The organism is Luteibacter rhizovicinus (genome assembly GCF_004342265.1).
Classification (GTDB): Bacteria; Pseudomonadota; Gammaproteobacteria; order Xanthomonadales; family Rhodanobacteraceae; genus Luteibacter; species Luteibacter rhizovicinus_B.
On sequence record NZ_SMCS01000003.1, the window covers coordinates 173,015 to 403,700 of the forward strand.

The window sequence follows — 230,686 nt, forward strand, 5'->3', positions numbered from 1 at the left end:
TAGATGATCACGTCGCTGTCGCCGTTGATGACCAGGGTCGGCTGCGTGAGCGCTCTCAGGTACGTATACGGGTTTTCGCGCGGAGCGCCCCATTTGGTAAGCGCTTCGATCTGCGCCGGCGCCACCTTCTCGTCGACCTCCGGATCGCGGTTCTCGATGCGCTGGCGAAAGCGTTTGAGAAAGGCACGACCCGCGATCTGGCTGGCATCCGAATCCGTGAAAAAGACTTTCAGCCACAGATGATCCGGTTCGTCATAGGTGGCACCGAACACCTGCTGCGCCTCCGGTGTGAGCGAGGACATCCCTTCGCCGCTGCGCGGCCCAGTACCGACCAGAATCAGTTTGCGAACGAGTTTCGGCTCGTCCAGCGTCAAGGTTTGCGCAATCAGGCCACCTAACGAAAAGCCGAGTACGTCGACCCGGTCCAGACCAAGTGCCTTGATAAATGCCGCCGCATTGACGGCCATGCCTTCAATGGTGGTCGGCACCTCACCGGTGCTGCTCGCGATGCCGGCGTTGTCGAACAGAATCACTTCGCGATCTTTGGCAAAGCCATCGGTGATGGCGGGATCCCAATGATCCATCGTGCCGATGAAGTGCATGTTGAGTACGAGAGGCACGCCACCGGCTTTGCCGAAGCGTCGATAGGCAAAGCGAATGCCGTTGGCGTCGACGTACCGGGTGGGGGCCGTTTGATGGGTATGGCTGCTCAAGTCGGAACTCCTCTGGAATGGTTCGGATCGATATCACGGGGCGCAGGAAGAGCCTTTCAGGCATGGCTATCGATTCGGAATGCTTCGCCACAATGCGAAATCTGCACTCCTGTAGCGCACTTGAAAAAGACTTTGTAAGCTGGTGCCCATGCCTGATAGGCATGACATGGAAAAGAATCCGTGGAATTGCGCCACCTCCGGTACTTTGTCGCGGTCGCCGAAACGGGCAGCCTGACGGTGGCTGCCGAACGCCGCCTGCACACGTCGCAGCCGTCGCTAAGCCGGCAGATCAAAGATCTGGAAGATCAGGTCGGTGTGGATCTGCTGATCCGTAGTGCGCGGGGAGTAACCCTTACCGAGGCAGGCAAGGTGTTCTTCGACCATGCGCGCCTGGCGTTGAGCCAGGTGGATGCCGCCATCGACGCTGCGCGCAGGGCCGCGCAACCGGGCAAACAACGCTTCGCACTGGGTTTTCTTACCGGGCAGGAAATGACCTGGCTGCCTGAAGCCATGCACATTCTTCGCGCCGAGCTGCCGAACATCGAAATCACCGTTTCAAGCGACTATTCGCCGGACCTCGCCGAAGCGCTGGTTCGTGGCAAGCTCGACCTCGCGTTTCTGCGCGCAGAACCCGATTACGAACTCGTCTACCGCCCGGTGACGCACGAGCCGTTGATAGTGCTGATGCCCAGCGATCATCGGCTGGCATCGCGCGACACGATTCGACCCCAGGATCTCCTGGGAGAACCCTTCATAGGCATGGGGAACAAGGCCACCGTGCTGCGTGCGGTGATCGACGACTACCTTGAGCGCTCCGGCGTTGACATCACACCGGAACAAGTCGTCGACAACCCCGCCATGGTGATGTCACTGGTGGCTTCGACACGTGGCCTGGCACTGATTCCCGCTTATGTGCAGAACCTCATGCCCTGGTCGGTAATCAGCCGTCCCTTGTCGGGTCAGGCACCCACCATCGATCTGGCGGTTGGCTACAGCAAATCGAACAAATCGCCGATCCTGAAGATGTTTCTGTCGCATCTGGATGACCTGATCGCACGCGTTTCGAAGCCTCGGCCGTGAGTCGAAGCGGTGAAGTATTTTGCATGAAATCCCGTCGCCCTGTCCGGTCGCCCTATCGACACGACGCCGGCAATCGTGTGGCCGCGCCATGGATAGCGGAAGCAAGCTGATCCTGGTTTCCCGACGTACCGATGCTGGCCATTCGCTGGCGGCACAATTCCACGACATGCTTTCGCGCATCGGCACGCACGGCGGCACATTGCCATGTGCCCATCTCGTCCAGCGGCAACGCACCATAAGCAATACGGACGCAGTCGTCCTGCGAACGGTCGCCAAGGGACTCCCCGCCATATTCGACCGGTGTCGCGACCAACGACAGGTCGAAAAAACTGTCCGGAAACGCCTGCGCATACTTCGCCGACTCGATCGTTACGTGAAACGAACCTATCCCCGCATCGAAACGCCCTTCGCATGGCGCGCGCGAAGCAATCTCCCGGATGGCGCTATACAACCGACCGCGCCATGCCGGCTTCCCGGCAAGCGCGGTCGCGGAGCCCTTCAGGACCGGCAGCTGCGCGGCCACCGCCATATACTCCAACTCGTGGGCGTGATCGGGGAAGCAGAGTTGACGCTGGGCGGCCACGATCAGGAAAGTGACGTCGCTGGCGAAGTCATCGTGGTCGTTCAGCAGTTGCCCCAGGCTTTCCTCGTCAGGCCCCAGAACGGCATACAGCGGAGGAGGTAACCCGGCATGCCCGGCTTTGACTTCCACTGTTGCCGGATCGCCAAGGCGTACGGGCCCGCATGCAAGAAAGGCGACACCGGCTATCGCGATCAACGCGGCACCGGCGACGCCTAACCGCCGCATCGAAACATGGCGCGCAAACGACTTCACCTGGCAGCGGACGACCACAAGGGAAAGGGATCCTGAAACGCCTGCCAGGCGACGGGACCACGGACGAATTCGTCGTCGCGTAGCAGGCATGTGTCCAGCGTCGCGCGGATATCTGCTTCAGGCATGTCGATACCGATCATTACGAGCTCCTGCCGCCGATCGCCGAACATCGGATGCCATACGTCTTCCAGCGCTTTGCGCTGCTCGATACTGGGCAATTCGTTCCCGGAAGGTGGGCGTACCGCCAGGTCCTGCGATCCGAACGGACGTCGCATCCCTGCCCTGACACGCAACCGGCTCGCCCACCAGTGACCGGCGGGAGTCGTTTCGGTCGCGCCTCCGGCAATCGCGAGACTGCCCACCCAATCCATCCGGTTGGCCAGCCAGAAATATCCCTTCGCGCGGAGCACGCCGGGAATGCCGCGAGTCAGCAAGTCATGAAAGCGTGCTGGATGAAAAGGCTTGTCGCTGCGATATACGAAGCTCGTAATGCCATACGCCTCGGTCTCGGGTTGGTGTTCGCCTAAAAGCTCCTTGGCCCAGCCCGGTGCGCGCTGTGCTCGATCGTAATCGAACAATCCCGTATCGAGTACCGCAGCGAGTTCGATTTCACCGCGAGTCGCATCGACAAGCCGGGCGTCGCGATTGAGCGCGCGCAACACCCTGTGCACATCAAGGCGCTGATCGTCAGTCAGCCGATCGCATTTATTGACGACGATGACATCGGCGAACTCGATTTGCTCCGTAAGCAGATTGACCAGCGACCGCGCATCGCCCTCACCCGCCGTCTCGCCACGCTGGGCAAGTGTATCGGTCGAGCCATAATCGGCCAGAAGACTGTGCCCGTCGACCACGGTCACCATCGTATCCAGCGTAGCCACGTCGGACAGACTGAAACCCGCGTCGTCGCGCACATGAAAAGTCGCCGCGACAGGCATCGGCTCGGAAATGCCCGTCGATTCGATAAGGAGATAGTCGAAGCGCCCCTCGCCGGCCAGTCGCTTCACCTCCTGCATCAGATCGTCGCGTAAGGTGCAGCAGATGCATCCATTGCTGAACTCGACGAGCTTCTCGTCGGTGCGACTCAGTTCGGCGCCTCCGTCGCGAATCAGCGCTGCGTCGATATTGATTTCGCTCATATCGTTGACGATCACGGCGACGCGGCGTCCTTCGCGATTGCGAAGGACATGGTTCAACACCGTCGTTTTTCCCGCACCGAGGAACCCGGAGAGAACGGTTACCGGCAAGGGGCGTCCAGAGCGAAGCTCACGATTTTGCATAGATTTCTCCCGATGGATTTAGGCGCATGTCTGTTGCAGATGCTTCTATTCGAATGCGTTGCGCAGTCGTTCGGCGGCGTCGTTTCGATAGGTTTCCAGCGTGGCGCCATCCATGGCATACGCCGACGACGCCATGGCGTTCTGCGTGACCACCGTATGCAACGTCCCCTTCAGGGTGAACGTGTCGTACAGGCTCGGCGTATCGATAGGCTTCGCCAGCCGGACGTGCACCAACATGTTCGGCGGTGGTGGCGGAACATGAATGCACGCCCCGTAGAAAGGAACGAAGAAGAACTCCGTCATATGCCCGTTGCCGTCCGATTCGAGCGGCACGACGAATCCCGGCAGGCGAACCTTCCGCCCCTCCAGTGCCCCAACGGTATGCAGAGTTCCCACCTGTGCGCTTCGTCGCGAGCCGATGTGCAAGACGGGTGGCGCGTCCTCCAGAAGTTTCATGTCCTCCGGCGGCACCATCTGACTCCAGTCCAGTTCCGCATATCCGTCCTTGTCGGATGGACCCAGTGCGGACTGGATCGCGACGCTGCCACGCGATGCCGCATAGGTTTCCGCAGCGAGCGCGCCATCGGCAGCGGCAGCCGCGCGTCGGGCACGGCCCTCGTCAGCCTGCCGCTGAGCGGTCGCCAACGGATTCGGTGCGGTTGCCGCGGAGCCCGCATCGCTTCTGTCGCCACACGCAACGAGCCCCACGAATAATGCGGCCAGCGGCAATAGTCGAAGCAATGACCACGCACACGTCACAGGCGCACCTGCAAGCCATCGACAAGAGAGCGCCGATAAGCGATCCAGCCGGGGATGCATCCGGCGACCAGACCAAGACACATGACTGCCCCCAACAGCCCCCACTCGGAGAGTGCTGGTGCCACATCGAGCGACAACCCGAAATGCGCCAGAACATATTGATGGCTCAACACGAGTACCGCGTATAGCAGGAGATAACCGAGAATGGCGCCGGCTGTTGTAAGCACGACGCTTTCGACGACAAGCAAGGCAAACACCGTTCCTGCCGATGCGCCCACCGCGCGAAGGATCGCCATCTCTCGCCGACGTTCGTTGAGCATGCTCAACAGACCCGTCAACATACCCATCATGCCGACGACGACGACCATCGCGCTGATGATGCGCAGCGTATTTTCCGCCGTGCCAATCAGATGCCACAGCTCGCCAAGCGCGACGCCGGGCAGAATAGCCAGAAGCGGCTCTTCGGGATAATCGTTGACCGCTCGCTGAAATGCGAAAGCCGAAAGACGCGACTTCAGGCCCACCAGACAGGCAGTAATCGCTTTCGGCGTGAGATCCAGATGCCGGGCATCGGCCGCGTTTCCGCCAACCCCGGGAAGACGCACGCCGGATCGCCAGTCGACATGAATCGCTTCGATAGCCTCAAGACTGACTGCGACCGTCGCGTCGACGGGCGTTCCCGTGGGCGCCAGCACACCGACGATACGAAACGGTTTGTCGGCATGCATGGCCGACGCGGGGCCGCCCAGACCATGCGCAAGAACGATCCGGTCGCCGATCTTGTATTGCAGGCGACGCGCGACCTCGGCACCGACGACGGCATCGTACAAATCGTCGAACGGGCCGCCCCGATCGAAATCCAACGGCTGCCCGCGGCCGTAGCGATAGTGGACAAAGAAGTTTCGCGACGTCCCCATCACGCGGAATCCACGATGCGAATCGCCCAGCGACAACGGCACCGTCCAGGCCACGTCGGGCATCGCCGCGATCTGTTCGTAGGTCTTCCAGGTGATGTTGTTGGTCGCCTCGCCAACGTGAAATATCGAGTACAGAAGCAAGTTGACCGAGCCCGATCGTGCGCCGACGATCAGGTCTGTCCCGGCGACGGTGCTGGCAAATCCCTGGCGCGCGTCCGTGCGTACACGTTCCACGCCAAGTAGCAGGAATACGCTCAGGGCAATCGTAAACACGGTAAGCGAAGCGCCGGCGCGGCGCTGTCGAAGACTCTTCCAGGTCAACCGAACGAGTTCCACCTCATGCCTCCATCTGCCGCGAAGGCGAGGTCTCAAGCGCGACGACCCGATCGAACTGGCTGGCGAGTGCCATGTCGTGACTCACGAAAATCAGTCCCGCACCATGACGCGCGCACTCGGCCAATAGCAGGCGAAGGAAGCCATCTCGCGTAGCGGCATCCAGTGCCGATGTCGGTTCGTCGGCAAGCACCAGATCGGGCCCACCGATCAATGCACGCGCGGCGGCCACGCGCTGTTGCTGCCCCACGCTGAGTTGACCCGTGCCCCGTCGTTCGAGAATGCGCGCATCCAGGCCAAGGGCGACCAGGAGCCGGAGCGCTTCGTCGCGTACCGTGCCGCCCGACGCCATGGCACGTACCTTCCGCAAAGGTGAAAACGCGCAGCCAAGCATGACGTTCTCGACCGGATCTAGAAACGGCAGCAAATTGAACTGCTGAAAGATGAAGCCGAGAAAGTCCGCGCGGAACCGGTCGCGCCGGGCGGGCGTAAGCACCGACAGGGATTGTTCGAGTACGACAAGCTCGCCTCCCTGCGGTTGCAGAACGCCTCCGATCAGTCCGAGGAGCGTGCTCTTGCCGCTGCCGCTCGGTCCGCAAAGAAAAACGCGCTCGCCTTGTCCCACCTGAAAATCGCGGATCGTCAGCGTGGCATTCGTACGCGGCCACGAGAAACGCAGGTCGCGACAGGTCAGCAACGGCACGGCGCCCCACGGAATCATGGCTTGAGGTCGATCCTGACCATGCCCGGATCGAGTTCCTGCCGCAGGGCCCCGTCATGCAGCAGGACATCGGCAACGATCGTATGCGTCGCCGGGAACACGTCGACGAGTCGTACATCGATGGCATCGAGAGCGGACACATGCGAGCAGCGGAATCGATAAATCGCTTCCAGCTCGGCGTGCATTCCAACGACTGCATCCTGCCCGTAACCATGAGGGCTGACCTCGACCGACACAGGCACACACGCCGCCGCTGCCGAAGGTTGCAACCATCGCCGGGAGACACGCAGTTTTGCCACGGCGTTCTTGTATGCCGCCGCCTCCACCGGTCCCGCGGGCGGATGCTCGAAGCCCACCGCATCCGCTCCCGGAATGACGAGAGAAACATCGAGCGTATCGCCGTCGACCACCACCTGGACGCGTGTCTGCCCGTGCACGTGGGGGCCGAGCTGACGGACGTCCTGGGCTCGTACGGAAGCGGCCGCGATGCTGGCCACCAACAGAAATGCCGCTATGGAATTTCTCATACGTCACTTGATGTAATGTTATAACGTTACATTATCGGAAGACACTCAAGTTGTCCATGCCCCGCTACGCCCCGTCCGTCGCGCTCGATCGCATCGCCGCCACGTGGGCGGTGATCTGCGCTGTTCACTGCTTTGCGTTGCCACTCCTGCTCTTCGCCATCCCCTCCCTATCTATCGCGCTGTATTCGTTCAATGCCCCTAACCGGGGCATAGCCATGGCGCTGTTGCGACTGATCAGTCTCGAGCCGTGGTTCATTGGATTCGGGTTGCTCCTGAGCGCGGTCGCCATGGCTCACGGACGCCGATGGCACCGCTCCCTCTACCCTTCGCTGATCGCGTGCAGCGGTGGTGTGTCGCTCGTCGCGGCGTGGTACGGACGCATGCTGGCCGGCGGCTGGGTGCACATCGCAGGCGTCGTCCTGGGTGGCGCCCTTCTGGTCATCGGACATCTCGTCAACCTGCGGATGCTTCGCAGGCAGGGAGAAAACCGGGGGCCGCGCGTATCGCCGCCCCCGGTTTCATCGATGGAAACCTCCCGGCAACCGTGATTGCCGCACCCTATCTTCTGTCAATGATCGATACCGTGCGCACGTAATACGTCGGCGATATCGAAACGCCAGATGTTGCGCGACCCGTTGAGCGGACCTTGCAGACGTCCCTGCAAAGAAGCCGCGGTGTCGCGCGGCTTGGGGAACCGTATCTCTTCCTGGCGATTGCTCGATACATAGAGTTCGCCGAAGTGGCGGCCGACTGCGGGAGCGTTCTCCAGCGACGCACTATTGACCTCGCCGGGCAGATGGACCGGCTTGCCCCATTTTCCATCCGCGTCGCGGAACACGATGTAGATATCGGCGCTACCCAGCGAATCGCCTTCGTTGCCGGCATAGACGAGGAATCGCTCCTCGGGATCCACGCCCGGGTCCATGCGATTGCGGCCGATGTCGCCCAGGTCCAGCATTTGTGGAGCTGCGTAACCGTTCGCTGTGCGACGTGCGACGTATATCTGATAAAGCTTTCCAGAGTCGTCCCGGTGCGCGGAAAAATAGATATTTCCATTGGCCGCCACCGATGGGTTGTAGAGCATCGCGCCGTCGTTGAGCGCACCATCCACGTGTACCGGCTCGCCCCAGCGCCCGCCCGGCTGCTGTTCGGCGTACCAGAGATTCGTGCCGGGAAATCGCTGCCCCCCCATCTCCACCATCATCAGCGCGTCGCCAGGATGAAGCGGACGGTTGGACACGAAGTACAGGCGCTTGCCATCCGGCGACAGCGCCGGTTCGGAGTCATGCCACTGTCCCGAAAACGAGGCGACTTCCGGTGCCGACCAACGGCTCCCGCTACGATGCGAGACCAGGATGGTGTCGTCCTTCTCCGCGAAATCCGAGCGCATGAAGAACAGCGTGTTGCCATCGGGCGTAAGCGTGGCCGACGTTTCCTGCTGATCGGTGGAAATGATCCCGGGGCCAAGCAATTCGCCAGCCCCGGCGGATACCGCGACCAGCGCCAACGACATAGCCAGAACGAACGTGTTCAATCGCATGCTGCTTTCCTTTCCCGCGTGGGGATGCTTTGGATCCATAGCATCGTGCGGGGATCGCTAAGGCGCAGCCGATTTGTGATCGTTGGTCGCCGCCGAGGGACAAGCGGCTGGATGCCGGGGGCGAACGGCACATGTCGCCGCAACCACGTGTATCAGGGCATGCCCAATGCGCGGCGAGCCTGCATACGAAAGCGCCGGCTGAGGTTGAGCCGCGTCCCGTCGTACAACGCCACTTCGGCACTGCCCTGGAACAGCGGATGCACTTCCCGGATGCGCTCGATATTGACTACGGTGCCACGATGGATGCGCAGGAATCGCGCCGGATCGAGTGTCGTCAGCAGATGGCGCAAGGTCTCGCGATGAAGATACGCCTTGCCGCCGGTATGGATATGCACATAGTTACCGTCGGCACGTATCCAGTCGATATCGGCCGTGGCAATCACGCGTATGTGTTCGCCACTGTGCACGCTGATGCGTTGCAGATAGGGCGTGGATCGAACGGTGGAAACACTCCCCGACGAAGCCGCATGCAGTCCCTGCCAATGTTGCCGTACACGGGTCATGGCCTGATCGAAACGGGCCTGATCGATCGGCTTGAGCACATAGTCCAGCGCATTGGCGTCGAACGCGCGCAACGCATGCTGACCGAAGGCCGTGGCGAACACCACCATCGGCAATGTCCTCGGATTCAGGTTGTGCAACAGCTTGAATCCGTCCATACCCGGCATGCGTATGTCCAGGAATAGCAGGTCTGGATCGAGCGCCTTGATGGCCTGTTGGGCTTCGACGGCATTGCCGCATTCGCCGACGATCTCGACATCCGCATGCGAACCCAACGCCTGGCGCAGAGCCAATCGGGCCAGAACTTCGTCGTCGACGAGCAAGGTGCGGATGGATGGCAAAGTCACGTCGCTTGCTCCCGGAACGGAAAACGCAGCTCCACCCGTGTACCGCCTTCCGGCTTGTTCCATAGTTCCAGTGTCGCCGCCGTGCCAAACAGTATTTCCAGCCGGGTGCGGGTATTGCCAAGCCCCAGTCCGTCCTTCGGGCCACCCGGCGGCAAACCGAGACCATCGTCGTCCACCTGTAAATGCAACTCGTCGCCATCGCGCCGGGTGACGATATGCAGGGTGCCGCGCTCGGGCTTGTCCAGCAGACCGTGATGCAGTGCGTTCTCGACCAGCGGTTGCAGGATCATGTTGGGTACCAGCGCATGCACCGTATTGCCGGCGATATCCAGGTGCGTAGTCAGCCGATCCTGAAAACGTACCTGCTGGATGCCCAGATAGCATTCCAGGAATTCCAGTTCGCGCGACAGCGGTACCTGCTGCGCATGACGTTCCTCCAGCGTAAGTCGCAGGAAGTCGCTTAACCGTGCGATCATCAGCCGTGCCTGCACAGGGTCGGCAAGCGCCAATGCCGAAATCGCATTTAGCGTGTTGAACAGGAAATGCGGTTGCAACTGCACGCGCAACGTCTGCAGTTGCGATTGCACCAACCGGGTTTCCAGCTGCGAACTGCGAAGCCGTTCGTCGCGCAGCCGCCGCTGCGATTCCATCCCGCGCAACACCACCAGCAGCACCCAATAGGTGATCCAGCCGAGATGGACGTTATAGACGGACTGCATGCGCGCGAACGCAACGAAGGACATGTCGCTCCTGGACGCGGGCGGCCCACAAAGCAGCCAGTAAATCGACATCAGAATCATTACCTGGATCGCGGCAATCGCAACGCTGCATGGCACATGCACGGCCCAGAAACGCGCCCAACCGTGGCCGCCGCCGCGACGTCCGAGCCAGGCGACCAGCGGCGTCAGCAGCATCCAGAGATAGAAGTTGGTGAGGTTCCATGTGAACGGGCGCGACCAGGCGACTGGCGACCCTTCGCTGATCGAGGAAATCACCATGCTGGCCGTGTAGGAAAGTGCCAGCATCGTCCAGAAGACGAAAACCAGCCCCCAGGTCTTCCAGCGTAGCGATGCGATGCGGTTGAACACATGATCCTCGTGGATGCCGGTTGCCGGTTGCCGGTTGCCGACCAGTTTGCAAGCCGGGACCGACCGCCGGAAGTGCCCAAAGACATCGATAGCGGATCCCGCATCCGCCATCGGTCAGCCCGTTGTGCACACCACGGATGTTCCCGCACCGTGCGCTTCCAGCCATGGGGTCAACGATACACGCCAGATGTTATCGCCGCCGTTGTTCCATGTCGCCGCGCCATCCGGATCGGAGGACGGCAAACGACGGTCGCTATAGAAATAAAGGGTCCGCCGATCGCACCCCCACTGGGCCCCCATGCTGTGCGTGCCGCTGTTGACGGCATCGCCCAGATCGAGCGGCTTACTCCAGCCGTCGCGGCCATGGAACGCGATAGCCAGACGATAAGGCTGCGCGGGATCGTGCTTGATACTGAAGACGATATACGAACCATCGGGAGCAATCGCCGGATCGCGTATCTGCGCACCGACGTCGCCCAGGGACACCGGGGACGGTGTCTGGTACCGACCTTCCCGATACAGGGACCGCAGCAGGTGAAGGCCAATGTCCGGCGGGGCGCACCCAATGAAATAGATGCTTCCGTCCGCGGCGACGCTCGGAGCGAAGGTCATACCGCAGGCATTCACTGCGTCCGGCAAGCGCACTGGCGTACCCCAGCCATTCTGCTGGCGATCGACGCGCCAGATATTCATGCCAAGACCCGGCCTCCGTTTGCCGGTACCGGTCGCATCGACAGGCTGACCGCCCGCCTCGGCCGGGCGGTTGGAAACGAACAGCAGGAACGAACCGTCCGGAGCCATCGCCGGATCGAGATCCCGCCAATGCCCCGAGAACGACACGGTTCGCGGAGCCGACCAGCGACCGTCGAGATGCGACTCCATCAGCGTCGATCCGTCGTCCGTGCCACGCATGAAATACACCGTCCTGCCGTCCGGCGTGAAAGCCGGCGCGGCATCGTCGGCCGGTCCCGAAATGACGCCCGGTGCGAAGACGGCGGGTACCGGAGCGGCCGGCGGATGGCCCGGGCTACCCGAGCCAAAGAAAGCCATAACGCCAGCCGCCGTCGCGAACCCCATCGATAATTGCATGCCCGTCCCTTCGTCGCTCAGTCCCGCGTAGACATGCAAGCTAGCGCGAGCCCGGGCACGACGTCGCCCGTCCGGTGACGGCTGGTGCGTCCGCCGTGACAAGCGGTGCGGATTGGTGGGTGAGCGGTCTCGCCAGGCCGCGGACGACGCGGACAGCAACCTGAAACCCTACCCGGCGATGAATTTGTAGTATAAATTACATCCACTACTGACAGACTTCCGGGTTTCGTCCAACCTTCACGGCAACGGTCCGTCGCGACGCGGCCGCTTCCGCCGCGAGGCTATTCACCCCAAGGAGAGAGCGAATGGTGAAACCCATTGCCGTACGCAGCCTGCACAACCAGGTAATTCAGGAATTGGGGCGGTTGATCGTGAGTGGCGAGCTCGAGGCGGGCAAAGGCCTGCCGCGCGAGGAGTTGCTTGCGGAACGCATGAACGTAAGTCGCACCGCGCTACGCGAAGCGATGAAGGTGCTCTCGGCCAAGGGACTGATCGAATCCCGCCAGAAAACGGGCACCCGGGTGCGGGAAGCCATTTACTGGAACCAGCTCGATGCCGACGTGCTTGCCTGGCGCTGCGCGTCGATGCCGACGGAAAGTTTCGTCGAGAAGCTGGTGGAAATGCGCGAGATCATCGAGCCCGCCGCCGCTGCCGCCGCCGCACGCCGGCGCACGCCGGAGCAGTTGGCCGTCATCAAGGCTGCTTACGATGCGATGGATGCATCCGAAACCCTCGATGCCTGGGCGGAAGCCGATCTGGCCTTCCACGAAAGCATGCTCCAGGCCACCAATAACGAATTGATGACGTCGCTGTTTTCGGTCATCGAAACGGCGCTGGGCACGTATTTCGTGCTGTCGGCGAGCAATTCGGCCAATTTCAAACTCGCCCTGCCCCAGCACCTGAAGGTCTACGAGGCGATCCGCCGCCGCCAGCCCGAGGTGGCGCGTCAGGCGATGGTGAAGATGGTGGACGACTCGCGCAACAACATCCGCCGCCATCAGGCCAACAACAAACAGGCCAGCAACAAAGCTTCGGCCTCATGAGCAAACCGATCGGCCTCGAAGAGGCAACTCTTACCCGCACGCGTACTGGCTGGACGGCCATATCGCCCATGTCTCTGGAAATCACCGCATGAAGATCACCCGCCTGACTACTTTTCTGGTGCCGCCGCGCTGGCTGTTCCTGCGTATCGACACGGATGCGGGCTTGTGCGGCTGGGGCGAGCCGGTAGTGGAAGGTCGCGCGCATACCGTCGCCGCGGCGGTCGACGAGCTGTCCGATTATCTGATCGGCAAGGATCCGCGCAACATCGAGGACCTCTGGAACCTGATGTATCGCGGCGGCTTCTATCGTGGCGGCCCGGTACTGATGAGCGCGATCGCGGGCATCGACCAGGCGCTGTGGGACATCAAGGGCAAAGACCTGAACCAGCCGGCGCACGTGCTGCTTGGCGGCCCGGTGCGCGATCGCATCCGCGTGTACTCGTGGATCGGCGGCGATCGCCCGGCCGACACCGCCAAGGCGGCGAAGGATGCCGTGGCTCGCGGATTCACCGCCGTGAAAATGAATGCCACCGAGGAACTGCAGTACGTCGATACCTACGACAAGGTCGAACGCGTACTCGAAAACCTGCAAGCGGTGCGCGATGCGGTCGGACCGCACGTCGGCATCGGTCTGGATTTCCACGGCCGCGTGCACAAGCCGATGGCCAAGGTGCTGATGCGCGAACTGGCGCCATTCAAACTGATGTTCATCGAGGAGCCGGTGCTCTCCGAGCATCTGGAATCGATTCCCGAACTGGCTGCGATTTCACCCGCGCCTATCGCACTCGGCGAGCGGCTGTATTCGCGTTACGACTTCAAGCGCGTGCTGCAGATCGGTGGCGTGGACATCCTGCAGCCCGATCCCTCGCACGCCGGCGGCATCACCGAAACGCGCAAGATCGCCGCGATGGCCGAAGCGTACGACGTGGCCATCGCGCTGCACTGCCCGCTCGGCCCGATCGCGCTGGCGGCCAATCTGCAACTGGACGCGGTCTGCCATAACGCGTTCATCCAGGAGCAAAGCCTGGGTATCCACTACAACGCAGCCAACGATCTGCTCGACTACGTTTCGGACCGCAGTGTCTTCACCTACGAGGATGGCTACGTCACCATTCCGCAGGGGCCGGGCCTGGGCATCACGGTGAACGAAGAGTACGTGGCCGAACGCGCCGCCGTCGGTCATCGCTGGCGTAACCCGGAGTGGCGCCATGCGGATGGCAGTGTGGCGGAGTGGTGATCGAAGCGACTTGCCAGTAAGCGTCGGCGACCTTCATTTCCGCCGTCTCTGCCTGCGCGCACTGCTGTCCGGAATAATCGATCCTCGGGTCGGAAGAATAAGCGACAGGCCCTGTCCCCTTCACCGTCGCTCCTGCGCAGGCAGGAGCCCAGTGCGATGCATGGGGTTGTCGCGATCACGCTCGATCAGCTCTTCGCCGTAGCGTCGTACATCGCACAGATGCCTGCCGGATGGTGAGGCGTGCTGTGACGAAGAGCTGCAGTGTTGTGCTCTCAATAAATCGCATGCGTTTTTCGGATTAAGTCGAAAGCATCCGCTCGCCCTCATCGTCGTTCCGGCGCACGCCGGAACCCGCGTCGAGGCGGTCGGTGTTCGCGACAGCGATGGTCGCTTTCAAGCGGACGCCTCAGCGTTCGGGCTTGCCGCACGTGGTCGCTGCGGACCCCGGCGTACGCCGGGGTGACGATGAGGGAACGGCCACGGTTGGCACGCAGGCTTGTGTAGGGGTGTGCTCGAGCGCGATGTCCTCGAGGTTGCAGAAAGTGCTGAACCCACGTTATCGCGATAACCCCTTGCACCGCACCATATTCCTGCCTGCGCGGGAATGACGGTTAGGTAATCGAACGAGTCATCCTGTCATCTACGACCGGATGACTCCCGAAGGCGGTCGCTCAGCGGCCGCCTTTTTTCTGTGCACCGACGCGCTCGAACACCACGGCAGCAGCATCCAGATCGCCGCGCAGTTCGATATCGATACCGTGATGCTTCCAGTACGCTCCGCTGGCGACCGCCGGCGTACCTGCCGCGACTTTGCCGTGGATCAGTCGATAACGATACTGCGCCGCATCGTCCAGGCCTTGCAGATAAAGCGTGGGGTAAGCCAGCGCCTCCTGACCCTGGCGCAGGAAGGCGAACAGAACGGCCTGGCTGCCGTCGGCCGCTACCGATTCCGTCGCCGATTGCGGTGCACGATCCTGCGGCGACAGCAGGCGATATAGCCGCCCATGGAGCACGGTTTCGCGAATGCCCTTATAGGCGGCGATGTAGGCGCGCGCGGTGGCATCTTCGGCGGGCGTCCACTCCAGGATGTTCGCGCCGATACCCAGACCCCCCTGCATGGACGCCAGGAAGCGGAAGTCCAGCGAGCTGCGCCGCCCGTTGACCCAGTTCGGCGACCCGGTCACCCACGACATCATCACGGCCGGGGCATACGCATACGAGAAACCGTCCTGGATCGACAGGCGATCGGATGGATCGGTGTTGTCCGAAGGCCACACTTCGTCGGTCAGTCCCATGATGCCCAGATCGACGCGGGCGCCGCCGCCCGAGCAGGACTCTATCTCGACGTTCGGATGACGCTCGCGCAACCGGCGCAGGATGTCGTAAAGATTCTGCACGTAGGCGACGTACACCTTCTGCTGCTGTTCGGGCGGCATCTGCGGCCAGCCGGGTTCGGACCAGTTGCGGTTGTAATCCCATTTCAGGAACTGGATGTCGTTTTTGCTGAGCAGGTCGTCCAGCATGTTGAACACGTACGCGCGCACATCCTCGCGCGCCAGGTTCAGCACCAGCTGATTGCGCGCCACGCTGCGCTGCCGTCCCTCGAAATTGAGCACCCAATCCGGATGCTGCCGATACAGGTCGCTGTCCGGATTGACCATCTCCGGCTCGACCCAAATGCCGAAGCTCATATCCAGCCCATGCACTTTGTCGATCAGCGGCTTGAGGCCATTCGGGAATTTCTCGCGATTGACCACCCAGTCGCCAAGCCCCGCATGATCGCTGTTACGCGCGCCAAACCAGCCGTCATCGATGACGAAACGTTCGACACCCAGCTTCGCGGCCTTTTCGGCCAGACGCTCCTGGTCGGCCTCGTTGACCTTGAACTCCGTGGCTTCCCACGAGTTGTAAAGGACGGGTCGCGGTTTCAGTTTCGAACTGCCGGGCAAGATCCGCGTCAGTTCGAATTTATGCATAAGACGCGACGCTTCGCCGATGCCTTCGTCGGTATAGCCTGCGTAGAACACCGGCGTATCGAGGCCCTGCCCCGGTTCGAGCCGGTAGGCAAAATCGAATGGATTGAAACCGCCGGTGACGCGTACCTGGCTAAGGATGTCCTGATCGATGTGGATGCTCCACGAACCGCTCCATGCCAGTGCACCGAACCAGACACGCCCGTGCGACTCGTTCCATTCGGCACCGCGTGCGATGGCGAACCACGGATTGTTCTCGTCGCCCGTCGAACCGCGCCGGCTCTCCAGCTCGGTGGCGCCCGGCGTCAACGGCCGCGTGCGTACGTGCCATTCGCCGGCCCATGTGCCGGTGAGATAGCGCAGCGAGTAATCGGTAGCAGGCGGCAGGTTCCAGCTGGCTGCCGCGGCACGGTCGATGGTCAGCGGCTGCGATGCGTGGTTTTCGATCCGGGCCGAACGGCCGATGATGCCGGTGGCCGGATCGACGATGTAACGCAGTGCCACCGTTACATCGGCCTTGCTGTCACGTAGCGTGACCTGCAGGCTGCCGTTCTCGATTTTGTAACTGTCGTAGCGAAGTATCAGGTCGCGATTGCCGTCGGCGAAATGCAGTTTCAGATCGGGCATGACCGTGATCGGGCCGCCCCAGCCTGCGTATTCCTGCGGCGTGTTGGCGCCCACGGGATCGAACGACGAGCGTTCCTTATGCACCGTGGCCGGACCGATGGGATCGTCCGTCGCCAGCCGCGATCCCCAGTAGAGCGTCTGCAGTATGCCGTCACCATTCACGCCAAAGGCGTAAGTGACCTTACCCGCGTCGATCCGGAAGACCCGGTGTTCGGCGTCGTAGCGAATCGGCGTGCCCTGTTGTTGCGAGACCGCCGATGTGGCGCCAACCGTCGTGACGGCACTTCCTACCAACGTGCTCAGCGCAAGCATGGCGGCAACCACGGTCGTCTTCGTTCGCATCACTTGTCTATCCTCTGGATCGTCGGGCGTTGCCGCCTCGCATGCCGACCGGGCCGCGGTCGTGCCGTAGTTACTTATTGAGAGAATCGTTCATACCAGATCATCGTCGACCGCGCGAAATACAAAGCGGCGCGCGAGGCTGGCCTGTGGTGCCAGAAGCGTCATCCCGTTCGCAACCGCACCGCCCGGCAGATGGACGGCATTGATCGCATGATCCACCGGCTCGAAACAGAAGAATTCCTGATCGGCGGGCGTGTAAAGCACGAATGCATCGACATCCGCCTCCACGTGCAGGCGAAGTCCCTCCCGTGGCCACGATATGACGGCACTCCCCGTCCACGGTCGGAAACAATGGTTCAGCCCTTCGGCAGGTAATGCCCGGTTGCGATTGAAATCCCATGCGGTCGGCACATCGACGAGAGCCACCGGCAACGGCGAATGTCCATCGTTGACCCAGACCTTCGATGCCGGCGCGAGCAACTCCACGGCGCCGTGTCGCGGAAAGAAGGGATGCAGGCCAAGACCGAAGGGCATGACGGATGAACCGATATTCGTCACCCGCAGATCGACCTGCAAGGTATCGTCGCGTAGCGCGTAATGCATGCTCGCCCGATACGAATAGGCGTCAGGCGTCGTTTCAGTCAGTTCCAGGACGACTTCATGCTCGCTGTGACGCACCGGTTGCCACACGCGCTGCCAGCCACTGCCGTGAATCGGCAACGGCTCATCGTCGCGGTTGGGCGACAACGAAACGCGACGGCCGGCCACCTCGAACCCGCCGCCAGAAATACGATTGCCCCACGGCAGCAACGGATAGCAGGCCAGCTGGTTGGGATCCAGCTGGCCCTCCGGTGCCGCAAGCAACGGATCGTAAGGAAGCATCAGGGGAATCGACTCTGCTCGTCCGCACCAGTCGAAGCCGGCGAGACTTCCGCCGGCTTCGGGCAGTACCCGCACGCTTAGTCTTGCGTTTTTCAGATGCAGCAAGAGCAGCTATCTCCGACCGTCGCCCGGCTCACCACGATCCACGAATACCCATGAAGAGCGTGCGCCCATTGGCTTCGGCATAGCTCTCGCGGTCCAGATAGACCTGGTACTGCGAGATGGTTTCGTTCGTGAGATTGGTTTCGTCCAGGAAGATAGAAACATGATCGTTGATCTTGTAGTTGGCACTGAAGTCCAGCTGCCCGTACGACTTCACCGTGGTCGGCTGGCCTTGTCCGCCAGCGATGGATGCCAGGTACTTGTCGCGCCAGTTATACGCAAGGCGCAGTTCCAGCGGACCCTTCTGATAGTAGATCGTGCCATTGGCCGAATCGCCGATACCCGGCACCGCGAACTTGCCCGAGGTGGAGATGATGTTGGGGCTGATCGACGCGTCGCTGGTGACATAGGTGTAGTTGGTGGTAATACCCAGGCCATCGAACGGCGACGGCAGTTGCTTGAACTGATAGTTGAAGGTGAACTCCGCACCCTTGATCACGGCGCTGTTCAGGTTGACCGGTTCGGTCAGCTGGAACGGAAACCCGAGGATCGAGGTCGAACGCGTAATCAGCGTGCTGAAGTTGCTGACCTTCTTGTAGAACGCATCGAGCGCGATGTAGCTGGTATCGCTGAAATACCATTCCAGGCCGGTATCCAGATTCTTCGACGTATACGGATTCAGCCCCGTGTTGCCCTGCTCGACCGTCTGGTTCTGCGGACGGAAGTTATAGGACACCGCAGCCGAGAGATTGCCAAGGTCCGGACGGGTCAACGTCTTTGATGCGGCAAGACGGAAGATCAGGTCGTCGCGCAGGTTCAGCTTGAAAGCGGCCGACGGCAGCCAGTTGAAGTAACTGCCCTTGCGGGAAATCGGCTGCAACGGACCGTAGGTCGGGATCGCATTGGTGGGATCGTTGGGATTGACGGCAATCCCCACGATCGGCGCCGAATACGCCGACGAGGTGGTGCTCGTCTTCGTATAGCGCGCGCCGAGATTCAGGTTCCAGGGCATGTTCGCCCAGTCGCCCTGCAGGTTGGCCATGGCGTAAGCCGACTCGATACGCTCGCGGATCCGGCTATACGTGTTGGGATCGGGCCGTGCGCCGAAGCCGCCGTTCGCATCGAGGATGGCCTTGAACGCTTCGGGATTCGGTAGCTGGTTGTATGCGGCAGGCGTCGCCAGATAGGCAAACAGCTTGTTGACGTCGTACGCCACCCACTGCTGCGGGAAGCCGGGCGATGCGCCGTTTACCAGGCTGCCGGCATTGTAGATATGCGCATCGACGGCACTGGCCGGCACGGGGACGACATAACCGCAGTACTCGGAGCAGCCGAAGCTGCCGGGCTGGCTGTAGGTGACCTGGGTCTTGGACTGATCGGAACGCTCGATGCCGAAGTCCAGCTGCGACAGCGTGCCGTCAAGGAAGGTCTTGGACAGGTGCAGACGATTCTGCAAAATGCTGTCGCTGACGTTCGGGCTTTGCGTGCCCGTGTTGGGTACGTGCGCATACAGAGTATTGATGTCGGTCGGCGACAGGTTGCCCGTGTAGCTGGGCAGATTGTTCGCGCCGTTGTTCGTCCACGACGGGTTCACACCGATGTTGCGCGTACCCAGCACCACGAAATAGCCGTTCGCGGACTGCTTGTTCCACGCCTTGGACACGGCCGTGTCCCAGTCGATCTGGGTCGAGTCGTTTATCTTGTAGGAAATATTGGCGCCAAACTGCTCGTTCATCGCATCGCGCGGATTGGACTGTTCGGCGTAGTCGTTAGACATACCGCCGCTGCCGTTCTCCGTAAAATGCTGCGCCGTGCCGTTGGCATTGGGCGTGATCGACTGGATAACGCCGGTATTGGTGAACAAGCCGAAGGCGTTGTACTTGGAGTCGATTTTGTATTCCGACACCAGGCCGTCGAGCTTTACCGTCAGGTTGTCGAACGGAATCCAGTCGATCGCACCGTTGAACGACTTACGCGTCCGGGTTTCCGTGGTGACCTGACCCTGCAGCGTCTGCGGCAAAGCGATGTTGGTATAGCTGGGATTGATCCGCGAGAAATCCTGGTTGGTCAACCAGCCCAACGTATCCACCGACTGCTGGACGTGGTCGCGCTTGTAATAGACGAACGAGGCCAGCCAGGCGAAGGTGTGATCCTTGTTGCTGTCGCCGATCATGCCCGAGACCTTGGGCGTGGTCTTGCTCGACAGGCCACCACCAATATTGTCGTTAACGCCTGCCGCGCTTCCCGTCATATGGAAGCCGTTGAAGTCCAGCGGCCGCGCCGTAAGGATATTGACGGTGCCGCCAATGCCGCCTGCGTCGACATCGGCGGAGCTGGTTTTCTGCACCACCGCCTGCTGGATCACTTCCGAGGGCAGCACGTCGAAGTTGAACGCGCGATCGGACGACGCCGACGCCATCGTGCGGCCGTTGAGCAGGACGTTGACGAAGGTAGGACCGAAACCGCGAACCGTGATCTGGTTCGACTCGCCGCCACTACGATTGACCGAGACGCCGGGTACGCGCTGCAGCGCGTCGGCGACGTTCTGGTCGGGGAACTTGCCCGCCTCTTCGGCCGACACCGAGTCGACGATGCCGTTCGAATCCTGTTTGGTGAGCTGTGAACGGTACAGCGAGCCGATCTGGCCGGTCACCGCGATCGCATTCAGGTCGGTTACCTTTTTGGCATCGGCCTTGGTCGAAGCATCTTGCTCGCCCGTGGGAGACGATGCGGATGCGGTGTCGCTCTTTGCCGGGCCAGCCGGGGCGTCCTGCGCATGTGCATTCGTGTAGCCGATGACGCAGGCTGCACTCATGACTGCCACCAAGGCGTTGCGCACGGAAAGCGCCAGTATCTTTCGCTGCATGTCGAGCCCCTGCTATTAGATTGATTTTTTGAGATCCGCACCGGCTTTGCCACTGCGCATCGGCCCCAACGCGGCGTAGCCGTTTGCAGTCCGACCATGAAACGTGCCTTATCGCTCGCACGCATCGCGCACCGCCGGAACTATCCGGTCAGCACAAAGTCCACCGCTTGGGAACGCCTATCTCCGCCCACCCCATGACCTCATCCATCGTGAAGCGGAAGGCTTAGGTCGCCTTCCTCTACGCTTCAGCCGCGTGGGCTGGGATCATGCTTAAGTCTAATTGTCGTATTGTAGGATAATAGTAATTTCTGAAAGCGCGGCAAGCTGCACCGCAGCATGAGAGCGGATGCACGCACCCTCGTCTGGCGCCGGGGCGGCCCAGGTGAATTCGCGAAACGTCGGACTGAGTAATGACCATGCAGCCGGACACCGACACGGCATGCGCTTGTTACTGGCCGATAGTTACCTGTGGCGACAGAAACGGATTACGTCGACGCGGAAATCGTCCCGGCGGCATCGCTGCCGGGGCGGTTACGGCCGAAGCCGGGTCAATCTCCCGGACGCATTTCTCCGACGACCTTGCCCTTCTCGTCGAGCATCCGCAGCGACGGCGTACCGTCCGCCGCCACCTGCATCACGATGCGCGGGTTGCCCTTCATGTCGGCCATGTTCAGCATCACGCTGCCGTCCTTGGCATTTCGACCCAGGATCATGCGAGGGGTCGGACCGCCCCGCTCGGCGAAGAACACCTTGAACCTGGCTTCTTGCTGATCTCTCGGCAGATCCTTTATCGACTGGAAAAGATCTATCTCTTCCATGATCGAGTAATCCGGATAGTCGGTGAACTGCAGCTTTGTTGAGCTTCGATTGCCATCCTGCTCAGCATCGAGAGCCATGGTCTGGTCCTGCTCATAGGCGTCGAACGAGAGATGGCCGCCGGAACGCTTCACGCCATCCTTGCCTTTCTCGCCGCCGAAGGTCAGGCCGCCGTTCTCGGTGCCTTCGCCGTTGAGGAAGATCATTCCCGCTTCCCGGCGACCCGCTGGATGCGGGTATTCCTTGTCCTTGACGAAGACCCCGGGGGCCTTGCCCTTGCTGGACACAATCAGGCGTAACGTACCGTCGGGCTCGCGCACGTTGATCCGCTGCACATCGAGCTGTTCGAGAGTCATCGACTTCGGCGACGACACGAATCCGCTAAGCACGGTCACCGCGAATACAGCGGTCAGTACGCCGGAATAAATAACAAGGAAACGCTGACCCAGAGGTTTCATCGCTTACTCCCGTTATAGCCGCCGCGGACCGGACAGTCCGATCAGGATCGGTCGAGCGGCGTAATCAATGTCAGACCGCTACCGACCAGATACACGCCACCATCCGGCAACGCGTCGGCAACGCCGTTCTTTTCGTCTTCAGGCCCTCCGGTCGGGCCCATCCATACGACAGCTTCCTTCGGCCCGGGCACATAGGCTTGCCAAACGCCGTAGTCGTCCTCGATGACACCGTTCTTCCGCAGGCGGAACTGGATAGGCACGCGCGCCACCCAACCGGCATCGGCGACATGCGGTCCCTGCGTCGGCAGATTGAACGTCCAGTCGCGAACGGCCTGCTTCGACACATTGGCAAACAGCTTCCGCCACGCACGCATGTCCGCGTCCGAAGCCACCGCCTGCAAATTGACCTGTTCCGCGTCCGCATCGGTCACCCGGCCATCGCGCCCCACATGTATCAGCAGGTAAACGGATGCCGCCACGCCCGCCTGAATCGCCGACCGCGGATATTCCGGAGGACGCTGCTGCTTCTGGCTGATCGTTTCGCCGGGCACGTCGTCACCGAAATGCGCGCCCTTGACCCGGGCGACATAGTTGCCGTCATCCTGCCGGGATGCGACGAGACGCAAGCTCATGCTTGCATGCGCGGGAACGGCCTTGCCGTCGGCCAGCACGGGCTTGAACCGCCATATCGCGGCACTGCGCTGGATAAGGGTGACGACCTCGGGCGATAGCCTGTCCGGCCGGTCGAGCACATATTTCGATACCGTCCCATCGGGAGCCACATCGATCGCCCCCGTCACCAGCATGCTGGCCTCGATCTGCTTACGAATGGCACCGGGCCCGGCCGCAACCGCCAACCCCGCCAGCAACATGCAAATCATCCCCGGTACGTATCGCTTCATGCGCGCCCCCGTTTTGGTGGGAGGGAGTATGCCTTGAATAGGGCGCAGATGAGCAGGGCTTCTATTAAGCAATGTCGGACCCTTATCAAGAAGGCGCCTCACTGGCTTCACTTATCGAGTCAAGCGATTTCCTTGACTACAACATCGATCTGAATACCATCAATCTTAGGCGCTCTGATTCAGAACACGTATAGACGATTCCCACGGACGTTCCTGCAAACAGGCGACGAGTACCAGCACCAATGTCGCCCGCGTGTGCGCGCATGCCCGGGAACACCAGCATGTGAACGAGGATACAAAGCGATCTGCGCATAGGCATAGGTTCCCCACGACCCATATATTTGGCTGTATCAGTCGGACAACCGATATAGCAACGCGTTCCGACACAGGAAACAGACATAAGAATCCGGAACGAACTAGAGCCGGCGCATGCATTCCGACTCGCTATACCGCATCGTGACATCCATGACTGGAAAGACCATGTCGCTCCTCAGCAGCCCATAAGGCATACCCAACTTGTCGGCGGCGCATCGCTTCACCTTGAATAGCAGCTCGCCCCGCGCTTTCAGGATGAAGCTCGCCACACCCGTGCTGTCGGTCACTCTGGTTTCGACGTAGTTCCGTTTGCATGCGATCAGTATGGGACACGAATAGTCATACAGAGCGACCGCCTTGCTCCTTACCCCCGCACCGTCATCATCGTTGACGACATGAACATTTATGCGGACGATTTTTTCCACACAACCTGTGGCGGAAGCCAAAAGAACGAACGCAGCGCCCCATAACCTGCAGAGCAGTATCCATGAATTCACATCAAACCTCCCACTCCCGCCCCTGATCGTCATGCCTCTTCTGTCTAATCCGTGACACCCAGCGAACGAAGCCATTCACTTGAAACCTTGCATTGATTTCCGGCGAAATCAAGAACTGAATTGTCAGCTGCCACTGTCTGGATAACGCCGCCCTCGTAGACCAGATCGACGACAAGGCGTGGATCAATAGATCGGTGCGCCTCCCCGCAGTCGAATTTGTGCATCTCGTCCACCACACTCTTCAGACCAGCCGCATCCTTGTGTACTACCGGGGTCACCTGGCTACGAATACTTTCGACAGATTGCCGGGCTCGATAAAGGGTATGGAATCCGACGTAGTAGATTCGCACCTCTTGAGGCAGCGGTAACACCGGGCGGGCAAAGCTCGTCGAACAACAAAACATAGCGACTGCAAGGTACCCCACACTCTTCGGGAAGGAACGCGTATACGCCCCACCCGGAGTTATCGCTCTGTCCCAGCCCGGCGACGAACCTCTACCGTTACGTACCTGCATGCAGGGCGCCCCCGACCTGATTGATTCGATCATCAGCGCATGCCAACGAAAAGCAAGGCAATGCCACAGCGGCGAGAAAGGTCGCACTCAGCACGCTTAGTGTCCGCATATGCCACCTGAGACGGAGGAAGTATTTCGCTACTAATTTTTTCGGCGACAACGATATCGACCTGAACGCCATCGACCCTGGCCGTACTGATCAGGTAGTCAACGACATACAGATAGATTTCTACCCGCGTGGGAGTGATCCACGTCACGCGTGGTTCGGCACTCATTGACGAAGGTCCATACCCCAACACATCCAGATGCTTGCCATCCCCTTTCACCAGATAGATCGAAGCCTCATCTGTGTGGAGAATGTCATCGCATAACGTCTCAGCCATGTGAACGGAATAGTCCGTAGTACCAGTCGATTCGATCTCTCTGTCATCGCTCGCACAGATACGCTCAGCGAATCGTCCTCCGAGCAAGCCGTACATACGGCCATGACAGTTGAAAGCATCAAGATAGCGCGAAGCGCAGGCATAACGAGAAAAGGAAAGCACTTTTCCGGATTCCGCTTCAGATGATCATTCCCCCAGGTATGGAACAAGCCCGGATAAATGCCTTTCTTCGTTAGCTACATCGCTTAGTGTGGCAGTCATCCATGCTGCAATGACTCGTCGATCAGTACACTTCAGCCACAAATCGAATGTAGTCATCCAAAGTGAGAATGGGCACGTCAACCATCCTCCCTCTCTTCCTCGCAAATGACTTCATTTCCATAGTGAGAATGCCGTGACCCGAGTCCCATTCGTTCCCTGGCTCAGGTGCCAGTCCCACCGCAAAACGATCCAATGGGCGCAGTCGATCAACCGGCACGCAGAGTTCGTCGGCAACGTGCTGCAGAAGCGCAATTACCAGTTCGCTATCAATCCCGGAGTCGGCATAGAACCTCTTGTACAGTTCGCTTGGGGCAATACTTTCGCGCCCTGCAAGCTTACTCACCCGCCATCTCCATGTACTCTCATACCACCTTCGTCTCGACGCTTTTCAAAGTAGGAAATACACTCTCAGCACCTCGTCAATCGTTTGTCTCGTCTCCTCCGACTCTGAATGCCAACGCGCCGTGGCAGTGTAAGCAAAGCGAAGATATGCGCTGCCGATGCCGAGACACGAGTCATGTACATTTCGCTGCTTTTCCGGAGGAAGCCGCGAATCGTTTCCCCGAAGCCCATTACAAAGCAATAAGAATAATTCGCCCGCCCGCTGACAGCCTATGACGCAAGAACTTGCGGCCCGGGCGAGGAAACTGTGCAGTTGTGGAAAGCTACTCTGCGAGCCTGGAAATATCCAATCGCCTCACCCGCAGTCGGCGAAAACGACGGAGCAGATGCAGTGACGCCCCCTGTCAACGAATGGCTTACGATCGTCGTCTATCGTGTCTTCCACGATATTCCTCGGTTGATCCTTGCTGTAGACAGCATAGGAAAATTCTGGATATTCGACAGCAAATTCGACAACGAACGGGACGACTACTCGCCTGTATACATCGTCTATCCTGCTGGAGACGAGCGCGACGGAGCGCAACGGATATTCACGCATATTGCCGATGGTTCGGCAGTACCGGGTGAGTACACTACACGTGCGCTCGTGAATACCGTGGAGTTTGACCAGACGCGACGGCAACAGCTTCTGATCAAGTCATTACGGGAAGTTGATGCCATCTGAAAGTCGACAGACATACGCCTGTCGACCATAGATGCATGCATCACTTCGGATAATCGAGCTTCGGATACCAGTCGCTGGCCCGCCCTTCCGGCGTGGTGTCGAGAACAGTCCAGATCGGCATCAGGTCGGGCGCGCCGCGCGGGTCCTGGCCGGGGTCGGCGGAGTCGAAGCCCATCTCGCCGCTCCAGAAGTGACGGATCGTACCGTCGCGGCGCGTGAACACGTTCAGTCCCGCATCGTCGCCGCCGTCCTTGGAGATGGCGTGATAGTCGCGACTGAAGCGGCCGTCTGTATCGGAATACAGTTTGAGGGCGCGCCAGCCGCGCTCCTTCTTGAAAGCGACGAGGCGTTCGATGGGCGAACGTGCAACAACGGCCAGCGCAACGCGTTGTTCGATGTCGCGCGCCTCGCCATCCCACGCACTCAGCAGCGACGTACACATCGGACAGGGGCGCTCGCGCTGCGGGCCATACATGTAGCTGTAGACGACAAGAGTCTGCTTGTCGCCGAAAAGTCCGGCGAAATCGGTCGGCCCCTCTTCGCCCTGGAAGCGATAGTCGACGGTAACCCCGCCACCGGGCGGAAGGGCGCGGCGCTGTTCGGCGACACGTTCGATGTGCCTGCGCAATTCGATCTCCTCGCCGAGCAATGCATTGCGCGCGCGGCGGTAATCGGCGCTTTCGTTAGGAAAGGTAACTCCGTTGCGTTTCACCAGCTCGGCGACGGGGACAAGGTTCGGAACCTGCGTCATAACCAATCTCCTGTGAGTGGACGGATCAATCGCGATCGGGCGCGCCAAGCGGGAAAAACGGGCGGTAGGGGCGCGCTTCGTCGACGGCGCGTGCGAACGACGGACGCGCGAGCAATCGTTGCCGGTAGGCAATGACATTCGCGAACGAGTTGTCGATGCGATGCGTCCAGTCGGCATAGAACAGGAAGGGCGCGGCACCGCAATCGGCAAGGCTGAACGTATCGCCGGCGGCCCATTCGCGGCCGGCCATGATTTTGTCGAGGCAACCGTAGGCGGTATCGAGCATTTCCCGCGCATCGGCAACGCCACGCGGATCGCGCTCCGCCTCCGGGCGCAGGCGGTCGAATACCACTTTCTGCTGCGGTGTCGAAATGTAATTGTCGAAGAAGCGATCCATTTCGCGAACACCGATCGCGGCGCGGGCATCGGAGGGCAGCAACGATACCGGCCCCGGGTGATGCAGCTCCAGATACTCGACGATGATGCTTGCCTCGGTAACAGTGCGTCCGGCATCCACCAGCACGGGAAAGCGCTTCAGCGGCCAAAGCGCCGCGAATTCCTCGTATATCTGCGGATTCTCATTCGACAACACCCGCCATTCGAACGGCGTACCGTTTTCGTACAGCGCGACCAGCACCTTCTGGCAATACGAGGAAAACGGGTGTGCATAAAGCGTCAATTTCATCGGGGTCACTCAGGCGGCGGAAGAGGTTCTTTACCTGACGACGAACGATAGCTGGCGAAATCGACATCCGTATCGCTTGTCGATTTCAGCGAGCCTCCACCCGTTCGCGTAGCAGATCGATGAAGGCACGGACCTTGGCCGACGGCTTGGCGCCTGGATAGACGGCATGGATGCCGCCGTCGGGCAGATGGAAACCTGGCAGAAGCGGTCTCAGCGCGCCGCTGGCAAGATCGTCGGCCAGCATGTAATCGGGCAGCACGGAAATGCCGTGCCCCGCACGCACGAATTCACGCACGGCGTGCGTGCTGTTGGAACTGGTGACGGGATTCGTCCGGACGGCGTGCTCGCCGCCCGTCGCGTCGGTGAAGGTCCAGCGGGTCGGCGACGACAGGACGGCCAGAGCGATCCAGTGATGCTTCGCGAGATCGGCCGGATGATCGGGGTTTCCGTGACGTGCCAGATAGTCCGGCGCACCGACCGGTATCTGCCGGAATCCGGCGAGTCGCGTTGCGCGCAGACTGGAGTCGCGCAGCCAGCCGAGGCGAATCGCCACGTCGAAACGCTCGGCGATCAGATCGACGATGCTGTCCGCGATGACCAGCTCGACGGTGACGTCGGGAAAGGCCTGTGCGTAAGCGGCCAGCGCCGGCGCGACGATGGTCGGGCCATGATCTCCCGCCGCTGCGACGCGCAGCAGTCCGCGTGGTGTTTCGCGGCAAGCGTTCAGCCGCTCGATAGAGGCTTCGGCGTCGGCGAGGATGCGTACGCAATCCGCATGGAAAAGTTCGCCCGCTTCGGTCAGCGACATACGGCGCGTGCTGCGCACGACGAGGACGATGCCAAGCTCTTCCTCCAGCTTCGCCAGATGCTGGCTGACCATGGCCTTGGTCGTGCCCAGCTGATCGGCGGCCGCGGTGAACGAGCCGGCGCGGACAAGCGCGGCGAAGACGGCGAGGCGATTGAGGTTGACGTCCAGAGCCATGGCGGAGTCTCTTCATGAATTTTGTAGGAGCCCGCTTGCGGGCGAAAGCCAACGGAGCGGCTATGCTGTGCGTGACATCCGCAGCCTGTAGATCGGGCTCGCGGAGGTGGGCACCCGGCTTCCTCGCCTTGTTGGCTTTCGCGCGCAAGCGCGCTCCTACAGTGTAAAGCTTTGCTTGACGATCCGTTCCCGCCAGAGGCATTTATCCGAAACGATTCAAGGCGCATCCTGACTGCCTCATCCCTCCAGACACAGGTCGTACCGTTATGAAGATCGCTCTCTTTGGCGCCACCGGCCATATCGGTGCCGGCATCCTCGACGAAGCACTTAGCCGCGGCCACGACGTGGTGGCTGTCGTCCGGGATCCGTCGCGTCTTAAGGTCACCCATCCGAAGCTCCAGGTCGTGCAGGGCGATGTCTCCGACACCAACAGCTTCGCGAAAGCCATCGCGGGTAGCGATGCTTCCATCGCCAGCCTGAACGGTCCGGCCGACGCCCTCGTCAGCGCCGCCAACAACCTGCTTGCCGCTCTGCCGAAAGCCGGTATCCGCCGGCTTGTATGGGTTGGCGGCGCCGGCAGCCTGCTGACGCCAGCCGGTACCCGCGTGATCGACGCACCGGATTTCCCCGAGGCATGGAAGGGTGCCGCGAATGCGCAGGTCAAGGCGCTGGAAGCCTTCCTGGCAACAACGGCTGATATCGACTGGACCTATGTGAGCCCCGCCGGCGAGATCGGCCCGGGCCCGAAGACCGGAACCTACCGTGTTGGCGACGACCATCTTCTGCTCGACGCGGATGGGCACAGCCGCATTTCGATTGCCGATTTCGCAGCTGGATTGGTCGATCGGGCCGAGAAGAACGATAAGCCTCGTCGGCGGATTACTATCGCTTACTGACGACTTTTTGCGTCCCGCTGCGCAGGGATCGCGCTCAAGCGCGCTCGCACAAGGGGCCGGGTTGCGGTGATGGGCCGGTATACTCAGGAGCTATCCACGCCGGCCCGGCCCATGAATTACCGCCACTCCTTCCATGCCGGCAACTACGCCGACGTTCTGAAACATATGGTCCTCATCGCGCTTATCGACGCGATGAAGACCAAACCGACGCCGTTCTGCTATATCGACACCCACGCGGGACGCGGCCTTTACGACCTGCGTGGCTCCGAAGCGCGCAAGACCGCCGAATCCGATGCCGGCATCGGCCTGCTGCGCAATGCCACCGGCCTTCCGCCCCTGCTCTGGAAATTGCTGGAAACGGTGAAGGCGGCGGGCGGCGAAGGCGACGATTCGCTGCGCGTTTACCCCGGCTCGCCGTGGATCGCCACTCATCTGATGCGCCCCGACGACAGCGCCCAGCTTTGCGAATTGCAGGGCGACGAAGCCCAGGCGCTTCGCCAGCTATTCCGTAGCGACGCGCGCGTGCACGTCCATCAGCGCGACGGTTACGAGGCACTCAAGGCCATGACTCCGCCGAAGGAAAAGCGTGGTCTGGTCCTGATCGATCCGCCTTTCGAAGCGCAGGACGCGGAATTCCGCACGATCGAGAAAAGCCTGAAAAGCGCTCTCGAACGCTGGCCGACCGGCGTCTACGCCGTCTGGTACCCCGTCAAGCTGCGCAGCCATGTCCAGCCGTTCCACCGCTGGCTGACCAAGTGCGGCGCGCGGCGCGTGCTGGTCACCGAAATCCTGCTGCATCCGGACGATTCGCCGCTGCGGCTCAACGGCACCGGCCTTGCCATCGTGAACGCCCCGTGGAAACTCGACGACACCCTGCGCGATAGCCTCCGCTATCTGCCCAAGTTGCTGGGCAAGGACCGCCAGGCGGAATACAAGTTGTCATGGCTGGTGGAAGAAGGTCAGGATGAACAACCGCCTCACCCGGCATTTCCGCCGCATTCAACCCGGCGCAGGTAACGTAACCGCGTATCGAGAGGAGCTGCGTCCCATGCGTAACCGTCTTGCCCGTCTGCTCGTTCATGCCGCCGTGCCGGCCTGCGCTCTCGCGCTTGCCGCCTGCGCCCCGACGCCGATCTACAAGGCCACGCCCAACACCGTGGCCGTCCCGCCGCAGCAAGTGGCGCGCACCCCCGAACGCTATGGCTCGTCCGACGTGATCTGGGGTGGCCGCATCGTGCAGGTACGCAATTTCCCCGACCATAGCGAGGTCGAGGTACTGGCCTACCCGCTCGACGGATCGCAGCGCCCACAGGCTAACGATGTCGGCAGCGGCCGTTTCATCGCGGTGATGCCCGGCTACGTGGAAAGCTTCGACTATCCGGCCGGCGGCCTGGTCACCATCGCGGGCCGATTGGGTGGAACGCGTTCGGCGAACGTCGGGGAAGCGCCTTACGTCTATCCGCTGGTCACGGTGAACCAGTCTCACGTCTGGACGGCCAACGAGTTGTCCAGCGGCCGTTCGAACGTCAGCTTCGGCGTGGGCGTCGGCGTCATCCGCTAATCGAGTCGCGGCGCTCCGCGCGAGCGCCGCTTTCCAGGGGAAGGGAGTTACATGTCAGGACACGCCGATTCGAAGCGCGCCATTTTTCTCGCGCTCGGTGCCAATTTCGCCATCTTCGTCGCCAAGCTGGTCGCCGCGATCTTCACCGGTTCGGGCGCCATGCTCGCCGAAGCCGTGCACTCGCTGGCGGATTGCGGCAACCAGGGTTTGCTGCTGCTCGGCATGCGTCAGGCGAAACGTCCGCCATCGATGGACTATCCCCTGGGCTGGGGACGCGCGCTGTATTTCTGGTCCTTTCTTGTCGCGATGATGCTTTTCAGTGTCGGCGGCATGTTCTCGGTCTACGAGGGCGTCCACAAGCTCACTCACGCCGAACCGTTGAAGTGGCCGTGGCTTGCGGTCGGCGTGCTGACTTTCAGCATTGTCGCCGAAGGCTTCTCGATGCATGGCTGCATGCAGGAAGTAAACAAGGCGCGGCAGGGTCGCGGTCTGTGGACCTGGTTTCGCGAAACGCGCGCCAGCGAATTGCTGGTTATCTTCGGCGAAGACCTGGCCGCCCTGATCGGCCTGTGCCTGGCGCTGCTGGCCATCCTGGCCACGATGATCACGGGCAACCTGATCTACGACGCGCTGGGCACTATCGCCATCGGCGTGCTTCTCATCGCGGTCGCCATCGCCATTGCGCGCGAGGTCAAGGCGCTGCTGATCGGTCAGGGCGTGGAACCCATGCGCCGCGCGGAAATGATGACCTTCCTCGAAGCCCGTCCCGAGATCGACCTCGTCTATAACCTGCTCACGCTGCAGATGGGTCAGGACGTCATGGTTGCCATCAAGGCGAAAATGGCCCCTACCCCCACCGCCCGCGCCATGATCGAAGCCATCAATAACGTCGAAGCGGACTTCAAGGCCGAATTCGACGACGTTCGCTGGAGTTTCTTCGAGCCCGACTACGCGGACTGACGTCGCTGGGACACCTCGCACGGTCTTTACGGCCAGCCGGGGTAGAATCGATGAATTGTCCCGTAATCCTGTCGAGTCCATGCCCGTCACGCTTCCCCGTCCGCCACTGCCGGTCAACGCACGTACCCGCCGCTACTGGGCCACGCCACAGGGATCGTCCTGGGCGTTGCAGGTCGCCGAAGCCGCACGGGATGTCGACAGCCTCGTCGTCGTGGTCGCCCGCGACACCAAAAGCGCCGACAACCTGGAAAGCGAGCTGGGCGTCTTCGCCGGCGAACTGCCCGTCCTGCATTTCCCCGACTGGGAAACCCTGCCCTACGACGTCTTCAGCCCGCATCCGGAAGTGGTGTCGCAACGCATCGCAACGCTGTACCGCTTACCGACCACGCGCCGCGGCGTACTGGTAGTACCCGTCGCGACACTGATGCAGCGCATCGCACCGCGCGCGCACGTCACCGGCTCGGGACTGGTGCTGCACAAGGGACAAAAGCTGGACCTCGCCGCCGAACAGAGGCGCCTGGAAGCGGCCGGCTACCGCAACGTTCCGCAGGTCACCGAACCCGGCGACTTCGCGGTACGCGGCGCGCTGATCGACATCTATGCGATGGGCGCCGACGAACCGTATCGCATCGAACTGTTCGACGACGAAGTGGAATCGATCCGTACCTTCGATACCGAGACGCAGCGTTCGCAACATCAGGTCGAGAGCGTCGATCTGCTGCCCGCGCGCGAGTTCCCGCTGACCGACGAAGCGGCCAAGGGTTTCCGCGCCAGTCTGCGCGATCGCTTCCCCATCGATATCCGCCGCTGCCCGCTCTATCAGGATATGAAAGAAGGCGTCACGCCGGGTGGCATCGAATACTACCTGCCGCTGTTCTTCGCCAAAACCGAAACGCTGTTCGACTACATCGCCGACAACGCCCTCTTCATTCTTGGCGAAGGCGCGCTGGAAGCGGCAGAACAATTCTGGACGCAGACCGGCGAGCGCTACGACCAGCGCGCGCACGACATCGAACGCCCGGTGCTGCCCCCGGCGGAGATTTATCTCCCGCCCGACCATCTGCGCGAGTCGCTGAACAAGCAGATCCGCATCGATGTCGTGCCAGCCGGACGCGAACATGCGGTCGAACTCGGCACCCAGCCCGCGCCGGAAGTGCCGCTCAACCGGAAGGGCGAGGAACCGGGAACGTCGTTGCGGCGTTTCGTCGGCGCCTATCCCGGCCGCATCCTGATCGCCGCGGACTCGGCCGGCCGCCGCGAAGCGCTGATCGAACAAATGGCCGCGGCGGGCCTGAAACCCGTCATGGTCGATGGCTGGCGCGATTTTCTCGGCAAGGACGAACACCTCGCGATCACGGTCGCGTCGCTGGAACAGGGCTTCGCACTGACCGAACCCGCGCTGACGGTACTGACCGAGCGCGAACTCTTCGGCGAACGCGTGCGTACCGAACGCAAACGCCGCAAGGGTGCGGCACGCGATCCGGAAAGCATCATCCGCGACCTCACCGAACTGTCGATCGGTTCGCCCATCGTGCATATCGACCATGGTGTGGGTCGCTATCAGGGTCTGGTTTCTCTCGACGTCGGCGACATGCCGGGCGAATTCCTCACCATCGAATACGCCAAGGGCGACAAGCTCTACGTGCCGGTCGCGCAGCTGGGTCTCGTCAGTCGATACACGGGCACAGCACCCGAGCTGGCACCGCTGCATTCCCTGGGCGGCGATGCATGGGAACGCGCGCGCAAGAAGGCCGCGGAGAAGGTCCGCGATGTCGCCGCAGAATTGCTCGGCATCTATGCGCAGCGCGAAGCACGTCAGGGCGAGGCGCTGGCCGTCGACCGGCAGATGATCGAGGAATTCGCCAGCACCTTCCCCTTCGAGGAAACGCCCGACCAGCAGAATGCGATCGATGCCGTTATCGTCGATCTTGCAGCACCACGTGCCATGGATCGCGTCGTATGCGGCGACGTGGGTTTCGGCAAGACCGAAGTCGCGCTACGCGCCGCGTTCGCCGCGGCGACGGCGGGCAAGCAGGTCGCCGTACTCGTGCCGACCACCCTGCTCGCCCAGCAGCATTACCGCAACTTCGCCGACCGCTTCGCCGACTGGCCGGTGCGCGTCGACGTACTGTCCCGTTTCAAGTCGAAGAAAGACGTGGACATCGCGCTTGCCAGGCTCGCCGACGGCAGCATCGACGTCATCGTCGGCACGCACAAGCTGTTGCAGCCGGATGTGAAGTTCAAGAACCTCGGACTGGTCATCGTCGACGAGGAACAGCGCTTCGGTGTCCGCCAGAAAGAACAGCTGAAAAAGCTGCGCGCGGAAGTCGACCTGCTGACCCTGACCGCGACGCCTATCCCGCGCACACTGAATATGGCCATGAACGGCTTGCGCGATCTGTCGATCATCGCGACACCGCCCGCGCATCGCACCGCCGTGCGAACGTTGATTTCGGCTTACCAGCCCGCGCTGATCCGCGAAGCCATCCAGCGCGAACTGGCACGCGGCGGCCAGGTGTACTTCCTGCACAACGAAGTGGACAGCATCGAACGAACGGCACGCGAACTGGAAGTGCTGGTCCCCGAGGCACGCATACGTATAGCGCACGGCCAGATGCCCGAGCGCGAGCTCGAACAGGTCATGGCCGACTTCCATCGCCAGCGTTTCAACGTACTGGTGTGCACGACGATCATCGAATCGGGCATCGACATCCCCACCGCCAATACCATCGTAGTCAACCGCGCCGACCGCTTCGGTCTGGCGCAGTTGCACCAGCTGCGCGGTCGCGTGGGGCGTTCGCATCATCGCGCGTATGCCTACCTCATCGTGCCCGACCGCAAGGCCATGACGGCCGATGCGGAGAAACGCCTCGAAGCGCTTGCGTCGCTGGAAGAGCTGGGCGCCGGCTTCACATTGGCCACGCACGATCTGGAGATTCGCGGCGCGGGCGAAATGCTCGGCGAAGAGCAGTCCGGCCAGATCCAGGAAGTAGGCTTCGGTCTTTACACCGAATTGCTGGAGCGCGCGGTGCGTGCGCTGAAGTCCGGCAAGGTGCCGGATTTCGATCTGACTTCGGAGCACGAAACGGAAGTCGAGCTGCATGTCCCGGCGCTGATCCCCGATGACTACCTGCCCGACGTGCATACGCGTCTGACGCTGTACAAGCGCATCGCCAGCGCGCGCGACGACGATGCATTACGCGAGCTACAGGTGGAGATGATCGACCGCTTCGGCCTGTTGCCCGATGCCACGAAACATCTGTTCGCCGTCGCGGCGCTGAAGCTGCAGGCCACGCCGTTGGGCATTCGCAAGGTGGATTTCGGTGCCAACGGGGGTCGCGTGACCTTCCGCGACAAGCCGGACATCGATGCGATGGCATTGATCAAGCTCATCCAGACCCAGCCGCGCATCTTCAAGATGGAGGGGCAGGACAAATTGAAGGTATTGCTGGAGTTGCCCGGAGCGGCGGAGCGGATTCGTACGGCGCAGGATTTGCTGGTTTCGCTTGGGGCGCGTCGGGCGGCTTGAGTTGGGAGTAGCGATAAGGTCTACGCGCGAGGTACAGATTCTGCTTCACCGCGTCACCTTCCTCACCGTCACCCCGGCGCACGCCGGGGTCCGCAGCAACCACGTAGGGCAAGACCAACGCGGGGACGCCCGGCTTGAAAGCGGCCAACGCGGTCGCGACAACCGATCGCCTCGCCGCGGGTTCCGGCGTGCGCCGGAACGACGGTGAGGGTAAGAACAACCGTGAGGGGTAAAACGACGGTGGAGGACAAAGGTGTTTCGGTTTCAGCGAACGCGCCGTGACCGGGCTTCTGCTAAACAGCCGGCGCACGCACCAGATACTGCACGCTGAACTGCCCATCGGCATCCAGCCAGACCTGCTGGACTGCCAGCCCGGCCTTCGCCGCCAGCTGCGCGAAATCGTCCAGCGAATATTTGCAGCTGTATTCGACCTGCATCGCCTCGTTCTCGCGGAACGAGAACGCTTCGTTGCCGACATGAACATCCTGACGCACCGTACTGACCAGCGTCGTTTCGATACGTCCCGCCATCGGGTTGTAATGCGCGCGATGCCGAAAAGCCGACACGTCGAAGTCGGTGCCGATTTCCCGGTTGAGGCGAACCAGCATATTGAGCGTGAACTCGGACGTGACGCCCGCGGCATCGTTGTACGCCGCTTCGATCGTTGCGCTGTCCTTCTTCAGATCGACACCGATGAGGACACCGCCGCCGTCGCTCATTTCGGCACGCATCTGACGCAGGATTTTGATCGCTTCCTTCGTCTCGAAATTGCCGATCGTGGAACCCGGGAAATAGATCACCGTGCGTCGCGGCGAACGCGCCGCCACCGGCAGACGCAGTGGCTGGGTGAAGTCGGCGCAGACCGGCTGTAGCGGAATATCGGGGAAACGGGTGGCGAGTTCGGCGACGCTATCGAGCAGCGCACTACGCGAAATCTCCACCGGAACGTAAGCCACGGGCGCGTGCAGGTGTTCGAGCAACATGCGCGTCTTGATGCCACTGCCGCTGCCATATTCGACAATGCGGACCTCCGGGCCGAGCAGGTCGGCGATATCCGCCGCGTGCTCGCGCATGATCGAGATTTCCGCACGCGTGAGGTAGTACTCCGGCTGTTCGCAGATCGTCTCGAACAACTGCGAACCGCGTTCGTCGTAAAACAGTCGGGACGGCAGCTTCTTGGGCTTTGCCGCCAGACCGTGACGAACCGTCTCCGTCGTATCTTCGATATCCGGGTGACGGTCGTCGAGACGAATCTCTTTGGGCTGGGCACTCATCGATCGTTTCCTAAGCGTATTCCCGAAAACTGCCAACGGGCATGAGGCGGGAAAAAATTGCGATAGGTAGCGCGGATGTGATCGCCTGGCGTGGCACAAGAGCCACCCCGAAGCACCCACTGACCGCACATGAATTTGCCGTTGTACTCACCGAGCGCGCCAGCCAGCGGCGCGAAGCCCGGATAACTTACATATGGGCTGGCGGTCCATTCCCAAACGTCGCCGTACATCTGGCGTAGTAGCTCGCCGGAGGTGTCCGCGCCGGGATGCAGCGCGCCCGATTCCTGGAAGTTGCCGTCCACGGCCAGCGGAGCGGCCATCGTTTCCCATTCCGCCTCGCGGGGTAGCCGCGCCCCGGCCCAGCGGGCGAAGGCGTCGGCTTCGAAATAGCTGATGTGCGACACAGGAGCGTGCGGGTCGATGGCGCGACGCCCCTGCAGCGTGAATTCGGTATCCAGCGATTCGTCCCAATAGAACGGCCGCTGCCAGCCTTCGGCCTGCACGGTGGACCAGCCCTCGGAAAGCCACAGGGTGGGCGTGCGGTAACCGCCGTCCCGTACGAAGGCCAGATACTCGGCGTTGGCGACCGGCCGGTTGGCCAGCGAACCGGCCTGACGGTACACGCGGTGTCTCGGCCCTTCGTTGTCGAAGGCGAAGCCACGTCCGTCATGGCCGATGTCCACGACACCCTCGTCGAAGGGTATGTAGGCCAGGGCGATCGCCGCCTGGGACACCGCACGCGGGCTGTCGGGCGCGAAGGCTGGCGCCAGCGGGTTCAGCGAGAACGCATGTTTGATGTCCGTCAACAGCAGCTCCTGGTGCTGCTGTTCGTGCTGGAGACCCAGTTCGACCAGCGCCGGCAACGCCTCGTCGTCCTGTCGGGCCAGTAGCCCCGCCACCGCATCGTCGATCCGGCGACGATAGTCGAGAACGTCATCCAGTACCGGCCGGGTAAGCAGGCCACGCTGGGGGCGGGCATGCATCGGACCGACCGACTGGTAGTAGGAGTTGAACAGGTAATGCCATTCGGGGTTCCGGCTGACATACGCCGGATCGCGGCCGAGGATGAACTGTTCGAAGAACCACGTCGTGTGCGCCAGGTGCCACTTCGTCGGGCTGGCGTCGGGCATCGACTGGACGACCGTGTCTTCCGGGTGCAGGTGGCTCGCCAGATGAGTCGTCTGGTGGCGGATGCGGAGAAAACGGGCGGTAGTGTCCTTCAGATCCGCGGCCGCCGAAGCGGCCGGGTCACTCGCACGGGGGCGGGCTGTCATGAAAAATTCCGTGCACGCGTGCGTGCGTCGAGAAGAGGGTCGGACGCTTGAATCATCGTGCGAACGATGCCCGAGGAAACGTTCAAAAGATGTGAGCGGAAACCGCGCGGCGGCTTAACGGCATGTGCACCTGTGTGAGGCGGCATCTCGCATTTCGCCCGGACGCGGCCTATCTTTGTCAGGCATGGCGTCATTAACGATCGCCTACCGGAGGCTCCCATGAAAGCCGCTGTCCGTTACCTCTGTATTGCATCTACCTTTCTTGCCGGCGTCGCGCAGGCACAGAACCCGCCTCCGCACGTTCCGCTGCGCCCGATAGGCGAGTGTCTGCGAACGGATCGCATCAACGACTATCACGTTATCAACGACAAGACGGTAATCCTTCGCAACGGGCCGAACTACTTCATCGTGAAGACGTCGGTCGCCTGTCCCCGTGTCGATCTGGGCGGAGGCATCCGTTTCCGTACGAACGAAGCCAATAAGTCCATGGACGCGTTCACCATTTGCGGCGACATCAACGAAGCCGTCATCCGTCGCGACGACCCACCCTGCCCGGTCGCGTCCGTCGAGAGGACCGACGAAGCGACGTATACGAAGATGTCGAAACAGAAAGGCGTACATCACGGCAACCCGGCTGGCCCGAACGGCTCCGTTCCGTAACGGGAATTCAGCGCAAAAAAAAGCCCGGCGCGAGCCGGGCTTTTTTGTTTGCGCATCTTTACGATCAATAGCCGTCGTCGCGCACGTAACGCGTCGTGTAACCGTCGTCGACGACGGTACGGGTCTCGTAGACGCGACGCTCGACAACTACGGGAGCGCGTTCGTAAACGACCGGGCGGCTATAGACGACCGGCTGGTCGTAGTAAACCGTCTCACGCGGTGCCGTGGCGTTGGCAACGAGACCGACCACCGCACCGGCAATGATGGCACCGGCGATCCAGCGACCAGCGTTATCGTAGTGACCACCGCCGCGGTAATACCCGCCACCGCCGTGATAACCGTAACCGCCGCCGCGATAGTATCCGCCGCCGCCGTGGTAACCGTATCCGCCGCCACGGCCGTGATCCCACGCAAACGCACCGGGTGCGAAAGCCATCAGGCCCGCGGCGGCAAGCGCGATGGTGGTTTTAAGCAGATGACGTTTCATTTTCAGGTGACCTCCGGCTGGTGGTGTAAGCGTCGCGCCAGCGCACTGAATAGCTACTTAAGGGTTTTTGGCCCAGGGATTCACGAATGGGTGCTTCAACAGCCAGCAACCGTGGATGTCCGCACGACGGGTAAAGTCGAACGGGATACTCGGACTGCTCCAGTTCTCGATAGAGAAGTGGGGGTCGAGTGCCTCGTGATCAAGCTTGAAACGACGGAAATTGTTAGAGAAAACAATGACGCCATCGGGAAGAAGGCGCTCTTTGCAAGCCATCAGCAATTTGACGTGGTCGCGCTGGACGTCGAAATCGTCCGCCCGCTTTGAGTTGGAGAAGGTCGGCGGATCGACATAGATCAGGCCGTATTGCATGGACCGGTTCTGAATGAACTCCAACGCATCTTCCTGAACCAATCGATGGCGAGTGCCCGTAAAGTCGTTCAGGGCAAGATTCCGGGACGCCCATTCGAGGTAAGTCGCGGAAAGATCCACGCTGGTCGTGTCGCGCGCGCCACCCGCTGCCGCGTAAACGCTGGCGGTGGCCGTATAGGCGAAAAGGTTCAGGAAATGCTTGCCGGCGGCAAGTTCCCGGATCTTCGCGCGAACCAGGCGGTGATCGATGAAAAGACCGGTATCCAGATAGTCGGTGAGGTTAACCAGGAAACGCAGCCCACCCTCGCCCACCTCGATAAACTCGCCCTTCTGGTCGAACTGCCCGTACTTCGAACCGCCCTTCCCGCGCTCGCGCGTTTTGACCGCCACGCGATCGCGCGGTACGCCGAGCACATCGCCGGCCACGCGCGCGATCTCGCGCATGCGGGTCCGGGCCACGTCCACCGGCACGTCGTCCGGTGCTTTGTATTCCTGGATGTGCAACCAGTCGCCATACACGTCGATGGCGGCGGCGTATTCGGGCAGGTCCTGGTCGTACGCGCGATAGCATTCGATGCCTTCGCGGGTCAGGCGCTTGCGCAGGTGACGCACGTTCTTTTCCAGCCGGTTGCGCAGCATTTCCGCGCCCGCCGACAACGGCTTCTGTTCGCGTGGCGGCGCGTCGTGGGCGTTGAGTTCGAACGTGAGCAGCGGTGTTTCGAGCGCACCGTTGTACAGCGCGTAACGCTTGTCGGGACGCAGGCGGAGCGCACGGCCCAGCTCTTCGTCGCCGGCGAGTACGGCAGCACGCCAACCCTTGAAACGATCGCGCAGGGTCTGGCCGAAGGCGCTGTAAAGCGCCGGCAGTTCGGCACGGTCGCCCAGGCGTTCGCCGTACGGCGGATTGGTGATGACCAGTCCGCGCGGCATCTCCGGCGGCGGCTCGATATGCGCCGCGTCGCGGCGTTCCAGATGCAGGAAGCCCGCCACGCCCGCCACCTGGGCGTTGAGCTTGGTCGTCTGCACCATTTTCGGATCGGAATCGCTGCCGAAGAATACCGGCCGCAGGTTGCGCAGGCCTTCGTCGGCGCGGGTACGCGCTTCCATGAACAGCTCACGCCATATCTGGATGTCGTGCTTCAGCCAGCCAAGGAAACCGAAGTATTCCCTGCGCAGGCCGGGTGCGACGTCGGCCACCATCAGGGCGCCCTCGATCAGCAGCGTGCCCGAACCGCACATCGGATCGACCAGCGCGCCGCCTTCGGCATAGATGGCCGGCCACAGGCTGCGCATCAGCATGGCGGCGGCGAGGTTTTCCTTCAGCGGCGCCTCGCCCTGCACTTCGCGCCAGCCGCGACGGTGCAGCGGCAGGCCGGAGAGATCGATGGACAGCGTGGCGCGGTCGCGGCGCAGACGCAGGTTGATGCGTACGTCCGGTTCCTGCGGGTCGACATCGGGGCGCGCGCCGATGCGGTCGCGGAACTGGTCGACGACGGCGTCCTTCACCTTCAGCGCGATGTACTGGCTATGCGTGAGCTTGCTCTGCGCGGTGACCGCATCGACCGCCATCGTGCCATGCGGCGCCAGGTGCTCCGCCCAGTCGATCGCCTGGACGCCCTCGTACAGTGCCTCCGGGTCGGCGGCGTCGAATTCGGCCAGCGGCATCAGGATACGACTGGCCAGCCGCGACCACAGGCAAGCCCGGTAAGCGGTGGTCAACGTGCCGGAGAAATGCACACCGGCCAGCGCCTCGCGGACATCTTCCGCGCCCAGGGCGGCCAGTTCGTCGCGCAGCAGGTATTCAAGGCCCTTCGGGCAGGTCGCGAAGAAGGCGGTCATGCGGGCTCTCCAGACAGCCCGGCCAGGAAGGCGCGGAACTGGGTTTCAATAGTAGGCAAAGTCGCGCCCAGACGATGGTCGTCGTCCAGCAGCAGCGCCGGGATGGCCGCCTTGCGGGCGAACGCGATCGCCTCGTCGACCGGACAGACCTCGTCGCGATAGCCGTGGATCATGAACGTAGGAACACCTTCGCGGGCGGCGAAAGGCCTGGCGTAGCCCGGAATGCGTGCCGGCAGGGCAAGCAGGAACAGGCCCGCTACCGGGGTATCGACCGAAGCCAGCCCCGAAACGAAGGCACCCATGCTCGATCCCACCAGCACCGGGGGGACCGGCGAGGCCGCGATGGCGGCGCCAAGGCGCGCCAGACGCGGATCGATGCTGCCGGCGTGACCCAGGGCGTCGTCCTCGCGGTAGTCGGGCCGCGTGGTAGACCAGCCGAGCGATTCGGCAAGCGCGGCGAGCACGCTGACCTTGGTCGCGTCCGGACCGCTGTCCGAGCCATGGGAAAGGATGATGTGGCCGCGCATGGCGGTCTCCGTACGCGGGATGACTGCGTATGGTAGCAAACGGCCAGCGCGAGCTTCGGGCAGGAAGTTGTAGGAGCCCGCTTGCGGGCGAAAGCCAACGGAGCGGCTATGCTGTGCGTGACATCCGCAGCCAGTAGATCGGGCTTGCGAAGGTGAGCATCCGTCTTCCTCGCCCTGTTGGCTTTCGCCCGCAAGCGGGCTCCTACACTCAGGTGCGGCCCGTGAGAGACTTGCGACCATGCCACCGATCCAGCACACCCCCCTACCCTACGAGCTGCTCCTGCCCACCCGCGCACCGGGCGACATCGACCTGATCGTCGTCCATTGCACCGAGCTGCCGGATCTCGCCATCGCTCGCGAATATGGCGAGAAAGCACACTACGAGAGCGGCGTGGGTCACAGCGGTCATTACTATGTCGACCGCGACGGCACGACGCTGTGTTACGTCGACCCGCTGCGGGTCGCCAACCACACGCGCGGATACAACCCGCGATCCATCGGTATCGAGCTGGTGAACACGGGGCGCTATCCCGACTGGTTCCATTCCGCGCGGCAGGTCATGACCGAGCCCTACCCCGACGTACAGATCGACGCCCTGTCGAGCCTGCTCGCCGACCTTCGGACGCGCTTCCCGGGTATCCGCCTCATCGCCGGCCACGAGGATCTCGACGTCGCCACGGTGCCCGCCAGCGACGACCCCTCGCGAGAAGTCCCGCGCAAGCGCGATCCGGGCCCGATGTTCCCGTGGGATGCCGTGCTCGAGCGCTCTGGCCTTGAGCGCTCGCCCTGAGGCACAGCCGCTATACTCCGAACCCTTCGAACGTATCCGCTCCAGGGGCTAATCGCATGTCGGACAACCACGTCGCCGAACTCGTCGACCTGCTCGAACTCGAACGGCTGGAAGACAACCTCTTCCGCGGACAGAGTCGCGATATCGGCACCCGTTACGTGTTCGGAGGCCAGGTGCTCGGGCAGGCGCTTTCCGCCGCCCAGCGCACGGTCGACCCGAAACGCGAGGCCCATTCGTTGCACGCGTATTTCCTGCGTGCCGGCGACATCAACGCCCCCATCGTCTACAGCGTCGAGCGCACGCGCGACGGCGGTTCGTTCTCCTCGCGTCGCGTCGTGGCGATCCAGCACGGCCAGCCGATCCTCAATGGCTCGGTGTCGTTCCAGGAACCGGAAGCAGGTTTCGAGCACCAGCTATCGATGCCCGAAGTGCCTGCGCCCGAAGACATCGAACCGATGCACCCGCTGTCCGCCGAAAAACTCGCCGCTCTTCCGGAAAAGATGCAGCGCTGGCTCGGCATCGACGGACCGTTCGAGTTTCGCCACGTATGGCCGCGCGACGAGATCAAGCCGGCGAAGCGTCCGCCTTATCAGCACATCTGGTTCCGCCTGACGGCGCCCATCGGCGACTCGTCCGCGCTGCATCGCTCGTTGCTGGCTTATGCGTCGGACTTCCATCTGATCGGCACGGCCACCCTGCCCCACGGCCTTTCCTATCTCAGCCACAACATGCAGATGGCCAGCCTGGACCATGCCCTGTGGTTCCATCGTCCGTTCCGTATCGACGAATGGCTGCTGTATTCGTTCGACAGCCCGACGACGCAGGGATCGCGCGGACTGGCGCGCGGCATGATCTATACCCGCGACGGCCGCCTGGTGGCGTCGACCGCGCAGGAAGGCCTGATCCGCATCCGGCCGGACTGATCCGGCCCGACGACGATGAGTATCGAACTACGTCACCTTCGTTACTTCATCGCTGTCGCGGACGAATTGCATTTCAGCCGGGCCGCCGAACGGCTCGGTATATCGCAGCCGCCCCTGAGTCAGCAGATCCGCGATCTCGAACGGATGCTGGGCGTGCGACTGCTAAGACGAACCAACCGGCGCGTCGAACTTACCGACGCCGGCACGGTGTATCTCGATGCCGCGCGCGCCATCCTTGCGCAGGTAGAAGAAGCATCGGATCTGGCCCGGCGTGCCGAACGCGGCGAAGTGGGCGAGCTGCGCGTCGCCTTTACGCGTTCGACGCCGCTGACCGCGATGATTCCACGCGCGATTCTTGCGTTCCGACAGGCCTTCCCCGCCGTGCGCCTGATTCTGGAAGAGCGCAACACACTGCAACAGATCGAAGCGTTGCTCGACGGCCGCCAGCAGGTCGGCATACTGCGCCCGGCGGACCTGCCCGACATGCTTGTCTCGCAACGCCTGTTCGCCGATCCGTTGGTGGTGGTGCTGCGTACCGATCATCCGTTACTGGCCGGACGTACGCGGCGCAAACTGGCGATGACCGATCTGGCCGGCGAAGCGTTCGTCGTATTCGCGTCGTCGGCGGGAACCGGCATTCATCGGCAATTTCTCTCGATGTGCCGGCATGCGGGATTCTCGCCGCGCATCAGTCAGGAAGCCGGCGAAGCATCGACGATCATCGGACTGGTATCGGCAGGTCTGGGGGTCGCCGTACTCCCATCGTCGCTACGGCACGTCCAGGTCGAAGGCGTCACCTATCTGCCGATCGCCTCGCCTGAGGCCACCAGCGATGTGCACGTGGTGCATCGTCGCGGAGATACCTCGCCGCTCGTCGCGCATTTCACACGGCTGCTTCTGGCCCAACGGGACTAAGCGTCGTGTCGGGCAACGTCCGTAGCTTGAGCGCGATCGCCAGTCCGACCAGTACCAGCACCGACACATAGACTGCGACACCGGGCCAGCCCCAGCGCGTCCAGGCCAGACCGCCCACGGAACCGGCGATGCTCGAGCCCATGTAATACGAGAAAAGATACAACGACGACCCATGCGCTTTCGCGATACCCGCGCGACGCCCGACCCAACTGCTCGCGATCGAATGACCGCCGAAGAACCCGAACGTCAGCAGTGCGATGCCCGCCACGATGGCGACCAGCGACGAACTCAGGGTCAAAGCCACACCGGCCAGCATCAGGACGAACGAAGTCCACAGCACGCGATCGCGGCCAAGCCGTCCCGCCAGCGAGCCCATCCACGTCGAACTGCCCACGCCGATGACATACACCATGAAGATCGCACCGACATGCGATTGCGTCAGGCCGAACGGCGGTGCGAGCAGACGAAAGGCGACGTAGTTGTAGACCGTGACGAACGCGCCCATCAACAGAAAACCTTCGGCGAACAGCCACGGCAGCCCCTTGTCTCGCCACAACGATGCGAACGATCCCGCAAGCGCTTTCGGACTGGCACGACGCGTTTCGAAAAACTTCGACGCAGGCAGCCAACGCGCCACCAGCCATGCGGCCACCAGCCCGAGTGCGCCGAGCACGCCCACCGCCACGCGCCACGACGCGTGATCGGCGGCGAAGCCGGAGATCAATCGTCCACCCATGCCGCCAATCGCGTTGCCGCCGATATATAGCCCCATGGCGAAACCGAGCGAATCGCTGTGAATCTCCTCGCTGACATAAGTCATCGCCACGGCGGGAAGACCGGCAAGCGTCAGGCCGAGCAGCGCGCGCAAGACAAGAAGGCTGCCCCACGTCGGCGCTACCGCGGTGAGCAGAACCAGGATCGACGAACCCAGCAGCGACGCAAGCATGATGGGCTTGCGGCCGCGCACATCCGACAACGCGCCGGCGAAGAGCATCGCCACCGCGAGTACGCCCGTGGTGAATGAGAGCGACAGGCTGCTTACCGCCGCACTGACGCCGAAGGCACGCGAGAAATCGGGCATCAGCGGCTGCACGCAGTACATCAGACCGAACGTCGCGAAACCGGCCGCGAACAGGGCCAGGTTCGTACGACGGAACGCGGACGTACCGTGGCGGATGCGCTGGTCGTACGCGACGGATAGCGGACCGGACGAACCGTCCAAGGGATGTCTCCAGGCCGGGCGCGAAGGCACCCGAGGCATCCAAGGTTAGGGGTCGCGGTCCTGGCGATCGATATACCGGCGCGTCTGCTTCGATACGTCCGGCGAATGACTCAACGCGCCGTCGTACCGGCCGCGCTGTCCCAGCGAATCGCAGTATCGAGTTCGTCGGGGGTAAGCATCATCTCGTCCCGCACGAGGGTCTGCCGGGTGGGACCGTCCTTGCGGGCCACCACATGGTCGCCGCTGCGCGCCAGTTCATGGACGCTCTCCGTGCCCAGCATCGTCGCGGCACGCTCGTTGTCCGTCGCCAGCAGGATCAGCAGCGTCTGCGAATGCTTCGTATCGATGAAGGTCACGCCGCTTGTTGCGCCGGAAGCCGCCAGGTCTTTCGCGCCGACCGGCACCGCTTTCACGCGTCCCGCCCAGCGCGGCGGCCCGACGAAGCTGTAGCCCGCGGCATCGTCCCGCCATGCGAATGTCTTCATGGGTTCGGCCTCGGGCGCGCGCGTACCGTGTACGCCGGGTGGAGGGGACGGCGCGGCGCCGGCTCCCAGCGGAAGGGCAAGCAACAATCCAAGAGTCAGGGCTTTCATGGCGCGGCTCCGTCGATGTATCCGGACCTGCAGCCTACGCTCTTGCCGCCCCCGGAACATCAGGCCCCACGATCGGCGCCCGCTTCTGCCGCCACATGCGGGTCGCCGGCGCTGTCACGGCCGCTCATCCAGGCAAACAGCACGATGCCCGCGACGACAGCCACGGCGCCCAGCGAGGCAACGGGGCCCGGCAGCGCCTCGTTCAGGAAAACCAGTCCGATGACCGTGGCGAACAGGAGTTCGGCCGCCTGCATCGCTTCGACGGCGGCGAGCGCGGTCGGCTGGCGTCCGACCATGGCGGTCGCGTGGAAGAAAAGAACCGTTGCGATCACGCCCGACGAAAGCGCGACGCCACCGGCCAGCAGTAACTCGGTCGACGTGGGCGGACCGACCGTCACCCAGGTAACGGCTGCCAGCAGCAACCAGAGCGGCCAGCTGCACAACGTCATGCCGAACACCCGCTGCACCGCGTTCAGTTCGGTACCGCTGCGTTCCAGATGCAGAAGGATCATGCGGTTGCCCAGCGGATAGGCGAACGCCGAAAGGATCACCGCACCCACGGCCAGCCATGCGGCGGTATCGAGCGAACCGTGCGCGTGACCGATCTGCATCGTCATGACGCCCGCCAGAATCAGTGCGCCAACGGCCAGCGCGCGCCAGGACAACCGGCGCCGCTCGTCGCGATAGATCAGCGGCGCAAGCAAGGGACCGGCGAGCACCGTCGACTGGAAGCTACCCGCGATAAGCCACGCCGGTCCGCTGCTGGCCGCCCATGTCAGCGGCACGCCGAACAGCACGAAACCGATGCTGCTCCACAGCCACCATGCACGCGGATGCCGGCGCAGTTCATTGGGTAACGCACCCAGGCCGCCCTGAAACGGCAGTACGACGGCCAACAGGGGCAACGTAATCAGGTAACGCCCGATCACGGCCCATTGCCAGTGACCGCCGGAACTGACCACGGCACGGTTGAGGACATAGGTCAGCGTGAAGAAAAGTGCGGAGAGCAGCGCCAGCGCGACGGCCCTCAAGGCGGTGGAGCGCATGGCTGACCTTCCTTGGACGGACGAGCGTCGATTGTCGCATACGCGAAATACCCGGCGCCCCTTCAAACGAATGACACACAACTGTGACCCAATGCGCGATATCTCATCCGGGCTTTCTGATATGCGCCGCTTCCGTCTTCCCTTTCTGAGAGTCCCTGGCCTGCGCCATGCCTTCGCGCTGCGCATCGTGTGCTTCCTCGTCGTCATGCTGGTCGCCGCCGCGATCGGCGTGGGCGTCATGACCCGCACGCAGACCGCCGTGAGACAGATGTATGCCAGCGACCTGGCCACGGCGACCGTCGTCGGCCGGATCATGAACAACTACCGCGCCAGCACGCAGGAAGCTACCGAGGCCGTGCAGATGAAACTGCCGTCCCGGTCCGAAACGGCGGCCTCCTCCATCGCCACGAACCAGGCGCTGGCGGCGAAGCTGTGGAGCGCCTTCCTCGATGTCGCCGGCGGCCTTCCCGCAGGCGACGAGATGGCCTCCTTCGCGTCGCACAAGGAAGCGCTCGACAAATATTTCGGCCGCATCGCCACGTCGATCCAGACGGAAAAATACGACGAAGCCGCCGAGACGCAGGACAACCTCCTGCTGCCGATCTACACCACGCTGCAGAGCGACGCGGCGAATATTCTCGATAAGGTCGCGGAAAGCGGCGCGGCGCGTTATGCGTCGGTCGATGCGCAGGTGACGTCCGGGCGACTGTGGATGCTGGCGACATTGTTGCTCGGCCTGGGTGTCGCGGTAGCGCTCGATCTGTGGCTGCTTCGCCGTGTCACCCGCGCACTGGCCGCCGCGTCCAGGGTAGCCGTCGACATCACGTCGGGGCGCCTCGGCCACGAGCCCCACTCCACCACGCGCGACGAACTCGGCGCGCTGGCCCGTTCGCTTTCCGACATGGACGGAAAGTTGTCGGACATCGTTCGCGATATGCGCGACGGCGCCACGACCGTGCGCATCGCGGCATCGCGCATGACGCTCGGCAGCGCCGAACTCGCCACGCGGACACAGTCGCAGGCTGCCGCGCTGGAAGAATCGTCATCGCAGATCGGGGTGCTTTCCGCCTCCGCCGCTCATCACGCGACCCTTGCCGCGACCGTCGAAACCGACGTGCGCGCTGTGTGCGAATGGACCGGGCGCGGCCGCGACGTACTGGAACGCACCGTCGAAGCCATGAACGGCATCCACGCCACCAGCGATCGTATCGGCGATGTCGTCGCCCTGATCGAAAGCATCGCGCTCCAGACCAACCTGCTGGCACTGAACGCCGCGGTGGAAGCGGCGCACGCGGGCGAACACGGCCGGGGCTTTGCCGTCGTCGCGGACGAAGTGCGCAGCCTGTCGCAGCGCTGCTCTGCCTCAGTGCGCGAAATCAAAACCCTCGTCGCCGACAACGGCGAACGCGTGACGGCGGGCATGGCTCTAGTCGGCGACACGCGCGACACGCTGGGCGCTATTGCGACGGGCGTGGAACGCGTTGCCGGAAGCATCGCGGTCATCGCCAGCGGCAGTCGCGACCAGTCCCTGTCGTTCGGACAGATCGATGCGGCGCTGGATGAGATGAACACGATTACCCAGAAGAATTCCGACCTGGTCGACGAGATGGCCGGCGCGTGCCGCGTGCTTCAGGGCCAGGCCGATGCGCTGGGCGAAAGCGTGGCGTATTTCACGCTGGACGAGCTGGAAGAAGAGCCCGTGGCGGTGTGACCTCCACTCTATATGTAGGAGCCCGCTTGCGGGCGAAAGCCAACAGGGTGAGGAAGCCGGATACTCACATCCGCGAGCCCGATGTCCCGGCTGCGAATGCCACCCACGGCATCGCCGCTACGTTGGCTTTCGCTCGCAAGCGAGCTCCTACAAAAAGGGAGCGTTACGGTTTGAGGAACCATCGATAGCCCCACCCAGCCACCCGGAGTATCTTCAGCCACATCGCACGACAAGGAGTTCGCCATGTGGCTACGTTCGACCGCCGCCCTCATGACCATCGCCGCACTGACGGCATGCAACCACCCCTCGCCCGCCGATCAGCACAACACACCGACACCGAAGGCCAACGCCAGCGACGCGGTCGCCGCGACGGCGACGCCCGGCCCGGCATGGCTTCAGGGCGAATGGAAACCTTATAGCAATGCCTTCCTCGGTCTGCACGAGCTCACCGTGACGGGCAAGTCGCTCAGCTGGGCCGGATGCCACGACGTACCGTTCGATATCGTGGACGCCGGCGAGAACCAGGTCACCCTGCGTCTTCCGCCCGCCAGTGCGTGCAAGCTCAACGACATCCCGCCCACGCGGATGGACACCATCCGGCTCAAACTGCGCAAAGACACCTGCGATCTGGACGTTTCTATTTTTGCCTCGCCCGACGCGGCCAGGCGCGACGAACCGTCGGCTGCCGGTCTGTACGGTAAACCGGAGTGCCCCGCCGCGAAAACGTAACGGTCAGGCGCCGGCCAGCCGCTCGACCACCCGCCGGTAATCGACGGCGGCCTGCGTTTCGCGCGGATGCGAGAAGTTACGCACACGCCATTTCCCGCCGACCATCACATCGCGCACCAGCGCGGTGTTGCCCGCGAACAGGAAGCTGTCCAGCGCATCGGTTCCGCTGCGCGCCGCCAGCAGCGGTGCCGCATCGTCCAGTACGACGAGGTCGGCTCGCGCGCCCGACTCGATGCGACCGATGGGTTGTGCCGAAGCGCGCGCCCCGCCTTCCAGTGCCGCGTGCCATAACGTGGCGCCGACGCTGTCGCCAGCGTGACGCGCCGCGATATTGCGATGCCGCGTTACAAGACGCTGACCGTATTCGAGCCAGCGCAGTTCTTCGACCGGCGATACCGAAATATGCGAATCGGACCCGATACCGAGGCAGCCACCCGCGTCCAGATAGTCCGCCAGCGGGAACAGGCCGTCGCCGAGATTGGCCTCCGTGGTGGGACACAGACCGGCCACCGCGCCGCTACGCGCCAGCCGCTGGGTTTCATGCCCGGTCAGATGGGTCGCGTGCACCAGCGTCCAGCGGGCGTCCACGTTGGCGTTATCCAGCAGCCACTCGACTGGCGTCGTGCCGCGGATGGCCAGGCAGTCCTGCACTTCGCCGATCTGTTCGGCGATATGAATATGTATCGGCATATCCTGGGCAACGCCCGTCGCGAGTACGGCACGCATCGCGTCCGGCGGAACCGCGCGCAGCGAATGCAGCGCGATGCCAATACGCAGCATGGCATGCTCCATGGGCTTCAGCCGCTCGAGCAGGTCGACGTACTGGCCGACGTCGTGATGGAAGCGGCGCTGCCGCTCGCCGAGCGGCCGGCCATCGAAACCACCGGTCATGTACAGCACGGGCAGCAGCGTCAGACCGATGCCGGCATCCCGTGCCGCTTCGATCAGCGCGAGCGACATCGCGGCCGGATCGTCGTAGCGCACACCGCCCGGACCATGGTGCAGATAGTGGAATTCGCAGACCTGCGTATAGCCCGCCTTGAGCATTTCGATATACAGCTGGGTAGCGATGACCTTCACATCGTCCGGACCCAGCGCGGCGGCGAAGGCGTACATCGTTTCGCGCCAGGTCCAGAAACTGTCGTCGCCCGGACCCCGGCGCTCGGCCAGCCCAGCCATGGCGCGCTGGAATGCATGCGAATGGAGGTTGGGCATGCCCGGCAGCGCGAACCGGCCAATATGGCTGCCTTCCGCGGCCGCATCGGCCGGCGCGAACAGACCGTCGGCGATGCCGACCCCGTTCCCACCCTCGCGCCAGTTGCGTTCATGCCAGACGAAGTCGGCGTTCAGGGCGGACACGGACATGGACAATTCCTTCAGGGCGGATAGCCGATGGTAGCCCTTCCTCCGTAACGGCAACCAGCGGCCCCGGGCCCCTGGGGCATAATGAGCGCCATGAACGAAGCGCACCCCGACCAGACTCCCAAGCTGCAGGTACGCCAGGCGCGACCGTCCGACGTTCCGCAACTCGTCGCCCTCACCGCGCGGGTCTATACGCCCGAATGGGGTCATTCCGCGGAAATGCTGCAAGGCCAGCAGACCCACTTCCCCGAAGGGCAGTTCGTCGTCGAGTACGAGGGCGTTATCGTCGGCTTCTGCGCCACGTTCCGTATCGCCGAGGCCGTCGCGCTCGCACCGCATACCTGGATGCAGATCACGGGAGGCGGTTTCGCCTCGCGCCACGACCCGAAGGGCGACTGGCTCTACGGCATGGAAGTAGTGGTGCACCCCGAGTACCGCGGCATGCGCATCGGCCAGCGTCTGTACATGGCACGCAAACGCCTGTGCACGGACCTGAAGCTGCGCGGCATCGTTTTCGGCGGACGCATTCCGGGTCTGGCACGCACCATCCAGCGCTACGGCAGCGCGGAAGCGTACGTGCAGGCCGTGGTCGAAGGTCGCCGCCGCGATCAGACGCTGAGCTTCCAGTTGCGCAACGGTTTCGAAGTAGTGGGCATGCTGCGCGAATACGTGCCGTCGGATCACGAATCCCTCGGCTACGCGGCGCACCTGGTCTGGCGTAATCCGCGCCTGCTCGATCATCCCGACATGCCGCGCGTATCGCAGCCGCATCGCCTTCCCGATTCGGTACGCGTGGCCTCGGTGCAATACCAGCAGCGCCGGATTGCTTCGTTCAAGGATTTCGAAACCCAGGTCGAGTACTTCGTCGATATCGCGGCCGAATACGACGCCGACTTCGTCGCCTTCCCCGAACTGCTGACGCTGCAACTGCTGTCGATTGAGAACGCCGAGCTGTCACCGGTCGATTCGATCCGCCGGCTTTCGGAATACACCGACGAGGTAAAGGAACTCTTCCACCGGCTCGCGGTGCACTACAACATCAACATCATCGGCGGCTCGCATCCCACGCGCCAGCCGAATGGCGATATCCACAACGTCTGCTACGTCTGCCTGCGCGACGGCTCGATCCACGAACGCGAGAAGCTGCATCCGACGCCCAGCGAACGCAACGTGTGGAACATCACAGGCGGCGATACGGCGGCCACCATCCAGACGGACTGCGGGCCAATCGGCGTGATGATCTGCTACGACTCCGAATTTCCCGAAGTCGCGCGGCATCTTACCGATCAGGGTGCACTGATCCTGTTCGTACCCTTCTGCACCGACGTGCGCGAAGGCTATCTGCGCGTGCGGTACTGCTCGCAGGCGCGCGCCATCGAGAACCAGTGCTACGTCGTGCTGTCCGGCAATGTCGGCAATCTTCCCGGCGTGAACAACTTCGACATCCAGTACGGACAAAGCTGCATCCTGACGCCCAGCGACTTCCCGTTCGCGCGCGACGGCATCGCGGCCGATTCGACGCCGAATATCGAAACCGTGCTGTTCGCCGACCTGCGGCTGGAGAACCTGGCCCGCGCGCGCAATTCGGGCGCGGTGCAGAACCTGAAAGACCGTCGTTTCGATTTGTATCAGGTCCGCTGGTCGCGTACGACGGAAGGCAAGTGAGCGTGGAAGACCCGATCCCCCGCGCATCGCGGTTCGACCGCATGCGCCAGCTTGGCCAGCACGAATGGCTGTCTCCCTCCGAATGGCGACGACGACTATTGTTCTGGACGGGCGCCATCGCCGTCGGTCTTTCCGCCGTGTTCTTCGCCAAAGCGGCCGACTATGCGTTCGAAGTATTCCATTCCGTCGTCGAGCGGGGCTGGTGGTGGCCGCTGCTTATCACGCCAGCGACGTTCGCCCTGCTCTGCTGGCTGACCCAGGGCGCACTCAAGGCGACGCGCGGCTCCGGCATTCCGCAGGCCATCGCCGCACTGAAGGTCGAAGACGAAACCTTCCGCACACGTCTTCTGTCGCTGCGCGTCGCCGTGGGGAAAATGGCACTGACCCTCGCCGCCTTGCTGGGCGGTGCGTCGGTAGGCCGCGAAGGCCCGACCGTGCACGTGGGCGCCGGCATTCTTTATTCGCTGGGCCGTCGCTTCGGTTTCTCCGATCCCACTGCCGCGGGCCGTTTCATTCTGGCCGGCTCGGCGGCGGGTCTGGCCGCGGCGTTCAACACGCCGCTCGCGGGCGTCGTTTTCGCGATCGAGGAAATGTCGGGCACTTTCGAACATCGCATGAGCGGCACCCTGCTCACCGCCGTCATCGTCGCGGGTGTCGTGTCTCTTGGCATCATGGGCAACTACGCCTACTTCGGCGACATCACCGCGTCGCTGCCGCTGGGCAAAGCGTGGCTGGCCGTGCTGCTGACCGGCGCGATCGGCGGTCTTGCCGGCGGCTTGTTCGCGCGGATGATCGTGCCCGATGCACGCGGCTTGCGCGGACTGGTGGCGCGACTACGCGCCCGCCAGCCGATCGTTTTCGCCGCCGCCTGCGGCCTCGCACTGGTGCTGCTCAGTCTGCTCAGTCAGCAAGGGCTCTACGGCACGGGCTATGCGCAGGCGCGCGATATTCTTCAGGGCCATCCCCATACGGGTCCAGCCTTCGGCCTGCTGAAATTCCTGGGCAATATCGCCTCGTCCTGGGCCGGCATTCCCGGCGGTATTTTCTCGCCGGCCCTGGCCGTCGGTGCCGGTCTGGGCGAAAACGTCGCCTCGCTGCTGCCCGGTGCCGATGCGCCCGCCGTCGTCCTGCTCGGCATGGCGGCTTATCTCGCTGGCGTCACTCAGGCACCGCTTACCGCCGCTGTGATTTCGCTCGAACTCACGGCGAACCGGCAGATGGCATTGCCGATCATGGCCGCTTGCCTGCTGGCGCGTGCCGTGTCGTCGCTGGTATGCCGCGTGCCGGTGTACAAAGCGCTCGCCAATAACCTCATCGCCGGCTACGAAGAAGAGCGCGCGAAGCGCGACGCGCCGGTCGCCACACCCGACAAGGAAGAGGCCGTCCACCCATGACTACCGATACGCGCATGGACCAGCTCCTGCTGGACGTGAATCTCGCTACCATGACCGACAATGGCCGACCCTACGGCGCTATCGAGCATGCGGCGATCGGCTGGCGCGATGGGTTGATCGTCCATGTCGGCCCCATGAGCGAACTTTCCGGTGATCCGCACGCGCTGGCCCACCGGGTGGATTCGATGCCGGGCGCATGGATCACGCCGGGCCTCGTCGACTGCCACACGCACCTGGTGTTCGGCGGCGATCGGGCGACCGAATTCGAGCAGCGGCTGGAAGGCGTCAGCTACGAAGAGATCGCCCGCAAGGGTGGTGGCATCGTCTCCAGCGTGCGCGCCACGCGCATGGCCGACGAAGACGAGCTTCTCGCGCAGTCCCTGCCCCGTGCGCGCGCACTCGTCGCCGATGGCGTGACCACCCTCGAAATCAAATCCGGTTATGGACTGGAGCCCGATGCGGAGCGCCGCATGCTGCGCGTCGCACGACGCATCGGCCGCGAACTGGGCATTACCGTGCGCACGAGTTTTCTCGGACTGCATGCGTTGCCGCCGGAATATCGCGAACGCCGCGACGACTACGTCGGGCTCGTCTGCGAAACCATGCTGCCCGCGCTCGCCGACGAAGAGCTGGTCGACGCCGTGGACGCGTTCTGCGAAACCATCGGCTTTACCCACGCGGAAACGCAGCGCCTGTTCGAACGTGCGCGCGACCTCGGCCTTCCCGTCAAACTCCACGCCGAGCAACTCTCGGACCTGGGTGGCGCGGCACTGGTCGCATCGTTCGAAGGTCTGTCGGCCGACCACCTCGAATGGGCAAGCGAAGACGGCGTGCGCGCCATGGCCGCCGCAGGCACGGTCGCCGTGATGTTGCCGGGCGCTTACTACGCCCTGCGCGATACGCGGCCACCGCCCATCGAACGCTTCCGGCAACACGGCGTCCCCATGGCCGTCGCCACCGACCTCAATCCCGGTACATCGCCTCTTCTTTCCCTGCGACTGGCGATGAGCATGGCCTGCACGCTTTTCCGCATGACGCCCGAAGAAGCCTTGCGCGGCGCGACCGTACACGCGGCACGCGCGCTTGGCCTCGACGATCGCGGCCAACTGGCTTCCGGCCTGCGCGCCGACCTGACGGTCTGGAACGTGGGACATCCCGCGGAACTGTCGTACTGGATTGGCGGCAATCTGCGCCGCGATAGCTGGGTCGCGGGCGAACGACTGATCGTTGCCTGACGACACCCGCACGACGCGGCGCGTGACGCCGGCCACGAAACGGAACATCGTGCCGGCCGCTTCCGGCGCACGTGGTATAAAGACGGCTCGACGCGGATCTCGCCCGCGCCGACAGACATGGAATGGTCTCGCACTCGTCCCGGGTGTGCGCACAGAGGATCGTGGTGAGCGTAGCAACCGAACAGTCAAAGACACGGCCGTCCCTTCCGGAGGGTCGACGCTGTGTACGCATGGCGGTCGCGTTGCAGATAGTCGGCGCGATGGCGATCGGTTGTACCGCTCCTTCCTTGAAACAAGCGCCGCCACGGCCGGATGCGCCTTCGCCCGAGCATCTCCGAACATTCGAAGATGCTGGCGTGTCGTCAGCTCCCGTGCCGAAAGCGCCCGCGCCGGTCTCGGCCGTACCGGCGTTCGTCGACCTACCCGTTCCACACTCAAGCGAGCCGATGGAATGGCGAACTGCCAATCGTCCCGATATCGGCGCCATCGGCTGGCCGCACTCCCAGGCACCTGCTGGGATGCCAGTCGCGGATGAAGAACCTGCATCGTTTCCTGTGCAGCCGTGGCACGTGTGGCTGGTAGGTCTACTGTTTGTCGCCCTGCTCGCTTCGCGCTTTCATCTGCGCAGGGCGCATCCATCCGCTATCGCTGTAGCGCCACCGCCACCGCCACCGAAGCGCAAAGCACGCACGCTGCCATGGACTTCGTCGTCGTTGGGCCACGCATTCGCGTGGGTCCATGCGACGGACACAGTTGTCGATATGACCCATGCCGCCATGCATCAATCTCCGGCGACATCGAATCACGAAATGGCGGATACCGATACGTTATTCGTTCGCTTCGAACGTGCGGCCCAAATCGAAGGCAACGACATACCGTGCATTCGCGTCGCCACGGACGGCCCGCTTCCCGTGTTGTTCCGCGTGGACACGTCGACGCGCCTGCCTCCCTTGCCACACGCCGAGTCGTTGCTCGTGGAAGCCGCAAAGAAAACATCCGACGAACGACTGACCGCATGCGTCCTTCTTATTCGTCTCTGGTTACTGCAAGCGGAGGACACCAGCGCGACGGAAGCTACGCATCTGCACGAACGCGCCGAGTTGTTGATTGCCAAAGCCGCCGAAGAAGCGACAATCGACGAACGCCCGGTCTGGCGCGCACTGTCGATGACGCTTGCGCTGGCCCGCTCGTCAAGTGAAACCCGTGCGGCACGACTGCTGGCCCTGCGAGCCATTGCGTCGGACTGCGCGGCGGACATCGAAGAAACACACGCGCCCGTTCTCGACGTATGGCTGGACGTATTGCTGTCATGGGCGACCCAACAACCCGGAACGGCCGCCGCGCGTTACGCACAAGCGACGCAAGTATGCGAACGGCTGGCGACCATTCAGGGATACGAAGACTACGCACAACGCCGACACGCCAACATCTGGCGCGCACGCGCCGAAGCGGAAGGCGAAGCAAATCGTCTCGGTCATCTGGAAGCCGCACAGAGCCTGCTCGACGATCTCTACGACCGCGCCCCCAGCCCGATCCTCGCCAACGCTGTCGCCGCCACGGCTTACGCCCGGGCCAACTTGCTGCCGCCCAGCGACGCTGCAGCGGTTTATTCTCATGCCTTGATGCATGCCATCGCCGCCGAGGCCGATGCACACTGCCGCGCCGATGCCCTGCAATGCCGGTTGGCCATACAGCTCGCTTACGAAGAACTTCCCGAATGCGGCGCGCAAGGCGACGTCGCGCTTCGCCTTGCACACCGTCTCGAGGCCATCCCGGCGCGAGGCATCGACACGCTCTGTCGCATGGCGGAGGTCTATCTGCGTCACGACGATTTCGCCACGGCATGCCGCACCTGCGAACGCGCATGGAAAACGGGATCGGCACCGGCACCCCTGCTTCGCATCTGGCGACGCGCGCGTGACCGCTGGGCCGGATCGCTTCCCGCCATATCCGACGAACCCGCTCTTTCCGAAACCACGCGTCGCTTCCGCATCGCGAGCGCGACCGCATCCATGCACCGATAACGACAGGAGTCCCCATGAACACGACCGCCACCGACCAGCCCACACGCCTGTGGAACACCCGCTACGGTGTCGCCGCCGCCATCCCCACGATCGATCCCGTGGCGCGCGCGATGCAGCTCTACGGCGAATGGGCGGAACAGGAAATCGACCTGCTGAGCGCCATCGTCGAGGAAGGCCATAGCGTGCTGGAAGCCGGCGGCGATTACGGTGCCCACGCGCTATGGCTGGCGCGAGCCGTCGGTCTGGACGGTCGCGTACATGTTGCCGAGCCCCGGCGCATCGCGTTTCAGCAGCTCTGCGCCAACGTGGCGATCAATGGGCTGGCGAACGTCCACACCTATCCCGTATGGCTCGGACGATCGTCCGGTCGGTCGACTCTCGGCGCACTGTTGCCCGAAACGTCCAGTCCGACCGAAGCCGTACGTACCGAAACCATCGACAGCCTCGCACTGGATGCGCTGCACCTGCTCAAGGTCAACCTGCGCGGCGCCCTGCACGACGTACTGACCGGCGCCACCGAAACCCTCCGCCGCCATCGGCCGATGCTGTACGTACGGCTGTCCGGCATCGACATGGCGGAAACCGAAGTACAGGCCATCAAGGACCTGGGCTACCGCGTCTGGTCCCACGTGCCCTACCTGTACAACCCCGCGAACCACGCCGGGCATACCGCCAACGTGTTCCCGGGCATCGTCCAGCAGAACGCCATCGCGGCGCCCGTCGAGAGCCGGTTTGAATTCGAGGAGCGGCTGGAGCTTTGAAGGCGCGGGCCATGTGCACGCATGGTCCAAAACCTTTTCGACAAGAATCCGCAATTTCTTGCGAAATCAATAACATCAATTGAAGATGCGAATCACTATCACTCATAATCATCCCCTGACCTTCATGCGTCCCAGGGAAATTTATGTCGCTTGCCTCTGCTTATCGCTCGCGCGGTTTGCGTGCCTTTTTCGCACTCGTCGTTCTGGGCCTGATCTGCGCCCCGGGCGCCAGAGCGGAAGAGAGCCAGTTCGGTTACGTCTACACCACCGACCTTTTGCCGAAGGGTGCGAAGGAAGTGGAGCAATGGGCTACCTGGCGCCGACAGAAAACAGGCGGCTACTTCGACCAGCTCGATGGCCGCACCGAATTCGAATACGGCCTGACCGACAAACTCCAGGTCGCCTTCTACGCGAACTACGTATGGGCCCGCGCCTATCACAATGGCCCCTTCGGCGAGACCACGCCGCCGGAACCGCTGTCCTATGACCGGCCGGGTCCGGACGACCGTTACAACGCCCGACGTTTCGTGGGTTTCTCCGGCGAAGCCATCTATCGCCTGTTGAGTCCGTACACCGACCCCATCGGCGTCGCCGTCTACATCGAGCCCACCGTGGGGCCCGCATTCCGCGAGCTTGAAGCGAAGCTGATTCTGCAGAAGAACTTCATGGACGACCGCCTGGTCACGGCCTTCAACTTCACCTACGCGCCGGAATGGCGTTACGACATCGTCGATGGCGATCCGACCCGGAAAAAATGGGGTTACGAGACCGACGTCAATGCGAACTTCGCCGCGTCGTACCGCTTCGCGCCGAACTGGTCGGCGGGCTTCGAATTGCTCAACGAACACGAATACAACAGCTACACGTTCAGCAAAGAGTCGAACAACGGCTTCTTCTTCGGTCCGGTCATTCACTACGGCGGCAAGAAACTCTTCATCACCGCGACCTTCCTCGAACAATTGCCCTGGGCATCGGAACATTCGGATACGGTAGCGGGCGCCATCGTCGACCGCCGCATCTACGACAACGATTTCGAAAAGTATCGCGTACGTATCAAAGCCGGCTGGTACTTCTGAGGTCATGTCATGAAATCGCGATTCCTGTTAATTCCCGCCTACGCGCTGGTGATAAGCGCACCCGTGCAGGCCACCGTATACCTCAGCGTCGAGCAGGCGCAGGCATTGATGTTTCCCGGTGCCACGTTCACGCCCGACTTCGTCACGCTGACGCCCGATCAGATGAAGGCGATCGAGAAGAGCTCGGACGTCAACGTGCTCTCGCCCGACCTCAAGGTGTGGCGCGCGTCGACGGGAGGCTGGTTCATTGCCGACCAGGTCGTGGGCAAGCACGAATTCATTCCGTTCGCCGTAGCCATCGATGCGCAAGGCGCCGTTAAAGCCGTGGAAATCCTCGAATACCGCGAGACCTATGGCGACCAGGTACGCAACGCATCGTGGCGTGCCCAGTTCACCGGCAAGACCAAGGATGCTCCGCTCAAACTCGGTGGCGACATCCAGAACATATCCGGCGCCACGTTATCCAGCCGGCACATCACCGACGGCGTCAAGCGCCTACTCGCGACCTATGCCCTTGTCCTCGCCAACCAGAAAAGTTGAACGCGCGCGGCCGCTGCTCGGCACGACGGTAAGCATCCGTATCGACCGCATGGGCGAAGCGCGTGCGCATCAAGCGATCGATGAAGCGTTTTCCGCCATCGAACGCGTCCATGCGCTGATGAGCTTCCACGAAGCAGGCAGCGATCTGTCGCGCTTGCATGCGGCGGTGCCGGGAGAGCGCGTTATTCTCGATGTGCAGACGGTCGATGTTCTGCGCGAAGCGCTGACATTGTCCGGCCGTACCGATGGCGCCTTCGATGTTACTGTCGCGGCGCAACTGGTCGCCGGAGGTCTTCTTCCGGCTCCAACCAGTGGATCGTTGCCGGCAGATGGAGCCTGCTGGAAAGACATCGACATGGACGATGACCGCAGCGTGAGTCTGCGACGGCCGCTCTGGATCGATCTTGGCGGCATCGCGAAAGGCTATGCCGTCGACCGGGCCGTCGACGTGCTGTGCTCGCACGGCGTCGGCCATGCATGCGTCAACGCCGGCGGCGACTTGCGCACCCTTGGCGAAGGACCGCATCGGGTCGCCATCGCCACCGATGAGACGCAGCCCTCCCACTACCCCGTGATCGAACTGGGCGAGGCATCGATGGCAACGAGTAGCGGACGGGCATTTTCCACGGCGGCAACCGGCCCGCATATCGACGGACGGCATCGCTCGACCATGGGCCTGAACCAGAGCGTCACCGTGATCGCCGAACAATGCATGCACGCCGATGCGCTGACCAAAGTCGTCATGGCCATGGAAACGCAGAGCGCCGATCTCTTGCGCCATTACAACGCCGTGGCTTACCTGCAAGACGCGGCAGGCCACTGGACTCAACTCGGCGTTTCGACGTGAAGACGCATACGCATCCCCACAATGTCGTAGGCCAGCATCGAGCGTCTCTTCGACTATCGCGCCAACGCCGATACATGGTGTATGCCATCGGCTGGACGCTGTGGCTGAGCGGCGTACTCTGGCTGGTCTTTCATTACGCGTTGATGCGTAAAGGACCCTTCGGAGACGAACCGCAGCCACTGGAAACATGGTGGCTACGACTGCACGCCGCCATGGCATTTGCCTCACTGTGGGGTTTCGGCCTGGTGTGGGGCGTTCATATCGTGGCCGGCTGGCGTACGCAACGGCAACGCATCTCCGGTGGATTAGCCGTGGGACTGCTGGTCTGGCTATCCCTCACCGGCTATCTGCTCTATTACCTCACCGACGACCGCTGGCGAGATATCAGCGCCGTCACCCATTGGGCGACGGGGCTTGCGTTACCGGTGCTGCTGGCAATCCATATTGTCCTTGGACGGCGCCGTTCCGGACGATGGTGAACCTTGCCCTCGTCCCGCGGGAGTCGGCCACAAAAAAAGTGGCCTGCTTCCCTTGGGCCCGAACCCGCTTATTCGAGGCCACCCAACAAGGTCAACTTACTCACATCTATTTCTTGAAAACAAAATGACTACAAAACGTCCGTCGCCGCGCTTTGATCGCACGTCGTCGCGGGACTGATCGCGACCGGAGTTGCTTCGACTGACGCTCCGCCATGCGATGTCAATTCGAATACATTCACGTAGCAACCATCGCCCGGTTTGATTTCATAGTCCTTGCCATTCTGCGGATGGAATGAAAACTCCTTGAGGCAGTTGGCGTTGCCGATCACCCTGACGCTCGAGTCGACAGGTGCGATGTTGTACGTAACCCGGATAACGGCCGGCTTATCGGCCTCGATGTAGTACTCGTAGTAGACGGGAGGCGTTTTGCTCCACTTCGGCATTCCAATGCTTGTCGGAGCGGGCTTAAGAAGCGTCAAGGCTTCTTTCTTCGTCATGTGAGGCGAACCGACCATGGTCCTGCCAGCTTTCGGCTGATCGCCGATGCAAACCATGTTGGTGACTACCTCCACGCTGGAACGCTCGTTGTCATAGTCGAGCCGAAGCCGGGCCGATGCGCCGTCAGGCTTTGTACTGGTGCTTGGTCTGACGGCTTGCTGGCAGCCACACAGGGCAACGCAAATCAACAGCGAACCTGCAATTATTTTTTTCACGACGCCATTCTCTATATTTGCGCATTGAACCATTGAAGAAGACTTCGGGTCGCCACGCCGATATCCCGGACGCCACAGAACGAAGTTCAATTCGCTTTAACGGCATCCGGAAAAATGTCTTTAGTAAGTACCGGGTCGATCGGTTTGAAGTCGTTCTGCAACGAGCAGGCAAGCAGCGTGCCCCTACTGCCATCGGGAAGCGTATCTTCCGACAGTTCAAGCACACGCTCCGGCATCCGCGTGGCCGGCCATCCCTTGCTGGCGGCTACCCGCGGCGCGACCCATGCGCTGCCGTCCCAAATTTCAACACGCACGTACGAACTATCACGCTTCATCTGACGGCCCTGCGCGGAATCGACGAGGGCCGCCACCGCCCCCAATGCGTCCGACGGCCTTCCGCTGAGATAAACACCCCAGAAAACACCAGACGCAGAGGGGTCGAACATAAATCCGACAACCTGCAGACCAGCGCCTTCGTCCTTGGCTTTCGAGAACGCCGCCTTTAGATATCTGGAGTCCGCGACATTGCCGACGAAGCGTGTGTAGCCAGGACTCGGAGACTCAGTCTTCCCATAGTCAGCCAGTTCCGGATGCCCGGCCATGTAACGAAAGAATCCTCCGTCGCAGGCGACCAGCGCTGAAACCAGACCCATTGGTGCGGCGGACGCCGCAACGGAAGTGATCGTGCCGATCACGGCTACGGCAATACATGCCATCCGGCAAACCCGGTGGCGTTTGGTGATGCGGTTCATTTCCCCTGTCCCCTTGCATGCTCGAGTCGCAAAACCGAGTGTGCGACCCATCGATAGCAGTGAACGATACGCGAGATGGATAACGCGATCTGTAGGTCTTTTCCTACATCATTTCATGCACAGTCGGGACAGCCCCTTAAAATTCGCGATGCCGTCGATGCACGACTTCAGCCCCGCGAAAGCGGTCTAGCAAGAGGCCTTTGCTCGATACAACGCCATGACGAGATCCGCCGCCTCGTCCGCCAAATCCCCCAGCGACGACATGGCCCGCGCCATATCGTCCGGATCGAAATCGGTATTGGCGGTCAACGACATCATCCGCAGAAGCGACTTCGCCGCGGTCATGCGGGAATAGGCAGCGTCGTGCAGCGTTTGTGCCGGAAGATCGAGATGGCCCGCACAGAGGGGGCAAGCAACGTGCAGCGAAGATTCGGGATGCGGCATTGACGGTTCCTTGTGTCCGATGAGCCGCCACCCCGTAAAGGGTGGCGGACGTGTCGGGGTCGAAAACCGGCTGTATCGTCAATCCCGGCCAGGCCAAAGCCTGCCCGACACGCCCACCATAAAGCGAGGGTAAACGCAGGGACAAATGTCACCTGCGTAACGATACAAGGACGGGTTTCGACACCCGGTCACCGAAAGAGTCGGCGACCGGCAAAGCATCCCAGCCCGTCATCCTCGCAACCATCCGATTATTCCGAAAAATACGACGAATATTCTTGAGAGTGGTGGTCGGGGTTGGCCAGCATCTCAGATCGCACAAAGACCGGTGCACTCGGTCGACTTCATTACCTCAGCAATTTTCGTCACCGCTGGTTTAACGTCATCCGTCGCCGAGGCCATCATCCCCATCGCGATTCGTACGATCTGCGCGCGATAAGCAACAGGAAGGAATGCCGCCAGAACGTCTGCGTTCTTTGCGACTGCCGCAACGATCTGCCGCCGGTTCGCCGGACGAAACTCGGCCGCGTTCGCGGTCAGGAGGGCTCCAGCCACCGTGGCATAAACACCGTTACGCATCTGGGCAACACCACTGTTGAAATATATCGATGCTCGCCGCGCAAGACGGGCAACGCATGTGAGTCACGATAATCAGAAACGATTGTTCCCGAAGCCCCAAAAACAAAAACCCCCGCGAGGCGGGGGTTTTCATGTCGCAGCGGCGCTGAGATCAGCCGACCTTTAAAGAGTCGACCGGATCGAACCAACTCAGATCAGGCCGACTTCTTACGCGGCGCAGCTGCCTTCTTCGGAGCGGCGGCGGCCTTGGGGGCTGCTGCCGGCTTCGCTACAACGCCGGTGACGACGTTGGTATGCGGGCGTGCGTTGCCGTAGCTGGCACGATTGATCTTACCGCGGCGGGTCCTGCGATCACCCTTACCCATGGGGAACTCCTTGAATTCATAAACGGACGGAACGGCCGACCATCGTAACAGCGCCCGCGCAAAGCGCAAGGGATACCGGACCGACGGGGGGTCAACGAACGCGGTGAGACCCGTCGGAACAGCCCTCCAGGTCGTCCGCGCACGGGCCTGGGTCGAACTGCACCGTGGCGTGGCCTACGCTGTAACGCTCGTTCAGCAAGGTCTTGATGGCCAGCAGGACGCGACCCTGGTCGGCGCCTTCCGTCAGCTCGGCATGCAGGGTGGCCATGCGCGAGCCCGCGGTCACCTGCCAGACATGCACGTGATGCACGCCGACAATGGCCGGATCGACCGTGCGCAGCGTTTCCTCGACTTCGGTCAGATCTACGCCGTCCGGCGTCCCCTCCAGCAAAATATGCGACGAACGGCGCAGCAGGGCCCACGCGCTGCGCAGGATCAGCAGGGATACCAGTACCGACAGGACCGGATCGGCCCAGAGCCAGCCCATCCAGCGTACGGCCAGCGCCGCGAGGATGGCGGCGACCGAGCCCAGCAGATCGCCCAGCACGTGCAGGCTCGCGCCGGCGATGTTCACGTCGTCCGGATCGTGGTGATGCAGGGAGCGCAGAACGATCACGTTCACTATCAGTCCGACGACGGCGACGATCAGCATGACGCCCGAGAGAATCGGCTGCGGATCGAACAGACGCTGGACGGCTTCGAAGACGATGAAAGCCACCAGCGCGAACTGGGTCAGCGCGTTGACGAAGCCGGCAAGCACTTCGATACGGCCGTAACCGTAGGTGCGCCGCGCGTCGGCGGGCCGGGCCGCGAAACGGGCGCCGAGGAAGGCCAGCAGCAGTGCCAGCGCGTCGACAAGCATGTGCCCCGCATCGGCCAACAGCGCCAGCGATCCGGAAACGAAGCCGCCCGCCGCTTCGACGAAGAGCATCGCCGTGGTCAGTGCAAAAGCGAATAACAGCTTGCGTTCGCTGGATGGCGCGTGGTCGTGTGCATCGCCATGGGCATGCCCATGATCGTGCTTGTGAGACGCGTGGTCGTGATCGTGTGTATGAGCCATGTGCGGAATGCTAGGGATAGCCCCGCCGGTTACACAATCACGGATGCGCGCATTCGGGGCCGTGCAGATGCCCGGCATGCTCGCTCTTGTCCACGCGCAGGTTGACGAAATGCGCCGACGCGACGAGCAAACCGCCGCAGGTCACCAGCACGCTGTGCACGATCAGCGAATTGCCGTGCAGGAACGTGACGCCAAGAATCAGCAGCATGAGCCCGGGTGCGACAAGGGCCAGCGGCAACCGTCGGCGATGCCGGCGGTAACCCGCCAGGAGCACGAACGTGGCAAGGACGCAGGCGAAACCGACGAAAGCGGCTTCGAAGCGATGATCCGCAAGGAAACCCAGGCCGATGACCGGCAGCAGCGCCAGGACGAACGGCAACGCCGCGCAGTGAAGAGCGCAAAGGAACGAGGCGGTGGCGCCAAGCCGGTCGGCGGCGTGCCACCAGCGGCGAGGGGTCGATGAGTCGTCGGTTTCTGGCGTCATAAGAGTGGATAGCGTGACTAGTTGCACAGGTGCTGGCAAGCAATGTTACTTTATAACATTGCAAAAATGAACCACGGAGTACGCCCTCGATGCGCAACACCTTGCTAGCCCTGACTCTCGCCGCCACGTTCGGCACCGCCCTCCCCGCTCTGGCGGCCGACGCGGCCGACGATGCCGTACAGGACACGTCCACGGGCACGACCCGCAAGAACACCCGGAATCTGGACGCCATCGTGGTGACCGCTGTCCCGCTTGGGCGGAACGCCGACCAGATCGTCGCACCGGTCGCGGTGCTGGCCGGGTCTCGTCTGGACGACGCCAGGAGCGTCTCGCTCGGAGAAACCGTCTCCGGCATTCCCGGGGTGCAAAGCACCGCCCTCGGCACGGCGGTAGGCCGCCCCGTGATCCGCGGCCTGGACGGTCCGCGCGTGTCGGTCCTCGAGAATGGCCTGTCCTCGCAGGACGTTTCGAACGTCAGCCAGGATCATGCCGTCACGCTCGAACCGTTTCTCGCCGACCAGATCGAAGTACTGAAAGGCCCGTCGACACTGCTTTACGGCTCGGGTGCGATCGGCGGCGTGGTCAACGTCGTCGACGGACGCGTACCCGAGAAAGCTCCCGAGAACGGATTCGCCGGACGCGCGGAACTGCGCAACGACAGCGTGTCGGACGGCCAGACTGGCCTCGTTCGCATGGACGCGGGCAACGATCGTTTTGCCATTCATGTCGACGGCATGCATCGCGACAACGGCGATTACGACATCCCGGGCGGCACGCTGGCCAATAGCGCGGTGAAAACGACGTCGGGGTCGGTCGGCGCATCCGTACTCGGCACGTGGGGTTATCTCGGTCTTTCGGTGTCGCGTTTCATGGATCTTTACGGCAGCCCGGCCGAACCCGGCCATCCGGAAGAAGGCGAGCCGGCCGTCCACATCAAGATGGCGCAGACGAATTACAACCTCAAAGGCGGTTTCGTGCAGCCGTTCGAGGGGATCGAGAAAATCGAATTCAATCTCGGCCACAACAGCTATCAGCACGTCGAATACGAAGGCGACACACCGGGCACGACATTCTCGACGAACAGCAATCAGGGACGCCTTGTCGTCACCCATGCTCCGGTGGCCGGATGGGAGGGCGCGTTCGGCGTACAGACCCAGCATCGCCAGTTCGCGGCCGTCGGCGAAGAGACCTTCGTTCCCGCGACCACCACGAAAGGTATCGGCGTGTTCCTCACCGAACAGCGCGACTTCGGCCCGGTGAAAATCGAACTCGGTGCACGTCGCGATTCGCAGAGCGTCCAGCCGGTCAATGGCGCGAAGCGCGATTTCCATCCCAACAGTCTTTCGGGCGGCATCGCGTGGCGCTTCGCCGAGCGCTGGTACCTGAGTTTCAATCTGGATCACGCGGAACGCGCTCCATCGGAAGAAGAGCTCTTCTCCAACGGACCGCACGCCGCATCGGCCACGTTCGAAATCGGCGATCCGAACCTCGGTAAGGAATCGTCGAACCAGGCCGAACTCGGACTGCATTTCCATGGCGATGTCGTCGAAAGCAAGGTTGCGATTTACTACAACCGCTACAAGGACTTCATCTATCTCGCCGATACCGGCACTGTCGAGGACGACTTGCCCGTGCGCAACTGGGCGCAGCACGACGCGACGTTCCGCGGCGCCGAAGCCGAAGCGACCTTCCATCTGGCCAAGGGCCCAAGCGGCAACTGGGACCTTCGCGCTTTCGGCGACACCGTGCGCGCCACGCTCGACAACGGCGGCGGCAATCTCCCGCGCATTCCCGCCGGTCGTCTCGGTGCCGAACTGAAATGGAATGCCGACAATCTGCGCGCGAGCGTGGGCGCGGTGCGTTATTTCAAGCAGGACAAGGTGGCCGAGTTCGAAACCGATACGGCGGGCTACACGCTGGTGAACGCACACGTCGCCTGGACCTTCGTCAACGACGAACGCAGTCAGTGGGAAGCTTTCGTCGACGGCAATAATCTGACCAACCAGACGGCCCGGCCGGCGACGTCGCTGTTCAAGGACGTGGCCCCGATGCCGGGGCGGAATGTGTCGGTGGGTGTGCGGGCTTTCTTCTGACGAAGAAAGTTCTCTAAAGAAGCTCCCGCAAAGCTCTCTGTGGGAGCGCGCCTGCGCGCGATAGGCAACGAAGCGCTGAAGCGGAATCGCACGACCCAGAGGCCGGCCAAATCAGATGGCCGCCCTTCGGCTCAGTCGCGTTTGCGTCACCGCCCTGTCGGCTTTCGCGCGCAGGCGCGCTCCCACAGTGGATCGAGGGTCGCTGGAGGAACGAGGCTACTCAGGCCTTACGGCAATTCTTGCAAACGCCATGCACTTCCAGCGTCTGCGCTTGCGGACGGAAGCCGAAGGCTTTCGCCTGCGCTTCGATCAGCTCCGCGACGCGCTCGTCGCACACTTCCTGCGCGCACGAACAGACATCGCAGATCAGGAAAGGAACCTGATGCGATTCGGCCGGATGGTGGCAGGAAACGTAGGCGTTGATCGACTCGAGCTTATGGATGAAGCCGTTCTCGAGCAGAAAGTCCAACGCGCGATACACCGTCGGCGGTGCGGCATTGCCGTGCGTCTCGCGCAGACGATCGAGCAGGTCGTAGGCCTTTACCGGCTTGCCGGCGGCGGCCACCAGCTGCAGCACTTCGCGACGCAGCGGCGTCAGGCGAAGGCCACGCTCAGTACTGGCGTCTTCCACCGCACGCACGAAGCTGCGAGCGTCGTCGTGGTGATGGGAATGCGTGTGCTGGGACGAGTCGGTGGTCACGGGCAATACCTCGGGGATGCCTGAAGCATAACATCGGGGCGATTCAGCGCCTTTTCGAGGGCCTGGCCGACGGCAACGGTGGCGGTACGCCGGGCTTCCGCCGGACGGGCAGGAAGGGCACCACCCAGCCGAAGGGGCCGAGGATCAACGCCGCGACGATGCCAACCTTCAACCGCCCGCGCCACCAGCCCAGCAAGGCTCCCACGAGTACGAAGAAAACGGTCCAGGCCAGCAGGCTCCACCACGGAGTCAGCGCCATCAGACGGGTGAGGATCGTCCACGACGCACCGGGATCCATGGGATCCACGCCCTGCATGACCTTGTCGATCAGCTCGTCCAATGGCGTGGTATCCGTGAAGACGGCACCCGGTGACGATCGGGAACGGGGAAACGCGCCCCCGCCCGATCAGCCGCGTGCGCGAACCAGTGCGTCGTCGATGCGCTGCAAGGCACCTTCGCGCCCGGCGAGATAAATCGTGTGCTCGATCGACGGCGACACCTGGGTGCCGGTCATGGCCACGCGCAGCGGAGCCGCGACCTTGCCCATGCCCAGCTCCAGCGCGGCCGCGACCTGCTCGACCACGCCATGGATCGCGGCGGGCGTCCACTCGTCGAGCGCCGCCAGACGGGTTTTCGCCTCTTCCAGCGCCTTCGGCGCCGTGTCGGTCTTCAGATGTTTCTCGATGGCCTTCTCGTCCCATTCGGCGATGGGCGCGTACCACGTGCGTGCGCGCTCGGCCATTTCCTTCAGTGTCTGCACGCGATCGCGCAGCGCGACGATGACGTCGGCCGGCGCCGGACCCTGGTCGGGGTCGATACCGATGCGACGCAGATGCCATTCGAATTCGGAGGCCAGTTCGAGCGGATCGTCGTTCTTGAGGTAATGCTGGTTCAGCCACGAGAGCTTGGCCAGATCGAAGCGCGACGCCGCGCGGTTGACGTCTGCGATGTCGAAAAGTGTCGTCATTTCCTCGACCGAGAAGATTTCCTGATCGCCATGCGACCAGCCCAGACGCACGAGATAGTTGAGCAGCGCATGCGGCAGGAAACCGTCGTCGCGGTATTGCATGACGCTGACGGCGCCATGGCGCTTGGAAAGCTTCTGGCCATCCGGTCCCAGGATCATCGGCAGGTGCGCGAATTCCGGCACCGGCGCGCCCAGCGCGTGATAGACGTTGATCTGGCGAGGCGTGTTGTTGACGTGGTCGTCGCCGCGAATGACTTCGGTGATGCCCATGTCGATATCGTCGACGACGACCGCGAAGTTATAGGTCGGAAAGCCGTCGGAACGGAAAATGACCAGATCGTCGAGCTCTTCGTTCGACCACTCGATGCGCCCTTTCACCTTGTCGTCGAATACGACGCTGCCGCTGGCCGGGTTCTTGAAACGGATGACGCGGTTCGGATCGTCGCGATAGGGTTCGTTGCGATCGCGGTAGTAGCCGTTGTAACGCGGCTTCAGTCCCTTCGCCATCGCCTCGTTGCGCATGGCCTCGATGTCTTCCTTGCTCTCGTACGCGTAGTACGCCTTGCCCTCGCGCAGCAGCCGGTCGGCCACCTCGCGGTAACGGTCCATGCGCAGCGTCTGATAGAACGGGCCCTCGTCGTGACGCAGGCCCAGCCAGGACATCCCGTCGAGGATGGCCTGGACGGCCTCCTGGGTCGAACGCTCCTGGTCCGTGTCTTCGATACGCAACACGAAGGTGCCGCCACGACGACGGGCTTCCAGCCAGCAATAGAGCGCGGTACGCGCGCCGCCGATGTGCAGGTAGCCGGTGGGACTGGGGGCGAAACGGGTGCGAACGGTCATCGGAGGCTTTGGTCGGAGGCGGACGAAAGACCGATTTTACCCGATGCGGGGTTCGTTCCCCTACGTCCGGGCCGTCATCGTCCCGTCATGCCCCGATAACCGCACGGACACGGGCCGGGGCCAGCATGCACCTGAGCCCACGCTACCAGGCACAGCCATGCGCATCGGCATCGTCACCGAGACCTACCCACCGGAGGTGAACGGCGTTGCCCTCACGGTTCGGGCACTTGTCCAAGGCATGGTCCGTCGCGGACATACGGTCGACCTCGTGCGGCCGCTGCGACCCGACCGCTCCGGCATACCCGACGCCGGAATCGACGCCCTCGATGTCGCAGGTGTGTCCCTGCCCCGTTATGCCGGCCTGCGCTTCGGCCTGCCGGCCCGTTACCGGCTCGAACGCCGGTGGCGCGAATCCCGCCCGGACGCGATCTATGTGGCCACGGAAGGCCCTCTGGGGTGGAGTGCGGTCAGCGCCGCCCGTCGCCTCGGCATTCCGGTCGCTACCGGCTTCCATACCCGTTTCGACACCTACGCCGACCACTACGGCATCGGCCTGCTGACGCCGCTGGTACGCAGCTACCTCGCACGCTTCCATCGGCGAAGCATGTCGACGCTGGTGCCGACGCGGGCGCTTGCCGAAGAGCTGGCGACGATGGGGGTGAACAATGTCCGCGTGCTCCGTCGCGCGGTCGACACCCGGCAGTTCCATCCCTCGCGCCGCGATCCCGCCTTGCGAGCCACCTGGGGCGTAAGCGACGACACGCCTGTCGTGCTTTACGTCGGCCGCATCGCGCCGGAGAAGAACCTGCCGCTGTCCGTGGCGGCGTTTCGCGCCCTGCAGCGTCGCCTGCCCGACGCCCGCTACGTCTTTGTGGGCGACGGACCGGCACGTGCCGCGATCGCGGCAGCCAATCCGGATTTCATCTTCATGGGCGTACTGCATGGGGACGCTCTGGCGGCCGCCTACGCAAGCGCCGACCTGTTCGTCTTCCCGAGCCTTTCCGAGACCTTCGGCAACGTGCTGCTCGAGGCCATGGCCTCGGGCGTGGCTGTCGTGGCCTATAGCGAGGGCGCGGCACGCGAACACATCCAGAATGGCCAGAACGGTATCCGTGTCGTACCGGGTAACGAAGCCGGATTTATCGAACGCAGCGCCTCGCTCGGCGCCGATATCGCAGCGCGCCATGCCATGGGCCGCGCCGCGTGCCTCAGCGTGTCGTCTCTTTCGCCCGACGTCGTGATCGCCGATTTCGAAAGCCTCCTGCGCACGCTTGCCGAGGAAACCCGCCATGAACGTCCTGCCGCCATCGTCGCCTAAGGTCACCCTCGATCGCCGCATGTGCATCGCGGCCAACCGCTGGGGCGCGCGTCGCGCCGTCGGCGCGTTCTTCGGCATCGTCAGCCGTCTGGGCGATGGCGTGTTCTGGTATGCGCTGATGAGCGTAATCGCGCTCGTCGGCGGTTGGCACGGCGTGGCGGTAGCGGTGCAGATGGCGCTGACCGGGCTGACCGCGCTGATGCTTTATCGCGTACTGAAGCGCTGGACACGCCGGCCGCGCCCCTTCCGTACCTGCCCGGGCGTCATCGCCCACGTACCGCCGCTGGACGAGTTCAGCTTCCCGTCGGGACACACCCTGCAGGCCGTGTCGTTCACGGTGGTCGCGCTGGCTTATTACCCCATGCTCGCACCACTGCTGCTGGGCTTCACGGCGCTGGTGGCCGCGTCCCGCGTGGTACTGGGCCTGCACTACCCGAGCGATGTCCTTGCGGCCATCGCGGTCGGGTGTGGGCTGGGTGGGGCGTCGATCTGGGTGGGGCGGACGATGCAGGCGCTGCTGTAGCTATAGCAGGCAGCGCCGCATGGCGGTTACGCCGCGCGCGGCGCCTTCGACAGGATGCCCAGCATCGCGCCCAGCTTGTCGCGCATTTCGCGGCGATCGACGATGACGTCCACCGCGCCGTGTTCCACCAGGAACTCGGAACGCTGGAAGCCTTCCGGCAACGTTTCGCGCACGGTCTGCTCGATGACGCGCGGGCCGGCGAAGCCGATCAGCGCCTTCGGTTCGGCCACGTTGAGGTCGCCAAGCATGCCGAGGCTGGCCGACACGCCGCCCGTGGTCGGATACGTCAACACCGAAATATAGGGTACGCCTGCGTCACGCATGCGGGCGAGCGCCGCCGACGTCTTGGCCATCTGCATCAGCGAGAACAGGCCTTCCTGCATGCGCGCGCCGCCCGTGGCGGAGAAGCACACCAGACCGCTACGTTCTGCAAGCGCCTGCTCGGCGGCACGGGCGAACTTTTCGCCGACGACCGAGCCCATCGAGCCGCCCATGAAGGCATATTCGAAAGCCACGGCGACCAGCGGACGATCGAGCAGCTTGCCCGACATGGCGATCAGCGCATCTTTTTCGCCCGTCGCCTTCTGAGCCGCAACGATGCGGTCCTTGTACTTCTTCTGATCCTTGAACTTCAGCGCATCGACCGGCTCAAGCTTCGGCCAGAGTTCGGTCGTGCTGCCTTCGTCGAAGAACGCCGTCAGGCGCGTACGGGCGCCGATGGCGTGATGGTGGCCGCACTTGGGGCACACCATCAGCGACTTTTCGAGTTCGGGGCGATAAAGCACGGTGCCGCAGCCCGCGCACTTCTCCCAAACACCTTCGGGAACCTTGCCCTTGCCGCCGGTCGCGCTCTGTGCGCGGGTCTTCGGCGTCATGATCTTCTGCAGCCAATTCATACGAATACTCCAGTATTAATCCGCATCGGGCCTATCGCGCGTCAGGCCGGTCGCGCGTCTAGCGCGGCCCGGATCGGCGCGAGGAACCCGCTTGCACGTTCGGCGGCATCCTTGACGGACGTGGCGCCAGCCAACCGGTCGACGAGCGCGCTGCCAATAACCACGGCATCTGCGAACGCCGCGATGGCAACGGCACTTTCGGCGTTACGAACGCCGAAACCGACGGCGACCGGAGCCCGGGACATGGCACGGATCGAAGCCACCCGAGCTGCGATGTCGTCCGTACTTAGCTGGTCGCTGCCCGTGATGCCGGCCATCGACACATAATACAGGAAACCCGAAGCGGCCCCGCAGAGCCTTTCCATACGCGCGGGTGCGGTCGTGGGCGACGCGAGCAGGATCTGGTCGAGGCCCGCGGCGCGCAACGGCGCAAGCACGTGGGACTCCTCGATGGGGCAATCCACCAGCAGGACGCCATCCACACCGGCCGCGACGGCATCGGCGGCGAAGCGCTCGTAGCCGTACATCTCGACCGGATTGAGATAGCCCATGAGCACGATCGGCGTATCGGCGTCGGTCTCGCGGAAGGTCTTCACCCAGCCCAGTATTTGCTTCAGGCCCACACCGCGAGCGATCGCGCGTTCGCTGGCATGCTGGATCACCGGACCGTCGGCCATCGGATCGGAGAACGGTACGCCGAGCTCGATCGCATCGGCGCCACCCGCCACCAGCGCGTGCAACATCGGCACGACGGCCTCCGGCGATGGATCCCCGGCGGTGACGAAAGGAATGAGTCCGGTGCGGCCGGCCGACTTCAGTGCCGCGAAACGTCGTTCGAAACGAGTCATCAGAGTTCGATACCTTCACGTGCGGCGATAGTGTGTACGTCCTTGTCGCCGCGACCGGAGAGATTAGCCAGCACGAGCGCATCGGCCGGCAGTTCGCGCGCGAGTTTCATCGCCTGCGCGATGGCGTGGCTGGATTCCAGCGCCGCCAGGATGCCTTCGGTACGCGCCAGCAGATGGAACGCTTCCAGTGCTTCGTCGTCGGTTACGCCGACGTACTCCGCGCGGCCGGCGTCCTTCAGGAACGCATGCTCGGGACCGACGCCCGGATAATCGAGGCCGGCGGAAATCGAATGCGTCTCGACGATCTGACCGTTCTCGTCGCTGAGTACATAGGTGCGATTGCCGTGCAGCACGCCGGGTTTACCGGCGGCGAGCGACGCCGCGTGACGTCCGGTTTCGATGCCGTCGCCCGCCGCTTCCGCGCCGACGATACGCACGTCGCGGTCGTTGAGGAACGCATGGAAAAGACCGATCGCATTCGAACCGCCACCGACGCACGCGGTGATCGCGTCGGGCAGACGTCCGTATTGTTCGAGCATCTGCTCGCGCGCTTCGCGGCCGACGATGGCGTTGAAATCGCGGACCATCTGCGGATACGGATGCGGGCCGGCGACCGTGCCGATGATGTAGAACGTATCGGTCACATTGGTGACCCAGTCGCGCATCGCTTCGTTCAGCGCGTCCTTCAACGTCTTCGAACCGGACGTCACCGGCACCACTTCGGCGCCGAGCAGCTTCATGCGATAGACGTTGATCTTCTGCCGCTCGATGTCGACGGCGCCCATGTAGACGACGCACTTCAGACCCATGCGCGCGGCGACGGTCGCGCTGGCGACGCCATGCTGGCCCGCGCCGGTCTCGGCGATGATGCGCGTCTTGCCCATGTGCCGGGCGACCAGCGCCTGGCCGACGGTATTGTTTATCTTGTGCGCACCCGTGTGGTTCAGGTCTTCGCGCTTCAGCAGGATCTTCGCGCCGCCGACGTGCTTCGACAGGCGCTCGGCGTGATAGATCGGACTGGGACGGCCCACGTAATACTTCAGGTCGCGGTCCAGCTCGGCGATGAACGCCGGATCGTTGCGCAGACGGTTATAGGCTTCGGTCAGTTCGGCCAGGGGTTCCATGAGCGTCTCGGCCACATAGATACCGCCGTAGTCGCCGAAGCGGCCGTGCGCATCGGGATAGGCGTGGAAATCCGCGATCTTGGTCATGCCTTGCGTTACCTGTGGTTGCTGCGCGCCTTGGTCAGGGCGATGCGCGCCTTACGGCTGAAATGAAGCGCTCCATCTTAGCCCCATCCTTGATACCCGGCGACGTCTCGATGCCGCTGGACACGTCCACGGCCCATGGCCGCGCAACTTCGATTGCCTGCGCGACGTTGTCCGCGGTGAGCCCGCCTGCCAGGAGCAGGGGCTGGTCCAGATCGGCCGGCATCAGCGACCAGTCGAAACGATGGCCGCTGCCGCCCATTTCGCCCAGACCGTGCCCATCCAGAAGCAGTCCGGCCGCGCGCGGGTAATCCCGAAGGCGCGCCAGCGCCGAAGCACCCTCGCCCATCGCGATGGCCTTCAGATAGCGCAGGCCGAAGGCGGCGCAGTCGTCGTCGCGTTCGTTGCCATGGAACTGGAGCATGTCCGGGCGCACGGTGTCGACGACATGGGCAATCCAGTCGGGCTCGTCGTCCATCACCAGCGCCACTACGCTGACGAAGGGCGGCACGGTGGCGCGAATACGCGCGGCGGCTTCCGGTTCGATGAAACGCTTGCTGCGGCGGGTGAAAACGAAACCAATGGCATCCGCGCCGAGGTCCGCGGCAAGGTCCGCGTCTTCTTCGCGTGTGATGCCGCAGCATTTGATCCGCGTTCTCATGATCCGTGTTCTCACAATGTCACCTCCATGGGAAGGCCCCAGTGCGCTTCGTAGCGCGGGCCCAGAAACGTCAATCCTTCGGCTGGCGCGGTGGCGCCGGCGACCTCGCGGTTACGTCCTTCCAGCAGTTCGGCCATCCACGCCACCGGCTGTTCGCCGCGCCCGATGGGCAGCAGCGAACCGACGATATTGCGCACCATGTGATGCAGGAACGCGTTTGCCTGGATTTCAACCACGACCTGGTTGTCTTCGCGGAACACGGAAATCGAATGTACGTTGCGACGCGCGTGCGTGGCCTGGCAGGAAATCGCCCGGAACGCCGAGAAATCGTGCTCGCCGATCAGGGCTTGTGCGGCGACGTGCATCGCTTCGGCATCCAGCGCGCGACGCTCCCACGCAACGAAGCGGGCATCCAGCGCCGGGCGTACCAGCCGCGGAAGAATACGGTAGCGATACTGCCGTGCGCGCGCGGAAAAGCGCGCATGGAAATCGTCGGCCACTGGCTGGGCCCACGTCACCGCTACGGAATGCGGCAGGTTCGAGCATGCGCCGAGAATCCAGCCGCGCATGTCGCGGACCACGTCGGTATCGAAATGAACGACCTGACAGCGCCCATGCACGCCCGCATCGGTACGGCCGGCGGCCGTGACCTCGACAGGCTGTGCCGCGACCTTGGCCAGCGCCTTTTCGAGCGCGCCCTGCACGGTCGACGCATGGCTCAGCCGCTGCCAGCCGAAAAAGTCGGTGCCGTCGTATTCGACGCCTAGAGCAATGCGCATGGAGCAATGGACGGGTGGCGGAAACGCGTAAGGGTAGCACCCGAGGATAGCCGGGCGCTGCAGGAGCGCCCCCGTGTCCGGACCGGCAGAAAGCAAAAAGCCGGCTTTCGCCGGCTTCCGCTTTACGGACGCGAAGGATCTCAGCCGATATCCGACAGAATCCGGCGTGCCGTGTCCTGCTGCATCTGCGAACCCTCGACGATCACTTCCTCGAGCATCGCGCGGGCACCATCGGCGTCGCCCATGTCTAGGTAGGCACGGGCCAGGTCGAGCTTGGTGTCGACCGGGTCGTCGCTGAAGTTCTCCGCTTCCGCGGCGAACGACGGTTCGTCGCCAAAGGACGGCTCGTCGAACTTCCAGGTGGACGGAACCTCTTCGGTGGCCGGCGTTTCGGCGACCGGCAGGTCATGCACCGGCTCGGAAGGAAGCACGTCGTCGAACGCCGAAACCGCGTCGTCGCGATGGGCGGCCGGCGCGACATACAGGGAGTCGGGAGTACCGATGTCGAACGCTTCCGGCGCGCTGTCGCGGGCTTCGGCGTCCGCGCGCTGCTGCGGCGTCAGATCGAAATTGAAGTGATATTCGCTGTGTTTGTGCGGCGTGGTGACGGCCGGACGCTCCGGCTCATGCGGCGTCTCGACATAGCTGTCGAGGTCGAACGCTTCCAGCGCGGCGGCTTCGTCTTCGTCATCGGGAATCAGAGCTTCCTCACCCTTGCCGCCGAAAAGCGGATGGCTGGGAGCCAGGTCTTCGCCCATACCGACCACTTCCTGCCATTCCGCCTGTTGCGGATCGGCGACGTGGGCATACATGGCCTCGGCGGAGGCTTCGAAATGTTCGACGTCGCGACGACCGTAGTAGAGGCTGACCAGTTCCAGGTGCAGACCGATGTCGTCCGGATGCTCGGACAGTGCATCCAGCAACTCGCGCTGGTCCTGATCGAGTCCGCCGGTATGGAAGCTGTCGAACGCCTGCTCGTCACCGAAACGGTCGGCCAGCGACGATGTCGCGACCGATGCCGTGGCCGGCGACTTGCGGCGACCGAAGACAGCGGCTACCAACCCCAGAAGGACGACGACGCCACCGGCGCCCCATGCCCAGGGCTGCATGTACCAGAGGTCGTCATTGGACGCGACCGGCGTCAGGGGCGACTTCGCGGCGGGCTTGGCCGGCACGGGGACCGGCTTCGCGGCGACGGGCGGCGGCGTGGCCGGCTGGGCGTCCTTGAGCGGCATCGTGGCGACCGTCGCACCCGTAGCGGGCACGGTGGTGGCGGGCGCCGTCGCGACTGCCGCGACGGGCGGCGTAGCAGCCGTCGTGGCGGCGGGAGACGCAGCCGGAGCCGGAGCCGCGGCGACCGGCGCTGCCGGAACCGGCTCGCCCGACGCCTTGCGGGTCTCGGCGAGCTTGCGCTGGAGGTCGGCGATCTCCGAGTCCTTCAGGCTCAGCAGGCGCTGGTTTTTCTGGTTGATTTCCTCGAGGTCGCCGATACGGGACTTCAGTTCGGCACCCTGCTGCTTCATCGAAGCCAGGGATTCCTGCGATGTCGCCAGTTCCTGCTTCAGACCCGCAATCGCGGCATCGCCCTTGCCACCGGCAACGCCGGCGCGCGTGGAGGCGCTGTCGCCACCTTCGGCGGCCGGAGCCAGCGCGAGGCGATCGGAAGCCGTTTTCTTCGCGGACGGCGCAGGAGCGGCCTGACCGGTCGCGGCGGCGTCGGCCACCACGGACGGCGCACGGGTGCTGCCAGCACGCCAGTCCTCGTTCTGCCTGCGCACTTCCGCCAGCGCGGTGGCGGCACTAAGGGCTTCGACGTCTTCGGCACTGGGTACGCGCAGCACGGCGCCCGTCTTCAGGGCATTCATGTTGTCGCGGTAGAAGGCATCAGGATTGGCCTTATGCAAGGCCACCAGCATGCGGTTGATATCGCCGCCACCGGTCGCTTCGCGGGCGATGGTGGAAAGCGTCTGACCGCGCTCGACCGGGCCGTAGCTGCCGCCGGGTGCGGCCGTTGGCTTGGCGGCGGCCTTGGCTGCCCGCGGCGCACGCGCCGGAGCGGGTGCGGCGGCGGCCGTGCTGCCCGACGCGCGACTAGCGGCGTGCGAACTGCCCGACGATGCCGGAGCAGCCGCGGAGGAAGGCTGCGTGGCACTGACCGGAGCGGCACTGCTGGCGCGCGGCGGGTCGAGGAGCATGGTCACTTCGCGAACGACCTTATTGCCGCCGGCGTTCACTTCGACCAGGAAATCGAGATAGGTATCGCGCACCGGCTCGGCGCTGGTCACCCGGATGACCGGCTGCCCCTGCGCGTTACGGGTCACGGCGAACTGCAATGCGACCGGCAGGCCCTTGCGGTTGATCCCCGCGTGCGAGAAAGCGTCCTCGGAGGCGAGCGTGACCTGGATGCGGCTGGCATCGGTGGATACGTCTGTGAGCGGAATGTCCGCGAGCAGCGGCTGGTCCATGGTCGATTTGACCTGAACCTGACCCAGATTCTGAGCCAACGCATGGCCTGTACCGACGGCCAGCGCCAGCATGATCGATAGCTTCAACGAACGGTTCATCAATCACTTCCCCCGAACAAAACCGGTGCCGGCGGCCTGCTCTGAAAGGCAGTTGGCCGCAAAGGCGCCACTTTAGTTCACCCCACCAAGAAAGAACAATAGCGGATACGGGCAGTTACGCGACAACGTTAACGCCGTCATGAAACCCGTGAACGCTCCCCTTACTTGCCCCCCTGAGGGCGACTTGCAGCATTCAGCTCGGCCTGGAGCTGGGCGATGATACGGTCCCGCTCGCGCAGCTTGTCTTCCGCGCTACGTCCATCTGTCTCCAGCGCGTCCAGACGCTTCTGCAACTTCTGGATTTCGGCGTCCTGCGCGGCTTTGGCCGCGCGGGCGGATTCCACCTGCGAACGGACAGCCGGTTTGGGCGCCGCCGTGCCGTCCTGTGCGGCCGCCGCGTAAAGCGGCGACAGCATGAGCAGGCCGAACGCGACGGCGCCCCTCATTACAGATAATCCTGAATCAGGATTTCGGCGATCTGAATGGCGTTCAGGGCGGCACCCTTGCGGATGTTGTCCGACACGACCCACAAATCCAGACCACGCTCGTGGGAGATGTCCTCGCGGATACGGCCGACGAAGACCGCATCCTTTCCGGCAGCCTCGGTCACCGGCGTGGGATAACCGCCCGCCTTCCTCTCGTCCATCACGACCACGCCCGGGGCTTCGCTGAGAAGCTCGCGGGCACGCACGGCGTCGATCTTCTCGCGCGTCTCGATATGCACCGCTTCGGCATGACCGTAGAACACCGGCACGCGCACGGCGGTCGGGTTCACCTGGATGGTGTCGTCTTCCAGGATCTTCCGGGTTTCCCACACCATCTTCATTTCTTCCTTGGTGTAGCCGTTCGGCTGGAAGTCGTCGATGTGCGGAATGACGTTGAACGCGATCTGCTTAGCGAATTTATTCGTTTCCACGGGCTGGAAGTTCAGCATCGCGGCGGTCTGCTTGCCGAGCTCTTCCATGCCCGAGCGGCCCGCGCCGGACACCGACTGATAGGTGGCGACGTTGATGCGCTCGATACCCACGGCGCGATGGATCGGCGCCAGGGCGACCAGCATCTGCATGGTCGAGCAGTTCGGGTTCGCGATGATGCCGCGGTTCCCGTACTGCGCGATGGCGTGCGGATTGACCTCGCTGATCACCAGCGGAATGCCATCCTGATAACGGAATTCGGACGTGTTATCGATGACGACGGCACCCGCCGCCGCCGCGCGCGGGGCGTGTTCGCGGCTGACCGAACCACCGGCCGAGAAGAAGGCGATGTCCACACCGTCGAAGTCGTATTTGGCGAGGTCTTTGACGACGATCGATTTTCCGTCGAACTCGATCGTACCGCCGGCCGAGCGCTCGCTCGCCAGGGGTACCAGTTCGCTGATCGGAAACTCGCGCTCGGCGAGGACGGACAGCAGGGTTTCGCCAACGGCGCCGGTCGCACCGACAATGGCCACCTTGTAACTCGTCTTCTTGCTCATCGTCTCTTTATAGTCTTGGGGGCGGGAACAGGGTGCGGCCGGCTTATGCCAGCACACCCGGATTCAATAAGGTGGGCGGCCGGCCGGCATGCGGACCATGTCCGAACGCAGCCAACACATTGTCCACAGCCAGCGCCGCCATACCGCGACGCGTGTCTCGACTTGCGCTGGCGATATGCGGACTGAGCAGTACGTTGTCGAGCTCCAGCAGAGCCGGATGGACCGCCGGCTCGCCTTCGAATACATCCAGTGCTGCGCCGGCGATGGTGCCACGGGCCAGCGCTTCGGCCAGCGCGGCATCGTCGACGATGCCGCCCCGGGCGATATTAATAAGAATGGCGCCAGGCTTCATCCGGGCCAGTTCGGCCGCGCCGATGGCATGGCGGTTGGCCGGCGTGAACGGCAGCACCAGAATCAGATGGTCCGATTCGCGCAGGAGCGTGTCCTTGTCGACATAGCTCGCCGCGTACTCGCGCTCGGTCTCGGGCGCCAGGCGCGAACGGTTGTGATAGATGACCCGCGTGCGAAAACCGATGGCTCGCCGCGCGATGGCCTGGCCGATGCGGCCCATGCCGAGAATACCCAGCGTGCGACCGTGCACATCGGCGCCCAGCCAGCCGTCGAAACGGGACGACGTCCACTGCCCGTCGCGCAACCAGCGCTCGGCGGCGCTCACGCGCCGCGCGGCACCGAGCATCAGCGCCCAGGCGTAATCGGCGACCGTTTCATTGAGTACGTCGGGCGTATTGGACGCACCGACACCCGCGGCGCTCAGCGCGTCGAGATCGAGATTGTTGTAGCCCACGCCCAGATTGGCGACGAAACGCAGCGACGGCGCCTTGGCGAGCACGTCGGCATCGATGCGATCGGCGAGCCCGACGATCGCGGCTTCGACGCCGGCAAGCCGGCTGACAAGGGCATCGGGTGGCAATACCCGCTCTTCCGCCTCGGCATGTACTTCGAAGTATTCGTGCAGCGGCTCGACCACGTCGGGAAACAGGGGACGGGAGATCCAGAGCTTCGGCTTGCCGCTCACGGCGTACCCTCCGTCACACTGCCCGGGATACGCGGCGACACCGGCCCCACGTCCGCGCACTGCGCGCGGTGACGCAGCGCATGATCCATCAGCACCAGGGCCATCATGGCTTCGGCGATGGGAATGGCGCGGATGCCGACGCAGGGATCGTGGCGCCCCTTCGTTACGACATCCACCGGGTTTCCGGCTTTGTCGATGCTATGGCCCGGCACGAGAATGCTGGACGTCGGCTTGAACGCCATCGAGGCGACCACGGCCTGACCGGTGCTTATGCCACCGAGTACGCCACCGGCATGGTTGGACGTAAAGCCGTCCGCCGTCATCTGGTCGCGATGAACCGAGCCGTTCTGCGTGACCACCGCGAAACCGTCGCCGATCTCCACGCCCTTGACGGCATTGATCGACATCATCGCCGCGGCGAGGTCGCCGTCGAGCTTGCCGTAGATCGGCTCGCCCCAGCCCGGCGGCACATCGCTGGCGATCACCGTTACCCGTGCGCCGACCGAATCGCCTGACTTGCGCAGGGCGTCCATATAGGCCTCGAGCTCGGGAACCTGATCGGCATCGGGCCAGAAAAACGAGTTCGTCTCGATCGCGGCGGGGTCGAAGCCGCGAGGAACGACGTCGCCGATCTGTGCGAGATGCGCATGCACCTCGATACCGAAATGTTCCGCCAGCCACTTCTTCGCCACCGTACCGGCTGCCACGCGCATCGTCGTTTCGCGGGCGGACGAACGTCCACCGCCGCGCGGGTCGCGGATGCCGTACTTCTGCCAGTACGCATAGTCGGCGTGGCCCGGGCGGAACGTGTCGACGATGTTGCCGTAGTCCTTCGAGCGCGCGTCCACGTTACGGATCAGCAGCGCGATGGGGGTGCCGGTGGTCAGGCCCTCGTACACGCCCGAAAGGATTTCGATGTCGTCCGTTTCCCGGCGCTGCGACGTATGCCGCGAACGTCCCGTGGCCCGACGATCCAGGTCGACGCGAAAATCGTCGGCTTCCAGCGCCAGGCCCGGCGGACAGCCGTCGATAACGCAACCGATGGCCGGGCCGTGGCTTTCGCCGAAGGTGGTAACGCTGAGAATCTTGCCGAACGTATTGGAGGACACAGATTTTCCGTAAGTATCAGGGCCGTGTCGCGCGGACCGCGGCGATCGCGCCGGCATGTTCGATCAGGTCGCGACGTTCCAGCGCGAAGATACCCATCTGTCCGACCTTGAACTCCAGCCAGACGAAGGGCAAGTGCGGCAGCAACGACACGAGGGCATGTTCGCTATCGCCCACTTCCACGATCAGCAGGCCATCGTCGGTGAGATGGTCGGCCGCTTCGTGGAGGATGCGAAGGGTGATGTCCAGTCCATCATCGCCGGATGTCAGACCGAGGACCGGTTCATGGCTATATTCGGCCGGCATCGCGGCGTATTCGTCATTGGTGACGTACGGCGGATTGGACACGATGAGGTCATAGCGTTCGTTGGCCACGCCGGAGAACAGATCGGATCTGATTGCCCGGACCCGGTCTTCGACATGCTGGAAGACGATGTTTTCGTTGGCCAGCGACAGCGCGTCCTCGCTGATATCGACGATGTCGACCTTCCACTCGGGGTTGTACTCGGCCATGGCGATACCGATGCAACCCGAACCGGTGCACAGGTCCAGAGCACGCTCCACGTAGCGGTCGTTCAGCCAGGGGGTGAAACGGCTTTCGATCAGCTCGGCGATGGGCGAACGCGGGACCAGCGCGCGACGGTCGCTCTTGAATTTCAGACCCGCGAACCAAGTTTCACCCACCAGATAGGCCACCGGCACGCGCTCGACGATGCGGCGCTCGATCAGGGCCAGTACGGCTTCACGCTCTTCGGCTATCAGACGGCCCGTCCCATAGGCCGGCGGCAGGTCGGGCGGCAGGTGCAGCACGGCCAGCACGAGATGCGTCGCCTCATCGATGGGATTGTCGTGGCTATGCCCGAACGTCAGCCCGGCCGCCGAAAAGCGGCTGGCACCGTAGCGAATGAAGTCGATGATGGTGGACAGTTCGTGCGTCACGGGTCGGCGTGCCTGGGTGGGCGCAATAGTATAGCCGTGTGAGCCCGGAGCCGCGCTGCGGGTGGGCGTTGGGGCTGAAAATGCCCGCCGGCGGGAGCCGCGCAATCCTCCCCTGCCGACACGCTCCCCCTCCGCGTACGTGCACTCTGGAGATCGCGACCGCCTTCAGCCATGCAAAGGCTAAGGTACGAATGACACACAGCCAGGCGTAGCCCCACAGCCAAAGCATGAATGCCTACAACGATGCGGGATGCTGGCTGGCAACCGGCATCAGCCGGGGACGAACATTGGCGGCACCGGGCATCGCGGATCGTTCGCCCGGACAGGGACGGAATAGCGCGAAAACCCCTGAGTTCCGGTGTTTCCAGCTACGAGACGATCCGGTACGAGGAGCAACCCCCGGCCGCGGTGCCCTGACCCGCACGGCGGACCCCATACCTTCCATATGCCCTCGCGGAATCGTCCTCATCGGGGACAAAAACGACAATCGCACCCCATTGTCGCCCTTACATCGTCCGACTACCGTGTCCCTCGTCGTCCCCACGACACACATCGATTTCCAACCATGAACAGCCTCGACGGCCCGATGCTCCGCTTCAGGTCAGGGAGACAGCGCATGCCCCGAAAACCCGACCGACGATATCTCTTTACCGCGTTGGCTCTCGTCCTCGGCCTACCCATCGAGACCATGGCATCGGAAACGAGCCGTGTCGCCGAACTGCTGGCCGATGCAAACCGGCGCAGCGCGAGCGGCGAAGCACCCGAGATCATCGAGCGCTGGCTCGTCGACTCCATGCAGCGGATGGGAGCCCGAACGTCGCCAGAGCCGTGGGATGTCTTCGCCAGGGCCCGCTGGCAAGCCGACGAGAACGGCGCCACGCCAACTTTCGTCGTTCGCACCACCGATGCCACGGTCGCTCCATACACGTCACCAGCACCCTAGCTCTTGCCACGGCCACCACGACAAGGAGTCGTCATGAAATCTCCATCGCCGTACACGGTATTCCGAACCGCGACATTACTGACGGTCACGGCGTTCTTCGCCGTCCTATGCACATGGCCGTGTATCGCGCTCGCCGCGAACGATGTCATTGGCGACAAGTCGGATATTGCCGTCGGCTGGATCAGGACGGCCGTCAAATTCGTACTAGTCGTCGCCGTTCTTGGATCGGGCCTGCTTGCCGCATTCGGGCGCATGAGCTGGACCACGGTGGGGCAAGTTCTCATAGGTGCCGTTATCGCCGGCACCGCCGACGCCATCGTCAACGGGCTGTATTCGGTACGGGCCGCATGATTTCCGCGCCGCGCCGCGACCCCTTGTTCGGCGGCCTGACCCGTCCACCGACTTATCTCGGCCTTCCCGTGGAGGCCCTGCTTATCATCGCCGGCGGCAGCGTCATCGCGTTCCTTCTGACCAGCCTCGCCGATGCACCGACGATCTGGCAGTTCGCATCGCTCGGGCTGGGTGGTTCGCTCTACGTTGCTACACGACTCATATGCGCGCGCGACCTTCGCGCACTTCGCTATCTCTTCCTGCAAGTGGCAACGAAAGGGAGACATCGCACTCGTCGTTACTGGCTCTGCGGTTCATACGCGCCGCTGCCTTGCCGACATCGCTGACATCGGACGCAAAGGAAGCAGGATGCTTTCCCCAAAGCAGAAACTGATGAACGACGCTCTGGCCGCGTCCACGCATGTGCCTTACACGGTCCACGTATCTCCGCACAATGTACGCACGCTCACTGGCGACACGCTTACCGTCATGCGTATCGACGGCATCGCGCATGAAGCCGCCGACGAACGGGACATCGAAGGATGGCATGACGCGCTCATCGGACTCATGCGCAATATCGCCGCGGAAGACATCGCACTCTGGATTCATACCGTACGGGAGGAGCGCGACAAATTTCCGGATGGCGAGTTTTCCGACGACTTCGCGGGTCGATTGAATACGCTATATCGTGCATCGCTGAGCAACTCGGCGATGATGGTCAACACGCACTACCTCACCGTACTGGTCCGCGAATCGACCGCCACCGGCTTCTTCAGGCCCGCGGGCGGGCGACTCACACTGACTGCGGCACAGGACGCCATACGCGATGCCAGCGACCGCCTCGATACACTGACCCGGGGCATACTTGCCGCACTGTCGCGCTATGGAGCGCACCGACTCGGGACACGCCAGCACAATGGCATCGTGTATTCCGACACGCTCACCTTCCTTGCCCGCCTCGTCAATGGCACATCGCAACCCATAGCCGTTCCCAAGGGGCGTGCCGCGTTCGGCATGGTCAATGCGCGCCTCTCCTTCGGTGTAGAGCAGTTCGAAATACGCCTGCCAGATCGCCGTCAGGTTGGCGCCATGCTCGGCGTGGCGGCCTATCAGATCGAACGTACCGAGCCGGGACACCTCAATGTCCTGCTGACGTTGCCATTTCCGTTCGTTCTCACGCAGTCCTTCGCGATGTTCGGCCGGAACAAGGCCATGGCCGCACTACGAAAGCAACAGCGCCTGCTCATCAACGCCGGCGACGCGTCCGAGTCCCAGACCAACGATATCGCGCTCGCCCTGGACGATCTTGCCGCCGGGCGAGCGGTGTTCGGCGAACATCACCTGAGCATGATGCTGCTGGCCGACAAGGAAGACGCGTTGACCGGGCGTGTGGCGGCGGCACGCGCCGCACTAGGAGAAGCTGGCTTCCTGGTCGTGCGTGAAGACGAATGCATCGAAGCTGCCTTCTTCGCGCAATTGCCGGGCAATTTCCGCATGCGGCCACGACCCGCTCCCATCAGTTCGAACAACATCGTCGGCTATACGGGATTTCACAACTATCCATCGGGGCGCCTCGAAGGCAACCAGTGGGGGCCCGCGCTGACACTGCTGAAAACGACGTCCGGCACACCGTACTACTTCAATTTCCATCTGCCCGGATCATCGAAACGCAGCGTGGAAGAAGCCGCCGTCGACGATCGCCTGCCCGGTCATGCCTTGATCCTCGGGCCGACCGGCGCCGGCAAAACAGTGATACAGACCTTTATGTTGGCGCAGGCCGAGAAGTACCGCCCCACGGTATTCACGTTCGATAAGGACCAGGGCCAGGCAAACTTCGTGCTCGCGATGGGAGGCACTTACTCGACCCTGCGCAACGGCATTCCGACAGGGTTCAATCCCTGCGCGCTGGACGACACGCCAGGCAACCGGACGTTCCTGCAACACCTCGTGATGCGCTGTATCCGTGGAGACGAGCCAGCCCACCGTTTCTCTCCGACACGCGAGCGCGAAGTGCAGGACGCCGTGGCCGGCATGTATGCCATGCCATTCGAAGCGCGGCGCTTCTCGGCAATTCTTCCGTTCTTCGATCCCACCGATCCCAATGGCAACGCGGCACGCTTTCGACGCTGGTGCGCGGGAGGAACGCTTGCGTGGGTACTGGACAATCCGATAGACACGATCCACCTTTCCACGGGCCGCTACTTCGGCTTCGACGTTACCGAATTCCTCGACAACGACGAAACCCGGACGGTCGTCGTGATGTACCTGTTTCATCGCATGGAACAGCTCATAGACGGACGTCGGTTTATCCTCAACATGGACGAATTCTGGCGTCTTCTGCAGGATCCGTACTTCGAGGGTAAAGCCCTCGACGCGGTGAAGACATACCGCAAACGCAACGCCATTGCGGTGTTCGGCACCCAGAGCCCCGCGGACGTCCTGCGCTCCAGCGTCAGTCGCCAGCTCATCGAGCAGTGCGTAAGCCAGCTCTACCTGCCGAATTCCAAAGCCGCCCATGAAGACTATGTCGGAGGCTTCGGGCTCACCGAACGCGAATTCGAAATCGTTCGCAAGGAAATGGTCGAAGCGAACCTGCGCGGCTTTCTTTTCAAGCAGGAAGCCTCGTCCACGGTCTGCGAACTCGACCTGGCGGGCTTCGACGACGATCTGGCCGTGCTTTCAGCGACATCGCAGTCGGTCGAAATCGCCAGACGAGCCATCTCGCTTGCCGGTCCGCGACCCGACGAATGGCTTCCCAGGTTCCACGAAATGCGCCGCGAGGCGATCTGACTCATCCCGGCAAGGAGGCCTATCGTGACGAAACACAATCATATCCTGTTCGCCGTTTTCGCCGTCATCGTTTCAACCGCCGTCTCGGCCGGTTCCGACACCCAGGAGGTTCGCGATACGGAAACACATAGCACCCTTCGTAAGCAGATCGATGCACTGGAGAAACAAAAGGCGGCGATCGAGGAGCAGACCCGGGCCATGTCGGGGCACAGTGCAAAAGGCGCACTGGAGGCAGGCGACTACGCAAAAGACATACCCACCAACTGGCGTGAAACGCTTGAAGCCTATAAGAACAACGACACGGTCAAAAGTTTGATTCAGGCCATGCGCGAGGTCGCAGATCCGCCTTCCGAAGAACTCACGGATAAGGAGCGCGCAAAGATCGAGACAAAGGCAGGCACTGATCGCGCCATGAACGGTGCGGCGCTCAATGCGCAGATATATCAGAACGCAACGCAACGCATCAAAGCGCTCGACAATCTCAGACTGCGTATCGACGAAGCATCCACGGCAAAAGAAATCGCCGATCTCCAGGCGCGTATCCAGATAGAGAACGCACTGCTGACCAATGAGCTTATTCGCACCGAATCGCTCAATGCCCTGTTCATGCAGAACGAATATGCGCAAGCCTACAAATCCGTCGACGAAGATATCGACGAGAACGCCGAGGACGAAACCGGCGCGAACGACGACCTCTGATCCGCGGAGTACGACATGGCATCCCTTACACTAGCCAGCGACATTCTCGGCGGAACCGTCGAGACGATTACAGCGGCAATGATCGAGCAGTCGACGCGAATGATGACAATCATCTCGCCGATCGCACACGCCATGCTCGTTTGCTATGTGCTCCTCTGGGGCGCCGCCATCGCTTCGGGAAGGACGAACCAACCTCTTGGCGACGCCGCCATACGAGTACTCCGTATCGTACTCATCGTCAGCTTCGCACTCACCGTCGGCATCTACCAGAACGACATCGCGACATTCTTCATGGAGGTGCCTTCCGGGATCGCGGCGGGCATCGTCGATGTACCTTCAAGCAAGGGAAACACACCCGGCATCGCACAAGTACTGGATGCAGCCCTTAATCGAGGTTACGACACGGGAAAAACCGTCTGGAACTATGCATCGAGGAAGTTCGGACTATTTCGCTTCGGTTATATCGTCTATTTTTTCGTGGCTATCGCCATCTACATCGTGGTCAGCGTTGTCGTCGCCATCGCAACCGCGCTGGTATTCCTCGGGTTCGTCGCGCTTGCGGTCCTGCTCGCTGTCGGCCCGCTATTCATTCTGATGGCATTGTTCGACAACACCCGCCGGTTCTTCGACGCGTGGCTCGGCCAGACAGTGAATTTCGGCGTCCTGTTCATTCTGGTCGCTTCGACAATCGACCTTTGCTTCCGGGTTTTCACCAAGGTGGTCGGTGGCATCCAACTTGGCGGTCCGGCCGAAGCGGGTAAAGCCATGATCATCGTCATTGGTGTCGGCATCGCCATGATTATCACCGTGCTGCAGACCCGGCCGATGGCCGCTGCCATTTCCGGCGGCGTAGCCGCCAGTTCGCAGGGTCTGTCCCAGTTCGTCCTTGGCAAGGTATCCGGCGGACTCTCGATGGCGGGAAGCAAGTTACTCGGTTCGGGCAACCCGGTCGGCCGCGGCATATCCCAGGCGACCGGGGGAACCGCCGGCACCGGACAGCAAGCCACATCCCGCGTACACCTCAAAACCCCACGAAGCACACCCGGACGTCCATTCCGGTGACGTCGTAGCAACCCAATCAGGAATTTTCCATGCGCTGGATCGCACACACACCCGCCATCATCGCCCTTCTGCTCGCCTGCGCCTGTTCCGTGAAACCTTCCCGGCCGCCCTCATGCGAGGGCCCGTACAGCCCGGTGAATCCACCCGAGCGTTACGTCCCTACCGCGGCGACGCGTTCATGAACGACCCTGCGATCGATGCCTTCATCGACGCTTCCCGCGCCTGGGAGGCCGACGAAATCGCACGCATCCGGTTAAGTGAGCGAAGGGCATGGCGATTCGCCGCACTGGGCATGGGCGCTGGCGTCGTCGGATGTATCGCCGTCGCCCTTCTCACACCGCTTAAAACCGTCGAACCATTCATCGTACGCGTGGATCGCACAACGGGAGCCGCGGACATTGTCACGCGCATTGACGAGCGTACCGTCACCTTCGACGAAGCCATCGACAAATACTTTCTCGCCCGCTACGTGAACTATCGCGAAGAGTACGCGGAAGCCGCCGCCTACCCGAACTATCGCGCGGTCAAAGTCATGTCGGGGGATGTCGCGGGCCGCGCCTATGTCCGGCAGGTCGACCCAAAAAACCCGAATTCTCCTTCGCGGGTGTACGGCAAGGATGGCGGCGTTGAGGTCGCGGTGCGTTCGATCGCGTTCCTGACCAAGGGCGTCGCGCAAGTCCGCTTTTCGCGCAAGGAACACGGCGGCCCTGCATCGGCAAAAGAAAGCCACTGGATAGCAACCATCACGTACATCTACCGAAATGCTCCGATCGATGCACAGACGCAGCTGGTCAACCCTGTGGGTTTTCATGTCACCGATTATCGCCTCGATCCCGAAACCACGGGAGGCGAACGGTGAAATACGTACTGACGTGCATGCTCGCTGTATGCACCGTCTTAGTAACACATGCGGAAACGGTCCCCGTACAGGGAACATTCGACCATCGAATGAAAACCGTGCGCTATAACCGCTCGGATGTCGTCAGGATTGTCGGGCATTACGGCTACTCCACCGACATCGAGTTCGCGCAGGGCGAAGCCATTACCCATATCGCGATAGGCGACTCACTCGCATGGGAGGTGGCACCGGCGGCGAATCACTTATTCGTCAAGCCGCGCGAAGACAACGCCGTAACCAATATGACCGTCGTTACCGACCGCCACGTTTACCAGTTCAGCCTGGACGCTTCGAAAGCAGTCACTTCACGCGACAGGACGATGTTCTTCCAGGTTCGGTTCGCTTACCCGGACGACGATGCCGCACGCGAACGGGTCGAGCGCGATGCGCGCATTGCGACATCCAACGCACGGCGCATGGAGAGTGCGCTGAAACGAACGGAGGAAGCGCGGAACTGGAACTACCATGCCTGCGGCGCGAAGGATTTCCGCCCGTCGGAGGTTTACGATGACGGCCGGTTCACTTACATGCGCTTTCCCGGCGCGCAACGCATTCCCGCCATCTTCGCCATCGACGCCGATGGCAGCGAAGGCATAGTCAACGGCGCGATGCGTGGCGACCAGTTCGTCGTGCATACCCTGGCGCGGCGATTCGTGCTTCGCCTCGGTAATGCCGTCGCGTGCATCGAGAACCGTACTTACAACGCGCACGGCACGGCGATCCCCCAGGGCACAACCAGTCCGAACGTCGTGCGCGAAATCAACGACAACCTGCCGGCGACGGGCAACGCATGGCCTTCCCTGGCACCCATCCCCGCGCCTGCCGACAAGGCTGCCAGCGAAACGTCTGAAGGAAGCGGACATGCTCAATAGATCCGTGCCGGAGCAAAGCGTTTCCGGAAGCGGCAACAACCCGTCCGCGGATATCCCACAGGTGGGCCGTAGCCGCAGGACAAATCGCGTCGTCGGCATCACCGTCGTGCTCACGACGACGATAATCCTCTTTGCCTTGCTGGGACAGTTAGGTATCGAAAGACTGCGCGAGCGCAGCGACATCGCGTCGAGCGCTCAGGCAAAGGAAGCCACCGCGGTAGTGGGCGCCGCCAGCCACTTGCCGGACATCGCTCGCGATCTGTTTGTGTCGAAGCCTCCACCCGTGCCCGTTTCGGCGGGAGCAGACCACGCAAGGAGAGAATTGCTCGCACCGGAACAGCGCGCGCAGGCGTCGGACCGGCATGAGCGACGCAAACGGGCCCCTCTTCTGGTACTGCAAGCCGGAGGTCCTTCCGCGATGCCGTTGCCGTTGTCTCCAGAAGCCCCGATCGATCAATCGGTTCCTATGACGGGATCTATCGCCAGCGCGCTGACACCGTCACGAAATGCGGGAGTCAGCGCGCGGCGCCTCGCCGACCCGAATCTCACAATCACTCAGGGAAGTCTGCTGGACTGCGCGCTCGTCACAGCCATCAGCAGTCAATTGGCTGGCATGACCGCATGCGTTCTTACCCGCGACGTCTACTCCACCAATGGGCGCATACTGCTGCTCGAACGTGGCTCGCGACTCGTCGGCCAGTATCAGTCCGGGCAGCTTCGCCAGGGAACGGATCGTATCTTCGTGCTATGGACACGCGCGGAAACGCCAAATGGCATCGTCATCGATCTGGACTCGCCGGCGACGGACAGTCTGGGCCGATCGGGCCTGACGGGCGAGGTGAACCATCACTTCTGGCTCCGCTTTGGATCGGCTCTCCTCGTTTCTGTCGTCGACGACGTTGCGAAAGCGGCGGCGAACAAACGGCGAGGAAACCAGAACACGATCCAGTTCGGTGGAACGACCGGGGCTGCGCGCGATTCCGCATCGATTATCGTCGAGAATACGGTGAACATTCCACCGACGCTGGATGTCTCCCAAGGCTCCCGGGTAGGCATTTTCGTGGCACGCGACCTCGATTTTCGCTCGGTGTATTCGCTCAAGCCAGGAGCGGTCGTGCCATGAGCCATGTCGACGACGCATCCCGTCAAGCGGTGGAAATCTACATGCGGCCACTGAAGCTTCTGCTGCATGACGACATTACCGAAGTCGCCGTCAACATACCGGGTGAGGCATGGACCGAAAAGCACGGAACATGGAGGCGGCATCTTCTGCCCGAGCTGACCTTCGATCACCTGCGCATGCTCGCGAAGCTCATCGCGACATGCACCCAGCAATCCATCAGCGATTCCGCACCGGTGGTTTCCGCGGCGCTTCCTTCCGGCGAACGAGTGCAAGCGGTACTACCTCCGGCCGTGCCCGCAGGTACGGTCAGCCTTACCATCCGCAAGCCTTCCGCGATACGACTCACACTCGACGACTACCAGACCAGCGGCGCGTTCGACGACGTATGCGCCGACTCCACCACGCCTGACGATACGGAGCGTGAGCTGACGGAACACCTCACTCACGGACGCATCCGCCTGTTCCTTGAGCGGGCTGTCGTCACCAGGCGGAACATCGTCGTGTCCGGCTCGACAGGCTCAGGCAAGACAACGTTGATGAAAGCACTCGTCGACGCCATTCCGGCGGGCGAACGCCTCATTACTATCGAAGATACGCCGGAACTCACCATCGCCCATCAGCCCAATCACGTGCGGCTGTTCTATTCGAAGGACAGCCAGGGCGTCAGTCGCGCGACACCGAAACTTCTCCTGGAATCGTGCCTGCGCATGAAGCCGGATCGTGTACTCCTCGCCGAGCTACGAGGCGAGGAAGCCTTTGGGTTCGTCCGTAACGTGAACTCGGGTCATCCGGGCTCCATCACGTCCATACATGCCGGTAGCCCGCTCATGGCGATCGAGCAACTGATGCTCCTCATCAAGGAATCGTCGTGCGGCGGACGACTGTCGCGAAGCGATATTCGCCAGCTGCTTTTCATGCTTGTCGACGTCGTCGTGCAATTCGGCGTGGTGGACGGACGTCGACGCGTAACAGGAATATTTTATGAACCCGCTCGCAAACGCGCCGCGCTGGGTTAAATGGCCCCTGGGCTTCGTCATCGTACTGGCCACGTGCGCGACATGGTTCGTCGCGGCCGGCCATGCATTGTCATGGATCCTATTCCATGGCGGCGGCGATCCGGTGAGCTGGCATACGTGGATCGACTATGCATTATCGTATCCAGGCCACCCACTCGTACAACCGGCACTTGAACTGGCTGGAGCGATTGCGTCGCTCGTCATACTCGTGCCCGTGATCGTCGCTCTCGTGCGTTGCAAACCGCCATTGCACGGCGCCGCCCGATTCGCCCGTATCGCGGAAGTCCGTCGCGCCGGTCTCCTGACCCATAGAGGCGACGGCATCATCCTTGGCGGATATGGCCGTCGATTCCTGACTGCCGGACTTGCGGACTTCCCGCACGTGATGCTTGCCGCACCCACCGGTTCCGGCAAAGGCGTCGGCGTCGTCATCCCCAATCTTCTGAACTGGAACCATTCGGTCATCGTGCTGGACATAAAACGCGAGAACTGGACGCTCACTGCCGGTTTTCGCAAGCGCCACGGACATGAAACTTACCTGTTCGATCCCGCATCGCCGGACGGCCGCACGCATCGATGGAATCCATTGGCCTATGTACGCGACGAGCCGGGGACACGCATCGACGATATCCAGAAGATCGGCAGCATCATTTTTCCCGATACTCCAGGCGTCGACCCCCTCTGGTCGGCCAGCTGCCGGACGCTGTTTCTCGGACTGGCATTGTATGTATTCGAAACCGACGACCTTCCGCGCACGCTCGGGCAGATCGCACGCGAAGCCTACGCCGACACCGACGACCGTCTCGCCGATATCATCATGGAGCGATACGAGTCCGGCGCCCGGCTTTCGGCCGCCTGCGAAGCTGCACTAACCGACTATGCGAATACCGCTACCGAAACCCGCACGTCGATACGGAAGACATTTACGTCACGCTTCGAGCTGTTCCTCAATCCCATCGTGGATGCCGCGACCTCTGCCAACGATTTCGACCTGGAAGCCCTGAGGCGAAAGCGCATCAGTATTTATATCGGCATCACACCCGACAATCTCGCGCGCATGGCGCCACTGCTCAACCTGTTCTTCCAGCAGGTTGTCGATCTCAACACACGAGAGCTTCCCGAGCACAATCCCGAACTGAAGTATCAGTGCCTGATGCTTCTCGACGAGTTCAAGTCGCTGGGCAAGTTGCCGCTTATCGTCGACGCCATAGCATTCCTTCGCGGGTACGGCGTGCGCCTGCTGCCGATTTTCCAGTCACCGAGTCAGATACGGGAAGTCTATGGCGAGGAGGCCGCGAAAACGTTTTTCCAGAACCACGCCATACGCATTTCCTATACGCCCGCCGACATTGTGACGGCGACCGAAATCAGCAATGAAATCGGCAATACCACCGTGAAGAGCCATTCGGTGTCCCGTCCCGATCTTTTTTCGAAAGGGCAGCGCAATCGCAGCGATTCAATGGTCAGTCGCGCGCTGATGCTTCCGCAGGAAGTCATGGCGCTGGGTGTGAACGAAGTCCTCCTGTTCGCCAGGGGCACGCGTCCGATTCGGGGCCGGAAGATCCGTTGGTATCGGGAAAAGGCATTCACTTCCCGGATACTGCCACCGCCCACCGTTCCCGCACATACGCCAGGCGGGCCCGAGGATCGGTGAGGCTCAGGCCATCGTTATCGGGATTTGCGAACGGGCCCCGGATCGCTCGTACTCGGCCGTCCATCCTCCAGATGCCCCGCGAACCGGCGCAGATAGCGCGGCGCTTCGGCCATCGATACCGAGATGTCGTACCAGCCCGCGCTACGGCTGACGTCGAACGGCAGCACCACCTTCGCTCCTGCCGCGACCTCGATACGCTGCAGCGCATCCGCGGCATATGTATTGCCGACCATGCAGACGGACGGAAGCGGTCCGGCGTTGGATATCGTCAGGTTCATGCGCTTGCCCGGCGCATCCTCCGCCACGACCGCCTCGACTCCATCGTCCACGCCACCACGCAAGGCACAAAGGAACCCGTTCGGGCCATGCACAAGGCGATCGTAACCATCGCCACGTCTGGCGAGCGGCCAGTAATCCTCGATGGTGTCGCCCGCACTCACCGTATAGCGGCGCGGAGGCTGCTCGCGGTCGGAGCCGTCATAGACATAGAACGCAGCACCTGCCCGCCCCGTGTTCCGGAAGCGAACCCAGCTACGGCCCGCGTCCAGTCGATGCTCCACGCTCCATGCATAGGGCAACGGCCGGGCCGGTCGCACGCCCGGCTCCTGAACCGGCATACGCTGTTCCCCGGGCACTTTGACCGGCGCCTTGCCCTTCGGCGCCGCAGGCACGCGAAGTTTCGGCATGGACGTCTCGCGTGTACCCGCAAAATCGAATGCGCTCGTGAGATCGCCGCATACAGCCCGACGCCATGCGCTGATCTGCGACTCCGGCACGCCGAAACGCGTTTCGAGAAACCGCAGGACCGATGTGTGATCGAAGGTTTCCGAGCAGACCCATCCGCCGCGCGTCCATGGCGACACCACGATCATGGGTACGCGCACGCCCAGGCCGATGATCTGCCGACCGCCTGGATCCGACCCGGGAACCAGCGGATTCGCGATACGCATGTGCTCGTCGATATCCATGACCTCGTCCTCCAGACTATCGACGAGGTCGGCCGAAACCACGCCTTGCTCGCCCTGCCCGCTTTCCACTGGCGGCGCCGGTGGAACGACGTGATCGAACAGGCCGTCGTTTTCGTCGTAATTGAGGAACAGAACCGTCTTGCTCCACACCGCGGGATTCGCGGTCAGCGCTTCGATCACCCGCTGGATGTAGAACGCACCATCTGTCGGCGAGGCTTCGGGGTGTTCGCTATAGCGGAACGGCGCCACGATCCACGATACCTGCGGCAGACGGTCGTTCATGACATCGGCTCGCAGTTCGCGCAGCGTATGCGTCGAGGCGCCGTTGCGTACGAGAGAACTCTTCGGGTCCGCGCCTTGGCCTACCTGATAGCGCGCGAAGAATTCCAGCGAATTGTCGGTGAAGTTATCCGTCGGCGACCCCGGGTCGCCTGTCCCGCCCTGATAGACCCGCCAGCTCACGCCATGCGCTTCCAGCCGCTCCGGATACGTGGTCCACGTGTATCCATTGACGTCCTTGCGCTCTTCCGTTCCCGGCCCGTTGTCCTTGCTGCCGAATGTGTTGCGCGGATCGGCGGTACCCGACCAGAGGAAGATGCGGTTGATCGCCGTGTCGGCATGAACGGACGCGTGATACGCATCGCAGATGGTGAACGCATCGGCCAGTGCGTAGTGGAACGCGGCATCGTCGCGCTTCAGGTACGCCATCGTCAGCACGTCCTGCTTCTGCTCGACCCATCGATCCCAGCGCCCCAGGTTCCAGGCCTGATGACCGCTGCTCCATCCATGGTCCGTGCCGTCCTGATGATCGCCGCTGACCGCCGTGTCCAGATGGAACGGCAGCACATACGGTACATCGTCCGCGATACCGCGCGATTTATAGTGCTTCGTATGCGTCGTCGCCGCCGGCTGCCGCCAGACCGGGGAGCCATCGGCCAGCGAAAGCACCCGCGGATCGCCAAACCCGCGCACGCCACGCAGGCTGCCGAAGTAGTGATCGAACGACCGGTTCTCCTGCATCAGGATCACAACGTGTCCGACGTCCGCGATCGTGCCGGTGACGCGATGCGCGGGCGTTGCCAGGGCGCGGGCGATAGCGGCCGGAAACGCCTGCACGGCGAGCGACGCCGTGACGGTGGTGCCGGCGGCTTTCAGGAAACGACGTCGATCGTTGGAAAACATAAGTTCGCTATGCGCCTTGCTGGATGGTCTCGACGATCTCGCGATGCAGTTCGGCCGACGCGGCGGCGATGACCTGCCCACCGCTGTTCAGTCCAAGCCTGCGTCCCTGCCAGTCGGTAATGACACCGCCGGCGGCCTCGATCACCGGAGCGAGGGCGAGGTAATCGTACGGCTTAAGATCCGCTTCGATCACTGCATCGATATGACCGGCTGCGAGTAGTGCATAGCTATAGCAGTCGCCGCCGAAACGGCGTGTACGTGCCGCGCGGCTTACGCGTTCGAACACGACCGATTCCTCGGCCGTGAACATATCCGGTGTCGTGGCGTACAGCGTGGCATCCGACAGACGCGTGCAGGCACTCGTCTGGCAACGCACGCCATTGAACGTGCTGAACTGTCCCGCGCGACCGATCCATCGCTCGCCAAGCACGGGCATGTCGATCAGGCCGATGACGGGTTCACCGTTGCGAAGCAGCGCAAGAAGCGTGCCCCACAGCGGCCAGCCGCTGATGAAACTGCGCGTCCCGTCGATCGGATCGATGGACCACACGTACTCGGCATCGGTGCGTAGTGCACCGTACTCCTCGCCCAGTACGCCGTGTTCCGGATACGACGCCTGGATGCGCTCGCGCACCATCGCTTCGACCATGCGATCGACCGCGGTCACCGGACTGGCATCGTCTTTCAGGCTGACGTCGATAGCGCCCCGGAAATGCGGCATGGACAGCTCGCGGGCCGTATCGACGATACCGCGCGCGAATGTCTCGAACCCGTCGATCAACGACGGTGGCGGCAGGGCCATCGGAAGAACTCCTTGGGAAAAATGTGTACGCGACCTAGCGCTTACGCGTTTCGGAATGATGACAAAAACGAAAATTCTCTTGTGGACTCGATGCCACACCTTTGCAAATATACCCAAAACGCCACACCCGCGGCGAGACTTCTCTTCCGGGAGTTTCAAGGCGGCGAGGCACCGGGGTATCCGAAAGACACCACAACGAGGCGGGCGTATGCACGTTGTCCGAAAGCTCATGCTTGTCCTGGCTGCCTTCCTGGCGAGCGGCGGCGTGAACGCGGGCGATCTGACCGTATATTCCGCGCTGGAGAGCGACGAGATAGCCGTCTATCTGAAAGCGGCCCATATCGCCCTTCCGGATATCGACGTACACATCCTCCGGCTATCCAGTGGCGATCTCGCGGCGCGCCTGCTTGCCGAATCCGCCGAGCCGCGTACCGATGTCGTCTGGGGCATGGCGCTTACCGATATGCTCGATCCGCGTATCGCGCGCCTGTTCGCTCCCGTAGCGGGTGCAAACATCGACACCCTGCCCGCACGTTTTCGCGGCGCGAACTGGTTCGCCGCGACCGGCTATATGGCCGCCCTCTGCGTAAACACGCAGGCGCTGGCCGAACAGCATCTTCCCGTGCCGCATACCTGGGCCGACCTGACCCGATCTGTCTATCGCGGACAGATCGCGATGCCCGATCCCGCATCCTCCGGCACCGGCTACATGGTGTTGTCCACGCTGATCGATAGTGGCCATCGGAATGCGGGCTGGCCGCTGGTCGAAGGGATCGCCCGCAATCTCGGGCAGATCACGCTGTCCGGCTCCAATCCCTGCAAGCTCGCACGCATAGGCGAATTCCCGATCGGCATCTCGTTCGCCTTCGTCGCGATGCAGTCGATTCGCCAGGGCTATCCGATCGCCATGGTGCTGCCGGCCGATGCCACAGGCTACGAACTGGAAGCATCCGGCCAGATGAAAGGCGCGTCCCATGCACGCGACGCGCAGCGCTTCCTCGACTGGACCGCGTCGCCCGATGCGGCTGCTCTTTACCGTCAATACAAGGAAATCGTCGCCGCACCCGGCGTCGGTCCCAGCAGCGAGCAACGTGCGGCCGGCTTACCCGCGGATGTCGCCGGTTCGCTACCGCCACGCGATTTCGCACGGGCCGCGCGCGACCGCGCGTCCATCATCACACGCTGGAAACGGCTTTCGCGCTGACGCGCGATCGGCCAGGGGAATAACGGGGATGTATCTGCACATCGACGACATCGGCAAGTCCTTCGCGGGCGAGCGCGTGCTCGACCACGTGGGTCTGCATGTCGACAAAGGCGAGTTCGTTTGCCTGCTCGGTCCCAGCGGCTGCGGAAAGACGACCCTGCTGCGCATCGTCGCCGGTTTGCTGGCCGCCGATACGGGACGCATCCACCTCGGCGGTCGCGACCTGACCGGCGTACCCGCGCGCGATCGTCGGATGGGCCTCGTTTTCCAGTCCTATTCGTTGTTTCCCGACATGACGGTAGCTGCCAACATCGGCTATGCGATGCGCATCCGGGGCGAGTCGTCCGCGCGCATCGCCGACCGCACCGCCGAACTGCTCGGACTGGTCGGCCTGTCGACGCTGGCGGCGCGCTATCCCGCCGATCTTTCGGGCGGACAGCAGCAACGCGTGGCACTGGCCAGGGCACTGGCCGTCGAGCCCTCGCTATTGCTGCTGGACGAACCGCTCTCAGCGCTGGATGCGCGCGTCCGTACGCAGATGCGCACCGAAATACGCACGCTACAGCGCACGCTGTCCATCCCGACCATCATGGTCACGCACGATCAGGAAGAAGCCCTGGCGCTCGCGGATACGATCGTCTGCATGAACCACGGGCGGATCGAGCAGGTCGGATCGCCCCGCGATCTCTACGAACACCCCGCATCGCGCTTCGTCGCCGAATTCATCGGCAGTTCGAACCTGCTTCCCGTGGACTGGATCCGCGATGCGCTTCCGGCCCTCATCGAACAGCGCGCGGCAGCGGTCCGTCCGGCACACGAGCTTTGCCTGCGGCCCGAGGATTTTCTGATTCACATCGACGCCACCGGCGACGCACAGGTCGAGGACATCGTCTTCCTCGGCAACCTGGCCCGCGTCGGCGTGCGCTGGCGCGGGCGGCGCATCCTGGTGGAAACGCAGGGACGTTCGTCGCTGCGCGCAGGCGACACGATCGGGCTCGGCGTGCGCGAAGGACGCGGGACATGGCTGCCCGCATGACCGTTGCCGCCGCCACGCCGTCGAACCCGGCGAAGCCGCGCGAACGGAGCGCCATCGTTCCGGTGCTGCTCGTCTCTGTTCCGCTTGCGGCTCTTCTCGTCTTTTTTCTCTATCCGCTCGGCGTCATCGTCTGGCGCAGCCTCAGCGACGTCGCCGGCCATTTCACTACCGGCAACTACGCCCAGCTCCTAACCGACCCCGGCCTGCCGCGCGCCGCCCTGCATAGCCTCGCCATCGGCATCGCATCCACGGCAACAACCTTATCGCTCGGGCTACTCGTGGCGATGACGCTCGAACGCACGCGCGTGCCAGGGAAGCCGCTCATTCGTGGCGTCCTGCTATTGCCGATGCTGGCACCGTCGCTGATGCTGGGCCTCGGCCTGGTCTGCCTGCTCGGACACAACGGCCTGATCCATCGACTGACCGGACTCCCGACCGATATCTACGGATTCTCCGGCCTGCTGATCGCCAACACGCTGTACGGACTGCCGCAGGTCGTCATCATCGTGACGACCGCGCTTGCCGGTACCAGCCGTCGTTACTACGACGCCGCCGAGTCGATGGGCGCGACCCCGTGGCGGCAGTTCCGCGATATCACGTTTCCGCATATTCGCTTTGCCCTGCTTGCCGCCGCCTTTCTCGTCTTCACCGAAACGATCACCGATTTCGGCAATGCCGTCGTTATCGGTGGCAACTACCGCGTGCTGGCCACCGAGATTTACAGCCAGGTCGCCGGGCAGATGAACTTCGGCATGGGTGCCACGCTTGGCGTACTTCTGCTGCTGCCTTCCCTGCTTGCCGTCTGGCTGGAACGCGCGGCGCGGCGCCGCCAGGACGCAGGCGGCGCGACGCATGCGCGTTTTTCGACACCGACGAAAGGACGTACGCGAGACGTCGCGCTCGGCGTCGCAACCGTACTTATCCTGCTGCCGCTATTGCTGACGATTGGCACCGTGGTCTACGTCAGTCTGATCCGGCTCTGGCCGTACGACCGCAGCCTCACACTTGCCAATTACTTCGGCGGCATGCCCGACGGGTACGCGCCTGTTGCCACATCGCTGCAGGCATCCATCCTTGCAGCCGTCGTGGGTACAGCACTCATTTTCGGACTGGCCGCGGGCACGCGCCGCTTGCGCCCCACCCTGGCGCGCCCGGTCTACCTCCTGGCAACGCTGCCCGCCGCCGTGCCGGGCATGATGATCGGTCTGTCCTATGTACTGACCTTCAATCACGGCCCGCTTTCCGCGTGGCTTTACGGAAGCCTGGCGATCGTCGCGCTCTGCAATATCTACCACTATCACGCGCAGGGCTTCCTCACGATGGTGGCGGGCGTACGCGCCGTACCCGTGGCGCTGGAAGACGCGGTGACATCCCTCGGCGGCGGCACAGGCCACGTCCTGCGCGATGCGGTGCTGCCTTTCGCGGCACCGGCCATCGTCTCGGTTTTCTTCTATCTGTTCATGCGCTCGATGGTGACGCTGTCGGCCGTGATCTTTCTTGTAACGCCGGATCTCGGACTCGCGGCCGTCTCGGTCATGCGGCTCGACGAGAACGGCTTTCTCGCGCAGGCCTCGGCATACGCCACGTGCGTACTCGTCGTCGTAGCTGCCGCGCTCGCGACGATGCGGGCCGTGCTGCGCCTGTGCACCCGCCGGCTCCAGAAAGAACGACCCCGGAAGGAACGACATCATGTGGCTTGAAGAACGGCATACACGCATCCGCGACCTGCTGCAGGCATCCGGCCAGGTATCCGTGGAACGGATCGTCGCCGAGCTTGGTGTCTCGCGCGAAACGATCCGTCGCGACCTGCTGGACCTGGAAGCGCGCGGCGAGATCCGCCGCGTTCACGGTGGCGCCGTCCTGACGGGCGACGAGCCGCCGATCGATGTGCGCTCGGCCACGCGCGTAAAAGAAAAACGTCAGATTGCGAAAAAGGTCGCCACGCTCGTCGAAAGCGGCCAGACGATCTTCATGGATGCCGGCAGCACGATGACGCTGGTGGCCGAAGCGCTTGCCGTGCGCACCAGCCTCACCATCATCACCAACTCCGTGGACGTGGCCATGCGCATTGCCGCCGGACAGGCACGCGGATCGGGCAACGAAGTCCATCTGCTCGGCGGCCGCTTCAACGGCGAAATCGGATGCAGCGGCGGCGCCGCGACGATTGCCGAAATCGCGCGCTTCCAGCCACACCTGGCGATTCTCTCGCCCGTCGGCGTCGACGCCGAATACGGGGCCAGCAGCTTCGAACTGGACGAAGCGGAAATTGCGCGTGCGATGTGCACGCATGCGCGCCGCGTCGTCATCGCCGCGGACCACGCAAAGATCGGCGTGCGCAGTCGCGTCGGGTACTGCCCTATCAAGGAGATCGATGTCCTGGTGACGGATCGCCGCGCAAGCCGCACGCGGGCGATGCAGGCCATCGCCGCCGCCATCGGAACCGTCGAATACGCATAAGAGGCTCCACGTCCTCATTTTTATCCCTCGTTTAGATCGATTGAATCCCATCCCGCCAACGCCACCACCGCTTCCCCTGGAGTCCGCACCATGAACGCGCCACACCCGCCCACTCCCCGCGCGGCGACGCTTCGACGCACTTTGCTGTGCGTCGCGGTCGCCATGTCCCTGACCGGCATCGCCCACGGCCAGGCCACCTCCGGCCGTATCGCCGGCCAGGCACCCGTCGCCGCGAACGCATCGGTCCTCATCGAAGGCAGCAACGGCCTCGTCCGCGAAGTTCCGGTCGACTCGCGCGGACGCTACGCCGCCGAAGCATTGCCCCTGTCCACCTACAAAGTTTCGCTGCGCGTCGACGGCAAGGTCATCGACGCGCGCGACAATGTCGGCATCCGTGTCGGCGCCTCCACCGATGTGTCGTTCGCCAGCACCGGCGAATCGGCACAGCAGCTCGACAGCGTCATGGTCCGCGCCAGCGCGTTGCCGAAGATCGACGTCACCAGCGCAAGCTCGAGCACGATCATCACGTCCGAAGATCTGGCCCGCCTGCCACTGCAACGCTCGGCGGAAGGCATTGCCCTGCTAGCACCCGGCGCATCGCGTGGCAGCAGCTATTTCAGCGGCGCGATGGGCAACCAGCTGGTCAGCTTCAGCGGCTCGGCGGTGACCGAGAACGCGTACTACGTCAACGGCTTCAACACCACCGATCCGCTCAGCGGTTTCGGCGGCATCTCCCTGCCCTACGGCGCCATCAATCAGCAGGAAGTGCTCAGCGGTGGCTATTCGGCGGCGTATGGCCGTTCCGATGGCGGCGTGATCAGCCAGGTCGGCAAGAGCGGCACGAACGAATGGCACTTCGGTGCGCAGGCGCTCTGGGAACCGGATTTCGCGAGAAGCGACGCGAAAGACATTTACTACGTCAGCGGCGATGCCGCCGGCAAGATCTACCAGCGCAATGCGGACAACAAGTCCACGACGACGACGATCTCCGGTTACGCGGGTGGCCCGCTGATCAAGGACAAGCTCTTCCTCTTCGCCGCCGTGGAAACCGAACGCACGACGGGCAATAACGTCGGCTCGGTGACCTCGTCGTACGACACCAAGTACACGTACCGCGATCCGAAGTACTACGCCAAGCTCGACTGGAATATCAACGACAGCAATATCCTGGAACTCACCGGCCTGTCGCAGACGCGCCACTACGACGGTTCGAAGTACCTCTACAACTACGCCACGGACAGCGACGGCAATTTCACCAGCACGGACAAGGCGACCAAGACCAGTGCGAACATCTACGTCGCCAAGTTCACCAGCTACCTGACCGACGACCTCACGCTGACCGCGCTGTACGGCAAGTCGAAGCTCACCTATTTCAACCAGCCGCCGGAAACCGGCGTGACCGGCCCGTTCATCGGCAACGTGGACAACGAGAACCCCGCGCTGACCGGCGGCCAGCTCATTACCAATCACCAGACGCTCGACACGATCGACAACCCCGATCACAAGTCGACCAACCGCAACCTGCGTATCGACCTGAACTATAAAATCGGCGCGCACTCGATCACGGCCGGTATCGACAACCAGGATTCGCACGACATCGACGACGGCACGACCATCGCAGGCGACGGCTACGAGCTGTGGTACGCACACACCGACCCGAACACAAACATCAGCGAATCGCCGTTCGTCGGCAAGCCCGGCGACTTTCCCGGCGGCCAGACCGGCTATTACGCCTATGTGCGCCATTACTCGACACTCGCTTCGGTACGCGTGAAGCAGCGCGCCCAGTACGTGATGGACGACTGGCAGGTTACCGATCGCGTGCTGTTGCAGCTGGGCCTGCGCAACGACCAGTTCACCAACTACAACCCCAGCGGCCAGGCGTATCTTCGCCTGACCAAGCCGCAGTGGGCGCCGCGGCTGGGCGCCAGCTGGGACGTCAATGGCGATGCGTCGCTGAAGGTCTACGCCAACGCCGGCCGTTACTTCCTCGCCATGCCCGCCAGCGTCGCACTGCGTACGGCATCGGGCTCGCTGGCGACGAACGAATACTTCACCTATACGGGTATCGACGCGAACGGCCTGCCGACCGGCCGCACGCCGATCACGTCGTCGACCGGTGGCGCCGTATCGCCCAATGGCGAATACGGCCAGCCGCCCGACCCGAAAACCGTGAGCTCGAAGAACATCAAGTCCGAGTACCAGGACGAGTTCATCCTTGGCTTCGATCACCAGTTCGATCCGGCGTGGGTCTGGGGCATGAAGGCAACGGTCCGCAAGCTGCGCAATGCACTGGACGACATCTGCGATAACGGCGCTATCGAACGCGCAGCCGTCGCCCAGGGGGCGAAGCTCGGGGATGTAACGATCGGAAGCTGCTATCTCTCGAACCCCGGACGCGCCAACGTCTACCAGCTGGCCAACGCCAACGGCGGTTACACGAATGTCACGGTAACCAACGACGACTTCGGTTTCAGCCAGCTCAAGCGCAACTACTACGGTCTGGACACGTATCTGTCCCATCCGTTCGACGGCACATGGGCGGGCAAGATCGACTATCTGTATTCGCGCAGCTACGGCAACACGGAAGGCCAGGTGCGTTCCGATACTGGGCAGCAGTCCGTATCCGCATCGCGCGACTGGGACTACGCCACGCTGATGGAATATTCGAACGGCTACCTGCCGAACGATCGCCAGCACCAGCTGAAGGCGTACGGTTCGTGGCAGATCGCTCCGGAATGGATGATCTCCGCCAACCTCACGATCCAGTCGGGCACGCCGCGTAGCTGTCTTGGCTTCTACGGTACCGCCCAGAACGATCCGTCCGGCTACGGCAGCTATTACCACTACTGCGATGGCAAGCCTTCGCGTCCGGGCGATGCCGGTCGTACGCCCTGGGAAGAACTGCTCGATGTCAGCGGCGAATACCGTCCGCTATGGGCGGACCGCAAACTCGCTTTCAACGTATCGGTATTCAACCTGTTCAATCAGCAGCGCGCAACCCAGCTCAGCCCGGGGTATGGCTCTACCACCGCGGTGCAGAACAGCTTCAATCGCGTGGTGAGCTACACCACGCCGCGTTACGTCCGGTTCGGGGTCAATTACGACTTCTGATCGGGCGGCGGGCGTCCCGGCCGGTTCGTCCCCACCGGCCGGGAGCGCTCGTTTTTTGCAACAGGCGATATACCAGGACTCAAAGACATGCCCGGAATCATGCGTCACGCCTTGCTCTCGCTCGCCCTGTGCACCCTTGGCACGGGCGTTTCCGCGCACGGCGGCGAGAAAACCTACGCGCAACTGCCCAGCGAAACCCCGGCGAACTTCGCGCCGGTCACTGAGAATTTCGATTACGTACGCCGGGAAGTCGACATAGCGATGCGCGACGGCGTGCGTCTGCACACGGTGCTGCTGGTGCCGCGCGGCGCGAAGCACGCCGGGATGCTTTTGACGCGTACGCCCTACGGCGCCGACGACATGAGCCATCGCTCCGATAGTCCGCACCTGGCCATGGCATTGCGCGGCTACGACAATCCCGCCGACATCATCGTGCAGGACGGCTATATCCGCGTCGTGCAGGACATCCGCGGCAAGCATGGGTCGGAAGGCGATTTCGTGATGAATCGCGCGCCGGTCGGCCCGCAGAATCCCACACCGGTCGACGAATCCAGCGATATCTACGATACCGTCGACTGGCTGTCGAAGAACGTTCCCGAGAGCAACGGCAAAGTCGGCATCATCGGCATCTCCTACGACGGCTTCGAGGCGTTGATCGCCACGATCCGTCCCCACCCCGCCCTGAAGGTCGCCGTGCCTATCAACCCGATGGTGGATGGCTGGATGGGCGACGACTGGTTTCACCAGGGTGCCTTCCGCCAGCAGATGCTGCCGTACATCTACGGCATGGTGGCGAGCCGCGGCGGCAAGTACGGCTGGGCCTCGGGCTATCGCGACGACTACGACCTGTACCTGAAGGGCGGTTCCGCCGGCGACATCGCACGCGCGCACGGCATGGAACCACTGGGCTTCTGGCAGAAAATCCTGGCCCATCCGTCTTACGACGCCTTCTGGCGAGACCAGGCGCTGGACAAGCTCGTCGCACGCGAACCGCTGACCGTTCCCACGATGCTCGTACACAGCCTGTGGGACCAGGAAGACAACTACGGCGACATGGCGGCCTATCGCGCGCTCGCCCCGAAAGACCCGAAACACGACAAGCTTTATCTCGTTATCGGTCCGTGGCGTCATGCAAAGACATGGGAGCCAGCTGGCGCCATCGGCGCGATCGACCTCGGCAGCGACACAGGCACTACGTTCCGTCAGGACATCCTGCGTCCGTTCCTCGCCCGCTATCTCAAGGACGGTGCGGCCGCGATCGACATCGCTCCGGTCAATGCATTCGTCACGGGCGAGAATCGCTGGCGGAAGCTGACCCGTTGGCCGTCCGGTTGCGCCGCTGGCTGCAAGCCCGCGATGCAGGACTGGTACGTTGACGCGGATGGCTCGCTTTCCAGCACGAAACCAACGGAAGGCTTCGACGAGTACGTGTCCGATCCGGCGAAACCCGTTCCTTACCGCGTTCGCCCCATTCAGTCCTGGTCGCACGGCGTGCCGGATCAGGTCGAATCGTGGCCGGAATGGCTGGTCGACGATCAACGCCAGTTCGCCACCCGTACCGATGTCCTGACCTATACGTCCGCGCCGCTCGCCGCACCCCTCTCGTTGGCAGGCGAACCCGTCGTGCGCTTGCTCGCGTCGACCAGTGGCAGCGACAGCGACTGGGTCGTCAAGCTGATCGACGTCTATCCGGACGAAGTCGTCGACCATCCCGCCATGGGCGGCTATCAGTTACCCATCGCGATGGAGATTTTTCGTGGGCGTTATCGCGAAGGTTTCGACAAGCCCGCGTCCCTGACTCCGGATACGGCTTTGCCATATCGCTTCCCCCTGCCAACGGTGAACCACGTCTTCCTGCCGGGTCATCGGGTGATGGTGCAGATCCAGTCGAGCTGGTTCCCGCTGTACGACCGCAATCCTCAAACGTACGTGCCCAATATTTTCCTGGCGAGGCCGGGTGACTATCGCAAGGCGACGCAGCGGATCTATCGGGGTTCGTCGCAGGGGACATTTGTCGAGTTGCCGGTGGTGAATGTGGAACACTGACTGAAGATAATCCAGGCATGCATTTCTGTGGGAGCGCGCCTGCGCGCGAAAGCCTACGGAGCGAAGAAAGTGCGGACTGCATCCGCAGCCGGAAATCCCGGCTCGCGGATGTGAGCATCCGGCTCCTTCGCTCCGTAGGCTTTCGCGCGCAGGCGCGCTCCCACAGAGAGCTTTAAAGCAGCCCTTGTCGATTTCTCAGAAGCTCCAGCGAACGCCCAGATTGAAACCCCAGCCCTGCGTGCCCGCGCTGCCGATGTCCGTGCGGTAATCGCCTTCGGCATAGACCGAGAACCCGCTACGCCAGCTTGCCGTACCGCCGAGACCCAGCTCGCCGTACTGGCCGAAGCGCCCGCCGAGGAACCGCTGACTCACATCGACCTCGGACGATCCGACCGTTACCGCCGGGCGCCCGCCGAAACCGCGTACGTAGTTCAGTCGCGCATACGGGGTAATCAGGCGACCGTTATCGCCTGCGAACGTCCGGTCCAGTCGCACGCCGGCGCGGCCGACGGTCTGGTCCGTATCGTCATAGTGCGCAGTCACGTTATCGCGATCGGTCAGGTCGTGGATGCGCAGATGCTGCCGCTGAATCTGCAACTGCGGCTCGATTTCATAGCCATCGCCGAATCGCCACGGATAGCCGGCTTCCAGCGACGCCGTCCATCCCGTCGCGCGCAACCTCGCGACGCCCTGGGCGCGTGCGACATCGACGTTGCCCTGATGCCGGTCGCCCGACACCACACCGTCCAGATAGAAGCCACCGATGTCCTGCCACGTCATATACATGGCGACGGAATTGCTGTCGTATTTCGCGTGACTGTAACCGTCGGCGGCACGCGGATCGAGCCGCGTCGTGCCATGTGTATAGGCAAGGCCCGCGCGCAACGACGACCGGTCCGCATCCATCGACAGGACATCCACGCCCACCTGCACCGCATGGGTCTGGACATCCGCATCGTAACCGTACTGCTTGAAGCTGCGGTCGGTGTGATAGGTATAGTCGCCACCGATATAACGAGCGAATACATTGCCACCCAGCGTATCGGCGGCACCGCGATCCTGACGGATCTCGCCGAGCCGACGATGCAGGTTGTCGATATTCTGGAAACCATACAGCTGAAGCGCGGTAGGCGTGGCGATATAGGTAGCCACCTGTGGCGCCACCGCGCGACGTGCCGGCGAACAGTTGTCGACGCCGTCGACGACGCAACCGTCGGGCGCGGGGTTGCTGGTGATGAACGGGTCCGGCGAAGGCGCCACGGGCGGCGTGGGTGGCGTGAATGGCACGCCGACTGCCGGTGTCGGCGGCGGATTGATGGCCGAGGTCACAACGCAATCGGTCTGGCAAACATAGACGTTCGCCAGACGGTAATCCCAGAAAGCCGTACCCGTCGTCGCGCCCGCGACCAGCCGCTGCGACGCCACCGAGGCGCCCGGCTGGAAAGCATAAAGACCGTACTGCCACGGACCGACCGCGAGATACCCGCCATTGAGACGGAATGCACCCGCGGTGGATGTACCCGCGATCTGCACGACCGAAATACCTTCGTTCGCATCGACCGCGCCATTGTGGTTGAGGTCGGTGAGATCGCCGTTGCTCGCTACCGACGGCGAGACGAACAGTGTGGTTTCGGCGCCGGGCATGCGCACGTTCCCCTGTACCAGCAGACGGTCGGTGGACTGGTTGGACAGCACGCCGCCCTGATTGAATGTCGTGATCAGGGCCACACGGCCTCCGTTCGACACGTAATCGCCATCGATGGTGAGGCTGTTGCCGGGAGACCCGCTGCCGTTGGTGAGATCGATCAGTCCCGCATTGGTTACGTTGGCGGAACCTGGCTGCGCACCGCTGATCGTCGGATGCACGTTGTCGCCGGCATAGAGCACCGATGTCGCATCGATATTCACGTCGCTGTTGGCCAGGTGCAGGTTATCGGTCAGCGTGAAGGCCGCGTTGTTCGCGAACGAGATGGTGTTCCATCCCCTGCCGAGATTGATGCCCTTGCTCGGGTCGTCCGCGGCGAAGGAACCACCGCGTGCCTGCGTACCCGTGAAGGTCAGCGTATTGCCGCCGCCCGTTCCCGACAGCAGGTGCAGCGTCGACGACGTATCGACCGCGGCGATGTTCGCCACGTTGCCCGCGCCGTTGCCCATGGTCAGACCACCGCTGAGGGTTCCAGCGGTCCAGTCGAAGCGGTCGGTGCCGTCGCCGGTCGCCACGTCGCCGCGCACCTGCCCGCCGCTTAGCGCGATGCTGTCGTTACCCGCGCTGCCTTGCACGGCGACGGCGGTCGGGCTGGCCGCGAGCAAGGTACCCACGTTCTCGAAGTGGGTACCGCTTCCGTTGGAAAGATCGACAACCGGCGAAACGAGACTCGCCGATATCAGCGACCCGCGATTCGTTACGCTGGATGCGGTTCCCGCGAGCAGCGCCGTGCCGCCCGCCGGATCGTTGACGTTGACCGTCGCCTGCGAATCCACGGTACCGGTGGTCAGCGCAACGATACCCACCGCACCGGCACCGTGAGCATTGGCCACGAAACCGGGGCCGAAGGTGAGGTTCTCGCTACCCGGCGATCCGTCGGCATGGCGGTAAGCGACACCGACGCCCTTGCCTACGATGTTGAAGGTGACCGTGGACGACGGATCGATCGCCGTTGCGGTACGTATGCCCGCGCCGTCGCCAACGTTGAAGGTTACGTTGTGCAATGTGATCGCGCCGATCTCCGCTGCGTTCTCTATGCCGTTACCGGTACCCGTGGTCGTAATCACCGTACCGTCGGCGCTCAGCGATGCGGCACCGGTATCGACCAGGATGCCGTGCGCCGAACCGCCCGCCACGATCTGCGCGTTGTTGCTCTCGATGGAAAGCTGCGCACCGTTCAACAGATGAATACCCGCGACGCCATTGTCCACGACGATCGAGCCACTGGGATTCAACGTCTGCGCACCCGCACCTTCCACACGCACGCCCGTGCCGTCGGCGATATGGATCGTTCCGGTATTGGACAGGCCGCCGCCCTGCTGCACGACCACGCCCGTGCTACCCGCTCCCGTGAGATTGATCGCGCCCGCATTGGTGAACACACCGCTATTGCGAGCGATGAAACCCGTACCGCGCGCACCGGCACCCGTTACGTTGGCGCTGTTGAGCAGACTGGTCGCCGCGGGAGCACCTACCGGATTGCCGGCGAGATCGATATTCTGCCCATCGACGATGCCGCCGATCGAGTCGTCTCCGGCAAGATTGACCGCCGAACCGCTGCCGATCGACACCGTCGCCCCGCCCCGCGCTTCGGCGGCGGCAGCACCGGCACCCGTGATATTCATCGTGGCGCCATTGACGGCGACATTGGTCGCGGCGCCCGTCGCGACCAGCGCGCGCGATCCCGCACCCGACGCCGTCAGCGTCGAGGTGGCGGGCAACGAAAGCAAGGCACCGTCGTCGATGCGGAACAAGGTAGTTCGATCCGTGTTCGCATCGAGCGCGCTTGCGGCACTGGCAATTCGCGACGAAAGCCCGGTCGCGTGGAATGCAATCTGATCGGTGTTCGCGAACACCGGCGTCGCGCTGTTGGCAACGTTCACCAGGCCGCCGTTGATCGCTTCCGCACCTATCGCACCCGCGCCATTGAGTTGCACTTGCGAGCCGGCGAGAAGATTCATCGTCGCGGCCGATCCCGACGCGACGACACCGTGCGTGCGGGCAGCGACGCTGCCGCCATTGACGGTGACGGTTCCCGTCGTATTGCCGGTGGTCGCGGCGGTACCGGTACCGGAATCGACGAACATGCCCGTCCCGCCATCCGCGATGGAGATAGCGCCACTGTTGTTCGCGGTCGCTCCGGTCTCGACGCGTATGCCTGTGGTCGACGCGCCGGTGAAGACGATGTCGCCCGTATTGGTCAGCTTCGCGCTGTTACGCGCGATGTATCCGGTCACGCCAACCTGACTGGCGTTAAGCGTGGCGGCACTGGTCAGCGTCGTCGTCCCGACCGGCGACCCGGTGTTTTTCCCGGTCAGATCGTGTTTCTGCCCGTCGGCGATCGCGGCTACCGCGCCCGTACCGGTAAGACCGAACGTCGTCGCGGCATCGATGGTGCCGATTGAGCCGCCTTCGACGATGACGCCACGGGCTCCGGCGCCCGTCACGTCGATCGTCGCATCGTGGGTATCCACCAGCGTCGACGATGCCCCCGTGCCCATCACGGCGACCGATCCGGCACCCGAGGCCGTGACATGCAAGCCCGTACCGTCGAAGTCGGCGCCGCTTTCGACACGGAACAGCGTCGAGGACGGCGTGGTCACATTGAGCGTTGCCCCGGGGTCGACCACGATGCGCGCGTCAGGGCCGAACGCGAAAAAACCGATCTGATTCGAGCCGCTCGCGAACGTGGGTACCGCGCCCGCCGCGACATCCACCGACGCGCGTCCGCGCGCGTGAATGCCGATGGCACCATTGCCCAACAGGTTCACCGGACCCTGCACGCTCGCCAGTGCGGTGCCGGTGCCCTGGCCTTCCGTCCAGATGCCGAAGTTGCGCGTACCGCTGGCCGGATCGGCGCCACCGGCGACATTGATCGTGCCGGAGGAGATCGCACGCGCCGTCGCGGCGGAATTGCTTATGACCTTGATGCCGGTACCGTTAACGCCGTTGAGGTTGATCGTTCCCGTATTGACGATGCCGCCGCTCGATCCGGCATTCACCACGGAAATACCGATGTTCTCGCGCGGCACCGTGGCCGCCGCGCCATTGACGTCGATCGTGCCGCTATTAGTGACCTGGGCCGTATTGCCGCCGGTCACGAGAATGCCGGCAGCGTTCTGGGTCTTCGTGCCGATGGCGATGCGTCCGGCATTGCTCACCGTCGCGTTGCCGTTGACGTTGATGCCCGTCGTAATGGTTACCTGATTGATCGCCACGTCGGCGGCGTTCGAGGTCGGCGTGGTCTGCGGGCCACGACCGATATAGATCGTGCCCGTGGCCGCATTCGTGAACGACGCCGTCGCGTCGTTGAGGTACACGCCGTCCATCGACCCGTTCGACTTGGACCCGGTGACGCCGACGTTGATGCTTCCGGTGTTCGTCGCCGTGGCATTTGTACTTAGACGAATACCTGTCGACTTGCCCGCGCCATTGGCGGTGCCCGTCGCCAGGTTGATGACTCCGCTATTGGCGAAGGTACTGCTATTGAGCACATCCACGATGTTCGCGCCGAATGCACCATCGGTCGTGCGGCCATTGGCCTCGGGGAAGAAATTGCCGTTGATGACGCCGGTATTGCTGCCCTTGCTGGCCCCCGTCAGCAGCATCGCCGTGCCGTCGCCCGACGTATGGATCACGCCCAGCGTTCCCTGGTTGAGCAAGGTGGCGCCCAGGTCGGCGCGCATGGCGCCATGATTCGCATTGGCCACTTCCAGCAAGCCGCCTTTGGCGATCGTGCCGGTCGCATTGGCGCCCGTCACGTTCACGACGATGCGATCCCCGATGGGCTGGGCGACTTCGTCGGTCGGATCATTGGCGGTCGTCGTGTACTGCGTCGTCTGCGTCGAGGAGGTATAGGCCTTGGCGAACTCGGCGTTATAACGGGTCGGATCGAGATTGCCCGCTTGCAACGCGGCAATAAGAAAGTCGTTGTACGCGCGCAGTTGCGCGTCGTTGGTCACGGTCTGCGTGGTCGTGACGCCGTCCAGCGTCGTCACGGTAAACGTGCCGCCATATGCCGCGACGTAGGTCGTGGCAAAACCTTGCGGCGTAGTGGGACTGGCGGCTTCGCCGACGAAGGTAATGCGGTTGCTCGATTGCCAGTTGATCGCGCTGGCCGCAGGACCCGACCCGTCGGCGTAGAACAGCGAGGTCTGTTTCGCCGCGATGGTCCAGTTGTTGGCTGCCGCCGTCGGTGTGGCGCGACCGATATTGACGTTGAAGGTGCCGCCGGCCGCGGTCACGGAACCGACGCGCGCGTCGATGTACTGATTGCCGTTGACGTTGACGATATCGGGAACGGTCGTGTCGTAAGTCGTGGGCGCCAGCGGCACGAGGTTCGCGGTCGCGAAGACGGAGACGACGCGCCGGCCGCCCGTAATGGGATCGGGGACGCTGATGCCGACATTCTGCTGGCCCGGATTGAGCCGTGCGGCACCGATCCACTGTGCGCCCGAGACGATACGACCGAGATCGCGCAGCGCCGCGAGCGTGGTGTTCTGCGCACCGGTTAGTCCGGCGGCGAAGCGCTGATCGCCGATCAGCGTGACGGTCCCCCCGCCCGGAACGATCTGCTGACCGACCTTGGCGTCATTGACCAGCGGACTGTAAGCGGCCAGCGTCACCGTCTGGGCAACCGCCGTGGGTGCTACCGCCATGCTCATGGTCGATCCGACCAACGCCGAAATCACTCCCAGATATACGGCCCGACGCGACATCCCGAACATCGTCATCATGCTTCGCTCCCTGTCCCGGCTGGTACCGGAAAGCGTCACACTGGATTCCCCCGCCCCGTTCTACCCGATATGGACCGTTAACACCATATTTCGTCAGGTGTAAGCGCCATCGAGGCAATACGCGCTCATCCCCCTATAATCCCGGCGATGAAAGCCAAAGTCCTCCTGCAGTACATCCTTCCGCACCGGGCCCTTTCGCGTGTCGTCTACTGGGCCACCCGCTGGACCTGGACGCCGTGGAAGAACTTCCTGATCTCGCAGATCGTGCAGCGCTACGACGTAGACATGAGCCAGGCCGCGCAACCGGACCCTCTCGCCTATCAGCACTTCAATGCGTTCTTCACACGCAAGCTGCGTGCGGATGCACGGGTCGCGACCCCCGGCAACGACCTCCTGCTCTGCCCTGCCGATGGCCGCATCAGTCAGATGGGCCGCATCGTCGACGGCCGCATTTTCCAGGCGAAGGGTCAGGAGTACACGGCCGCCGAACTGCTCGGCGATGAAACGGCAGCGGTACCTTTCCGCAACGGTCGCTTCGTCACCATCTATCTGTCGCCCCGCGACTATCACCGCGTGCACATGCCACTGACTGGCGAACTCGTCGAGACGGTGCATGTTCCCGGGCGCATCTTCAGCGTCGCCCCATTCGCGGTCGAAGCCATTCCGCGTGTCTTCGCGCGCAACGAACGCCTGGTCTGCCACTTCACCGGCGAACGCGGTCCTTTCGTGTCGGTGATGGTGGGCGCGATCCTGGTGTCCAGCGTCGCCACCGTCTGGGATGGTCTGGTCATTCCGCCCTATGCCTCGGATATCCGGCATAAGGACTGCCGCGACCGTCACGTGAAACTGGAACGGTTCGCCGAAATGGCCCGGTTCAACATGGGCTCGACCGTGATCCTGCTGCTTCCCGAGGGTTACGAACTGGACGATCTGCCGCCCCGGCAGCAAGTGGTGGTGGGACAGCGGCTGGGGCACTGGCAGGGCTGAAACCCTGATGTGACCCGGCGCGTCACCTTGTGACCAAATTCGCTTACATTGGACGCGACGTAGGGGTATGCTTTGGACTTGACGTGCCACCGGGGGGAGGTACGGGTCGATAGCAAAGCCTTAGGGGATCCATCCAATGCGCCTCGTCAGCCACCTTATCGCTGTCAATCGCGAAATCCGCCTGCGCCGACAACTTGCCGATATCGAACGGGTCGTTCTCGCCCTTCCCGCCCGCGCCCATGCGGATTTGCAGCAACTGGTCAAAAGGGAAATGGAACAGGCTGCCGCCTGCGACTTCCCCCATCTGTACGGCACGCCGCCGGAAGAGCGCTACAGCGCTTATGGCCTGGGACCGGACATCGGACTGGGCAAGGCCCGCTCCGACAACCACCTGATCGCAACCCGTGGCGTGGCGCTGTGGATCGCTTCCGTGTACCACGAGACGCTGGATGCCAAGCGCAGCGGCATGGAAGACATCCATCGCCAGGTGCTGCGCCTGATCCGTCAGATCAAAGAACTTTCCGCTCCGCGGCGCGATGTCGCCAGCAGCTGGATGGACCCGCGCGCCATCGCCTGATGGCGCGCCCCGGCCGGTGCCTCAGCGGCAGACCGGAATCCGTATGCTTTGCCCCACCTTCAGGTTGTGGCCCTTGAGTCCGTTCATCCGCGCGAGGTCTTCGACATCCGCGCAATCGCTCTTGCGCGCGATGCTGACCAGCGTATCCCCTCGCTTTACCGTATAGCTCTTCGCTCCCTGCGGTTTCGCCGGTGCCGGCGACGACACGGGCGGCGGCGGTGGCGCAACCAGCCTTACCGCGCTGTGCAGATCGTTGGCCAGGATGGGCCACGGGCCGTCGGCGCAACTGGACGCATACACCTTCTCCAGTTGCTTGGGCACATCCAGACGGGTACCGACCGACTGTACGATCATCGGGTCCAGGCGCGGATTGAGGTTGCGTAGCGTCCGGAACCAGCCATCCGTCATGCCTTCGGCGGAACCCATGCACACGGTCAGCTCGCTGAGGGAAGCCGGCCGCTTGAGCACGATGGCTCCCGGTTCGCCATCGACCTTCGGCCATTTCAGGTGATAGCTGTCCGGATGCAGGAACAGCCACGCCGCAGCCAGCACCATTGGTACATAGTCCCGCGTTTCGGGCGACATCTGGTTGTATATCTGCGGATCGTAAAAACTCACACCCGGATTCGCTGCCGCCATGCGGCGCATGCGGCCTTCGCCGCCGTTGTACGCGGCCAGGGTAAGTTCGAGGTTGTTATTGAAGACTTCGAGCTGCTCGTCGATGTACTGGGCGTTGGCGCGAGCCGCAAGACTCGGGTCGAAACGCTGGTCGAAACCGTCGGTATTCGACAGACCGAAGCGCAGCCCGGTGGCATACATGAACTGCAGCGGGCCCGACGCGCCCGAGCGCGATACCGCGTGAACCTTGCCACCCGATTCCTTCGCCATGATGCCGAACAGCAGCGCCTCGGGAAGATCCGCCTGGCGATACTCCGGCCACATGCGATAGCGCATGAACTGATAATTGACGTAAGCGTCCATCAGGTTAGGACGCAGCTGGGTAAGCCACATTTCCAGCGCGGCCTTCACCGGGCCATTCATCACCATCAGGTCCGAGAATTGATGACCGCGCAACATGGTGACGCTGCGCTGCGCCTGTGGCAGCGCACCGATGCCGGCCACGGGCGAGGCTCCCGCATCGCCCGGTGCGGCGCCCGATTCCGGCGTGCCGGCCATATCGTCGCTATCCTCGCCTTCGATGAAGCTGCCGTCCTTCAGGCGCAACAACCGGTCGAAGACCGAGATGAAACGCTGCGGATCGCAACCCGGTGTCAGCCCGCAGCGCGCGGACGCGTCCTTCAGCTGGTCGAGCGCGGCGCCACGGGACTTGTCGGCGGCCGGCGTATCGCCACGCCGCGCCTGATCGATCGATGCCTCGTAGCCCTTGCTGGCCTGGTTCATCCGGTCGTAGAGCGCATTCACCGCTGGCGTCGCCTTGCCCGCGGGACGGGTATTGCCGCCACCGGAAGCACAGCCCGCGAGCAGCGCGAGCGAAAGAAGAGTGAGGCGACTCAATACGACAGCGGACGGCATGGACTACTCGATGGGGCGAACAATGCCGGCCACGTTACCCGTGCGGGGACTACGACTCAACAGTCGCGAAGCCCCGTCGCTACGGCGCGTTCAGGCCCGCACTAATGCGCTGACAGCGGCATGCCTTTCACACCCGCATAAAAGACGATCAGCACCACCGGTGCATTCCCCGTCATTCCGCGGGTGAGTCCTCCAGGCGGCAGCGAATTATGGGGCCGTCGCCGCATTCGATCATCCTCTGTTGAATGTCGGCGAAGTGCCCTTCCATGGCACTACAATCCTTACGCCCATCAACGCAAAGGCCCAGCCATGCCCAGCATCTTTATCGGTCGCAACGACGACGCCCAGGTCGAACTCGATGCCCGCTACGGCAACCGCCACGGCATGATCGCCGGCGCCACCGGCACGGGTAAATCCGTGTCGCTGATGCTCCTGGCCGAAGGGTTCTCCCGCATGGGCGTGCCCTGTTTCCTTGCCGACGCGAAGGGCGATCTGGCCGGCCTGGCGCAAGCCGCGGGTGCGCCATCCGAAAAACTCGCCGCGCGTTTTGCGAAGCTGGGCCTGACGGACTGGAAACCCGCCGCCAATCCCGTGGTGTTCTGGGACATTTACGGCAAGCTCGGTCATCCGGTGCGGGCGACCATTTCGGAGATGGGACCCACCCTGCTCTCCCGCATCATGGAATTGAACGACACACAGCAAGGCGTGCTGGAAGTGGTGTTCAAGGTCGCGGACGACGAAGGCCTGCTGCTGCTCGACCTGGCCGATCTGCGCTCCATGCTGGGTTTCGCCTCCGATCACGCGAAAGACATCTCGGCGCGCTACGGCCTGATCAGCGCGCAGAGCGTCGCGGCCATCCAGCGCGCGCTGCTGAAAATGGAATCGGACGGTGCGGATTCTTTCTTCGGCGAACCGGCGCTCGAACTGGCCGACCTGATGCGCCAGGACATGAGCGGCCGCGGCGTCATCGGCATACTGGCCGCGCAGACGCTGATCCTGAAGCCGCGTCTCTATTCGACCTTCCTGCTGTGGTTGCTTTCCGAACTATTCGAGCAGATGCCTGAAGTGGGCGACCTCGATCAGCCGAAGATGGTGTTCTTCTTCGACGAAGCGCATCTGCTGTTCGACGACGCCCCACCCGCCCTGCGCCAGCGCGTCGAACAGGTCGTCCGGCTCATTCGTTCCAAGGGCGTGGGCGTGTACTTCTGCTCGCAGAATCCGGACGACGTGCCAGGCGATATTCTCGGCCAGCTCGGCAACCGCGTGCAGCACGCGCTGCGCGCGTTCACCCCTCGCGACCAGAAAGCGGTACGGGCCGCCGCCGAAACTTTCGCCCGCAATCCGAAACTGGACGTCACCGAAGCGATCGGCGGACTCGGCGTCGGCGAGGCACTGGCATCCACGCTCGGCGAGGGCGGCGTGCCGACCCCTGTCCAGAAGATCCTGGTCAGCACGCCCACCTGTCGCATCGGCGCAATCACGGACGAGGAGCGCGCCGTCGTTCGCGCGCGTTCACCCGTCGGCGGCAAATACGACACGACGGTCAATCGCGATTCCGCCGAAGAGATGCTGGCGCGGCGCGCAAGCGAGAAGAACGACGCCGACGCGCCGCCCGCGCGCGGCAACGGCCCCGCAGCCGGCAATGCGACCGATGAAGCCGGTGCCGGCTGGAGCGGCGCGGTACGCGACGCGTTGCTGGGTACGAAGCGTCGCCAGGGCATGATCGAAACCATGGCCAAATCGGTGACCCGTCAGGTGGGCTCGAAAGCGGGCCAGGCGATCGTGCGCGGCATCCTCGGCAGTATCTTCGGCGGCAAGCGCTGATGCCGAGACACGCGATCGTCGACGCGGATACCGGCTTCGCCGAGCGCCTGCGCCATGGCGTCCGCTATCCGCTTCGCGGTCCGGCCATCATCACCATCGTCGCGGTGGCGCTGTTCAACGTACTGAGTCTGGTGCCGGGTGTGGGACCGCTCATCCTCATCCTCGGCTGGTCGGCCGTGTACGTGTATGCGTTCGAATGCCTTCGCCACACCGCCGACGGATTCGGCGATCCGCCGGAACTGGCGATCGACACCGATCAGGGCACGGCTACCGCGCTCATCGTCATCCAGCTCGTCGGCGCCGCGCTTTCCGTGCTTGCACCGTTCTTCCTGGGCTTTTCCGGCTTCTTCGTCTCGCTGGCGTTCGGCTTCGTGTTGCCGATCATCACGATGTCGCTCGCGTTCGACGGCGTCGGCGCCGCGCTCAATCCATTCACGTGGTTCGCGGTGATCGCCCGCCTGGGCAGTGCCTATTTCGTGCTCGTCGCTATCGTGCTGCTCACCAGCCTGATGCAGATCGGTGCACGACATGCACTGGCCGGCACCCCCCTTTCCGTACCGCTGTTCTATCTGGTGGCGAACTACCTCACGATCTTCAACTTCTATCTGATGGGCTCGCTGATCCATCAGCATCACGAGAAGCTGGGTTACCGCCCCAAGGCCGACGCCCTGGTCGCGGAAACGAGACGCAACGCGGACGACGACCTGCTCGCGCATGTCGATGTCGTGGCCGCTACCGACCCGGCCGCCGCTACCGACCTGCTGACCGAACGCATTCGCGGCGGCTCGGCGCCACCGCCGGTCCATACGCGCTATCGCGTGCTGTTGCGTCAGGCGGGAAGGTTGCCCGAACTGCTTGTCCATGGACAAATCTGGATCGCCGCACTGGTCGCACAGAACGAAACACGCCGCGCACTCGGCGTGGTCAAGGACTGCCTCGACATCGAGCCGGCCTTTCTGCCGGATGCACCGGAAACCGCTGGCCCGTTGGCGGATGCCGCCGCCCACGCAGGCATGCCGCGCATCGCGTTGCACCTGGCCACCGGTTACCGCACGGCGTGGCCACGAGACTTCGGCGCGTTGCATTACGGCCTGCTGGCGGCACGCATGCTGGAGCGTCTCGGCGAACGCGGCGAAGCCATCGCCCTGCTCGATCGTTTGCGCGTCGAAGCGCCCGACCATCCGCTGCAGACGGATATCGCCGAACTTGCCCGATCGCTGCGCGAGCAGGAAGCGCGCGCATGAGTCGCTGGCGACCGCCATCGCCGTCGTCGACGGCCATCATCACGCGCGCGGGCTTCGAACGGTTGAAAGCCGAACTCGATCACCTGTGGCATACCGTGCGACCGGAAGTCGTCAAGGCGCTGGCAGCCGCGGCAGCCGAAGGCGATCGCTCGGAGAATGCCGAATACACCTACCGCAAAAAGCAGCTCGGCGAAATCGACCGGCGCGCACGCTATCTAAGCAAACGCATCCCCGTACTGAAAGTCGTCGAAACCGCGCCGTCGAACCGGGACGCCGTGTTCTTCGGCGCCACGATGGAGCTGGAGAACGTCGAAACCGGCGAGACGGTGCGTTATCGCATCGTCGGCCCGGATGAAACCGATGCACGTCTTGGCTGGATCAGTATCGACTCGCCACTGGCACGCGCCGTACTGAAAAAAACGATCGACGACGAATTCGAAGCGGATCTTCCCGGTAGCCGCGCGCGTTTCTGCGTCGTCGCCGTGGACTACGACTGAATCTCGCCCTGTACCGCCAGCCGGTCGAGTCGCCCGGCGAAGCGATGCAATTCGTCGATAAATCGCCCCAGTCTCTCGCTGTCCGCCGTGCCCGTTTCGCGCAACGCCCGCTCGATAGCCTCGCCTTCCGTGGCGACAGACGACGGCCCGAACGCATTCACGCCGCCCAGTACGTGATGCGCCCAGTCGGCCAGTGCATCGCTGTCGCCAAGTGCCACGACATCGTCGAATCGTTCCAGCGCGGCTCGCGTGGCGGCGGCGCCGTGAGTGGCGACGATGCCGACATTGCGGTCGCCACCGAACGTCCGGCGCAGACGTTCCAGGTCGAAGGATGATGCTTCGGCGATGACCGCATGCCCTTCGTCGGTGCCCACTTCATCGGGGAGCCAGCGCGCGATCGCCGCGTGAAACGCCTCCAGCCGGACCGGCTTGCGCAGCAGGTCGTCCATGCCGGCGACCCTGCATGCCTCGTCCTGTCCCGTCCGGGCATCGGCGGTCATGCCGACAATAGGCATGTGCCGTTCGCCACCTGCCTCCCGCCGGCGAACCTCGCGCGCCACCGCATAACCGTCGACCAGCGGCATATGGCAGTCGACCAGAAGCAGGTCGTACGACTGGCGCTCCAGCGCGGCCAGCGCGGCCTCGCCGTTCTCGACGACATCGCATGAATAGCCGCGAAGATCCAGCTGGATACGGACAAGATGCTGGTTCACCGGATGGTCTTCCGCCAGCAGGATGCGCGCACTGCGACGAGGCACGAGAGGCCGCGCCTCGTCGCGTACCGATATCTCGCCTTCCTGCCCCAGGGCCAGCCGGACCACGGCGCCCACGGCAGGCCATTTGAGTGGATTCGTACCGAGCAACAGCGCGCCCGCATCGTCGGCGTGCCCGCGCGGCATCGGCATTATGGAAAGCCTGATGGCGCGATCTGTCGCGTCGACGTCACCGTCGTCATCGACGAACCGCACGTCGCCGCCCGTCGCCGCGGCAACGAACCCCAGCGGCACGAGCATGGCTTCGAGCGCATCGCGCGTCCGTGTATCCGCGGTCTCCACGGAGACTGTTTCGCCGTTGCCGGGCTGGTGTGCGACGTCGCGGGCCACGACCGGCAGATCGAGCGTGACCGTGACCGTCGATCCCCGGCTGAGCTCGCTTTCGATGTCGATGTGCCCGCCCATGCGTTCGATAAGCCGTCGCGAAATCGCCAGACCCAGGCCGGTTCCCCCGAACCGGCGGGTCGTCGACGACTCGGCCTGACTGAACGATCCGAAGACGTGACGGAGCTTCGCCGCGTGAATGCCGATGCCGGTATCCGTCACGCTTATCCGCATGCCCTGCCGCGCGGATGCGTCGTCGTGGACAAGGACCGCGACCGCGACTTCGCCGGTGGACGTGAACTTGATGGCATTGCTGACGAGATTGAGCAGCACCTGGCGCAGCCGTCCGGCATCCACCGCATGCGTCGCCGCGAGACGCGCATCGAGGAATATCCGCAGGCGCAAGCCCTTTGCATGCGCCTGCGCCGCCATGATGCTTACCGCGCCGTCGACCAGTTCGCGCAGATCCGTCGGCCCCGGTTCCAGATCGAGGTGTCCCGCCTCGATCTTCGAAAAATCCAGTACGTCGTCGAGTATCTGCAGAAGTGCGGACGCCGAGTGTTCGATGGTGGCGATGAGCGAATGCTGCTCGCCGTCCAGCGGGGTCTGCTCCAGCACATCGAGCAGGCCGATGACGCCGTTCATCGGTGTGCGTATCTCGTGACTGATGGTGGCGAGGAAATCGCTCTTCGCGCGCGTCGCCGCCTCGGCTTCTTCTTTAGCACGCGCCAGATTGCGCGCGGCGAGCTGCTGCGCGGTCACGTCGATCCAGTATCCGTTCCAGTGGACCGTGCCGTCGGCACGCGCGAGCGGCACGGCGTCGGAGCTGAGGTATCGCGTGCCGCTGTCGACACGGATGCGTACCGTCGCGTGCAGCGGCGTCAGTTCGCGGGCGGAACGTTCGATAGCTTCCCGAAGGGACTCACGGTCTTCCGGTAGCACGCGCGCGAGTACGGACTCGCCCCCCGCCAGCAGGTCGCCGGCGCGTGCGCCGAGGATGGTTTCGGGATTTCCGCCGACATAGGCGAGCGAGTAGCGGCCCTCGCGGTCGCGTATGAATTCGTAGACGACGGCGGGGACATGGGCCGTGACGTCGGCCAGCTGCCGCTCGCTGCGTTCCCTCAGTCGCGTCTCGCGACGGAGGCGAAGATAGGCGTAGCTGATCGCCGCGAGCGACGCGAGCAGTACGGCGACGAACGGTCCGACGCGACGCGCCATGTCGCGCCAGGTCGGTCCCACGACATAGTGCGAGGCAAACCAGGTGTTGCGGATTTCCTGCTGTCTGCGCGGCGCCATGTTGACCAGCACGCGATTGACCAGCGGCAACAAGGGTTGCAGTTCACGGCTGACACCGATGGCGATCGCTTCGGATTCCCCGGTAGGCGCGGCGACTTTCAGTCGACCGAGGTAATGCGCGCGAATGAGGTAATCGACCGAAGCCAGGTTCCCGATGAACGCATCGCCCTCGCCCGCCGCGAGACGGGCCATGCCATCGTCTTCCGTGTCCACGGCCATCGTGTGCGCATCGGCAATGCGCGAAATCAGGTGTCGCACGGGCTCGCGCGAAGTATTGGCGATGATGCGTTTGCCAGCCAGGTCGTCGATGGATGCAACGGTCGGCGAGCCTTCGCGCGTGACGATCATGATGGGGAATTCGAGATAGGGCACGCTTGCCTGCAGCCAGGGAAGCGTCGCGCTGCGCGGATTCACGGCACCGACGACATCGACCTCGCCGCGCTCGACGCGCGCCACGGTTTCCGCCCAGTTCGCGCTCGGTACCTGGGTGAAGCGCACGCCGAGTTCGGCGGCGATCTCGCGGACGTAGTCCAGTGCCAGGCCTTCCGCTTCGCCGCGTTCGCTGAGCAGGCTGAAGGGAACGTAGCTCGGATCGACGCCCAGCCGTAACGGAGGAAGGTTCCGCAGCCACGCCCGCTCGCTGGTACTCAGGGGAATCTGCGCCATCCGGGGCTGCGGCGCGACATCGCGACCGACCCAGCGCGCACGCAGGCGACCGTGATCCGCCGCCGTCAGGCCGGCCAGCTCGCGATCCAGCGCCTGTCCCAGCACAGCACGATCCGCCGGCACGCCGAATGCCAGCGCACTGAGCGGCAAGGCCACGGGCGCGCCGATACGCAACTGATTTTCCATGCCAAGGCGGCCGATGAATTCGCGCGCGCTATAGGGATTGTCGATATAGGCCGTGGCGCGACCGTCGGCCACGCGACGCAGCGCCTCCTCCGTGGAGGCAGTTTCCAGGATCGTGGAGTGCGGCAGTTCGCGTCGCAGCGTTTCGACGTCGAAGTAGCCGGCGTGCACGGCGACCGTCTTGCCTTGCAGCTCGTCCAGATTCCGGACGATCGGCGCGTCCCCCCGCTCCACCAGCGCCGGCAGCGACTCGAAATAGGTGGCCCCGACCCGCACGCCCGGCATACCTGCCTCCAACGGCGTCACGCTGGTGGCGACGTCGATTTCCCCATGCGCCAGCGCCGTCAGTACGGCCGGCCAGGTCGGAAATACGCGGGTTTCCAGCGTTACGCCCAATCTGCCGGCCAGTTCGCGCAGATAATCGGGCCCGAGGCCCACCAGTTCGCCTTCGCGCACTTCCTCGAACGGCGGATAGCCCTCGCGGTACGCGCCGACCACCAGCACCGGATGCTGGCGTAGCCACGCCGTTTCCCCCGCCGTAGCGGCCGCTTCCTGCGCATGGGTGACGACAGGCGTAAATAGCAGGAAAATTAAGAATAATCGGAAAATCATGGTCATCCGCACGCGAGGCTGTCCATCCTAGGCATAATCGATGGCAAGCGATCCGTGCCGATCGCTCCGCCCAAGAGAGAACCTTAAAGCATGTCGCTCAAAGTCATCCTAGCCGACGATCATCCGCTGGTAGCCATCGGCGGGTCGCTGGCACTCGGAACCGCGGGCATCGATGTCGTCGGTACCGCCACGAATCCCGACGAACTCATCCAGTTGCTCAGGGAACTGCCCTGCGACGTGGTCATCACGGATTTCCTGATGCCCAGCGAATCGCAGAACGACGGCCTGACGCTGATCGAGAATATCGTGAGGGATTTCCCCAAGATATCGCTCGTCATCCTCACCATGATCGATCGCGCCAGCGCGCTACAGGCCATGCTCGCGCGCGGCGCCGTCGGTATCGTCGACAAACGCGCACCGATGGACGAGCTGGCGGATGCGGCACGCGCGGTCGACGCCGGTGAAACCTATCTCAGCGAAAGCCTTCTGCGCATTCTGGACGAAGCGGAGAAAACGGCGACCCCAACCACGGACATGCCGCTGTCGCCTCGCGAAAGCGACGTTATCCGCATGTTCGTCGGCGGCATGTCCCTGGGCAAAATCGCCGAGCGCGAAGGCAAATCGGTCAAGACCATCAGCCGTCAGAAGCGCGATGCCATGCGCAAACTGGGCGTGCACCACGACAGTCTGCTGGGACAATACGCCCGCGACCACGGCCTGATCTGAAGAGCCGCAGGAGCGCTCCTACAACGGGAATACATGCAACGGCGCCGGATACTCCCGCCCCGCCCGTAGCGGCTGAAAACACGCGCCTTCCCGATAAAACCGCTCATTCCCCGTCTCCGGATGCCATCCCGGGATACCGCTCACCGGCAGCGCCCGCAGCTCCTGCGGATCGCACAACGCACGCCCTTCTCCGATCGCACGCGCACATATGTCCCATGCCACGGCCATATCGTCGCCCATCACCACCAGAGCCTTACCTACCAGCAACTTCCCCGGCGTCAACGCATGCTCCAGCAACGCGTGACCAAAGACCTCCGCCCGTGCGTCGCCCTTCAGCCATGCCTCGCGATGCGTCCAGAACAGGGCATGCCAGTCGTGCGCATTCCACGCCGCAAGCATCGCCGGATCGCGCAATGTAACGAGAATGCCGGCTTCGTCGAAATGCGTCAGCGCGCATTGGGGACGGGATCGCTCCTTGCGCCCCATCACGGCGATTTCGGCGACCTGCCGCTCATTCAGCGCGCACTTGACCGCGCCATAGCGCAGCCAGATCAGGGCATTCAGCAAGTCGTGCCAGTTCGCTTCACGCGTGGCGATCAATCCGTCGCTGGCGATACGCTCTTCGTAGTGCAGGCCGTCCGCCAGCAACGCCGCGTCCTGCGTCGCGAACCGCTGAGCGGCGTCGCGACCGGGCAACGCATTCAACGTGGCGATATCGGGCCAGGATGCATTCGCCAGCAACGCGTGCCACGAACGCCACTCCGATAACGGCGGCACCCCGAGAACACGCCTGTCCAGCGCCTCCCTCGTAGGTGCCACGTAACGCATGGATCAGGCGAGCCGACCGTAAAGGTCGTGCGCGTCGGCGTCCTCGATCACGACATCGACGAACTGACCGGGCTTCAGCAGCTGGCCATCGTCGATGCGCACCGCGCCGTCGATCTCCGGCGCATCCGCGCTGGAACGACCCCAGGCACCCTCGCCGTCGATTTCATCGACAAGGACTTTCAGGGTACGACCGATCTTGCGCTGAAGCTTGGCGGCCGAAATTTCGGCCTGCACGGCCATGAACTGCTCGAGGCGATCTTCCTTGAGCTCTTCATCGACCGGATTGGGCAGGTCGTTGGCTTTCGCACCGTCGACGGGCGAATAAGCGAACGCGCCGACGCGATCCAGTTCAGCCGCGCGCAGGAAGTCCAGAAGCTCCTGGAACTCTTCGTTCGTCTCGCCCGGGAAGCCGACGATGAACGTGCTGCGGATGGTCAGATCCGGCACCTGCCTGCGCCAGTTCTGGATACGCTCCAACGTCTTGTCCACGTTGCCGGGGCGCTTCATCAGCTTGAGGATGCGCGGGCTCGCGTGCTGGAACGGGATATCGAGGTACGGAAGAATCCTGCCGTCGGCCATCAGCGGCATGACTTCATCGACATGCGGATAGGGGTAGACGTAGTGCAGACGCGTCCACGCGCCGAGTTCCGAAAGGCCTTCGCACAGTTCGGTCATGCGCGTGCGGTATTCCTTGCCGCGCCAGGTGCGTTCCGCATAACGGACATCGACGCCATACGCGCTGGTGTCCTGCGAAATCACGAGCAGCTCCTTGACGCCGCCCTTCACCAGTTTTTCGGCTTCGATCAGAACCTCGTCCACCGGACGGCTGACCAGATCGCCGCGCATCGACGGGATGATGCAGAAGCTGCAACGGTGATTGCAGCCTTCGGAAATCTTCAGATACGCGTAGTGCTTCGGCGTGAGCTTGACGCCCGTATCCGGCACCAGGTCGAGCAGCGGATTGCGCTGCGGCGGCAACGCCTTGTGCACCGCGCTCATCACGCTTGCGTAGTCCTGCGGGCCGGAAATGGCGAGGACGTCGGGATAGGACTCGCGAATCAGTTCCGCGCGCTTGCCGAGGCAGCCCGTCACGATGACCTTGCCGTTCTCGTGCAAGGCCTCGCCGATGGCGTCGAGCGATTCCTGCACCGCCGAATCGATGAAGCCGCAGGTGTTGACCACCACCGCGTCGGCCGCGCCATAGGTCGGCACGATTTCGTACCCCTCGACTTTCAGCTGGGTGAGGATACGTTCGGAATCGACCAGGGCCTTGGGGCAACCAAGGCTGACGAAACCAATTTTATGGGCGGCCTGGGACGACATGGTCGTTGGGTACCGGGAGGTGGGAACCGGGTATTATACCCGGTTGGAAGCGCCCACATTCGCGGCAATAGCCTGCGGGCCCGGTTCCCCACTTTAACGGGAGCCTGTACGGGCTCGGCAAGGCTCCACGACAGAGAACCGGCCCCTCAGCCAGTTTTCAGATCCGTTCGACACTGGATTTATAACCCGCCACGACGTACGCCAACTGGTGCTCGATGGCGTCCTTGAGCGCCTCCAGTTCGACACCCTTCACTTTGCCCTTCCTCGCAGCGAGGGCGACTTTCTGGGTTGTCTCCGCCAGCGTATCCGCCGCCCCCTGGAATGCCTTCAAGGTGCCCGCAAGCTCGGGATAGTCGACAACGTCAGTCCATCGGTCTGCGTTATCCCTGATTGCCTGAAAATCGACGGGCGATACCGAACCGTCGGCCTCAAGGGCACGAAGAAATTTATCCAGTGCCACATTCGAAGACTGAAGAACCAAGCTCATGTCGAATCCTCTCGCGAGATCAGCGGAACAACGTGTCATCACACTAGGATCGCGATCGTTAGATACAGATGAAGACCAAGGGCCGATGTTACGGGCATGGCACACTTACACCTACGCCAATTGGCCAGTAATCGTTCCACGCAAGCGACAATCATGGAGTACACCATGGGTAGCACCATCATTCTCGACACGTCCCGCTCCAATGAGTCCATGGACGCCTACATCGCACGGCCGACCGGAACACCCCGCGGCGGTATCGTCGTGATCCAGGAAATCTTCGGCGTGAACGCGCATATCCGCAGCGTGGCCGACGGTTTCGCGGACGAAGGTTATGTCGCCATTGCGCCTGCCCTGTTCGATCCCGTCCGGAAAGGCGTGGAGCTTGGCTATGACAAGGAAGGCATGCAGGCAGGCGGCAAGCTCGTCGCCGAGCTTGGCTTGCATCGACCGGTGGAAGACGTCGCCGTAGCGGCGCGCGCCATTGCCTATGCGGGCAAGATCGGCACGGTCGGTTATTGCTGGGGCGGCACGGTGGCGCTTATGGCTGCGTTGAGGCTGGGTCTTCCGTCGGCCAGTTATTACGGCTCCCGTGACGTGCCCTTCCTGAGCGAAGACGCGAAAGCACCCGTGATCTTCCATTTCGGCGAACGCGATCATTCGATCCCGCCGGAGATGGTCGAGAAACATCGCGAACTGAAACCGGAAATGGATACCTGGGTCTACCCCGCCGACCACGGTTTCAATTGCGATGCGCGGGCCAGTTACGACGCACCCAGCGCAAAACTCGCGCGCGAGCGCACGCTGGCGTTTTTCGCCCGCTATCTGGCCGACGCATGACTGCGCCGTTCATTCTCGATTCCCGACTGGCCGGCGACACGTTCGTCGTCGGCGACCTGCCCCTCAGCCGCGTGCTGCTGATGAACGATGCGCGTTTCCTCTGGCTCGTCCTGGTCCCGCGCCAGTCCGGTCTTTCGGAAATCATGGACCTCGCCGACGACGATCAGACGGTTCTGTGGGGCGAGGTAAACGCGGCGACGCGCACGCTGCGCGATGCCGAACCATGCAACAAGATCAATATCGGCGCGCTCGGCAATATCGTCAGGCAGCTGCACGTGCACGTGGTCGCGCGACGCGAAGGGGATGCCGCGTGGCCGGGTCCGGTTTGGGGCAGTGGCAAGGCGGTGCCCTATGACAACGCCACGTCGAGCGAACTGGTCGGACGCCTGCGGGAAAGCCTGTCGCTTTTGTAGGAGCGCGCGGCTGGCCACTCTTCGGGTAAGGACAGCCGCTGGGCGGCTCGTGTTGGCAGCGGCTTCGTCGGCTCACGCTCGTGCGTCGTGGAAGCCGCGACCGGGTTGGCCCTTGGGGCCTTCGGCGCCGTCCCTGCGGGAGCGGGCCGTAGCGCCGCTTCGCTCCGTCAGTGGGTCATTGCGGCCCTCGGCTAAGGCGGCCCCAAGGGCCAACCCGGTCGCGGCACCGTCGGTTGCGGTTTGCTGCGGGGAGAGCGCGAGCCTGCGCACGGGCCCGCATGAAGTCACCTAGGGCCATGCGTCGACGCGATGCTTTCCTCCACGTGACCGCAGCATCCGGAAGAGCCGTCGGCCACCACCCTCGACGCGACTTGCGAAACCGAGCGCGGCGGGCGGACAAGGCCCGCAGGGGGCGGACCTGGACGGTCCGCCGTTTTTGCTGAGGCAGGGATGCCGAATCAAAAACCCCCGCCCGCAGCGCGGGCGCGACGGGGCGTAAGCCATAGAACAAAAGCCGCGCAGCGGCTCTCCCTCCCCGAGCGACGGTGAAGCCGGAGCGTCGAGGGTGGTGGCCGACGGCTCTCCCCGAAGCGTCCGAGCGCTACCGCGATGGCAAAGCCGAGCCCTACGTGAAGAACAAAAAAAACGGCGCCCGAGAGCGCCGTTTCCGTCGATGCGATGAAATCAGCGCTGCTGCTGTTGCTGCTGGCTCGACGGATCGTAAGTGCCGCTGGCGGCATCCTTACCCTGCATACGATCGGGGAGGTTGGCCTTCTGCGGCGTGTCCTCGAGCGTGCGCGCTTTCTCTTCGACGGCATTCAGGCGAACCAGTTCGCCCTTCTTGTCGTAGTACACGGTGAACCCGTAATCGAGCTGCATGCGTGCCATGAAGCCGAGATGGTTGTCGCGGATTTTCGAATCGTCGCTGGGGAGCAGCAGCACGGTCTTCGGCAGCTTGCCCTGATCCTTCAGATACGAGAAATGGCTGCCCGTGTCGGCCGCCGAAAGCACGGCGCCATCGACCAGGAACTGACCGCTCTTGTACGACTTCAGTGTCATGTCGAACTGCCCCTGGGACGTCGGTACATGGTCGTCCTTGGCACTGCCGCGATGGCAACCGGCAAGCACCAGCATGCTGGCAAGCAATACCGCCGCGCCGGCGCGCGCCAGCCAGGTGGAAACACGGATCATGCGACTTTCTCCCAAAAGTTCTGTGGTTCGTGAATGGGCGAGTCTAACGCTCGCCCGTGTCGTGCGTGAATGCGACTGACGCAAGGCGTTCAGGTGCTGGGCAGCGTGACGCCGCGCTGGCCCTGGTACTTACCGCCACGATCGGCATAGCTGACTTCGCATTCCTCGTCGGATTCGAGGAAAAGCATCTGCGCCACGCCTTCATTGGCGTAGATTTTTGCGGGCAGCGGCGTGGTATTCGAAAATTCCAGCGTGACGTGGCCTTCCCATTCCGGCTCGAGCGGCGTCACGTTGACGATGATGCCGCAACGGGCATACGTGCTTTTGCCAAGGCAGATGGTCAGCACTTGCCGCGGAATGCGGAAGTATTCGACCGTGCGCGCCAGCGCGAAGGAGTTGGGCGGGATGATGCATACGTCCGACTTGACGTCGACGAAGCTGCGCTCGTCGAACGCTTTCGGGTCGACGATCGTGGAATTGATGTTGGTGAACACCTTGAACTCGGCGGCGCAGCGCACGTCGTAGCCGTAGCTGGACGTGCCGTAGGACACCAGTCGGTGGCCGTCGCGCTCCTTGACCTGACCGGGCGCGAAGGGCTCGATCATGCCGTGTTCCTGGGCCATGCGGCGGATCCACTTGTCGGACTTGATACTCACAATGATCTCCGTAGGGCCAGCGTGGGCACCTGCCCACGCGCGCGTTTAACCGGGAAAGGTAGCGAACTGGGCCGGACGGCGCCAGTCAGGTGTTCTGGATGACGATTTTCGGGAACGAAATCGCCTTGTTTTTTGCCTGCAGCGACAGCCGGGCCGCCGCGGAACGGGCAATGGAACGGTACCGCGCGGTCAGATCGGAATCCGGCATGGCCACGACCGTGGGCTTGCCGCCGTCGGCCTGTTCGCGGATGCGGATGTCCAGCGGCAGGTCGCCCAGGAACGGAATGCCGAACTCCCCGGCCATGCGCGCGCCGCCGCCCTGGCCGAAGATGTGTTCTTCGTGGCCGCAGTTCGAACAGATATGCGTTGCCATGTTTTCGACGACGCCGAGGACCGGCACCGCCACCTTTTCGAACATCTTCAACGCCTTCTTCGCGTCCAGCAAGGCAATGTCCTGCGGGGTGGTGACGATGACCGCGCCGGATACCGGCACCTTCTGCGAAAGCGTCAGCTGGATATCGCCCGTGCCGGGCGGCAGGTCGATGATCAGATAGTCGAGGTCTTCCCAGCGGGTGTCGGTCAGCAGTTGCATCAGGGCCTGGGTGACCATGGGGCCGCGCCAGATCATGGGCGTGTCCTCGTCGATCAGCACGCCGATGGACATGGCCTGCAGGCCGTGCGCCAGCATGGGCACGATGCTCTTGCCATCCGGCGAGGACGGCTTGCCCGATAGGCCGAGCATGCGCGGCTGGCTGGGACCGTAGATGTCGGCGTCGAGAATGCCCACCTTCGCGCCCTCGGCGACCAGCGCCAGCGCCAGGTTCACCGCGACGGTCGACTTGCCGACGCCACCCTTGCCGGAGGCCACGGCGATGATGTTCTTCACGCCGGGCAACGGCGCGAGCTGGCCCTGCACCTTATGGGCGTGGGTGCGCTGGGTCACCGATACCGTGGCGGTATCGATGGCCGGATCGGCTTCGAGCGCGGCTTTCGCGGCGGCGACCGCCGCCTCGACGTACCCGGCGGCGGGGTAGCCGAGCTGGATATCCACCGACACCCGCGCGCCGTCGACGCCGACCGCCCGGATCGATTGGGCCAGCGACTGGCCCGAATGCGGGTCGATGACCTGCTCGAGGATGCTGCGTACGAGGGATTCGCTGGCGTTGCTCATGGACGGGTGTCGATGCAGGGGATCGCCCATTATGCCAGCCGTGGCGCAATGCAGCTTGACGGGCTGCTGTGGCCTCGTCAGGCTCGGGCCATACTGAACCGTACGGGGAGTCCCACGCATGAAGTCATTGTTCCGCGCCGTTTTCGCCGCAGCCCTGGTCGTCGGCGCCATGCCCGTCTTTGCCGCCGACCTGACCAGCCCCCTAGGCAAATGGAAGACCATCGACGACACCACCCATAAGCCGAAGTCGATCATCGAGATCACCGAAAAGGGCGGCGTCCTCGAGGGCAAGGTCCTGGAAGTCATCCAGTCCGACGAAGGTCCGCATCCGCTCTGCGCCAACTGCGACGGCGAGCGCAAGAACAAGCCCATCGTAGGCATGACGATCATGTGGGGCCTCAAGAAGGACGGCGATCAGTGGAGCGGCGGCCAGATCCTCGACCCGAAGAAGGGCAAGATCTACAAGGTCAAGCTGGAACTGACCGATGGCGGCCAGAAGCTGGACGTCCATGGCTACATCGGCTTCTCGCTGCTGGGCCGCAGCCAGATATGGGAACGGGTGGAATAACCCTCGGGACGCGCTCCCGCAGACCTCCTACATAGAAAGCGCGGCATGCCATAATCTGCGGTCATTCAGCCGACCGGGCCCGTCATGCCGCGCCGCATCCTCGTCACCAACGCCCTTCCCTATGCCAACGGCCCGCTCCATCTGGGCCACATGCTCGGGTATATCCAGGCCGACATCTGGGCGCGCGCGCAACGCATGCGGGGCAACGAGGTCCACTACGTCGCCGGCGAAGACGCCCACGGTACGCCGATCATGCTGGCAGCCGAGAAGGCCGGTATCACGCCCGAAGCCTTCATCGCGAATATCCGTGCGGGCCATGAAGCGGACTTCACCGACTTCCATTTCAGTTACGACCAGTACCACACGACGCACTCGCCGGAGAACCGCGAGCTGGCGACGTCGATCTATACGCGCCTGCGCCAGGCCGGCTATATCGCACGCCGCGACATCCAGCAGTTGTACGACCCCGAAAAGGACATGTTCCTGCCGGACCGCTACATCAAAGGCGTTTGCCCCAACTGCGGCACGCCCGACCAGTACGGCGACAACTGCGAGAACTGCGGCGCGACCTACGCTCCGACGGATCTCATCAGTCCGTACTCGGTGATGTCGGGTGCAACGCCGGTCCTGCGCGACTCGGAACACTACTTCTTCGAGCTCGGCAAGTTCGAAATGCTGCTGCGCGAATGGCTGAGTGGCCAGCGCACCGGCGGCCACCCTGTCGCTAATAGCGGCGTGGTGGCCAAACTCAAGGAATGGCTGGACGGCGGCCTGCGCGACTGGGACATCTCCCGCGATGCGCCCTACTTCGGCTTTCCGATTCCCGACGCGCCCGGCAAATTTTTCTACGTCTGGCTCGACGCGCCGGTCGGCTACCTCGCCGCCTTCAAGGCGCTGTGCGAGCGTACGGGAACGAAGTTCGACGACTTCCTCGCCGAAGGCAGCACCGCCGAGATGCATCACTTCATCGGCAAGGACATCATCAACTTCCACGGTCTGTTCTGGCCGGCGATGCTGCACGGCGCGCGCATGCGCACGCCGACTGCGCTGCACGTCAACGGCTATCTGACCGTCAACGGCGCGAAGATGTCCAAGTCGCGCGGCACCTTCATCCAGGCGCGGACCTATCTCGACGCCGGACTGAATCCCGAAGCGTTGCGTTACTACTTCGCCACGATGCTGAGCGCGACGCCGGTCGACGTCGACCTCGATCTGAAGGCGTTCGAAGAGCGCGTCAATTCGCACCTGGTCGGCAAGTGGGCGAACATCGCCAGCCGCACGGCGGGCTTCCTGCAGACGCATTTCGCGGGTCGCCTCGCCGATCGTTTCGACGACGAAGCCGCCGCCCTGTGGCGCGATCTGCTCGCGCAGTACGAAGGCGTCGACGCGCTTTACGAAATCGACGACTTCGCCGAAGTGTCGCGTCGCTTCGTCGCAATGGCCGATGTGGTGAACGGCTATATCGCCGCACGCGCACCGTGGGTCATCGCGAAAGACGAAGCGCGGCGCGACGAACTGCAGCAGGTCTGCACGTTCGCCATCACGGCGTTCCGCCTACTGAGCGGCCTGCTCAAACCGATCCTTCCCGTTACCGTCGCGGCCGCCGAGGTCTTCCTCGACGCCCCGATCGGCGACTTCCCCGATGCGCGCCGCGAACTTTTCGGCCATACCGTCAAGACGTTCGAACCGCTGTTCTCGCGTCTGGACGCGAAGCGGATCGAAGCAATGGTCGACGCGTCGAAAGAATCCCTGACCGGTCCGGAAGTTCCGAAAGCGGCTCCCCTCAAACCGAATAAACCCAAAGACACAGCGAAGCCCATGACCGACGCCAGCACCGACACCGCCGCCACCATTTCCATCGACGATTTCGCGAAGCTCGATCTGCGTATCGGCAAGGTCGTGGCATGCGAGTTCGTCGACGGTTCCGACAAATTGCTGCGTTTCGAGCTGGACGCGGGCCCGCTTGGCACGCGTCAGATCTTCTCCGGCATCCGCGCCGCATACGGCGAACCCGAAACGCTGGTCGGCCGGAACGTGGTGTTCATCGCCAACCTCGCGCCGCGCAAGATGCGCTTCGGCCTGTCCGAAGGCATGATCCTGTCGGCCGGCGAAGGCGGTAGCGATCTATTCCTGCTGGATGCCGACCAGGGCGCCGCACCCGGCGCCACCGTTCGCTAAGCATGTCGCCGGCGCACGCCAGGCACCCATGACGCCCACGCTCGCCGAACGGATCGACGCACTCCTGCCCCAGACGCAGTGCGAACAGTGCGGGTTCCATGGCTGCCGGCCCTATGCCGACGCCATGGCCCGCGACGAAGCCGCTATCAATCTGTGCCCTCCGGGCGGCGCGCAAGGTATCGCCCTGCTCGCCCGCCTGCTCGATCGCCCCGTCGTTCCACTCGACCCCACGCATGGGATGGAGAAGCCGCGCACGCTGGCCCGCGTCGTGGAGGCCGACTGCATCGGCTGCACCAAGTGCATCCAGGTATGTCCCGTCGATGCCATCGTCGGTTCCGCCAAGCTCATGCATACCGTGGTGTCCGACCTGTGCACGGGTTGCGAACTCTGCGTACCGGCCTGCCCCGTGGACTGCATCGTCCTCGACGCCATGCCACTGGCGCAGGCCACCGATCGCGGCCATACCGACGCCGCACGAACGCATTTCCAGCGACGCGAAGCGCGCCTGCTCGCCGAACGCGAACGGCGGGAAGCGGAGCTTGCGGCCAGCAAGGTAGACGTCGCCGCGCCCACGGCGCGCAATGCCGTACTCGAAGCGCTGGCGCGCGCCAAAGCACGCAAGAAGGATCCGGACACGTGAAGAAGGCCGATGTCATCGACATGTTCACTCGCCTTCGCGAGCTGAATCCCCATCCGAAAACCGAACTGGAATACAGCACGCCCTTCGAACTGCTGGTAGCCGTCGCGCTTTCCGCGCAGGCCACCGACGTCGGCGTGAACAAGGCGACGCGGAAACTTTTTCCCGTCGCGAATACGCCGCAGCAGATGCTCGATCTCGGCGAAGAGAAACTGAAGCGTTACATCAGCACGATCGGTCTTTTCAACAACAAGGCAAAGAACGTGCTGGCCATGTCGCGCATTCTCATCGACCGGTACGACAGCGAAGTGCCACGTTCGCGCGAAGCGCTGGAAAGCCTCCCCGGCGTCGGACGCAAGACGGCCAACGTCGTGCTGAATACCGCGTTCGGCGAGCCGACCATCGCCGTCGATACGCACATCTTCCGCGTGTCCAATCGTACGGGTCTCGCACCGGGTGCCGACGTACGCAAGGTCGAAGACAAGCTCGAAAAGGTCATCCCCGCCGAATTCAAGCAGGATGCGCACCACTGGCTGATCCTGCACGGACGTTACGTATGCAAGGCGCGCAAACCGGAATGTCCGGTGTGTGCGATCCGTGACCTGTGCGCCTATAAACAGAAAACGCCCGGCTAGCCGGGCGTTTCTTTTTACCATCGCGACTGTCGGAGCCGCGTCCCAAGGGAGCGGGCTTGACCGCGATCCCTGCGTACAGAGTGCGAACGATCGCCGGATGAAAGAGGCTGGAGGGGGGAGGCTTCCCTCATCAACCGATCGTTCGCTCGCAGGGATCGCGGTCAAGCCCGCTCCAACACTTACGCGACTGCCCGGGCGCCCTCTACCTTGAGGTTCAGTTCCTTCCAGTCGACGACGAGCTCGCAACCCTTCTTGGACGCATTCCTGCCCCAGTCGCGCAGCAGTTCAAGCGATGCCTGATCGACATGGTGCAGACCGTCGAGGATCACGTTGACCCGCGTATTCGGCGGGACGCTTTCCAGCGTACGTGCCATCGACGGCACCTTGAGGAAGGTTGCCGAACCCTTGAGCGTCAGCGAAGCGGTACCTGGCTCGTCGTGATGCGCCAGATCGACTTTCAGCTTCGACGACATCAGCGCAAGGCGGAACAGCGACAGACCGAAACCGACGATCACACCCGTAAGCAGGTCCGTGGCGACGATGGCGATAGTCGTGGCCAGATAGATCGCCGCGGTGCCCCTGCCGAATACGGCCAGATCCTTCACCTGCTTCAGGTTCACCATTTTCACGCCGGTGTAGACCAGGATGCCCGCGAGGCACGAAACCGGCGTCATACGCATCAGCCAGGGCAGAAGCAGCGCGAACACGAGGATCCACGCACCGTGCAGCACAGCGGCCATGCGCGTGGCGGAACCCGCCTGCACATTCGCAGCGCTACGGACGATGACACCCGTCATCGGCAGCGCGCCCAGGAAGCCGCAGATCATATTGCCGATGCCCTGAGCGGCCAGCTCGCGATCGTAGTTGGTGCGTTCGCCATCGTGCATGCGGTCCACCGCCGCCGCCGACAGCAGCGTTTCGGCGCTGGCAATGAATGCGAACGTCGCGGCGGCAATAAGCAACGTGGAATCGAACAGGCCGAAGATGCTGCCCATCGACGGCAGGCTGATCGCCGAGAACAGATTCGACGGCACGTCGACACGGTTCACGTTTACCGCGAAGTACTGCGCGGTAGCGGTCATCGCTACGACGGCGATCAGCGCGCCCGGAAGGAACTTCAGCTTTGCCGGCCGCAGCTTCTCCCATGCCAGCATGATCGCGATCGTACCCAGACCGATCATCAGGGCGATATGGGATTCGCCCTCACCCGTGAATGCCTCGTACAACGACGCGGGCAACGCGGCGAAATTCTCCAGTCCGCGAGCCTTCGGCGCCGCGTCCATAAGAACATGCGCCTGCGACGCCACGATGAGGATGCCGATGCCCGAAAGCATGCCCGCCACGACGGCGGGCGAGGTCATCCGGAACCACACGCCGACGCGACAGACGCCGGCAACCAGCTGGATCAGGCCCGCCAACAGCACGACCGGACCCAGCGCCGCCACGCCATGCGCGCGCACCAGTTCGAACACGAGAACCGCCAGACCGGCGGCCGGTCCGCTGACCTGCAAAGGCGATCCGGCGAGGAAGCCGACCACCAGACCGCCAACGATGCCGGATATCAGCCCCGCGGCGGGCGGCATGCCCGACGCGATGGCGATACCCATGCACAGCGGCAGAGCAACAAGAAAAACGACCACCGAACCGAGGAGGTCGCGGCCAAAAAGGCCTTGGGAAAAGTACGCGCGCATGATGTTCTTGTCCTTAAGCGGCGGAAGCCACCGGCACGGAGAACCGTGCGTGCGGAGTGGCGTCCGGGAGGTTGCTGCTGCCTGCGACCAGCGGACGGAAACGTCCTTCCGTGGCGTCGAAGGCGGTTATGTCGGTGCGAGCGATGTCGTAAATCCAGCCATGGATACGCAGGCTGCCGTTCGCCATCGCTGCCGCCACGACCGGCAGCGTGCGCATGTGCTCAAGCTGGCCGACCACGTTTTCCTCGGTGAGGTAACGCAGTCCTTCTTCACCTTGCATGGTGGGACGATTCTCGGCGACGACGTAGCGGGCAACATCCGCATGCTTCAGCCACTGCTCGACGGACGGCTTGCCCTTCAGCAAGGCGGGGTTCTGCAGCGCCTTCATGGCGCCGCAGTCCGAATGGCCGCAGATGACAATGTGCTGCACCTTGAGCGCCGTGACCGCGTATTCGATCGCGGCGACCACGCCGCTGACGTGCTGGGCGTACGGCGGCACGATGTTGCCGACGTTGCGATATACGAACAGTTCGCCCGGATTGGCGTTGAACAGCAGTTCGGGCATCACGCGCGAATCGGCGCAGGTGATGAACATCGTGTGCGGCGTCTGGCCGGAGGCGAGTTTGGCGAATAGCTGGCGATGCTCATCGGACATGTCGCGACGAAAACGATCGAAACCCTGGATAAGACGTTCCATGGGAAATTCCTCTGTCGATAGGGGTAAAGGACGCGCACGAGCACGCGCCTGAAATGCGTTCGGGGAGAGCGATCGGACGGAAGGCCCGCGGGTATGGCCCGCGACGGCGGTGTCAGACGATCGGAGGACGCAAGTCCTGAGGAGGTTCGTGCGACGTCAGTGACCTCACGTCCGCAACGGGACGGGAGGCGACGAGCCTTGCCACGGCAAGGCTCGTGGAGGGAGGAACGACAAGCGTGTCGTCGATGCCGCCGTTATCTTCGAGCGATGGCATGTCGGCGAGAATGTCGTCGCCTCCGGCGGCATCGTCCGCGCCGGTGAATACATGCGATACGGCATGCTCGGTCATTGCCGAATGCGTCGAAGCGGCATACGCCGTATGCAAACAGGCGCTGGCAAACAGAAGCGCGAACAGCACGAGGATCGTGCGGGTCATGCGTCGGGTTGCTGATAGCGTCGGAGAGCTCATGGAGCAAAACCTACGCAGCCGCGAATCGCCTTGCAAGTGTGGCGACGCAACACGTGTTGAAGGAATGACGCGTGACGTATCTTATATTCAGCTTAGCTCGAATAAAAAAACACTATTTACAATAACTTGAGAAGCATACTGAACAAACGGAGTATCCGAAAAAAACTTGCCATTTCCGTGTACGCACGACGATATTCGCAACGCTTCGCCGCCATGCGGCATACGACATTTCTCAGTAGACGTCCAAAAAGAAAGCGGCGGGCTTGCGCCCGCCGCTTGTCGTCCCTGAGCCGAACTCCTTTCAGATAACCGTTACTCCGGCTTAGAAGGTCAACAGACCCCAGAAGCCGACTTCGTCCGTCTTGTACTCATACTTCGTGGCGTCCGGGCCATCGAGCTTGTTGTGCTTGTAAGCCAGGGCGAGCTTCAGATTCTTGAACACGTCGTACGAAACACCCGCGTTGTAATACGTGTCTTTCAGCTTGCGCTCGGCATTGGTCGGCGTCGTGTACTTGTAGTTCAGGCTATCGTAGCGAGCGAACACGGCCCACTGCGGCAGGAACTTCCAGTCGGCCCACAGCGAGTAACCATCGGCCTTGTCCTTGACGGACAGCGGCGCCGTGCCGGTACCGGCGTACTTCAGGATGTCGTCCCAGTTCTGGGCGTGGAAGTATTCGCCACCGACGCCGAAGGTCTTGTCGCGCCAGGCCACCATGAAGTCGCCACGCGAAGCATCGCGGGTCGGCTGACCGTTCTGGACGTCATTGCCGCGCTTGCCGGTGTAACCACCCACGGCGATAACCATCTGCTCGATCGGCGAGTAACCGAAGCGAGCTTCGGCATCGACGCTGTCCGAACGGCTCGGATTGCGGAAACCGCGACCATTGACGACCGACAACTGGTAGTTGATGGAGTTGTCGCCCGTCGTGGCGCCCAGAGCGTGGATACCCCAGTCGGACGAGTTGCCGAAGGCGCCGACGCCACCGGCGTTAGCCGTGGAACCCGCGCGACCGCCTTCGAACGAACGGTCGGTGATCGTGTTCTCCAGGAAGCGGTAGCCGTACCACTTCTCGACGAACGGAATCCAGGGCATGTCGGCCGCACCGAAGCGGACCGTAAAGAGCGGATCGAACTTACCCTGCACGTAGGCCTTCTTCACGAAGAGGCTGGTCTGCGAGATGGTCGAAACGTAGTTGAAGTCGGTGGTGAGGTTCGCCGACCAGATATCGTCGAACTGGTGGTCGACCGTCAGGTAGAAGCGCTTCACGTCGTAGCCGGTGCCATTCGTGGCGCCGTGGCCATCGACCTTGCGGCCAGCACCGGTGGAAGCGAATTCCTTGTGATCGACGTTGGTGAAGTCGAAGAACATCGTGCCGCCGATCTTCGTGTTGTTCACCAGCTTGTCGATCTTGTCGAACCTCTTCGCCAGGTCCTCGACCGGCTTGGCGGCGGCGACCTGGACGTTGTTGACAGCCTGAGCCGTCTCGACCTGAGCGTCGGCCTGTGCGTCCTGCTTGGTCTCGAGCTCGGCGACCTTCGCCTGCAGCGCCGCAAGCTGGGCCTGCATCTGCTCGAGCGTGGCGGCATCGACCGTGACCCGGGCCGGCGGCTTCGTGGCTTTCGGCGTCGCGGCGAGAGCCGAGAAGCTGGTAACGCCCAAGCCGGTGGCGATAGCTACCGCGAGCAATGTGGAACGCATGGAATGTCTCCGCTTGATTGAATAAGGCATGGCTTCCCCCTGTCACCCCATACGAAATTTCTCAAGGAGGGGTCTGACGGCGCGCAGCATGGGCTCGCCCGTTTACCGTTCGATGCAGTTTTTGTTACAAAATGACGACACCGGTACGCGGCCTTAACATCTCGGATCGTCAAAGGGGCAGGAACCGCCGGTCGCGGGGCTGATATCCTTCGCGCATGGATAAACCGAGCAACAGCACCGCCCTGCGCATGGCCGAGCGGTTCAGGGGGTTTCTGCCCGTCGTCGTAGACGTCGAGACGGGCGGTTTCGACCCGGAACGCGACGCCCTGCTTGAGATCGCGGTCGTCCCCATCGCCATGGAACCGTCGGGCCTGGTCGTGCCGCTACCGGCCATTTCGGCGAACGTAGAGGCCTTCCCGGGCGCGAACATCGATCCCCGCTCGCTGGAGATCACGGGCATCGATCCCGATCACCCCTTCCGAGGCGCGCTGACCGAACGGGCGGCGCTGGATCACGTATTCAATGGCGTACGCACGGCGATGCGCGATGCCGACTGCCAGCGCGCCGTCCTCGTCGGCCATAACTCGGCCTTCGACCTTGCCTTCCTGAACGCAGCCGTCCGTCGCGTGGGCCATAAGCGCAACCCGTTCCATCCTTTCAGCAGCTTCGACACCGCCACGCTCGGCGGCCTGGCCTATGGTCAGACGGTCCTGAGCAAGGCCGTCCTCGCGGCAGGCATCGAGTTCGACGCCCGCGAGGCGCACTCGGCGATTTACGACGCGGAGCGCACGGCGGAGCTTTTCTGCGAGATCGTGAACCGCTGGCGCCGACTGGAGTTACTGGAACGGGACCAGGCGGGAGTTGTTGTGGTTCTTTGAGGTCGCCCTTGCACAGGCAGGAGCCCAGGGCGAGCACGCATGCATGAGCGTTATCGACGAGGGTCGCGCGCTTAGAGCGTGAATGGACGTTATCGCGACAACCGATTGCACCGCACTGGGTCCAGCCTGCGCAGGAGCGACGAGCACAATGAGCGGCGACTCCCAACCCCTCGTCCATCATCAACCTGTAACAAACACCCCTCACCATCTCCGGTCAGGGGAAACAGGTTGTCCGCGTCCAACCTCGTGAAAACGAGGCCCAGCGGCAGTTGCAGGCCCATCCCCCGGCCCGGAAGACGACAACCGGACGGTGGGTGTCATACAGCTGAAACAATTAACTCATTTCATTGCAACACGGGACCCCTGAAATAGAGAGCGGGCGGGCTCGCCCGACACCTTCCATCCGAGGAACTACCGTGTTGACCTCAAGCAAACTCCGCATCGCCACGATCGTCGCCGCCTCCCTGTTCGGCATGGCCGCCCAGGCCACCGACATCACCGGTGCCGGCTCGAGCTTCGTATACCCCGTGCTTTCCAAATGGTCGGCGACCTATGCCGAGAAGACCGGCAACAAGCTCAACTACCAGTCGGTCGGCTCCGGCGCCGGCGTCGCCCAGATCAAGGAAGGCACCATCGACTTCGGCGCGTCCGACGCTCCGATGAAGGCCGAAGACCTCCAGCAGTTCGGCCTGGGTCAGTTCCCGGTCGTGGTCGGCGGCATCGTGCCCGTCGTCAACATCAAGGGCATCGAAGCCGGTCAGCTGAAGCTGGACGGCGAAACCCTCGCCGACATCTACCTCGGCAAGATCACCAACTGGAACGATCCGAAGATCGTCGCCCTCAATGCGGGCCTGACGATTCCGTCGTTCAAGATCACGGTCGTGCATCGCTCGGACGGTTCGGGCACCTCGTTCAACTTCACCAACTACCTCTCGAAGGTCAGCAACGAGTGGGCGACCAAGGTGAAGTTCGGCACGGCCGTCGAATGGCCGGCTGGCGTGGGTGGCAAGGGTAACGAAGGCGTGTCGCAGTACGTGCGCCAGATCCCGGGCTCGATCGGTTACGTCGAGTACGCCTACGCGACCAAGAACAAGATCACCTACGCACAGCTCAAGAACGCCTCGGGCGCCTGGGTGCAGCCGAACGCCAAGTCGTTCGCCGCCGCTGCCGCCACGGCCGACTGGAAAAGCTCCAAGGACTTCAACCTGATCATGACCAACGCGCCGGGCGCCGAAGCCTGGCCGATCACGGCGACCACGTGGGTCATCATGTACAAGAAGGCCAAGAACGCTTCGCATGCCAAGGTGGCTTTCGACTTCTTCAAGTGGTCCCTCGAGAACGGTCAGGAACAGGCCGCTTCGCTCGACTACGTCGCCCTGCCGGACACGCTGGTCAAGCAGATCGAAGGTTACTGGTCGGCCGAGTTCAAGAACTAAGACATACCGTCGGGCCATCGGCCACGACGTGACGTAAAGGCGGGTCGCCGTCCCTTGAGGGGCGGCGACCCATCGCCGTAATGATCCAGAGGAAAGCCGGCCCCATGCATGCAAGCATCAGTCTTCCCGTCTCACCCGCCCGGCAGGCGGAGGCGGCGCGCAACGCGCGAGATGCACGCAACGACCGTGTCTTCGGGTGGGTGCTCAAAGCCTGTGCCCTGCTCGTCCTGGCCTCGCTGATCGGCGCGGCCGCCTCGACCCTCTGGGGTGGCAGCGACGCATTCAGAACCTTCGGCTGGGGCTTCCTTACCAGCGACGCCTGGGATCCGGGCAACGACCGCTTCGGCGCCCTCGTTCCGGTCATGGGCACCGTGGTCACGGCGCTCATCGCCCTGCTCATCGCCGTGCCGATCAGCTTCGGCATCGCACTCTTTCTTACCGAGATCGCCCCGTCGTGGCTGCGCGGTCCGGTCAGCTCCGCCATCGAACTGCTCGCGGGTATCCCGTCGATCATCTACGGCATGTGGGGCCTCTTCATTTTCGCCCCGTTCGTCGCCGAACACATCAAGCCCTGGCTGATGAACACCTTCAGCGACGCGCCGCCCGACGGCCAGATTTCCTGGCTGGTGCAGCACGTGCCCTGGATCGCGAAATTCTTTTCCAGCGATTACCCCTTCTTCGGCGCAGGCGTGCTGACCGCGGGCATGGTGCTCGCGATCATGATCATCCCGTTCATTTCGTCGGTCATGCGCGAGGTTTTCCAGACCGTACCCACCCGCCTCAAGGAGTCGGCGTACGCGTTGGGTTCCAGCACGTGGGAAGTGGTCTGGGACATCGTGCTTCCGTATACCCGCTCGGCGGTGATCGGCGGCGTCTTCCTCGGCCTTGGCCGTGCGCTGGGCGAAACGATGGCGGTGGCCTTCGTGCTCGGCAATACCTTCAAGTTCACGCCGTCGATCCTGGAAACGGGTAGCTCCATTGCCTCGACCATCGCCAACCAGTTCGGCGAAGCCGAAGGTCTGCAGAAGTCGGCATTGATGGCGCTGGCCTTCCTGCTCTTCGTCGTCACCTTCATCGTCCTGCTGATCGCGCGCCTCATGCTGCGCCAGCTGGGCAACCGGGAGGGTCGCTGATGGCTTCCTCGCACATCTATGCAAAACGCCGCATCAAGAACATCGTGGCGATGGTGCTCAGCGTCGCGGCGACCGCCATCGGCCTTATCTTCCTGGCATGGATTCTTTGGGAAACCCTCAGCCAGGGCATTGCGGCCATCAAGCCTCAGCTGTTCACGAAGATCACCGCGTATCGCGAAGAAGGCGGCCTGGCGAATGCGATGGTCGGCAGCCTGATCCTCAACACGCTGGGCATCCTGATCGCCACGCCCATCGGCGTGATGGCGGGCACGTGGCTGTCGGAGTACTCGCTGCGTTCGCGCCTCGGTCCGATCATCCGCTTCCTCAACGACATTCTGCTTTCCGCGCCGTCGATCGTGCTTGGCCTGTTCGCCTATACGATCATCGTGCTGCCGATGAAGTGGGCGACCAACGGCGACATCACCTTCTCGGGCTTCGCCGGTGGCATCGCGCTCGCGCTGATCGCCCTGCCCGTCATCGTCCGCACGACCGACGAAATGCTTCGCCTGGTGCCTTCCACGCTGCGCGAGGCCGCGCTTTCGCTTGGCGTGCCGCAATGGAAGCTGACGGTCCAGATCCTGATCCGCTCGGCGCGCTCGGGCATCGTGACCGGCGTACTGCTCGCCCTCGCCCGCATCAGCGGCGAAACCGCGCCGTTGCTGTTCACGGCGTTCGGCAACAATTTCATGACGTTCAATCCGCTGGACAAGATGCCGAGCCTTCCGCAGGTCATCTACGAATACACGAAGGATCCCAGCCCGGATATCAACACGCTCGCGTGGGCCGGCGCATTCGTCCTGACCATGTTCGTCCTGCTGCTCAGCCTCACTGCCCGCTTCGCGTTCTCGCGCTCCAAGGTGTCCCATGACTAACATGAACGAAGCAGCCCCCAGCTTCGCCGCCACCGCGCAGACCGGCAAGCCCGACAACTCGCAGTTCCCGACGAAAATGACGGTGCGCGACCTCAACTTCCATTACGGCGACTTCCACGCGCTGAAAAATATCGCGATGGATATTCCCGAGAAGAAGGTCACGGCCATCATCGGACCGTCCGGCTGCGGCAAATCGACGTTGCTGCGCATCTTCAACCGCATCTACGCGATCTATCCGAAGCTGGTCGCCACGGGCGAAATCGTGCTGGATGGCGAGAACATCCTCGACGCGAAGTACTCGCTGAATCGCCTGCGCAGCAAGGTAGGCATGGTCTTCCAGAAGCCCGTACCGTTTCCCATGACGATCTTCGAGAACGTCGCCTACGGCATTCGGCATCACGAAAAGCTCTCGCGTGCCGACATGGAAAGCCGCGTCGAACAGGCGCTGCGCAGCGCCGCCCTGTGGGACGAGGTGAAGGATAAACTGAAGCAGAGCGCTCTCGGCCTCTCCGGCGGTCAGCAGCAGCGTCTTTGCATCGCCCGCGGTATCGCCCTGAAACCGGAAGTGCTGCTGCTCGACGAACCTACCTCCGCCCTGGACCCGATCGCGACCAGCCGCATCGAGCAGCTGGTCGAGGAACTGAAGAACGATTACACAATCGTCATCGTCACGCATAACATGCAGCAGGCGGCGCGTTGTTCCGACCTTACCGCGTTCATGTACATGGGCGAGCTGGTCGAGTTCGACCGTACGGAGAAGATCTTCACCAAGCCGAACAAGAAGCAGACCGAAGACTATATTACCGGCCGTTTCGGTTAAGTCCTCCGCCACGACCCCATTGAAGGCAAAGCGCATGAACACGCCCCGCGAACACATCATCAAGAGCTACGACGACGAGCTGACCCGCCTCACCGGCGAAATCGTCCGCATGGGCGAGCTGGCCGTCACGCAGCTGGAATCGGCCATCGACGTCGTCGAACGCCGCGACGAGCGTGCCGCCCAGCGCGTCGTCGACAACGACGAAGCCATCGATGCCCTGGAACAGGAAATCAGCCACGATGTGGTGCGCCTCCTTGCCCTGCGCGCGCCGATCGCGGGCGACCTGCGCAACGTGTTCGCGGCACTGCGCATCGCAGCCGACATCGAACGTATCGGCGACTACGCGGCCAACGTCGCGAAGCGGTCGATTCCGCTGAGCATGGTGGCTCCCATCAGTGCGGCTGCCAAGCTTGGCTATCTCGCCGAACTCGCCGCCTCCGAAGTACGCACCGTACTGACGGCCTACCGCGACCGCGATGCCGAAGCCGCCTATCAGGTCTGGAAGGACGATGCGGATCTCGACGAAGCGTATACCGGCCTCTTCCGTGAACTGCTCACATACATGATGGAAGACCCACGCAACATCACGCCGTGCACGCACCTGCTGTTCATGGCGAAGAATATCGAACGCATCGGCGACCACGCGACCAATATCGCCGAGAACGTCTGGTTCGTCGTCCACGGCGAGCCGCTCGTCGCGCCGCGCGCCAAGCGCGACCTGACGGCCAGCCCGGATTTCGATCGGAAATAGGTCGCTGCAATACCTGTAGGAGCCCGCTTGCGGGCGAAAGCCAACGGAGCGGCGAAGATGCGCATGACATCCGCAGCCAGTAGTTCGGGCTCGCGGACGTGAGCATCAAGCTTCTTCGCCCTGTTGGCTTTCGCCCGCAAGCGGGCTCCTACAATATCTGCGGAAATATCACGCGCCCGAGGTCATCTTCAGGCCAAGAATGCCCGCCACGATCAGCGCCACGCACAACAGGCGCAGCGGCGCAGCGGATTCGCCGAACAATACGATACCCAGCAGCACGGCACCCACGGCGCCGATACCCGTCCACACCGCATAAGCGGTACCGATCGGTAACTGCCTTGTCGCCATCGACAACAGATAGATACTCACGACCATCGCCGCACCGGTGCCGATACTCGGCCACAGGCGCGTGAAACCTTCGGTGTATTTGAGCCCGATCGCCCAGGCGATCTCGAAAAGGCCAGCAAGAAAAAGCATCATCCACGACATGGAATGTCTCCGAAAAGACGGGGTCGTCCCCATGTAGAAGCGCTCTTGAGCGCGATCCGAAACGATGCGAAACGCGAACGGATGAAACGCGAATCGCGGACTTCAGGGTCGTCCCCGAAGCCGGACCGACATTGCGTCGGTCCGGCGACATTCTACTACGGGGCAATAATCTTTGCCGCGCGACGTTCACGAACGCCGCGTGCGATGCCGTAAGCGCTGATCAGGAACCAGGCCAGTTCCTGCAGGAACGCCGGCAGGTTGAACTCGCCGAAGATCAGCGACAGCAGGATGCCCAGTGCACCGAGCAGGTTCATCGACTGATATGTGTACGAGTGACCGCCGAGCTTGTGTGCCTGGAGCAGGAAGAAGGCGACCAGGACCAGGACGACGCCGGCCAGCCCCGTCCAGTCATGCCACAAAAAATGCGTGTCCATTACTTGCCTCCGCGCTGCCTCAGTGCCTCGAACAGAACGATGCCCGTCGCCACGGAAACGTTGAGGCTTTCCATGCTTCCCGGCATCGGAATCCGTGCCACGAAATCGCAGGTATCGCGGGTCAGCCGGCGCATGCCGTCGCCTTCGCTACCCATGACGAGCGCGATGGGGCCCTTGAGATCGATACCGTAGATCGACTGCTCGGTGTCGCCATCCAGCCCCGTGATCCAGACGCCAGCGTCTTTCAGCATGCGCATTGCACGCGCGAGATTCGTCGCCGCAATCACGGGCACCAGATCGGCACCGCCAGCCGAGGCACGACGCACCGTCGGCGTAATGCCGACAGCACGGTCTTTCGGTACGACGACCGCGGTGACGTTCGCCGCCGCCGCGCTACGCAGGCAAGCGCCGAGGTTGTGCGGATCGGTCACCCCATCGAGCACGAGCACCAGTGCATTCGCGCCAGCGGCTTCCAGCAGATCCGGCAGGTCGTTCTCGCCACGCAGGGGCGGAACGTCATAGCGCGCGATGACGCCCTGATGCCGCACTTCACCACCCAGCTTTTCCAGTTGCTCGCGCGCCACCGGCTTCACCGGAATTTTCAGCTTGCGCGCGGCGTCGGCGATTTCGCCGACGCGTGCGTTCTTCGAGCCCTGCTCGGTCAATACTTCGCGGACACGTTCCGGATCGTTGGCAAGTGCGCCTTCGACCGGATTGATGCCGACTATCCAGGTTTCACTCATGACCGGGGCTTGCTCCTTGGTTTCTGCGGTGTCGTTTTACGCGCCGGCTTCGACGGTGCGTCGCCCGACGCGCGAGGCTTGCCGCCCTTGCCGGACGGCGTTGCCTTGCCGCCCTGACGCGAAGGCCTTGGCGCTTCGACCTCGACCTTGCGGCGCGCGGAACGCGGCGGGGCCACTTCCGGCTCGTCGCGTCGACGCGACGAGGGCTTCGGCGCGGGGGGTGGATTATCGCTCGCACGCGGTTCGCTGGCGACTTTCTTTCCACGACCGAATACACGGCCAACGGCCTTCGCCGCGCGGCCGATGGCGGCACTCATGCCCGACTTCGCCGCGGGCTTCGCTACCGGCGATTCCTTCGCCGCTCCACGCACCGGCGCAGCCATAAGCGCCACGAGGCGGAAGTCGATCTTGCGATCTTCCAGGCTTGCTCTCAGCACCTGCACGCGCACGTGATCGCCCAACCGGTACTGCGTACCCACACGCTCGCCCGATAGCAGGTGACGGATGGGATCGAACTTGTAGTAGTCGTTCGGTAACTGGGAGACATGCACCAGGCCCGACACGCGCGACTCGGTCAGTTCCACGAACAGGCCGAACGAGGTTACGCCGGTCACGGTGCCGTCGAATTCCTCGCCAACGTGCTTTTCCATCCACGCACACTTGAAGCGCTCGTCGACATCGCGCTCGGCCTCTTCCGCACGGCGCTCGCGCTGCGAACAATGGATGGCCATGACGGCCATTTCGGCCTCGGTGTACGTATATTCGGCGGGCTTCTTCTTCGCGATGGCGTAACGGATAGCGCGGTGAACCAGCAGGTCGGGGTAGCGACGGATGGGCGACGTGAAATGCGCGTACGCATCGAGAGCCAGACCGAAGTGTCCTTGATTCTCAGGATGGTATACCGCCATGCTCTGCGCACGCAGCAGCACCGACTGAATCAGCGTCGCTTCCGGACGGTCGTGTACCTTGCGCAGCAATGCGGAGAAATCCGCCGGCGTGACTTCGTCGGCCGGTGGCATTTTCAGTTTGAATTCGCGCAGGAACTGCAGCAGGTCTTCGTACTTTTCCGCCGGCGGTGGCGCATGCACGCGATACAGCGCGGGCACTTTTCGCTTCGACAGGAACTTCGCGGCCTGCACGTTCGCCGCGATCATGCATTCCTCGATCAGCTTGTGCGCATCGTTACGCTGCTGCGCGCCCATGGCGACCACTTCACCCGTTTGCGCCAGACTGAACTTGACCTCGGGGGTTTCGAAGTCGATCGCACCGCGACGCTTGCGCGCCTTGGCCATCGATTTGTACAGGCGATGCAGGTTCTCGACCTGCGGCAGGACATCGGAGATTTCGTGCCGGACGTCGCGGTTGCGTTCGCCCACGGCCTGCCAGACCTTGTTATAGGTCAGGCGCGCATGCGAAAGCATCACCGCGTCGTAGAACTTCGAACGGACGACCTCGCCCTCTTCGTCGATTTCCATGTCGCAGACCATGCACATGCGCTCGACCTTCGGCATCAGCGAACAGATGCCGTTGGAAAGCGTTTCCGGAAGCATCGGAACGACGAAGCCCGGGAAATACGTCGACGTGCTGCGCTCGTACGCTTCCGCATCCAGCGGCGTGCCCACCGGCACGTAATGGGACACGTCGGCAATCGCGACGATCAAGCGGAAGCCGCCATCCTTCAGCGGCTCGGCATACACGGCATCGTCGAAATCGCGCGCGTCCTCGCCATCGATGGTGACCAATGGAAGGTGACGGATATCGGTACGGCCGGCGCGGTCGGCGGCGGTGACCTGCGGCTCGACCTCTTCAGCCTGGCGGATGACCTGCGGCGGAAATTCGTGAGGCAGGTCGTGACTGGCGATGGCCATTTCGACCACCAGCGACGGCTGCAAACGTTCGCCAAGAACGGCCCGGATCGTACCGAGCGGCCCGCGATGCGCGGTGGGTGGATCGGTGATCTCGACGACCACGATCTGGCCCTGGCGCGCGCCCGCTTCGCGACCGGCGGGAATCATGATGTTCTGGTGCAGGCGACGGTCGTCGGGTTCGACCAGCGTCATACCGTTCTCGACGACGATGCGACCGACGAGGCGCGGCGAGCGGCGCTCAAGCACTTCGACGATGGCGCCCTGACGGCGACCGCGACGGTCGATGCCGACGACGCTGGCAAGCACGCGATCGCCGTGCAGTACGGTGCGCATCTGCTGCGGCGACAGATAGAGATCTTCGCCGCCCTCGTCCGGGCGAAGGAAGCCGTAGCCTTCGGCATTGGCGATTACCCGGCCGGGCAACAGGCTGAGCTTCTGGGCAGGCGCATAGGTGCCCCGGCGGTTCTGCAGCAACTGCCCGTCGCGGATCATCGCCGCCAGGCGCTTGCCCAGCGCATTGATGTCGTATTCGGTGTACAGGCCCAACGCCAGTGCGATGGCCTCGGAGGAAAGCAGTTCGCCGCGTTCGTTCAGCAGCGCCAGAATCGCCTCCCGGCTGGGAATGGGTTGCTCGTAGCGCTTCGCTTCGCGATCGGCCTGCGGATCGACCGCCCGGGGCGGCATGGCGTCCTTATAGCGATCGAGCGCTTTCGCCGGACGCGTGGCCTTGGGCTTCCTCGGGCCGCGCGTACCGCCGGAGCCTTGCTTGGGTTTTGTCACGTAGAAACCTTGTATGGAGGGACGCGGTTATTTTCGCATCCGATGTAAACAGACTGTTGACAAGCCACGGGCCGATGCCTAATCTACGCGGCTCACGAGGCGCGAACGTCTTGTGACACCTGCCCAGGTGGCGGAATTGGTAGACGCACTAGTTTCAGGTACTAGCGGGTAAAACCGTGGAGGTTCGAGTCCTCTCTTGGGCACCAATTGTAGACGAAGCCCCGCAGCGATGCGGGGCTTTGTTGTATCTGGCATTCAGAAAAGCTTGCGCGGTCCACGTTTGGTCCACTACCTGGTACCCGCCAGCTTTGCGCATTCGTCCCTACCAGACGTTCGTTCGTCCCTTGAAGCATGTTGTAGCAAGCACTGGCCTGCCAATATTCGGCCTCAAGAACCCGCAGGCTTGTACCGCATGACTCCTGGATTCAGCGTCGCGCTTAATTTGGTCTGGTTAGTCGTTCTGGTCTACTGGCTATGGAGTGGCCGCCGAACAAAGCCCCCTGTGCAGACCGAGCCTCTCTTGAAGCGACTCGTCGCTTATTGGCTACCTCTTGTCGCAGCGTTCCTATTGCTCGGTCCAGGTGAATGGTTCGGGCATAACTTGCTGAGGGAGCAGTTCGTACCGCACTCCACATTCTTTGAGTCAATCGGACTTTGCCTCTGTGTGGCCGGAGCAATCGTTGCCTGCTGGGCACGCCATCTTCTTGGCGAGAACTGGAGTGCCACCGTACAACTGAAAGACCATCATCAACTGATTACGCGGGGCCCATATAAGGTCGTGCGGCATCCCATCTACTCCGGCCTGCTGCTTATCTTTCTGGGCAATGCCGTACTGGTTGGCGACTGGCGAGGGCTACTGGCGGTCGCCATCGTTTTTCTGTCGTTCTGGCGCAAGCTGCAACTCGAAGAACGCTGGCTAAATCAGCATTTTGGGGAGGCCTATCGCGAGTACGTCGTGCGGACCCATGCACTTGTTCCCGGGCTGATTTAACAACCATAGGTCACGCACCTTAAACGCCCGGGTCAGTTCGGACTCACCGAACCATCGGGACCCCGCCTTAGCAGCTTTCTCCCGATCGGGTGTCGTTTCTGGCGTTTGGATTCGCGCACGAATCCGGTCACGCCACGGATGCCGGCGGCCCCTTGAGTTCCACCATATTTCCCTGCGGATCGTAGAGATAGATCGACGGCCCCTCGCCCTGCGCGCCGTAGCGCGATCCGACATCGCCGATGCGCACGCCGTGCGCCTGCAGATGCGCCTTGATGGCGGCCTCGTCGTAGCCTTCGACACTCAGGCAGATGTGATCGACGTTATGTCCTTCGGCGCCTGGCGGCGCACCACCCATGCGTCCAAGCTTTCCGTCCATGGCCACCAGATCGATAAGCGACGAGCCTGCACGCAGTTGCACGAGACCGATCTCGTCCTGGCGACGCTCCTCACTGCATCCGAGGACGTCGCAATAAAAACGCTGCATGGCATCGCCGTCGACAACGCGCAGTACGACGTGATCGATGGCTCGAAGCCGAAAAGGGGGTGACGTCATGGGACACCAACGACAGAGGGGAAGCCCAATAGTACGTCGAGACCGAGACGGGCGGGATCACCCCGCCCGCGGGACTAGTACGCGTGTCCTGCTCGGCGCCACCCGGGCCGTCCATTCAACGTAACCGTCGGAACCGGCCGCATTGGGAACCGCCTGCAGGGAATAATCCTTGTTTGGCCCGGCTCAACCATAGAGGAAGGCCTTCAGAAAAATCCCTAGACCGAGACGTGACCGACGCTTTGCGGGGACTGGCTTTGGCCCGTTCAATGAACGCGTTTTCGCAGACATTCACATCCGTACGACGCAGACGGACTTCCGGCCCACAGGCAGTTGAGCCAGACCCGTACCCCCATCGGAGGCATGGATCCGTGCCTGCCCCTACATCGACCTACCCGAAAACGGGTGCCATACGATGCGGCCTCACCCCAGACACACCCCAGCCCACCCGGGCACCCTGTCGGCAATCCCTTACCGAGGCGGGTATAATCGCCGGCATATCGTTCGGTGGGAGAAGCGGGCCCGACCCGCTGCCGAAGGCGCAACGCCCGTAATCGCTCAGGCTCCCATACCACCGCGCGGGGAAAGACTCTGGAGAGACCGGTTGAATCCGGCGCCGAAGGTGCAAGAGGCGGTTCCATCGCCTCCAAACTCTCAGGCAAAAGGACAGAGGGGCGCCCCACGTGCGGCACGGCACGTTGTACCCGGACGCCCCTAACGCCATGAGCCAGAAATCCTTTTCCTCGCTGCGCGAGCTCGAGCATCACGACGCCTTCGTCGAGCGCCATATCGGCCCGAACGATGCCGAGATCGCGGACATGCTGCGCGTCGTCGGCCACGCATCGCTCGAATCGATGACCGATGCGATCGTCCCCGGCTCGATCAAGTCGCCCGCTCCGCTCGCGCTGCCCGACAGCATCACGGAAGTGGAGGCGCTCGCGAAAATTCGCGCTATCGCCGATCGCAATACCGTCTACCGCAGCTTCATCGGTCAGGGCTACTACGGCACCCATACGCCGAACGTCATTCTGCGCAACGTGCTGGAGAACCCGGCGTGGTACACGGCATATACGCCCTACCAGGCCGAAATCTCGCAGGGCCGCATGGAAGCCCTGATCAACTTCCAGACGATGGTCGCCGACCTCACCGGCATGGACATCTCCAATGCTTCGCTGCTCGACGAGGCCACCGCCGCCGCCGAAGCGATGACGCTGGCTAAGCGCTCCGCGAAGTCGAAGTCGAACGTGTTCTTCGTGTCGCGCGACATTCATCCGCAGACGCTCGAAGTGCTGCGTACGCGCGCCGACGGCATCGGCATCGAACTGCACATCGGCGACGACAGCGAAGGCTCGACCGTCGATAGTTTCGGCGTGCTGCTGCAGTACCCGAATACATTCGGCCGCATCAACGATTACCGCGCACTGTCCGAGGCCGTACACGCACGCGGCGGCATCGTAGCCGTGGCGACCGACCTGCTTGCGCTTACCCTGATCGCTTCGCCAGGTAGCTGGGGTGCCGATATCGTCGTCGGCAACAGCCAGCGCTTCGGCGTGCCGTTCGGATTCGGCGGCCCGCATGCCGCCTATCTCGCCTGCCGCGATGCATACAAGCGCTCGATGCCGGGCCGTCTGATCGGCGTGTCGGTCGACAGCGAAGGCAAGCCGGCATATCGCCTCACGCTGCAGACGCGCGAACAGCACATCCGTCGCGAGAAGGCGACGTCCAACATCTGTACCGCCCAGGTCCTGCTCGCCGTCATGGCGAGCATGTACGCCGTTTATCACGGCCCCGAAGGCCTGGCGCGCATCGCCAACCGCACGCATCGCCTTGCCGCGATCCTCGCCGGCGCCCTGCGTGGCGCGAACGTCGCCGTCGGCGACAGCTTCTTCGACACGCTGCACGTCACCGGCGTCGATGCGAAGGCGATCCACGCCGCCGCGAATAACGCAGGCATCAACCTGCGCGCCATCGATGCATCCAGTGTCGGCATCAGCCTCGACGAAACGACCACGCGTGCGGATGTCGTTGCGCTGGCCGGCGTATTCGGCGCGAAGATCGACGATATCGACGCACTGGACGCGACCACGGGCGAGGCGCTGCCCGCCGGACTTCGCCGCGACATCGACTTCCTGCAGCATCCGGTGTTCAACACGCACCATAGCGAACACGAGCTGCTGCGTTATCTTCGCGGCCTCGCCGACAAGGATCTCGCGCTCGACCGCACGATGATTCCGCTCGGTTCGTGCACGATGAAACTCAACGCCACCGCGGAAATGATTCCGGTGACGTGGCCCGAGTTCGCGAACATCCATCCGCTGGCTCCGGCCTCGCAGGCCACGGGCTACAAGCAGCTGATCGACGAACTCGAAGCCATGCTTGTCGAGTGCACGGGTTACGACGCGGTCAGCCTGCAGCCGAACTCCGGCGCACAGGGCGAATACGCGGGCCTGCTCGCCATTCGCGCCTATCATCGCTCGCGCGGCGAGGAACATCGCGACATCTGCCTCATTCCCGAATCGGCGCACGGCACCAATCCGGCGTCGGCGCAGATGTGCGGCATGACCGTGGTCGTCACCAAGTGCGACAGCAACGGCAACGTCGATGTCGACGACATCCGCGCCAAGGCCGAAAAGTATTCCGACCGTCTCGCCGCGCTGATGATCACCTACCCATCCACGCACGGCGTGTTCGAGGAAGACGTGGTCGCCATCTGCGACATCGTCCACCAGCACGGCGGTCAGGTGTATACAGACGGCGCGAACATGAATGCGCTCGTTGGTGTCGCCAAACCCGGCAAGTGGGGTTCGGACGTCTCGCACCTCAACCTGCACAAGACCTTCTGCATTCCGCACGGCGGCGGTGGCCCGGGCGTCGGCCCGTGCGCGGTCAAGTCGCACCTCGCACCGTTCCTTCCGCGCTCGCTGGGTGGCGAAGGCGACGTCGGCATGGTCAGCGCCGCGACGTTCGGCTCGGCCTCGATCCTGCCCATTTCCTGGATGTACATCACGCTGATGGGCACGGCCGGTCTGCGCAAGGCAACCCAGGTCGCGCTGCTCAATGCGAACTACATCGCCAAGCGCCTCGCCCCGCATTTCAAGACGCTGTACACCGGCCGCAACGGTCTGGTCGCGCACGAATGCATCCTCGATCTGCGCCCGCTGAAGGACGCCACGGGCATCGGTGCCGAGGACGTCGCCAAGCGCCTGATCGACTTCGGCTTCCATGCGCCAACGCTGAGCTTCCCGGTGGCGGGCACGCTGATGGTCGAACCGACGGAAAGCGAATCGCAACATGAACTCGATCGCTTCATCGACGCCATGATCCAGATCCGCGACGAAATCCGTGCCGTGGAAGATGGCCGCCTGGATCGCGAAGACAATCCGTTGCGCAACGCACCGCACACCGCTGCCATGGTCACGGCGAGCGAATGGACGCATGCCTATCCGCGCGAGCTGGCCGCCTTCCCGCTGCCCAGCCTGAAACTGCAGAAGTACTGGTCGCCGGTGGCGCGCGTCGATAACGTGTACGGCGACAAGAACATCATGTGCGCCTGCATTCCGATCGATGCGTTCAAGGACGAAGTCGACGCCTGATAGCGTAGTCGCAGAAACGAAAAGGCCCCGCTATGCGGGGCCTTTTCGTTCTATTCCTGGTGGCTTATACCCTGCTACGCGTTCGGATCTCGTTCGAATTCCGACTGCTGCGCACCAGCGGCGGTTTACGTAACGTCCATTCTTTCGTGACTTCCGGCTTGTAGGTCTTGACGACATGCTCGCGCAGCATCTCCTTGATCGCCCCACGCATTGCGGTGGAGTCGGAACGCTTCGCGGCATCGCGCAGATTGTCGAGGTACGGCTGCGCGGACGGCGTCGCCGCCATCATGTTGGCCATCTCCTTCTGCAGGATGGTGCCCTGGCGAGGATTGGCCATATTGCGCCCTAACGTATCGAAAGCTGCCCCATGTTGCTTCGTATAGTCGTCCCACCAGGTGGTGGGACCCGGCTTGCCGAGTTTGGAGCGCGCCAATGGCATCAGATAATCGAGCGACTCCGTTCCAAGTTGCGCTTGCCGCACTCGCTTGTCCGATGCACTGATCCCTGCATCGATATTCAGCCCGGCACCGACCGGCGCCGACACCTTCGTCACCGATCGCTCCGTGTCGAAAGTCTGATGCATAAGCAGAACCGGCTGACCATCCTTGATCTTGAAAACCGACTTAATCGTCTGGCTATATTCCTGCGGAAACCCCACGTTAACCACGTCCTCCACGAGCTTTCCCACATCGAATACAGGCGTGCCCATTTGCCCCAGGGCTCCATTGACGACATTCGCGACCAATCCTTTCGAATTAAAGGCGCCCTTCAGTTCAACCTCGACGAACTGGCCTCGCAAGGTCGGCTCTTCATGGCGGTGCACATCGACCAGGGAAAGCTTTGCACTGACACCCGCCTGGCCAACCACATGCGCGTTCGCCTCCGACTCAAGAGCGACGATATTGCGAACCGAGGGTGTTTCGATGGACTCCCTGACCGATGCAGGGCGAAGCAGGGATTTGTGCTGATCTAACAGATTGACGATATGCCGGTCAGCGGACTCATCGATTGCACCGGCCAACTTCAGCGATACATAGTCCTTCAGGAGTGAAGCCGATTCACTCATCGCGGCACTCCTGAATTTCGCACCGCCATCCACCTTACCCAGCGAGATATCCGTCAACAGACGGCTGGCCTCCCTAGCATGAGCCTGCATCGCACAAGCAAGATCGTCGCTGTCTGCATAGCGCGAGGTACTCGACCCGAGCCGCTGACGCGCGAGGTCGGGATTGAAATCGTACATGTCCACAATATCCATGGACTGCGTTTTCACCCCTCGCTCCGTTTTCACCTGTACCCCGGCCTTGAGTTCGATAACATCGCCAAACGCAAATTTGGCCGATGCCGATGCGACCCCTACTTTCAGATACTCAACGGGGCGCGGCGCGCCCCTCCCCACCGGCTTGACCATATCGGCGGGCAATCCCATACGCTCCAGGCGCTCGTTGAGCGATGAACGGGAAACCGCGAGGCGACCAGCGTCTTTCTCGTAGGAACCTGCCAGAGCGGCGATGCTCCGCATGTTGGCCAGCGCCCGCAATGGACTGGCGTGGTACCAGGCGCCGAGCTTGCCACTTTCGGCCCTCACGTAATCTTCCAGATTCGCATACGTTTTGCCGCGGATTGCGCCAAGGGTCGCGTCGAGCCCGACGAAGTCCTTGAGAAGTCCGATTCCCACACCGACCGAAGTGGTGGTTTTTTTCTGGATCGCCTTGCTCGCAAGTCCCGCGACTGTCTGCGCAGCCTCCACGAAAAGCCGTGCCGAGGCTCCGGGCTCGAACCCATACGAGGTCCCCAGGGATGCGCTACCGACGCGCTCGCCACCTTCGGGCAGGTGAGCGCTGAGCGAGCTGAATTCCGAATCCAGCCGGGCCTTAACCTGCTCGTTCAGCGCGGACCGAAAGTGCCACTTCATCATCCGGCTGACAGCTCTCGCCTCGGGATCCGGCAGGACAGACACCTGCTCGAAGGGATCGAGCACGTTCTGGGCGCGTATGAAATATCGAAGACCGGTAGCCAGTTGCTCTCGGGTGTAAGGCCCGTCCATATCCATCGCCGCGATACTTTCAGCCAGCAGCCGTGTCTTGCGGAGCTTCTGGCGGGATGTCTTACCGTCATTCGGATAGGCGGCTTCGAGCCGTCGCTCCATCGCCTCGACGATACGTTTCAATTCGGGCTTGCCTACCCCAAAGGGGCCGACAGGCGTCGAAATGGGATCCAATGCCGGAGACGTGTCCGTCAATCCAATGTCCTTGCCCATAGAAACCTGCTCCATGCTTATTGCTGACCGGGGATAAGGCCCATCCTTACGTCATCGCTTCGCACGAACTATCGGTATCTGCCTGTCAGCTGGTAGGGGATGCCCCATATGCAACACCGCCTCCGAAGCACCCAATCGATGCAAAGGCATCATTGCTTCCAAAAAAAACCCCGCGGTTGCGGGGTTTTTTCCTGAGCCTCAGGGTTTGACCACCCTGAAATTCCCATGTGCTTTCAACTGCGAGTCGATGGCTTTTTCATCGCCGACGATAACGATACTCTGCAAGGCAGGATCGAAATAACGGCTACCGATCGCTGTAACCTGCTCCGCCGTCACCTGGGATGTTTTCTCTACGTATTCGGTAACGAACGATGCGGGCAGCTTGTACGTCCATGTCGTTGCCAGTGTGGTTGCGAGGCTACGTTGCTGCTGATTGCGATAAAGGTACAGCCCGGCGATCAGTCGCTTCGCACCGACGAGTTCTTCGTCGCTGGCAGGCTGTGTGGCCATGCCGCGCAAAAGCTTGTCCACCTCATCAAGGGTAGGCCCGGTCACTTCATTGCGAACGTCGGCCACGACGCGGAGTTCGCTACCGGCACGACGCGGCGTGACGATCGACCCCGGCGAATAGGTGTAACCCTTGTCTTCGCGGATATCCTCCGTCAACCGGCTACTGAACGAACCGCCGAAGATCATATTTGCCACGGTCAGCGGTACATAGTCGACGTTGTTGGCGGAAACCGCCGGATGCCCCATGCGAATCGCGGACTGTACGCTTCCATCGCGTTGCACCAGCACGCGTACCGGTTTGACATCGACGGGAACCGCCGGGGTTTCAGTGGACGGCGCACCACTGGCCTTCCAGTGGCCGAACGTGGCCGTGGCCAGCGCGAGCGCTTTAACGGCATCGATCTTCCCGACAATGACCAGCAACGCACGATCCGGACGCGCGCGCTGCGCGTATTCGGCGCGCAGGCTGGCTGGGGTAGCGGCTTCAATCGACGCTTCGGTAGGAACGATGCGGGCATAGGGATGATCGCCATACAGCGCGGTCGCGAAAGCCCGCGAAGCCTGCCACGCGGGCTCGCCTTCCGATGCCTTCAGTTCCTGCAGCGCATTTGCCTTGCCGAGCGCGACCTCCTTGTCGGGAAAAGTCGAATGCAGGGCGATATCGCCGAGCAAATCCATCAAGACAGGCGCATGCGACGCCAGCGCGGTACCTCTCAACGTAATGGCATCGGCACTGGAACCCGACGAGAACTCCCCGCCGATAGCCTGCCATTGCTCGGCCAGCTGTTGCGAACTGCGCGTGGTCGTTCCCGCATCGAGCAAGCCGGAAAACAGATCGGATACCGCCGGCGCATTGGCGGGATCGGCGGCCGTGCCGCCTAGCAACGTCAGCACGGCGGTGATCTTGGGCATGCCCTGGCGCGGGACGATCCACACCGTCAGCCCATTCGGCAACACGTGTTGATCGACTGGCAAAGGGGGAAGCGGCTTCGCTTCACCGTAAGGGGGAAGGTCCTTTGGAAAAACAGGTTCGGCCGAATGCGCGATACCGGCAAAAGCAAGCGCAAGTGCGGCCGTCAGCGTCAGCGTTTTCATTTTCGACCCCTTCACTTGGCTGCGACCGGTGTGCGATCGATGACGCTGCGGTTGGCGGCGACGAGGTAGGTGCGTGCCACTCTCTGCACATCGGCGGGGGTGACGCCGTCGATCAGTTTCGGTACGTCGTTCACCGTACGGGCATCGCCCCACAGGGTCTGCAACTTGGCAATCGCATCCGCACGATTGATGAACGACTCCAGTTGTCCGTACCAGTCGGAAAGCATCTTCGTTTTGACGCGCGCCAACGAAGCCGCATCGACCCCATCGTGGTCGATGTGCGCGATTTCTTCATCCAGACCCTTTAGAACGGCATCGGGCGATGTCGTGGGTTTGTACATCGCAAAGAGACTCAGCATCGTCGGACCATCGAAATCCCAGGCATCGCCGAGCGGGAAGTTAAGGCCGCCATCGATATTGGTAAGCAGTTCGCGGTTCTTGACCAGACCCTGGTAAAACCGCGACGCGTTGTCGCCGACCAGCAGCTGACTCAGTACCGCCATCGCCGCATGATCGCGGCTGCCCCTCGGCGGCGCCTTCCAGCCGATGGCAAGCGCCGGAACCCGCGCCAGGGAATCGGTCTCGCTTGTGCGGCGTTCTTTGGTATTCAACGGCTCGGATACATCGCCGCGCACCGGTGCCGTCTGTGTCGGTATATCGCCGAAGTATTTCTCGACCAGGGCGAACACCTGCGCCGCTTCGACGTCGCCGGCCACGCCGATCACCGCATTGCCCGGCTGATAGAACTTCGCGTGAAAAGCCTTTACGTCGTCGATCCGGGCACTGTCCAGATCCTTGAACGAACCGTAGCCATCGTGCTTATTGGCCCATTTGTCGAACGCCAGCGCATTCAGATGGGTCCAGTAAAACAGACCATAAGGCTGATTCGTCACGTTGACCCTGATTTCTTCTTTCACCACGTCGCGCTGATTGGTCAGGTTCTTCTCGCTGAAATCGAGCGCGCGCATGCGGTCGGCTTCCAGCCACAACATGGGCGCAAGCGCCGTGGTGGGGCCCGTCTCGATATAGTTCGTGAAGTCGGCGCGGGTGGATCCATTGTTGATGCCACCACCTCCCTGAATCACGCGATCGAACACGCCCTTGGGCGATACCGGCGTGCCCTGGAACATCAGGTGTTCGAAGAGATGCGCAAAGCCGGTACGGTTTTCAGGCTCGAGCCGCATGCCCACGTGATAGACGACGCTGATGCCGACGATGGGCGAGGTATGGTCCTCGCTCACGACCACCACCAGACCGTTGTCGAGCTTCTTTACCGCTATCGGCAACTTCCATCTGTCGGTATCGGCAGCGTGCGCACCCGTGCTCAAACCCAGCACCGTCGCGAGGACGGCTACTCCCAAACGACGCATCGCTATCCCCTGCATTAATCCAGATCGCAGTCATAAGACAGTCTCGCCGAACTGGCAAGTGCGAAGAGACCCCCTCGCCTGGCGCCCGATTAGCCTGGGGGATGGAGGACTAACCGCCACACAGGCATCATGTACATCTGCCGGCAGCGGACGGCCAAAACACAGGACGATAACGATGACGACCGAAACACCCGCTGGCACCGACCTGCTTGGCCTCCTGAAAGGCGTCGATGCGTTCACTCACAAGGTCTTTCCGGAAAGCGCCGAGCTGTTCAGCGAACTGGCGACGGGACAGGCTCCGCACACGCTCTTCATTACCTGTGCCGATTCGCGCGTCGTGCCGGAAATGATTACCCAGACGCAGCCAGGCGAACTGTTCGTCTGCCGCAACATCGGCAACATCGTTCCCGGTTACGGAGAAATGCTGGGTGGCGTCTCCGCGGTGGTCGAGTACGCGATCATGGTGCTCGGCGTCAGTCAGATCGTGGTTTGCGGTCACACCGACTGCGGCGCGATGAAGGGCCTGCTCGCCCCCGATTCCACCCGCGGTATGCCGACGGTGGAAGCCTGGCTGCGCAACGCGGAAGCCGCACGCAGCGCCATCTTCGCGCGCCGCCTGGAAGGCGCCGACGCCATGCAGGCACTGATCGAAGAAAATGTCCGCTTGCAGCTGATACACCTGCGTACGCATCCAGCCGTCGCGGCCGGCCTGGCGGAGCGCCGTCTCGCCCTGCAAGGCTGGGTCTACGACATCGAACACGGAAGGGTATCCATCCTGGACGAGGCCGCCGGCACGCTGATCACGCTGGACGAGGCCATAGCCCGCGAGGCAGCACTGTGATCGTCCCCGGCCGCGCCCATCTCGGCCACATCCTCAAATACGTCGGCAGACCGCTGATCCTGCTATTCGCATGGGATGTCGCCGTAACGGCCGCCTATTACTTCTTCGCATCGTACTGGGTGCAGTTTCCCGCACTCCCACTCACCTTGCTGGGTTCCGCGGTTGCCGTCTATCTCAGCTTCCGGAATACCACCGCCTACGCGCGCTGGTGGGAAGCGCGCACGCTCTGGGGCTCGATGGTGAATTCGTCGCGCACGTTCGCGCGCGAAGTCGCCACCCTGCTCCCCACCGGCACCACGAACACGCTACTGGTCCACCGTCACATCGCTTACGTGCAGGCGTTGCGGATGCATCTGCGCAGGCAGACGCCGTGGGACGAGCTCGCGGCACGATTGCCGGGCGACGAACTCGCCCGGTTGCGCGACGTCGCGAACGTGCCGCAGGCCATCCTGTCCCGCACCGCCTCAATGGTAAGGGCAACCGGTGTCGACGACATCCGGCATGTCGCGATCGAGAACACGTTCGCGGAACTAACCAATGCGCAGGGCGGCCTGGAACGCATCAAGAACACACCGCTCCCCCAACAATACGCGACTTATCCCGCACTGTTCACGCATGCCTTTTGCATCCTCCTCCCGCTTGGCATGGTGGAAGCCCTGGGGCTTTACACGCCTCTGGGCTCGACAGCGGTCGGCTTTCTTTTCCTCGCGCTACTGCAGATCGGCAACGACATGCAGAATCCCTTCGAAAACACCGAGAACGACGTCCCCATGACGGCCATCACCCGCGGCATCGAAGTCGATCTTCGCGATGCATTGGGCGAAGCCCACGGGCTCGAACCCGTGGCCATCGAGGGCGGCGTTCTCTGGTAACCACCCGCAAGGCGGAGTCCGATTTCAGTCCGCCGAGGGGTAGCGCAACCCATGGCCGCGCGGATAACGCACGACGGCGGCCGAGCCCCCTGTCGCCGGCTCGTAAACATTGACCGGCAACCGGCCCATCGGATTCAGCGAGCCCACGACGACATCGACAACCATCGGCAGCGATGGGCCGCGCAAGCCGCCCTCGTAGCCGAAATAGGAGTACGTGGCCAGCGTCGCTCCGGGAAGATCGTCGAAATCGACCGAGTCGTACGGTGCGCGCATAGTGACGTGAATCAGCTTCCTGCCGGCGTGCGACACGTACTCCATGGCGGACCGAAGGCGCATCCACGCATCGGTATCGCTGGCATACGGTATGCGTGCGCGTCCGACATTCGCCTCACCGGACTGGTCTTCATTGAAAACGAGTGATCCGCTGTGAGACATCACGTGTCCCGCATCGAACAATGCCTGGTAACCCCGCGCGCCGGATAACTTCGTGACAGGCGAGCCCGCCCGAGTCGTCATACTGCCGAGCAATACCACGTCAGCCTTGTCGATCGCGCGCCGCAACTCCGCGTCCGTCACGGCGGCTAGCGACGTATGGGTAACGCGTGCGAACCCATGCTCGGCAAAGCGGCGCTGCATGGCGGTCGCCTGCTCCTGCCAGGGAGTGACGATAAGGATATTGGCTGCACGATCGGCGATGGGAAGCGTGTCCCCGTCGTTACGGATCATCGTGATCGATCCGGCGGCGATCTTCCGCTCCACCTCGCGATGCGCTTCGCTTCCGATAATCGAGACATCGGATACCGGCCGCGATGCGTACGCCGGGACGATTCCCCTACGCATTTTCATGCGTACGATGCGCCGCACGGATTCGTCCAGTTCCTCGCGGTCGAGGTCCCCGCTATCCACCGCAGCCACGACCGCATCGATCGCCGATGACAGGCGACCGGCATCCGCGGCACGCCGGACTTCGACCGGCATCAGCGCGATGTCCACGTCGGCACGAAACACACGGATGAGAGCGTCTACCGGATCGAAAAAATCGGCAATCGCTTTCATTTCCAGCGAATCGGTGACTGTCACGCCATCGAAGCCAAGCTCGTCGCGCAGGATGTCTCGCTGAATCGTCCGGGACATAGTCGCTGGCACGACGATGCTTTCTCCCGTCAGCGTCGTAACCCGTGACGAGTCGAGCGCGCCGTACTGGATATGCGCTGTCATGACCATATCGGGCCGAACGGTCGAAGAGAAAGCCGCACGGTAAGGTGCCAGGTCGATCGCGAACGCGTCCTCCCTGCTCTTGTCGACGACAGGAAGGCCGAAGTGCGAATCCGTCGTCGTATCCCCGTGCCCGGGAAAATGCTTCAGCACACCGATTACGTTGCGATTGGCCATGCCCTCCAACAAGCCGGTGCCCAGCAGCCCCACCAACCCCGGATCATCGCCCAGCGAACGCACATTGATGACCGGATTCAATGGATTGCTGTTGACGTCGACAGTCGGCGCGAAGTTCACATTGAGACCGAGCGACGCCATCTCCGTCGCAAGCACTTCTCCCTGACGGACGGCAAACCCGGCATCGCCACTACCGAGGTACGCCGCAGCGAGGGCCATGTTGCCGGGGAACGTGGTCGCCTTGTCGCGCGGAAGGCGAAATACGTTTCCACCTTCCTGGTCGATCGCGAGAAGCAGCCCGACGTTCTTCGCGGAATTCGCCCGCCCGAATGCTTCGACGAGATGTCCTGCCTGATCGATGCTCTGAATATTGTCCGAAAAGAAGATCACGCCTCCCAGACCATTGTCCCGAACGATCCGCATGACGTCCGGATTCCCCGTCGTCATCCCCGACGTACACGATGGATGGTCGTCATCGCACCAGTAACGGAAGGCCATCATGAGTTTCTGACCGATCTTCTCGCGTGTGGACATACCATCGACGATCTCTCGCGCCACGGCATCGGTATCGACCTGGGAATCCGCCTGGGTCGTGGTGCAGAGCGTGGGGAGCATGAGAGCAACAGTAAAGATAAGTTGCTTGCGATATCGCATCAGGGACGTTCCGTTTTGATGAAACGGAACCGTAGCCCGATATCAAATCCGGAAAGGAGGGCTCATCTCCTCATATTGCGTAGGCGTTGTGGCCGCAAAAGACCAGGAATGCCGCCCGCTCGCCATTCCCAAAGACAGCCAAAGACCGGTGAGCCGAATAGGACGATTATTCGGCTCATTCCATGAGCCGAATAATCGTCTCGCCTCCAATACTTAACGCCCCAGATCGTGCAGGAAGCGCTTCGTGTACTGCACCGGTGTCGAGCCGCTTACCGAGTTGCAGGTCGGCGATGCGGTCGTCTGATTGCTGGAGCACGGCGTATCGCGATCGAGCGACCAGTAGTGGATGCCCGCGAGTTTGTTCGCCACCGCATACGCCGTCATCGTGTCGACGTTCGCGGGAGTGAATATTTCGCTGGACGCGTCGTTCACGCCGATCATCGGCGTGAGTTCGATTTGTGTCAGCGGAATGCCGTAGGTGTGCTGGAGGTTCTTCGCGGCCTGGATCGCCGACTGGCCCATATCGCACTGGCCGTTCGCCACGACGCAGATCGAGGAGCTGGCGCCGCTGCCGTAATCCATCACCATGAGGTTGATGACGTAGTTGGTGAGACCTTTCGCCTTGATCGCCTTGATCACGGCGTCGCCGGTGCTGTTGAGGCCACCGTAGCTGCCGTCCGACGCGGCGAGCGTTGCCAGCGTGAATGAATAACGCAGGTTCGGGTACAGCGTCTGCGCATAAGCCACCATCGATACCAGCGAAGTCAGCTGCGCGGGCGTCTGGCCACCTTCGATATCGAAATCGATACCGACCATGTGCGAGGTGTTGTACGTCGACAGGAATTTGGCCATGCCTGCGGTTGTGGAGCAGGTGAACAAGCCCGCCTGCCCACCCGTCGATACGATGTAGTTCAGGCCAGCGTTGTTCAATGCCGGAATGTTCGCACCAGCGAAGCTGGCAGCGGGCAGCCCACCCCAGTTCTCGCTGCCGCATTCGCCACTGGCGAACGCCAGCGTGACCGCGCCGAGATTGGGCTGAACCGTCGAATAGAAACTACCGCTGCCGACCAGCGGCAATACCGTACCGGATGCGGCGGTCTGCATCAGGTTGGTGTTCCAGTTGAGATTGATCGTGACGTCTTTGTACGGACTGAAGAGCAGCGTTCCCGCAGCCGGCGGCGGATTGGTCGGCGGCGGTGGATCGACCGGAGGCGGAGTCGTACCGCCACCACTGCAGGCACCGGTCGAGGTCCATGGCTGTCCCGAGCCCGAAGGACCGCTATTGGTCGCCGGATCGTTACCCTGCGTCCACCAATTGGCTGTGTAGTTGGTGCCGTTTTCGCTTGCCGTATTGCCGCCCGTATAGACGGCCGATGCATTCCACGCCGCGGCACAGGCCGCACTTTGCGCATGCGCGCTTTGCGTGGGAACCACGACTCCGACCAGTGCGAGCGAGATCGCCGCGGCCAGGGCCGCGGTGGACGTACACGACGCGACGGCAACGCGCACGCGCGATGATGTGATCGACATTAGGTTATGCCTCCGATGCTCGGACAATGAGTAGAGCAAGGCGTAAGCCATAACCCCCCGGCGCTGGCAGTCGCCCTCCCCCTTCGCGTCACCGCTTTGCGCGGTAACGTCGTGATGAGATACGGCGAAATGACAACGTTGTCGATATCGGACAATCAGAAATGAGAACTTGTCGTAAATCCTCATTTAACAGTTCGTTGTGCGGCGCGATCAGGACGAACCAGCACCTCGCTCTACACCTTCCTCGATGGGCATGCGCACCGCAACACGACCGGCATTTCACAATTTGCCGAATAATGACAACGTTGTCCGTATAACGGACAGACGGGACAGATTCGATACATCGACCTGTCCCGTTCGGCGGCTTATACCGCCTTCGTCATCACTTTCAGAACGCTGGAAAAATCCAGTCCGCCGTTGCCCGCCTGACTGTTGATCGCATAGAGGTTGCGTGCGAGCTCGCCGAGCGGAATGGGCGCGCCGACCTGCATCGCGGCTTCGGCTGCCAGCCCCAGGTCTTTCAGCATGAGATCGTTACCGAAACCGCCCGAATAACCGCGGGACGACGGCGCGTTCTCGAGTACGCCCGGCCAGGGATTGCACACCTCGGTAGCCCAGCTGCGACCCGTGCTCACCGCCATCATCCGCGAGAGGACCGCGGGATCGAGCCCATGCGCGGAACCCAGCGCCAGCGCCTCGCCAGTCACCGCCATGATGACGCCAAGAGCCATGTTGTTGCATAACTTGGCTACCTGACCGGCTCCGCTATCGCCGACGTGGAAAATGTTCTTGCCCATGGCCGCGAGAACTGGCCGCGCCCGCTCCAGTACCGACGCATCGCCACCCACGATAAAGGTCAGCGTGCCGGCGGAAGCGCCGGCCGTACCGCCGGACACGGGCGCATCGATCATCGCCAGTCCACGCTGCGCGGCAGCAGCGGCCACTTTCTTCGCCGACGCGGGAGCGATCGTGCTGCAGTCGATTACGAGCACCCCATCGGGAATATGCGCCAGGAGACCGTCATCGCCGAGGTAGAGACCTTCGACATGACGGCTGGCCGGCAACATCGAGATCACGATCTGCGCGTCGGCCACCGCATCGATCGCACTCGTCGCGGCAACGGCACCCGCGGCGACCGCGGCAGCGACGGCGGACGCATTCAGATCGAACACGCGCAACGCATACCCGGCCTTCAACAGATTGGCCGCCATCGGCGCGCCCATATTGCCCAGACCAATAAACGCGACCCGATTCATACGCGACTCCTTCTATCCGTATCCGTACCCGTTCCGACGCGAGCAAGCGGATGCTCGCCTTCCCGCCATGGCGCGACAAAAAAACCATCGGCCCAGCCGACGGTGGCCTCGCCCAGCGTCATGGGCTGCCAGCGCGGCGTGCGGTCCTTGTCGATCAGCAATGCGCGAATGCCTTCGGCGAAATCGCCGCGCGCCGCGCAATGCAACGACACTACGTATTCCATACGGAAGACGTCGGCCAACGACATACCGCGCGCGCGCCGCCGCAACTCGAACGCCAGGCGCGCCGAACCGGGCGCGCCTGCGGCCAGCGTCTGTTTTGCCATATCGAGCCATGGATCGTCGATCCCGATCGCGGCGATAGCAGCGACGATCCGATCGAGATCGTCGCCACCGCACACCTCGTCGATCAATGCACTATGCCGTTGCAACGGTCCTTCGACGGCGGCCTCCGAATGCAGCCGCAACAGCGAGGTCAGGAGCGCCGCGTTCGCGTTCGCATCGTCGCCCCACGCAATCTCCGACAGCCCGTCATGGATGCTCCGGAAATGCACTTCCTGCACGTAGTGGTCGGCCAGTCCGGCGTAAATCGCGTCGCTGGCGTTCAATGGCGCTCCCGTCAGTGCGAGGAACAAACCAGCGTGACCCGGCACACGATCGAGCAACCAGCTGCCACCGACATCCGGATAGAGCCCGACGGTAATCTCAGGCATTGCCAGCCGGGAACGCTCGGTCACGACACGGTGGCTCGCACCCGCCATCAGGCCGATGCCGCCACCCATGACAATGCCGTGTCCCCAACAAAGAACCGGCTTCGGAAAGGTGTGGATACGATAGTCGAGGCGGTACTCGGTGGCAAAGAAATCGCGCGCATAGTCGTTCTCGCGAATATCGGCATGTCCGCTGGCGCGATACTCGACCATCGAATGGTACAGGCCGTGCAGATCGCCGCCGGCGCAGAATGCTTTTTCGCCCGCGCCCTGCAGGACGATCATGGCGACGCGATCGTCGGCCGCCCATGCTTCCAGTCGCGCGTCGAGCAGGCGCGCCATGTCCAGCGACAGACCATTAAGTGTTTTCGGAACATTGAGTGTCGCAACACCGATGCGCCGTCCGTTGGCGGTTACACGTTCCTCGAAAAGCACGGGCACTTCGACAACAGCGGAAGCGGCAACGTCGTTCATGCGTTCTCCCAGCGCGGGGCGCGCTTCTCGAGGAAAGCATGGACGCCTTCGGCCTGGTCGGCGCTGTCGAACAGATCGACGAATGCCTCGCGCTCGCTTACCAGGGCCGCGGCATGGGTTTGCGTGCGCGTCGCCTGGATGAGCCTCTTGCAGGCGGCGACACTGGTGGGACTCTGCTTCCCGGTCTGCTTCGCCCAGGCTATCGCCCGGCTCTTCGACTCGCCTTTAGCGACCACGTCTTCGACCAGGCCGATGCGCAGCGCCGTGGGCGCGTCGACGCGCTCGCCAAGCAGGATCATGCGCTTGGCCCAACCCTCGCCGACGAGCCGCGCCAGGTTCTGCGTGCCGCCCGCACAGGGAAGCAAGCCGACACTCGCTTCCGGCAGCGCCATCTGCGCCTGTTCTTCGGCGATACGCAGATCGCAGGCCAGCGCGCATTCCAGGCCGCCACCCATGGCATAGCCGTTGATGGCGGCGATACTGACGCCACGAAATGCGCTCAACGCTTCGAACGCTTCGCCAAACCGGCGTGCGGCATCGCGCGCCAGCGCCTTGTCGCCATCGGCGAACTGTTTCAGATCCGCACCGGCGGAGTAAAACTTTTCGCCTTCGCCGGTGATCACCAGTGCGTAGATATCGCGATCGCTATTCAGATCGACGACAAGATCGCGCAACGCGGCGAGGCTGTCCCGGGTCCAGGTGTTGGCCGGCGGATTGGCGATCGTGACAATCGCCACATGATCGTCGACCTCCAGCTGCAGATTCGTATAGGACGTGCCGCGGTGCGAACTCATCGCAATTCCTCTTCGGTGTTAAGCAGGTGGCGCGCAATGATCACGCGCATGATTTCGTTGGTCCCTTCGAGTATCTGGTGCACGCGACAATCGCGGAGCAATCGCTCGATCGGGTATTCGCGGATATAGCCGTATCCGCCATGGATCTGCAGCGCATCGTTGCAGATCGCAAAGCCGGCGTCCGTGGCGAACCGCTTGGCCATGGCGCACCACACGGACGCATCCGGCGTGCCGGCGTCGAGTTTGCGTGCCGCCGTATGCACCATCTGTCGCGCGGCGACCAGCTGGGTCGCCATGTCGGCGAGCTTGAACTGCAATGCCTGGAATTCGCCAATCTTCTTTCCGAACTGCCGCCGCTCGCCCATGTAACGCCGCGCCGCATCGATCGCGCCCTGTGCGGCACCGAGCGAGCATGCGGCGATATTCGTGCGTCCGCCATCGAGGCCTTTCATGGCGAGCCTGAAACCGCCGCCCTGCTCGCCCAGCAGATGATCGAGAGGAACACGCACGCCGTCGAAACTGACGCCGCGCGTGGGCTGGCTGTTCCAGCCCAGCTTTTCTTCCTTACGACCGTAACCGATACCCTGCGCATCGGCGGGCACCGCGAATGCGCTGATGCCACCGGCACCATTACCGCCCGTGCGCGCCATCACCACCATGACATCGGTGGCACCCGCACCGGAGATGAACGCTTTCGCGCCGTCGATAACGTAGTGATCGCCATCGCGCACAGCTCGCGTCTTCAGCGAGGCGGCGTCGGAGCCCGCGCCGGGCTCGGTCAGGCAATACGAAGCAAGCTTCCTGCCCGATGCGAGCGGCGGTCCCCATACGTCCCTCAGCGCGGGGAGCGCATGCGCCGTCAGCATCCACGTCGCCATGTTGTGGATGCTGATAAAAGCCGCTGTAGAGGGGTCGATAGCCGCCAGTTCTTCGAACACGATCGCGGCGTCCAGCCGGGTCAGGCCCGATCCGCCGGCGATCTCGTCGACATACAGCCCGCAGAAACCCAGCTCGCCCGCCTTGCCGATGGCTTCGCGCGGAAATTCGCAGTGCGCGTCCCAGCGCGCGGCGTGCGGCGCCAGTTCCGCCACGGCAAAGGCCCGGGCCGCCTCGCGGAAGGCAAGCTGATCCTCACCGAGATCCCATGGCGGCGGCGTCACGTGAATATCCATGGCCGCCACCATTACTTCAGACTGATCGTGGTGTTGACCCCGACGTGCAGCGTGTCGTCGTCGAACCAGCGCTGCGTCACCGTCTTGGTCTGGGTATAAAAAAGAACGACCTGCTTACCGTAGGGACCGAGGTCACCAAGCTTCGATGCGCGCGACCCTGTAAACGAAAACAACGGTACGGGCACCGGAATCGGCACATTGATACCCACCTGACCGACATCGATGTCCTCCTGGAAACGACGTGCGGCGGCGCCGCTTTGCGTGAAGAGAGCCGTGCCGTTTCCGTTGGGATTGGCGTTGATCAGCTCGATGGCTTCGTCCAGCGAATCCGCACCGAGGATGACGAGTACCGGGCCGAAGATTTCTTCGTCGTAGATCCGCATACCGGGTTTGACGCCCGAGAAGATCGTGGGTCCGACGAAGTTTCCGCTCTCGTAACCGGGCACGTTCGGCGAACGTCCGTCGAGCTCCAGGATCGCGCCCTGCTGTACGCCGGAAGCGATATAGCCTTCTACCCGTTCGCGCGCCGCACGGGAAATAAGTGGGCCGACATCGGTACCGGACTCGCTGCCCGCATTGACCCGGAGGGTTTTTGCCTTCGCTACGAGTTCGGGAATCCAGGAACGCGCCTCGCCCACCAGGACCGCGGTCGACGCTGCCATGCAACGCTGACCCGCCGCACCGAACGCCGCACCGGCAAGCGCGTTGAGCGTCTGCTCGCGGTTGGCATCCGGAAGCACCACCGCGTGATTCTTCGCACCCATCATGCACTGGACGCGCTTCCCGGCCTGCGATGCACGGTGATAGACATGCGTACCCACCTTCGTCGATCCGACGAACGACACGGCCTTGATATCGGGGTGGTCGCAGATGGCGTTGACGACCTCTTCGCCGCCGTGGACGACATTGAGCACACCCTTGGGAATGCCTGCTTCCAGCGCGAGTTCGACCAGGCGCATCGTCACCATCGGGTCCTGCTCCGATGGCTTCAGCACGAAGGTATTGCCGGTCGCGATCGCCATGGGAAACATCCACAGCGGAATCATCGCCGGGAAATTGAACGGCGTAATGCCTGCGCAGACGCCAAGCGGCTGCAATAACGTATAGGTATCGACACCACCGGCAACGTTGTTGGCCAGTTCGCCCAGTTGCAGGTTGCCGATACCCGCTGCGTGTTCCACGACTTCCAGCCCACGGAAAACATCGCCTTCGGCATCGGGCAGCGTCTTGCCCTGCTCGGCCGTGAGGATCGAGGCGAGTTCGCCCATGTGTTCGCGGATCAGCTGCTGATACTTGAGGAAGATGCGTGCACGCACGCCGATAGGTGTCTTGCGCCAGGTCCGGAATGCTTCTTTGGCCGATGCCACGGCGGCATCCACTTCGTTAGCCGTCGCGAAAGGAACGCGCGCCAGGACGTCCTGGGTCGCCGGATTGACGACATCGCGCCATTGCGTGGAGGTCGATTCGACGAACGCGCCGCCGATCAGTAATTTAACGCTTGCGACTTCGGTCGCAACGCCGCTCAATTTGTTCATTTGTCTTGTCTCCATATCGCTCACCCGCGAAGGGAGCTGCGGAGCCAGACAAGACACGTCGATGCGAGCGGATGCGGCACCGACGAAGCTCGCCTGGTTGCCCACCGCAACACCCGAGGAAGGACACGCAAGGTGTCCGCCACTGGCCGGTCTCCGGGCTTGCGAGCGATGCGATCAGCACCACCCCGACACCTTCCCGCTTTCGCAGTGGTTCTTCAGTCGGGTTTTCTCGCCTACCGTTGCGGGGGCAGCGCCGGCTTGGGATCGATCGATCCGCACCAGCTTCCCGTTTCACCCTGCACGCCGGAATGACGGCGGCAGGACACCTGTGGTCCGACGAGTGTAACGTCCGCGCCCGGACGAACAAGCTGCACTGCGCCATAGCCCGCAAACCATCGTATGCTCGCCCGCGACACCATGCCTTCCGGAGAGATCGCGCTTGAGCACTTCCCCGTCCAAAGGCAGCCTCGTCTGCGTGGGCACCGGCATGACCCTGGGTGCGCACATGGGACCGCTGGCGCGCAGTCACATCGAAGCGGCGGACGTCGTCTTCGTCGGGGTCTCCGATGGTGTCGTCGAATTATGGCTGTCGGGCATGCATACGGACGTCCGCAGCCTGCAGCCGTACTACGCGAAAGGTAAGCCGAGAATCGAAACCTACCGGCAGATGGTCGATGCCATGCTGACCGAAGTGCGGGCGGGAAAGCGCGTCTGCGGCGTCTTCTATGGGCATCCAGGGGTGTTCGCCTGGGCGCCGCACAAGTCCATCGAGCAGGCCCGCCGCGAGGGATACGCTGCCCATATGGAACCGGGCGTGTCGTCGGAGGACTGCCTTTACGCGGACCTCGGCATCGATCCGGGCACCTATGGATGCCAGCATTTCGAAGCCAGCCAGTTCATGATCAACCACCGCCGCGTGGACCCCAGCGCCTGGCTGGTGCTCTGGCAGGTAGGCGTCACCGGCGATATGTCCAAGGGAAAGTTCTCCACCAGCGAGCCCTATCTGCAGGTTCTCGTGGACGTACTGAGCGAGGATTACTCCCTGGATCACGAGGTCGTCATCTATCAGGCGCCCACGCTGCCCATCCAGTCGCCACGGATCGAGCGCCTTGCACTGCGCGATTTACCTCGATCCAATGTCGGCATGTCCGATACGCTGGTGTTGCCGCCAGCCCACGCCATGCGGCCAAATACGGATGTCCGGGCGCGGCTCGCGGCCATCGACCTGGAGCTGGCCGGTAAGTCCTGACCGATACGCCCTGGCGGACCCGCGTGAAATTACCAGTGTGATCGCATCCCGCGCGGGATATGATCGCGCTGTCGCCGTGCCCAAGGGGGGCACCGCACAGCCACTGGCCAGGTCTTGAAACCGCCAGCTATCGGGGGATGGTTCGATGTCGAGTGTCGTCGATTTTCTGGAGAAACTGGGGCAGGACGCGCGGCTGCGTGACGCATCGCCCGAAGAGTTGGAACGCGCGATGGCGGAAGCACAGATCGACGAACCATTGCGTGCCGCGATTCTGGCTGGCGATGCCGACGAACTTCGCAGCCAGCTGAGGCAGCACTCGTTCATGGCGACGCAGATGGACCACACCGGTACCCAGATGCCAAGCGAAGACAATACCGGCACGCAGATGCCCAGCGACAACGAAGAAGAAAAGAAGGACGGCGAGGACGAAACGACCGAGGCCTCGCTCAAGGGTTCCAAAGACTGCTCGATCGTAGCCTGAGTCATGTTCCGGGCTGGCCTCAAACGCCTGCCTTTTTTGCCGGGAGTAGTCATGCTCCTGGGATTGCTTGTGGGAAACGCGGGTGCGGTCGCATCCACTGCTGACAATCCTGCCAGCCAGCTCACCCATGCGGACAGTATCAAGACCTCGGACCATGTTGCGTTCGTCGAGATCATCGATCGCCTCGAACGCAACCCGGCGACGCTGTCGCCATCGCAGCAATGGCACCTGCGTTATCTCATCGCATGGCAGGATGCTTACGGCGGCGACTATGAAGGCGCCACGACGCAGCTGAATGCCATCGCCGAGCGATCGCCCGATGCCGTATTGCGCTTTCGCGCCCGCGCCACGCTGGTCAACATCCTCGGCATCGGCCATCGCTACGAGGAAGCTTTCTCGCGATTGAGCCAGCTGGTCGAACTGCTGCCGCAGATCACCGACAAGACCGCGCGATACCAGGGGCTGGGCGAAGCCGCGCAGGTACTGATCGCAGCAGGACAGTACGACCTTGCCATCACCTATGCGGAACAGATGCTCGACGATATCCCGCCCGGTGAAAACACTTGCAAGGCGATGTCCTTCAAGTTGCACGCATTGCTGCGTAGCGGTCGCCTGAGCTCGCTCGATTCGCGCTTCAAGAACGGCATCGACGCTTGCGTGGAAGCGCATGAGTCCGTTTTCGCCAATGCGCTGCGCGCGGATGTCGCACGCTTTTACATCGCCAACGATCGCACGAAAGAAGCCATCGATCTCCTTCAGTCCAACTATCCGGACGTCCTGCGCGACCAGTACCCGAGCCTGACCTCCAAGTACAACGCGCTGCTGGCGCAGGCTTACTTCAAGGAAGGCGACACGAATACCGCGCGCGGTTATGCACTCGACGCCGTCGACGGCGCCATCAAGGACGAGTTCACCGAACCGCTGAGCATCGCTTACGAAGTGCTCTATCTGATCGAAAAACAGCGCGGCGACCTGCATGCCGCGCTCGCGTACCACGAACAGTTTCTCACCGCCGACAAGGGCTATCTGAACGACATCAGCGCGCGTTCCATTGCCTATCAGATCGTCCAGCAACAGGTGCTGGCGAAAAAGTTGCAGGTCGAAGGCCTGAACAAACAGAACCAGATCCTGCAGCTGCAACAGGCACTCGATCGTAAAGCCGTGGAAACCAGCCGGCTCTACATCGCCCTGCTGCTGACCGCTCTCGCTTCCATTGCATTGATCCTTTACCGGCTCAAACGCTCGGAGCTGCGCTTCATGCGGCTGGCGCGTCGCGACGGACTCACCGGCATCTGCAATCGACAGCACTTCGTCGACGAGGGCGAACAGGTACTGCGCTATGCCGCGAAATCGTCCCGTGGCGTCAGCATGATCCTGCTCGATCTCGACCACTTCAAGAACGTCAACGACACCCACGGCCATGCCGCGGGCGACCAGGTACTGAAGCGAACGGTCATGGTGTGCAGGAAATACCTGCACTCGACCGACGTCTTCGGTCGGCTCGGTGGCGAAGAGTTCGGCATCATGCTTCCCGAGTGCACGCCCGAACAGGCGATGGAACGGGCCGACCGCATTCGTGTCGCGCTGGCGACAACGGTCGCCGAGAACAGCACGGACGTCCCGGTCACCGCCAGCTTCGGCGTCGCATCGACCGACCGCTGCGGCTACGAACTAAGCCGCCTGCTTGTCGAAGCCGACGATGCGCTATATCAAGCCAAGCGCGACGGCCGTAACCGCGTCGTTTACGGCAAGGTCAACGGAGAATCGGACTCTCCGTACCCGAACGCGACGAACGAGCAAGTCGCAGGATCGGTATCGTCGCGGTAAACCCCGACTTACCCCCGATAACGCAAAGCATCCACCAGCAGCGTAAACGCTGGCGAAGGCTGCCGCCGGCTCGGGTAATAAAGGTGATAGCCGGAAAAGGGAGGACACCAGTCGGCAAGCACGCGGACGAGTCTTCCGTCGTCCATATAGTCCCGCACCTGATCTTCGGGCAGGTAAGCCAGACCGAGTCCTGCCAGAACCGCGCTCAGCCTCAGCGCGATGTTGTTGAACACCAACTGCCCTTCGACGCGAACCTTCAGTTCACGGGCACCCTTTTCAAACTCCCAGGCGTAGATGCCACCGTGAGTCGGCAAGCGCAGATTGATGCAGCCGTGATGCGTTAGCTCCTGCGGTGTCGTTGGGCGTTTATGGTGGGCGAAATAAGACGGCGCACCAACAACGGCCATGCGCAGATCCGGTCCGATGCGCACGGCGATCATGTCCTTCGCCACCTGCTCGCCGAGTCGAACGCCGGCGTCGTAGCGTTCGGCGACGATATCCGTCAGGCCATAGTCGACGATCACTTCTACATGGATGTCCGGATAGTCGGGCAGCAGCTTTTCCATGGCAGGCCACAGAATCGCACTTGCCGCGTGCTCACCCGACGTAATGCGGATAGTCCCCGCCGGTTTTTCCCGCAGTTCGCTCAGCGCGGAAAGCTCGGCCTCGATTTCCTCGAACCGGGGAGCGATGGCATCGCGCAAACGCTCGCCCGCTTCGGTCGGCGTGACACTGCGCGTGGTCCTTGCCAGGAGCCGGACGCCCAGACGCTCTTCCAGAGCCCGGATCGTATGACTGAGCGTCGACTGCGAAACACCGAGTTTCGCGGCTGCCTTTGTAAAGCTGCGCTCGCGCGCAACGGCGAGGAAAGCCAGGAGATCGCTGAAATTCTCGCGCGCCATTTATGGCTCTCACGCATAGGTTCATGCGTTTTATACCACTTAATCGCAACTGGCCAGAGCGCTAAGGTATCCATCTCCCTGAGAGGCGCAGTCAACTTCCTCGCGCCTCCGTGCATCGAAGGAACCCAGAACATGCAGATCAAGCAATCCGGTTCGCAACCCTCCGCTCAAGGCCCGGCCGAATATTTCACCGGCACCGTGCGTATCGACGCGCCATTCGCGGGGACCGAACCCGCCCGTGTCGGGGGAGCGGTTGTCACCTTCGAACCCGGCGCCCGGACCGCGTGGCACCAGCACCCTCTGGGCCAGATGCTGATCGTCACGGCGGGAGCTGGCCTGGTTCAACGCGAAGGCGGCCCGATAGAAGATATCCGTCCCGGCGACATCGTCTGGATCGAGCCCGGCGAGAAACACTGGCACGGTGCATCGCCGACCACGGCGATGACTCACATCGCCATCGCCGAAGCGCTCGAAGGCAAGGTGGTCGACTGGCTGGAGCACGTCGCGGACGAGCAATATCCCGCACGGTCTTCCCTCTGAACACATACGAAGGGCGATAGCCATGAAAAAGCGCGAACTGGGAACCAGCGGCCTGAAAGTGTCGGCCATCGGGCTGGGATGCATGGGACTGAGCTACGGCTACGGACCGGCCACGGACAAACAAACCGCGATCGCGCTGATCCGTTCGGCCGTCGAACGTGGCGTCACCTTTTTCGATACCGCCGAAGCCTATGGCCCGTTCACGAACGAGGCGTTGCTTGGCGAAGCACTGGCGCCCTACCGGGACCACGTCGTGATCGCCACGAAGTTCGGCTTCAAGAATGGCGATGTGAACCTCGGTCTGGACAGCCGGCCGGAACACATCAGGGCAGTCGCGGAGTCCGCGCTCAAGCGCCTCGGGACCGACCGCATCGATCTTTTTTACCAGCACCGTGTGGACCCGCAAGTTCCGATCGAGGATGTCGCCGGTGCGGTGAAAGATCTGATCGCCGAAGGTAAGGTCAAACACTTCGGTCTTTCGGAAGCAGGCGCGCAGACCATCCGTCGCGCTCATGCCATCCAGCCTGTCGCCGCGCTTCAGAGCGAATACTCGCTGTGGTGGAGGGAACCTGAAACGGACATTCTGCCGACCCTGGAAGAGCTCGGCATCGGCTTCGTTCCTTTCAGCCCGTTGGGCAAAGGCTTCCTCACCGGCACGATCAGCGAGAACACAACATTCGACAGCACAGACTTCCGTAACATCGTGCCCCGCTTCGCCGCGGAAGCCCGAAAAGCGAACCAGGCCCTGGTCGATCTGCTTGGCGAGATCGCCGCGCAGAAGAAAGCCACACCGGCTCAGATCGCCCTTGCCTGGTTGCTGGCCCAAAAGCCCTGGATCGTTCCGATTCCGGGGACGACGAAACTGCATCGCCTGGAAGAAAACCTCGGCGCAGCCGACGTCGACCTGACGCCCGGCGATCTGCGTGACATCGAAAGCGCCGTTTCCAGCATTCCGGTGCAGGGCGCCCGATACCCGGCGCATCTGCAGCAGCGCGTCGATCGTTAGCCGGATCTTGCCCGATGGGCCGTCATGGGGTTTGCTACGCTCGACACGGGAAATCGACGGGCGGAGAGGACAAACGTCATGACGGCCGAACACCACGGCATCGCATTGCTTCCGGTCATCATGCTTCTTGCCGTCGGAGTCATAGCCGTCCCGTTATTCAAACGCCTGGGGCTGGGCTCGGTCCTCGGTTATCTCGCCGGTGGCATCGCCATCGGCCCCTTCGGCCTGCGCGTGTTCGCCGAACCGGCATCGATCCTTCAGGTCGCCGAGCTCGGCGTGGTCATGTTCCTTTTCATTATCGGACTGGAAATGCACCCCTCGCGATTATGGGGATTGCGCCGCCAGATTTTCGGACTCGGGCTGGTACAGGTAATCGTCTGCGCTATACCGCTGACTGCCGTGGGCGTCGTCTCGGGGTTTCCCGTAGCGCCGTCGTTCGTTGCGGGTGCCGGCTTCGTGCTGACCTCGACGGCGATCGTGATGCAGCTGCTGGAAGAGCGCGGCGAGGTCAGTTCGGTAAGCGGTCAGCGCATCGTCTGCGTGCTCCTGCTCGAAGACCTGATGATCGTGCCACTGCTTGCACTCGTCGCGTTCCTGGCACCGATCGCACCAGGCAGCACCGCTTCGCACCACGGCATCGACTGGAGCGCCATCGGCATCGGCGCGGGCTCCGTTGCCGGATTGATCGTCGCCGGTCGCTATCTGCTTAACCCGTTGTTTGGAATACTCGCCAACGCGCGCGCCCGCGAAGTCATGACGGCCGCCGCGTTGCTGGTCGTACTCGGCTCCGCTTACGCGATCCAGCTGGGCGGCCTGTCGATGGCCATGGGCGCATTCGTTGCCGGCGTGCTGTTGTCGGAATCCACGTACCGGCATCAGCTGGAAGTCGACGTCGAACCGTTCCGCGGCATCCTGCTGGGGCTGTTCTTCCTTGCCGTCGGCATGTCGCTCGACCTCCACGTGGTAGCCACAAGCTGGCGAATGATCCTGTGCTATGTCGCCGCCTATATGGCTGTGAAAGCGCTGGTCATTTACATCGTGGCGCGCGTGTTCCGCTCGTCCCATCGGGAAGCTGTCGATCGCGCGGTCCTCATGGCGCAAGGCGGCGAGTTTGCTTTTGTCCTGTATGCGGCCGCGGCGAGCACCGGCATCATCAACGGCGAACAGAACGCCGTACTGACAGCGATCATCGTTCTTTCGATGGCGCTCACGCCCATCGCGATCGTCGTGGTGAACTTTGTCCGCGGCCGACGCCAACCTTCCACGGAAGAATACGAGCGACCGTCTGGCCTCACGGGTACCGCGCTCGTCATCGGCTTTGGCCGCGTGGGCCAGATCGTCAGTCAGTTTTTGCTCGCGCGCGGCTACGAGATATCCATCATCGACACCGACGTGGAAATGATCGACGTCGCGCGTGGATTCGACTTCAAGGTTTACTACGGCGACGGCACGCGCCTCGATATCCTGCACGCCGCCGGCGCCGGTCATGCACGCGTGGTGCTGGTCTGTGTCGACAAACCCGACGACGGCACGAAAATTACGGAACTGCTCAAGGCGGAATTTCCGCTCCTTCCCGTACTCGCCCGTGCCACCGACCGTCGCCACAGCATCGCTCTGATCAAAGCCGGAGCGGACCTTCAGGTACGCGAGACCTTCGAATCGGCAGTGGTGCTGGGAGCGGCGGCTCTGGAAACGCTTGGGACCGAACCTGCCGAAATCGCCGAAATCAGCGCGCACATCCGGGAGCGGGACGAGCAGCGCCTGCAACTGGAACTGGTCGGTGGAATGAATGCGGCAAAGGCATTGTTCAGCGGAAAATCCGGGCAGCCGACCGGGCCCGGAGCGCGGGAAGAACCTTAAAGCGTGGCAAAACGCATATCCATGCTCTGAAAGCGACGTCGTGCGCGCCTGGACACACCCGGACACTATCCGCCCTGTGCTCCTGCCTGCGCAGGGGCGGCGGTGAGGGATAGGCGTCTTGTTCGAACACGGAGTCGCCTGAGCTACACATCCCATTGTCGTTCCTTCGCAGGCAGGAACCCAGTGCGGTGCACTGGGTTATCGCGATAACGTGAGTTCAGCACTTCCTGCAGCCTCGAGGATATCGCGCTCGAGAGCGCTCCTGCAGCCAAAAAAAGCCCCGCTATGCGGGGCTTTTTTTATTGAACCACTTCGATCAGGCGAACGGGTCGTCCAGAATGATCGTGTCGTCGCGGTCCGCGCCGGTCGCCACGAGTGCCAGGCGGCAGCCGGACAGCTCTTCGACCGCGCGCAGGTACGCACGAGCCGCAGGCGGCAGCTTGTTCCAGTCGCGGATACCGGCGGTGCTCTCTTCCCAACCCGGGAAGTCGAGGTAAACCGGCTTGCACTCGGCCCAGCCATCGGCGTCCAGCGGTGCGAGTTCGCGACGCTTGCCGCGATATTCGTACGCGATGCAGACGCGGATGGTTTCCAGACCGTCGAGCACGTCGAGCTTGGTGATGGCGAGGCCATCGATGCCGTTGATCTGCACGGCGCGCTTCAGCGCGACGAGATCGATCCAACCGCAGCGACGCGGCCGGCCGGTGCTTGCGCCGAATTCGTTGCCCTTCTTGCGCAGCGTCTCGCCCATCTCGTCGTTGAGCTCGGTCGGAAACGGACCGCCGCCGACGCGCGTGGCGTATGCCTTGCAGATGCCGAGCACGTAATCGATATCGCGTGCGCCGACGCCGGTGCCGGCCAGTGCGCCACCCACCGTCGTATTCGACGAGGTGACGTACGGATAGGTACCGTGATCGATGTCCAACAACGCGCCCTGCGCGCCTTCGAACAGGATGTTGCCGCCTTCCTTGCGAACGTCGTGCAGGATGGTGGCGACGTCGTCGACCATCGGGCGCAGGTATTCGCCCCAGGTAAGCGCTTCGTCCAGCACGGTCTGGTAGTCGACCGGCTCGGCCTTCAGCCACTGGGTGAGCACGAAGTTGTGGTACTCGACCACTTCCTTCAGCTTCTCGGGCAATTCGTGCGGGTACATCAGGTCGGCGACGCGAATGGAACGGCGAGCGACCTTATCTTCGTACGCCGGACCGATACCGCGGCCGGTGGTGCCGATGGCCTTGGCACCGGAGGCTACTTCGCGCGCCTTATCGACGGCGATGTGGTACGGCATGATCAACGGCGTGGCCGGGCTGATCTTCAGGCGCGGACGCACATCGACGCCCTGCCCTTCGAGCTCGGCGATTTCGCTCATGAGCGCGGCGGGCGACAGGACGACACCGTTGCCGATCAGGCACAGCGCGTCGTCGCGCAGGATGCCCGACGGAATGAGATGCAGAACCGTCTTCTTGCCCTTGATCACCAGCGTGTGACCGGCGTTGTGGCCACCCTGGAATCGTGCGACCGCGCCGACGCGCTCGGTCAGGAGGTCGACAATCTTGCCTTTGCCTTCGTCACCCCATTGCGCACCGAGGATTACGACTGACTTGCCCATGATGATGCTCTCGCCTTCTTTACGTTTGCCCTTATCAAGGGCGATATGGATGTTCTGTGTGGCGCCGCGCGATTATCGCGTCAGCGCTGCTTGCCGGGACCGTCGTTGAGATAACGGAGGAATTCGGAATCGGGTTTCATGACCAGCACGCCCTTGCCGTCGCTGAACGCCTTTCTATACGCCGAAAGACTTCTGTAAAACGCGAAGAACTCGGGATCCTGGCTGTACGCCTGGGCATAGATGGCCGCCGCCTGGGCGTCGCCGTCGCCGCGCACCTTGGTGGCGTCGCGGTTGGCGTCGGCAAGCAACACCTGCTTCTGGCGATCGGCGTTGGCGCGAATCGTCTCGCCCGCTTCCTGACCCGTGTAACGCAATTCGTTGGCCAGCTGCAGACGCTCGGCCTTCATGCGCTTGTAGACCGATTCGCTGACTTCGTCGGGCAGGTCGATACGCTTGATGCGCACGTCCACCACGGCGATGCCGAGGCTCTTGCGGGCCGCATTATCGGTCTGCTGACGAACGCGCTCGGTGATGTCCTTGCGGCCACCGGCGATCAGCTCTTCCAGCTGGCGCGAGTTGAATTCGAAGCGCAGCGCGTCCTTCACGATCGGCGTCAGACGCTGGGCGGCCTGCAATTCGTCGCCCGATGTGGCGCGGTAGTACGCCGCGTTGTCGGCGATGCGCCATTTCACGTAGAAGTCGACGTTGACGCTTTTCTTCTCGGACGTGAAGTAACGCTCGGGCTGTGCGTCGAGACCGAGGATGCGGTTGTCGAACTTCATTACCTGCTGGATGACCGGCAGCTTGAAGTGCAGGCCCGGCTTGTAGTCCGTGCGCACGATACGGCCGAACTGCAACAGCAGGGCATTCTCGCCTTCGTGCACGACGAAGGCGCTGTTGAAGCCGAAGAAAACCAGGAGAACGGCGACGATGGCGGAAGCGATCTTCACTGCGACTTCTCCTGTCCGCTGGTGTCCGTGGTGGTAGCGGACTGGATCACCGCGCCAACGCCCGGCACATTGCGAACATTGCCCGGCGTGACGTTCACCGGCAGATTGATGATGTTCTTACCGCCCGAACCATCGACGATCTTCGGGTTGTCGGCCATGACTTCCTCGACCGTTTCCAGCCAGAGGCGGCGACGGGTGACTTCGGGAGCGGCACGGTATTCCTTGAGCAGCAGACTGAAGCGTTCGGCGTCGCCGTTGGCGCGCGCAATACGTTCGACGCGGTCGGCTTCGGCTTCGGCGGCGATGCGCGCGGCTTCGCCGCGAGCGACCGGCACGACCTGGCTGGCGTATGCGCGGGCTTCGTTTTCCTTGCTCTGCTTGTCCTCGCGAGCGGCGTTGACGTCGTCGAAGGCGTCCTTCACTTCCTTCGGCGGAGCCACGTTCTGGAAACTGACATCGGTAACGGCAAGGCCGGCGTCGTATTCGTCGAGCGTGGCCTGCAGGATGTCGCGCGTCTGCTGCTGCAGCGTTTCGCGCACTTCCGGAGCGACGCCCGGCACGGCGGCCTGGGTCGGTGCCGGCGTGTCGACGCCCGGGCTGGTCAGGATGTTGTCCATGACGTTCGCGCCGACGACCGAACGCACCGCCGCTTCGGCGGCCTGGCGAATCGTGCCTTCGGGATCGCGGTTGGAGAACAGGAACTTGCGCGCATCCGAGACCTGGAACTGCACGTTGAAGTCGACGGTAATGATGTTCTCGTCGCGGGTCAGCATGCGGACGTTGTCCGAAAGCGAGCGCACCTGGGTCGTCTCGACCTTGGTGACGGTCTCGACCGGGCTCGGAATCTTCAGGTGGAAGCCCGGAGGCAGCATGCGCGAGAACTGGCCGAAGCGCAGGACCACGCCGACCTGACGGGCGTCGATGACCGTATAGCTGCCAAGCAGCAACCAGGCCAGCACGATCGCAAGCACGATGGTGGCTATCCCGCCGCTACCCGTACCGAAACGGCCGAAACGGGCCTTCAGGTTCTTGAGCACATTGTCCAGATCGGGCTTGCGGCCCGTGGGCCGGTTGCGGTTCCAGGGATCCTTCTGCCCGTTACCGGGTTCGTTCCATGCCATTGGCGACAGTCTCCTTTGGGGACCGGAGTAACGTGGCGGCGCGAAAGCCTAGACGCGCCCGAAAAGGGCACGCAAACGCCCGTAATTCTAGCAGACGGATCACCGCCCGTGGGTTTGAAGCCCCTCAGTCGACCAGGGGCGGATCAATAAGGTCCCGCAAAGGCCGGGCATGGGCATCGTCGCCGAGCAATGGCGCGAGTACGGAGCGCGGCGCATCGATCGTCAGATGCCAGCCGTGCTCGTCGATGTCCTCGACGGAGACGGCGCCGGCGGCCTTGAGGCGGGCATGCAGCCTGCCCGCCTCCAGCGGCAGTTCCAGGCCAGCCTGAATACGTTCGCCACCCAGCAGCTCGCCAAGCGCGTCGCGCAGCAGGTTCAGGCCCTCGCCCGTCGCCGCGGACAGCCAGACCTGGCGGATTTCACCGCCGTCGCCACGATCGATGCGCGCCGCGGTGTCCACCAGGTCGATCTTGTTCATGACCGACAGCTGGGGCACATCGCCCGCGCCGATTTCCTCGAGTACTTTGTTGACGACCTTGCGCAAAAGCTCGCGCTCCTCGTCGGCCGCGTCGCTCACGTGGATCAACAGGTCCGCATCCCGGGCCTCCGCCAGCGTGGCGCGGAACGCCGCGACCAGATCGTGGGGCAGCTCGCGAATGAAACCGACCGTGTCGGCCACGACCGCCGGACCGCAGGCGAGGCCGTCGATCTTGCGAACCGTGGGGTCCAGCGTCGCGAACAGCTGATCCGCCACGTAAACGCCGCCGGTGGTCAGCACATTGAACAGCGTGGACTTGCCAGCGTTCGTATAACCGACCAGCGCCACGCGAGGCACCGTGTTGCGCATGCGCGCACGACGCTGCTGGGTGCGCTGGGTCTGCACCTTTTCAAGGCGCTTCGTCAGCATTTTCACGCGCTCGCCAAGCAAGCGGCGGTCGGTTTCCAGCTGGGTTTCGCCGGGACCACGGTTGCCGATAGCACCGCCGCGCTGGCTGTCCAGATGGGTCCAGCCCCGCACGAGCCGGGTGGCCAGGTGCTTCAGCTGGGCGAGTTCGACCTCCAGCTTGCCTTCATGCGAGCGGGCGCGCTGGGCGAAGATGTCGAGGATCAGGCCCGCACGATCGACCACGCGCACACTCAGGTGCTTTTCCAGGTTTCGCTCCTGAACGGGGCTGAGTACGTGATCGACCAGGACCAGGTCGGCCTCGGTCGCGCGCACGGCCTCGGCCACCTCGTCGGCTTTGCCGGTACCTATATAGAAGCGGGGATTGGGCGCCTCGACGCGGGCCGGGATGCTGCCTAGGATCTCGGCACCGGCAGAACGCACCAGTTCGGCGAATTCCTGACCACGGCGTACCGCATCACCCTCGCCGCGCGAATGCGGCAACACGATAACGGCGCGATCGCCTTTCTTTTGTCTGTCGAACACTGGGTCTGGTCAACCTCATTCGTAACGGGATGGCCTCGCGCCGGACGATACGCCGACGCGAGGCTATATAAAGTCAGTAACCCGTTCGATATGGGTCGGAAGACGGGTCGACTCAACCCTCGGCGTCTACAGTCGCGCCGTCCGGATGGTTTTCGTGACCGCCCACGCGAACGTTGCGGCTGGGTACGACCGTGGAAATGGCGTGCTTGTACACCATCTGGCTGACCTGGTTGCGCAGCAGCACCACGAACTGATCGAACGACTCGATCGTGCCCTGGAGCTTGATGCCGTTCACCAGATAGATGGCGACCGGTACGCGCTCGCGACGAAGCGCGTTAAGAAACGGATCCTGCAGCGACTGCCCTTTGGACATTCTTCTTCTCCCCTAGCACCACGCGAACAGACCGGGTTAAAGAACACCGCAAGGGGTGCCCCGGTCCAAGTGTCTTGAATCTTAACTGCTTTTAAACGCCGGACGAAAGCGGCCGGCGTGACGCCCTCGGCATTCCCAGAAACTGCTCCACGGCACGTGCGGCCCGCTCGGTCGGATCGGCCCGGTCGGGGTCCAGAGTAAGCGCGTCGAACTCCCTTCGCAGCCAGGTAATCTGCCGTTTCGCCAACTGGCGCGTGGCATATACCCCCCGATCGCGGAACTCGCCAGCGCTGTACTCCCCCTCCAGGAACTCCCACGCCTGACGGTAGCCAACCGCCCGGATGGCGGGAAGATCCGCGTGAAGGTCGCCACGGGCCCGCAAGGCACGCACTTCGTCGAGGAACCCGTCGGCCAGCATGGCATCGAAACGCGCTGCGATGCGCGCATGCAGGGCGACGCGCTCCTCGGGCAGCAAGGCGATTTTCAGCACCCGCCACGGAAACCGCTCGCCGCTGCCACCCTGCTGCAATTCGCTGAGAGGGCGCCCGGTGAGCTCGATGACCTCGAGCGCGCGCTGGATGCGCTGGGCGTCGCCTGGCCGGATTCGCTGACCGGCCACCGGGTCGAGTCCGACCAGCCTCGCATGCAATGCAGTCCAGCCGATGACGGACGCTTCGGCGCTCAGGCGCTCGCGAACGGCCGGATCGGCTTCGGGCAGCGCGGACAGACCCCGCTGCAACGCCCGGAAATAGAGTCCCGTACCGCCAACCAGCAGCGGGGTCTTGCCGGCGGCGGCGATCCGCTCCATCGCCGGCAAAGCGTCGGCGCGGAAGTCCGCCGCCGAATACGGCTCGGAGGGATCGCGAATGTCGATCAGTTCGTGCGGATACCGGGCAAGCGTCGCCGCGTCGGGCTTGGCCGACCCGATATCCAGACCGCGATACACCAATGCCGAGTCGACACTGATCAGGCCTATGGGAAAAAGGTCCGATAACGCGCACGCCAGCGCCGTCTTGCCGGAGGCCGTCGGGCCCATCAGAAAGATTGCGAGGGGGCGGTTGTCTGGAGCCATTCGTCAGTGCTCGGGAGTCAGGCGAAGGCGAAGGGCGGGGGCCGTCGTGATCGGCAGCAGCCAAGAGTAGACGGGTCGGTCGATCGTTTCAAACACGGTATGACGGCAAGATCCTGCAGGCGCAAGGCAACCGGGGGTTCCAGGATGGCCTGTGGGAAATGGAACGATGGACCACTAAGCCTGTAAACAGGTCCGCGACCTACGCTGGATCGGCAAGGGGACTTCTCCATCGCGAGGGGCACGTCATGGCGATGTTACGTCGATGGCTTATTATCCTGACGATTCTCGTTTCGGGCCCGGCGCTCGCGTCCGGGGGCCCGCTCGGGATCGATCACAGGCTCCACTACGACAACAGCGGCATCTGGAACCGGTCCAACCAGAACGTGCTCATGTACGGCACCATCGTCACCGTGGTCGGGAGCGCGATCGCCTTTGGCGACGACGACAGATTCGGCGACACGATGTGGCGATCCGTCGACGCCATGGCCATCACCGCCATAGGCTCCGAAGCGATGAAATATACCTTCCGGCGCGAACGCCCCTCGCAGACCGCCGACCCGAACCGTTTCTTCAAGAGCGGCGGCCAAAGCTTCCCAAGCGGGGAAGTTGCCGCCATCTCGGCGGCGGTTACACCCGTCATCGCCGAATACGGCTCCGACCATCCCTGGGTATATGCGCTGGCGGTGCTTCCCGCTTACGACGCCGTCGCGCGCATGAAAGTCCGCGGACACTGGCAAAGCGACGTCCTCGTCGGCGCGCTTCTCGGCACCGGCGTCGGCATCTGGGCATCGCATCGCGACTCCCCGCTCATCGTCGGCTGGCTACCCGGCGGATTCCGGGTTGGCTACATACATCACTTCAAATAGAAACCGGTGCCGAGCCTACGCGCCACGTGAGCTGCACATGGACAACGACAAGACCCAAACCGAAAGCACAGCCGTGTCAGGTCGCTAGCCTTTATCCCAAGGTGTAACGTGCAGCCCACAAGGATTTATATGGCGACGAAACCCATGAACACGGAAGATCACGAAATGATCCACGCGCAGCTCACGAAGCTCGTCGCCGAGACGGGCAAGATCCACGCGGAAACGATGAAAATCAACTCCGAAGCCCGTTGGTATCCTTTCGTAGCCACTGCTGGCCTCTTCGCCGCGGCCTACGGGATGATGAAACTGCTCGGCAATTGACCTGAGCAAATCCAGCGTCGCCCAACAAAAAACCCGCTGCCAATCGCAGCGGGTTTTTTGTTGCCCGGCATCGGGTCACATACGAGCTACTTCGCCGGAACGCCCATTTCCTTCAGGAGATTGTCGGCGTGGTCGAGGTGATGCATGACCCACAACATATAGCGAACATCGACCTGGATCGAACGGTTGAGCTTCGGATTGAACAGCCAGTCGCCGCTCACCGATTCCCAGTTACCGTCGAATGCCAGACCCACCAGACGGCCTTCGGCGTCGAGCGACGGCGAACCGGAGTTACCGCCGGTGATGTCGAGATCGGCGAGGAAGTCGACGGGCAAGGTACCGAGTTTCTTCGACGCATAACCGTCGAACGCCTTCGCGCGGATGGCATCGGTTTCGGCCTTCGGTGCATTGAACGGCTCGACGCCCGTATCCTTTTCCACGATGCCTTCGGCCGTGGTGAACGGCGCGTAGCCGACGCCATCGCGCGGCGCCACGCCCTGCACGTTGCCGAAGGTGACGCGCAGCGAGCTGTTGGCGTCCGGGTAAACGGGAAGGTTCTGCGAATCCTTCCACGCGATCATCGCCTGCATGTAGCGCGGACGAAGCTTCGCCAGTTCGCCTTCGCGGGCGTCCTGCTCGTCTTCGATCTTCTTCAGCTCGGGCAGCACCGCCGTGGCGAGCTTCAGCATGCTGTCGTCGCTGGCCGCGATAGTCTTCGCATCGGCCTTAAAGTACTTCATGCGGTCTTCGGTGTTGCCGAGCTTGCTACCGGCGTACAGCGCCGAGACCTTCGTCGCGATGGCTGCGTCGGTATTCGCACCGGCAAGCCATGCATCGATGGCGGGCAGACGCTGCTCTTTCGGAAGCTTCGCGTAACGAACCAGCGCGTAGGTCATCAGTTGCTGATCGGTCTTCGCATCGTAGCGACGCTCCATCTGCTTCAGCGCGCCCTCGATGCGTACTTCGTCACGCTGCTGATAGCCCGTCTCGCGCTCCATGTCCGGCTTGGTGCGCTCGTTGGCCAGACGGGCAAGGCGAACGCCGCTGGAGAACATCGACGAACGCGAGAGCAACATCAGATCCAGATCGCGCTCACGCGTGGACTGATAGCTGGCAAGCTTCGTCTTCAGCGTGGCGATATCGGCGATCAGCGCCTTGTTATCCGCACCGCCCTGCTTCTTCAGCCACGCATCCAGGTCGGCTTCCTGCTTCTGCTTGACGGCCACGGCGTTGGCACGACGCAGACCTTCGAGCTGGCCGCCGAAGTTCTTCAGATAATTATTGAGGCCGGCAACCATGCCTGCGTACTTCACCGTCACGTCCGGATTCGTTTTTCCGTTCGCTGCGATGATGTCGAGCGTGTCCTGGTAGATCTTGATCTGCGTCGGGTACTGCCAGTCGATCGCGGCCTTCGCTTCGTCGGCCAGACGATAGCGATTGGTGCGGCCCGGATAGCCGACGACCATCACGTAATCGCCCTCTTCCACGCCCTGCGGATTGACCTTGAGCACGTGCTTCGGGTGATACGGCACGTTGTCCTTCGAATAGGTGGCCGACTTGCCGTCCTTCGACACGTAAGCGCGCAGGTAGCTGAAGTCGCCCGTATGCCGCGGCCACATCCAGTTGTCGACGTCCCCACCGAACTTGCCGATGGACTCGGGCGGCGCGTAGACGAGGCGCACGTCCTTGATTTCCAGCTGCTTGATCAGCTGATAGCTAAAGCCACCGTGGAAGGTGTAGACGTCACAGCGATAGCCGTCCGTCTCGCATCCCTTCACGAGTTCCTTCTTCGCCAGATCGATAGCCTTGTAGCGCGCCAGCGCGCCCATGTCCGGCGTGAGTTTCGCCGTGACTTCCTTCGTCACGTCGCGAATTTCCTCGGTGACGAACACGCGCATATCCGGCGAGCCGGGGAGTTCTTCCGCCACGGTCTTCGCGAGGAAGCCCCGTTCGATGAGGTTTTTCTGCGGCGTGGAGTTGTACTGCAGTGCGCCGTAACCGCAATGATGATTCGTCACCACCAGGCCATCGGGCGATACAAACGATGCCGTGCAGCCGCCAAGACTGACGATCGCGCCCATCGGATAGGCGGTCAGATCGGTCAGCGTGGCGGGGTCGAGCTTCAGACCGTGCTGCTTGAGCGTGCTGGCGATCTTCGGAAGCTGGGCGGGCTGCCACATGCCTTCGACGGCATGGGCGGACGTGACGAGGCCGGCGGCAAGGGCCGCGGCGAGTGCGAGACGACGCAAGGCGTTCTCCTTTTGGTGAGTCGCGAAGTTATCCAATAAAACGTTACTTTATAACACCGCCGAAAGTCATGGATGTTATTGCTTTCCTGTAGGAGCGGGCTTGGCCGCTCCTACAAAAAAACCAGCGATTTCTTCAGTGGGTTTCGGCTGGTACGCCCAGTTCCTTCAGCAGGGCCGGGGCCGGATAGACCTTATCCATCAGCCAGCGCATATAGCGCATGTCCACGTGGATGGCGCGCTTGTAACGCGGGTCGTACATCCAGCTGGCGCTGACCGCTTCCCAGTTGCTGTCGAAGTTCAGACCGACCAGTTCGCCCTTCGCATTCAGTACCGGCGAGCCGGAATTGCCGCCCGTGGTATCGAGGTTGCTCAGGAAGTCGACCGGCATCGCCTTCAGCTTCGGATCGGCGTACTGGCCGAAGTCCCCTTTGCGGATGGCGTCGAGCAGCGGCTTGGGTGCGTCGAAAGGTTGCTTGCCCGTGTTTTTCTCGACGATGCCGGCGACCGTGGTCACCGGCGCGTACGTCACCGCATCGCGGGCCACCAGCGGCGTGACCTTGCCGTAGCTGACGCGCAGCGTGGAGTTCGCGTCGGGATATACCGCTTTGCCCTGCTTCTCGCGATAGGCGATCAACGCCTGCATGTATGCGGGACGCAGACGAAGGAGATCGCCTTCGCGCGATTTACGCTCGTCCTCGATCCGCAGCAGTGCGGGCTGGAGCTTGTGGGCGGCAACGAGAAGCGCATCGGAACTGCCTGCGATGTCGGCGGGCGATGCCTTGAACAGCCGGGTACGCTCGGCCTCGGCGCCCATTTTTGTCGCGCCGTAAACGCGGTCGAGCGTTTTGGCCAGATCCGCGGCGGTGCGACCGAACACGGCATCGAATTCCGGCAGGCGCTGGGCATCGGGCAGTTTCTGGTAACGCGTGACCAACGCCGTGACCAACGCCTTTTCCACGCGAGGATCGTACCGGCGTTGCGCCTGCTTCAGCTGGCTCTGGATCAGTTCCTCGTCGCGCTGCTGATAGCCGGACTCGCGCTCGGCATCGGGTTTCGGACGCTCGACGGCCAGCCGGTCGATGGCCAGCGCGCCGCGCATCAGCTGCGTCTGGGAGGAAAGCAGGCCCACCAGCAGATCGCGCTCGCGAACGTCCTTGCCGGCGGCGATCAGCTTCATCGCTTCGTCGATTCGCGGCTTGAGCGTCTTCGCATCGGGCTGGGTAGCCAGCCAGGCAAGCATGGCGGCCTCGTCCTCGCGGTGAATGGTCACGGCGTCGCTGCGCTCCAGGCCTTCGAGTTCGCCGCTGAAGCGCTTGATGCCGTTCTTCAGCGACTGCAGCTGCGAGGCGTATTTGATGCCCGCATCGCGATCGGCCTTGCCCTGATCCTCGATCACATCCTGCAATTGCTTAAGCACCTCCACCGAGGCAGGCAAACGCCATTCGATCTGATCGGCGAATTCGGCCGCCGTGCGGTGGCGATAGGTAATGCCCGGGTAGCCAGCCAGCATCACGAAGTCGCCATCGGCTACGCCTTCGCGAGCCACTTGCAGGTGCGACGGCGGATGATAGGGCTTGTTATCCGGCGAATAGTCGGCGGGCTTGCCATCGGGCCCGACATAGGCGCGCAGCACCGTGAAGTCGCCGGCGTGACGCGGCCAGACGAAGTTGTCGATCTCGTCGCCGTAGTTGCCTATGGCGCGCGGCGGCGCATAGACCAGACGCAGATCGCGCAGTTCGAGCTGCTTCACCAGATAGAAATCGCGGCCATAGAACATGTTCGCGACGCTGCAGCGATAGCCCTGCTCTTTTTCGCATTCGGCGACCAGCGCCTTGCTCGCGGCATCCACGGCGTCGTAGTAAGCGCGTCCCGTCTTGCCCGCGGCACCGGCCAGCACGCGATCGGTGACTTTGTCGAAGCCGACCGTCACGCGAAGACGATAATCGGGATTGGCGGGCAGCTCGCCGGCACGATCCGGCGCGACATAGCCATCCGTGATCAGGTCGCGATCGGGTTTGCTGTTGTACTGGATGACGCCGAACGCGACGTGGTGGTTGGTTACGACGAGGCCGTCGGAGGAAACAAACGCCCCCGTACCGCCGCCGATCCGCACCACCGCGTTCAGCGGCGCCTTCGTCAGGTCGGCCAGATCCTTCGGATCGCCCTTATAGCCCGCCTCGCGCAGCGCCTTGCCGATGGTCGGCAACTGCGCCGGCATCCACATGCCCTCGTCGGCTTTTACATCCAGCGCAAGCGCCATGGCTGCTCCCAGCATCATTGAGCGGATTCGCATGTCTTTCCTTACCCCTGTGAACATTACGGAACCGGTCGACCATAAAGGGTCGCGTGAAGAGGGGCAATGCGGCAGCGCACAACGGCCCACCCCGCCATGGGCGTTCTATAATCGGCGTTTGGGTCTCCTCCCCGAGACCTCCCCACGAGACGATCGCCATGCAGCAGACGATGAAAGCCCTGGTCAAGCGCAAGCCCGAACAGGGTATCTGGATGGAGGAAGTGCCGGTCCCGCAGGTCGGTCCGAACGAAGTACTGATCAAGATCGAGAAGACCGCGATCTGCGGTACCGATCTGCACATCTACAAATGGGACGAATGGTCCCAGCGCACGATCGTGCCGGGCCTGACTATCGGTCACGAATTCGTCGGCCGCATCGTCGAGATCGGTCCGGGCGTCACCGGCTACAAAATCGGCGACCGCGTGTCGGCCGAAGGCCATATCGTCTGCGGCCATTGTCGCAACTGTCGTGCCGGTCGCCAGCATCTGTGCCCGAACACCGTGGGCATCGGCGTCAATCGCAACGGCGCTTTCGCCGAGTACATGACCATGCCGGCCTCCAACCTCTGGCCGATTCCCGACCAGATTCCGTCGGAACTGGCAGCCTTCTTCGATCCGTACGGCAACGCCGCGCACTGCGCGCTGGAGTTCGACCTGATCGGCGAGGACGTGCTCATCACGGGCGCGGGTCCCATCGGCATCATCGCCGCCGGCATCGCAAAGCACGTTGGCGCGCGCAACGTCGTCGTCACCGACGTCAACGATTACCGCCTGAAACTCGCGGCCGACATGGGCGCCACGCGCGTCGTCAACGTCACGAACCAGTCGCTGAAAGACACGGTCAAGGACCTGCACATCGAAGGCTTCGACGTGGGCCTGGAAATGAGCGGCAATCCACGCGCGTTCAACGACATGCTCGACTGCATGTACCACGGCGGCAAGATCGCGATGCTCGGCATCATGCCGCGCGGCGCGGGCATCGACTGGGACAAGGTCATCTTCAAGGGCCTCACGCTGCAAGGCATCTACGGCCGTCGCATGTACGAGACCTGGTACAAGATGACCCAGATGGTCCTCACCGGCTTCCCGTTGCAGAAGGTGCTTACCCACCAGATCGCGATCGACGATTTCCAGAAGGGCTTCGACCTGATGGATGCGGGCAATTGCGGCAAGGTCGTCTGTTCCTGGAACTGAGTCCTGAATAACTCCCGTCGTCCGTCGACGGCGGGAGTTCCAAAATACCCTCGGCCGAGTAGACTCGGACGACATGCGGGTCAGGGATTGTGGCGGTGCCGGCAATAACGCCGCACCATCTGCTCGCGGACCTTTCCGGAGCACCATCCGCATGGCCGAGAGCAGTCTTCCAAAGGGATCACGGTTGGCTGCGGGGCGCGAACGCGCCCGCACCCTCTATAAGTCGCATCGCCTGCGCAAAACCCTTCTGATCCTTCTGGCGATCGTCGTACTGTTCGGCCTGCTTGGCTTCTTCGCGACGCCGCCCTTGCTGAAAAGCCAGCTCGAGACGCGCGCAAGCGCCGCGTTGCAACGACCGGTGACGCTGGGTGGCGTCCATATCAATCCCTTTACCCTGCGCGTCGAACTCGATCGGCTGCATATCGGCGAACGCGATGGCAAAACGCCCTTCGTCGACGTCGACAAGATTGTCGTCAACGCATCCTGGTCCTCGCTGTTCCGCCGCGCGCCGATCCTGGACGAACTCTCGCTGCAGCATCCGCAATTGCACCTGGTCCGCACCGCCGACCAGAAATACAACTTCTACGATCTCGTCGAACGCTTCATGACCCGTCCCGCGGCACCGGACGAACCCCCGACCCGCTACGCGCTGTCGAACATCAGCATCCATAACGGCGACATCCAGTTCAAGGATGCCGTGCACGACGTCGACCATCGCGTGGACCAGCTGGAACTCGGCGTTCCTTTTATCGCCAACCTGCCCAGCGACACCGACATCTTCGTCCTTCCTTTGCTGTCGATGCGTGTCGACGGCAGTCCCATCCATATCGAAAGCAAGGCAAAACCATTCGCCGCGGTGCGCGATTCGGCGACACATTTCAAATTCGACAAACTCGACCTGCCGCGCTACCTCGCCTATGCACCGTTCGCGATGCCGGTGGCGGTAAAGCGTGGCCTGCTTTCCGGCGACCTCGAACTGCATTTCCTGATGAGCAAGCCAGCGCCGCAGATGCAACTGACCGGCACGCTGACGATGGACGACTTCGTCGTCACCGCGAGCAAGGATGCGCCCCTGCTGGAACTGGGTCACGGCACGATCGCGCTGACCCAGGTCGAACCGCTGATCTCGCGCCATCACTTCGGTGCGATCGACCTGCAGCGCGCGACCCTGCATTACACACGCATGGCCGGCGGACATAGCAACTTCGACGCACTGACCGGCGGCGCCTCCGCGCCGGCCAAACCCGACGAACCAGCAACCCAGATACGTATCGACGCGGTAACCCTGCAGGGCTCCCGCATCGACTACCAGGACCTCAGCGGCAAAGCCCCGGCCGGATTGTCGCTGGACGATATCCACGGCAACCTGCGTGGCCTGTCCACCGTCGCGGGCCCGGCGGGCAGCATGGATCTGACCGCCGGACTTTCCGGCGGCAGCCTGGCCGCCAGCGGCAAGCTCGACCTTGCCAAAAGCAACTACACCGGCAAGATCGGCCTGAAGAAGGTCGCCCTGTCTCCACTGCTACTTCTCGCGCCGCCGATGATGAACGCCGATGTCTCCGGCGGCACCATCGACGCTGACGGACAGGTGCAGGCAACCTGGAGTCCCACGCTCAACGTCCATCTGGAGCCGGCGACAGTCAGCCTCGAGGACTTCGCCCTCGCATCGCATGGCGGCAAAGTCACACCCGTCGCGTGGAAGACGTTGAAGGCCGAGATCGCCAGCTACGACATGGCTGGCAGCGAAGCGCATCTGAACCACCTCACGCTCAGCGGACTGAAGCTGGACGTAAAGCGTCTGCGCAACGGCACGATCGATCTGACCGGCCTGATGCTGCCGCCCGTCAAGGGCGCACCGGCTACCCCCGCCTTCCGCTGGAGCGTGGCGCACCTCGGCCTCGATGACGGCGCTGTGACCTTCCTCGACACCAGTATCGAAGGCAGGCCAAACCCGGTGAAGCTGACGGCCGACAAGTTCGGTATCGACGACCTGTCCAACGACATGCGCAAACCGCTGAAGCTCGATCTCAATGGCAGCCTCGGCAAGGGCGGCGCTTTCGCGGTCACGGGTACCGTGCGTCCCGAGCCGGTGAATGCCGACCTGAAGATCAAGGCAAGCCGACTGGATCTGGTGCCGCTGGTGCCCCTGATCACTGTTCCCCTGAACGTACATATCGTCAGCGCGCAGTTGGCGCTGAATGGACGGCTACGCTACACGGATCGCGGCAGCGCGCCGGCCAACATCGACTACCGCGGCCAGGCCACGCTGGGTCGTGTGCGCGTGCAGGACAAGGTCAGCGGCGACGACTTCCTGCACTGGACGTCGTTGTCGGCCAGCGGCACCGAGCTACGTATGGGCGAAGGCGCCCCACACGTGTCGGTGGGCGGACTTGCGCTGGACGATTTCTATGCACGCGTGATCGTCAACGCCAACGGACGCATGAACCTGCAGGACGTGGTGGCGAACCAGACCCAGGCGCCGGTTTCGGTCACCCGCACGCAAGACGGCAGCACGCCGAAGCCGGCTACGCCTGCATCCGCACCCGTGCCGCCCGCGCCGCCCGTGGATACCGGTCCCAAACCGGAAATCCAGATTGGCCAGATCACCCTGACCCGCGGCCAGCTCAATTACACCGACAATTTCATCAAGCCCAACTACACGGCGAATGTCACGCAGCTCACCGGCAAGATCGGCGCGTTCGGTACGGCTGGCAGCGGCCCGCCGGCCGATCTCACCCTGCAAGGCCAGCTCGACGACAACGCGCCGGTGACGATCGACGGCACGATAAATCCACTGGCTCCGGTCGCATTTCTCGACGTAAAGGCCAAGGCCGATGGCGTGGAACTCACGCATCTGTCGCCCTACTCCGGCAAGTACGCCGGTTATCCGATCACCAAAGGCCGCCTCACCGCCGACGTCCACTACCTGCTCGACCAGGGCAAGCTCACCGCGGACAACCACATCTTCATCGACCAGCTGACCTTCGGCGATCGCCTGGAAGGACCCGGCATCAGCCATCTGCCGGTCAAGCTGGCGGTTGCGCTGCTGAAGAATTCGCAGGGTCAGATCGACGTCCATGTACCGGTATCCGGTTCGCTGGACGATCCGCAATTCAGCATGGGCGGTCTGATCTGGCGTGCCATCGGCAACCTGATCATGCGCGCGGTCACCTCGCCGTTCCGTCTGCTCGCCTCGGCGGGCGGCAGCGATAAGGATCTTGGCTATGTGGCCTTCGCGCCCGGCTCGGCCGTACTCGACACGGAGGCGCAGTCGCGCCTGACCGATATAGCCAAGGTACTCAACGACAAGCAATCGCTGAATCTGGACATCATCGGGCGCATCGACCCGGCGAAAGACGAGATCGGCTTGCGCCAGGTGATGGTTCAGGACCTCGTGGTCAGGGAAAAGATGGACGACGAGGGCGACAGCAAAGACGCCGACCCCACCGCGGTAAAAGTCGACCCCGCCGAATACGACAAGTACCTGGAAAAAGCCTACAAGCATACGAAGTTCCCGAAGCCGCGCAATTTCGTGGGCCTGGCCAAATCCGTGCCGTCGGACGAAATGAAAAGCATGCTCGAGACGAACATGCCGGTCGATCAGGATGCATTGCGCCACCTCGCCGAACGGCGTGCCGACGCGGTGCGCCAGTGGTTGCGCGGCAAGGTCGACGACAAACGCATCTTCGTCCTCGCGCCCAAGCTCGATGCAAAGGGTATCGACGATGAAGGCAAGACCACACGCGTGGATTTCGGCCTGCACTAGAGCCAATCGGCCGGGGGGCTCATAATCGGCGTTTCCCGTTAAGGAAACTCCCCATGAGCTACCCCGGCCAGTCCCGCTTCGCCAGCGAACTCGAATCGATCCGCGAACAGGGTCTGTTCAAGAGCGAACGCATCATCACCTCGCCGCAGTCGGCAGAGATCGTGCTTGAAGACGGCCGCAAGGTGCTGAACTTCTGCGCCAATAATTACCTCGGCCTGGCCGATCACCCCGACGTGATCCAGGCGGCCAAGGACGCGCTCGACACCCACGGCTTCGGCATGGCCAGCGTGCGCTTCATCTGCGGTACGCAGGATCTGCACAAGCAGCTGGAAGCGAAGATCGCCGAGTTCTTCGGCACCGAGGACACCATCCTCTACGCCGCCTGCTTCGACGCGAACGGCGGCCTCTTCGAGCCGCTGCTAGGCGAAGAAGACGCCATCATTTCCGATGCGCTCAACCACGCATCGATCATCGACGGCATCCGCCTGTGCAAAGCCAAGCGCTTTCGCTACGGCAACTGCGACATGGCCGATCTCGAGGAACAGCTGAAGGCCGCCGACGCCGCCGGTGCGCGCACCAAGCTGATCACCACCGATGGCGCGTTCTCCATGGACGGCTTCGTCGCCCCACTCGCCGAAATCACCGCCCTGGCCGAAAAATACGGCGCGCTCGTCCACATCGACGAATGCCACTGCACCGGGTTCCTCGGCGACACGGGTCGCGGCTCGGCCGAAGTACACGGCGTCCTGAACAAGATCGACATCTTCACAGGCACGCTCGGCAAGGCACTCGGCGGCGCACTGGGTGGCTTCACCACCGGCCGCAGGGAAGTGATCGAGATGCTGCGCCAGCGTTCGCGCCCGTACCTTTTCTCGAACTCGCTGCCGCCGCATGTCGTCGCCGCCGGCATCAAGGTTTTCGACATGCTGGCCGCCGCCGGCGACCTGCGCGACAAGGTCAAGGAAAACACGCGGTACTTCCGTGAAAAGATGACCGAAGCCGGTTTCGACATCCGTCCGGGCCAGCACCCCATCGTGCCGGTGATGATCTACGACGCGAAACAGGCCCAGGCCATGGCATCGGCCCTGCTGGACGAAGGCATCTATGTCACGGGCTTCTTCTTCCCCGTGGTGCCGCAGGGCAAGGCACGCATCCGCACGCAGATGAGCGCAGCGCACACGCGCGAACACCTGGATCACGCCATCGACGCATTCACCCGCGTGGCCAAGCGCCTGGGCGTCCTGCCGGCCTGACGCTCACGCCCTGCGCACCGCGCCCGGACATGGGCGTCGCGCGCAGGGCGTCCACTTCCGCGGAACTCAGATGCCGCCACTGCCCCTTGGGCAGCTCGCCGAGCGTCAACGAGCCGATGGCGATGCGCACCAGTCGCACCACATCGAAACCCAGCGCCGCCAGCAGACGGCGGATATGGCGGTTACGCCCTTCATCCAGCGTGACCTCCAGCCAGGCATTGCGCTCGCCCTGACGTAACAGCGAGGCGTGGCGCGCACGCAGGAAGTCGTCGCCGTCGCGCACGCCTTCGCGCATGGCGGCCAGTGTCGCCTCGTCGGGCGTACCGGCCACCTGGACGTGATAGGTCTTGTCCACGTGCGTGACAGGCTCGGTGATGCCCGCGGCCCACACGGTGTCATTGGTGAGCAGCAGGAGGCCTTCGCTGGCCTTGTCCAGACGCCCCACCGGACCCAGCCATGGCAGGCCGGCCTCGGCCAGCGCGGTGTAAACCGTATCCCGGCCGCGCTCGTCCGCCGCGGTGGTAACCAGCCCGCGTGGCTTGTTCATCATGATGTAGACCTGCGCCACCGCCTCGGCGCCACCGCCATCCACTTCGATGCGCTCGGGACCGGCGATCGGAAACTCCGGATCGAGCACGACACGGCCGTTCACCGTAACGCGCCCTTCGCGCGCCAGCCGCTCAGCCTGGCTGCGGGAGCAGATGCCGCGTTTGGACAGGACACGGGCCAGCCCGAAGGTAGGCGTGGTTTTTCGGGGGTGGGAAGGCTTGTGGATCATCGCTAAAGGTTAGCGGACCGGTGCTTTCTGTGGGAATTGCTCTCTGTGGAGCGCGCCTGCGCGCGAAAGCCTACGGAGCGAAGAAGGCTCGGTGCTCACATCGCGAGCCCGCAGATCTGGCCACGGATGCCACGTACGGCATCTATGCTTCGTAGGCTTTCGCGCGCAGGCGCGCTCCCACAGAGAACAACGGAGAGCACAGAAAGCACCGGGCATATCGCCAGCGGCTACGAAGCCAAAAAAAAACGGCGGGCCGAGGCACGCCGTTTCGGAAAATACGTTGAAGGAGGACCGTTAAGTGCGTTCGATAAAACCTTAAATCCTCGCGATGCCTTCCGGACGCTTCGCACCGACGAAGTGCTTGGCCCAGTATGCCTCGTTGAGGCTGTCGACGCGGACCGTCTTACCCGCCGAGGGCGAGTGGATGAACTGGCCGTTGTCGATGTAGATACCGACGTGCGAGACGGCCTTGCCGCGGGTGCGGAAGAAGACCAGGTCGCCCATCTTCATATCGTTGCGCTTGACCTTCAGGCCGGCGAGGAACTGGCTGGCCGAATTGGACGGCAGGTCCAGACCGATGCTGTGGCGGAACACGTAGCGGACGAAGCCGCTGCAGTCGAAACCCGTCGACGGCTGGCGGCCGCCACGGTGGTACCGGATATCGCGAAGCTTCATGGCAAAGGCCATGAGGACGTTACGGGCATCGCCATCGACATGACCGGCAAGTTTGTCGGTCGCGTCCGCAACCAGGCTCTCGTCGTCGCCGTCGTCGCCTTCATCGTCGGTCTTCGCCACGGCAGCCTGAGTGGCGGCGGGCTTCGTGATCGCGGTCAGGTCGGGAACCGTGGACTGGGCAAGCGCGGTAGCTGGAGCAAAGACAGGCAGATCGGTCAGAAGCAACGAGGCGGACTCGCTAAGGCCAGCCGGGGGCGTAACGTTTTCGGCAAAAACAGGTGTAACGGCGGCGGCACATGTAAGGGCTAACGCGAGAGCGGTCAGTCGCTTTAAATGCATGAGCGATAAGGCCTTTCTTTCGGTGAGTTGAGCCGCCTGCCATGCTGACGACCGTGAACGAGCGGTGAAGTTAGCAAAGGACTCCCCCGCAGTTGTTGGCATAAAGTTAAAAAGGGGCCGATCTAGGAAATATTCAGATAATTCGCAAGAACCATCGATCGAAGCGGTGCGAATCTGAACGGCTGGCCCGACCCTCTTAACCTTCTGTCCTCACATTCGTGAATTCACAGGGCATCAGCCGCGCGACCCGAAAATGGCGCTGCCGATACGCACCTCGGTGGACCCCTCGGCAATGGCCAGACCGAAGTCCCCGCTCATTCCCATGGACAGCCGGTCGATGGCGAAACCGCCGTCCCGGGCCCGTTCGCGGCATTCCGCCAATGTGCGGAAGCAGGTACGCACATCCGCTTCGTTGTCCGACGCGATGGCGAGCGTCATCAGTCCGCGCACGCGCAGACTGGAATAGGCGCTCATCGAGCGCAGAAACCCCGGAAGGTCTTCGACGGCAAGGCCATATTTGCTGGGCTCTGGCGACGTCTTTACCTGGATCAGGCAATCCATCGCCCTGCCCTCCGCCTGGAGGTAGCGGTCGAGCGCAGCCGCCAGTTCGGGGCGATCGAGCGACTGCACCTCGGCGGCCACGCGCGCGACATCGCGCGCCTTATTGGTCTGCAGGTGACCGATCATTACCCAGTCGATACCCGCGCCGGCAAGAGGCGTGGCTTTCGCCACGATCTCCTGCACCTTGTTCTCGCCGAACCGGTGCAGGCCGAGCGAAACGGCTTCCTCGACGACGTCGACACCGAACGTCTTAGTGACCGGCAGGATCGTCACGTCGTCGACCGCACGCCCAGCCTGCACGCACGCTTGCGCCACCCGCTCGCGTACGGCCTGCCAGCGCGCGGCCAGCGCGCCGGTCATGCGCCGGATACGTGGGCGAAGTGGCGGGCGACGACGTCGGCCACCACCATGCTCACGCGCTTGCCCGTGGGAATGTGCAGGAACTCGTTGGGACCGTGCGCATTCGAGTGCGGACCGAGCACGCCCGTAATCAGGAACTGCGCCTGCGGGAATTTCTCGCCGAGCATGCCCATGAACGGGATGCTGCCGCCCTCACCCATATAGGCTGCCGGCGCGCCGAAATAATGCTTCGATGCTTCGGCCACGGCGTCTTCCAGCCACGGCGAAAGCTGCGGCGCGCTCCAACCGCTGCCGTCTTTCTCCAGATCGAACGTGACCTTCGCGCCGTACGGCGGATCGCTTTCCAGCAACTGTTTCACGAACTGGCCGGCCTTCGCGCCACTCAGGGTCGGCGGAACGCGCAAGCTCAGCTTCACGGAGGTCTTCGGACGCAGGACGTTACCCGCGCTGTCCAGTGCGGGCATGCCGCCGACACCCGTCACGGCGAGCTGCGGGCGCCATGTACGGTTGAGCACCAGCTCCGTCAGATCATCGGTCACCGGCTTCATGCCTTCCACGAACGGGAACTTGTCGTAGACCGCGGTGCCAAGCACCTCGGCCGAAAGACGCGCCTGCTCGACACGCTGCGCCGGAATGTCCACGTACAGTTCTTTCGGCTTGATATTGCCGTTTTCGGGATCTTCCAGACGGCTGAGCAGATCGCGAAGAATGCGGAAGCTCGACGGCACGACACCCGAAGCGTCACCCGAGTGGACGCCCTCTTCCAGCACCTGCACGGTGAGATTGCCGCCGGTCATGCCGCGCAGCGATGTGGTCAGCCACAGCTGGTCGTAGTTGCCGCAACCGGAGTCGAGGCATACGACGAGTGCGGGATTGCCGATGCGGCTGGCGAGGTGATCCACGTAGTACGGCAGATCGTAGCTGCCCGATTCCTCGCAGGCCTCGATCATGATCACGCAGCGCGCGTGCGGAACGTTCTGGTCCCGAAGCGCAAGCAGCGCGGCCAGCGACCCGAAGATCGCATAGCCGTCGTCCGCACCGCCGCGACCGTAAAGCTTGTCTCCCTTGATGACCGGCGTCCACGGACCGAGGTCATCGGCCCAACCCGTCATTTCCGGCTGCTTGTCGAGATGGCCGTAAAGCACGACCGTCTCGTCCGTAGCGCCGGCAGCGGCGCCCTGGGCGGGGATATCGATATAGATAAGCGGCGTACGGCCCTCGAGCCGCACCACTTCGAGCGTGGAGCCGGGAAATGCGGCGAGCTTGCCGCGTGCCCAGGTCTCCATCAACGCGACGGCCTGATCCATGTAGCCGTGTTCGGCCCACTTCGCGTCGAACATCGGCGACTTGTTCGGGATACGGATGTATTCGACCAGCTGGGGAACGATCTCGGCGTCCCAAAGGCCGCTGACGAAGGACGAAATGCGGGAAGTGTCCATGCGGGCGTTACTCGGCGAGGCAAAAAGGTAGTGTACCAGCGACCCCGACGGCGCCGCCCACAGTGCCGTCGGCAGAGTGCCCGGTAAAGACGGGCTGCAGGCCGGGGCACCGCCGACGCCCGGACCGATTGGCCCGGCGAAGCGCGCGACGCAGAGTGCTTCGGCGCCATCCGGCGCTCCGTCCAAGGAGGACATCTTGAACCGTCTGTCCATCATGCTCGCAGCACTTTTCCTCGCCGCTCCCGCGTTCGCGTCGAGCCCGGTCAACATCAACACGGCGGATGCCGCCACCCTGGCGCAGTCGCTGGATGGCGTCGGCCTCAGCAAGGCCGAAGCCATCGTTGCCTGGCGCGAAGCCAACGGCGCATTCGAGTCCGCCGACCAGCTGACCATGGTCAAGGGAATCGGCGCATCGCTCGTCAGCCGCAACCGCGATGCGATCCGCCTTGGCGACAGCCCCAAACCGGCCACCCGGGCCAAACCCGGCAAGCGCGCCGCAGCCGCGGACACCGAGCACTAAGAGGGCATACCGCCGCCGTCGGCAAGCTGCGCTACACTCGCGCACCTTGCCGACGGCTACCCGCGCGATTCCGCGCCCGAGCCCAGTCCGGCCCCAGGGAGCCGTACCGCACCATGATCCTGCCGCGTTATCGCATCGCCGCGTCCAGCATTCCGGGCGCGGGCAAGGGGCTTTTCATGGAAGAAACCGTGGCCGCCGGCCGCATCGTCACAGCACCGGACGCCATCGACCGCACCTATCCCTGGGCCGAACTTTCGTCGCGACCGGAGCTGGCCGATCAGCTGTTCGCCAGCGCCCGCTGGTTCGAGGATCGCTACACCGTTTCGCCGGACTGGCCGGACGAATGCTATGTGAATCACAGCTTCGACCCGACCGGACTATGGCATCTGGGATTTATATTCGCTCTCAGGGACTTACCCCAAGGCACTGAAATTACAGTCGATTATCGCCATCTTCTGCCTCCGGGCGAAGAAGAAAGCTTTATCGACAGCCAAAGTGGTGAGAAAATAATCGGCTTGTCCTGGCAGGAGAGCCTCGCGGCGTCTACCCACGCCCTGGCTCGCCTGCTCGGCTGACTCACTGGTCAATCTGATGGCAATGCTCGACATCCCTGTTCTGGAAACGGCGCGCCTGCGCCTCACCGCTCTTACCGAACGCCACTTCGACGAATACGCGAGCATGCTCGCCGACGCCGACAGCACGCGCTGGATCGGTGACGGTCAGCCGCTGGATCGCATGAACGCCTGGCGTTCGATGGCGATGCTGCTCGGCCACTGGGCCTTGCGCGGCTGTGGCATGTGGGCCATCGAACTGAAGGACACCGGCCAGTTCATCGGCCGCGCCGGCCTCATGCATCCCGAAGGCTGGCCCGATCTGGAACTGGGCTGGATGCTCAAGCCCGAGCATCGCCATCACGGTTACGCCACCGAAGCCGGCGAAGCGATTCTTGCCTTCGCGTGGAACGAGCTGCGCGCGCAGCGTGTCATCAGTCTGGTGCGCATCGGCAACGAAGCATCGGACCACGTCGCCGAGCGACTTGGCGGCGAGCACATCGACAACATCGATTTCCTGGGCGGCGCGACCCACCTGTTCGCTTACTACCCGCCCCACCGCGAAAGCCGCCGCGCAGCGGGCTAAGCCCGCCACGGCAGCGTTGTTGCAGGAGCACCCGTAGGAGCGCTCCTGCAACATAAAGACGCCCTAAAGCGCCGGCGCGAAATCCGTCCTGCGACGACGCGCATTCGTCGGCTGCGCCACGCCCGCCAGCGCATACAGACGCGCCGTACGCATCCACGCCACGACCATCACTCCCAGCTGCGTAATCGCGAACGCCGCGACGAACCCGCCACCGCCTGCCGCCGTCGTATGCCCGCGCCAGCTGGCGATCACGGTGGCAAGCGCATAGCCCATGACGGTGATCGCGAGATAAAGCCCCAACGTCGTAAACGGGCGTCGCAGGAACTGCATGAATCCACGCCACAGCGCACGCAGGGCCGAACGCAGTCCCAGGTCGACCATGAACTGCGCGCGCGCCGATTCCACGATCGACTGCGCCAGTACGAAGCACAGGATCGCCGCACCCAGTGCCAGGTTCGTGCCCAGGTCGGCCTCGCTGGGAAGCAGTGCCGCGTCGGCGTGTGTATCGCCCATATTCAACGCCGTCTGCGCCAGGAATCCGAACAGGCCGTAAGGCACGAACGAAATGAGCAACAGCCGGAACATGCGGCCGTATTCCGTGCCGCCACCCTGCATCAGCCCACCGAAACCGAGCGAACGACCTGCCCTGCCGCTGGCGATCACCATGCCGGTAAGGAACGGCGACAGAAATACGGTGAGCAACAGGCCCGCAACGAAGGCGCCATTCAGGGCCGAACCGCGCTGGGCTTCCGACATGACGTCGCGAAACATCAGTCCATCGAAGTGCTGCGCCCATGTATCGGCGTGCACCGATTGAGCCAGCAGCGAATCGAAGACATGCCATACGGGCAACGCCACCACCAGCGTCGGTAGCAACGTGATCAGCACCCAGCAGATCAGCAACCGCCATTGAAGCCCGGCGGTCAGGGCGCTGCCGAATGCAGCGAATGCGGAACGTCGCGTATATCCGTTCATAGCGTTCCCAGGAGCGCGTAAAAGCCTTGCAGCAAGGCAGCGATGTCGCTGGCCCAGCGGCGCGACGCATTGTGGTTGGACTTCACGGTGCGGGTATCGTTGAGCTTGTTCGCGTCCAGATAAATTTTCCGGTCCGGATCGAGCTCGGCCGACACGGCCTTTGCCGGTTTGACGAATTCGAAACGTGCCCAGCGACGATCGTCGTCCCAGGTCAGGTTTTCCACGGAACCGTCCGCAAAAGTCACGCGAACCGTTTCGGGCACCTGCGCGCCGTTCCGCCACACGGTAACGGTCGTGCGATAGGGGAACGGACCAGTGTCTTCCTTCGCATCGGGATGCGCCTTCTTCCACGCTTCCCGCTTTTCGTCGATTCGCTTGTCGTTATCTTCGCTGCTGATTTCGGTGCGTTTGCCATTCACCGTCGACGTGCCAGGCAGGGGCAGCACTTCCTCGCTGACCAGCTCCTTGATCTCGTTATCGACCGTGTCCGTGCCATACACGTATTGATCGAATATCTGATCGACGGCGCGCCGGTTACCCGATACTTCGATCAGCGTCGCCTGAAGATCGGCGGCGGAGGGATGGCGGAAATGCCAGGTCGCGTAGTACTGCTTGAAGGCGCGCTCGGTCACATCCTTGCCAAGACGCTCCTCGAGGTCGTGCATCGCCGTCGCGGTTCGCGAATACACCGTGCCGTAAGCGGACGTGGAAAGACGATCCCAGGAATTTTGCCCAAGCGGATCGGCCGGACGGGTCAGCGTTGCGGTCAGGCGTTCCAGCGCGAACACCGACATTGGTGCCTCGACGCCGAACCAGCGATAAAACGGTGTCGTGAGCCAGACTTTCTGTCCACGCTCGCGCAACATGCGCTCGTCCCAGTATTCGTTCAGGCCTTCGTCGAGCATGGGCTCTTCGAATTCGTTCGTCGCAAGCAAACCGTAAAAATAGCCGTGACCGAACTCATGGATCGTCACGAAATCGAGCATGTACTCGTTGAGCGTACCCGGCTTTACCGAGTCGTAACTGTCCGCGGTGAAGAACGTCGGATACTCCATACCCCCGGCTTCGCTCGCGTTCAGCGGTGGAATGACCGCCGTCACCGTCTTATACGGATAGGGTCCGAGCGTCTGCGAAAAATAGGTCAGCGAATCCGTCGAGGCTTTCATCACCGGCTTCGCGTTCGACGTGTACTCCGCCGGATAGATCACCCGGACCTTGACCTCCGGGCTGCCTGGGCCCTGCCAGGTCGTATCCATGGTCTTGTAACCCTGCGCGGCGACCCAGGCGAAATCGTGTACATCGCCCTGCGTGAAGTGCCAGACCAGGTTATTGCCATCGGCGACCGGTTCGCCCTGTTGTTCGCCGACGGCGCCGACCACATAGTCTTTCGGCGCGGTGATGTGCACGTCGTATTCGCCGAAGTCGGCGAAGAACTCGCTGAGGAAATGAAACTCGTGGACGTTCCAGCGCGGAGCCGTAGCACCACGTTCGCCGGGTAGCTCAAGAACGCCGATCTTCGGGAACCACTGGGCAACGAGGTTGAATTTGCCGAAATAGCCGGTGCGTTCGATGACGCGGGGCAACTGGCTATGGAAGGCCATATCCAGCGTGACACTGCCACCGGCCGGAACGGGCGCGGCAAGCTCCACGCGGACCACGGTGCGATCGGTCGTCGGGCCGCCGTCGGGATGGACGAACGACCACTTCAGCGCCGCGCCATCCTGTTCGACCTTGCCCAGATCGATATAACCCCATTCGCCTTTCTTTACCTCCGCCAGACCGCGCCCGCCGCCATGGGCGGCGAGCGTGCGGCGCTCGGTAAAGAACGTGCTGCCTTCGCTTTCGAAAGCATTGAGATACAGATGCAGGTACACCGTCGACACCGGACGATCGCTACGATTGCGCCAGGTCAGCTGCTGCTGGCCGTCGACCGCATGTTTATCGGGATCGAGTTTCGCCTGGATGCGATACGACACGACACGATCAGATAGCGTCGCCTCCTGCCCGGTACGTGGGCCACCCCACGCGTTCGCCGCACTGGGCACGCGCACCGCGGCCGCATGCGGGGATGCGAAGGGAATATCCCCAAGCACGGGTGCAGGCGTGGCCACCGCGACAGTGGAAGCGCCTGCCGGCAACGTGGTCGCCGTCTGTGCCATCCCCAACGGCGATAGCGCAAGCGCTCCCGCTACGAAACAACCGGTGATCCGTCGTGCCATGCGCTGCATGGATAGCCTTCCCGCCCCTGTAATCCTTGAGATTGCGCTGTGCGGCGGGCCGTCGATATAGGCCAGAGGTCATGGATGGCGAATCGTCCTCAGTAGACGCACGCCCTCTCGCGCATCCACTTCGTCAATATCCATTTCTCACCGCTGCCCAACGGCGCTCCCGCATGCAGCGAAAGCGGATCGGAGGCACCGGTCGCATCGGTGTATTCGAAGTACAGCGCCTGCCCCTTTCGCGGCACGTAAGAAAACCCGATCTCCGGAAACACGGTCTCGCCACCCGACTGCACATCGCACAGGTACATGATCAACGTCGAAACGCGCTGGCCGCCAATGGCCAGGTGTGCGTCGCTTCCCGGGCTGTCCAGAGGAAAGAAATCGCAATGGGGAACGTACTCGCCACCCGCGCGATAGCGCACCAGCTGAAGCGGTTCGCCGTGCTCCGGAGCCATCCCCATGATCGCCGAAGCGCGCGCCTCGATACGACGGATAAGCTCGTTCCCGCCACGCTCGAAGTAGCAGCCTTCACTGGTGCGAATGTCCATCACCATCTCGTCGCCGGTTTGCGTATTCATGACCTTCGAACGGGAAAGTTTCGGTCGCCCCATGGACCGCATACGGTCGCACTCCTGTGCGGAGAGCACGTTGTCGAGTACCGCGATAATGGGACGCTTTACCCGGGTGAGGACACGAACATCGCGATCCACCGCATGGATAACGTGCCCGGATGGCATCCGCGAATCCGTGTCGAACGCGCCTGCCTCGTCTGCCGGACCTTTTCCCAACGACCTGAGCGGCGCTCTTTGCCACGGCGCCGGCGCGCCGGTCAGCCGGGCAAAAAATTCCTCGATCACCTCGCGAGCCGCTGTCTCGTCGAGGCGCTCCCGCGCCATCTCCGCAAGCAGATCCCTGGCCGAACGCCCTGCCTTGCCGGCCTCGGCGAGCCACGGCGCCCATTCGCGCGCGAACCGCATCTGTTGCTCCATACGAGTTTCCTTGAGGTCGGGTCAGGTCCATGAAGCCGCGCGACTCATCGGACCGATAACCTGGTCACGCGGCTTCCCACAGGTCAGCCTTTCTTTCCAACATTGGGCGGGTCTTGAATGAGTGCGACGAACTGCGGAATCGTCTGGTCGATGTATGCGCGCTGATACTCGATAGCTCCCGTCGAACTCGCCACCTGGTCTCCATTCATATCGAATGCCCAGGCTTGCGGCGGCGGCGGTACCGGCGGCGGCGGCGGCGGCGGCGGAATCGGTGCGGGTGCGGGTGCGGGCGTCGGGCGCGATCCCCAGGCCCATAACAACCACCAGCAGAAGAAGAACCTGGCGTTTACATCCGTGTCCGACGTCCAGTAGTAGCACGGAGCGAACCTTCCGCCCGCCCAGCCCAGATACTCGGCAACGTCGTAGCTGTCTGCCTGACCGCTGAGATAGCTGCGCCACAAAAACTCGAAGTCGCCAAGCATGGGAAAGCGCCAGCCCGTCGGAGGTAGCGCGGCCGCTCTGGCGAACGGGGCTTTCCCGTTACCGTCGAAACCCGGCCCCTTCGTATAGTTCTTCCAGACGAAGACACCGGTAACGGTGACTACGTAGGATGCCGATGCGCCTTTCGTATCCGTCGCCGTGATACGCGCCGTGCCGTTTCCTGTCGCGAGGAGTCTGCCTGTCGCCGATTCGATCGTAACGACCGAATGGGCATCGGCTTCCAGAGACTGGGCCGAATACGTATAAGGCGGCGTACCTCCCGTCGCGGTACGTGTGTAATACGCCGCCGGATCGGGAACCAACGGGGGCTTTACCACCCCATTGCTGTCGAGCGCAACGGCGTACGGATAGGTGTCGTGAGTGTAATCGGTACCAAACGCGATTCCCGCGGCGGGACCGGCAACGACTTTTACCGTATTGATCGCCGAACGCTGGGATGTCGTGGTCCCGCGCTTGATTTCGTAGGATATTTTGAACTGCCTTCCGATGTTGTTCGCGAGGCCATTGGCAACCGTGGCTTCAAGGAACTGATCGGCACTGCCCGCGGGAGGATTGAACGTCGCTGTCACCGGAGGAAATGGCTCGGGCTGGCCCGCTGCCGCATAGGCAAAATAGAACGTGACGATATCGCCCACTTGCAACTTCGCAGCGGTTGTCACGCGTACCACGAGGTCTGGCACCGATGCGTTGACCTGGTTGTTTGTCTCGCGCATGACTCGCGGCTCCGGAAGAGCCACGCTGGCAAAACTGTTCGTCAGACCTAACGGACGCGGATCGGACCTTATGCCGTCCAGCTTGTAGTAAATACCGACCGACGCATCCGCCTTCGTGGCGGCATCGTAGAGAGTCTTTAACTTTGTATAGTCGATGGTCAGGTCCACCGGTGCGTTGGCCACGAACACCGCCTCCGAGCCGGACACTTCGCCGCTACCCTCGGCAAACGCCTGGACGATTCTCCCGGGTCCAGGAAGGGACGGTACTCTGACGACGAGCTGGGTTCGCGTGTCCGTATAGAAATCGATTGCCGGCGACGCGCCAGCAAAATCCGGTAGATCAGGCGCAACATTGGCTTTAGTGCTCATAAGCTCTCTCCGTAAGGAATGCGGGCCAGCAAGTGACGCCGCTCGACTCTCCACGCGCGCTCGGACAGGCGCAATACAACTTCGGTTGTAGGCGAATCGAAGACATGCGGGAGCACTTGCCGCGTCACGCTGGCGACATGTCAGGACTTACGGGATATCCGGGGGAAAAAGCGAAGAGAGCCGGCTCAGCCGGCGAATGCCCGTTCGCGCATCCACTTCGTGACGATCCACTTCTCGCCGCGACGCACGGGTGCCCCGCCGTGCAGCGAAAGCGAATCGAGTTCGCCGGACGCACTGGCGTATTCGAAGTACAGGGCCTGACCCTTCTTCGGGATGTAGTGCAGGTCGATATGCGGAAAGATCGTCTCGCCGCCGTCGTCCGCGTCGTTGAGATACATGATCAGGGTCGAGACACGCTGGCCACCGGATTGCAGGTGCCGCTCGCTTCCCTTTTCGTTCGGCGGGAAGAAATCGTAATGCGGCACATATTCACCGCCCACACCGTATCGCATGACCTGCAAGCCTTCGCCGTGTTCTTCGGAAAGACCCATGATGGCCGCCGCGCGTACATCGATGCGGTGGATAAGCTCGTTTTCCGCACGATGGAAATACGCGCCCTCGCTGGTACGTATGTCCATCACCGTGTTCGTACCCGACTCCGGCGCCACGACCGCCGAGCGGGCCAGGCGTGCCGACGCCATGGCGCAAAGCGCGGCGCATTCTCCGGCGTCGAGCACGTTGTCCAGCACCGCGATCACCGGCCGCGCCACGCGAAGCAGGACACGCACGTCGCGATCGACCGCATGAATGACGTGCTGCGGCGACAACCGGCTCCCCCGTTCGCGATAGCGCGGGGAGACATATTCTTCCGGTCGATCGGGCGACGGGCCACCGAAGACCACATCGGCGATCGCGCGCCGTGCGATGCCCTCGTCGAAACCGTTATCGCGCATGGTGGCAAGTAGTTCGGCCGGCGCGGACCCGCCGTCGATGGCTTCGACAATCCAGCGTTGCCAGTCGGGGGTAACGTCGACGTGCCGACCGTTGTTCATCGCGGTTATTCGTTATCGGGGAACCCAGTATCAGGCATCGTCGCGCAGAAACGCGAGTTTCTTTTCCCGGGGAAGTCGCTTGATGACCCATTCGGCCCGCGACGCTTCGGAGCGATTCACGTAGCCCTTCGACCCCAGCAGTTTCACGGGCGGATTCGCCCGCGTATAACGCGCGCCCCGACCGGCCACGTGCGCGGCATAACGAGCCTCCAGCTGGTTCGTGATGCCGGCGTAGTACGACCCGTTCTCGCATTCGAGCAAGTAGAGGCACCACCCTGAGGAGTCTTTCCGCACGTGTCGGCCCGAGTTCAACTCGCGCCAAGATACGACCGATCGACCTGCCGTTCAACGGCAACCGCCCCGGTTCCCGATGCTATTGACACGCGGCGGCACCCGGGTGCCAGATGCGTGCTGGCAAACGGTATGGATGACACTCGCGTGATCGCAGCAGCCCCTCATTCGACACAGACCGCGCGGATCGAAACAGCACGACTGATACTCCAGCCCCACGCGCTGTCCGACTTCGCGGAAAGTTTCGCGCTGTTCTCGGATCCCGAGGTCTTCCGCTATATCAGCGGCCGGCTGGGCACTCGAGAAGAAGCCTGGTCGCGCCTGCTGCGCTATATCGGGCACTGGGCCGCGCTTGGATTCGGCTATTGGGTCGTCCGCGAAAAGACCTCGAACGCCTTCGTGGGCGAGATCGGATTCGCGAACTACGAACGCATCATCGAACCCTCGTTCGCCGGCATTCCGGAAATGGGCTGGGCTCTCATGCCCGCCCTGCAGGGCAAGGGATATGCCAACGAAGCCGCGACCGCGGCGCTCGCATGGGCGGACAGGCAATGGCCCGGTGGCACGACAGGCTGCATGATCTCTCCCGAAAACCTCGCATCGATCCGGCTGGCGACACGGCACGGATTCGCCGAGGTGGTAGCAACGACGTATGCCGAACACGCCACGCTGGTGTTTCATCGGCACGGGGCATCTTCGCGCATCTCCGCTTCGTAGGCGACCGCACGCAGGCGCGCCCCCCACATGAGACTTGGGGTCTGTGCGGGCGAACACCCAATGATTGCCCCAGCTACAGATGCAGGTCGTCGATACTCCGCGGCTCGCGAATGTGCGTGCCATTGTGTTCGGCGCGAAACCGCGACATCGCTTTATATGCCACGCGACGCGCGCGCATCACCGAGCCCAGCGGTCGATGCGCCGAAAGCGCATGCCATGGATTGAACGACAGACCATCGTCGATAGCGATGCGACGCGCTTCGTTCCAGGCAGGTTGCGGAGGTGCGACGATGCGCGCCACTTCGATGTAAGGACTTTTTTCCTGTGGCCAGGATACGGAAGCATCCTCGATCGGCATGCTTTCCAGATCGGTGCAGAACTGCACCCGCACCTCCCACTCTCCACCTTCCCTCGCGAAGTGTTCGACGACCGCGTCGCGAATGCCATTCGGTTTATCGCCGAGGTCGAGCGGCGCATCGGTCAGTTTCACGAGGTTCGGGGACGCGGGAGCCACGGAGAACTTCACCACGTAATCGCCGTAGCGAATGGGCACCTGACTGAAAAAGGTTTCGCCAAGAATGTGGGTTTCCGGTTGGCCACCAAGCGCCAGCAGTGTCGAGCTTTTGCCGCCGAAGACTTCGATAAGCTTCTCCGCACCACGCAGAACGGCGGACAACGCCTTCTTCGCAGCCTCGGCCTTGTCGGTGGTCGCGGCGACGAGTTTCAACGCACCGAGGAATTTCTTCGCATTCGGCGCCGAGAAAGCGGGGCCATTCACCATGACGAAATCCTGAGTCGTGTCTCCTTCGCAACCCGGCAGTCGCGCGCCCTCGACTCCGATCACCTTGATCGCCATACCGCGCGGTGTGGACACGCTGTCGTCGAGGATGTCTCCGGGCACCGTCGACAGGCGCATCGCCAGAGGATAAACACCCGGCTTCGCGAAAAGCCCCTGCGCGAGCTCGCGTGGCAAATCGTCCGGCACATGCAGTTCGCCGAGCAGTAAGCCGTGGCTCTTGGCGTGTACCGAACGGTTCGCATGCCCCTCGTGCTTCAGCGTCGTTTCGTTGATGCCGGTCAACGTATCGATCAGCGATTGCGCGGTTTCCGTTTCGTCGGGCTCGATCTGTTCGAGCGATTCGTCGAAGAGGATCGGTCCGGGATGCAATGACAGAGGCATGGCGTCGCTCCGGCGGGTACATGACCTGCCGATGGTCTAACCAACCCCGTGAAGACCATGTCCGCTCCCGGCCTTGCCCGCCCTACCGGCCTATTTCAGCCGGTAGGAGAACGTCAGATTCACGCGTGTATTCCGCGCATGGTTCTCGGGTGGCCGGTCGCCCACGGGCTGGGCAACCGCCAGATCGACCGTATAGTGCTTTCCGTCGGATACGCGCAGGCCCAACGCTACGGAATCCAGTCGTTTGACCAGCGGCGTGCCGGTGTTGAGATAGACCCGCGCGACCTGACCCACCACGTAAGGCACCAGCGACTTTACCCAGCGCGTCGACGAAACGAAACGCCGGTTGATCTCCAGCGCCGCCGCCCAGCCGCTGTCGCCTGCCGCGTCACCGGGATCGTACGCGTACGCATACCGCGGACCGCCGAAGTTGATCTGCTCGGTCGAAGGCAGGTTCTCGTTGCTGTACTGACCCGTGGCGCTGAACACCGTGCCGAAGTGATGCGACCATTCGTTGGTCTGCGCCATGCTGACATTCAGTCGCGTAAAGGCGACGTCGGGTACGGCGATCGTTTCCGCGCCGGGGATATTCGTTGTCGCCCGCGAATAGGCACCCATTGCATCGACGCCATGAGCGATGCCGATACTGAACTGCCGCGTGCGACGGCCCTCCTGTGCAATGTACGCAAGGTCGGCATTGAACACGCGGACATGAGACTGAAGAGACAGCGTCGCGCCATTGACGGTGTTGCGATAGTTATCGTCCTGGTCCGACGCGTAGATCCCGCCGCTGGCCAAGAGACTGCGCGTATTCGAAAGGATGATGGGATAGCTGACCGACAGCGCGAGACGGTCCTGCGCAAGTCGATGGTTCAGATACGCAGGCAGCTGATTGTTCGTATCCGGGTCGCCGCGAAAGTTGGACGCGTCGACCTTCCCCTGCCAGCCGCGCGAACCGAACGGTTGCGCCCATGCGGCGGAATAGAAGCGTTGGCCGCCGCCGTTGGGATATAGCGTCGACACACTCAACTGCTCGCCCAACGGTGTCGCGGCGTTCTCGATACCCGTGATCACACCCTGCGTGCCGGGATGGTTCATATCCAGTCCCGCCGTCGCGTTGAAGCGCTGACGCGTCACGTCGAGATCGAGCCGGGTCGCGCCGTCGGTAGTCGTCGGAGGCGGCACGCCCGCCGCGATCTTCACGCCGGGAAGCTGCCCTAACACCTGTATATAGCGTTCGAAGGTCGCCTGTCGCAGCGGCCGCTCGCCAACCATATGGGCGGCTATACGTCGAATCCGCTTATCCAGCGTTCCCGTGTCGCCGCGTACCACGACTTCGGCCACGTAGCCCTCGACGACAACGACGCTAACCACGCCGTCCTTGAAATCCTGGTTCGGCACGAAGGCAAACGACAGCGCGTAGCCATCGGCCTTGTACATGGCGGTGACCTTATCGGCCATCGCGATGATGTCGCCGACGGACACGTCGTGCCCCTGAAGTGGCCGGAACAACGAGGCCACCGAATCGAACGGCAGCGCGTGCACACCCGACACGTCGAACCGGGACGGCGTGATTCGCGTCGCCAGCAAGGCATCGAGAGCGGGGTTTCGTTGCTGCTGCACGTTGACACTGACCGTGGGAGCCTGTTTCGGCGCTTCGGTCTGGGGCAGCGTCTGGAGGGGGTTGGCGGGAGGTCTTACCTGGGCTTGCGTGGAACATACGACGGTCATGCCGACGAAGCAGCCGAGCCAACGATTCATCTGGTCTCCCTTGGATGAAAGCTTCCTCGAAACGGAGACGCCAGGCGGCGCCTCCGTCCGGTTGATCGCTCAACGCCTCAGTGCGAGGCACCCCGCTTGCCGAGGATTCCACCCTTAAGACCGCCCAGCACATCGCCGAGATCGAGAGCCGACCCTGGCGCCCCCGCACCTCCACCCACCGCACCGGCCAGGCCGTTGACGGTGTTGTTGAGGATCTGGGTTACCGGTGTCAGAGGTCCGCCATTGGTTGCGGCGCCGACCCCGGCACCGACCGCCGCGACCGTCGAACCCAACGCGCTGGTTACCGGATTGAGCGGCGCGAGCGCACCCGTGCTGCCTACTCCCGTAACGGTGTTGCCGATGCCCGATACCGCGGCACCCGCACCCGCCAGGGTCGTACCCACCGGGTTCGTGCTGGTTCCCGCATGGCCAATGCCAGCCGTCACACCCGTCCCGAGTACGTCGACCGATGTACCAAGACCTTGCACCGTACTGCCCAGGGTCTGGGTCAGCTGTCCACCGGGGCCCGAAACGGGAGCCGCGGCAATGGCCGCACCGAGACTTGCCACCCCCAGGCCAGCACCCGCCGTCGTATTGCCGGCGGCCGTCGATACCGACGCCACGAGGTTCGTGGAAGTACCGGGCGCCGTGCTGCTGCCGAGGCTGGTCGCAATCGGCGTAACGACGTTACTCAGCGCCTGGGTGAGCTGCGCTGTACCGCCCGACCCCAACGCACCGGTAAGCCCCGTGCCGAGAGTCTGGACGCCTGTGCCGACGTTGGACACGGTGGTACCCAGGACCGATGTGATCGGAGTGATCGGCGAACCCGCGCCCGCGCTGGTGACTACCTGTCCCAGATCGTTCACTGCCGCGCCGGTATAGCCCACAACGCCGCCGACACTGCCAACGGTCGTGCCGACGGGGTTGACGATATTGCCTGTCTGCCCGAGGCCGCCGCTCACGCCGTTGCCGAGCGCGGAAACCGCGTCGCCGAGATTGTCGACCACACCGCCCAGGGCCGTTGCCGCGGCGGCATTACCGCCGAGTGCTGTAATGGCGGGAATCTGTGCGCCGACGCCGGAAACCGCTCCGCCGATCGACGAGACGATATTGCCGGCACCCGTGGCGATCGCACCGACCGCATTGGATGGGCCGGTCGCTCCCGTACCCGTACCGCCGCCGGTACCGCCACCTGTGCCACCTGTGCCACCTGTGCCACCTGTGCCACCTGTGCCGCCGCCGGTGCCACCAGTACCACCGCCTGTTCCGCCGGTGCCACCGCCCGTGCCGCCACCTGTTCCGCCGGTACCGCCGCCGCTACCGCCGCCAGTCCCACCGCTGCCGGTACCACCCGAGCCGGAACCATCGCCGGAGCCGGAACCCGATCCGGAACCGCTTCCGCCCGAACCGCTGCCGGAACCACCCGAACCATCGCCGGTTCCGCCGCTCGGCGTTACCGCCGCGCCGGTGCCAGTGTGAGATTTAACCGATCCCGAGCCGCTGCACGCAGCCATCGAGAGCGTAGCGGCAAGTATGCAACTTGCCAGCAATGTGCGAGTTAGCGGGCCCGCTTTCCCCTGTGTCATAGCCATTACGTTCACTCCCCGAACGCTTTCGCGTTCCAGCAATGCTCCCCGCAACGAGAGCGGCACCCGAGCCCTTCGCCAGCGTCAGCGAGGGATGTACGGAACAAACCGTGCGATGGCTTATGAGTACGCCGAGCGCAGCGCGTCGAATGCGCAAAACCGGCCAGATGCACGCGAAAGTGTGACGAAAGTTGTGAAGAGGGGAACGTCGCTATCGCAGCGAGGTATGTGAAAGCGGTATCGCACTATGCGAATACGGCAAAAACGAAAGCGCCCGGACGTCTTCACGCCCGGGCGCTTTCGAGGGAAACCGGATCAGCTCTTCAGGAAGGCCAGCAGCTCTTCGTTGAACTGGTCCTGGTGGGTGCTGGTGAGGCCATGCGGCGCTCCGGGATACACCTTAAGCGTCGCGTTCTTCACGATCTTCGACGACTTCATCGCGGCGGCCACGATAGGTACGATCTGATCGTCGTCGCCATGGACGATCAGCGTCGGCACGTCGATCTTCTTCAGGTCCTCTGTGTAATCGACCTCGGAAAATTCACGAATGCAATCGTAAAGGCCCTTGATGCTGCCCTGCATACCCTGGCGCCAGAACGAATCGCGCATGCCCTGAGTCGCATGGTTGTTTTCACGATTGGCGCCGTAGAACGGTGCGCTGAGATCCTCGAAAAACTGCGAACGATCGTCGAACGTTCCCTTGCGGATACCGTCGAACACCGTAAGCGGCAATCCTTCGGGATTCGAGTCGGTTTTAACCATCAACGGCGGTACCGCGCCAACCAGCACAACTTTCTTCACGCGCGACGTGCCGTGCCTGCCGATGTAGTGGGCCACCTCGCCACCACCGGTCGAGTGCCCGACCATCGTCGCGTCTTTCAGGTCCAGTTTCTCGAACAACTCGGCGAGATCGTCGGCGTACTGGTCCATGTTATTGCCGTCGAAAGGCTGGTCGGAACGTCCGTGCCCGCGACGATCGTGCGCAATAACGCGATAGCCGCGCTCGGCGAGAAACATCATCTGCCCGTCCCACGCATCGGCCGTCAACGGCCAGCCATGCGAAAACGTGACGACAGGACCCTTACCCCAGTCCTTGTAGAAAATGTTGGTGCCGTCTTTTGTCTTGATCGTGCCGCTGCCCATGGGATGTCTCCAGTGTTGGGGGATGGGGATGCGCAGGCTTGCGTAGCGCTCGCACGCGCCGCCATACACCCAGCTTGCCCCAGAGCTACGCCCACCGATTGCATATTCGTAGCGCGAAACACCAAAAAGAAAGGCGCAGCGTCGCCGCTGCGCCTTCCGGCATGCCGATCGGTGAGGATCAGTGCACGGTAAACAGTTTGTCGAATCCGGCGATGCGCAGCGTATTGCGCAGGTCCGCACTGGCGTTGACGATGCGGATCTCCGCGCGCTCCCCGCCGGCGTGTTCGCGTAGCAGCATCAGCATGCCCAGCGCGGAGCTGTCCATGCCGGTCACTTCGCCAAGGTCGAGCACATAGCTGCGCGCCGGGGCGATATCGCCAAGGCAGGCGTCGTGGAAGGCACGATGAATCGAGAAATCGAAGCGCTCGCCGAGGTGCAGTGTCAGGCAACCCTGTTCGCGGTCATGATGAATATTGATGGTCATGTGGCTATCCCCTTAGAACAGATCGATGTCGCCGGCAGCCATCGACTGCTGGAGGGCCGGACCGCGTGCGCGCAGACGGGCACGTTCGCGCTGTTCGGCAAGACGGACGCGCACGCGCTGGGCGCGAGCTCCCAGCTCGTGTGCCTCCGCGGGTGCGCAGGCCAGCTCTTCGATGTCGCGGGTGCAGTCGGCGGTGATTTCCTGAAGCTCGACCAGACGCGAGCGCGTCTGGTGCAGCAGCTGGCTCAGGATGTCCTCGAACTGCAGCGAACGGATCGTCGTGGACACGTCGTTGCCAAGGCCGCGGTTGATCGTGGCGGCTTCGTCGGCGGCGGCGCTGGTACGCGCGTTGCTTTCGGTAATCGTGGACATCATTTCATCGATGCCTCCCTTGGCCGAAAGCGCCACGTTCATGTCCTGCGACGCCATGTTGCCCACCAGTTCGCGCAACTGTTCCATCGCGGTGCGCGACCGCTCGACGTGCGTGCCGATTTTCTCGTTGAACTGATTGCTGTGCTGGGCCAGGTTGCGAATTTCGCCGGCCACGACCGCGAAGCCGCGACCGGACTCTCCGGCACGAGCGGCTTCGATCGCCGCATTCAGCGCGAGCAGATTGGTTTCTTCGGCAATGGTGTTGACGTTCTTAAGCAGTGCGAAGACGGCGTCCATTTCCTTCGACATGCCGTCGATGCGGTAGACGATGCGCAGGCTTTCGCGCGACAGCTGCACGATCAAGCCCACGAAATGCTCGAGCAGGTCGGCGGTGCGGGACGCGAAGTCCTGTACCGAAATACCCTTGCCGCCGCTTTCGATGATCTGGCTGAGCAGCGCCTGCTGCAAGCCGGTCTTCTTCGACAGACCGTTGAAGCCGCCGCCGAGTTCGGCGACTGCGTCACGCAGCAGGTCCAGTGCCTGATGCAGTTCGCGGCTGGCATGCCCGAGTTCGTCGACGATGGCGCTGCGGACGTCCTCCATCGCTTCGCGCACCGACGCTTCGTCGGCCGCGCTGGTCGATACCTGGACGAGCCCGGTCACCTGCGCATGAGCGCCGCGTTGGCTGACGACGATCCACGTCGCCGTCAGGAGAGCCACCGCGACCGGCGCCACCCAGGGGCTGTGGAACACCAGGACCGCGATCAGCGCCAGGGCGCTGACCGCGAATCCGGCGATGCGTTCGTTGTTCGAAGTAAGCATGATGGCGTCTCGTTCTTCAGGTACCGACGCGCTTGGCGCCGGAGGAAACAGGTGAATTGGCGAGCGCGAGCAAACGGGCCGCGATCGCGTCGAGAGGCAGCATTTCGTCGGCGGCACCGGCCTTCCAGGCGGCGCCGGGCATGCCCCAGACGACCGAACTGGCTTCGTCCTGGACCAGCGTCGGCGAACCGCCGTCGCGAAGCTCGCCAAGGCCGCGCGTACCATCGTCGCCCATGCCTGTCAGCACCACACCAATAGCCGCGGCGCCGACGCTGGCGGCCACCGAACGGAACAACACGTCGACTGCGGGCTTGTGGCGATTGACCGGCGGACCGTCGTGCAGACGACACACATGGCGCGCGCCGTCCCACATCACGAGCAGGTGCTGATTACCGGGTGCGATATAGGCATGCCCCGCCTGGATGGGCTGGCCATCGCGCGCTTCGCAAACGCGCATGGCCGAGCAGCTGTCCATGCGCGCCGCGAACGGACCACTGAAAGCGGCGGGAATATGCTGCGTGATGACGATCGGTGGCGCCGTCGGCGGCATGGCCTCGAGTACGACACGGATCGCCTCGGTACCGCCCGTCGATGCCCCGATAGCGATGATGCGGGTGCCACCGCGCGAACCTGCCGCCTGCGTACGGGGAAGCACAGCGTCGGCGGTGAGGCGCGGCGCCACGTCCAGCTTGCGGACATCGGCGCGTTCGCGCGGTTTCGCGCCAGCCGCCAGACGCACCTTCGCGCAGATTTCCGGCGCGCAGCTCATGAAGGTACTGGCCAGATCGGCGTTGGGCTTGGTAAAAAAATCGACCGCGCCGAGTTCGAGCGCGCGCAACGTGACGTCGGCGCCCTTCTCGGTCAGCGTGGACACCATCACGACCGGCATCGGCCGCAGACGCATCAGGTTCTCGAGGAACGTGAGGCCGTCCATGCGCGGCATCTCGACATCCAGCGTCAGCACGTCGGGATTGAGCAGCTTGATCTTCTCGCGGGCAATCAGCGGATCGGGCGCAGTGCCCACCACCTCGATAGCCGGATCCGACTCAAGCATAGTCGTCAGGACCTTTCGCACCAGGGCAGAGTCGTCGATGATGAGTACGCGTACTTTTTGCATGGACTCGGATGGCCTGGGTGCGGATGCTTGATCGGTGAACCGGCGGAGCGACAACTGAGGTGGCACGGAGCGACGGCGGCGCGGGCATCTGCCCGACGTAACGCGTCAGAACAGTTCCACCTCTCCCTTTATCGGATCGTTCGCCAATCGCTTGAGGTATCGTTTTTCGCGATCGGCAAGCTGGGTGTCGTGCATGGAGCGGAGCTGGCGTACGCGGACCTTGCCGCTCACGGGGAAAAACTGCACCTGGCGCGGATAAACGTCGCCGACGTCCGCAGCGCAGAGCTTCAGTTTTTCGGTGGCGATGTAGCGCTGGACGAAGGCGATATTGCGCTGGCCGATATCCGTCATCGTGGACAGCACCCGGCCGCCGCCGAAAATTTTCACCTCGAGATCCTCGCGCTTGCCGCCAGCCTTGAGGATGGCGTTGATCAACTGCTCCATCGCATCGTTGCCATAGCGCGCGGCACGGCCCACGGTCGAACTCCAGCCATCGCGGTCGCCCGCGGGCTCGGGCAGCATGAAGTGATTCATGCCGCCCAGGCGCAGCCGGTGATCCCGCACGCACGCGGACACGCAGGACCCAAGCACGGTGGAGATCATTTCGTCCTGCGCGCTGACGTAGTACTCGCCCGGCAACACCTTGACCGTAACGACTTCCTGGGCGGGATCCCAGAAACGACGTACATGTTCAAAGCCCGGGAGAACCCGTGCGGGATCGAACCCGACGAACGTGCGCGGCGGCGCGACGGACATGTCGCTCATTGGCGCTTCCGGTAGACAGTACGGCCCACCAGATCGAAGTCGTCGCTAAGGCCGTACATCGACTCGGAATGACCGAGGAAAAGATAACCGCGGCTGCCGATCATGTCGGCATAACGCGAGAACAGGCGCTGCTTGGTCGGTTTGTCGAAATAGATCACGACATTGCGGCAGAAGATCGCATCGAACGGTCCGCGCATCGGCCATTCGTGGAGCAGATTGAGCGGCTGGATGGTGACCAGCTCGCGCAGACGCGGATGCACGCACGCCAGGCCTTCGTAGGCGCCCTGCCCGCGCAGGAACCAGCGTTTTCGGCGCGCGTCGCTGACGCCCGAAAGACGATCCAGCGCATAGACACCCTTGCGCGCGGCTTCGAGTGCCTGCGGCGAAAGATCGGTAGCCAGAATCTTCGCATCGACGCTGCTGCCCAGACGCTCGAGCGCCTCGGCCAGCACCATCGCAAGTGCGTAGGGCTCCTCGCCGGTGGAGCAGCCCGCGGACCATATCCGCAGCTTGCCGCCACGCTTCTCTTCGAGCCAGCGAGGAAGGAGATCGTCGACCAGAAGGTCGTAGTGATGCATCTCGCGAAAAAACGACGTGACGTTGGTACTGATGCAACTGGCCAGCTCGCCAAGTTCGCCGTCGGGGTCTTTTCGCAGGAGTTCGCAATAGGCGCCGAAGCCGGACAGACCCAGCGCCCGCAGGCGGCGGAGCAAACGTCCCTGGACCAGCTGACGCTTGTGCTCGCCCAGTGAAATCCCGCAGTGCTGAAGGACGAAGTCGCGCAGGAAGCGGAAGTCGGTATCCCCCAGCGTGGGACCGGTCGCGCTCGCCAGCACGACGCTATCGTCGGTGGTGAGCGCGGCCATCGATCAGAACTCCTTCCAGGCGCCCGCGTCGGCCGTTTCCGCCGGGCGCTGGGCGCGCGGCTGAACAGCGGCCGGTGCGCTACGCACGGCGGCGAACACGGCTTCCACCTCGTCGACGGTGCTTGCACGGGCGGCTTTCTTCTGCGCCGGCGCACGGGTGCCGTCACCCGCGACATGGAAGAATCCGACCTGACGAGTCAGTTCATTAGCCTGCTCGTGCATGGCACGGGCGGCGGCGGCAGACTCTTCGACCAGTGCGGCGTTCTGCTGGGTCATTTCGTCCATCTGCAGCACGGCATGGTTGACCTGATCGATACCGGCCGACTGTTCCTGACTGGCGGCGGCGATCTCGGCGACGATGTCGGTGACCTTCTTGACGCTGTCGACGATCTCGGCCAGCGCACGGCCCGACTGGTCGACCAGCTCGGAGCCCGTCCTGACCTTGTCGGCGCTGTCGTTGATCAGGCCCTTGATCTCTTTCGCCGCACCCGCGCTGCGCTGGGCAAGGTTGCGGACTTCGGTGGCGACCACGGCGAAGCCACGGCCCTGCTCGCCGGCACGCGCCGCTTCCACGGCGGCATTGAGCGCCAGCAGGTTCGTCTGGAACGCGATCTCGTCGATAAGGCTGACGATATCGGCGATCTTGCGGCTGGAGCTGTTGATTTCGCGCATGGCGACGACCGTCTGCGCGACCACTTCGCCACCGCGCTCGGCCTGCTCGCGCGCGCCGCGGGCCAGCTGATTGGCGTGGCTGGCGTTCTCGGCATTCTGCTTCACGGTGGAGGTCATTTCTTCCATCGACGAAGCCGTTTCTTCCAGGCTGGATGCCTGTTCCTGCGTGCGCTGACTGAGATCGTCGTTGCCGCGGGAAATCTGCTGCGCCGCCGTGCTTACCGAACCCGAGCCGTGACGCACTTCGCTGACGATGGCGGTCAGACGCTCGTCCATGGTGCGGAACGCGGCGAGCAGTGCACCCAGTTCGTCGCTACGGTCGACCCGGATCTCGTGACCGAGCTTGCCGTCGGCAATCTGGTGGGCGATGGAAACCGTATAACCCAGCGTACGGATGATCGAGCGAACAACCAGCGCGGCGATCAGCAGCGAAATGGCCAGGCCGATGGCCAGCGCGGCGATGGAGAGCGCGCGGACGATCCTGTAGTTGCTGGCCTGCTTGGCGTAAATGGCGCTCGCTTCGTCACGCTTCGCGGTGATGAGTTTGGAAAGGGCGTCCTGACGCTGCATCAGCAATGGACGCACCTGAAGTTCGAGAACGTCGGTCGCACCCGTGTCGGCCTGATTCAGCGCATCCACGATGTCCGACTTGGCCTGGTCATAGTCCGCGTCCGTCGACTTCCAGTCCTTGTAGAGCTTTTCCATATCCGGACTCATCGGAATAGCCGTGAGTGCCTTCTTCAGCCCATCCATCTCGGTCTGGTACTTCTGGAATTCCGCGACCTTCTGCTTCACCTGGTCGGGCTGGCCGACCTTGGCGGCAGCTTCGCCGAGTACGACGAAAGACATCAGCGAACGCGTGTTGATCTGGCTGATCAACTCGGAGGGAACCATCTCCTCGTCGTAAACCGTGCGCAGACCTTCGTTCTGGAAGTACATCGAACCGAGGCCGACAGCGGCGCCGCCGATCAGCATGGCGGTAAGCATGCCCAGCACACCGTAGAGGCGGCCGCGTACCGTAAGTGCGGGAATCTTGAACCTGAACTTCTTCATCACTGTTCCAATCGGCAAAGTGCGGTGGTCCACCCGATATGCGGATGCCGGTCAGGTGGGCCCCCGACGGCGACAACGCGTTATCAGGCGACGGCTTTCACATCGGACACGGAAGGCAACGCCGCCTCCAGCATCTGCGCATCCTGCGGCTGCAACAGCTTGTCCACATCGAGGAGCAACACCATGCGCTCGCCAACGGACGTGAGTCCTTTCAGGTATTCGGTTTCCACGGCCGTACCCATGTCCGGCACGGGACGAATCTCGGACGGGGCCACTTCCACCACATCGGATACCGCATCGACGACCACGCCGAAATTGCGGCCGGCGACGGTGACGATCACGGTGACGGTGGTTGCGGTGTATTCCTCGCGGATCAGTCCGAAACGCAGGCGCAGGTCCAGCACCGGAACGATGGCACCACGCATGTTGAGGACGCCGAGCACGTAGTGCGGCGTCTGCGGAATGCGGGTGACCGGCGTCCAGCCGCGGATCTCGCGTACCGCGAGGATGTCCACGCCGTATTCCTCGTCCGCGAGATTGACGGTCAGGTACTGGGCGGCGACGGCCGCTTCGGTCTCGGACGCGATGGCGCTGCTGGCTGGCTGATTCATGTTCTTTCCACTGGCGGAACGTTCTTTCCGCCTCCCCTTCATGAACTATCGGCTGAGGGAGGCGAACCTTGAATGGGGTGTGTAGGCGAGGTCCTCAGGCGGCCCGGCGCCTTGTCTGCATACGGACCAGTCCCGTGACATCGGTAATGAGCGCCACCGAGCCGTCGGGGAGGATGGTCGCGCCGGAAATACCGTTTACGCGTCGGTAGTTAGCCTCCAGCGACTTGACGACCGCCTGCTGCTGACCGATCAGTTCGTCGACGAACAGGCCAATCCGGGTGCCCTCGCCTTCCACCACGATGACGATGCCCTCGTTGATGGCGCGACGGCGTCCTTCGCAACCGAAGACGTCGTGCAGGCGCACTACCGGGAGATAGGCGTCGCGGAAACGGAACAATTCGCCGCCGCCCGCCACGCTACGCATCATGTCCGGCTTCAGCTGCACGGATTCGACAATGGACACGAGCGGGACGATATAGGTTTCCGAACCGACGGCCGCGGTCAGGCCATCGATGATCGCGAGGGTCAGCGGGAGTGTGATCGTGAAGGTCGTGCCCTTGCCCTGCACGCTGGAAATGGCGACGGCGCCGCCCAGGTCCATGACATTGCGGCGAACGACGTCCATGCCCACGCCACGACCGGAGAGGTCGGTAGTCGCGGCAGCGGTCGAGAAACCGGCTTCGAAGATGAGTTCGGCGACCGCATCGTCGCTCATGCCCTCGCCGCTGGCGATGATGCCGCGCTGGATCGCCTTGGCCACGATAGCGTCGCGATTCAGACCCGCGCCGTCGTCGCCCACTTGCACGACGATGGAGCCGCCACGATGGAAGGCCTCCAGCCGCAGGGTGCCGACCTCGGACTTGCCCGAGGCCGAACGCTTCGCCGGTGTTTCCAGGCCGTGGTCGATCGCATTGCGCACCAGATGCACGAGGGGATCGCCGATTTTCTCCAGCACGGTTTTGTCCAGCTCGGTCGTCTCGCCGCGAAGGTCGAGATTCACCTTCTTGTCGAGCTTCTGGGCCAGGTCGCGGACGAGGCGTGGAAAGCGGTTGAACACGGTGCTGATGGGCAGCATGCGAATGCTCATCACGCTTTCCTGCAACTCGCGCGAATGACGCGTCAGCTGGGCCAGGCCGTGACGGAGCAGTTCGAGCTGCGAGGCATCCACACCGTCGGCGAACTGGGTGAGCATCGACTGGGTGATGATCAGTTCGCCGACGAGGTTGATCAGGGTGTCGATCTTTTCGATACCAACGCGGACGGAGCTGGATTCGCTGTTCGCCGCCGACTCGCGCGTGGTACGCGGCGCGGCGCCCGGAGCGGCCACGGCAACCGCGACGGGTGCGGGTTCGGCTTTCACCGCGACACGGGGCACGATGCTCAGTTCGCAATCGCCGTCGACCCAGTCGAAGACACCTTCGACAGCCGACTTCTTAGCGGGCGCGGCCAGATGAAGCGTCCACGCAAGATAGGCCGTTTCGGCATCCATCGTATCGAGTGCCGGCAGCTTGCCCGCATCGCACGTGACGCTGAGCGGACCCAGTGCCTCCAGTTCGCGGAACATGCGCGCCGGATCGTTGCCGGTCTTCAGCAGATAGTCGAACGGGCGGAAGACGATATCCCACCCTTCGACATCGTCTGCCGCGGCCGCTTTGGCAACGGCGGCCACAGGCACGGCCGTGCCGCCGGAAACCATCGCCGACAATGCCGCCAGCAAGTCCTGGCTTTCGGGTGTGGCGACCGGCTCGCCGTTCATCGAACGGGCGAGCATGTCGCGCACGGTGTCGCCCGAGCGCAGCAGTAGCTCGACGATGGCCTTGTCCATGGGACGACGACCGCTACGCACCTCGTCGAGCAGCGACTCGGCGACATGGGTGAAGGCGGCCACATCGGAAAAACCGAACGTGGCCGCGCCGCCCTTGATGGAGTGCGCGGCGCGGAACACGGTGTGGACCAGCTCGGGATCGTCGGAGCCTTCGTCCAGTGCGAGCAGCGCCGCCTCCATGGCATCGAGACCGTCGAGGCTCTCCTCGAAGAAAGCCTTGTGGAACTGCGCCAGATCGACTTTGGACATGGGTACGGCCCTGTGTATCTTTGTTTTTATCAGCCGAGAACGCGGCCGACGGTCGCCAGCAACTGGTCTGGGTCGAACGGCTTGACCAGCCAGCCCGTCGCACCGGCCGCTTTGCCTTCCATCTTCTTTTCGGGGTTGGATTCGGTGGTCAGCATGAGGATCGGCACGCCGCGGTATTCCGCCATCGCGCGCATTTCGCGGACCATCGATATCCCGTCCATGACGGGCATGTTCACGTCGGCCAGCACCAGATCGAACTTCTGGCCACGCGCCGTATCGAGAGCCGCCTGGCCGTTGTCCGCCTCTTCGACCTCGTGACCGGCGCCACGCAGAGTGAAGGCGACCATGCTGCGCATGGAAGCCGAATCGTCAACCGCAAGAATCTTAGCCATCGTCCACCTCAGTTCACGCCGGCGCGAGCCGGCAGTTCGATCAATTCATGAAGGCCCAGTGTGGCCACACCCTTGTGCAGGGAATCGCTGGCGGCGAGCCAGACCGGCGCCAGATCGCGCGCGCGCGCATCGCGCGAAAAGGCGGCCAGAAGCTGGAGGCCGGCCGTATCCACATGGGTGACGCCCGCGCCATCGATCTGCACGGGCTTACCCGAAGCCAGGGCGGTCAGGAGGATGTCGCGCAGCGCGGGAGCCGCGCCAATACGCAGGTCGGCGTCGAGCACAACGGCCGCGGGCGCCTTGTCACCGGATGTTTTCTTCGCCATGAGCCCCGATCCCGTACACCCCACGCGTCATCGCGAAGGGTTGTTCGGTGGGCTTATCGGCGGGGATCCCCGAATCTTTAGGCGGAAAGGGGACGCCGGGGCAGGATCAGCATCGCGTCGCCATAGGAGAAAAAGCGATAGCGCTCGGCCACGGCGAAGCGATAGGCGTCGAGGATGGTTTCCTTGCCGGCCAGCGCCGAGACGAGCATCAGCAGCGTCGACTGTGGCAGGTGGAAGTTCGTCACCAGGCCGTCGACGCTGGTGATCCGGTAGCCGGGGAAGATGAAAATCTGGGTTTCGCCGGCGAACGGGCGGAGAACGCCGTCGACCGTCGCGCTTTCCAGCGCCCTGACGACCGTCGTGCCGACGGCGATGACCCGCCCCCCGGCCGCCCGCGTGGCGCGGATCTGCTCGACCAGCCCGGCGCCCACGTTCAGCCATTCCCGGTGCATGACGTGATCGCGGACATCGTCCGCCCGCATCGGCTGGAAGGTGCCCGCTCCGACGTGCAGCGTCACGTAGCCCATGTCGACGCCCAGGGCGCGAATGCGTTCCAGCAGGGATTCGTCGAAGTGCAGACCGGCCGTCGGCGCCGCGACGGCACCCGGCTCGCGCGCGAACACCGTCTGGTAACGCTCGGTGTCGTTCTGGTCGGCGCTGCGCTCGATATATGGCGGCAAAGGCATTTCGCCCAGACGCAGCAGGACTTTCTCCAGCGGCTCCTGGGTTTCGAAGCGAAGCATGAAGAACTCGCCGTCGCGACCCAGGACGGTCGCGATACTGCCGTCGGCCAGCACGATGCGTCCGCCAGCTTTCGGCTTCTTGCTGACGCCGAGCTGGGCACGGGCCTCGTGGGTTCCCGTCACGCGCTCGATCAGTATCTCGACGGCGCCGCCCGATTCCTTGTGCCCGTAAAGACGGGCCGGCAAGACACGGGTGTCGTTGAATACCAGCAGGTCGCCCGGCTGCAGCAGGTCCGGCAGGTCGCGGAACAACCGGTTCTCGCGCGTGCCCGTCGCGACATCGAGCAGCAGCAACCGGCTCCCCGAGCGCTCGGCCAGAGGAGCCTGGGCGATCAGTTCGGGCGGCAGGTCGAAATCGAAGTCGGACTTTTTCACTGAGAAACCGGGGGAAACGAACGGGGCGGCATTATCGCTCATGCCGCCCCCTCACGCCCTCAGGCCTTGCGGCGGCGACGCCTGATCGCAAAGCCGACAAGACCCACGATCGCCACGAAACCGGCGATCTCGTAAGGCAGATAGTGACGGATCGCATGCTTCACGGCCGCGATGCGCTGCGCCCGAAGCAGCTTGCGGGCGCTGTCGAAATTCGGCTCCTCGCAGGTCCGGCCGAAATCGTCCGCCCATTCCACATAGGGACCCTGTTTCACATAACGGCTGTACAGCGCCTCGATGCGCTTGCTGCGTTCGTTGGGCACCGGCATCCCGGCATCGTCCGACATGTAGAAGCCGCCGGGACCGTCCTCCATCCAGCCGGTCGCTTTGCAAAGGACGGCCGCGAACGCCTGGGAGCGCGGTGGCAGCATATCGGCCGCCAGCGACGCCTGATCCACCGCGGTATATCGGTAATGGAAACGCTGATACGGCTTAGCCATGCTTTCGTCGAAACGGTGGCGTTCGCCCTCGGTGACATACGCACCCTTGAGGCTGGCCGCGCTCTGGCCCGATCCACCCTCGTAACCGCCGCCGATATCGGTGTAATCCGGGTCCTGCTCGTACCCCATGATCTCCATACCGTGCACGCGGGCAATCGTTGCCGCCGTGAAAAGCGCTTCGGCCTTGCCGATATCGGTCCATGCATGGTCGCCGTCATGCAGCGCCTTCGCATACGCGCGTACCGTCTCGCGCAGGTCGACCTCGGCGAAGCGCTTGTCGATCCCGGCAACGAAGTAGGGTTCGGCATCGGCGTAGCGACCTGCACGAACCAGACGTCGCGCCAGCAGCCAGCGCAGGCGATCGTTCAACGGCATCGGACGATAAGCGGCCTCCTTGTCGTTCGGATCGACCGCTTTCACGGGCGACGCCGGCGCCCGGGCATCGACGAAGGTTTTCAGCTCGTCGACGGTAAGCACCCGCTCGGCGATATACGCCGTGTCGTTGCCATAACCGTAGCCCGAGCCATAGTCGTCGACGACATTGCCATCGCCGCCCACGGCCATGCCCGTGTCGTACATATGCCCCATTGCTTCGACGTACTCGCCGCGCGCCAGCGCAAGCACACCCTGCTCACCCATCAGCAGATGCATGCTTTCCTGATCGAGAGGCGTCTTGGGGTCATACGCGGTAGGAAACGCCTTGGCTGCCTGGGCATAGGCCGCGGTCGCCGCCGCCATGTCGCCCTTCTGCAATGCAAGCTTGGCGCTTACCCAACTGGACAAGGGACCCGGCGCTTTCGACACCAGCTGCGCGGCCAGATCGTAACGGCCGAGCTGATAGGCCAGCGAGGCCAGACGGTCGGCCGCCGATACCTTGTCGAGACCGGCCTTTTCGATACCGTCGACGAGACGGCCCAACCGTTCGTCCGGCTTGCCGTCGGTCGATCCGTCGATGCGCGCCAGCGCATACGCGACCAGCAAACGCTGCGAAACGGGACCGTCGATGATGGCGCTCGTCTGTTCGGGCGACTTCAGCACGACGTCGGCGATAGTCGCCAGCGACTGCACCGCGTTATCGGAGCCATGCCCGGCCTGCGCGGCATACAGCGCAATAGCGTGTTTGATGTCCGCGGGCGCCAGCGCCTTCGCGCAAGGC

General features: G+C 63.0%; 199 protein-coding genes, 1 tRNA gene and 2 riboswitches (2 of these 202 cut by a window edge). Of the genes, 83 read left to right on the forward strand and 117 right to left on the reverse strand.

All coding sequences use genetic code 11. The features are described from left to right. Positions 1–713: the 5' portion of an alpha/beta fold hydrolase gene (locus EC912_RS09225; RefSeq protein WP_132143207.1), read on the reverse strand. The gene continues 136 nt to the left of window position 1, outside the view; 713 of the gene's 849 nt are visible here — the first part of the coding sequence; its start codon is at positions 711–713; its stop codon lies off the left edge, out of view. Between the two features lie 180 nt (positions 714–893). Between EC912_RS09225 and EC912_RS09230 the strand changes: the two genes are divergently transcribed. Beyond that, a complete protein-coding gene (locus EC912_RS09230; protein ID WP_132143209.1) occupies positions 894–1,793 on the forward strand; it encodes a LysR substrate-binding domain-containing protein in 900 nt (299 codons plus the stop codon). Positions 1,794–1,845: 52 nt separating this feature from the next. On the opposite strand, the gene EC912_RS09235 is transcribed toward EC912_RS09230, so the two are convergent. The 6 genes from EC912_RS09235 to EC912_RS09260 all read right to left on the reverse strand — a co-directional run bounded on the left by EC912_RS09235 (position 1,846) and on the right by EC912_RS09260 (position 7,165). After that, complete coding sequence (locus EC912_RS09235; RefSeq protein ID WP_132143211.1) at positions 1,846–2,646, reverse strand: hypothetical protein; 801 nt, start codon at positions 2,644–2,646, stop codon at positions 1,846–1,848. Next, positions 2,625–3,908 (reverse strand): GTP-binding protein, encoded by a 1,284-nt coding sequence (locus EC912_RS09240; RefSeq protein ID WP_132143214.1) that lies wholly within the window; start codon positions 3,906–3,908, stop codon positions 2,625–2,627. The genes EC912_RS09235 and EC912_RS09240 overlap by 22 nt, the downstream gene beginning before the upstream one ends. Positions 3,909–3,953: 45 nt before the next feature. After that, entirely contained in the window at positions 3,954–4,553 is a 600-nt protein-coding gene (locus EC912_RS09245; RefSeq protein ID WP_243649208.1) for a DUF3299 domain-containing protein, read from the reverse strand. 110 nt (positions 4,554–4,663) lie between these two features. Next, positions 4,664–5,920: an ABC transporter permease gene (locus tag EC912_RS09250; RefSeq protein ID WP_132143216.1), complete on the reverse strand. Its 1,257-nt coding sequence runs from the start codon at positions 5,918–5,920 to the stop codon at positions 4,664–4,666. Position 5,921: 1 nt separating this feature from the next. Continuing rightward, positions 5,922–6,638: an ABC transporter ATP-binding protein gene (locus EC912_RS09255; RefSeq protein WP_132143218.1), complete on the reverse strand. Its 717-nt coding sequence runs from the start codon at positions 6,636–6,638 to the stop codon at positions 5,922–5,924. After that, the gene (locus EC912_RS09260) at positions 6,635–7,165 is read right to left on the reverse strand and encodes a ZrgA family zinc uptake protein (protein WP_132143220.1); all 531 of its coding nucleotides are present in this window, start codon (positions 7,163–7,165) and stop codon (positions 6,635–6,637) included. Before EC912_RS09260 ends, EC912_RS09255 begins: the two co-directional genes overlap by 4 nt. A 56-nt stretch (positions 7,166–7,221) precedes the next feature. On the opposite strand from EC912_RS09260, the gene EC912_RS09265 reads away from it, so the two are divergent. Then, positions 7,222–7,713, forward strand: a complete 492-nt coding sequence (locus tag EC912_RS09265) for a MerC domain-containing protein (RefSeq protein ID WP_132143222.1) — start codon at positions 7,222–7,224, stop codon at positions 7,711–7,713. 20 nt (positions 7,714–7,733) lie between these two features. Here EC912_RS09265 and EC912_RS09270 read toward each other — a convergent pair whose 3' ends face one another. The 4 genes from EC912_RS09270 to EC912_RS09285 form a co-directional block, all read right to left on the reverse strand. Continuing rightward, positions 7,734–8,705, reverse strand: a complete 972-nt coding sequence (locus tag EC912_RS09270) for a TolB family protein (RefSeq protein ID WP_132143224.1) — start codon at positions 8,703–8,705, stop codon at positions 7,734–7,736. A 152-nt stretch (positions 8,706–8,857) separates the two neighbouring features. After that, positions 8,858–9,613 carry a LytR/AlgR family response regulator transcription factor gene (locus EC912_RS09275; RefSeq protein WP_132143226.1) on the reverse strand — a complete coding sequence of 252 codons (756 nt, stop codon included), beginning with the start codon at positions 9,611–9,613 and terminating at the stop codon, positions 8,858–8,860. Next, positions 9,610–10,701, reverse strand: coding sequence for a sensor histidine kinase (locus EC912_RS09280; RefSeq protein WP_243649209.1), 1,092 nt, complete (start codon positions 10,699–10,701; stop codon positions 9,610–9,612). Before EC912_RS09280 ends, EC912_RS09275 begins: the two co-directional genes overlap by 4 nt. A gap of 114 nt (positions 10,702–10,815) precedes the next feature. Beyond that, entirely contained in the window at positions 10,816–11,790 is a 975-nt protein-coding gene (locus EC912_RS09285; protein ID WP_132143230.1) for a TolB family protein, read from the reverse strand. A 305-nt stretch (positions 11,791–12,095) separates the two neighbouring features. Between EC912_RS09285 and EC912_RS09290 the strand changes: the two genes are divergently transcribed. Together EC912_RS09290 and dgoD are read left to right on the forward strand one after the other, a co-directional pair. Continuing rightward, positions 12,096–12,833: a FadR/GntR family transcriptional regulator gene (locus EC912_RS09290; protein ID WP_132143232.1), complete on the forward strand. Its 738-nt coding sequence runs from the start codon at positions 12,096–12,098 to the stop codon at positions 12,831–12,833. An 88-nt stretch (positions 12,834–12,921) separates the two neighbouring features. Next, on the forward strand, positions 12,922–14,070 hold the full coding sequence (gene dgoD, locus EC912_RS09295; protein WP_132143234.1) for a galactonate dehydratase: 1,149 nt from the start codon (positions 12,922–12,924) through the stop codon (positions 14,068–14,070). 671 nt (positions 14,071–14,741) lie between these two features. Here dgoD and EC912_RS09300 read toward each other — a convergent pair. The 8 genes from EC912_RS09300 to EC912_RS09335 form a co-directional block, all read right to left on the reverse strand. Then, positions 14,742–17,012, reverse strand: coding sequence for an alpha-galactosidase (locus EC912_RS09300; RefSeq protein ID WP_132143236.1), 2,271 nt, complete (start codon positions 17,010–17,012; stop codon positions 14,742–14,744). A 90-nt stretch (positions 17,013–17,102) separates the two neighbouring features. Further along, positions 17,103–17,999, reverse strand: coding sequence for an aldose 1-epimerase (locus EC912_RS09305; RefSeq protein ID WP_165973552.1), 897 nt, complete (start codon positions 17,997–17,999; stop codon positions 17,103–17,105). 28 nt (positions 18,000–18,027) lie between these two features. Then, the gene (locus EC912_RS09310) at positions 18,028–20,862 is read right to left on the reverse strand and encodes a TonB-dependent receptor (RefSeq protein WP_132143240.1); all 2,835 of its coding nucleotides are present in this window, start codon (positions 20,860–20,862) and stop codon (positions 18,028–18,030) included. 548 nt (positions 20,863–21,410) lie between these two features. Continuing rightward, complete coding sequence (locus EC912_RS09315) at positions 21,411–22,136, reverse strand: hypothetical protein (RefSeq protein ID WP_132143242.1); 726 nt, start codon at positions 22,134–22,136, stop codon at positions 21,411–21,413. 41 nt (positions 22,137–22,177) lie between these two features. Then, positions 22,178–23,038, reverse strand: a complete 861-nt coding sequence (locus tag EC912_RS09320) for an energy transducer TonB (RefSeq protein WP_132143244.1) — start codon at positions 23,036–23,038, stop codon at positions 22,178–22,180. Between the two features lie 416 nt (positions 23,039–23,454). Continuing rightward, positions 23,455–23,640: a hypothetical protein gene (locus tag EC912_RS19390; protein ID WP_165973553.1), complete on the reverse strand. Its 186-nt coding sequence runs from the start codon at positions 23,638–23,640 to the stop codon at positions 23,455–23,457. A 757-nt stretch (positions 23,641–24,397) separates the two neighbouring features. Continuing rightward, positions 24,398–24,910 (reverse strand): hypothetical protein, encoded by a 513-nt coding sequence (locus EC912_RS09330; protein ID WP_132143248.1) that lies wholly within the window; start codon positions 24,908–24,910, stop codon positions 24,398–24,400. Between the two features lie 121 nt (positions 24,911–25,031). Next, complete coding sequence (locus tag EC912_RS09335; RefSeq protein WP_132143250.1) at positions 25,032–25,352, reverse strand: hypothetical protein; 321 nt, start codon at positions 25,350–25,352, stop codon at positions 25,032–25,034. A gap of 306 nt (positions 25,353–25,658) precedes the next feature. On the opposite strand from EC912_RS09335, the gene EC912_RS09340 reads away from it, so the two are divergent. Next, a complete protein-coding gene (locus tag EC912_RS09340; protein WP_132143252.1) occupies positions 25,659–26,075 on the forward strand; it encodes a hypothetical protein in 417 nt (138 codons plus the stop codon). 40 nt (positions 26,076–26,115) lie between these two features. Here the strand turns inward: EC912_RS09340 and EC912_RS09345 are convergent, their stop codons facing one another. The 3 genes from EC912_RS09345 to EC912_RS09355 all read right to left on the reverse strand — a co-directional run bounded on the left by EC912_RS09345 (position 26,116) and on the right by EC912_RS09355 (position 28,493). Continuing rightward, entirely contained in the window at positions 26,116–26,826 is a 711-nt protein-coding gene (locus EC912_RS09345; RefSeq protein ID WP_132143254.1) for a DUF899 family protein, read from the reverse strand. A gap of 25 nt (positions 26,827–26,851) precedes the next feature. Further along, entirely contained in the window at positions 26,852–27,511 is a 660-nt protein-coding gene (locus EC912_RS09350; RefSeq protein WP_132143256.1) for a glutathione S-transferase family protein, read from the reverse strand. Between the two features lie 85 nt (positions 27,512–27,596). After that, a complete protein-coding gene (locus tag EC912_RS09355; protein ID WP_132143258.1) occupies positions 27,597–28,493 on the reverse strand; it encodes a LysR family transcriptional regulator in 897 nt (298 codons plus the stop codon). A 266-nt stretch (positions 28,494–28,759) separates the two neighbouring features. Between EC912_RS09355 and EC912_RS09360 the strand changes: the two genes are divergently transcribed. The 5 genes from EC912_RS09360 to mfd all read left to right on the forward strand — a co-directional run bounded on the left by EC912_RS09360 (position 28,760) and on the right by mfd (position 35,439). Next, on the forward strand, positions 28,760–29,389 hold the full coding sequence (locus EC912_RS09360) for an NAD(P)-dependent oxidoreductase (protein WP_132143260.1): 630 nt from the start codon (positions 28,760–28,762) through the stop codon (positions 29,387–29,389). A 111-nt stretch (positions 29,390–29,500) separates the two neighbouring features. After that, positions 29,501–30,406, forward strand: coding sequence for a 23S rRNA (adenine(2030)-N(6))-methyltransferase RlmJ (locus tag EC912_RS09365; protein WP_132143262.1), 906 nt, complete (start codon positions 29,501–29,503; stop codon positions 30,404–30,406). 31 nt (positions 30,407–30,437) lie between these two features. Continuing rightward, a complete protein-coding gene (locus tag EC912_RS09370; protein ID WP_132143264.1) occupies positions 30,438–30,950 on the forward strand; it encodes a Slp family lipoprotein in 513 nt (170 codons plus the stop codon). A 51-nt stretch (positions 30,951–31,001) separates the two neighbouring features. After that, entirely contained in the window at positions 31,002–31,910 is a 909-nt protein-coding gene (locus tag EC912_RS09375; protein WP_132143266.1) for a cation diffusion facilitator family transporter, read from the forward strand. Positions 31,911–31,989: 79 nt separating this feature from the next. Then, a complete protein-coding gene (gene mfd, locus EC912_RS09380) occupies positions 31,990–35,439 on the forward strand; it encodes a transcription-repair coupling factor (protein WP_132143837.1) in 3,450 nt (1,149 codons plus the stop codon). A gap of 293 nt (positions 35,440–35,732) precedes the next feature. Here mfd and egtD read toward each other — a convergent pair whose 3' ends face one another. Next, positions 35,733–36,713, reverse strand: coding sequence for an L-histidine N(alpha)-methyltransferase (egtD, locus tag EC912_RS09385; protein WP_132143268.1), 981 nt, complete (start codon positions 36,711–36,713; stop codon positions 35,733–35,735). After that, positions 36,710–37,987: an ergothioneine biosynthesis protein EgtB gene (gene egtB / locus EC912_RS09390; protein ID WP_132143270.1), complete on the reverse strand. Its 1,278-nt coding sequence runs from the start codon at positions 37,985–37,987 to the stop codon at positions 36,710–36,712. Before egtB ends, egtD begins: the two co-directional genes overlap by 4 nt. Positions 37,988–38,206: 219 nt before the next feature. Between egtB and EC912_RS09395 the strand changes: the two genes are divergently transcribed. Then, complete coding sequence (locus tag EC912_RS09395) at positions 38,207–38,647, forward strand: DUF6491 family protein (RefSeq protein ID WP_132143272.1); 441 nt, start codon at positions 38,207–38,209, stop codon at positions 38,645–38,647. Positions 38,648–38,711: 64 nt separating this feature from the next. Here the strand turns inward: EC912_RS09395 and EC912_RS09400 are convergent, their stop codons facing one another. Genes EC912_RS09400 through EC912_RS09410 form a run of 3 tightly spaced genes read right to left on the reverse strand, consistent with a single transcriptional unit; the run spans position 38,712 to position 41,869 of the window. Beyond that, positions 38,712–39,134 carry a hypothetical protein gene (locus EC912_RS09400; protein WP_132143274.1) on the reverse strand — a complete coding sequence of 141 codons (423 nt, stop codon included), beginning with the start codon at positions 39,132–39,134 and terminating at the stop codon, positions 38,712–38,714. Positions 39,135–39,191: 57 nt separating this feature from the next. Further along, complete coding sequence (gene rlmKL, locus EC912_RS09405) at positions 39,192–41,342, reverse strand: bifunctional 23S rRNA (guanine(2069)-N(7))-methyltransferase RlmK/23S rRNA (guanine(2445)-N(2))-methyltransferase RlmL (RefSeq protein WP_132143277.1); 2,151 nt, start codon at positions 41,340–41,342, stop codon at positions 39,192–39,194. After that, positions 41,339–41,869: an alpha/beta hydrolase gene (locus EC912_RS09410; RefSeq protein ID WP_132143279.1), complete on the reverse strand. Its 531-nt coding sequence runs from the start codon at positions 41,867–41,869 to the stop codon at positions 41,339–41,341. The genes rlmKL and EC912_RS09410 overlap by 4 nt, the downstream gene beginning before the upstream one ends. 238 nt (positions 41,870–42,107) lie before the next feature. On the opposite strand from EC912_RS09410, the gene EC912_RS09415 reads away from it, so the two are divergent. The 3 genes from EC912_RS09415 to EC912_RS09425 are packed head-to-tail and all read left to right on the forward strand — an operon-like array spanning position 42,108 to position 44,497. Then, positions 42,108–42,659 carry an N-acetylmuramoyl-L-alanine amidase gene (locus tag EC912_RS09415; RefSeq protein ID WP_132143281.1) on the forward strand — a complete coding sequence of 184 codons (552 nt, stop codon included), beginning with the start codon at positions 42,108–42,110 and terminating at the stop codon, positions 42,657–42,659. A gap of 56 nt (positions 42,660–42,715) precedes the next feature. Then, on the forward strand, positions 42,716–43,582 hold the full coding sequence (gene tesB / locus EC912_RS09420) for an acyl-CoA thioesterase II (RefSeq protein ID WP_132143283.1): 867 nt from the start codon (positions 42,716–42,718) through the stop codon (positions 43,580–43,582). 15 nt (positions 43,583–43,597) lie between these two features. Further along, positions 43,598–44,497 (forward strand): LysR substrate-binding domain-containing protein, encoded by a 900-nt coding sequence (locus EC912_RS09425; protein WP_132143285.1) that lies wholly within the window; start codon positions 43,598–43,600, stop codon positions 44,495–44,497. Here EC912_RS09425 and EC912_RS09430 read toward each other — a convergent pair. From EC912_RS09430 to EC912_RS09440, 3 genes are all read right to left on the reverse strand, one after another. Then, positions 44,466–45,719 carry an MFS transporter gene (locus EC912_RS09430; RefSeq protein ID WP_243649210.1) on the reverse strand — a complete coding sequence of 418 codons (1,254 nt, stop codon included), beginning with the start codon at positions 45,717–45,719 and terminating at the stop codon, positions 44,466–44,468. The genes EC912_RS09425 and EC912_RS09430 overlap by 32 nt on opposite strands. A gap of 110 nt (positions 45,720–45,829) precedes the next feature. Beyond that, entirely contained in the window at positions 45,830–46,312 is a 483-nt protein-coding gene (locus tag EC912_RS09435) for a hypothetical protein (protein ID WP_132143289.1), read from the reverse strand. Positions 46,313–46,371: 59 nt separating this feature from the next. Next, complete coding sequence (locus EC912_RS09440) at positions 46,372–47,358, reverse strand: DMT family transporter (RefSeq protein WP_132143291.1); 987 nt, start codon at positions 47,356–47,358, stop codon at positions 46,372–46,374. Positions 47,359–47,479: 121 nt separating this feature from the next. Between EC912_RS09440 and EC912_RS09445 the strand changes: the two genes are divergently transcribed. Together EC912_RS09445 and EC912_RS09450 are read left to right on the forward strand one after the other, a co-directional pair. Further along, complete coding sequence (locus EC912_RS09445; protein WP_165973554.1) at positions 47,480–49,069, forward strand: methyl-accepting chemotaxis protein; 1,590 nt, start codon at positions 47,480–47,482, stop codon at positions 49,067–49,069. 243 nt (positions 49,070–49,312) lie between these two features. Continuing rightward, a complete protein-coding gene (locus EC912_RS09450; protein ID WP_132143295.1) occupies positions 49,313–49,798 on the forward strand; it encodes a hypothetical protein in 486 nt (161 codons plus the stop codon). 3 nt (positions 49,799–49,801) lie between these two features. Here the strand turns inward: EC912_RS09450 and EC912_RS09455 are convergent, their stop codons facing one another. After that, a complete protein-coding gene (locus EC912_RS09455) occupies positions 49,802–51,163 on the reverse strand; it encodes a formimidoylglutamate deiminase (RefSeq protein WP_132143297.1) in 1,362 nt (453 codons plus the stop codon). 90 nt (positions 51,164–51,253) lie between these two features. Between EC912_RS09455 and EC912_RS09460 the strand changes: the two genes are divergently transcribed. The 9 genes from EC912_RS09460 to EC912_RS09500 all read left to right on the forward strand — a co-directional run bounded on the left by EC912_RS09460 (position 51,254) and on the right by EC912_RS09500 (position 61,181). Further along, positions 51,254–52,825: a bifunctional GNAT family N-acetyltransferase/carbon-nitrogen hydrolase family protein gene (locus EC912_RS09460; RefSeq protein ID WP_132143299.1), complete on the forward strand. Its 1,572-nt coding sequence runs from the start codon at positions 51,254–51,256 to the stop codon at positions 52,823–52,825. A gap of 41 nt (positions 52,826–52,866) precedes the next feature. After that, positions 52,867–54,219, forward strand: coding sequence for a chloride channel protein (locus EC912_RS09465; RefSeq protein ID WP_132143839.1), 1,353 nt, complete (start codon positions 52,867–52,869; stop codon positions 54,217–54,219). Beyond that, positions 54,216–55,454: an imidazolonepropionase gene (hutI, locus tag EC912_RS09470; protein ID WP_132143301.1), complete on the forward strand. Its 1,239-nt coding sequence runs from the start codon at positions 54,216–54,218 to the stop codon at positions 55,452–55,454. The genes EC912_RS09465 and hutI overlap by 4 nt, the downstream gene beginning before the upstream one ends. 356 nt (positions 55,455–55,810) lie before the next feature. Further along, complete coding sequence (locus EC912_RS09475) at positions 55,811–57,478, forward strand: hypothetical protein (RefSeq protein WP_132143303.1); 1,668 nt, start codon at positions 55,811–55,813, stop codon at positions 57,476–57,478. A 14-nt stretch (positions 57,479–57,492) separates the two neighbouring features. Next, positions 57,493–58,239, forward strand: coding sequence for an FkbM family methyltransferase (locus EC912_RS09480; protein WP_132143305.1), 747 nt, complete (start codon positions 57,493–57,495; stop codon positions 58,237–58,239). A 143-nt stretch (positions 58,240–58,382) separates the two neighbouring features. Then, positions 58,383–59,315 (forward strand): DUF6662 family protein, encoded by a 933-nt coding sequence (locus tag EC912_RS09485; RefSeq protein WP_207906808.1) that lies wholly within the window; start codon positions 58,383–58,385, stop codon positions 59,313–59,315. Positions 59,316–59,324: 9 nt separating this feature from the next. Then, positions 59,325–59,855: an FMN-binding protein gene (locus EC912_RS09490; protein ID WP_132143307.1), complete on the forward strand. Its 531-nt coding sequence runs from the start codon at positions 59,325–59,327 to the stop codon at positions 59,853–59,855. Then, positions 59,830–60,702 carry an FAD:protein FMN transferase gene (locus EC912_RS09495; protein ID WP_165973555.1) on the forward strand — a complete coding sequence of 291 codons (873 nt, stop codon included), beginning with the start codon at positions 59,830–59,832 and terminating at the stop codon, positions 60,700–60,702. The genes EC912_RS09490 and EC912_RS09495 overlap by 26 nt, the downstream gene beginning before the upstream one ends. A 74-nt stretch (positions 60,703–60,776) precedes the next feature. Then, a complete protein-coding gene (locus EC912_RS09500) occupies positions 60,777–61,181 on the forward strand; it encodes a hypothetical protein (RefSeq protein ID WP_132143311.1) in 405 nt (134 codons plus the stop codon). 128 nt (positions 61,182–61,309) lie between these two features. Here EC912_RS09500 and EC912_RS09505 read toward each other — a convergent pair whose 3' ends face one another. The 7 genes from EC912_RS09505 to EC912_RS09535 form a co-directional block, all read right to left on the reverse strand. Continuing rightward, complete coding sequence (locus EC912_RS09505; RefSeq protein WP_132143312.1) at positions 61,310–61,894, reverse strand: hypothetical protein; 585 nt, start codon at positions 61,892–61,894, stop codon at positions 61,310–61,312. Positions 61,895–61,980: 86 nt separating this feature from the next. Next, the gene (locus tag EC912_RS09510; RefSeq protein ID WP_132143314.1) at positions 61,981–62,646 is read right to left on the reverse strand and encodes a hypothetical protein; all 666 of its coding nucleotides are present in this window, start codon (positions 62,644–62,646) and stop codon (positions 61,981–61,983) included. A gap of 186 nt (positions 62,647–62,832) precedes the next feature. Next, a complete protein-coding gene (locus EC912_RS09515) occupies positions 62,833–63,090 on the reverse strand; it encodes a hypothetical protein (RefSeq protein ID WP_132143316.1) in 258 nt (85 codons plus the stop codon). A 306-nt stretch (positions 63,091–63,396) separates the two neighbouring features. Beyond that, positions 63,397–63,666, reverse strand: coding sequence for a hypothetical protein (locus EC912_RS09520; protein WP_132143318.1), 270 nt, complete (start codon positions 63,664–63,666; stop codon positions 63,397–63,399). 194 nt (positions 63,667–63,860) lie between these two features. Beyond that, positions 63,861–64,031: a 30S ribosomal protein THX gene (locus EC912_RS09525; RefSeq protein ID WP_132143320.1), complete on the reverse strand. Its 171-nt coding sequence runs from the start codon at positions 64,029–64,031 to the stop codon at positions 63,861–63,863. A 91-nt stretch (positions 64,032–64,122) separates the two neighbouring features. Next, positions 64,123–65,091 (reverse strand): cation diffusion facilitator family transporter, encoded by a 969-nt coding sequence (locus tag EC912_RS09530; RefSeq protein WP_132143322.1) that lies wholly within the window; start codon positions 65,089–65,091, stop codon positions 64,123–64,125. A gap of 37 nt (positions 65,092–65,128) precedes the next feature. After that, on the reverse strand, positions 65,129–65,575 hold the full coding sequence (locus EC912_RS09535; protein ID WP_132143324.1) for a MerC domain-containing protein: 447 nt from the start codon (positions 65,573–65,575) through the stop codon (positions 65,129–65,131). Positions 65,576–65,664: 89 nt separating this feature from the next. Here EC912_RS09535 and EC912_RS09540 point away from each other — a divergent pair, with 89 nt between their 5' ends. Further along, positions 65,665–67,668: a TonB-dependent receptor domain-containing protein gene (locus EC912_RS09540; RefSeq protein ID WP_132143326.1), complete on the forward strand. Its 2,004-nt coding sequence runs from the start codon at positions 65,665–65,667 to the stop codon at positions 67,666–67,668. Positions 67,669–67,888: 220 nt separating this feature from the next. Here the strand turns inward: EC912_RS09540 and EC912_RS09545 are convergent, their stop codons facing one another. The 3 genes from EC912_RS09545 to gltX form a co-directional block, all read right to left on the reverse strand. After that, on the reverse strand, positions 67,889–68,368 hold the full coding sequence (locus EC912_RS09545; protein WP_207906809.1) for a transcriptional repressor: 480 nt from the start codon (positions 68,366–68,368) through the stop codon (positions 67,889–67,891). Between the two features lie 43 nt (positions 68,369–68,411). Further along, entirely contained in the window at positions 68,412–68,708 is a 297-nt protein-coding gene (locus EC912_RS09550; protein ID WP_132143330.1) for a hypothetical protein, read from the reverse strand. Between the two features lie 66 nt (positions 68,709–68,774). Then, on the reverse strand, positions 68,775–70,178 hold the full coding sequence (gltX, locus tag EC912_RS09555; protein ID WP_132143332.1) for a glutamate--tRNA ligase: 1,404 nt from the start codon (positions 70,176–70,178) through the stop codon (positions 68,775–68,777). Between the two features lie 157 nt (positions 70,179–70,335). Here gltX and EC912_RS09560 point away from each other — a divergent pair, with 157 nt between their 5' ends. After that, positions 70,336–71,496, forward strand: coding sequence for a glycosyltransferase family 4 protein (locus tag EC912_RS09560; protein ID WP_132143334.1), 1,161 nt, complete (start codon positions 70,336–70,338; stop codon positions 71,494–71,496). Beyond that, entirely contained in the window at positions 71,468–72,019 is a 552-nt protein-coding gene (locus tag EC912_RS09565) for a phosphatase PAP2 family protein (protein WP_132143336.1), read from the forward strand. The genes EC912_RS09560 and EC912_RS09565 overlap by 29 nt, the downstream gene beginning before the upstream one ends. 26 nt (positions 72,020–72,045) lie before the next feature. On the opposite strand, the gene accD is transcribed toward EC912_RS09565, so the two are convergent. The 11 genes from accD to prmB all read right to left on the reverse strand — a co-directional run bounded on the left by accD (position 72,046) and on the right by prmB (position 83,531). Beyond that, the gene (gene accD / locus EC912_RS09570; protein WP_132143338.1) at positions 72,046–72,915 is read right to left on the reverse strand and encodes an acetyl-CoA carboxylase, carboxyltransferase subunit beta; all 870 of its coding nucleotides are present in this window, start codon (positions 72,913–72,915) and stop codon (positions 72,046–72,048) included. A 41-nt stretch (positions 72,916–72,956) separates the two neighbouring features. Then, complete coding sequence (gene trpA / locus EC912_RS09575) at positions 72,957–73,763, reverse strand: tryptophan synthase subunit alpha (RefSeq protein WP_132143340.1); 807 nt, start codon at positions 73,761–73,763, stop codon at positions 72,957–72,959. Continuing rightward, on the reverse strand, positions 73,763–74,974 hold the full coding sequence (trpB, locus tag EC912_RS09580; protein ID WP_132143342.1) for a tryptophan synthase subunit beta: 1,212 nt from the start codon (positions 74,972–74,974) through the stop codon (positions 73,763–73,765). The genes trpA and trpB overlap by 1 nt, the downstream gene beginning before the upstream one ends. A 34-nt stretch (positions 74,975–75,008) precedes the next feature. Then, the gene (locus EC912_RS09585; protein WP_132143344.1) at positions 75,009–75,632 is read right to left on the reverse strand and encodes a phosphoribosylanthranilate isomerase; all 624 of its coding nucleotides are present in this window, start codon (positions 75,630–75,632) and stop codon (positions 75,009–75,011) included. Between the two features lie 11 nt (positions 75,633–75,643). Next, complete coding sequence (truA, locus tag EC912_RS09590) at positions 75,644–76,411, reverse strand: tRNA pseudouridine(38-40) synthase TruA (protein ID WP_132143346.1); 768 nt, start codon at positions 76,409–76,411, stop codon at positions 75,644–75,646. 140 nt (positions 76,412–76,551) lie between these two features. Then, on the reverse strand, positions 76,552–78,975 hold the full coding sequence (locus tag EC912_RS09595) for a FimV/HubP family polar landmark protein (RefSeq protein ID WP_132143348.1): 2,424 nt from the start codon (positions 78,973–78,975) through the stop codon (positions 76,552–76,554). A 161-nt stretch (positions 78,976–79,136) separates the two neighbouring features. Further along, positions 79,137–79,421 carry a hypothetical protein gene (locus EC912_RS09600; protein ID WP_132143350.1) on the reverse strand — a complete coding sequence of 95 codons (285 nt, stop codon included), beginning with the start codon at positions 79,419–79,421 and terminating at the stop codon, positions 79,137–79,139. After that, positions 79,421–80,449, reverse strand: coding sequence for an aspartate-semialdehyde dehydrogenase (locus tag EC912_RS09605; protein ID WP_132143352.1), 1,029 nt, complete (start codon positions 80,447–80,449; stop codon positions 79,421–79,423). Before EC912_RS09605 ends, EC912_RS09600 begins: the two co-directional genes overlap by 1 nt. 43 nt (positions 80,450–80,492) lie before the next feature. Further along, on the reverse strand, positions 80,493–81,485 hold the full coding sequence (locus tag EC912_RS09610; RefSeq protein WP_132143354.1) for a 2-hydroxyacid dehydrogenase: 993 nt from the start codon (positions 81,483–81,485) through the stop codon (positions 80,493–80,495). Next, the gene (gene aroC / locus EC912_RS09615) at positions 81,482–82,594 is read right to left on the reverse strand and encodes a chorismate synthase (protein ID WP_132143356.1); all 1,113 of its coding nucleotides are present in this window, start codon (positions 82,592–82,594) and stop codon (positions 81,482–81,484) included. The genes EC912_RS09610 and aroC overlap by 4 nt, the downstream gene beginning before the upstream one ends. A gap of 16 nt (positions 82,595–82,610) precedes the next feature. Next, positions 82,611–83,531, reverse strand: a complete 921-nt coding sequence (gene prmB / locus EC912_RS09620) for a 50S ribosomal protein L3 N(5)-glutamine methyltransferase (protein WP_132143358.1) — start codon at positions 83,529–83,531, stop codon at positions 82,611–82,613. A gap of 616 nt (positions 83,532–84,147) precedes the next feature. On the opposite strand from prmB, the gene EC912_RS09625 reads away from it, so the two are divergent. The 11 genes from EC912_RS09625 (at position 84,148) to EC912_RS09675 (ending at position 94,918) form a co-directional block, all read left to right on the forward strand. Beyond that, entirely contained in the window at positions 84,148–84,474 is a 327-nt protein-coding gene (locus EC912_RS09625) for a hypothetical protein (protein ID WP_132143360.1), read from the forward strand. Between the two features lie 33 nt (positions 84,475–84,507). Then, on the forward strand, positions 84,508–84,825 hold the full coding sequence (locus tag EC912_RS09630) for a TrbC/VirB2 family protein (protein ID WP_132143362.1): 318 nt from the start codon (positions 84,508–84,510) through the stop codon (positions 84,823–84,825). Continuing rightward, a complete protein-coding gene (locus EC912_RS09635) occupies positions 84,822–85,151 on the forward strand; it encodes a type IV secretion system protein VirB3 (RefSeq protein WP_132143364.1) in 330 nt (109 codons plus the stop codon). The genes EC912_RS09630 and EC912_RS09635 overlap by 4 nt, the downstream gene beginning before the upstream one ends. Before the next feature lie 46 nt (positions 85,152–85,197). Beyond that, complete coding sequence (locus tag EC912_RS09640; RefSeq protein WP_165973556.1) at positions 85,198–87,594, forward strand: VirB4 family type IV secretion/conjugal transfer ATPase; 2,397 nt, start codon at positions 85,198–85,200, stop codon at positions 87,592–87,594. 24 nt (positions 87,595–87,618) lie between these two features. After that, on the forward strand, positions 87,619–88,293 hold the full coding sequence (locus EC912_RS09645; protein ID WP_165973557.1) for a type IV secretion system protein: 675 nt from the start codon (positions 87,619–87,621) through the stop codon (positions 88,291–88,293). A 15-nt stretch (positions 88,294–88,308) separates the two neighbouring features. After that, on the forward strand, positions 88,309–89,355 hold the full coding sequence (locus EC912_RS09650) for a type IV secretion system protein (RefSeq protein WP_132143370.1): 1,047 nt from the start codon (positions 88,309–88,311) through the stop codon (positions 89,353–89,355). A 178-nt stretch (positions 89,356–89,533) separates the two neighbouring features. Then, positions 89,534–90,214 (forward strand): virB8 family protein, encoded by a 681-nt coding sequence (locus EC912_RS09655; RefSeq protein WP_165973558.1) that lies wholly within the window; start codon positions 89,534–89,536, stop codon positions 90,212–90,214. Positions 90,215–90,231: 17 nt separating this feature from the next. Beyond that, a complete protein-coding gene (virB9, locus tag EC912_RS09660) occupies positions 90,232–91,125 on the forward strand; it encodes a P-type conjugative transfer protein VirB9 (protein WP_132143843.1) in 894 nt (297 codons plus the stop codon). Continuing rightward, positions 91,115–92,248 carry a type IV secretion system protein VirB10 gene (gene virB10, locus EC912_RS19530; RefSeq protein WP_207906811.1) on the forward strand — a complete coding sequence of 378 codons (1,134 nt, stop codon included), beginning with the start codon at positions 91,115–91,117 and terminating at the stop codon, positions 92,246–92,248. The genes virB9 and virB10 overlap by 11 nt, the downstream gene beginning before the upstream one ends. Further along, positions 92,245–93,264 (forward strand): P-type DNA transfer ATPase VirB11, encoded by a 1,020-nt coding sequence (gene virB11 / locus EC912_RS09670; RefSeq protein WP_132143374.1) that lies wholly within the window; start codon positions 92,245–92,247, stop codon positions 93,262–93,264. Before virB10 ends, virB11 begins: the two co-directional genes overlap by 4 nt. Further along, positions 93,230–94,918: a type IV secretory system conjugative DNA transfer family protein gene (locus tag EC912_RS09675; protein WP_132143376.1), complete on the forward strand. Its 1,689-nt coding sequence runs from the start codon at positions 93,230–93,232 to the stop codon at positions 94,916–94,918. Before virB11 ends, EC912_RS09675 begins: the two co-directional genes overlap by 35 nt. A gap of 14 nt (positions 94,919–94,932) precedes the next feature. On the opposite strand, the gene EC912_RS09680 is transcribed toward EC912_RS09675, so the two are convergent. Next, a complete protein-coding gene (locus EC912_RS09680) occupies positions 94,933–97,068 on the reverse strand; it encodes a phosphocholine-specific phospholipase C (protein ID WP_132143378.1) in 2,136 nt (711 codons plus the stop codon). 7 nt (positions 97,069–97,075) lie between these two features. Then, positions 97,076–97,870: a histidinol-phosphatase gene (gene hisN, locus EC912_RS09685; protein WP_132143380.1), complete on the reverse strand. Its 795-nt coding sequence runs from the start codon at positions 97,868–97,870 to the stop codon at positions 97,076–97,078. Between the two features lie 208 nt (positions 97,871–98,078). On the opposite strand from hisN, the gene EC912_RS09690 reads away from it, so the two are divergent. From EC912_RS09690 to EC912_RS09715, 6 genes are all read left to right on the forward strand, one after another. After that, positions 98,079–99,074, forward strand: coding sequence for an extracellular solute-binding protein (locus EC912_RS09690; protein ID WP_132143382.1), 996 nt, complete (start codon positions 98,079–98,081; stop codon positions 99,072–99,074). Between the two features lie 28 nt (positions 99,075–99,102). Beyond that, on the forward strand, positions 99,103–100,110 hold the full coding sequence (locus tag EC912_RS09695) for an ABC transporter ATP-binding protein (protein ID WP_132143384.1): 1,008 nt from the start codon (positions 99,103–99,105) through the stop codon (positions 100,108–100,110). Then, positions 100,095–101,810: an ABC transporter permease subunit gene (locus tag EC912_RS09700; protein ID WP_207906812.1), complete on the forward strand. Its 1,716-nt coding sequence runs from the start codon at positions 100,095–100,097 to the stop codon at positions 101,808–101,810. Before EC912_RS09695 ends, EC912_RS09700 begins: the two co-directional genes overlap by 16 nt. Next, entirely contained in the window at positions 101,800–102,567 is a 768-nt protein-coding gene (locus EC912_RS09705; protein WP_132143386.1) for a DeoR/GlpR family DNA-binding transcription regulator, read from the forward strand. Before EC912_RS09700 ends, EC912_RS09705 begins: the two co-directional genes overlap by 11 nt. 90 nt (positions 102,568–102,657) lie before the next feature. Beyond that, positions 102,658–105,681, forward strand: a complete 3,024-nt coding sequence (locus EC912_RS09710; RefSeq protein WP_243649211.1) for a TonB-dependent receptor — start codon at positions 102,658–102,660, stop codon at positions 105,679–105,681. A gap of 111 nt (positions 105,682–105,792) precedes the next feature. Further along, positions 105,793–107,727, forward strand: coding sequence for a CocE/NonD family hydrolase (locus EC912_RS09715; RefSeq protein ID WP_428993098.1), 1,935 nt, complete (start codon positions 105,793–105,795; stop codon positions 107,725–107,727). Positions 107,728–107,922: 195 nt separating this feature from the next. On the opposite strand, the gene EC912_RS09720 is transcribed toward EC912_RS09715, so the two are convergent. Next, complete coding sequence (locus tag EC912_RS09720; protein WP_132143390.1) at positions 107,923–114,168, reverse strand: autotransporter outer membrane beta-barrel domain-containing protein; 6,246 nt, start codon at positions 114,166–114,168, stop codon at positions 107,923–107,925. Between the two features lie 147 nt (positions 114,169–114,315). Between EC912_RS09720 and asd the strand changes: the two genes are divergently transcribed. After that, positions 114,316–115,155 carry an archaetidylserine decarboxylase gene (gene asd / locus EC912_RS09725; RefSeq protein WP_132143392.1) on the forward strand — a complete coding sequence of 280 codons (840 nt, stop codon included), beginning with the start codon at positions 114,316–114,318 and terminating at the stop codon, positions 115,153–115,155. Positions 115,156–115,291: 136 nt separating this feature from the next. Next, a complete protein-coding gene (locus tag EC912_RS09730; protein WP_132143394.1) occupies positions 115,292–115,732 on the forward strand; it encodes a hypothetical protein in 441 nt (146 codons plus the stop codon). Positions 115,733–115,753: 21 nt separating this feature from the next. Here EC912_RS09730 and EC912_RS09735 read toward each other — a convergent pair whose 3' ends face one another. Further along, positions 115,754–117,265 (reverse strand): transglycosylase SLT domain-containing protein, encoded by a 1,512-nt coding sequence (locus tag EC912_RS09735; RefSeq protein WP_132143396.1) that lies wholly within the window; start codon positions 117,263–117,265, stop codon positions 115,754–115,756. Between the two features lie 309 nt (positions 117,266–117,574). Here EC912_RS09735 and EC912_RS09740 point away from each other — a divergent pair, with 309 nt between their 5' ends. Genes EC912_RS09740 through greB form a run of 3 tightly spaced genes read left to right on the forward strand, consistent with a single transcriptional unit; the run spans position 117,575 to position 120,830 of the window. Beyond that, a complete protein-coding gene (locus EC912_RS09740; protein ID WP_132143398.1) occupies positions 117,575–119,089 on the forward strand; it encodes a helicase HerA-like domain-containing protein in 1,515 nt (504 codons plus the stop codon). Then, on the forward strand, positions 119,089–120,333 hold the full coding sequence (locus tag EC912_RS09745; RefSeq protein ID WP_132143400.1) for a DUF4013 domain-containing protein: 1,245 nt from the start codon (positions 119,089–119,091) through the stop codon (positions 120,331–120,333). The genes EC912_RS09740 and EC912_RS09745 overlap by 1 nt, the downstream gene beginning before the upstream one ends. Then, positions 120,330–120,830, forward strand: a complete 501-nt coding sequence (greB, locus tag EC912_RS09750) for a transcription elongation factor GreB (RefSeq protein ID WP_132143402.1) — start codon at positions 120,330–120,332, stop codon at positions 120,828–120,830. Before EC912_RS09745 ends, greB begins: the two co-directional genes overlap by 4 nt. Here the strand turns inward: greB and EC912_RS09755 are convergent. Continuing rightward, positions 120,821–124,684, reverse strand: coding sequence for an ATP-binding protein (locus EC912_RS09755; RefSeq protein WP_165973559.1), 3,864 nt, complete (start codon positions 124,682–124,684; stop codon positions 120,821–120,823). The genes greB and EC912_RS09755 overlap by 10 nt on opposite strands. 90 nt (positions 124,685–124,774) lie before the next feature. On the opposite strand from EC912_RS09755, the gene EC912_RS09760 reads away from it, so the two are divergent. Continuing rightward, on the forward strand, positions 124,775–125,410 hold the full coding sequence (locus tag EC912_RS09760) for a response regulator transcription factor (protein ID WP_132143406.1): 636 nt from the start codon (positions 124,775–124,777) through the stop codon (positions 125,408–125,410). Between the two features lie 18 nt (positions 125,411–125,428). Here EC912_RS09760 and EC912_RS09765 read toward each other — a convergent pair whose 3' ends face one another. From EC912_RS09765 to EC912_RS09775, 3 genes are all read right to left on the reverse strand, one after another. Continuing rightward, the gene (locus EC912_RS09765) at positions 125,429–126,238 is read right to left on the reverse strand and encodes a DUF3025 domain-containing protein (protein WP_132143408.1); all 810 of its coding nucleotides are present in this window, start codon (positions 126,236–126,238) and stop codon (positions 125,429–125,431) included. 3 nt (positions 126,239–126,241) lie between these two features. After that, entirely contained in the window at positions 126,242–127,561 is a 1,320-nt protein-coding gene (gene rimO / locus EC912_RS09770) for a 30S ribosomal protein S12 methylthiotransferase RimO (protein ID WP_132143410.1), read from the reverse strand. Positions 127,562–127,718: 157 nt separating this feature from the next. After that, positions 127,719–128,048 (reverse strand): hypothetical protein, encoded by a 330-nt coding sequence (locus tag EC912_RS09775; protein ID WP_132143412.1) that lies wholly within the window; start codon positions 128,046–128,048, stop codon positions 127,719–127,721. Positions 128,049–128,213: 165 nt separating this feature from the next. Between EC912_RS09775 and EC912_RS09780 the strand changes: the two genes are divergently transcribed. Both EC912_RS09780 and EC912_RS09785 read left to right on the forward strand, forming a co-directional pair. After that, on the forward strand, positions 128,214–128,885 hold the full coding sequence (locus tag EC912_RS09780; protein WP_132143414.1) for a dienelactone hydrolase family protein: 672 nt from the start codon (positions 128,214–128,216) through the stop codon (positions 128,883–128,885). Beyond that, a complete protein-coding gene (locus tag EC912_RS09785; RefSeq protein ID WP_132143416.1) occupies positions 128,882–129,298 on the forward strand; it encodes an HIT domain-containing protein in 417 nt (138 codons plus the stop codon). Before EC912_RS09780 ends, EC912_RS09785 begins: the two co-directional genes overlap by 4 nt. A 684-nt stretch (positions 129,299–129,982) precedes the next feature. On the opposite strand, the gene EC912_RS09790 is transcribed toward EC912_RS09785, so the two are convergent. The 3 genes from EC912_RS09790 to apbC all read right to left on the reverse strand — a co-directional run bounded on the left by EC912_RS09790 (position 129,983) and on the right by apbC (position 132,316). Then, positions 129,983–130,489, reverse strand: coding sequence for a hypothetical protein (locus EC912_RS09790; RefSeq protein ID WP_132143418.1), 507 nt, complete (start codon positions 130,487–130,489; stop codon positions 129,983–129,985). An 89-nt stretch (positions 130,490–130,578) separates the two neighbouring features. Continuing rightward, entirely contained in the window at positions 130,579–131,145 is a 567-nt protein-coding gene (dcd, locus tag EC912_RS09795) for a dCTP deaminase (protein WP_132143420.1), read from the reverse strand. Positions 131,146–131,230: 85 nt separating this feature from the next. Continuing rightward, positions 131,231–132,316, reverse strand: a complete 1,086-nt coding sequence (gene apbC / locus EC912_RS09800; protein ID WP_132143422.1) for an iron-sulfur cluster carrier protein ApbC — start codon at positions 132,314–132,316, stop codon at positions 131,231–131,233. 118 nt (positions 132,317–132,434) lie between these two features. Between apbC and EC912_RS09805 the strand changes: the two genes are divergently transcribed. From EC912_RS09805 to nth, 4 genes are all read left to right on the forward strand, one after another. Continuing rightward, a complete protein-coding gene (locus tag EC912_RS09805) occupies positions 132,435–132,884 on the forward strand; it encodes a DUF2147 domain-containing protein (RefSeq protein WP_132143424.1) in 450 nt (149 codons plus the stop codon). Positions 132,885–132,968: 84 nt separating this feature from the next. Continuing rightward, positions 132,969–135,062, forward strand: coding sequence for a methionine--tRNA ligase (metG, locus tag EC912_RS09810; RefSeq protein WP_132143426.1), 2,094 nt, complete (start codon positions 132,969–132,971; stop codon positions 135,060–135,062). 28 nt (positions 135,063–135,090) lie between these two features. Next, entirely contained in the window at positions 135,091–135,702 is a 612-nt protein-coding gene (locus tag EC912_RS09815; RefSeq protein WP_132143428.1) for an RnfABCDGE type electron transport complex subunit B, read from the forward strand. After that, positions 135,699–136,334 (forward strand): endonuclease III, encoded by a 636-nt coding sequence (nth, locus tag EC912_RS09820; RefSeq protein ID WP_132143430.1) that lies wholly within the window; start codon positions 135,699–135,701, stop codon positions 136,332–136,334. The genes EC912_RS09815 and nth overlap by 4 nt, the downstream gene beginning before the upstream one ends. Before the next feature lie 179 nt (positions 136,335–136,513). On the opposite strand, the gene EC912_RS09825 is transcribed toward nth, so the two are convergent. The 4 genes from EC912_RS09825 to EC912_RS09840 all read right to left on the reverse strand — a co-directional run bounded on the left by EC912_RS09825 (position 136,514) and on the right by EC912_RS09840 (position 140,890). Continuing rightward, positions 136,514–138,025 (reverse strand): SulP family inorganic anion transporter, encoded by a 1,512-nt coding sequence (locus EC912_RS09825; RefSeq protein WP_132143432.1) that lies wholly within the window; start codon positions 138,023–138,025, stop codon positions 136,514–136,516. Positions 138,026–138,038: 13 nt separating this feature from the next. Continuing rightward, complete coding sequence (locus EC912_RS09830; protein WP_132143434.1) at positions 138,039–138,722, reverse strand: carbonic anhydrase; 684 nt, start codon at positions 138,720–138,722, stop codon at positions 138,039–138,041. Positions 138,723–138,834: 112 nt separating this feature from the next. Then, entirely contained in the window at positions 138,835–139,158 is a 324-nt protein-coding gene (locus EC912_RS09835; RefSeq protein ID WP_132143436.1) for a hypothetical protein, read from the reverse strand. Between the two features lie 355 nt (positions 139,159–139,513). Next, a complete protein-coding gene (locus EC912_RS09840) occupies positions 139,514–140,890 on the reverse strand; it encodes a carbohydrate porin (RefSeq protein WP_132143438.1) in 1,377 nt (458 codons plus the stop codon). 215 nt (positions 140,891–141,105) lie between these two features. On the opposite strand from EC912_RS09840, the gene rnt reads away from it, so the two are divergent. The 6 genes from rnt to phoU all read left to right on the forward strand — a co-directional run bounded on the left by rnt (position 141,106) and on the right by phoU (position 146,780). After that, positions 141,106–141,768, forward strand: a complete 663-nt coding sequence (rnt, locus tag EC912_RS09845; protein ID WP_132143440.1) for a ribonuclease T — start codon at positions 141,106–141,108, stop codon at positions 141,766–141,768. A 419-nt stretch (positions 141,769–142,187) separates the two neighbouring features. Next, positions 142,188–143,204 (forward strand): phosphate ABC transporter substrate-binding protein PstS, encoded by a 1,017-nt coding sequence (pstS, locus tag EC912_RS09850; RefSeq protein WP_132143850.1) that lies wholly within the window; start codon positions 142,188–142,190, stop codon positions 143,202–143,204. Positions 143,205–143,308: 104 nt separating this feature from the next. Continuing rightward, positions 143,309–144,337: a phosphate ABC transporter permease subunit PstC gene (gene pstC, locus EC912_RS09855; RefSeq protein ID WP_132143442.1), complete on the forward strand. Its 1,029-nt coding sequence runs from the start codon at positions 143,309–143,311 to the stop codon at positions 144,335–144,337. Beyond that, entirely contained in the window at positions 144,337–145,209 is an 873-nt protein-coding gene (gene pstA, locus EC912_RS09860; protein WP_132143444.1) for a phosphate ABC transporter permease PstA, read from the forward strand. Before pstC ends, pstA begins: the two co-directional genes overlap by 1 nt. Beyond that, on the forward strand, positions 145,202–146,029 hold the full coding sequence (gene pstB / locus EC912_RS09865) for a phosphate ABC transporter ATP-binding protein PstB (protein ID WP_428993094.1): 828 nt from the start codon (positions 145,202–145,204) through the stop codon (positions 146,027–146,029). The genes pstA and pstB overlap by 8 nt, the downstream gene beginning before the upstream one ends. A 34-nt stretch (positions 146,030–146,063) precedes the next feature. Beyond that, entirely contained in the window at positions 146,064–146,780 is a 717-nt protein-coding gene (phoU, locus tag EC912_RS09870) for a phosphate signaling complex protein PhoU (RefSeq protein WP_132143446.1), read from the forward strand. Positions 146,781–146,948: 168 nt separating this feature from the next. Here the strand turns inward: phoU and sugE are convergent, their stop codons facing one another. The 4 genes from sugE to rnr all read right to left on the reverse strand — a co-directional run bounded on the left by sugE (position 146,949) and on the right by rnr (position 151,094). Next, complete coding sequence (sugE, locus tag EC912_RS09875; RefSeq protein ID WP_132143448.1) at positions 146,949–147,269, reverse strand: quaternary ammonium compound efflux SMR transporter SugE; 321 nt, start codon at positions 147,267–147,269, stop codon at positions 146,949–146,951. Positions 147,270–147,424: 155 nt separating this feature from the next. Further along, positions 147,425–147,703 (reverse strand): CBU_0592 family membrane protein, encoded by a 279-nt coding sequence (locus tag EC912_RS09880; protein WP_132143450.1) that lies wholly within the window; start codon positions 147,701–147,703, stop codon positions 147,425–147,427. Continuing rightward, complete coding sequence (gene rlmB, locus EC912_RS09885; RefSeq protein ID WP_132143452.1) at positions 147,703–148,446, reverse strand: 23S rRNA (guanosine(2251)-2'-O)-methyltransferase RlmB; 744 nt, start codon at positions 148,444–148,446, stop codon at positions 147,703–147,705. Before rlmB ends, EC912_RS09880 begins: the two co-directional genes overlap by 1 nt. Next, positions 148,443–151,094, reverse strand: a complete 2,652-nt coding sequence (rnr, locus tag EC912_RS09890) for a ribonuclease R (RefSeq protein WP_428993095.1) — start codon at positions 151,092–151,094, stop codon at positions 148,443–148,445. The genes rlmB and rnr overlap by 4 nt, the downstream gene beginning before the upstream one ends. A 121-nt stretch (positions 151,095–151,215) precedes the next feature. Here rnr and EC912_RS09895 point away from each other — a divergent pair. After that, a tRNA-Leu gene (locus EC912_RS09895) sits at positions 151,216–151,300 on the forward strand. Between the two features lie 314 nt (positions 151,301–151,614). Further along, positions 151,615–152,085 carry a methyltransferase family protein gene (locus tag EC912_RS09900; protein WP_243649212.1) on the forward strand — a complete coding sequence of 157 codons (471 nt, stop codon included), beginning with the start codon at positions 151,615–151,617 and terminating at the stop codon, positions 152,083–152,085. Positions 152,086–152,212: 127 nt separating this feature from the next. On the opposite strand, the gene EC912_RS09905 is transcribed toward EC912_RS09900, so the two are convergent. Next, positions 152,213–152,638, reverse strand: coding sequence for a VOC family protein (locus EC912_RS09905; RefSeq protein WP_132143456.1), 426 nt, complete (start codon positions 152,636–152,638; stop codon positions 152,213–152,215). A 578-nt stretch (positions 152,639–153,216) separates the two neighbouring features. Then, positions 153,217–153,315: riboswitch (glycine riboswitch) on the forward strand. 42 nt (positions 153,316–153,357) lie between these two features. On the opposite strand from EC912_RS09905, the gene gcvP reads away from it, so the two are divergent. Next, complete coding sequence (gcvP, locus tag EC912_RS09910; protein ID WP_132143458.1) at positions 153,358–156,228, forward strand: aminomethyl-transferring glycine dehydrogenase; 2,871 nt, start codon at positions 153,358–153,360, stop codon at positions 156,226–156,228. A 64-nt stretch (positions 156,229–156,292) separates the two neighbouring features. Here the strand turns inward: gcvP and EC912_RS09915 are convergent, their stop codons facing one another. From EC912_RS09915 to EC912_RS09925, 3 genes are all read right to left on the reverse strand, one after another. Further along, positions 156,293–158,488 (reverse strand): hypothetical protein, encoded by a 2,196-nt coding sequence (locus EC912_RS09915; protein ID WP_132143460.1) that lies wholly within the window; start codon positions 158,486–158,488, stop codon positions 156,293–156,295. A 198-nt stretch (positions 158,489–158,686) separates the two neighbouring features. Beyond that, complete coding sequence (locus EC912_RS09920; RefSeq protein ID WP_132143462.1) at positions 158,687–160,093, reverse strand: M16 family metallopeptidase; 1,407 nt, start codon at positions 160,091–160,093, stop codon at positions 158,687–158,689. An 11-nt stretch (positions 160,094–160,104) separates the two neighbouring features. Further along, positions 160,105–161,463 carry a M16 family metallopeptidase gene (locus tag EC912_RS09925; RefSeq protein ID WP_132143464.1) on the reverse strand — a complete coding sequence of 453 codons (1,359 nt, stop codon included), beginning with the start codon at positions 161,461–161,463 and terminating at the stop codon, positions 160,105–160,107. Positions 161,464–161,638: 175 nt separating this feature from the next. On the opposite strand from EC912_RS09925, the gene EC912_RS09930 reads away from it, so the two are divergent. Further along, positions 161,639–162,304: a carbonic anhydrase gene (locus tag EC912_RS09930; RefSeq protein ID WP_132143467.1), complete on the forward strand. Its 666-nt coding sequence runs from the start codon at positions 161,639–161,641 to the stop codon at positions 162,302–162,304. Then, positions 162,301–163,176 carry a bestrophin family protein gene (locus EC912_RS09935; RefSeq protein ID WP_132143469.1) on the forward strand — a complete coding sequence of 292 codons (876 nt, stop codon included), beginning with the start codon at positions 162,301–162,303 and terminating at the stop codon, positions 163,174–163,176. The genes EC912_RS09930 and EC912_RS09935 overlap by 4 nt, the downstream gene beginning before the upstream one ends. A gap of 24 nt (positions 163,177–163,200) precedes the next feature. Here EC912_RS09935 and EC912_RS09940 read toward each other — a convergent pair whose 3' ends face one another. The 7 genes from EC912_RS09940 to EC912_RS09970 form a co-directional block, all read right to left on the reverse strand. Continuing rightward, positions 163,201–165,222 carry a glycoside hydrolase family 3 protein gene (locus EC912_RS09940; protein WP_132143471.1) on the reverse strand — a complete coding sequence of 674 codons (2,022 nt, stop codon included), beginning with the start codon at positions 165,220–165,222 and terminating at the stop codon, positions 163,201–163,203. A 213-nt stretch (positions 165,223–165,435) separates the two neighbouring features. Continuing rightward, the gene (locus tag EC912_RS09945; protein WP_243649213.1) at positions 165,436–166,752 is read right to left on the reverse strand and encodes a carbohydrate-binding protein; all 1,317 of its coding nucleotides are present in this window, start codon (positions 166,750–166,752) and stop codon (positions 165,436–165,438) included. Between the two features lie 365 nt (positions 166,753–167,117). After that, a complete protein-coding gene (gene mmsB, locus EC912_RS09950; RefSeq protein ID WP_132143475.1) occupies positions 167,118–168,008 on the reverse strand; it encodes a 3-hydroxyisobutyrate dehydrogenase in 891 nt (296 codons plus the stop codon). After that, positions 168,005–169,192 (reverse strand): enoyl-CoA hydratase/isomerase family protein, encoded by a 1,188-nt coding sequence (locus EC912_RS09955; RefSeq protein ID WP_132143477.1) that lies wholly within the window; start codon positions 169,190–169,192, stop codon positions 168,005–168,007. The genes mmsB and EC912_RS09955 overlap by 4 nt, the downstream gene beginning before the upstream one ends. Next, entirely contained in the window at positions 169,189–169,986 is a 798-nt protein-coding gene (locus EC912_RS09960; protein ID WP_132143479.1) for an enoyl-CoA hydratase, read from the reverse strand. The genes EC912_RS09955 and EC912_RS09960 overlap by 4 nt, the downstream gene beginning before the upstream one ends. Continuing rightward, positions 169,983–171,170 (reverse strand): acyl-CoA dehydrogenase family protein, encoded by a 1,188-nt coding sequence (locus EC912_RS09965; protein WP_132143481.1) that lies wholly within the window; start codon positions 171,168–171,170, stop codon positions 169,983–169,985. Before EC912_RS09965 ends, EC912_RS09960 begins: the two co-directional genes overlap by 4 nt. Next, complete coding sequence (locus EC912_RS09970) at positions 171,170–172,693, reverse strand: CoA-acylating methylmalonate-semialdehyde dehydrogenase (protein WP_132143483.1); 1,524 nt, start codon at positions 172,691–172,693, stop codon at positions 171,170–171,172. Before EC912_RS09970 ends, EC912_RS09965 begins: the two co-directional genes overlap by 1 nt. Before the next feature lie 127 nt (positions 172,694–172,820). Further along, positions 172,821–173,038, reverse strand: a riboswitch (cobalamin riboswitch). 94 nt (positions 173,039–173,132) lie between these two features. Between EC912_RS09970 and EC912_RS09975 the strand changes: the two genes are divergently transcribed. The 3 genes from EC912_RS09975 (at position 173,133) to EC912_RS09985 (ending at position 176,250) form a co-directional block, all read left to right on the forward strand. After that, positions 173,133–173,942: an SAM-dependent methyltransferase gene (locus EC912_RS09975; RefSeq protein WP_279389024.1), complete on the forward strand. Its 810-nt coding sequence runs from the start codon at positions 173,133–173,135 to the stop codon at positions 173,940–173,942. 145 nt (positions 173,943–174,087) lie between these two features. After that, positions 174,088–174,423, forward strand: a complete 336-nt coding sequence (locus tag EC912_RS09980; protein WP_132143485.1) for a hypothetical protein — start codon at positions 174,088–174,090, stop codon at positions 174,421–174,423. A gap of 51 nt (positions 174,424–174,474) precedes the next feature. Continuing rightward, positions 174,475–176,250: a tetratricopeptide repeat-containing diguanylate cyclase gene (locus EC912_RS09985; protein WP_165973561.1), complete on the forward strand. Its 1,776-nt coding sequence runs from the start codon at positions 174,475–174,477 to the stop codon at positions 176,248–176,250. 8 nt (positions 176,251–176,258) lie between these two features. On the opposite strand, the gene EC912_RS09990 is transcribed toward EC912_RS09985, so the two are convergent. Further along, the gene (locus EC912_RS09990) at positions 176,259–177,152 is read right to left on the reverse strand and encodes a LysR family transcriptional regulator (RefSeq protein WP_132143489.1); all 894 of its coding nucleotides are present in this window, start codon (positions 177,150–177,152) and stop codon (positions 176,259–176,261) included. Between the two features lie 132 nt (positions 177,153–177,284). Between EC912_RS09990 and EC912_RS09995 the strand changes: the two genes are divergently transcribed. From EC912_RS09995 to EC912_RS10005, 3 genes are all read left to right on the forward strand, one after another. Continuing rightward, on the forward strand, positions 177,285–177,692 hold the full coding sequence (locus tag EC912_RS09995) for a (R)-mandelonitrile lyase (RefSeq protein ID WP_132143491.1): 408 nt from the start codon (positions 177,285–177,287) through the stop codon (positions 177,690–177,692). A gap of 22 nt (positions 177,693–177,714) precedes the next feature. Continuing rightward, positions 177,715–178,698, forward strand: coding sequence for an aldo/keto reductase (locus EC912_RS10000; protein WP_132143493.1), 984 nt, complete (start codon positions 177,715–177,717; stop codon positions 178,696–178,698). 78 nt (positions 178,699–178,776) lie between these two features. Continuing rightward, on the forward strand, positions 178,777–180,558 hold the full coding sequence (locus EC912_RS10005) for a monovalent cation:proton antiporter-2 (CPA2) family protein (protein WP_132143495.1): 1,782 nt from the start codon (positions 178,777–178,779) through the stop codon (positions 180,556–180,558). Between the two features lie 316 nt (positions 180,559–180,874). Here the strand turns inward: EC912_RS10005 and EC912_RS10010 are convergent, their stop codons facing one another. The 6 genes from EC912_RS10010 to miaA all read right to left on the reverse strand — a co-directional run bounded on the left by EC912_RS10010 (position 180,875) and on the right by miaA (position 187,112). Then, positions 180,875–182,167, reverse strand: a complete 1,293-nt coding sequence (locus EC912_RS10010; RefSeq protein ID WP_132143497.1) for an adenylosuccinate synthase — start codon at positions 182,165–182,167, stop codon at positions 180,875–180,877. A gap of 80 nt (positions 182,168–182,247) precedes the next feature. Continuing rightward, on the reverse strand, positions 182,248–183,117 hold the full coding sequence (gene hflC / locus EC912_RS10015) for a protease modulator HflC (RefSeq protein ID WP_132143500.1): 870 nt from the start codon (positions 183,115–183,117) through the stop codon (positions 182,248–182,250). Next, positions 183,114–184,238 (reverse strand): FtsH protease activity modulator HflK, encoded by a 1,125-nt coding sequence (gene hflK, locus EC912_RS10020; protein ID WP_132143502.1) that lies wholly within the window; start codon positions 184,236–184,238, stop codon positions 183,114–183,116. Before hflK ends, hflC begins: the two co-directional genes overlap by 4 nt. Before the next feature lie 124 nt (positions 184,239–184,362). Next, positions 184,363–185,667: a ribosome rescue GTPase HflX gene (hflX, locus tag EC912_RS10025; RefSeq protein WP_132143504.1), complete on the reverse strand. Its 1,305-nt coding sequence runs from the start codon at positions 185,665–185,667 to the stop codon at positions 184,363–184,365. 112 nt (positions 185,668–185,779) lie between these two features. Then, on the reverse strand, positions 185,780–186,040 hold the full coding sequence (hfq, locus tag EC912_RS10030) for an RNA chaperone Hfq (RefSeq protein WP_132143506.1): 261 nt from the start codon (positions 186,038–186,040) through the stop codon (positions 185,780–185,782). A 91-nt stretch (positions 186,041–186,131) separates the two neighbouring features. After that, entirely contained in the window at positions 186,132–187,112 is a 981-nt protein-coding gene (miaA, locus tag EC912_RS10035) for a tRNA (adenosine(37)-N6)-dimethylallyltransferase MiaA (RefSeq protein ID WP_132143508.1), read from the reverse strand. A gap of 245 nt (positions 187,113–187,357) precedes the next feature. On the opposite strand from miaA, the gene EC912_RS10040 reads away from it, so the two are divergent. Together EC912_RS10040 and EC912_RS10045 are read left to right on the forward strand one after the other, a co-directional pair. After that, complete coding sequence (locus tag EC912_RS10040) at positions 187,358–187,978, forward strand: phosphatase PAP2 family protein (protein WP_132143510.1); 621 nt, start codon at positions 187,358–187,360, stop codon at positions 187,976–187,978. 129 nt (positions 187,979–188,107) lie between these two features. Further along, the gene (locus tag EC912_RS10045) at positions 188,108–188,299 is read left to right on the forward strand and encodes a hypothetical protein (RefSeq protein WP_132143512.1); all 192 of its coding nucleotides are present in this window, start codon (positions 188,108–188,110) and stop codon (positions 188,297–188,299) included. An 86-nt stretch (positions 188,300–188,385) separates the two neighbouring features. Here EC912_RS10045 and EC912_RS10050 read toward each other — a convergent pair whose 3' ends face one another. Together EC912_RS10050 and EC912_RS10055 are read right to left on the reverse strand one after the other, a co-directional pair. Then, on the reverse strand, positions 188,386–190,548 hold the full coding sequence (locus EC912_RS10050; protein ID WP_132143514.1) for a S46 family peptidase: 2,163 nt from the start codon (positions 190,546–190,548) through the stop codon (positions 188,386–188,388). A 133-nt stretch (positions 190,549–190,681) separates the two neighbouring features. Continuing rightward, entirely contained in the window at positions 190,682–192,841 is a 2,160-nt protein-coding gene (locus tag EC912_RS10055; protein WP_132143516.1) for a S46 family peptidase, read from the reverse strand. 170 nt (positions 192,842–193,011) lie between these two features. Here EC912_RS10055 and tdh point away from each other — a divergent pair, with 170 nt between their 5' ends. The 3 genes from tdh to kbl all read left to right on the forward strand — a co-directional run bounded on the left by tdh (position 193,012) and on the right by kbl (position 199,053). After that, complete coding sequence (gene tdh, locus EC912_RS10060; protein ID WP_132143858.1) at positions 193,012–194,034, forward strand: L-threonine 3-dehydrogenase; 1,023 nt, start codon at positions 193,012–193,014, stop codon at positions 194,032–194,034. Between the two features lie 151 nt (positions 194,035–194,185). Then, positions 194,186–197,800: a DUF748 domain-containing protein gene (locus EC912_RS10065; protein WP_132143518.1), complete on the forward strand. Its 3,615-nt coding sequence runs from the start codon at positions 194,186–194,188 to the stop codon at positions 197,798–197,800. A 53-nt stretch (positions 197,801–197,853) separates the two neighbouring features. Next, on the forward strand, positions 197,854–199,053 hold the full coding sequence (gene kbl / locus EC912_RS10070) for a glycine C-acetyltransferase (protein ID WP_132143520.1): 1,200 nt from the start codon (positions 197,854–197,856) through the stop codon (positions 199,051–199,053). On the opposite strand, the gene EC912_RS10075 is transcribed toward kbl, so the two are convergent. From EC912_RS10075 to EC912_RS10090, 4 genes are all read right to left on the reverse strand, one after another. Then, the gene (locus tag EC912_RS10075) at positions 199,013–199,831 is read right to left on the reverse strand and encodes a pseudouridine synthase (RefSeq protein WP_132143522.1); all 819 of its coding nucleotides are present in this window, start codon (positions 199,829–199,831) and stop codon (positions 199,013–199,015) included. The two genes, kbl and EC912_RS10075, sit on opposite strands and share 41 nt — an antisense overlap. Positions 199,832–200,146: 315 nt before the next feature. Further along, positions 200,147–200,731 carry a C40 family peptidase gene (locus EC912_RS10080; protein WP_343136947.1) on the reverse strand — a complete coding sequence of 195 codons (585 nt, stop codon included), beginning with the start codon at positions 200,729–200,731 and terminating at the stop codon, positions 200,147–200,149. 348 nt (positions 200,732–201,079) lie between these two features. Continuing rightward, the gene (locus EC912_RS10085; RefSeq protein WP_132143526.1) at positions 201,080–201,766 is read right to left on the reverse strand and encodes a YggS family pyridoxal phosphate-dependent enzyme; all 687 of its coding nucleotides are present in this window, start codon (positions 201,764–201,766) and stop codon (positions 201,080–201,082) included. After that, entirely contained in the window at positions 201,763–203,205 is a 1,443-nt protein-coding gene (locus tag EC912_RS10090; protein WP_132143528.1) for a M20 family metallopeptidase, read from the reverse strand. Before EC912_RS10090 ends, EC912_RS10085 begins: the two co-directional genes overlap by 4 nt. Positions 203,206–203,401: 196 nt before the next feature. Here EC912_RS10090 and EC912_RS10095 point away from each other — a divergent pair, with 196 nt between their 5' ends. The 3 genes from EC912_RS10095 (at position 203,402) to EC912_RS10105 (ending at position 204,862) form a co-directional block, all read left to right on the forward strand. Beyond that, positions 203,402–203,725 (forward strand): ComEA family DNA-binding protein, encoded by a 324-nt coding sequence (locus tag EC912_RS10095; protein WP_243649214.1) that lies wholly within the window; start codon positions 203,402–203,404, stop codon positions 203,723–203,725. Positions 203,726–203,838: 113 nt separating this feature from the next. After that, positions 203,839–204,300, forward strand: coding sequence for an SET domain-containing protein-lysine N-methyltransferase (locus tag EC912_RS10100; protein ID WP_132143530.1), 462 nt, complete (start codon positions 203,839–203,841; stop codon positions 204,298–204,300). Between the two features lie 22 nt (positions 204,301–204,322). Continuing rightward, positions 204,323–204,862 (forward strand): GNAT family N-acetyltransferase, encoded by a 540-nt coding sequence (locus EC912_RS10105; protein ID WP_132143862.1) that lies wholly within the window; start codon positions 204,323–204,325, stop codon positions 204,860–204,862. 63 nt (positions 204,863–204,925) lie between these two features. On the opposite strand, the gene EC912_RS10110 is transcribed toward EC912_RS10105, so the two are convergent. From EC912_RS10110 to EC912_RS10135, 6 genes are all read right to left on the reverse strand, one after another. After that, entirely contained in the window at positions 204,926–205,837 is a 912-nt protein-coding gene (locus tag EC912_RS10110; protein ID WP_132143532.1) for a hypothetical protein, read from the reverse strand. Continuing rightward, on the reverse strand, positions 205,834–208,065 hold the full coding sequence (locus EC912_RS10115; RefSeq protein WP_243649216.1) for a M1 family metallopeptidase: 2,232 nt from the start codon (positions 208,063–208,065) through the stop codon (positions 205,834–205,836). The genes EC912_RS10110 and EC912_RS10115 overlap by 4 nt, the downstream gene beginning before the upstream one ends. A gap of 89 nt (positions 208,066–208,154) precedes the next feature. After that, positions 208,155–209,048: a 2OG-Fe(II) oxygenase gene (locus EC912_RS10120; protein WP_132143534.1), complete on the reverse strand. Its 894-nt coding sequence runs from the start codon at positions 209,046–209,048 to the stop codon at positions 208,155–208,157. Between the two features lie 83 nt (positions 209,049–209,131). Continuing rightward, entirely contained in the window at positions 209,132–210,631 is a 1,500-nt protein-coding gene (locus EC912_RS10125; RefSeq protein ID WP_132143536.1) for a hypothetical protein, read from the reverse strand. Between the two features lie 185 nt (positions 210,632–210,816). Continuing rightward, on the reverse strand, positions 210,817–211,683 hold the full coding sequence (locus tag EC912_RS10130; protein WP_132143538.1) for a 2OG-Fe(II) oxygenase: 867 nt from the start codon (positions 211,681–211,683) through the stop codon (positions 210,817–210,819). A gap of 30 nt (positions 211,684–211,713) precedes the next feature. After that, positions 211,714–211,995 (reverse strand): GIY-YIG nuclease family protein, encoded by a 282-nt coding sequence (locus EC912_RS10135; RefSeq protein WP_243649217.1) that lies wholly within the window; start codon positions 211,993–211,995, stop codon positions 211,714–211,716. A gap of 126 nt (positions 211,996–212,121) precedes the next feature. Here EC912_RS10135 and EC912_RS10140 point away from each other — a divergent pair, with 126 nt between their 5' ends. Beyond that, a complete protein-coding gene (locus EC912_RS10140) occupies positions 212,122–212,691 on the forward strand; it encodes a GNAT family N-acetyltransferase (RefSeq protein ID WP_243649218.1) in 570 nt (189 codons plus the stop codon). Between the two features lie 73 nt (positions 212,692–212,764). On the opposite strand, the gene EC912_RS10145 is transcribed toward EC912_RS10140, so the two are convergent. From EC912_RS10145 to EC912_RS10220, 16 genes are all read right to left on the reverse strand, one after another. Then, on the reverse strand, positions 212,765–213,871 hold the full coding sequence (locus EC912_RS10145; protein ID WP_132143544.1) for a catalase family protein: 1,107 nt from the start codon (positions 213,869–213,871) through the stop codon (positions 212,765–212,767). 90 nt (positions 213,872–213,961) lie between these two features. Next, positions 213,962–215,632, reverse strand: coding sequence for a ShlB/FhaC/HecB family hemolysin secretion/activation protein (locus EC912_RS10150; RefSeq protein WP_132143546.1), 1,671 nt, complete (start codon positions 215,630–215,632; stop codon positions 213,962–213,964). Positions 215,633–215,709: 77 nt separating this feature from the next. Continuing rightward, positions 215,710–217,224 carry a collagen-like triple helix repeat-containing protein gene (locus tag EC912_RS10155; protein WP_132143548.1) on the reverse strand — a complete coding sequence of 505 codons (1,515 nt, stop codon included), beginning with the start codon at positions 217,222–217,224 and terminating at the stop codon, positions 215,710–215,712. 309 nt (positions 217,225–217,533) lie between these two features. Further along, positions 217,534–218,361 (reverse strand): alpha/beta fold hydrolase, encoded by an 828-nt coding sequence (locus tag EC912_RS10160; RefSeq protein ID WP_132143550.1) that lies wholly within the window; start codon positions 218,359–218,361, stop codon positions 217,534–217,536. Positions 218,362–218,539: 178 nt separating this feature from the next. Next, a complete protein-coding gene (locus tag EC912_RS10165; RefSeq protein WP_243649219.1) occupies positions 218,540–218,845 on the reverse strand; it encodes an STAS domain-containing protein in 306 nt (101 codons plus the stop codon). Between the two features lie 12 nt (positions 218,846–218,857). Next, a complete protein-coding gene (locus tag EC912_RS10170) occupies positions 218,858–220,039 on the reverse strand; it encodes a methyl-accepting chemotaxis protein (RefSeq protein WP_132143552.1) in 1,182 nt (393 codons plus the stop codon). 16 nt (positions 220,040–220,055) lie between these two features. Beyond that, entirely contained in the window at positions 220,056–221,156 is a 1,101-nt protein-coding gene (locus EC912_RS10175) for a protein-glutamate methylesterase/protein-glutamine glutaminase (protein ID WP_132143554.1), read from the reverse strand. 105 nt (positions 221,157–221,261) lie between these two features. Next, positions 221,262–221,921, reverse strand: coding sequence for a chemoreceptor glutamine deamidase CheD (gene cheD / locus EC912_RS10180; RefSeq protein WP_243649220.1), 660 nt, complete (start codon positions 221,919–221,921; stop codon positions 221,262–221,264). Beyond that, positions 221,918–222,787 carry a CheR family methyltransferase gene (locus tag EC912_RS10185; protein ID WP_132143556.1) on the reverse strand — a complete coding sequence of 290 codons (870 nt, stop codon included), beginning with the start codon at positions 222,785–222,787 and terminating at the stop codon, positions 221,918–221,920. The genes cheD and EC912_RS10185 overlap by 4 nt, the downstream gene beginning before the upstream one ends. A gap of 3 nt (positions 222,788–222,790) precedes the next feature. Continuing rightward, positions 222,791–224,512, reverse strand: coding sequence for a methyl-accepting chemotaxis protein (locus EC912_RS10190; RefSeq protein ID WP_132143558.1), 1,722 nt, complete (start codon positions 224,510–224,512; stop codon positions 222,791–222,793). Between the two features lie 83 nt (positions 224,513–224,595). Then, the gene (locus tag EC912_RS10195; RefSeq protein ID WP_132143560.1) at positions 224,596–225,123 is read right to left on the reverse strand and encodes a chemotaxis protein CheW; all 528 of its coding nucleotides are present in this window, start codon (positions 225,121–225,123) and stop codon (positions 224,596–224,598) included. A 94-nt stretch (positions 225,124–225,217) separates the two neighbouring features. Beyond that, a complete protein-coding gene (locus EC912_RS10200) occupies positions 225,218–227,197 on the reverse strand; it encodes a chemotaxis protein CheA (RefSeq protein WP_132143562.1) in 1,980 nt (659 codons plus the stop codon). Between the two features lie 29 nt (positions 227,198–227,226). Further along, entirely contained in the window at positions 227,227–227,589 is a 363-nt protein-coding gene (locus EC912_RS10205; protein ID WP_132143564.1) for a response regulator, read from the reverse strand. A gap of 8 nt (positions 227,590–227,597) precedes the next feature. Beyond that, the gene (locus EC912_RS10210) at positions 227,598–227,915 is read right to left on the reverse strand and encodes an STAS domain-containing protein (RefSeq protein WP_132143566.1); all 318 of its coding nucleotides are present in this window, start codon (positions 227,913–227,915) and stop codon (positions 227,598–227,600) included. 77 nt (positions 227,916–227,992) lie between these two features. Next, on the reverse strand, positions 227,993–229,075 hold the full coding sequence (gene queA / locus EC912_RS10215) for a tRNA preQ1(34) S-adenosylmethionine ribosyltransferase-isomerase QueA (protein WP_207906813.1): 1,083 nt from the start codon (positions 229,073–229,075) through the stop codon (positions 227,993–227,995). A gap of 17 nt (positions 229,076–229,092) precedes the next feature. Next, positions 229,093–230,686, reverse strand: partial view of a hypothetical protein gene (locus EC912_RS10220; RefSeq protein WP_132143568.1) — the 3' portion only. It continues 791 nt past the right edge of the window; only the last 1,594 of its 2,385 coding nucleotides appear in the window; its start codon lies beyond the right edge, outside the window — the gene reads right to left on this strand; its stop codon occupies positions 229,093–229,095.

What these genes read in the sequence shown, in the direction of transcription:
- EC912_RS09815 (WP_132143428.1), top strand. Translation starts at nt 135,091, where the DNA reads ATGACGCCCACGCTCGCCGAACGGATCGACGCACTCCTGCCCCAGACG.
- EC912_RS10105 (WP_132143862.1), top strand. Translation starts at nt 204,323, where the DNA reads ATGCTCGACATCCCTGTTCTGGAAACGGCGCGCCTGCGCCTCACCGCT.
- EC912_RS09835 (WP_132143436.1), bottom strand. Translation starts at nt 139,158, where the DNA reads ATGACCCGCACGATCCTCGTGCTGTTCGCGCTTCTGTTTGCCAGCGCC.
- EC912_RS09435 (WP_132143289.1), bottom strand. Translation starts at nt 46,312, where the DNA reads ATGAAAGCCCTGACTCTTGGATTGTTGCTTGCCCTTCCGCTGGGAGCC.
- EC912_RS09440 (WP_132143291.1), bottom strand. Translation starts at nt 47,358, where the DNA reads ATGCGCTCCACCGCCTTGAGGGCCGTCGCGCTGGCGCTGCTCTCCGCA.
- EC912_RS09805 (WP_132143424.1), top strand. Translation starts at nt 132,435, where the DNA reads ATGAAGTCATTGTTCCGCGCCGTTTTCGCCGCAGCCCTGGTCGTCGGC.
- EC912_RS09265 (WP_132143222.1), top strand. Translation starts at nt 7,222, where the DNA reads ATGCCCCGCTACGCCCCGTCCGTCGCGCTCGATCGCATCGCCGCCACG.
- EC912_RS09310 (WP_132143240.1), bottom strand. Translation starts at nt 20,862, where the DNA reads ATGCAGCGAAAGATACTGGCGCTTTCCGTGCGCAACGCCTTGGTGGCA.
- EC912_RS09940 (WP_132143471.1), bottom strand. Translation starts at nt 165,222, where the DNA reads ATGCGATATCGCAAGCAACTTATCTTTACTGTTGCTCTCATGCTCCCC.
- EC912_RS10175 (WP_132143554.1), bottom strand. Translation starts at nt 221,156, where the DNA reads ATGCAAAAAGTACGCGTACTCATCATCGACGACTCTGCCCTGGTGCGA.
- EC912_RS09745 (WP_132143400.1), top strand. Translation starts at nt 119,089, where the DNA reads ATGCCGAGACACGCGATCGTCGACGCGGATACCGGCTTCGCCGAGCGC.
- EC912_RS09400 (WP_132143274.1), bottom strand. Translation starts at nt 39,134, where the DNA reads ATGAAACGTCATCTGCTTAAAACCACCATCGCGCTTGCCGCCGCGGGC.
- EC912_RS09360 (WP_132143260.1), top strand. Translation starts at nt 28,760, where the DNA reads ATGAAGATCGCTCTCTTTGGCGCCACCGGCCATATCGGTGCCGGCATC.
- trpA (WP_132143340.1), bottom strand. Translation starts at nt 73,763, where the DNA reads ATGACTCGTTTCGAACGACGTTTCGCGGCACTGAAGTCGGCCGGCCGC.
- EC912_RS09560 (WP_132143334.1), top strand. Translation starts at nt 70,336, where the DNA reads ATGCGCATCGGCATCGTCACCGAGACCTACCCACCGGAGGTGAACGGC.
- EC912_RS10150 (WP_132143546.1), bottom strand. Translation starts at nt 215,632, where the DNA reads ATGAATCGTTGGCTCGGCTGCTTCGTCGGCATGACCGTCGTATGTTCC.
- EC912_RS09270 (WP_132143224.1), bottom strand. Translation starts at nt 8,705, where the DNA reads ATGCGATTGAACACGTTCGTTCTGGCTATGTCGTTGGCGCTGGTCGCG.
- EC912_RS09930 (WP_132143467.1), top strand. Translation starts at nt 161,639, where the DNA reads ATGACGACCGAAACACCCGCTGGCACCGACCTGCTTGGCCTCCTGAAA.
- rnt (WP_132143440.1), top strand. Translation starts at nt 141,106, where the DNA reads ATGGATAAACCGAGCAACAGCACCGCCCTGCGCATGGCCGAGCGGTTC.
- EC912_RS10110 (WP_132143532.1), bottom strand. Translation starts at nt 205,837, where the DNA reads ATGAACGGATATACGCGACGTTCCGCATTCGCTGCATTCGGCAGCGCC.
- EC912_RS09355 (WP_132143258.1), bottom strand. Translation starts at nt 28,493, where the DNA reads ATGGCTCTGGACGTCAACCTCAATCGCCTCGCCGTCTTCGCCGCGCTT.
- cheD (WP_243649220.1), bottom strand. Translation starts at nt 221,921, where the DNA reads ATGAGCGACATGTCCGTCGCGCCGCCGCGCACGTTCGTCGGGTTCGAT.
- EC912_RS09485 (WP_207906808.1), top strand. Translation starts at nt 58,383, where the DNA reads ATGTCGCTTGCCTCTGCTTATCGCTCGCGCGGTTTGCGTGCCTTTTTC.
- EC912_RS09825 (WP_132143432.1), bottom strand. Translation starts at nt 138,025, where the DNA reads ATGCGCGCGTACTTTTCCCAAGGCCTTTTTGGCCGCGACCTCCTCGGT.
- rlmKL (WP_132143277.1), bottom strand. Translation starts at nt 41,342, where the DNA reads ATGACCGCCTTCTTCGCGACCTGCCCGAAGGGCCTTGAATACCTGCTG.
- mfd (WP_132143837.1), top strand. Translation starts at nt 31,990, where the DNA reads ATGCCCGTCACGCTTCCCCGTCCGCCACTGCCGGTCAACGCACGTACC.
- EC912_RS10210 (WP_132143566.1), bottom strand. Translation starts at nt 227,915, where the DNA reads ATGGCGAAGAAAACATCCGGTGACAAGGCGCCCGCGGCCGTTGTGCTC.
- EC912_RS09920 (WP_132143462.1), bottom strand. Translation starts at nt 160,093, where the DNA reads ATGAAAACGCTGACGCTGACGGCCGCACTTGCGCTTGCTTTTGCCGGT.
- EC912_RS10155 (WP_132143548.1), bottom strand. Translation starts at nt 217,224, where the DNA reads ATGGCTATGACACAGGGGAAAGCGGGCCCGCTAACTCGCACATTGCTG.
- EC912_RS09925 (WP_132143464.1), bottom strand. Translation starts at nt 161,463, where the DNA reads ATGCGTCGTTTGGGAGTAGCCGTCCTCGCGACGGTGCTGGGTTTGAGC.
- dgoD (WP_132143234.1), top strand. Translation starts at nt 12,922, where the DNA reads ATGAAGATCACCCGCCTGACTACTTTTCTGGTGCCGCCGCGCTGGCTG.
- truA (WP_132143346.1), bottom strand. Translation starts at nt 76,411, where the DNA reads ATGCGCATTGCTCTAGGCGTCGAATACGACGGCACCGACTTTTTCGGC.
- EC912_RS10195 (WP_132143560.1), bottom strand. Translation starts at nt 225,123, where the DNA reads ATGAATCAGCCAGCCAGCAGCGCCATCGCGTCCGAGACCGAAGCGGCC.
- EC912_RS09630 (WP_132143362.1), top strand. Translation starts at nt 84,508, where the DNA reads ATGAAATCTCCATCGCCGTACACGGTATTCCGAACCGCGACATTACTG.
- EC912_RS09730 (WP_132143394.1), top strand. Translation starts at nt 115,292, where the DNA reads ATGCGCCTCGTCAGCCACCTTATCGCTGTCAATCGCGAAATCCGCCTG.
- kbl (WP_132143520.1), top strand. Translation starts at nt 197,854, where the DNA reads ATGAGCTACCCCGGCCAGTCCCGCTTCGCCAGCGAACTCGAATCGATC.
- hisN (WP_132143380.1), bottom strand. Translation starts at nt 97,870, where the DNA reads ATGGCCCTGCCGCCACCGTCGTTGATCGACGGGTTCGAGACATTCGCG.
- EC912_RS09650 (WP_132143370.1), top strand. Translation starts at nt 88,309, where the DNA reads ATGGCATCCCTTACACTAGCCAGCGACATTCTCGGCGGAACCGTCGAG.
- EC912_RS09455 (WP_132143297.1), bottom strand. Translation starts at nt 51,163, where the DNA reads ATGTCCGTGTCCGCCCTGAACGCCGACTTCGTCTGGCATGAACGCAAC.
- EC912_RS10000 (WP_132143493.1), top strand. Translation starts at nt 177,715, where the DNA reads ATGAAAAAGCGCGAACTGGGAACCAGCGGCCTGAAAGTGTCGGCCATC.
- EC912_RS10090 (WP_132143528.1), bottom strand. Translation starts at nt 203,205, where the DNA reads ATGGACACTTCCCGCATTTCGTCCTTCGTCAGCGGCCTTTGGGACGCC.
- apbC (WP_132143422.1), bottom strand. Translation starts at nt 132,316, where the DNA reads ATGAGCAACGCCAGCGAATCCCTCGTACGCAGCATCCTCGAGCAGGTC.
- EC912_RS09480 (WP_132143305.1), top strand. Translation starts at nt 57,493, where the DNA reads ATGAACACGACCGCCACCGACCAGCCCACACGCCTGTGGAACACCCGC.
- EC912_RS09535 (WP_132143324.1), bottom strand. Translation starts at nt 65,575, where the DNA reads ATGACGCCAGAAACCGACGACTCATCGACCCCTCGCCGCTGGTGGCAC.
- virB9 (WP_132143843.1), top strand. Translation starts at nt 90,232, where the DNA reads ATGCTCGCTGTATGCACCGTCTTAGTAACACATGCGGAAACGGTCCCC.
- EC912_RS09515 (WP_132143316.1), bottom strand. Translation starts at nt 63,090, where the DNA reads ATGCCGCATCCCGAATCTTCGCTGCACGTTGCTTGCCCCCTCTGTGCG.
- miaA (WP_132143508.1), bottom strand. Translation starts at nt 187,112, where the DNA reads ATGGCTCCAGACAACCGCCCCCTCGCAATCTTTCTGATGGGCCCGACG.
- EC912_RS10115 (WP_243649216.1), bottom strand. Translation starts at nt 208,065, where the DNA reads ATGCAGCGCATGGCACGACGGATCACCGGTTGTTTCGTAGCGGGAGCG.
- EC912_RS10170 (WP_132143552.1), bottom strand. Translation starts at nt 220,039, where the DNA reads ATGCTTACTTCGAACAACGAACGCATCGCCGGATTCGCGGTCAGCGCC.
- gcvP (WP_132143458.1), top strand. Translation starts at nt 153,358, where the DNA reads ATGAGCCAGAAATCCTTTTCCTCGCTGCGCGAGCTCGAGCATCACGAC.
- EC912_RS09290 (WP_132143232.1), top strand. Translation starts at nt 12,096, where the DNA reads ATGGTGAAACCCATTGCCGTACGCAGCCTGCACAACCAGGTAATTCAG.
- EC912_RS09255 (WP_132143218.1), bottom strand. Translation starts at nt 6,638, where the DNA reads ATGATTCCGTGGGGCGCCGTGCCGTTGCTGACCTGTCGCGACCTGCGT.
- egtB (WP_132143270.1), bottom strand. Translation starts at nt 37,987, where the DNA reads ATGACAGCCCGCCCCCGTGCGAGTGACCCGGCCGCTTCGGCGGCCGCG.
- phoU (WP_132143446.1), top strand. Translation starts at nt 146,064, where the DNA reads ATGAACACGCCCCGCGAACACATCATCAAGAGCTACGACGACGAGCTG.
- EC912_RS09985 (WP_165973561.1), top strand. Translation starts at nt 174,475, where the DNA reads ATGCTCCTGGGATTGCTTGTGGGAAACGCGGGTGCGGTCGCATCCACT.
- mmsB (WP_132143475.1), bottom strand. Translation starts at nt 168,008, where the DNA reads ATGAATCGGGTCGCGTTTATTGGTCTGGGCAATATGGGCGCGCCGATG.
- EC912_RS10130 (WP_132143538.1), bottom strand. Translation starts at nt 211,683, where the DNA reads ATGAACAACGGTCGGCACGTCGACGTTACCCCCGACTGGCAACGCTGG.
- trpB (WP_132143342.1), bottom strand. Translation starts at nt 74,974, where the DNA reads ATGACCAAGATCGCGGATTTCCACGCCTATCCCGATGCGCACGGCCGC.
- EC912_RS10085 (WP_132143526.1), bottom strand. Translation starts at nt 201,766, where the DNA reads ATGACCGGCGCGCTGGCCGCGCGCTGGCAGGCCGTACGCGAGCGGGTG.
- EC912_RS09990 (WP_132143489.1), bottom strand. Translation starts at nt 177,152, where the DNA reads ATGGCGCGCGAGAATTTCAGCGATCTCCTGGCTTTCCTCGCCGTTGCG.
- EC912_RS09625 (WP_132143360.1), top strand. Translation starts at nt 84,148, where the DNA reads ATGCCCCGAAAACCCGACCGACGATATCTCTTTACCGCGTTGGCTCTC.
- asd (WP_132143392.1), top strand. Translation starts at nt 114,316, where the DNA reads ATGAAAGCCAAAGTCCTCCTGCAGTACATCCTTCCGCACCGGGCCCTT.
- EC912_RS09915 (WP_132143460.1), bottom strand. Translation starts at nt 158,488, where the DNA reads ATGGGCAAGGACATTGGATTGACGGACACGTCTCCGGCATTGGATCCC.
- EC912_RS09700 (WP_207906812.1), top strand. Translation starts at nt 100,095, where the DNA reads ATGGCTGCCCGCATGACCGTTGCCGCCGCCACGCCGTCGAACCCGGCG.
- EC912_RS09465 (WP_132143839.1), top strand. Translation starts at nt 52,867, where the DNA reads ATGCGCCAGCTTGGCCAGCACGAATGGCTGTCTCCCTCCGAATGGCGA.
- queA (WP_207906813.1), bottom strand. Translation starts at nt 229,075, where the DNA reads ATGAGCGATAATGCCGCCCCGTTCGTTTCCCCCGGTTTCTCAGTGAAA.
- EC912_RS10100 (WP_132143530.1), top strand. Translation starts at nt 203,839, where the DNA reads ATGATCCTGCCGCGTTATCGCATCGCCGCGTCCAGCATTCCGGGCGCG.
- EC912_RS09995 (WP_132143491.1), top strand. Translation starts at nt 177,285, where the DNA reads ATGCAGATCAAGCAATCCGGTTCGCAACCCTCCGCTCAAGGCCCGGCC.
- EC912_RS09705 (WP_132143386.1), top strand. Translation starts at nt 101,800, where the DNA reads ATGTGGCTTGAAGAACGGCATACACGCATCCGCGACCTGCTGCAGGCA.
- sugE (WP_132143448.1), bottom strand. Translation starts at nt 147,269, where the DNA reads ATGTCGTGGATGATGCTTTTTCTTGCTGGCCTTTTCGAGATCGCCTGG.
- egtD (WP_132143268.1), bottom strand. Translation starts at nt 36,713, where the DNA reads ATGAGTGCCCAGCCCAAAGAGATTCGTCTCGACGACCGTCACCCGGAT.
- EC912_RS09600 (WP_132143350.1), bottom strand. Translation starts at nt 79,421, where the DNA reads ATGAGGGGCGCCGTCGCGTTCGGCCTGCTCATGCTGTCGCCGCTTTAC.
- EC912_RS09690 (WP_132143382.1), top strand. Translation starts at nt 98,079, where the DNA reads ATGCACGTTGTCCGAAAGCTCATGCTTGTCCTGGCTGCCTTCCTGGCG.
- EC912_RS09655 (WP_165973558.1), top strand. Translation starts at nt 89,534, where the DNA reads ATGAACGACCCTGCGATCGATGCCTTCATCGACGCTTCCCGCGCCTGG.
- EC912_RS10145 (WP_132143544.1), bottom strand. Translation starts at nt 213,871, where the DNA reads ATGCCTCTGTCATTGCATCCCGGACCGATCCTCTTCGACGAATCGCTC.
- EC912_RS09880 (WP_132143450.1), bottom strand. Translation starts at nt 147,703, where the DNA reads ATGGACACGCATTTTTTGTGGCATGACTGGACGGGGCTGGCCGGCGTC.
- EC912_RS09460 (WP_132143299.1), top strand. Translation starts at nt 51,254, where the DNA reads ATGAACGAAGCGCACCCCGACCAGACTCCCAAGCTGCAGGTACGCCAG.
- EC912_RS10040 (WP_132143510.1), top strand. Translation starts at nt 187,358, where the DNA reads ATGGCGATGTTACGTCGATGGCTTATTATCCTGACGATTCTCGTTTCG.
- rlmB (WP_132143452.1), bottom strand. Translation starts at nt 148,446, where the DNA reads ATGAGTGAAACCTGGATAGTCGGCATCAATCCGGTCGAAGGCGCACTT.
- EC912_RS09635 (WP_132143364.1), top strand. Translation starts at nt 84,822, where the DNA reads ATGATTTCCGCGCCGCGCCGCGACCCCTTGTTCGGCGGCCTGACCCGT.
- EC912_RS09695 (WP_132143384.1), top strand. Translation starts at nt 99,103, where the DNA reads ATGTATCTGCACATCGACGACATCGGCAAGTCCTTCGCGGGCGAGCGC.
- hflK (WP_132143502.1), bottom strand. Translation starts at nt 184,238, where the DNA reads ATGGCATGGAACGAACCCGGTAACGGGCAGAAGGATCCCTGGAACCGC.
- EC912_RS09720 (WP_132143390.1), bottom strand. Translation starts at nt 114,168, where the DNA reads ATGATGACGATGTTCGGGATGTCGCGTCGGGCCGTATATCTGGGAGTG.
- EC912_RS09740 (WP_132143398.1), top strand. Translation starts at nt 117,575, where the DNA reads ATGCCCAGCATCTTTATCGGTCGCAACGACGACGCCCAGGTCGAACTC.
- EC912_RS10125 (WP_132143536.1), bottom strand. Translation starts at nt 210,631, where the DNA reads ATGAGCACTAAAGCCAATGTTGCGCCTGATCTACCGGATTTTGCTGGC.
- EC912_RS10055 (WP_132143516.1), bottom strand. Translation starts at nt 192,841, where the DNA reads ATGCGAATCCGCTCAATGATGCTGGGAGCAGCCATGGCGCTTGCGCTG.
- EC912_RS10205 (WP_132143564.1), bottom strand. Translation starts at nt 227,589, where the DNA reads ATGGCTAAGATTCTTGCGGTTGACGATTCGGCTTCCATGCGCAGCATG.
- EC912_RS09450 (WP_132143295.1), top strand. Translation starts at nt 49,313, where the DNA reads ATGTGGCTACGTTCGACCGCCGCCCTCATGACCATCGCCGCACTGACG.
- EC912_RS09300 (WP_132143236.1), bottom strand. Translation starts at nt 17,012, where the DNA reads ATGCGAACGAAGACGACCGTGGTTGCCGCCATGCTTGCGCTGAGCACG.
- EC912_RS09395 (WP_132143272.1), top strand. Translation starts at nt 38,207, where the DNA reads ATGAAAGCCGCTGTCCGTTACCTCTGTATTGCATCTACCTTTCTTGCC.
- tdh (WP_132143858.1), top strand. Translation starts at nt 193,012, where the DNA reads ATGAAAGCCCTGGTCAAGCGCAAGCCCGAACAGGGTATCTGGATGGAG.
- EC912_RS09585 (WP_132143344.1), bottom strand. Translation starts at nt 75,632, where the DNA reads ATGAGAACGCGGATCAAATGCTGCGGCATCACACGCGAAGAAGACGCG.
- EC912_RS09965 (WP_132143481.1), bottom strand. Translation starts at nt 171,170, where the DNA reads ATGGTGGCGGCCATGGATATTCACGTGACGCCGCCGCCATGGGATCTC.
- EC912_RS09640 (WP_165973556.1), top strand. Translation starts at nt 85,198, where the DNA reads ATGAACGACGCTCTGGCCGCGTCCACGCATGTGCCTTACACGGTCCAC.
- EC912_RS09980 (WP_132143485.1), top strand. Translation starts at nt 174,088, where the DNA reads ATGTCGAGTGTCGTCGATTTTCTGGAGAAACTGGGGCAGGACGCGCGG.
- EC912_RS09960 (WP_132143479.1), bottom strand. Translation starts at nt 169,986, where the DNA reads ATGAGTTCGCACCGCGGCACGTCCTATACGAATCTGCAGCTGGAGGTC.
- EC912_RS09775 (WP_132143412.1), bottom strand. Translation starts at nt 128,048, where the DNA reads ATGAGCTTGGTTCTTCAGTCTTCGAATGTGGCACTGGATAAATTTCTT.
- EC912_RS10185 (WP_132143556.1), bottom strand. Translation starts at nt 222,787, where the DNA reads ATGGCCGCGCTCACCACCGACGATAGCGTCGTGCTGGCGAGCGCGACC.
- EC912_RS10065 (WP_132143518.1), top strand. Translation starts at nt 194,186, where the DNA reads ATGGCCGAGAGCAGTCTTCCAAAGGGATCACGGTTGGCTGCGGGGCGC.
- tesB (WP_132143283.1), top strand. Translation starts at nt 42,716, where the DNA reads ATGTCGGACAACCACGTCGCCGAACTCGTCGACCTGCTCGAACTCGAA.
- EC912_RS09735 (WP_132143396.1), bottom strand. Translation starts at nt 117,265, where the DNA reads ATGCCGTCCGCTGTCGTATTGAGTCGCCTCACTCTTCTTTCGCTCGCG.
- EC912_RS09605 (WP_132143352.1), bottom strand. Translation starts at nt 80,449, where the DNA reads ATGAGCAAGAAGACGAGTTACAAGGTGGCCATTGTCGGTGCGACCGGC.
- EC912_RS09840 (WP_132143438.1), bottom strand. Translation starts at nt 140,890, where the DNA reads ATGCGTTCCACATTGCTCGCGGTAGCTATCGCCACCGGCTTGGGCGTT.
- EC912_RS09955 (WP_132143477.1), bottom strand. Translation starts at nt 169,192, where the DNA reads ATGAACGACGTTGCCGCTTCCGCTGTTGTCGAAGTGCCCGTGCTTTTC.
- metG (WP_132143426.1), top strand. Translation starts at nt 132,969, where the DNA reads ATGCCGCGCCGCATCCTCGTCACCAACGCCCTTCCCTATGCCAACGGC.
- EC912_RS09410 (WP_132143279.1), bottom strand. Translation starts at nt 41,869, where the DNA reads ATGCGCGGCCACATCATCCTTTCCCATGGCTCGGACAGCGGTCCGGAC.
- EC912_RS09755 (WP_165973559.1), bottom strand. Translation starts at nt 124,684, where the DNA reads ATGATTTTCCGATTATTCTTAATTTTCCTGCTATTTACGCCTGTCGTC.
- EC912_RS10160 (WP_132143550.1), bottom strand. Translation starts at nt 218,361, where the DNA reads ATGGGCAGCGGCACGATCAAGACAAAAGACGGCACCAACATTTTCTAC.
- EC912_RS09425 (WP_132143285.1), top strand. Translation starts at nt 43,598, where the DNA reads ATGAGTATCGAACTACGTCACCTTCGTTACTTCATCGCTGTCGCGGAC.
- EC912_RS09830 (WP_132143434.1), bottom strand. Translation starts at nt 138,722, where the DNA reads ATGGAACGTCTTATCCAGGGTTTCGATCGTTTTCGTCGCGACATGTCC.
- EC912_RS10120 (WP_132143534.1), bottom strand. Translation starts at nt 209,048, where the DNA reads ATGGAGCAACAGATGCGGTTCGCGCGCGAATGGGCGCCGTGGCTCGCC.
- hutI (WP_132143301.1), top strand. Translation starts at nt 54,216, where the DNA reads ATGACTACCGATACGCGCATGGACCAGCTCCTGCTGGACGTGAATCTC.
- EC912_RS09530 (WP_132143322.1), bottom strand. Translation starts at nt 65,091, where the DNA reads ATGGCTCATACACACGATCACGACCACGCGTCTCACAAGCACGATCAT.
- virB11 (WP_132143374.1), top strand. Translation starts at nt 92,245, where the DNA reads ATGAGCCATGTCGACGACGCATCCCGTCAAGCGGTGGAAATCTACATG.
- EC912_RS09500 (WP_132143311.1), top strand. Translation starts at nt 60,777, where the DNA reads ATGGTGTATGCCATCGGCTGGACGCTGTGGCTGAGCGGCGTACTCTGG.
- EC912_RS09785 (WP_132143416.1), top strand. Translation starts at nt 128,882, where the DNA reads ATGACTGCGCCGTTCATTCTCGATTCCCGACTGGCCGGCGACACGTTC.
- EC912_RS09415 (WP_132143281.1), top strand. Translation starts at nt 42,108, where the DNA reads ATGCCACCGATCCAGCACACCCCCCTACCCTACGAGCTGCTCCTGCCC.
- EC912_RS09365 (WP_132143262.1), top strand. Translation starts at nt 29,501, where the DNA reads ATGAATTACCGCCACTCCTTCCATGCCGGCAACTACGCCGACGTTCTG.
- EC912_RS10010 (WP_132143497.1), bottom strand. Translation starts at nt 182,167, where the DNA reads ATGGGCAAGTCAGTCGTAATCCTCGGTGCGCAATGGGGTGACGAAGGC.
- accD (WP_132143338.1), bottom strand. Translation starts at nt 72,915, where the DNA reads ATGAATTGGCTGCAGAAGATCATGACGCCGAAGACCCGCGCACAGAGC.
- EC912_RS09370 (WP_132143264.1), top strand. Translation starts at nt 30,438, where the DNA reads ATGCGTAACCGTCTTGCCCGTCTGCTCGTTCATGCCGCCGTGCCGGCC.
- EC912_RS09520 (WP_132143318.1), bottom strand. Translation starts at nt 63,666, where the DNA reads ATGCGTAACGGTGTTTATGCCACGGTGGCTGGAGCCCTCCTGACCGCG.
- pstA (WP_132143444.1), top strand. Translation starts at nt 144,337, where the DNA reads ATGGCTTCCTCGCACATCTATGCAAAACGCCGCATCAAGAACATCGTG.
- EC912_RS09240 (WP_132143214.1), bottom strand. Translation starts at nt 3,908, where the DNA reads ATGCAAAATCGTGAGCTTCGCTCTGGACGCCCCTTGCCGGTAACCGTT.
- EC912_RS10005 (WP_132143495.1), top strand. Translation starts at nt 178,777, where the DNA reads ATGACGGCCGAACACCACGGCATCGCATTGCTTCCGGTCATCATGCTT.
- EC912_RS10045 (WP_132143512.1), top strand. Translation starts at nt 188,108, where the DNA reads ATGGCGACGAAACCCATGAACACGGAAGATCACGAAATGATCCACGCG.
- EC912_RS10075 (WP_132143522.1), bottom strand. Translation starts at nt 199,831, where the DNA reads ATGATCCACAAGCCTTCCCACCCCCGAAAAACCACGCCTACCTTCGGG.
- rimO (WP_132143410.1), bottom strand. Translation starts at nt 127,561, where the DNA reads ATGTCGTCCCAGGCCGCCCATAAAATTGGTTTCGTCAGCCTTGGTTGC.
- EC912_RS09710 (WP_243649211.1), top strand. Translation starts at nt 102,658, where the DNA reads ATGAACGCGCCACACCCGCCCACTCCCCGCGCGGCGACGCTTCGACGC.
- EC912_RS09595 (WP_132143348.1), bottom strand. Translation starts at nt 78,975, where the DNA reads ATGAACCGTTCGTTGAAGCTATCGATCATGCTGGCGCTGGCCGTCGGT.
- EC912_RS09905 (WP_132143456.1), bottom strand. Translation starts at nt 152,638, where the DNA reads ATGACGTCACCCCCTTTTCGGCTTCGAGCCATCGATCACGTCGTACTG.
- greB (WP_132143402.1), top strand. Translation starts at nt 120,330, where the DNA reads ATGAGTCGCTGGCGACCGCCATCGCCGTCGTCGACGGCCATCATCACG.
- hfq (WP_132143506.1), bottom strand. Translation starts at nt 186,040, where the DNA reads ATGTCCAAAGGGCAGTCGCTGCAGGATCCGTTTCTTAACGCGCTTCGT.
- pstC (WP_132143442.1), top strand. Translation starts at nt 143,309, where the DNA reads ATGCATGCAAGCATCAGTCTTCCCGTCTCACCCGCCCGGCAGGCGGAG.
- pstB (WP_428993094.1), top strand. Translation starts at nt 145,202, where the DNA reads ATGACTAACATGAACGAAGCAGCCCCCAGCTTCGCCGCCACCGCGCAG.
- EC912_RS09760 (WP_132143406.1), top strand. Translation starts at nt 124,775, where the DNA reads ATGTCGCTCAAAGTCATCCTAGCCGACGATCATCCGCTGGTAGCCATC.
- EC912_RS09490 (WP_132143307.1), top strand. Translation starts at nt 59,325, where the DNA reads ATGAAATCGCGATTCCTGTTAATTCCCGCCTACGCGCTGGTGATAAGC.
- EC912_RS09260 (WP_132143220.1), bottom strand. Translation starts at nt 7,165, where the DNA reads ATGAGAAATTCCATAGCGGCATTTCTGTTGGTGGCCAGCATCGCGGCC.
- EC912_RS09675 (WP_132143376.1), top strand. Translation starts at nt 93,230, where the DNA reads ATGAACCCGCTCGCAAACGCGCCGCGCTGGGTTAAATGGCCCCTGGGC.
- EC912_RS09510 (WP_132143314.1), bottom strand. Translation starts at nt 62,646, where the DNA reads ATGAACCGCATCACCAAACGCCACCGGGTTTGCCGGATGGCATGTATT.
- EC912_RS09525 (WP_132143320.1), bottom strand. Translation starts at nt 64,031, where the DNA reads ATGGGTAAGGGTGATCGCAGGACCCGCCGCGGTAAGATCAATCGTGCC.
- EC912_RS10190 (WP_132143558.1), bottom strand. Translation starts at nt 224,512, where the DNA reads ATGAAGAAGTTCAGGTTCAAGATTCCCGCACTTACGGTACGCGGCCGC.
- virB10 (WP_207906811.1), top strand. Translation starts at nt 91,115, where the DNA reads ATGCTCAATAGATCCGTGCCGGAGCAAAGCGTTTCCGGAAGCGGCAAC.
- EC912_RS09320 (WP_132143244.1), bottom strand. Translation starts at nt 23,038, where the DNA reads ATGAAGCGATACGTACCGGGGATGATTTGCATGTTGCTGGCGGGGTTG.
- EC912_RS09970 (WP_132143483.1), bottom strand. Translation starts at nt 172,693, where the DNA reads ATGAACAAATTGAGCGGCGTTGCGACCGAAGTCGCAAGCGTTAAATTA.
- EC912_RS09285 (WP_132143230.1), bottom strand. Translation starts at nt 11,790, where the DNA reads ATGCAATTATCGATGGGGTTCGCGACGGCGGCTGGCGTTATGGCTTTC.
- EC912_RS09345 (WP_132143254.1), bottom strand. Translation starts at nt 26,826, where the DNA reads ATGACGCAGGTTCCGAACCTTGTCCCCGTCGCCGAGCTGGTGAAACGC.
- gltX (WP_132143332.1), bottom strand. Translation starts at nt 70,178, where the DNA reads ATGACCGTTCGCACCCGTTTCGCCCCCAGTCCCACCGGCTACCTGCAC.
- EC912_RS09350 (WP_132143256.1), bottom strand. Translation starts at nt 27,511, where the DNA reads ATGAAATTGACGCTTTATGCACACCCGTTTTCCTCGTATTGCCAGAAG.
- EC912_RS10200 (WP_132143562.1), bottom strand. Translation starts at nt 227,197, where the DNA reads ATGTCCAAAGTCGATCTGGCGCAGTTCCACAAGGCTTTCTTCGAGGAG.
- EC912_RS09375 (WP_132143266.1), top strand. Translation starts at nt 31,002, where the DNA reads ATGTCAGGACACGCCGATTCGAAGCGCGCCATTTTTCTCGCGCTCGGT.
- EC912_RS09790 (WP_132143418.1), bottom strand. Translation starts at nt 130,489, where the DNA reads ATGATCCGTGTTTCCACCTGGCTGGCGCGCGCCGGCGCGGCGGTATTG.
- EC912_RS09565 (WP_132143336.1), top strand. Translation starts at nt 71,468, where the DNA reads ATGAACGTCCTGCCGCCATCGTCGCCTAAGGTCACCCTCGATCGCCGC.
- EC912_RS09765 (WP_132143408.1), bottom strand. Translation starts at nt 126,238, where the DNA reads ATGCGTTACGTGGCACCTACGAGGGAGGCGCTGGACAGGCGTGTTCTC.
- EC912_RS09315 (WP_132143242.1), bottom strand. Translation starts at nt 22,136, where the DNA reads ATGAAACCTCTGGGTCAGCGTTTCCTTGTTATTTATTCCGGCGTACTG.
- EC912_RS10165 (WP_243649219.1), bottom strand. Translation starts at nt 218,845, where the DNA reads ATGACCATCAATATTCATCATGACCGCGAACAGGGTTGCCTGACACTG.
- EC912_RS09780 (WP_132143414.1), top strand. Translation starts at nt 128,214, where the DNA reads ATGGGTAGCACCATCATTCTCGACACGTCCCGCTCCAATGAGTCCATG.
- EC912_RS09945 (WP_243649213.1), bottom strand. Translation starts at nt 166,752, where the DNA reads ATGTCGATCACATCATCGCGCGTGCGCGTTGCCGTCGCGTCGTGTACG.
- EC912_RS09540 (WP_132143326.1), top strand. Translation starts at nt 65,665, where the DNA reads ATGCGCAACACCTTGCTAGCCCTGACTCTCGCCGCCACGTTCGGCACC.
- EC912_RS09445 (WP_165973554.1), top strand. Translation starts at nt 47,480, where the DNA reads ATGCGCCGCTTCCGTCTTCCCTTTCTGAGAGTCCCTGGCCTGCGCCAT.
- EC912_RS09680 (WP_132143378.1), bottom strand. Translation starts at nt 97,068, where the DNA reads ATGTTTTCCAACGATCGACGTCGTTTCCTGAAAGCCGCCGGCACCACC.